Origin of the sequence: Pseudomonas sp. VD-NE ins (genome assembly GCF_031882575.1) — a bacterium.
Lineage (GTDB): Bacteria > Pseudomonadota > Gammaproteobacteria > Pseudomonadales > Pseudomonadaceae > Aquipseudomonas > Aquipseudomonas fluorescens_BZ.
Window position 1 is genome coordinate 80,001 of record NZ_CP134772.1, and the last position, 230,686, is coordinate 310,686.

Annotated in this window: 178 protein-coding genes, 1 tRNA gene, 3 rRNA genes and 1 pseudogene (2 of these 183 only partly in view); 109 read left to right on the forward strand and 74 right to left on the reverse strand. The window is 59.8% G+C overall.

What is annotated here, in order from left to right; translation table 11 throughout:
- The 3 genes from RMV17_RS00405 to rrf (RMV17_RS00415) all read left to right on the forward strand — a co-directional run.
- A 23S ribosomal RNA gene (locus RMV17_RS00405) occupies nt 1-1,703 on the forward strand (it extends 1,191 nt beyond the left edge of the window).
- Between the two features lie 166 nt (nt 1,704-1,869).
- A 5S ribosomal RNA gene (gene rrf / locus RMV17_RS00410) occupies nt 1,870-1,985 on the forward strand.
- 105 nt (nt 1,986-2,090) lie between these two features.
- Nucleotides 2,091-2,206 (forward strand): 5S ribosomal RNA (gene rrf / locus RMV17_RS00415).
- A 71-nt stretch (nt 2,207-2,277) separates the two neighbouring features.
- Here rrf (RMV17_RS00415) and RMV17_RS00420 read toward each other — a convergent pair.
- The 4 genes from RMV17_RS00420 to RMV17_RS00435 all read right to left on the reverse strand — a co-directional run bounded on the left by RMV17_RS00420 (nt 2,278) and on the right by RMV17_RS00435 (nt 7,629).
- Nucleotides 2,278-3,456, reverse strand: a complete 1,179-nt coding sequence (locus RMV17_RS00420; RefSeq protein WP_311884741.1) for a PepSY domain-containing protein — start codon at nt 3,454-3,456, stop codon at nt 2,278-2,280.
- Between the two features lie 78 nt (nt 3,457-3,534).
- On the reverse strand, nt 3,535-6,039 hold the full coding sequence (locus RMV17_RS00425) for a TonB-dependent siderophore receptor (protein WP_311884742.1): 2,505 nt from the start codon (nt 6,037-6,039) through the stop codon (nt 3,535-3,537).
- Between the two features lie 88 nt (nt 6,040-6,127).
- Entirely contained in the window at nt 6,128-7,129 is a 1,002-nt protein-coding gene (locus RMV17_RS00430) for a FecR family protein (protein ID WP_311884744.1), read from the reverse strand.
- Nucleotides 7,129-7,629: a sigma-70 family RNA polymerase sigma factor gene (locus RMV17_RS00435; protein ID WP_026000801.1), complete on the reverse strand. Its 501-nt coding sequence runs from the start codon at nt 7,627-7,629 to the stop codon at nt 7,129-7,131. The genes RMV17_RS00430 and RMV17_RS00435 overlap by 1 nt, the downstream gene beginning before the upstream one ends.
- A gap of 304 nt (nt 7,630-7,933) precedes the next feature.
- Here RMV17_RS00435 and RMV17_RS00440 point away from each other — a divergent pair, with 304 nt between their 5' ends.
- Nucleotides 7,934-9,814, forward strand: a complete 1,881-nt coding sequence (locus tag RMV17_RS00440; protein WP_034151784.1) for a methyl-accepting chemotaxis protein — start codon at nt 7,934-7,936, stop codon at nt 9,812-9,814.
- Nucleotides 9,815-9,966: 152 nt separating this feature from the next.
- On the opposite strand, the gene RMV17_RS00445 is transcribed toward RMV17_RS00440, so the two are convergent.
- The 5 genes from RMV17_RS00445 to RMV17_RS00465 form a co-directional block, all read right to left on the reverse strand.
- Nucleotides 9,967-10,434 (reverse strand): SRPBCC family protein, encoded by a 468-nt coding sequence (locus RMV17_RS00445; protein WP_311884749.1) that lies wholly within the window; start codon nt 10,432-10,434, stop codon nt 9,967-9,969.
- Nucleotides 10,435-10,456: 22 nt separating this feature from the next.
- Complete coding sequence (locus tag RMV17_RS00450) at nt 10,457-13,849, reverse strand: amino acid adenylation domain-containing protein (protein WP_311884751.1); 3,393 nt, start codon at nt 13,847-13,849, stop codon at nt 10,457-10,459.
- Nucleotides 13,850-13,862: 13 nt separating this feature from the next.
- Nucleotides 13,863-14,792 (reverse strand): diiron oxygenase, encoded by a 930-nt coding sequence (locus RMV17_RS00455; RefSeq protein WP_311884753.1) that lies wholly within the window; start codon nt 14,790-14,792, stop codon nt 13,863-13,865.
- Nucleotides 14,789-15,562, reverse strand: a complete 774-nt coding sequence (locus RMV17_RS00460; protein WP_409373110.1) for a DUF3050 domain-containing protein — start codon at nt 15,560-15,562, stop codon at nt 14,789-14,791. Before RMV17_RS00460 ends, RMV17_RS00455 begins: the two co-directional genes overlap by 4 nt.
- A gap of 748 nt (nt 15,563-16,310) precedes the next feature.
- Nucleotides 16,311-17,021, reverse strand: a complete 711-nt coding sequence (locus tag RMV17_RS00465) for a GntR family transcriptional regulator (protein WP_034151789.1) — start codon at nt 17,019-17,021, stop codon at nt 16,311-16,313.
- A gap of 197 nt (nt 17,022-17,218) precedes the next feature.
- Between RMV17_RS00465 and lapG the strand changes: the two genes are divergently transcribed.
- On the forward strand, nt 17,219-17,911 hold the full coding sequence (lapG, locus tag RMV17_RS00470; protein WP_311884756.1) for a cysteine protease LapG: 693 nt from the start codon (nt 17,219-17,221) through the stop codon (nt 17,909-17,911).
- 14 nt (nt 17,912-17,925) lie between these two features.
- Complete coding sequence (gene lapD / locus RMV17_RS00475) at nt 17,926-19,872, forward strand: cyclic di-GMP receptor LapD (protein ID WP_311884758.1); 1,947 nt, start codon at nt 17,926-17,928, stop codon at nt 19,870-19,872.
- A gap of 468 nt (nt 19,873-20,340) precedes the next feature.
- Here the strand turns inward: lapD and RMV17_RS00480 are convergent, their stop codons facing one another.
- Together RMV17_RS00480 and RMV17_RS00485 are read right to left on the reverse strand one after the other, a co-directional pair.
- Nucleotides 20,341-20,679, reverse strand: coding sequence for a hypothetical protein (locus RMV17_RS00480; RefSeq protein WP_007918987.1), 339 nt, complete (start codon nt 20,677-20,679; stop codon nt 20,341-20,343).
- A 149-nt stretch (nt 20,680-20,828) separates the two neighbouring features.
- Entirely contained in the window at nt 20,829-38,267 is a 17,439-nt protein-coding gene (locus RMV17_RS00485) for an immunoglobulin-like domain-containing protein (RefSeq protein ID WP_311884762.1), read from the reverse strand.
- A gap of 359 nt (nt 38,268-38,626) precedes the next feature.
- On the opposite strand from RMV17_RS00485, the gene RMV17_RS00490 reads away from it, so the two are divergent.
- From RMV17_RS00490 to RMV17_RS00535, 10 genes are all read left to right on the forward strand, one after another.
- Complete coding sequence (locus tag RMV17_RS00490) at nt 38,627-39,979, forward strand: TolC family outer membrane protein (protein WP_311884764.1); 1,353 nt, start codon at nt 38,627-38,629, stop codon at nt 39,977-39,979.
- Between the two features lie 34 nt (nt 39,980-40,013).
- Complete coding sequence (locus RMV17_RS00495) at nt 40,014-42,170, forward strand: type I secretion system permease/ATPase (RefSeq protein ID WP_034151793.1); 2,157 nt, start codon at nt 40,014-40,016, stop codon at nt 42,168-42,170.
- Entirely contained in the window at nt 42,160-43,527 is a 1,368-nt protein-coding gene (locus RMV17_RS00500; RefSeq protein ID WP_034151794.1) for an HlyD family type I secretion periplasmic adaptor subunit, read from the forward strand. Before RMV17_RS00495 ends, RMV17_RS00500 begins: the two co-directional genes overlap by 11 nt.
- A gap of 386 nt (nt 43,528-43,913) precedes the next feature.
- Complete coding sequence (locus tag RMV17_RS00505) at nt 43,914-44,810, forward strand: TauD/TfdA family dioxygenase (protein ID WP_311884767.1); 897 nt, start codon at nt 43,914-43,916, stop codon at nt 44,808-44,810.
- Nucleotides 44,811-44,832: 22 nt separating this feature from the next.
- Nucleotides 44,833-45,693 (forward strand): ABC transporter ATP-binding protein, encoded by an 861-nt coding sequence (locus RMV17_RS00510; RefSeq protein WP_007918315.1) that lies wholly within the window; start codon nt 44,833-44,835, stop codon nt 45,691-45,693.
- A 20-nt stretch (nt 45,694-45,713) separates the two neighbouring features.
- The gene (locus RMV17_RS00515; RefSeq protein WP_311884770.1) at nt 45,714-46,580 is read left to right on the forward strand and encodes an ABC transporter permease; all 867 of its coding nucleotides are present in this window, start codon (nt 45,714-45,716) and stop codon (nt 46,578-46,580) included.
- Between the two features lie 175 nt (nt 46,581-46,755).
- Nucleotides 46,756-47,673, forward strand: a complete 918-nt coding sequence (locus tag RMV17_RS00520) for a LysR family transcriptional regulator (RefSeq protein ID WP_016985559.1) — start codon at nt 46,756-46,758, stop codon at nt 47,671-47,673.
- A gap of 190 nt (nt 47,674-47,863) precedes the next feature.
- Nucleotides 47,864-49,402 carry an MFS transporter gene (locus RMV17_RS00525; RefSeq protein ID WP_311884771.1) on the forward strand — a complete coding sequence of 513 codons (1,539 nt, stop codon included), beginning with the start codon at nt 47,864-47,866 and terminating at the stop codon, nt 49,400-49,402.
- Nucleotides 49,403-49,428: 26 nt separating this feature from the next.
- Complete coding sequence (locus RMV17_RS00530; protein WP_311884772.1) at nt 49,429-50,499, forward strand: HlyD family secretion protein; 1,071 nt, start codon at nt 49,429-49,431, stop codon at nt 50,497-50,499.
- Nucleotides 50,496-52,076: an efflux transporter outer membrane subunit gene (locus RMV17_RS00535; RefSeq protein ID WP_311884773.1), complete on the forward strand. Its 1,581-nt coding sequence runs from the start codon at nt 50,496-50,498 to the stop codon at nt 52,074-52,076. The genes RMV17_RS00530 and RMV17_RS00535 overlap by 4 nt, the downstream gene beginning before the upstream one ends.
- On the opposite strand, the gene RMV17_RS00540 is transcribed toward RMV17_RS00535, so the two are convergent.
- Nucleotides 52,057-52,746: an NYN domain-containing protein gene (locus RMV17_RS00540; protein WP_311884775.1), complete on the reverse strand. Its 690-nt coding sequence runs from the start codon at nt 52,744-52,746 to the stop codon at nt 52,057-52,059. The genes RMV17_RS00535 and RMV17_RS00540 overlap by 20 nt on opposite strands.
- A gap of 486 nt (nt 52,747-53,232) precedes the next feature.
- Between RMV17_RS00540 and RMV17_RS00545 the strand changes: the two genes are divergently transcribed.
- From RMV17_RS00545 to RMV17_RS00560, 4 genes are read left to right on the forward strand one after another with little or no spacing between them, the layout of a single operon-like run.
- Nucleotides 53,233-54,012 (forward strand): efflux RND transporter periplasmic adaptor subunit, encoded by a 780-nt coding sequence (locus RMV17_RS00545; protein WP_311884777.1) that lies wholly within the window; start codon nt 53,233-53,235, stop codon nt 54,010-54,012.
- Nucleotides 54,009-55,328, forward strand: coding sequence for an HlyD family efflux transporter periplasmic adaptor subunit (locus tag RMV17_RS00550; RefSeq protein WP_311884779.1), 1,320 nt, complete (start codon nt 54,009-54,011; stop codon nt 55,326-55,328). The genes RMV17_RS00545 and RMV17_RS00550 overlap by 4 nt, the downstream gene beginning before the upstream one ends.
- Nucleotides 55,329-57,425, forward strand: coding sequence for a biotin/lipoyl-binding protein (locus RMV17_RS00555; RefSeq protein WP_311884781.1), 2,097 nt, complete (start codon nt 55,329-55,331; stop codon nt 57,423-57,425).
- An 11-nt stretch (nt 57,426-57,436) separates the two neighbouring features.
- A complete protein-coding gene (locus RMV17_RS00560) occupies nt 57,437-57,931 on the forward strand; it encodes a GNAT family N-acetyltransferase (protein WP_311884783.1) in 495 nt (164 codons plus the stop codon).
- Between the two features lie 42 nt (nt 57,932-57,973).
- On the opposite strand, the gene RMV17_RS00565 is transcribed toward RMV17_RS00560, so the two are convergent.
- Entirely contained in the window at nt 57,974-58,285 is a 312-nt protein-coding gene (locus RMV17_RS00565; RefSeq protein WP_311884785.1) for a hypothetical protein, read from the reverse strand.
- Between the two features lie 53 nt (nt 58,286-58,338).
- Nucleotides 58,339-58,926 (reverse strand): tail fiber protein, encoded by a 588-nt coding sequence (locus tag RMV17_RS00570; protein WP_311884787.1) that lies wholly within the window; start codon nt 58,924-58,926, stop codon nt 58,339-58,341.
- A 238-nt stretch (nt 58,927-59,164) separates the two neighbouring features.
- Between RMV17_RS00570 and RMV17_RS00575 the strand changes: the two genes are divergently transcribed.
- The 7 genes from RMV17_RS00575 (at nt 59,165) to RMV17_RS00605 (ending at nt 73,032) form a co-directional block, all read left to right on the forward strand.
- A complete protein-coding gene (locus RMV17_RS00575; protein ID WP_311884789.1) occupies nt 59,165-60,745 on the forward strand; it encodes a glycosyltransferase family 39 protein in 1,581 nt (526 codons plus the stop codon).
- Between the two features lie 150 nt (nt 60,746-60,895).
- Nucleotides 60,896-61,741 carry a sulfotransferase gene (locus RMV17_RS00580; RefSeq protein WP_141126862.1) on the forward strand — a complete coding sequence of 282 codons (846 nt, stop codon included), beginning with the start codon at nt 60,896-60,898 and terminating at the stop codon, nt 61,739-61,741.
- 56 nt (nt 61,742-61,797) lie between these two features.
- Complete coding sequence (locus tag RMV17_RS00585; RefSeq protein ID WP_311884794.1) at nt 61,798-69,126, forward strand: Ig-like domain-containing protein; 7,329 nt, start codon at nt 61,798-61,800, stop codon at nt 69,124-69,126.
- Nucleotides 69,127-69,172: 46 nt separating this feature from the next.
- Nucleotides 69,173-70,690 (forward strand): TolC family protein, encoded by a 1,518-nt coding sequence (locus tag RMV17_RS00590; protein WP_186620842.1) that lies wholly within the window; start codon nt 69,173-69,175, stop codon nt 70,688-70,690.
- A complete protein-coding gene (gene cysC / locus RMV17_RS00595) occupies nt 70,674-71,279 on the forward strand; it encodes an adenylyl-sulfate kinase (RefSeq protein ID WP_311884799.1) in 606 nt (201 codons plus the stop codon). The genes RMV17_RS00590 and cysC overlap by 17 nt, the downstream gene beginning before the upstream one ends.
- Complete coding sequence (locus RMV17_RS00600) at nt 71,276-72,061, forward strand: aspartyl/asparaginyl beta-hydroxylase domain-containing protein (RefSeq protein ID WP_311884801.1); 786 nt, start codon at nt 71,276-71,278, stop codon at nt 72,059-72,061. The genes cysC and RMV17_RS00600 overlap by 4 nt, the downstream gene beginning before the upstream one ends.
- Nucleotides 72,049-73,032, forward strand: coding sequence for a sulfotransferase family protein (locus tag RMV17_RS00605; protein WP_311887005.1), 984 nt, complete (start codon nt 72,049-72,051; stop codon nt 73,030-73,032). Before RMV17_RS00600 ends, RMV17_RS00605 begins: the two co-directional genes overlap by 13 nt.
- Before the next feature lie 37 nt (nt 73,033-73,069).
- Here the strand turns inward: RMV17_RS00605 and RMV17_RS00610 are convergent, their stop codons facing one another.
- The gene (locus tag RMV17_RS00610) at nt 73,070-73,828 is read right to left on the reverse strand and encodes a slipin family protein (RefSeq protein WP_003220464.1); all 759 of its coding nucleotides are present in this window, start codon (nt 73,826-73,828) and stop codon (nt 73,070-73,072) included.
- Between the two features lie 2 nt (nt 73,829-73,830).
- Nucleotides 73,831-74,361, reverse strand: coding sequence for an NfeD family protein (locus tag RMV17_RS00615; protein ID WP_311884804.1), 531 nt, complete (start codon nt 74,359-74,361; stop codon nt 73,831-73,833).
- Between the two features lie 175 nt (nt 74,362-74,536).
- On the opposite strand from RMV17_RS00615, the gene RMV17_RS00620 reads away from it, so the two are divergent.
- The 14 genes from RMV17_RS00620 (at nt 74,537) to pgaD (ending at nt 91,277) form a co-directional block, all read left to right on the forward strand.
- Entirely contained in the window at nt 74,537-74,998 is a 462-nt protein-coding gene (locus RMV17_RS00620) for a YbaK/EbsC family protein (RefSeq protein ID WP_311884806.1), read from the forward strand.
- A 128-nt stretch (nt 74,999-75,126) separates the two neighbouring features.
- On the forward strand, nt 75,127-75,372 hold the full coding sequence (locus RMV17_RS00625) for a DUF2789 domain-containing protein (protein WP_311884808.1): 246 nt from the start codon (nt 75,127-75,129) through the stop codon (nt 75,370-75,372).
- 86 nt (nt 75,373-75,458) lie between these two features.
- Complete coding sequence (locus tag RMV17_RS00630) at nt 75,459-76,949, forward strand: Fic family protein (RefSeq protein ID WP_311884810.1); 1,491 nt, start codon at nt 75,459-75,461, stop codon at nt 76,947-76,949.
- Nucleotides 76,950-77,067: 118 nt separating this feature from the next.
- Entirely contained in the window at nt 77,068-77,496 is a 429-nt protein-coding gene (locus RMV17_RS00635; RefSeq protein WP_108224212.1) for a MarR family transcriptional regulator, read from the forward strand.
- Nucleotides 77,493-79,556 (forward strand): FUSC family protein, encoded by a 2,064-nt coding sequence (locus RMV17_RS00640; protein ID WP_311884813.1) that lies wholly within the window; start codon nt 77,493-77,495, stop codon nt 79,554-79,556. Before RMV17_RS00635 ends, RMV17_RS00640 begins: the two co-directional genes overlap by 4 nt.
- Nucleotides 79,553-79,762 (forward strand): DUF1656 domain-containing protein, encoded by a 210-nt coding sequence (locus RMV17_RS00645; RefSeq protein ID WP_034151805.1) that lies wholly within the window; start codon nt 79,553-79,555, stop codon nt 79,760-79,762. The genes RMV17_RS00640 and RMV17_RS00645 overlap by 4 nt, the downstream gene beginning before the upstream one ends.
- Nucleotides 79,759-80,661: an HlyD family secretion protein gene (locus RMV17_RS00650; RefSeq protein WP_064389057.1), complete on the forward strand. Its 903-nt coding sequence runs from the start codon at nt 79,759-79,761 to the stop codon at nt 80,659-80,661. The genes RMV17_RS00645 and RMV17_RS00650 overlap by 4 nt, the downstream gene beginning before the upstream one ends.
- A complete protein-coding gene (locus tag RMV17_RS00655; RefSeq protein ID WP_311884818.1) occupies nt 80,658-82,100 on the forward strand; it encodes an efflux transporter outer membrane subunit in 1,443 nt (480 codons plus the stop codon). The genes RMV17_RS00650 and RMV17_RS00655 overlap by 4 nt, the downstream gene beginning before the upstream one ends.
- A 93-nt stretch (nt 82,101-82,193) precedes the next feature.
- Entirely contained in the window at nt 82,194-82,829 is a 636-nt protein-coding gene (locus RMV17_RS00660) for an NADH:ubiquinone oxidoreductase subunit N (protein WP_311884820.1), read from the forward strand.
- 320 nt (nt 82,830-83,149) lie between these two features.
- Nucleotides 83,150-84,655, forward strand: a complete 1,506-nt coding sequence (locus RMV17_RS00665; protein WP_311884822.1) for a YdgA family protein — start codon at nt 83,150-83,152, stop codon at nt 84,653-84,655.
- 250 nt (nt 84,656-84,905) lie between these two features.
- Nucleotides 84,906-87,386 carry a poly-beta-1,6 N-acetyl-D-glucosamine export porin PgaA gene (gene pgaA, locus RMV17_RS00670; RefSeq protein ID WP_311884824.1) on the forward strand — a complete coding sequence of 827 codons (2,481 nt, stop codon included), beginning with the start codon at nt 84,906-84,908 and terminating at the stop codon, nt 87,384-87,386.
- A gap of 12 nt (nt 87,387-87,398) precedes the next feature.
- Nucleotides 87,399-89,396, forward strand: coding sequence for a poly-beta-1,6-N-acetyl-D-glucosamine N-deacetylase PgaB (pgaB, locus tag RMV17_RS00675; protein WP_311884826.1), 1,998 nt, complete (start codon nt 87,399-87,401; stop codon nt 89,394-89,396).
- A 1-nt stretch (nt 89,397) separates the two neighbouring features.
- The gene (pgaC, locus tag RMV17_RS00680) at nt 89,398-90,753 is read left to right on the forward strand and encodes a poly-beta-1,6-N-acetyl-D-glucosamine synthase (protein ID WP_034151812.1); all 1,356 of its coding nucleotides are present in this window, start codon (nt 89,398-89,400) and stop codon (nt 90,751-90,753) included.
- Entirely contained in the window at nt 90,750-91,277 is a 528-nt protein-coding gene (gene pgaD / locus RMV17_RS00685) for a poly-beta-1,6-N-acetyl-D-glucosamine biosynthesis protein PgaD (RefSeq protein WP_311884828.1), read from the forward strand. Before pgaC ends, pgaD begins: the two co-directional genes overlap by 4 nt.
- Nucleotides 91,278-91,380: 103 nt before the next feature.
- Here the strand turns inward: pgaD and RMV17_RS00690 are convergent, their stop codons facing one another.
- Nucleotides 91,381-92,910, reverse strand: coding sequence for an FAD-dependent oxidoreductase (locus RMV17_RS00690; protein WP_311884830.1), 1,530 nt, complete (start codon nt 92,908-92,910; stop codon nt 91,381-91,383).
- Nucleotides 92,911-93,049: 139 nt separating this feature from the next.
- Here RMV17_RS00690 and RMV17_RS00695 point away from each other — a divergent pair, with 139 nt between their 5' ends.
- The 5 genes from RMV17_RS00695 (at nt 93,050) to RMV17_RS00715 (ending at nt 96,869) form a co-directional block, all read left to right on the forward strand.
- Nucleotides 93,050-93,610 (forward strand): YbhB/YbcL family Raf kinase inhibitor-like protein, encoded by a 561-nt coding sequence (locus RMV17_RS00695; protein ID WP_034151815.1) that lies wholly within the window; start codon nt 93,050-93,052, stop codon nt 93,608-93,610.
- 87 nt (nt 93,611-93,697) lie between these two features.
- A complete protein-coding gene (locus RMV17_RS00700) occupies nt 93,698-95,377 on the forward strand; it encodes a VWA domain-containing protein (RefSeq protein ID WP_311884833.1) in 1,680 nt (559 codons plus the stop codon).
- Between the two features lie 30 nt (nt 95,378-95,407).
- Nucleotides 95,408-95,989, forward strand: coding sequence for an RNA polymerase sigma factor (locus tag RMV17_RS00705; protein ID WP_311887006.1), 582 nt, complete (start codon nt 95,408-95,410; stop codon nt 95,987-95,989).
- The gene (locus RMV17_RS00710; protein WP_311884835.1) at nt 95,986-96,582 is read left to right on the forward strand and encodes a hypothetical protein; all 597 of its coding nucleotides are present in this window, start codon (nt 95,986-95,988) and stop codon (nt 96,580-96,582) included. The genes RMV17_RS00705 and RMV17_RS00710 overlap by 4 nt, the downstream gene beginning before the upstream one ends.
- Nucleotides 96,583-96,602: 20 nt before the next feature.
- Entirely contained in the window at nt 96,603-96,869 is a 267-nt protein-coding gene (locus RMV17_RS00715; RefSeq protein ID WP_311884837.1) for a hypothetical protein, read from the forward strand.
- 77 nt (nt 96,870-96,946) lie between these two features.
- On the opposite strand, the gene RMV17_RS00720 is transcribed toward RMV17_RS00715, so the two are convergent.
- Nucleotides 96,947-97,023: transfer RNA gene (locus tag RMV17_RS00720), tRNA-Arg, on the reverse strand.
- 442 nt (nt 97,024-97,465) lie between these two features.
- On the opposite strand from RMV17_RS00720, the gene gabD reads away from it, so the two are divergent.
- From gabD to RMV17_RS00735, 3 genes are all read left to right on the forward strand, one after another.
- Nucleotides 97,466-98,908 carry an NADP-dependent succinate-semialdehyde dehydrogenase gene (gene gabD, locus RMV17_RS00725; protein WP_038367265.1) on the forward strand — a complete coding sequence of 481 codons (1,443 nt, stop codon included), beginning with the start codon at nt 97,466-97,468 and terminating at the stop codon, nt 98,906-98,908.
- A gap of 185 nt (nt 98,909-99,093) precedes the next feature.
- Nucleotides 99,094-100,371 (forward strand): 4-aminobutyrate--2-oxoglutarate transaminase, encoded by a 1,278-nt coding sequence (gene gabT / locus RMV17_RS00730; RefSeq protein ID WP_007917687.1) that lies wholly within the window; start codon nt 99,094-99,096, stop codon nt 100,369-100,371.
- Between the two features lie 136 nt (nt 100,372-100,507).
- Nucleotides 100,508-101,719 carry a response regulator gene (locus RMV17_RS00735; protein ID WP_311884842.1) on the forward strand — a complete coding sequence of 404 codons (1,212 nt, stop codon included), beginning with the start codon at nt 100,508-100,510 and terminating at the stop codon, nt 101,717-101,719.
- Nucleotides 101,720-101,861: 142 nt separating this feature from the next.
- Here RMV17_RS00735 and RMV17_RS00740 read toward each other — a convergent pair whose 3' ends face one another.
- Both RMV17_RS00740 and desA read right to left on the reverse strand, forming a co-directional pair.
- Nucleotides 101,862-102,851: a sensor domain-containing diguanylate cyclase gene (locus RMV17_RS00740; protein WP_311884844.1), complete on the reverse strand. Its 990-nt coding sequence runs from the start codon at nt 102,849-102,851 to the stop codon at nt 101,862-101,864.
- Between the two features lie 143 nt (nt 102,852-102,994).
- A complete protein-coding gene (gene desA, locus RMV17_RS00745) occupies nt 102,995-104,179 on the reverse strand; it encodes a delta-9 fatty acid desaturase DesA (RefSeq protein ID WP_077570114.1) in 1,185 nt (394 codons plus the stop codon).
- Nucleotides 104,180-104,325: 146 nt separating this feature from the next.
- On the opposite strand from desA, the gene dibA reads away from it, so the two are divergent.
- The 6 genes from dibA to RMV17_RS00775 all read left to right on the forward strand — a co-directional run bounded on the left by dibA (nt 104,326) and on the right by RMV17_RS00775 (nt 110,711).
- A complete protein-coding gene (dibA, locus tag RMV17_RS00750) occupies nt 104,326-106,245 on the forward strand; it encodes a phosphodiesterase DibA (RefSeq protein WP_311884847.1) in 1,920 nt (639 codons plus the stop codon).
- Nucleotides 106,246-106,482: 237 nt separating this feature from the next.
- The gene (oscA, locus tag RMV17_RS00755) at nt 106,483-106,665 is read left to right on the forward strand and encodes a sulfur starvation response protein OscA (protein WP_007917682.1); all 183 of its coding nucleotides are present in this window, start codon (nt 106,483-106,485) and stop codon (nt 106,663-106,665) included.
- A gap of 149 nt (nt 106,666-106,814) precedes the next feature.
- The gene (locus tag RMV17_RS00760; protein ID WP_038367242.1) at nt 106,815-107,828 is read left to right on the forward strand and encodes a sulfate ABC transporter substrate-binding protein; all 1,014 of its coding nucleotides are present in this window, start codon (nt 106,815-106,817) and stop codon (nt 107,826-107,828) included.
- 185 nt (nt 107,829-108,013) lie between these two features.
- Complete coding sequence (gene cysT, locus RMV17_RS00765) at nt 108,014-108,832, forward strand: sulfate ABC transporter permease subunit CysT (RefSeq protein WP_008080019.1); 819 nt, start codon at nt 108,014-108,016, stop codon at nt 108,830-108,832.
- 13 nt (nt 108,833-108,845) lie between these two features.
- The gene (cysW, locus tag RMV17_RS00770) at nt 108,846-109,718 is read left to right on the forward strand and encodes a sulfate ABC transporter permease subunit CysW (protein ID WP_108224225.1); all 873 of its coding nucleotides are present in this window, start codon (nt 108,846-108,848) and stop codon (nt 109,716-109,718) included.
- Between the two features lie 3 nt (nt 109,719-109,721).
- Nucleotides 109,722-110,711, forward strand: a complete 990-nt coding sequence (locus tag RMV17_RS00775; protein ID WP_016987602.1) for a sulfate/molybdate ABC transporter ATP-binding protein — start codon at nt 109,722-109,724, stop codon at nt 110,709-110,711.
- A gap of 108 nt (nt 110,712-110,819) precedes the next feature.
- Here the strand turns inward: RMV17_RS00775 and RMV17_RS00780 are convergent, their stop codons facing one another.
- Nucleotides 110,820-111,344 carry an Mpo1-like protein gene (locus tag RMV17_RS00780; RefSeq protein WP_311884854.1) on the reverse strand — a complete coding sequence of 175 codons (525 nt, stop codon included), beginning with the start codon at nt 111,342-111,344 and terminating at the stop codon, nt 110,820-110,822.
- Between the two features lie 84 nt (nt 111,345-111,428).
- Here RMV17_RS00780 and RMV17_RS00785 point away from each other — a divergent pair, with 84 nt between their 5' ends.
- Nucleotides 111,429-112,106 carry a Crp/Fnr family transcriptional regulator gene (locus RMV17_RS00785; protein WP_311884856.1) on the forward strand — a complete coding sequence of 226 codons (678 nt, stop codon included), beginning with the start codon at nt 111,429-111,431 and terminating at the stop codon, nt 112,104-112,106.
- 164 nt (nt 112,107-112,270) lie between these two features.
- Here RMV17_RS00785 and uraH read toward each other — a convergent pair whose 3' ends face one another.
- Complete coding sequence (gene uraH, locus RMV17_RS00790; protein ID WP_311884858.1) at nt 112,271-112,681, reverse strand: hydroxyisourate hydrolase; 411 nt, start codon at nt 112,679-112,681, stop codon at nt 112,271-112,273.
- A 12-nt stretch (nt 112,682-112,693) separates the two neighbouring features.
- On the reverse strand, nt 112,694-113,179 hold the full coding sequence (locus RMV17_RS00795) for a heme-binding protein (RefSeq protein WP_108224229.1): 486 nt from the start codon (nt 113,177-113,179) through the stop codon (nt 112,694-112,696).
- A gap of 135 nt (nt 113,180-113,314) precedes the next feature.
- Here RMV17_RS00795 and RMV17_RS00800 point away from each other — a divergent pair, with 135 nt between their 5' ends.
- The 4 genes from RMV17_RS00800 to RMV17_RS00815 all read left to right on the forward strand — a co-directional run bounded on the left by RMV17_RS00800 (nt 113,315) and on the right by RMV17_RS00815 (nt 116,949).
- On the forward strand, nt 113,315-113,995 hold the full coding sequence (locus RMV17_RS00800; RefSeq protein WP_007917671.1) for a heavy metal response regulator transcription factor: 681 nt from the start codon (nt 113,315-113,317) through the stop codon (nt 113,993-113,995).
- Entirely contained in the window at nt 113,985-115,373 is a 1,389-nt protein-coding gene (locus tag RMV17_RS00805) for a heavy metal sensor histidine kinase (RefSeq protein WP_311884861.1), read from the forward strand. The genes RMV17_RS00800 and RMV17_RS00805 overlap by 11 nt, the downstream gene beginning before the upstream one ends.
- 111 nt (nt 115,374-115,484) lie before the next feature.
- Nucleotides 115,485-115,733, forward strand: coding sequence for a helix-turn-helix transcriptional regulator (locus RMV17_RS00810; RefSeq protein ID WP_311884863.1), 249 nt, complete (start codon nt 115,485-115,487; stop codon nt 115,731-115,733).
- On the forward strand, nt 115,726-116,949 hold the full coding sequence (locus RMV17_RS00815) for a type II toxin-antitoxin system HipA family toxin (RefSeq protein WP_311884865.1): 1,224 nt from the start codon (nt 115,726-115,728) through the stop codon (nt 116,947-116,949). Before RMV17_RS00810 ends, RMV17_RS00815 begins: the two co-directional genes overlap by 8 nt.
- A 4-nt stretch (nt 116,950-116,953) precedes the next feature.
- Here the strand turns inward: RMV17_RS00815 and RMV17_RS00820 are convergent, their stop codons facing one another.
- Nucleotides 116,954-117,958, reverse strand: a complete 1,005-nt coding sequence (locus RMV17_RS00820; protein WP_102899636.1) for an AraC family transcriptional regulator — start codon at nt 117,956-117,958, stop codon at nt 116,954-116,956.
- Nucleotides 117,959-118,058: 100 nt separating this feature from the next.
- Between RMV17_RS00820 and RMV17_RS00825 the strand changes: the two genes are divergently transcribed.
- On the forward strand, nt 118,059-119,129 hold the full coding sequence (locus RMV17_RS00825) for a fatty acid desaturase (protein WP_311884869.1): 1,071 nt from the start codon (nt 118,059-118,061) through the stop codon (nt 119,127-119,129).
- Between the two features lie 197 nt (nt 119,130-119,326).
- Here the strand turns inward: RMV17_RS00825 and RMV17_RS00830 are convergent, their stop codons facing one another.
- Genes RMV17_RS00830 through RMV17_RS00840 form a run of 3 tightly spaced genes read right to left on the reverse strand, consistent with a single transcriptional unit; the run spans nt 119,327 to nt 123,362 of the window.
- Nucleotides 119,327-120,937 carry an arylsulfatase gene (locus RMV17_RS00830; protein WP_311884871.1) on the reverse strand — a complete coding sequence of 537 codons (1,611 nt, stop codon included), beginning with the start codon at nt 120,935-120,937 and terminating at the stop codon, nt 119,327-119,329.
- Between the two features lie 14 nt (nt 120,938-120,951).
- Nucleotides 120,952-121,767 carry an ABC transporter ATP-binding protein gene (locus RMV17_RS00835; protein ID WP_016985205.1) on the reverse strand — a complete coding sequence of 272 codons (816 nt, stop codon included), beginning with the start codon at nt 121,765-121,767 and terminating at the stop codon, nt 120,952-120,954.
- Nucleotides 121,764-123,362 carry an ABC transporter permease gene (locus tag RMV17_RS00840; protein ID WP_034151835.1) on the reverse strand — a complete coding sequence of 533 codons (1,599 nt, stop codon included), beginning with the start codon at nt 123,360-123,362 and terminating at the stop codon, nt 121,764-121,766. Before RMV17_RS00840 ends, RMV17_RS00835 begins: the two co-directional genes overlap by 4 nt.
- 390 nt (nt 123,363-123,752) lie before the next feature.
- Here RMV17_RS00840 and RMV17_RS00845 point away from each other — a divergent pair, with 390 nt between their 5' ends.
- The gene (locus tag RMV17_RS00845; protein WP_034151836.1) at nt 123,753-124,766 is read left to right on the forward strand and encodes an ABC transporter substrate-binding protein; all 1,014 of its coding nucleotides are present in this window, start codon (nt 123,753-123,755) and stop codon (nt 124,764-124,766) included.
- 42 nt (nt 124,767-124,808) lie between these two features.
- Here the strand turns inward: RMV17_RS00845 and RMV17_RS00850 are convergent, their stop codons facing one another.
- Nucleotides 124,809-125,729 carry a LysR family transcriptional regulator gene (locus RMV17_RS00850; RefSeq protein ID WP_034151837.1) on the reverse strand — a complete coding sequence of 307 codons (921 nt, stop codon included), beginning with the start codon at nt 125,727-125,729 and terminating at the stop codon, nt 124,809-124,811.
- Nucleotides 125,730-125,910: 181 nt separating this feature from the next.
- Here RMV17_RS00850 and RMV17_RS00855 point away from each other — a divergent pair, with 181 nt between their 5' ends.
- Nucleotides 125,911-126,819, forward strand: a complete 909-nt coding sequence (locus RMV17_RS00855) for a TauD/TfdA family dioxygenase (protein WP_311884876.1) — start codon at nt 125,911-125,913, stop codon at nt 126,817-126,819.
- A 211-nt stretch (nt 126,820-127,030) separates the two neighbouring features.
- Here the strand turns inward: RMV17_RS00855 and RMV17_RS00860 are convergent, their stop codons facing one another.
- Together RMV17_RS00860 and RMV17_RS00865 are read right to left on the reverse strand one after the other, a co-directional pair.
- On the reverse strand, nt 127,031-128,647 hold the full coding sequence (locus tag RMV17_RS00860; protein ID WP_311884878.1) for an alkaline phosphatase family protein: 1,617 nt from the start codon (nt 128,645-128,647) through the stop codon (nt 127,031-127,033).
- Between the two features lie 215 nt (nt 128,648-128,862).
- Nucleotides 128,863-129,807 (reverse strand): LysR family transcriptional regulator, encoded by a 945-nt coding sequence (locus tag RMV17_RS00865; RefSeq protein ID WP_311884880.1) that lies wholly within the window; start codon nt 129,805-129,807, stop codon nt 128,863-128,865.
- Between the two features lie 165 nt (nt 129,808-129,972).
- On the opposite strand from RMV17_RS00865, the gene RMV17_RS00870 reads away from it, so the two are divergent.
- From RMV17_RS00870 to RMV17_RS00930, 13 genes are all read left to right on the forward strand, one after another.
- Nucleotides 129,973-132,333, forward strand: a complete 2,361-nt coding sequence (locus RMV17_RS00870) for a TonB-dependent receptor (RefSeq protein ID WP_311884882.1) — start codon at nt 129,973-129,975, stop codon at nt 132,331-132,333.
- Nucleotides 132,334-132,356: 23 nt separating this feature from the next.
- A complete protein-coding gene (locus RMV17_RS00875) occupies nt 132,357-133,700 on the forward strand; it encodes an aryl-sulfate sulfotransferase (protein WP_311884883.1) in 1,344 nt (447 codons plus the stop codon).
- A 189-nt stretch (nt 133,701-133,889) separates the two neighbouring features.
- Nucleotides 133,890-134,216 carry a hypothetical protein gene (locus tag RMV17_RS00880; protein ID WP_034151843.1) on the forward strand — a complete coding sequence of 109 codons (327 nt, stop codon included), beginning with the start codon at nt 133,890-133,892 and terminating at the stop codon, nt 134,214-134,216.
- A 377-nt stretch (nt 134,217-134,593) separates the two neighbouring features.
- A complete protein-coding gene (locus RMV17_RS00885; RefSeq protein WP_093440478.1) occupies nt 134,594-135,403 on the forward strand; it encodes an energy transducer TonB in 810 nt (269 codons plus the stop codon).
- A 45-nt stretch (nt 135,404-135,448) separates the two neighbouring features.
- On the forward strand, nt 135,449-136,174 hold the full coding sequence (locus RMV17_RS00890) for a MotA/TolQ/ExbB proton channel family protein (protein ID WP_311884888.1): 726 nt from the start codon (nt 135,449-135,451) through the stop codon (nt 136,172-136,174).
- A 1-nt stretch (nt 136,175) separates the two neighbouring features.
- Nucleotides 136,176-136,577, forward strand: a complete 402-nt coding sequence (locus RMV17_RS00895) for an ExbD/TolR family protein (protein ID WP_003220570.1) — start codon at nt 136,176-136,178, stop codon at nt 136,575-136,577.
- 368 nt (nt 136,578-136,945) lie between these two features.
- A complete protein-coding gene (locus RMV17_RS00900) occupies nt 136,946-137,527 on the forward strand; it encodes an alpha/beta hydrolase (RefSeq protein WP_034151846.1) in 582 nt (193 codons plus the stop codon).
- A gap of 55 nt (nt 137,528-137,582) precedes the next feature.
- Nucleotides 137,583-138,515: a sigma 54-interacting transcriptional regulator gene (locus tag RMV17_RS00905; protein ID WP_034151847.1), complete on the forward strand. Its 933-nt coding sequence runs from the start codon at nt 137,583-137,585 to the stop codon at nt 138,513-138,515.
- A gap of 166 nt (nt 138,516-138,681) precedes the next feature.
- A complete protein-coding gene (locus RMV17_RS00910; RefSeq protein ID WP_007918708.1) occupies nt 138,682-139,479 on the forward strand; it encodes a MetQ/NlpA family ABC transporter substrate-binding protein in 798 nt (265 codons plus the stop codon).
- An 813-nt stretch (nt 139,480-140,292) separates the two neighbouring features.
- Nucleotides 140,293-140,958: an amino acid ABC transporter permease gene (locus RMV17_RS00915; RefSeq protein WP_123375646.1), complete on the forward strand. Its 666-nt coding sequence runs from the start codon at nt 140,293-140,295 to the stop codon at nt 140,956-140,958.
- Nucleotides 140,939-141,598 (forward strand): amino acid ABC transporter permease, encoded by a 660-nt coding sequence (locus RMV17_RS00920; RefSeq protein ID WP_007918714.1) that lies wholly within the window; start codon nt 140,939-140,941, stop codon nt 141,596-141,598. The genes RMV17_RS00915 and RMV17_RS00920 overlap by 20 nt, the downstream gene beginning before the upstream one ends.
- Entirely contained in the window at nt 141,595-142,377 is a 783-nt protein-coding gene (locus RMV17_RS00925) for an amino acid ABC transporter ATP-binding protein (protein WP_102899624.1), read from the forward strand. The genes RMV17_RS00920 and RMV17_RS00925 overlap by 4 nt, the downstream gene beginning before the upstream one ends.
- Entirely contained in the window at nt 142,374-143,246 is an 873-nt protein-coding gene (locus RMV17_RS00930; RefSeq protein WP_311884899.1) for a transporter substrate-binding domain-containing protein, read from the forward strand. The genes RMV17_RS00925 and RMV17_RS00930 overlap by 4 nt, the downstream gene beginning before the upstream one ends.
- 193 nt (nt 143,247-143,439) lie before the next feature.
- Here RMV17_RS00930 and RMV17_RS00935 read toward each other — a convergent pair whose 3' ends face one another.
- Complete coding sequence (locus RMV17_RS00935) at nt 143,440-144,636, reverse strand: AAA family ATPase (RefSeq protein WP_311884901.1); 1,197 nt, start codon at nt 144,634-144,636, stop codon at nt 143,440-143,442.
- A 201-nt stretch (nt 144,637-144,837) separates the two neighbouring features.
- On the opposite strand from RMV17_RS00935, the gene RMV17_RS00940 reads away from it, so the two are divergent.
- From RMV17_RS00940 to RMV17_RS00955, 4 genes are all read left to right on the forward strand, one after another.
- Nucleotides 144,838-145,941 carry an efflux RND transporter periplasmic adaptor subunit gene (locus RMV17_RS00940; RefSeq protein ID WP_311884902.1) on the forward strand — a complete coding sequence of 368 codons (1,104 nt, stop codon included), beginning with the start codon at nt 144,838-144,840 and terminating at the stop codon, nt 145,939-145,941.
- Nucleotides 145,938-147,002 (forward strand): efflux RND transporter periplasmic adaptor subunit, encoded by a 1,065-nt coding sequence (locus RMV17_RS00945; RefSeq protein WP_095113919.1) that lies wholly within the window; start codon nt 145,938-145,940, stop codon nt 147,000-147,002. The genes RMV17_RS00940 and RMV17_RS00945 overlap by 4 nt, the downstream gene beginning before the upstream one ends.
- The gene (locus RMV17_RS00950) at nt 146,999-150,064 is read left to right on the forward strand and encodes an efflux RND transporter permease subunit (RefSeq protein ID WP_311884905.1); all 3,066 of its coding nucleotides are present in this window, start codon (nt 146,999-147,001) and stop codon (nt 150,062-150,064) included. The genes RMV17_RS00945 and RMV17_RS00950 overlap by 4 nt, the downstream gene beginning before the upstream one ends.
- A 90-nt stretch (nt 150,065-150,154) precedes the next feature.
- Nucleotides 150,155-152,407 carry a glycoside hydrolase gene (locus tag RMV17_RS00955; RefSeq protein ID WP_311884907.1) on the forward strand — a complete coding sequence of 751 codons (2,253 nt, stop codon included), beginning with the start codon at nt 150,155-150,157 and terminating at the stop codon, nt 152,405-152,407.
- Nucleotide 152,408: 1 nt separating this feature from the next.
- Here the strand turns inward: RMV17_RS00955 and RMV17_RS00960 are convergent, their stop codons facing one another.
- From RMV17_RS00960 to RMV17_RS01015, 12 genes are all read right to left on the reverse strand, one after another.
- A complete protein-coding gene (locus RMV17_RS00960; RefSeq protein WP_311884909.1) occupies nt 152,409-153,035 on the reverse strand; it encodes a class I SAM-dependent methyltransferase in 627 nt (208 codons plus the stop codon).
- A gap of 88 nt (nt 153,036-153,123) precedes the next feature.
- The gene (locus RMV17_RS00965; RefSeq protein WP_016983642.1) at nt 153,124-153,768 is read right to left on the reverse strand and encodes a methionine ABC transporter permease; all 645 of its coding nucleotides are present in this window, start codon (nt 153,766-153,768) and stop codon (nt 153,124-153,126) included.
- On the reverse strand, nt 153,758-154,879 hold the full coding sequence (locus RMV17_RS00970) for an ATP-binding cassette domain-containing protein (protein ID WP_311884912.1): 1,122 nt from the start codon (nt 154,877-154,879) through the stop codon (nt 153,758-153,760). Before RMV17_RS00970 ends, RMV17_RS00965 begins: the two co-directional genes overlap by 11 nt.
- A 2-nt stretch (nt 154,880-154,881) precedes the next feature.
- A complete protein-coding gene (locus RMV17_RS00975; protein WP_311884914.1) occupies nt 154,882-155,691 on the reverse strand; it encodes a MetQ/NlpA family ABC transporter substrate-binding protein in 810 nt (269 codons plus the stop codon).
- Nucleotides 155,692-155,816: 125 nt separating this feature from the next.
- A complete protein-coding gene (locus RMV17_RS00980; protein WP_311884916.1) occupies nt 155,817-157,175 on the reverse strand; it encodes an LLM class flavin-dependent oxidoreductase in 1,359 nt (452 codons plus the stop codon).
- Complete coding sequence (locus RMV17_RS00985) at nt 157,175-158,368, reverse strand: SfnB family sulfur acquisition oxidoreductase (RefSeq protein ID WP_311884918.1); 1,194 nt, start codon at nt 158,366-158,368, stop codon at nt 157,175-157,177. Before RMV17_RS00985 ends, RMV17_RS00980 begins: the two co-directional genes overlap by 1 nt.
- A 25-nt stretch (nt 158,369-158,393) precedes the next feature.
- Nucleotides 158,394-159,635, reverse strand: a complete 1,242-nt coding sequence (locus tag RMV17_RS00990) for an SfnB family sulfur acquisition oxidoreductase (RefSeq protein ID WP_311884920.1) — start codon at nt 159,633-159,635, stop codon at nt 158,394-158,396.
- Nucleotides 159,636-159,903: 268 nt separating this feature from the next.
- A complete protein-coding gene (locus tag RMV17_RS00995; RefSeq protein ID WP_311884922.1) occupies nt 159,904-160,668 on the reverse strand; it encodes a hypothetical protein in 765 nt (254 codons plus the stop codon).
- A 473-nt stretch (nt 160,669-161,141) separates the two neighbouring features.
- Entirely contained in the window at nt 161,142-161,891 is a 750-nt protein-coding gene (gene tcyN, locus RMV17_RS01000; RefSeq protein WP_034151861.1) for an L-cystine ABC transporter ATP-binding protein TcyN, read from the reverse strand.
- Nucleotides 161,892-161,893: 2 nt separating this feature from the next.
- Nucleotides 161,894-162,610, reverse strand: coding sequence for a cystine ABC transporter permease (gene tcyL, locus RMV17_RS01005; protein WP_311884926.1), 717 nt, complete (start codon nt 162,608-162,610; stop codon nt 161,894-161,896).
- Nucleotides 162,610-163,410: a cystine ABC transporter substrate-binding protein gene (tcyJ, locus tag RMV17_RS01010; protein ID WP_034151862.1), complete on the reverse strand. Its 801-nt coding sequence runs from the start codon at nt 163,408-163,410 to the stop codon at nt 162,610-162,612. Before tcyJ ends, tcyL begins: the two co-directional genes overlap by 1 nt.
- A gap of 310 nt (nt 163,411-163,720) precedes the next feature.
- Nucleotides 163,721-164,713 carry a D-cysteine desulfhydrase gene (locus tag RMV17_RS01015; protein ID WP_311884928.1) on the reverse strand — a complete coding sequence of 331 codons (993 nt, stop codon included), beginning with the start codon at nt 164,711-164,713 and terminating at the stop codon, nt 163,721-163,723.
- Nucleotides 164,714-164,903: 190 nt separating this feature from the next.
- Here RMV17_RS01015 and epsC point away from each other — a divergent pair, with 190 nt between their 5' ends.
- Both epsC and betT read left to right on the forward strand, forming a co-directional pair.
- Nucleotides 164,904-165,830 (forward strand): serine O-acetyltransferase EpsC, encoded by a 927-nt coding sequence (epsC, locus tag RMV17_RS01020; protein ID WP_034151864.1) that lies wholly within the window; start codon nt 164,904-164,906, stop codon nt 165,828-165,830.
- A 594-nt stretch (nt 165,831-166,424) separates the two neighbouring features.
- A complete protein-coding gene (betT, locus tag RMV17_RS01025) occupies nt 166,425-168,386 on the forward strand; it encodes a choline transporter BetT (protein ID WP_311887007.1) in 1,962 nt (653 codons plus the stop codon).
- A 25-nt stretch (nt 168,387-168,411) separates the two neighbouring features.
- On the opposite strand, the gene RMV17_RS01030 is transcribed toward betT, so the two are convergent.
- Entirely contained in the window at nt 168,412-168,672 is a 261-nt protein-coding gene (locus RMV17_RS01030; RefSeq protein WP_311884931.1) for a hypothetical protein, read from the reverse strand.
- 189 nt (nt 168,673-168,861) lie between these two features.
- Entirely contained in the window at nt 168,862-169,899 is a 1,038-nt protein-coding gene (locus tag RMV17_RS01035) for a LacI family DNA-binding transcriptional regulator (protein WP_311884933.1), read from the reverse strand.
- Between the two features lie 205 nt (nt 169,900-170,104).
- Between RMV17_RS01035 and RMV17_RS01040 the strand changes: the two genes are divergently transcribed.
- The 3 genes from RMV17_RS01040 (at nt 170,105) to mgrA (ending at nt 174,799) form a co-directional block, all read left to right on the forward strand.
- Entirely contained in the window at nt 170,105-172,330 is a 2,226-nt protein-coding gene (locus RMV17_RS01040; protein WP_034151868.1) for a TonB-dependent receptor, read from the forward strand.
- A 1-nt stretch (nt 172,331) separates the two neighbouring features.
- Complete coding sequence (locus tag RMV17_RS01045; protein ID WP_311884936.1) at nt 172,332-173,651, forward strand: LLM class flavin-dependent oxidoreductase; 1,320 nt, start codon at nt 172,332-172,334, stop codon at nt 173,649-173,651.
- Between the two features lie 110 nt (nt 173,652-173,761).
- Nucleotides 173,762-174,799 (forward strand): L-glyceraldehyde 3-phosphate reductase, encoded by a 1,038-nt coding sequence (gene mgrA / locus RMV17_RS01050; RefSeq protein ID WP_007917913.1) that lies wholly within the window; start codon nt 173,762-173,764, stop codon nt 174,797-174,799.
- A gap of 227 nt (nt 174,800-175,026) precedes the next feature.
- On the opposite strand, the gene tauD is transcribed toward mgrA, so the two are convergent.
- The 7 genes from tauD to RMV17_RS01085 all read right to left on the reverse strand — a co-directional run bounded on the left by tauD (nt 175,027) and on the right by RMV17_RS01085 (nt 183,758).
- Nucleotides 175,027-175,869 carry a taurine dioxygenase gene (tauD, locus tag RMV17_RS01055; RefSeq protein ID WP_034151870.1) on the reverse strand — a complete coding sequence of 281 codons (843 nt, stop codon included), beginning with the start codon at nt 175,867-175,869 and terminating at the stop codon, nt 175,027-175,029.
- A gap of 142 nt (nt 175,870-176,011) precedes the next feature.
- Nucleotides 176,012-176,851: a taurine ABC transporter permease TauC gene (tauC, locus tag RMV17_RS01060; RefSeq protein ID WP_093440620.1), complete on the reverse strand. Its 840-nt coding sequence runs from the start codon at nt 176,849-176,851 to the stop codon at nt 176,012-176,014.
- Complete coding sequence (gene tauB, locus RMV17_RS01065; protein WP_311884940.1) at nt 176,848-177,642, reverse strand: taurine ABC transporter ATP-binding subunit; 795 nt, start codon at nt 177,640-177,642, stop codon at nt 176,848-176,850. The genes tauC and tauB overlap by 4 nt, the downstream gene beginning before the upstream one ends.
- Before the next feature lie 15 nt (nt 177,643-177,657).
- Nucleotides 177,658-178,635: a taurine ABC transporter substrate-binding protein gene (tauA, locus tag RMV17_RS01070; protein ID WP_311884942.1), complete on the reverse strand. Its 978-nt coding sequence runs from the start codon at nt 178,633-178,635 to the stop codon at nt 177,658-177,660.
- A gap of 562 nt (nt 178,636-179,197) precedes the next feature.
- On the reverse strand, nt 179,198-180,781 hold the full coding sequence (gshA, locus tag RMV17_RS01075) for a glutamate--cysteine ligase (RefSeq protein ID WP_311884944.1): 1,584 nt from the start codon (nt 180,779-180,781) through the stop codon (nt 179,198-179,200).
- Nucleotides 180,782-181,050: 269 nt separating this feature from the next.
- Nucleotides 181,051-181,434, reverse strand: coding sequence for a PaaI family thioesterase (locus tag RMV17_RS01080; RefSeq protein ID WP_007917925.1), 384 nt, complete (start codon nt 181,432-181,434; stop codon nt 181,051-181,053).
- Nucleotides 181,434-183,758, reverse strand: a complete 2,325-nt coding sequence (locus tag RMV17_RS01085; protein ID WP_311884947.1) for a Tex family protein — start codon at nt 183,756-183,758, stop codon at nt 181,434-181,436. Before RMV17_RS01085 ends, RMV17_RS01080 begins: the two co-directional genes overlap by 1 nt.
- Nucleotides 183,759-184,116: 358 nt before the next feature.
- On the opposite strand from RMV17_RS01085, the gene ompR reads away from it, so the two are divergent.
- On the forward strand, nt 184,117-184,857 hold the full coding sequence (gene ompR / locus RMV17_RS01090; protein WP_034151877.1) for a two-component system response regulator OmpR: 741 nt from the start codon (nt 184,117-184,119) through the stop codon (nt 184,855-184,857).
- 113 nt (nt 184,858-184,970) lie between these two features.
- Entirely contained in the window at nt 184,971-186,284 is a 1,314-nt protein-coding gene (locus tag RMV17_RS01095; RefSeq protein ID WP_034151878.1) for an ATP-binding protein, read from the forward strand.
- Nucleotides 186,285-186,369: 85 nt separating this feature from the next.
- Here the strand turns inward: RMV17_RS01095 and rimK are convergent, their stop codons facing one another.
- From rimK to RMV17_RS01110, 3 genes are all read right to left on the reverse strand, one after another.
- Entirely contained in the window at nt 186,370-187,275 is a 906-nt protein-coding gene (rimK, locus tag RMV17_RS01100) for a 30S ribosomal protein S6--L-glutamate ligase (RefSeq protein WP_007949201.1), read from the reverse strand.
- Nucleotides 187,272-187,691, reverse strand: a complete 420-nt coding sequence (locus tag RMV17_RS01105; RefSeq protein ID WP_230669412.1) for an ATP-dependent zinc protease — start codon at nt 187,689-187,691, stop codon at nt 187,272-187,274. The genes rimK and RMV17_RS01105 overlap by 4 nt, the downstream gene beginning before the upstream one ends.
- A 76-nt stretch (nt 187,692-187,767) precedes the next feature.
- Nucleotides 187,768-188,547: an EAL domain-containing protein gene (locus RMV17_RS01110; RefSeq protein WP_311887008.1), complete on the reverse strand. Its 780-nt coding sequence runs from the start codon at nt 188,545-188,547 to the stop codon at nt 187,768-187,770.
- Nucleotides 188,548-188,663: 116 nt separating this feature from the next.
- Between RMV17_RS01110 and RMV17_RS01115 the strand changes: the two genes are divergently transcribed.
- The gene (locus RMV17_RS01115; RefSeq protein ID WP_007917939.1) at nt 188,664-189,071 is read left to right on the forward strand and encodes an RNA-binding S4 domain-containing protein; all 408 of its coding nucleotides are present in this window, start codon (nt 188,664-188,666) and stop codon (nt 189,069-189,071) included.
- 121 nt (nt 189,072-189,192) lie between these two features.
- Here RMV17_RS01115 and RMV17_RS01120 read toward each other — a convergent pair whose 3' ends face one another.
- Complete coding sequence (locus RMV17_RS01120; protein WP_311884952.1) at nt 189,193-189,993, reverse strand: phosphatase PAP2 family protein; 801 nt, start codon at nt 189,991-189,993, stop codon at nt 189,193-189,195.
- A gap of 105 nt (nt 189,994-190,098) precedes the next feature.
- Here RMV17_RS01120 and hslO point away from each other — a divergent pair, with 105 nt between their 5' ends.
- A complete protein-coding gene (gene hslO, locus RMV17_RS01125) occupies nt 190,099-191,001 on the forward strand; it encodes an Hsp33 family molecular chaperone HslO (RefSeq protein ID WP_311884954.1) in 903 nt (300 codons plus the stop codon).
- 181 nt (nt 191,002-191,182) lie between these two features.
- Entirely contained in the window at nt 191,183-192,724 is a 1,542-nt protein-coding gene (locus tag RMV17_RS01130; RefSeq protein WP_311884956.1) for a phosphoenolpyruvate carboxykinase, read from the forward strand.
- 52 nt (nt 192,725-192,776) lie between these two features.
- Here RMV17_RS01130 and RMV17_RS01135 read toward each other — a convergent pair whose 3' ends face one another.
- The 6 genes from RMV17_RS01135 to RMV17_RS01160 form a co-directional block, all read right to left on the reverse strand.
- Entirely contained in the window at nt 192,777-194,042 is a 1,266-nt protein-coding gene (locus RMV17_RS01135) for a HipA domain-containing protein (RefSeq protein WP_311884958.1), read from the reverse strand.
- Nucleotides 194,039-194,533 (reverse strand): helix-turn-helix domain-containing protein, encoded by a 495-nt coding sequence (locus tag RMV17_RS01140; protein WP_034151884.1) that lies wholly within the window; start codon nt 194,531-194,533, stop codon nt 194,039-194,041. Before RMV17_RS01140 ends, RMV17_RS01135 begins: the two co-directional genes overlap by 4 nt.
- A 170-nt stretch (nt 194,534-194,703) precedes the next feature.
- Nucleotides 194,704-194,865 (reverse strand): YhfG family protein, encoded by a 162-nt coding sequence (locus RMV17_RS01145; protein ID WP_230669414.1) that lies wholly within the window; start codon nt 194,863-194,865, stop codon nt 194,704-194,706.
- A gap of 176 nt (nt 194,866-195,041) precedes the next feature.
- Complete coding sequence (locus RMV17_RS01150; protein WP_311884960.1) at nt 195,042-195,341, reverse strand: hypothetical protein; 300 nt, start codon at nt 195,339-195,341, stop codon at nt 195,042-195,044.
- 359 nt (nt 195,342-195,700) lie between these two features.
- The gene (locus RMV17_RS01155; protein ID WP_034151887.1) at nt 195,701-196,843 is read right to left on the reverse strand and encodes a hypothetical protein; all 1,143 of its coding nucleotides are present in this window, start codon (nt 196,841-196,843) and stop codon (nt 195,701-195,703) included.
- Nucleotides 196,844-196,938: 95 nt separating this feature from the next.
- Complete coding sequence (locus RMV17_RS01160) at nt 196,939-197,214, reverse strand: hypothetical protein (protein ID WP_007917948.1); 276 nt, start codon at nt 197,212-197,214, stop codon at nt 196,939-196,941.
- Between the two features lie 303 nt (nt 197,215-197,517).
- Between RMV17_RS01160 and RMV17_RS01165 the strand changes: the two genes are divergently transcribed.
- From RMV17_RS01165 to RMV17_RS01180, 4 genes are all read left to right on the forward strand, one after another.
- Entirely contained in the window at nt 197,518-198,021 is a 504-nt protein-coding gene (locus tag RMV17_RS01165) for a hypothetical protein (protein WP_034151888.1), read from the forward strand.
- Between the two features lie 180 nt (nt 198,022-198,201).
- Nucleotides 198,202-200,130 carry an ATP-dependent DNA helicase RecQ gene (locus tag RMV17_RS01170; protein ID WP_311884965.1) on the forward strand — a complete coding sequence of 643 codons (1,929 nt, stop codon included), beginning with the start codon at nt 198,202-198,204 and terminating at the stop codon, nt 200,128-200,130.
- A 212-nt stretch (nt 200,131-200,342) separates the two neighbouring features.
- Nucleotides 200,343-201,569, forward strand: a complete 1,227-nt coding sequence (locus RMV17_RS01175; protein WP_311884967.1) for a 3-hydroxyacyl-CoA dehydrogenase NAD-binding domain-containing protein — start codon at nt 200,343-200,345, stop codon at nt 201,567-201,569.
- Between the two features lie 236 nt (nt 201,570-201,805).
- Entirely contained in the window at nt 201,806-202,231 is a 426-nt protein-coding gene (locus RMV17_RS01180) for an acyl-CoA thioesterase (RefSeq protein ID WP_034151891.1), read from the forward strand.
- A gap of 55 nt (nt 202,232-202,286) precedes the next feature.
- Here the strand turns inward: RMV17_RS01180 and RMV17_RS01185 are convergent, their stop codons facing one another.
- From RMV17_RS01185 to RMV17_RS01200, 4 genes are all read right to left on the reverse strand, one after another.
- A complete protein-coding gene (locus RMV17_RS01185; protein WP_108224273.1) occupies nt 202,287-202,769 on the reverse strand; it encodes a glycine zipper domain-containing protein in 483 nt (160 codons plus the stop codon).
- A 290-nt stretch (nt 202,770-203,059) separates the two neighbouring features.
- A complete protein-coding gene (locus tag RMV17_RS01190) occupies nt 203,060-205,408 on the reverse strand; it encodes an FdhF/YdeP family oxidoreductase (protein WP_034151893.1) in 2,349 nt (782 codons plus the stop codon).
- Complete coding sequence (fdhD, locus tag RMV17_RS01195) at nt 205,405-206,244, reverse strand: formate dehydrogenase accessory sulfurtransferase FdhD (protein ID WP_108224274.1); 840 nt, start codon at nt 206,242-206,244, stop codon at nt 205,405-205,407. Before fdhD ends, RMV17_RS01190 begins: the two co-directional genes overlap by 4 nt.
- 92 nt (nt 206,245-206,336) lie before the next feature.
- Nucleotides 206,337-207,224, reverse strand: coding sequence for a LysR family transcriptional regulator (locus RMV17_RS01200; RefSeq protein ID WP_034151895.1), 888 nt, complete (start codon nt 207,222-207,224; stop codon nt 206,337-206,339).
- Between the two features lie 136 nt (nt 207,225-207,360).
- On the opposite strand from RMV17_RS01200, the gene lysM reads away from it, so the two are divergent.
- Nucleotides 207,361-207,801, forward strand: coding sequence for a peptidoglycan-binding protein LysM (gene lysM / locus RMV17_RS01205; protein WP_016986405.1), 441 nt, complete (start codon nt 207,361-207,363; stop codon nt 207,799-207,801).
- A gap of 100 nt (nt 207,802-207,901) precedes the next feature.
- On the opposite strand, the gene yrfG is transcribed toward lysM, so the two are convergent.
- Nucleotides 207,902-208,564, reverse strand: coding sequence for a GMP/IMP nucleotidase (yrfG, locus tag RMV17_RS01210; RefSeq protein WP_034151896.1), 663 nt, complete (start codon nt 208,562-208,564; stop codon nt 207,902-207,904).
- An 88-nt stretch (nt 208,565-208,652) separates the two neighbouring features.
- Between yrfG and nudE the strand changes: the two genes are divergently transcribed.
- Nucleotides 208,653-209,219 carry an ADP compounds hydrolase NudE gene (gene nudE, locus RMV17_RS01215; RefSeq protein ID WP_034151897.1) on the forward strand — a complete coding sequence of 189 codons (567 nt, stop codon included), beginning with the start codon at nt 208,653-208,655 and terminating at the stop codon, nt 209,217-209,219.
- A gap of 11 nt (nt 209,220-209,230) precedes the next feature.
- The gene (gene cysQ, locus RMV17_RS01220) at nt 209,231-210,058 is read left to right on the forward strand and encodes a 3'(2'),5'-bisphosphate nucleotidase CysQ (protein WP_311884976.1); all 828 of its coding nucleotides are present in this window, start codon (nt 209,231-209,233) and stop codon (nt 210,056-210,058) included.
- 219 nt (nt 210,059-210,277) lie between these two features.
- On the opposite strand, the gene RMV17_RS01225 is transcribed toward cysQ, so the two are convergent.
- The 5 genes and pseudogenes from RMV17_RS01225 to RMV17_RS01245 form a co-directional block, all read right to left on the reverse strand.
- A complete protein-coding gene (locus RMV17_RS01225; protein WP_311884978.1) occupies nt 210,278-210,733 on the reverse strand; it encodes a YiiD C-terminal domain-containing protein in 456 nt (151 codons plus the stop codon).
- The gene (locus tag RMV17_RS01230; RefSeq protein WP_108224275.1) at nt 210,730-212,112 is read right to left on the reverse strand and encodes a sigma-54 dependent transcriptional regulator; all 1,383 of its coding nucleotides are present in this window, start codon (nt 212,110-212,112) and stop codon (nt 210,730-210,732) included. Before RMV17_RS01230 ends, RMV17_RS01225 begins: the two co-directional genes overlap by 4 nt.
- Nucleotides 212,109-213,917, reverse strand: coding sequence for an ATP-binding protein (locus RMV17_RS01235; RefSeq protein ID WP_034151901.1), 1,809 nt, complete (start codon nt 213,915-213,917; stop codon nt 212,109-212,111). Before RMV17_RS01235 ends, RMV17_RS01230 begins: the two co-directional genes overlap by 4 nt.
- A gap of 42 nt (nt 213,918-213,959) precedes the next feature.
- Nucleotides 213,960-214,505: a dTDP-4-dehydrorhamnose 3,5-epimerase gene (rfbC, locus tag RMV17_RS01240; protein WP_034151902.1), complete on the reverse strand. Its 546-nt coding sequence runs from the start codon at nt 214,503-214,505 to the stop codon at nt 213,960-213,962.
- 82 nt (nt 214,506-214,587) lie between these two features.
- A pseudogene (locus RMV17_RS01245) lies at nt 214,588-215,112 on the reverse strand (DUF3916 domain-containing protein).
- A gap of 214 nt (nt 215,113-215,326) precedes the next feature.
- On the opposite strand from RMV17_RS01245, the gene RMV17_RS01250 reads away from it, so the two are divergent.
- The 4 genes from RMV17_RS01250 (at nt 215,327) to RMV17_RS01265 (ending at nt 220,996) form a co-directional block, all read left to right on the forward strand.
- A complete protein-coding gene (locus RMV17_RS01250; RefSeq protein ID WP_311884982.1) occupies nt 215,327-218,239 on the forward strand; it encodes an aminotransferase in 2,913 nt (970 codons plus the stop codon).
- A 307-nt stretch (nt 218,240-218,546) separates the two neighbouring features.
- Nucleotides 218,547-219,425, forward strand: coding sequence for an N-carbamoylputrescine amidase (aguB, locus tag RMV17_RS01255; protein WP_034151905.1), 879 nt, complete (start codon nt 218,547-218,549; stop codon nt 219,423-219,425).
- Between the two features lie 5 nt (nt 219,426-219,430).
- Nucleotides 219,431-220,537: an agmatine deiminase gene (gene aguA, locus RMV17_RS01260; RefSeq protein WP_034151906.1), complete on the forward strand. Its 1,107-nt coding sequence runs from the start codon at nt 219,431-219,433 to the stop codon at nt 220,535-220,537.
- 246 nt (nt 220,538-220,783) lie between these two features.
- Entirely contained in the window at nt 220,784-220,996 is a 213-nt protein-coding gene (locus tag RMV17_RS01265; protein ID WP_034151907.1) for a hypothetical protein, read from the forward strand.
- A gap of 186 nt (nt 220,997-221,182) precedes the next feature.
- On the opposite strand, the gene RMV17_RS01275 is transcribed toward RMV17_RS01265, so the two are convergent.
- Nucleotides 221,183-223,276, reverse strand: coding sequence for a TonB-dependent siderophore receptor (locus RMV17_RS01275; RefSeq protein WP_311884987.1), 2,094 nt, complete (start codon nt 223,274-223,276; stop codon nt 221,183-221,185).
- A 255-nt stretch (nt 223,277-223,531) separates the two neighbouring features.
- Here RMV17_RS01275 and RMV17_RS01280 point away from each other — a divergent pair, with 255 nt between their 5' ends.
- The 6 genes from RMV17_RS01280 to RMV17_RS01305 all read left to right on the forward strand — a co-directional run bounded on the left by RMV17_RS01280 (nt 223,532) and on the right by RMV17_RS01305 (nt 228,228).
- Nucleotides 223,532-224,200: a DsbA family protein gene (locus RMV17_RS01280; RefSeq protein WP_311884989.1), complete on the forward strand. Its 669-nt coding sequence runs from the start codon at nt 223,532-223,534 to the stop codon at nt 224,198-224,200.
- A gap of 297 nt (nt 224,201-224,497) precedes the next feature.
- Nucleotides 224,498-225,784, forward strand: coding sequence for an OprD family porin (locus RMV17_RS01285; protein ID WP_007909120.1), 1,287 nt, complete (start codon nt 224,498-224,500; stop codon nt 225,782-225,784).
- A gap of 231 nt (nt 225,785-226,015) precedes the next feature.
- The gene (locus tag RMV17_RS01290) at nt 226,016-226,762 is read left to right on the forward strand and encodes a 2OG-Fe dioxygenase family protein (protein WP_034151909.1); all 747 of its coding nucleotides are present in this window, start codon (nt 226,016-226,018) and stop codon (nt 226,760-226,762) included.
- A gap of 79 nt (nt 226,763-226,841) precedes the next feature.
- Nucleotides 226,842-227,219 (forward strand): GNAT family N-acetyltransferase, encoded by a 378-nt coding sequence (locus tag RMV17_RS01295; protein ID WP_008080517.1) that lies wholly within the window; start codon nt 226,842-226,844, stop codon nt 227,217-227,219.
- The gene (locus tag RMV17_RS01300) at nt 227,216-227,932 is read left to right on the forward strand and encodes an AzlC family ABC transporter permease (RefSeq protein WP_034151910.1); all 717 of its coding nucleotides are present in this window, start codon (nt 227,216-227,218) and stop codon (nt 227,930-227,932) included. Before RMV17_RS01295 ends, RMV17_RS01300 begins: the two co-directional genes overlap by 4 nt.
- The gene (locus RMV17_RS01305; RefSeq protein WP_007952614.1) at nt 227,911-228,228 is read left to right on the forward strand and encodes an AzlD domain-containing protein; all 318 of its coding nucleotides are present in this window, start codon (nt 227,911-227,913) and stop codon (nt 228,226-228,228) included. Before RMV17_RS01300 ends, RMV17_RS01305 begins: the two co-directional genes overlap by 22 nt.
- Here the strand turns inward: RMV17_RS01305 and RMV17_RS01310 are convergent.
- The gene (locus RMV17_RS01310; RefSeq protein WP_034151911.1) at nt 228,145-229,071 is read right to left on the reverse strand and encodes a LysR family transcriptional regulator; all 927 of its coding nucleotides are present in this window, start codon (nt 229,069-229,071) and stop codon (nt 228,145-228,147) included. The two genes, RMV17_RS01305 and RMV17_RS01310, sit on opposite strands and share 84 nt — an antisense overlap.
- A gap of 697 nt (nt 229,072-229,768) precedes the next feature.
- Here RMV17_RS01310 and RMV17_RS01315 point away from each other — a divergent pair.
- The gene (locus tag RMV17_RS01315) at nt 229,769-230,176 is read left to right on the forward strand and encodes an MbcA/ParS/Xre antitoxin family protein (protein WP_311884994.1); all 408 of its coding nucleotides are present in this window, start codon (nt 229,769-229,771) and stop codon (nt 230,174-230,176) included.
- Nucleotides 230,177-230,187: 11 nt separating this feature from the next.
- On the forward strand, nt 230,188-230,686 hold the 5' portion of the coding sequence (locus tag RMV17_RS01320; protein ID WP_409373123.1) for an RES family NAD+ phosphorylase. Its footprint extends 167 nt past the window's final position; only the first 499 of its 666 coding nucleotides appear in the window; its start codon is at nt 230,188-230,190; the stop codon falls past the right edge of the window.

The following is a 230,686-nucleotide window of genomic DNA, read 5'->3' on the forward strand; positions in this document are numbered from 1 at the left end:
GTAAGCCTGTGAAGGTGAGTTGAGAAGCTTGCTGGAGGTATCAGAAGTGCGAATGCTGACATGAGTAACGACAATGGGTGTGAAAAACACCCACGCCGAAAGACCAAGGTTTCCTGCGCAACGTTAATCGACGCAGGGTTAGTCGGTCCCTAAGGCGAGGCTGAAAAGCGTAGTCGATGGAAAACAGGTTAATATTCCTGTACTTCTGGTTATTGCGATGGAGGGACGGAGAAGGCTAGGCCAGCTTGGCGTTGGTTGTCCAAGTTTAAGGTGGTAGGCTGAGATCTTAGGTAAATCCGGGATCTTAAGGCCGAGAGCTGATGACGAGTTACCCTTTGGGTGACGAAGTGGTTGATGCCATGCTTCCAAGAAAAGCTTCTAAGCTTCAGGTAACCAGGAACCGTACCCCAAACCGACACAGGTGGTTGGGTAGAGAATACCAAGGCGCTTGAGAGAACTCGGGTGAAGGAACTAGGCAAAATGGCACCGTAACTTCGGGAGAAGGTGCGCCGGTGAGGGTGAAGGACTTGCTCCGTAAGCTCATGCCGGTCGAAGATACCAGGCCGCTGCGACTGTTTATTAAAAACACAGCACTCTGCAAACACGAAAGTGGACGTATAGGGTGTGACGCCTGCCCGGTGCCGGAAGGTTAATTGATGGGGTTAGCTAACGCGAAGCTCTTGATCGAAGCCCCGGTAAACGGCGGCCGTAACTATAACGGTCCTAAGGTAGCGAAATTCCTTGTCGGGTAAGTTCCGACCTGCACGAATGGCGTAACGATGGCGGCGCTGTCTCCACCCGAGACTCAGTGAAATTGAAATCGCTGTGAAGATGCAGTGTATCCGCGGCTAGACGGAAAGACCCCGTGAACCTTTACTATAGCTTTGCACTGGACTTTGAATTTGCTTGTGTAGGATAGGTGGGAGGCTTTGAAGCGTGGACGCCAGTTCGCGTGGAGCCATCCTTGAAATACCACCCTGGCAACTTTGAGGTTCTAACTCAGGTCCGTTATCCGGATCGAGGACAGTGTATGGTGGGTAGTTTGACTGGGGCGGTCTCCTCCTAAAGAGTAACGGAGGAGTACGAAGGTGCGCTCAGACCGGTCGGAAATCGGTCGTAGAGTATAAAGGCAAAAGCGCGCTTGACTGCGAGACAGACACGTCGAGCAGGTACGAAAGTAGGTCTTAGTGATCCGGTGGTTCTGTATGGAAGGGCCATCGCTCAACGGATAAAAGGTACTCCGGGGATAACAGGCTGATACCGCCCAAGAGTTCATATCGACGGCGGTGTTTGGCACCTCGATGTCGGCTCATCACATCCTGGGGCTGAAGCCGGTCCCAAGGGTATGGCTGTTCGCCATTTAAAGTGGTACGCGAGCTGGGTTTAGAACGTCGTGAGACAGTTCGGTCCCTATCTGCCGTGGACGTTTGAGATTTGAGAGGGGCTGCTCCTAGTACGAGAGGACCGGAGTGGACGAACCTCTGGTGTTCCGGTTGTCACGCCAGTGGCATTGCCGGGTAGCTATGTTCGGGAAAGATAACCGCTGAAAGCATCTAAGCGGGAAACTTGCCTCAAGATGAGATCTCACTGGAACCTTGAGTTCCCTGAAGGGCCGTCGAAGACTACGACGTTGATAGGTTGGGTGTGTAAGCGCTGTGAGGCGTTGAGCTAACCAATACTAATTGCCCGTGAGGCTTGACCATATAACACCCAAGCAATTTGCGTCGAAGAGACCAGATTGCGGTGTGTGAAGACGAAACGAACCGAAAGTTCGACTGCACTTGAAAAAGCAGCACAAAACACCGAAAGCTGTCACATACCCAATTTGCTGAAGCGAGGCCAACTGGCCACGACTCAGTACCCGAATTTCTTGACGACCATAGAGCGTTGGAACCACCTGATCCCATCCCGAACTCAGCAGTGAAACGATGCATCGCCGATGGTAGTGTGGGGTTTCCCCATGTGAGAGTAGGTCATCGTCAAGATTAAATTCCGAAACCCCAATTGCGAAAGCAGTTGGGGTTTTGTTTTAGTAGAAGTATCCGTTTTTGCTGGCTTGTTACCGTGTTGACAGGCCAGATACAGAATTTCTTGACGACCATAGAGCGTTGGAACCACCTGATCCCATCCCGAACTCAGCAGTGAAACGATGCATCGCCGATGGTAGTGTGGGGTTTCCCCATGTGAGAGTAGGTCATCGTCAAGATTGAATTCCGAAACCCCTGTCTGCTAACGCAGACAGGGGTTTTGTTATTTCAGGGCATGTAAAACCAATCATCAAAGTGCTTTGCGTGCCTTGCTGATACGTCGAGCCTGCCATTTGCGCCACCAGATGTAGACGCCAGTACCTGACAACCCCGCAATCAAAACACCCAACACCGCGATCATTACTTGCCCTGTAACCCCAATGATCCGTCCTCCGTGTATCGGTAACTGCAACCGGTAAAACTGTTCCCCTAACGTCCCCTGTCCTGCGATCTCCTGCCCTAACAAGCGCCCATCCGTACCATGAAAGAACAACCAGGATTTGCCATGTGCTTCAGTGTCGTGCTGCCCGAATCCTGCGCCGTAGAAGTTGTGCTCAAAGCTGTAATACAACTCGCCGATCGCCGCTGTCAGTCCTAACCGTTTCCCTTCCTGTAACGCCCTCTCGTACGCTTGTTGATAACTCAATTGCGTCACCCCCAACTGTGAAGGAGGCAATCGCCCTCGGGCCTCATAGACGCTGGGTTCTATCGGTGAAAACAATGAAACCGCAGGTTTGAATACTTGGCTCGGTAAGTTCATCGCCACACTGCTCACGGCAATCGGCAGTAGCAACAACCATAGCCACAATCCCCCGGCGCGATGCAGGTCGAAGTTGAGCCGGTAGGCATGCCCACCCTTGATCTTCCACGCGGTCGACCACTTCTTCCAGAACGGCTTGCCACGCGGCAACGTCAGCCAAAGCGCAACGAAACAATCAATCACCCAGGCAACGGCAACCAACCCCATCAATAACAATCCCCAGTTTCCTGGCAACGTCAGGTTGTAGTGAAACTCAAGAATGAACGGGATAAAATTTTCTCGCTGAAAACAACACTCACCCCAATACCGCTGGCCCTTTTGCTCCGCACTCACCGGGTCCAGATAGAACACCTGATTACGTTCATCGAACGGCTTCCCGGTTGCCGGATCATTACGCGGAACCATCGCCAGCAATGCCGTATGCCCCGCCTCATGCGGATACTCCATGTACCAGACCTGCAGCTTTGGATGCGCTGATTGCACCGCATCAACCAATTCGCCCGGCGACATTCGAGAACCCTGCGCATAGGCAGAGTAAAACTCCGGGTTCAACCATTCATCCAGTTCATGATTGAACGCCAGAATGCTCCCGGTAATCCCTGCCATCAGCAAAAAAACTGCCGTCGCCAGGCCGATATAGCGGTGCAACAAGACCAAAAAAGCACGCATGAGAATTTCCCCTCAGAAACGACAAAGCCAGCCGCTGAACCGTCAGGGGCTGGCTTTTTTATGCACAGGACAAAAGGCTTAGAACTGGTAGCTGACCGTTGCCGCCACGTTGCGCTCTTCGCCCATGTAGCAGAAGTTCAGGCTCGCGCAGGAAGCAACGTAGGACTCGTTGGTCAGGTTGTTCGCGTTCAGACGCACATCGACGCCCTTCAAGCCGACCTTGCTCAAGTCATAACCAATCGAGGCATCGAATAATGTGTAGGAAGGTACCTTCAGGGTGTTTTCCGCATCGGCCCAGCTGTAGCCGACATAACGCACGCCGCCGCCCAGTCGCAGGCCATCGAGTGCCGCGCTGTCGAACTTGTAGTCCGCCCACAACGACGCCATATGACGTGGCGCCTGCGTTGGTGAGTTGCCCTTGTTCTCGATCACATTGGTCGGTGTGCTCAACGTGCTGACCATCGATTTCGAATATTCGATATCGGTGAAGGTATAACTGCCGAGGACTTTGAGGTTATCGGTCAACTGCATGTGCGCTTCCAGTTCCAGACCTTGGGAACGCACAGCACCGACCGCGCGATAGAAGTTTTCCTGCGGCAGTTTGGTCGCCAGGTTCTCCTGATCGATGCGGAACAGCGACGCGGTGAACAGGTTGTCAGTACCTGGCGGCTGATACTTCAAACCGACTTCCCACTGTGTGCCGTCGGTAGGTGCCAGCGGATTACCAGCGCTGTCAGCATAGGAGTTCGGGTTAAACGACTCGGAGTAACTGATGTACGGCGCCAAGCCGTTATCAAACAGGTACAACGCACCGGCACGGCCAGTGAGCTTGGTGCGGCGATCATTGATCTCTGTGCCAACCGGACGTCCGGCTTCAGCGATACGGTTTTCGTCCGAAGTCTCGACCCAGTCCTGACGCAAGCCCAGCGAGAAGCGCCACTTGTCCATCTCGATCAAATCTTGCAGGTAAACCCCGGTCTGTTCCAAGCGCCGCAGGTAACTGGTCTTGCCATACATATCTATGGCTGAGTTGCCGTACACCGGATTGAACGCATTGATCGGTGCAAGACCGCCACTGGTCCAGTCGACCACGGTTTTACGCCGCTGATAATCCGCGCCCATCAGCACCGTATGTTTGGTTGCGCCGGTGAAAAATTCGGCCTGAAGCATGTTATCGACGATAAACGCATGCAGACGCTCATCACCGCCGGTGTAGTAGCGGTTCAGCTCATTGCTGGTCGGAGAGGTCCAGCCATAGGCGTAGACCTGATCCATGTTCACTTTGGAGTCGAGGTAGCGGAAATTCTGCCTTGCGGTGAAAACATCGTTGAAGCGATGTTCAAACTGATAACCGAACGATTGCTGATCACGCGAATAACCATCGATGCCCGGCTCGCCTTCGAAGAAATGCGGCGAGATACGGTTGCCATTGCGCTGATGAATGGTGCCGTCGGCCGGTACACCGCCGTGGTAGCCGCCATCCGGATCGTGTTGCAGATAAGCCTGTAGCGTCAGCGAGGTGTCTTCATTGAAATCGATGCTGAGGGTCGGTGCGAGGGCGAAGCGTTTTTCCTTGTTGTGGTCGAATTGCGTGTCGGACTGATCCGTTAACCCGGTCAGCCGATAGGCAATACGCTTGTCGTCATCGACCGGGCCGCTGAAATCAAAACCGACTCCACGCTGACCCTGGGTGCCAACCGTGGCTTGTACTTGATGGTAAGCCTCGTACAGCGGTTTCTTGCTGGTCAGTGCCACCAGGCCGCCCGGCGAACTGCGGCCATACAGCACCGACGAGGGTCCCTTGAGAATGTCCACGCGCTCAAGGAAATATGGGTCGACTTGCATGGTGCTGTAAGTACCGCTGTCGCCCATCGACTTGAGGCCGTCGAGATAGATGTTGTCCACCGAGCCATCGTTGAAACCGCGCATGGCCACATAGTCGTAACGATGGGTGGCGCCATAGGGGTTGGTCAGCACGCCCGGGGTGTAGCGCATTGCCTGCGAAACGGTCTGCGAGCCCTGGTCGTCCATCTGCTCGCGAGTGACCACCGACACGCTTTGCGAGGTTTCCAGTAGCGCCGTACTGGTTTTGGTGGCGATCTGGCTGTGGGTGGCGTTATAACCGTCCATGCTGCCCAACGCATTACCGAGGGCAAAACCTTTGATGTCGGTGGTCGGCAAGGCCAGCGCTTCGCTCTCAGCGAGCGGGCGCAGGATGTAACTGCTGCCGTCCTGACTAACCGATTCCATACCGGAGCCACCGAGCAAATGGCTCAACGCCTGATCGGTCGAATATTCACCCTGTACGCCCGGTGATTGCCGGCCTTGAGTCTGCTGCGGGGTCATCGACAACGTGATGCCGGCCTGACGGGCAAACTGATTCAGCGCCTCGCCGAGAGGGCCCGCAGCCACGTTGTAGCGGTGGCTGAGTTCACTGCCAGCGGGAGTCACCGCCATGCTCAAAGCAGGCATCACACCAACGCCCAGTGCCGTCGAAAATAGCGCAGCGCGAACGGCGTGGCGCAACAGGCCAGATTCGGCAATGGAATTCGGAGAGTTCTTACAGGTGGCGCGGACAGTCATTGTAGGTTTCCGTAGGAAGTCGCAAACGCTTGAGTTGAAGTGCTTACTGACTAAGCCGGACCCGCTGCGAAAACCCGCCAGAATAATTTCAAGCGACGCGCTCCAGCGTCACCCACCAACGCGTGCGATAGCGCAATTGCACCGGCAACGTCTGCGGCAGAATCGCCAATAGCTTGTCGGTGTCTTCCAGACGGAATACGCCGGACAGGCGCAGGTCCGCCACTTCCGGCGCGCAATTCAGAAAGCCCTGACGATAACGGCTGACTTCGCTGAGGAAATCACCCAGACGCATATTGCGCGTGACGATCAAGCCATCGACCCAAGCGCCAGCGTCCATGTCCAGCGTCGGGGCCGGGCGGACCTGGTGATGGTCGATCAGATAACTCTGCCCGGCGAGTGCTTCTACCGAGGTGCCGCCGGAGTGGATGGCAACCTGGCCATGGGTGACGCTGAGCCGCGTGCAGTCATTGTCCTGACGCAGGATGAATCGGGCATCGAGGGGCTCATAAGTCCCGTGACGATTTTGTACCCGCAGCGGCCGATCAGACGGCGCGCCCTCGTCGGAGCCGCCACAGGTGACGATGATCTCGCCGCGGGTCAGTTTGATTAGCCGCTGCTGCGCGGTGTAATCGAGATCCACCGCACTGGCGGTGTTGAGTTCGATCCGCGTGCCATCCGGCAACTGGAAGCCGCGCCGCTCGCCAGTTGCCGTAGCGTAATCGGCGTTCCATTGCTGCCAAGCGGCAGTGTCCTTGGCCAGCCATGCAGCGGAGCCCATCAGCAATGCGCCAGACAATAGCTTCAACGCCTGTCGCCGGCCCAAACCCTGCGCACTGTTTTCCAGTGTATTGAATGCCACGTGCGCGCCGGGCACCGCGCGTAGATTGTTGCTCAGTTCGGCTTGCAGCGACTGCACCCGTTGCCAGGCCAGTTCATGCTCATGGTGTTCGGCACGCCACTGTTCGCACTGGCGATTCAACCGCGAATTGCCATGGTTATTGCGCAGGCGCAGCAGCCAATGAATGGCTTGTTTGACCACTTGTTGCTGAGGCTCGGCGCGGCGACCGAGTGCGGCGTTATCCACAGGCATCAGCTTTCGTACCGCAGCACATAACAGTGATACAGCGCATCGGCGACATAACGTTCCACCGAACGCAACGACAGTCCCATCTGCTCGGCAATCTGCTTGTGGGTCAAACCTTCGCACTGCGCCAGCAGAAACGCCTGACGCACTTTCGGCTTCAGTCCTTCAAGCATGCGCGCGATGCTTTCCAGAAGCTCGATCACCAGCGCCCGGGCTTCGGCGCTTGGCGTTTCGGCTTCGGGTAAATGAGCGATGGTTTCCAGATAAGCGCGTTCGATTTCTTCGCGGCGCCAATGGTCGATCACCAACCCACGAGCGATGGTCCGCAGGAAGGCACGCGGCGCCTTGAGTTCGAGGCGTTCGGTGCGCTGCAGCAGACGGACAAAGGTGTCCTGAGCCAGATCTGCGGCATCCGCCGCATTGCCCAGCCGTGCGCGCAGCCAAGCGTTAAGCCAGCCGTGATGACTACTGTAAAGCGCCTGTACTGCAAACTCAGGTGAGGACATGAACGCGAACGTCACAAATGATAATTACTCGCATTGTCATCAAGGGTTACCAAATTTGCAACTGCCACCCGAACATCAGCCCTGAAAAACATCGTGGAGAACGCTCTGGCACGCCGTTCGGCGGGAATCCGCCAGAAATGCCATCCATTTCCCACTCAGCCCTAAGATTTCTCCGATACGTGCCGACAGACTGGTGAGACATGCGTGCACCAAAGTAGAGCGGCCAGAAGAACGCTGCCTGCGCTGTACATGGAATGTTGCATCCGGAACGCATCCCCACTTTTCGCATAAGAAGTCCCATGAAATGAATCTCAAGTTCAGCCATAAAATCCTGTTGGCCGCCTCGGGCGTCGTGGTCCTGGCGTTCGCGCTGTTCACCCTCTACAACGACTACCTGCAGCGAAACACCATTCGCCAGAACCTTCAGTCTTCTGTGCAGCAGGCCGGTGATCTGACCGCCAGCAGCGTACAGAACTGGATGAGCGGGCGGATTCTGGTGCTGGAAAACCTCGCGCAGAACGTTGCCCATCAGGGTAAGGACGCGGACTTCCCGGGTCTGGTCGATCAACCAGCGTTCACTTCGAACTTCCAGTTCACCTACGTCGGTCAGGCCAACGGTGTGTTCACCCAACGCCCTGACGCGAAGATGCCTGACGGCTACGACCCGCGTCAGCGCCCTTGGTACAAGCAAGCCGTGGTAGCTGACAAAACCATGCTGACGCCGCCGTATATGGCTGCTGTCGGCGGGCTGGTGGTGACCATTGCCATGCCGGTGAAAAAGAACGGCGAACTGCTCGGTGTGGTCGGTGGTGACCTGAGCCTGGAAACTCTGGTGAAGATCATCAACTCGGTGGACTTCGGTGGCCTTGGCCATGCGTTCCTGGTCAGTGCCGACGGTCAGGTGATCGTCAGCCCGGATAAAGATCAGGTCATGAAAAACCTGAAAGACATCTACCCGAACACCAGCGTGCGCATCGAGAAGGGCAACCAGAACGTCGTGCTCAACGGTCAGGAACGTATTCTGTCGTTCACTCCGGTCAGCGACCTGCCGAACGCGCAGTGGTACATCGGTCTGTCGATCGATCGCGACAAGGCCTACGCCGCACTCAGCCAATTCCGTACCTCGGCGTTGATCGCGATGTTTGTCGCCGTGGCCGCCATTGCGCTGCTGCTGAGCCTGTTGATCAACGTGTTGATGCGTCCGCTGACCACCATGGGCCGCGCGATGCAGGACATCGCTCAGGGTGAAGGCGACCTGACCCGTCGCCTGGTGGTCGAGAGCAAAGACGAGTTCGGTGAACTGGGCAGCGCCTTCAACCAGTTCGTTGAACGGATCCACGCGTCGATTTCCGAAGTGTCCTCGGCAACCCGTCATGTGCATGACTTGTCGCAACGGGTGATGGCGTCGTCCAACGCCTCGATCATCGGCTCCGACGAGCAAAGTGCGCGCACCAACAGCGTGGCTGCGGCGATCAACGAACTGGGCGCGGCCACTCAGGAAATCGCGCGCAATGCTGCCGATGCTTCGCAGCACGCCAGCGGCGCCAGCGAGCAGGCCGATGACGGTCGTCAAGTGGTCGAGCAGACGATTCAGGCGATGACCGAGTTGTCGCAGAAGATCAGCCTGTCGTGCACGCAGATCGAAACCCTGAACGCCAGCACCGACAACATCGGCCACATCCTCGATGTGATCAAAGGTATTTCGCAGCAAACCAACCTGCTGGCACTTAACGCCGCAATCGAAGCGGCGCGTGCCGGTGAAGCCGGACGTGGTTTTGCGGTGGTGGCGGATGAGGTGCGTAACCTCGCCCATCGCACCCAGGAATCGGCGGAAGAGATCCACAAGATGATCACCTCGCTGCAGATCGGTTCGCGCGAAGCGGTGACCACCATGAACGCTAGCCAGGCCTCCAGCGAGCAAAGCGTGGAAGTGGCCAATCAGGCCGGTTTGCGCTTGGTCAGCGTGACTCAGCGCATTGGTGAAATCGACGGTATGAACCAGTCGGTAGCAGCGGCGACCGAAGAGCAGACCGCCGTGGTGGAAACCCTCAACGTCGACGTTAACCAGATCAACCTGTTGAACCAGCAGAGCGTGGCCAACCTCAATGAAACGTTGAAGGATTGTGATGCGTTGTCGCAGCAGGCCAATCGCCTGAAGCAACTGGTCGACAGCTTCAAGATCTGATTTTTCAGATTGCAGACCGCGTTATCGTTCTTCGCGAGCAAGCTCGCTCCCACAGGATTTTTGGTTGAACACAACATGTGTGAACACCCAATACCCTGTGGGAGCGAGCTTGCTCGCGAAAGCGGTGGTGCAATCACCGCAAAGCCGAAGCCTTAAACAAACAGCTTCAGCACATTCCCCATCGCATCATCCGCAAACCCCTGCACAAAATCCTTGAACCCCGGCAGCGCCTCTTCACCCCCCGAAGCCGGCTCGGCAATGATCGTCCACGTCGCCCGGGATTTACCTGCGCCCAGCGACTCCACATTCATCGCCGCCCACAGATTCGCCACCCCCAACGTGTTGTAAATCGTCGTCCAGGTCATGCTTCGGGCCTGCTCATCGCGGGAGTTGAGTTGTTCGACCACCACGTTGCCATCCTTGAAGCATTTCTTGCGCAGCGAGGACACGCCCTCACCGGTCATCTCGATGTGCGACAGCGCCGGGATGAAACGCTCGAAACCGCCGAAATTGCCGACCACCGCCCAGACTTGCGTAGCGCCCGCCGGCACTTCTACCCAAGATACAACGTGGCAGCCATGCGGATTTTTGATCAGGGTGTCCGGTTGCAAATTGCTCATGGTGTTGCTCCTTTTTGATGGATCAGATGAAGTTGATTTCTTTCAGGTAGTCGCAGCCGCGACGCAGCAGCGCCGGGGATTTCTGCGGGTAATGCGCGCCCATTTGCTGCACGCCGGCCTCGGCGTTGGCGTGGCCGATCAGGGAGATGTCGCCGATGTCTTCTTCAAAGCCGTTGAGGTAGAAACCGAGCACGCCGAACAGCGCGTTGTCGGCATCGACACGCCCGAGTTGCTGCTGCCAGTCAGCGACGCTGACCAACGCGAACTCGCTGCCGGTTTCGCGGAACGACGCGACGTAGGCGTCCCAGCTCAATGGCTCGGGGTTATGCAGGTTGAACACCGCACGTTCCGGCGAATAACGACTGGCGTGGAAGGCAATGAAACGGGCGAGAAAGTCCACCGGCATCAGGTCGAAATTCAGTGCGAAAGCCGGCACCTGGCCGAGCTGGATCGAGCCTTTGAGCATCAGCATCAAACGGTTTTTGTGCGGCTGACAAACACCGCTCAAGCTGTTGAAACTGATGTTGCCGGGGCGATACAGATTGACTAGCACACCGCGTTCCCGCGCTCGTTCGAGGATGCGCTCGCCGACCCATTTCGACAGGTTGTAACCGTTGCGAATGTAGATCGGTGGCGTCAGTGCCGCGGGCAATTCCAGCACCTGGCCGGCGTCGTCGACCGTGCTTGAAGCCGATAGCGTCGAGACAAAATTGAAGACCTTTTTACTCTGCCCTTCGCACAGGCGCAGCAGCGCGAAAATCGGCTCGACGTTGTCCGCCGCCAGCGACTCGTAATCGAGCACGTGATTGACGTTGGCGGCGTTGTGCACCAACGCGCCGAACTCACGATCCAGACGTTGATAATCTTCGTCGTTCAGGCCCAGTTGTGGGCGCGTAATGTCGGCCGCGTAAACCCGCACCCTGCTCAGATCCAGATGCTCCACGCGGTTTTCCCGCAGAGACTCGGCAAATCGTTGCGCTGCTGTTTTCCCGCCGCCGTCGCGCACCAGACAGGCCACTTCGCTGGCACCCCAACCGAGCAGCGCCTCGACGATGTGCACGCCGACAAAACTGTTGGCGCCGGTGACGATGACTTTATGCACATCGCCCATGCGGCTGATCGGCAGCGGTTCGATTTCCAGTGCACGCTCGGCGTCGGTCATGGCCTGAGCGCTGAGTACGGCGCTGTCATCGGTGCCACGCACCAGCGTCGCGAGTTTGATGATGGTCGGCAGTTCGATGAAGCGGTTGATCGAGATGCTGCGGCCGAACTCCTCACGCAGCCGCAGCAACATCCGTGACAGCAGGATCGAGTGGCCACCGAGGTTGAAGAAGCTTTCGTCGGTGGAAATATCGCTGTTCGGCAGCTCCAGCAACTCTGCCCAAATTTCCAGCAGCAGCGCTTCGTCGGGATTCGTCGGCAGGCGTTTCGGGCCGCTGTCCTGCACGCTCACCGGCAGTTCCACCAGCGCTTTGCGGTCGACCTTGCCGTTGCTGGCGAACGGCATGCTCGACAATTCAGTCCACGCCACGGGTTGCATGTAGTCGGGCAAAAACTGCCGGGCGTGGGCCTTCAGTGTTTCGCGCGCGGTGTCCGATTGTGGCTGGGCGAGGAACGCCAGAATCCGTCGCTGACTGTCGATCACCACCGCCACTTGCCGGTACAACTGGCTCTCGCGCAGGCAGCGTTCGATCTCTTCCGGTTCGACCCGGAAACCGCGGATCTTCACCTGATTGTCGCGCCGTCCACACAGCTCGATACCGTCCTCGCCCCACCTGGCCATGTCACCGCTGCGGTAGGCGCGCAACGTTTGGCCGTCCGGCAGATTCAAGGTCAGATAGCGCTCGGCGGTCTGCTGTGGGTTGTTCAGATAACCGAGGCAAACACCGGGGCCGACGATGAACAATTCACCGACGGTGTGCTCTGGCACCGGTTGCAAATCGTCATCGAGAATCAGCACTTGGCTGTTGGCGATCGGCGCGCCGAGGCTGCGGTTGCTGTCGCCGGGTTTGAGCTGACGCGCAGTGATCAGCACGGTAGCTTCGGTCGGGCCGTAAAGGTTGTGCAACGTGCCCTGACGGGTCAGCTGCTCGATGACGAACGGCTCGCAGACATCGCCGCCGGTCATCACTTGCACGCCTTCCAGTTGCTCCAGCGGCAGAATGCTCAACAGCGCGGGCGGCAGGAATGCGTGGGTCAGTTGCCGACGGCGGATCAGTGCGACCAGTTGCAGCGGATCGCGCCGTTGCGTGTCGTCGGGCACCACCAGTTCGGCACCTTCGAGCAGGGTCGGAAAGATGTCGATCAGCGACGAATCGAAGCTCAATGATGAGAACTGCAAAACTCGACTTTCTGCCCGCAACTGCACGTAATCGGCGTACCAAGCGGTGAAGTGCGCGAGGTTGGCCTGACTGAGCAATACACCCTTCGGATGTCCGGTGGTGCCCGAGGTGTAGAGCGCCATGCACGGTGCATCAAGGTCTGGGCGGCTGCGCATCAACGGCTGGCTGAGATCCGCGTCTATGCCGTCGATGTGACTGACGTCCAGCCCCGCCATGGTTTCGCCAAGCGGATGCTCGCCATCGTGCAGCAACAACAACGCGCCGGCGTTTTGCAGAATGTATTGCTGGCGCTGCAACGGATGGCTCGGCTCCAGCGGCAGGTACACCGCGCCGCTGCCGAGGATCGCCAGAATCGAAGCGAACAATGCCGGGCTCTTCGGCAGGCAGATACCGACCACCCACGGTTGCGGATGTTGCTCGAGCAAGGGCAGCAAGCGCTGTTGGATCGCGCGACTGTGGGCGTGCAGTTGCCCATAGCTGATCGACTGTTCGGCGAGGTGCAGCGCCGGTCGTTCGGCATGACAGATCAGGCTCTGTTGCAGGCGCTCGATCACCGGGAACTGCGCCTGTTCCAGCAGCGCGGGATTATCCGTGTCGTTGCGCCGATGGACGTAAGCCAGGCTGTCGAGAAACAGCAGGTTTTCCATTCGCTCGAAATCCGTCGCAGTCACTGTCGCGGCCTGCTGCAGATAGTCAGCATCACGAGAGAAGCGGCTGACCAGCAACGCTACTTCATCGACCACCAGCGTCAGCGCCCGTCGCCGCAGCGCCTGCCCGTTGCCGGACGGCTCATCGCCAATCGGCACGCGGCTGATCAGTGACGAGCCAAGGAAGCACAGCAAATCGAGTGTCGGCAAACCGGCCGTGCGGTGCACACCGACGCCCAAACGCAGATGCAGGTGCGGGATCGAGCAGAAATCGCCGGCGCCGATAAAGCCATCGTCGATGATCATATCCACCGTCGATGCACTGGCAGCGCTGCGCTGCAAGGAGTGACCGTGTTGTTCCAGTTCCTGCGCCAGGTCGGTCATGGCCTGGCTGGCGCCAATCAGCAAAATGTCGAGACGTTTCATGTCGGCCTCCTCATCAAACCAGGTAGTCGCGCAGCGCGTGCTGCACGCACGGCGTGTCGAGCAGCGAGCTGTTGTGGAAGAACTTGACGATGTTGCCCACCAGCGGATGGTGGCGATTGATCGGGAACGCCAGCCCGGCCATTTCATCCCGGAGCGAGCGCCGTGTGGCCTCGCTGACCGGCAGCGCGTCGATCAGGCGCAGGTCGAAGGATTTCTGGATGTCGTTGGTCAGGTAATGGCCGATGAACACCGGCAGAATCTGCGCGATGGTTTCGCGATCTGCTGCGCTGGCGGTGTGCCAATAGATGCGCACCATTCGCGCCCAGAAACTCGAATGGCGACCTTCGTCGAGCAAGTGATCGGCCATCAGGCCCTTGATCGACGGCTTGACCGTATCGTCCCGAGCGAACGCCGCGACATCACCGGTCACGGTGTTTTCGGCGATGGCCACGCAGATCAATTCCACTGCGCTGCGCAGGTGTTCCGGTGCCAGCGCGACGGCGGCGGGAATGGCCCGGCTCAGTTCGATCTGATCGGGTAACTGAATAGGTTCGATGCCGGTCATCGCTACCGTTTGCTGCATGAAATCCATCGCCACCAAGGCGTGGTAATCCTCGTCGACCACCACGGTCATCGCGTCGTAACGACAGGCAAACGGGAAGGCCACGGCGAAGCGATTCTTGGCGATGCTGCGTGCGGTCTTGTCGACGATCTCGGTCTCGAAAATCACCACGTCGTTGATGAACTTGTACAACGTCTGCACCAAGGCGAAATCACGCTGCTGCGGACACTCGCGCAGGAAGGTTTCGCTGAGCACCAGCGGCTGGCGGCTGAGCGGATAGATCAGCCGTTCGTCGTCTTCGAGTACGCGTCGCGGGCGGGTGCGGATGGTGGCGCGGTTCTCCCAGGTGTCGGCAAAGGATTGATAGTCGGCGGCGTTCATTGGGCCACCTCCGCCAACGGTTCGCGCATGCTCAGGCGCAGGCCGTCCCACAGGGCGATGCGGCTTTCCACAGCGGCAATGGCGCTGGCGTAGACCTCGGCCTGGCGCTGCGGATCGCCGTCGACCAGGCGCTCGAGCAGGTGTTCCGCCGCCGGGCCGTGGTCTTCGGAGTCGACCTCAATGTGCCGCTCCAGGTAATAGCGGAAGGTTGGCGCCTGCTCGATACCGATGCCCCAGTCGTCAAGAATGCGTTGGAACATGGTCGGGATCACGCTCTCGCGACCATGCAGAAACGCCGCCGCCACGCTGTGTCCCGGTGCATGCAGGGCGGTACGCAGGGTGTCGCGGACAAACTGCGCGGCGGCCGGATCAACCTCGACGCTTTGCAGCGCGACGTCATAGCTCACGCCTTCCTGTTGCAGGGCAACAAAGCGCTCCACCGCTGTGGTACTCGCGCCGATTTCTCGCATCGCATCCAGGTACAACTCGAAATGGCTGTAATGACCATCCGTCAGGCGATCATCCGATTCTTCGCCGAGAACGATCTCGTTGATCAACCGGGCGGCGTGGGGATCGCGCGGCGGTAGCCAAGGCAAACGCGTGCAGGTCAGTTCCTGCTGCAGGCGTTTGGTCAGCGACATGAAATCCCAGACGGCAAACACGTGGGTTTCCATGAAACGACGCAAGACCGACAACGAAGTGATCTCGGAAAAGATCGGATGAATGCTAAGTTCAGCTTTCTTCAGGGCGAGTTGGTTCTTATTGGGCATCATGATGTCCTTTATCGTTGATAGTAAATGGAACTGCTCTGCAACTGCGCAATCAATGGAACGACGACTTACTTGTTTTCTGTCGGCGGACGACAGCCTTTCTTCCTGATAGGTAAGTGCGGATCGATATACTTGTGACATGGCTTCATGTCTGCCCGTAAGGCGCCGCCTGCTTGCCGCTGGCGTTGGGCGGCTGCCATAGCGAAGAACAATGTTCAAGCGTGGCGAGGAAAAACTAATACACCGGCAAAGTATTTAACAAGTACATTTTTAATTATTTTAAGTTTGCTGTTTTTTAGAGTTGAGTTGTTCCGATAAAACTTATTAGTAAAGTTTTATTTGGGCGTAGTTGCTCCTTTCGGCGAATAACGGCCAAAATTGATCGACAAGAGTGAATGCCTCACTCGAAGCAACTTTCCAGTAATAAGAATTGAATGATTTAAAAGGGGCGGAAGTTGGCCGTGACCCCGCGCCATGACTTCCTTTTTCCCGTGGCAAGGCTCCTTCCGTAGGTTCCTGGTGCGGGGACTGCGTCGTCGGTGCGGCGCGTCGCCCGTTCTTTATGGGGTTGGCCGTTCAAGAGTGCGGGTAAATGCGCGCCACGGCTATTACCGATTCATCAACCGCGAGGTGCAAATTTCGGGCTGAACGGCGCAGGGAGGTTAAAGCGGGCAGGCGGATCCGCCCACCCGAGGGCTGGCAGATCGCTTGGGGATTTGTAAGAGAGTGATTCGCGGAGGGTGCGCGCTCAGCGCGCGGCTTTGCGGCTTTGTGCGGCGGGGGTAGCGAGATAGCGGGTAATCACCTCGACGCCCCGATTAAGGTGCTGCTCAAGGAGTTTGATCGACAGTTCAATGTCGCGCTCCTGCACGGCTTGCAGCATCGCCCGGTGATCGTCCTGGGACAATTTGCCCAAGCCCATGGCCTCAAGGTTGAAGCGCAGAAAACGCTCCTCTTCGTTAAGCCCGTCTTCGACCAGTCGCAGTAAACGTTGGTTGGGCGCCTTGCTGTACAGGGCCATGTGGAACAAACGGTTGAGCCGGCCGATTTCCGTGTAGTCGTGTTGCGCCTCCAGCTCTTCGATGTAACCGGCGGCGCGCGCGTGATCGGCAGCGGTCAGCAACGGAATCGACTGGCGCATGGCTTCGGACTCGAGCAGGATGCGCAGCTCGTAGGTTTCGGTGGCATCGCCTTGAATCAATGGCGCGACCACCGCACCTTTGTGCGCGGTAACGCTCAGCAATTCCTGGGCTTCGAGCTGGCGCAAGGCTTCGCGTACCGGCATGCGGCTGACGCCGAACAAATCGGCCAGATCCTGCTGACGCAGCGCCGTGCCGCAGGGCAGACGCCCATCGAGGATTGCCGAGCGCAGGGTTTCTTCGATCACCGAACGGGCCAGATGCGCAGGAATCGGTCCGTCGACTTTAATGCTGTGCAGCGGTTTGGGCTTCTGTGTCACGACTACGCACCCTGTATGTCGGCCTGATTTGGATCCAAATGACACTAGTGATTGCTCTACAGGTTGTCAAACCTTGTAAAACATTGCGCTGGCAAATGAAGTTTAGCGTGTCGTGGATGATCTCATGGTGCCATTGTTTTTTGCCGGGCTAAGCTTCACCATCAAACGCTTTCCTTCCTGCCCTCTGGAAACCTGCTGTGGCGGTATGTTTCGCGATCCCCCGGACACTGCGCTGGCTAGGCTGCGCACTGCTGCTGGCCGGCGTCATGCTGGGCGGTCTGCATGCCGATTGGGATTTTTCCACGATCAGCCGCAAAGCCACGGCGCTCTACGGACCGCTGGGTTCCGGGCAGCAGCGCATCGATGCCTGGCAGAATCTGTTGGCTACGCAGAAACAGGTCAGCGAAATGGAAAAGCTCAAAGTGGTGAACCTGTTCTTCAACAAACAGGTGCGCTACGTCGAGGACATCGATCTGTGGCACGAGGTCGACTATTGGGAAACACCGATCGAAGCCTTATGGAAAGGCGCCGGCGACTGCGAAGACTACGCGATCGCCAAGTATTTCAGCCTGCGCCACCTCGGGGTTTCCAGTGACAAGCTGCGCATCACCTATGTCAAAGCGTTGCGCCAGAATCGCGCGCACATGGTCCTGACTTACTATGCCACCCCCGATGCCATGCCGCTGGTGCTCGACAGCCTTATCGATCCGATCCAGCCGGCGTCGCAGCGAACCGATTTGCTGCCGGTCTACTCTTTCAATGCTGAGGGGTTGTACCTGCCGGGCGCCAAGGGCAACAAGAAGGTCGGTGATACCAAACGCCTGTCACGCTGGCAGGATGTGTTGAAGAAAATGCAGGCCGAAGGTTTCCCGGTCGAGACGACTAACTAGGAGCACGCGCTCAGATGTCTTTGTTCAAACAGCTGTTGATCGCAATCTGTCTGTTCCTGGTGGTCGCCTTCACCGGCAGCTTCATGGTCAGTCTAGAGAGCTCGCGTACCCAGTACGTCAACCAGTTGCGTTCCCACGCGCAGGACGCCGCGACGGCGCTGGCCTTGTCGCTGACGCCGAATATCGACGACCCGGCGATGGTCGAGTTGCTGGTCAGCTCGATTTTCGACAGTGGTTATTACGCGAGCATCCGCGTGGTCGATCTGAAGACCGACCAGACGATTGTTGAGCGCAACGGCATTCCGGCCGTCACTAATGTGCCGGACTGGTTCGTCAAACTGATCGGTCTGGAACCGGCTGGTGGCGATGCACTGGTCAGCCGTGGCTGGGAACAGGCAGCGCGGGTCGAAGTGGTCAGCCATCCGATGTTCGCCGTGGCCAAGCTGTGGCAGAGCGCGTTGGGCAGCCTTGGCTGGCTGCTGATCTGCGGCGCGATCAGTGCCGTGCTCGGCGCGCTGCTGCTGCGCCGGCAATTGAAGCCGCTGGATTACATGGTCAAACAATCTCACGCCATCGCCCGTCGCGAATTCCTCAGCCTGCCGGAATTGCCACGCACACCCGAGTTGCGCCGGGTGGTACAGGCGATGAACCAGATGGTCGAGAAGCTCAAGGCGCTGTTTCAGGAGCAGGCCGAGCGCAGTGAAAAACTGCGTGCCGAGTCTTATCAGGACAATCTGACGGGGTTGGCCAACCGGCGTTATTTCGAGATGCAGTTGAACAACCGGGTGAGCAATCCGGAGCAGGCCAGTTCGGGTTATTTGCTGCTGTTGCGGGTCAAGGATCTGGCCGGGCTCAACCAGCGTCTCGGTGGCCAGCGCACCGATGAACTGCTGAAAGCAGTTGGCGAACAATTGTCGCGCGAATGCGCCAAGTACCCGGAAACCCAGAACCTCGTCACCCGTATTCGTGGCGGTGAGTTCGCTGTGCTGGCGCCGGGGCTGGTCCGCGAGGAAGCGCTGCAACTGGCGCAGAACCTCGACAATGCCTTGAGCAGTCTGCATGCCACTGGCGCGACCGACGTCGCGGCCGTGGCGTCGATCGGCCTGGCGCCATTCGCCCACGGTGACTCGCCGCAACAAGTGCTGACGCTCGGTGATCAGGCGCTGGCGCAAGCCGAAGGGCAGGGCGAGCAGAACTGGGCCTGCATCGATCAGAGCCTGACGGCGGATGTCGGCGACGATCACCACGCTTGGCACCGCTTGCTCGATCAGGCACTGAGTCAGCAGCGTTTCGAACTGTATTTCCAGCCGGTGGTTGCTGCCGCAGACACGCAACTGGTGCTGCATTACAAAGTGCTCTCGCGCCTGCTCGATGATCAGGGCCAGACCATCCCGGCCGGGCGTTTTCTGCCATGGCTGGAGCGCTTCGGCTGGACCGCGCGGCTGGATCGCCTGATGCTTGAGCGCGTGCTGGAGCAGATGAAAGAACATGAAGATTCGCTGGCGCTGAACCTGTCTTCGGCGACCCTGGCCGATCCGCAGGCGTTGAACAAAGTCTTCGAGATTCTGCGCGCGCATTCCAATCTGGGCGAGCGCCTGACCCTGGAAATCGGTGAGGAGCAATTGCCGGAACAAGCGGTGCTGGAGCAGTTGACCCGGCGCCTGCGTGAGCTGGGCTTCTCTCTGAGCCTGCAGCGCTTTGGTGGGCGCTTCAGCATGATCGGCAATCTGGCGCGGTTGGGGCTGGCGTACTTGAAGATCGATGGCAGCTACATTCGCGCGATTGATCAGGAGAGTGACAAGCGTCTGTTCATCGAGGCGATCCAGCGTGCCGCGCACAGCATTGATCTGCCGCTGATTGCCGAGCGGGTCGAGACTGAAGGCGAGTTGTCGGTGATTCGCGAGATGGGTCTGTATGGGGTTCAGGGGCAGTTGTTTGGTGAGCCGAAGCCTTGGCGGTGAATCATCGCAAAAGCAACCCTCACCCTAGCCCTCTCCCAGAGGGAGAGGGGACTGATTGGGGGATATTCGGGAAATACGCCGACGTGAACGATTTGCGCTGAATCCATAATCGACTCGATTTCTCAGGTCGATGTACAGCGCCAGACACCTCGGTCGGCCCCTCTCCCTCAAGGGACTGATTGGGGGATATTCGGGAGGTACGCCGACGTGAGCGATTTGTTTTGAATTCATAATCGACCCGGTTTTTCAGGTCGATGTATAACGCCAGACACCTCGATCGGCCCCTCTCGGTCAGGGAGAAGGGACTGATTGGGGGATATTTGGGAAATACGCCGACGTCAGCGATTTGCGCTGGATCCATAATCGCCCCGGTTTTTCAGGTCGATGTATGACGCCAGACACCTCGGTCAGCTCCCTCTCCCCCCGGGAGAGGGCTGGGGTGAGGGCAGGCTTTTGATTCTGAATGGATCAGATCAACCCGCCCTCATCCTCATCGATCAACTGGCTCAACCCGCCCAACGCCTCACGCGCCTGAGTCCGGTCCATCAACTTGGCCTGGGCCGCCGGTGGCAGGTCGGTGACGCGGATCACGCCTTTCTGGGTCAGGACCTGAATCAGGTCGTCGAGGACCCGAATCATTTCAAAGTCGCTCTGCTTGAGCTGTTTCAGGCTGGTTTCCACCACTTCATTGGCGAACCAGGCCTGGATTTCATGGCTGTCGGCCGGCAGCGTTTCCGTGGCCTCGGCGTAGGCCGCGGCTTCCACGCGAATCAACAGACCTTGCGCATCGCGTTGCACGTAAAACATTGAGCATCCCTCGGAAATGAACCAGCGTCATGCTGTCAGCAGCATAGCCAACTGCGCGCGAGTATGCGGTGCGGCGACGTAATCGTCACCGTCGCGGTAAGCGCAAACGTGACGGCCGCCCCAGAAGGGCGGCCGTTTTTGTTCACGTATCAGCTGTTGTTGTGGTCGACCTTGATGGTCGGATCGCTGCCGGCAATCAGGTTATGAATGTTGGCGCTCGACCAGTTGTTGCCTTCCAGTTTGATCGTCACATCCGGGGTGGCCGCCGCAGCGTCGCCGGAGTTGAACTTGCCCGCCGAGCTGACTTGCAGCGACGACGTGCCATCGACCGTGGTGATCTTCAGGAAGTTGTCGATGGTGCTGCCGGTCTCGCCCTGCAGCAAATCGCGCAGGTCGATGCGGTCACCTTCGCTGGCCTTGAAGTCCTTGATCACGTCGTTGCCAGTATCGCCCGCCTTCCAGACGAAGGTGTCGGCACCGGAACCACCGATGAGGATGTCGTTGCCCTGACCGCCGATCAGCGTGTCGTTGCCAGTGCCGCCGAGCAGGATGTCATTGCCTTTGCCGCCATCGAGCCAGTCGTTGCCGCCCGAGCCGAAGAGGATGTCATTGCCTGCGCCACCCAACAGCGTGTCGTTACCGTCATGTGCGCCGGAGACATCGAACGCCTGATAGTGCTCGGTGATGTACTGGTGCACGTTGCTGGTGGTGACTTTGCTGACGTCGACGCCGGTTTCCTTGGCGACGAACGCCTGCATCGCCTGATAACCCTCGCCGGCAATGCCGTTGAAGCTCACCAGGTCGCCGAACAGGATGTCGTTGCCGTCGCCACCGCTGACGGTGTCGTTGCCCGGCATCGTCGCTTCGGTGTGGCCGATGATCGAGTTGGCCAGATCCTTCGGATCGATGTTGGTTTGCGGCGTTTTATCCGAATCGTAAGGCTTCAGATCGTTGAGGCTGACATCGTTGTTCAGTCCGATAGCCTCGACGTTCGACAGACCGCTGAGCAATGCAAAGCCACTGGTCGAGTTACTGGTCGTTGCCGAGTTGGTGCTGTTACCGGTACCCGCCAGACTCGACAACTCATAGGTGCCGTCGCCCTGCGCGTGGATGGTGCCCAGATTAGAGCTGCTCCAGCCCCACCACGAATTGTAGGTTTGCAGGGTTACGGTGCCGGCGCTGTTGATCGTCAACGCGTGGGTATTGTCGATGTAGGTGCTGAAGGTGTCGCCCGGCTTGTAGTTGCTGGTTTTCACCACATCGTCGAGCTTCACGTTGCCGTACAGCGTCGGGTTGGTCTGCTCGCCGCTCTGGTAGTAGGTCGGCTGGCCGTCGGTAATGAAGTACGTGAGGTTCTTCGCCCCGGTGTTGGCCACAGCGTCAGCGCTCTGGAACCAGTTGGCCGTGGTCTTGAATACGTCCTCGTAATTGGTGCCGCCGCCGGAGGCCATCGAGTCCAGTACCGCTTTGAGTTGCGTCAGCGCGTTCGGGTCGTTGAGGTTCACCGACACCGACTTGTTGACCTGGGTATCGAAGTCGACGAGGAAAATGTTCACCGTGCCCGAATTGCTGCCGCCCAGGCTCTGCTTGAGGCTGTTGAACACCGAGGTCAGCGAGTCTTTGGCGGCGTTGAGCGACGACGCGCTCATGCTGCCGGAGCTGTCGACCATGAACGCGATGTTGTAGTTGGTGCCCGGGATCACGGTCAGACCACCGATGTCGGCGACGATGATGTCGTTGCCATCGGTGCCGGTGACGGTATCGTCGGCCGAGGTGGCGACAATGGCGTTGTAGACCGCCGGCACCACGGTAACCGGAATGGTCGCAGTGCTGCTGGCCGAGCCGCCGACCATCTCGGTGGAAGTCGAGGTCACGGTCAGGTTGAACTGGCCGTTGTAGTACGGCGGAGGCGTTACGGTCAGGCTGCCGAGGTTCCAGCCGGTGACGTTGGCGTCGCCGCTGCTGGCGGTGACGGTGAAGGTGTGACCCGCGCCATCACTGAGCACCGAGCCGACCGGTGCACCGCTGATCTTCACGCTCAGGGTTTCCGAGCCGTCGGTGTCGGTCAGGGCGGTGGTGATCGCCGACAGTTTCACCGTGGTGCCTTCGGCGCCGGTGTTGAGTTTGTAGCCGTCGTAATAGCCTTCGCCGTTAGTGCCGTGCAGATCGGAGACGGTCACGCCCGAATTCACCAGATCCTTCACGCCGGTGTAGATCGGTACGCCAGCGCTGCTCAGGTCGATCGGCGTGCTGCCGTTGACCGACAGGTTGACGTCGTAGCTGCCCGGGCCGCTCTGGTTGTGGTGGTAGATGTCCAGGGTGTAGTAGCCGCTGGTGGTCGGGGTGAACGAACCGTTGAGGTTGCCGCCCACGCCCCACGTGGTCGAGGCCACGCTCTTGCCACCGATGGTCACCAACAGGCTGTCATCACCGATACCGCTGAAGGTGTAAGTCTTGCCGGCTTCCAGATAGATCAGGCCGGAAGTCTTCGAGGCCGTACCGGCGGTTACGCTGCCGTCGGACTGCACGTTGTTCACGTTAGTGCTGGTGTTCGGTGTGCCGGCGCCGTCGATGACGTTTTTCAACGTGGTCGAATCCGCGCCATTGCCGTTGGTGCCCAGACCCGACAGACCGGTCCAGACTTCCTTGATCAGCCCGGTGGACTTCACGCTGTTGTCGGCCACGCTCACGGTCGGCGCATCCGCCACTGGCGTGATGTCGATCTTCACGGTGCCGGTGTTACCCAGCAGCTGACCGTCGGTTGGCTGGAACTTGATCTGCGCGTAGTCAGCCTGGTTGTTGCCCAGACCTGTGCCGCCGTAACCGTTGACGCCCGACTCGTTGGCATCCGGCAGGAAGCGCAGCTTGCCCGCGTCGATGTCAGCCTTGCTGAAGGTCTGGTTGTTGGCGACGTCTTTCCAGGTCGAACCGTCCAGATACTGCAGTTTGCCTTCGCCCGGCAGTTGGGTGATTTTCACGCCGAGGCTGCTGGCCGGACTGTCGACATCGCTGACACCGAAGGTCGACCAGCCGAGCACCAGCGGCGTGTCTTCGGTGCCGGTGACATTGCTCGGTGCAGCGACCGGTGCGTCGTTGACCGCCACCACGTTGACCGTGGTGGTCGCGGTGTTGGAGTAGTTGCCGCCATCGGTCACGGTCACGGTGATGATCCGCGGTACGGTGCTCGGATTCTCACTGCTGTTAGTGAAGCTGATGTTCTTGATGGCCTGCATGTAATCAGCCAGCGTCGCATTGCCGGACAGCGTCAGGGTCACGGTGCCGTTGGTGCTGTTGGCATTGATCGTAATGCCGTTGACGCTGTTGCCCAGGTTCAGCGCATCGCCGTCCTGACGGTTGGTCAGAACCACAGTGGCACCGGTGAGCATGGTGCTGTCCGGGTCAGTGATGCTGATGTCGGTGTCGGCAATCGATACGCCCGCGCCCGGGGTGTTTTCGGTGAAGGTCACCTTGTAGTCGGCACCGGTGGCACCGCTGGAGTTGTTGCCATCCAGGTCGATGACCGGCGGTGCGTCGTTGTCGATGATCGAGGTGCTGACGCTGCCGTTGGTGCTGCTGACCGCGAGGTTCTCGAAGTTGCCGCCGGTGGCCGAATCGATCTTGACCACGAAGTTCTCGGTGCCTTCGGTGATCTTGTCATCGATGGTGGCGACGTTGAACTGCGCGCTGCTCGCACCTGCCGGAATCTTCACGGTGTACACACCAGTGAAGTCCGAACCGTCGGCGGCAGTGCCGCTGTAGACGATTTTCAGGGTTACTTCGGTTTGCGCCGGGTGGTTCAGGCTGACCGTATAGCTGGCGGTCTGGCCTTCGGTCACCGAGCTGCTGCCGGTGATGCTGACGGTGGTGGTGTCGATCGTATCGGTGACGCTGGTCACGGCTGGCGTGTTGCTGGTCACGAGGTTTTCGAAGCTGCCGCCGCTGGTGCCGGTGATGGTCGCCTGCACGCTGCCGGCGTCTTTGTAGACGTCGTCGGCCGGAGCCGGAACGGTCACGGTGCCAGTGGTTTTGCCAGCGTCGATGGTGATTACCGAACCGTTGCTGAGGGTCACGGTCAGTGGCGAGCCAGCGGCGTTGGTCAGGGTCGCGGTGTAGGTGATCTGGCCACCTTCGGCCACGGTGCCGGTCGCGGACAGCGACAGGTTGGTGGTGTCGACGGTGTCGGTCACGGTGGTGCTGACCGGGGTTTTGTCGGCGACGAGGTTTTCGTAGTTGCCGCCCGTGACGTTGCTGATCGAGTTGGTCAGCGGGGCGTGGCCGGTCAACGCATCGTTCGGTGCGGTGGTTGTCACGGTACCGGTGGTCTTGCCGATGTCGATGGTGATGGTCTGACCGTTGGCCAGGGTCACCACGACCGGCGAACCGGTCACGGCTGCACCGACAGTGGCGGTGTAGACGACGTTGCCGCCTTCCGCCGCAGAGCCGGTCGCGGTCAGTTTCACGGTGGTGGTGTCGATGGTGTCAGTGACGCTGGTCACGGCCGGAGCCGTGCTGGTGACCAGGTTTTCGAAGCTGCCGCCGGTGGCGGTCTTGATCGTTGCCTGGACGTTGCCGGCGTCTTTGTAGACGTCATCGGCTGGCGCTGGAACGGTCACGGTGCCGCTGGTTTTGCCGGCGTCGATGGTGATCACCGAACCGTTGCTCAGGGTTACGGTGACTGGCGAGCCAGCGGCGTTGGTCAGGGTCGCGGTGTAAGTGATCTGGCCACCTTCGGCCACGGTGCCGGTCGCGGACAGCGACAGATTGGTGGTGTCGACGGTGTCGGTCACAGTGGTGCTGACCGGAGTCTTGTCGGCGACCAGGTTCTCGTAGTTACCGCCGCTGACGTTGGTGATCGCGTTGGTCAGTGGCGCGTGACCGGTCAATGCGTCGTTAGGCGCAGTGGTGGTCGCGGTGCCCGTGGTCTGGCCTACACCGATGGTGATGGTTTGACCGTTGGCCAGCGTTACAACCACAGGCGAGCCGGTCACCGGAGCACCGACGGTCGCGGTGTAGACGACGTTGCCGCCCTCTGCCGCTGTGCCGGTAGCCGTGAGTTTCACCGTCGTGGTGTCGATGGTGTCGGTGACGCTGGTCACGGCCGGCGTCGTACTCGGTACCAGGTTTTCGAAGTTGCCACCGGTGGCGTTGCTGATCGTCGCCTGTACGGTGCCGGCGTCTTTGTAGACGTCGTCGGCTGGGGCTGGAACGGTCACGGTGCCGCTGGTTTTACCGGCGTCGATGGTGATCACGGCGCCGTTCGACAGGGTTACGGTCACTGGCGAGCCAGCGGCGTTGGTCAATGTCGCGGTGTAAGTGATCTGGCCACCTTCGGCCACGGTGCCGGTCGCGGACAGCGACAGATTGGTGGTGTCGACGGTGTCAGTGACGTTGGTCGAAACCAGCGTCTTGTCGGCCACGAGATTTTCGTAGTTGCCGCCAGTGACGTTGGTGATCGAGTTGGTCAGCGGAGCATGACCGGTCAACGCATCGTTTGGTGCGGTAGTGGTCGCAGTCCCCGTAGTCTGGCCAACACCAATGGTGATGGTCTGACCGTTGGCCAGCGTTACCACAACTGGCGAGCCAGTCACTGGAGCACCGACCGTGGCGGTGTAGACAACGTTGCCGCCCTCGGCTGCAGTTGTGGTTGCAGTGAGTTTTACGGTGGTCGTGTCGATCGTGTCGGTGACGCTGGTTACGGCCGGAGTCGTGCTCGGCACGAGGTTTTCGAAGTTGCCACCGGTGGCGGTGCTGATGGTCGCCTGCACGGTACCGGCGTCTTTGTAGACGTCATCGGCTGGCGCTGGAACGGTCACGGTGCCAGTGGTTTTACCCGCGTCGATGGTGATCACGGCGCCGTTGCTCAGAGTCACGGTGACTGGCGAGCCAGCGGCGTTGGTCAGGGTCGCGGTGTAAACAATCGAACCGCCTTCAGCAACCGAACCCGTCGCGCTGAGCGACAGATTGGTGGTGTCGACAGTGTCGGTCACGTTGGTGCTGACTGGCGTTTTGTCAGCCACAAGGTTTTCGTAGTTACCACCGCTGACATTGGTGATCGCGTTCGTCAGCGGTGCGTGACCGGTCAAGACATCGTTTGGCGCGGTAGTAGTTGCGGTGCCGGTGGTCTGGCCAACACCGATGGTGATGGTCTGACCGTTCGACAGGGTGACCACGACTGGCGAGCCCGTCACTGGCGCACCGACGGTCGCGGTGTAAACGACGTTACCGCCTTCAGCGGCAGTGGCGGTCGCGGTCAGTTTCACCGTGGTGGTGTCGATGGTATCGGTGACGCTTGTAATAGCCGGCGTCGTGCTCGGCACCAGGTTTTCGAAGTTGCCACCGGTGGCGGTGCTGATCGTGGCCTGCACGGTACCGGCGTCTTTGTAGACGTCATCGGCTGGCGCTGGAACGGTGACGGTGCCGGTGGTTTTACCGGCGTCGATGGTGATCACGGCGCCGTTGCTCAGCGTCACGGTCACTGGCGAGCCAGCGGCGTTGGTCAGGGTCGCGGTGTAGACGATCGAACCGCCCTCGGCCACAGAACCGGTAGCGCTAAGCGACAGGTTGGTGGTGTCGACGGTATCGGTCACGTTGGTGCTGACCGGCGTCTTGTCGGCTACGAGGTTCTCGTAGTTGCCGCCGCTGACGTTGGTGATCGCATTGGTCAGCGGAGCGTGGCCAGTCAATGCGTCGTTCGGCGCGGTGGTGGTCGCGGTGCCCGTGGTCTGGCCGACGCCAATGGTGATGGTCTGACCGTTGGCCAGGGTTACCACAACCGGCGAACCGGTTACCGGAGCACCAACCGTGGCGGTGTAAACGACGTTGCCACCTTCGGCTGCGGTAGCGGTTGCCGTCAGTTTCACAGTGGTGGTGTCGATGGTGTCGGTGACGCTGGTGATAGCCGGAGTTGTGCTCGGCACCAGATTTTCGAAGTTGCCACCGGTGGCGGTACTGATCGTGGCCTGCACGGTGCCAGCGTCTTTGTAGACGTCGTCGGCTGGCGCTGGAACGGTCACGGTGCCGGTGGTTTTACCGGCGTCGATGGTGATCACGGCGCCGTTGCTCAGCGTCACGGTCACTGGCGAGCCAGCGGCGTTGGTCAGGGTCGCGGTGTAGACGATCGAACCGCCCTCGGCCACAGAACCGGTAGCGCTAAGCGACAGGTTGGTGGTGTCGACGGTATCGGTCACGTTGGTGCTGACCGGCGTCTTGTCGGCTACGAGGTTCTCGTAGTTGCCGCCGCTGACGTTGGTGATCGCGTTGGTCAGCGGAGCGTGACCGGTCAATGCGTCGTTTGGCGCCGTGGTGGTCGCGGTACCGGTGGTCTGGCCGACGCCGATGGTGATCGTCTGACCGTTTGCCAGGGTTACGACAACCGGCGAGCCGGTGACTGGCGCGCCGACAGTCGCGGTGTAGGTGACGTTGCCACCCTCAGTTGTCGACTCGGTGGCGGTGAGTTTGACGGTGGTGGTGTCGATGGTGTCGGTGACGCTGGTCACAGCCGGCACGGTGCTCGGCACCAGATTCTCGAAGTTGCCGCCGGTCGCGGTCGAAATGGTTGCTTCGACTTTGCCTGCATCTTTGTAAACGTCATCCGCTGGCGCTGCGACGGTGACGGTGCCAGTGGTTTTACCGGCTTCGATGGTGATCACCGCGCCGTTCGACAGGGTCACGGTGACTGGTGAGCCGGCCGCGTTGGTCAGCGTTGCGGTGTAGATGATCGAGCCACCTTCAGCAACCGAACCGGTCGCGCTGAGCGACAGGTTGGTGGTGTCGACGGTGTCGGTGACATTGGTCGAAACCGGCGTCTTGTCAGCCACCAGATTCTCGTAATTGCCGCCGGTAACTCCGGTAATCGCGTTGGTCAGCGGTGCATGGCCAGTCAACGCATCGTTCGGCGCGGTGAAGGTGACGGTGCCGGTGGTTTTACCGACTTCGATGGTGATGTTCTGGCCGTTGGCCAGGGTCACGGTGACCGGCGAGCCGGTCACTGGAGCGCCCACAGTGGCGGTGTAAGTGACGGTGCCGCCTTCAGCCACGGAGGTATCGGCCGTCAATTTCACGGTCGAGGTGTCGATGGTATCGGTGACGCTGGTCACAGCCGGCACGGTGCTCGGCACCAGATTCTCGAAGTTGCCGCCGGTCGCGGTCGAAATGGTTGCTTCGACTTTGCCTGCATCTTTGTAAACGTCATCCGCTGGCGCTGCGACGGTGACGGTGCCAGTGGTTTTACCGGCTTCGATGGTGATCACCGCGCCGTTCGACAGGGTCACGGTGACTGGCGAGCCAGCAGCGTTGGTCAATGTCGCGGTGTAGATGATCGAGCCGCCCTCAGCCACAGAACCGGTCGCGCTGAGCGACAGGTTGGTGGTGTCGACGGTGTCGGTCACGGTGGTGCTGACCGGTGTCTTGTCGGCCACGAGGTTTTCGTAGTTGCCACCGCTCACCTCAGTGATCGAGTTGGTGAGCGGCGCGTGGCCGGTCAGCGCATCGTTCGGTGCGATGAAGGTTACGGTGCCGGTGGTTTTCCCGACTTCGATGGTGATGTTCTGACCGTTGGCCAGGGTCACCACAACCGGAGAGCCTGTCACAGGCGCTCCGACTGTCGCGGTGTAAGTGACGGTGCCACCTTCAGCGGCGGTCTCGGTCGCCGTCAGTTTCACGGTCGAGGTGTCGATGGTGTCAGTCACTTCGGTGACGGCTGGAACAGTGCTCGGCACCAGGTTCTCGAAGTTGCCACCGGTAGCGGTGGAGATCGTCGCTTCGACTTTGCCAGCGTCTTTGTAGACGTCGTCGGCCGGGGCTGGAACGGTCACGGTGCCAGTGGTTTTACCGGCTTCGATGGTGATTACCGCGCCATTCGACAGGGTCACGGTGACTGGCGAGCCAGCCGCGTTGGTCAGCGTAGCGGTGTAGATGATCGAACCACCTTCCGCAACGGTGCCGGTCGCCGTCAGCGACAGATTGGTGGTGTCGACGGTGTCGGTGACATTGGTCGAAACCGGCGTCTTGTCCGCCACCAGATTTTCGAAGTTGCCGCCGCTTACCTCAGTGATCGCATTGGTGATCGGCGCATGGCCGGTCAACGCATCGTTCGGCGCAGTGGTGGTCGCGGTGCCGGTGGTCTGGCCAACACCAATGGTGATGGTCTGACCGTTAGCCAGGGTCACGACCACAGGCGAACCGGTGACTGGCGCGCCGACGGTCGCGGTGTAAGTCACGCTGCCGCCCTCAGCCGTCGACTCGGTCGCGGTGAGTTTGACGGTGGTGGTGTCGATGGTGTCGGTGACATTGGTCACCGCCGGTACGGTGCTCGGTACCAGATTCTCGAAGTTGCCGCCGGTTGCATCCTTGATCGTCACTTCGACTTTGCCGGCATCTTTGTAGACGTCATCAGCCGGCGCTGGAACGGTCACGGTGCCGGTGGTTTTACCGGCCTCGATGGTGATCACCGAACCGTTGCTCAGGGTCACGGTCACCGGGGTGCCGGCCGGGTTGGTCAGCGTCGCGGTGTAGACGATCGAACCGCCTTCAGCCACCGAATCGGTTGCGGTCAGGTTCAGGTTGGTGGTGTCGGTGGTGTCCGAAACCGCGGTGTCGGCGGACTTGCCGTCGACTGCCAGTTTTTCGTAGTTGCCGCCAGTGGCGCCGTCGATGGTCACGCTCAGCGAGCTGCCGCCGGCCAGAGGGCTGTTTGGTGCAACGAAGTTCACCGAGCCGGTGGTTTCACCGACAGCGATGGTGATGGTCTGGCCGTTGGACAGGGTCACGACAACCGGCGAGCCAGTCACTGGCGCGGTAACGGTCGCGGTGTAGACCACGGTTTCGCCTTCGGCGACGTTCGCCGTGGCGGTCAGCGACACGGTGGAGGTGTCGATGGTGTCGTTGACGGTGGTGACCGCTGGAGCCGTGCTGGTGACGAGGTTTTCAAAGTCGCCACCGGTCGCGCCCTTGATGGTCGCTTCAACGGTGCCGGCATCTTTGTAGACGTCATCTTTCGGTGCGTCGACGGTCACGGTGCCGGTGGTTTTACCGGCCTCGATGGTGATCACCGAGCCATTGCTCAGGGTTACGGTGACCGGACTGCCAGCGGCATTGGTCAGGGTCGCGGTGTAGGTGATCTGGCCGCCTTCGTTCACCGAACCGGTGGCGCTGAGCGACAGGTTGGTGGTATCGACGGTATCAGTCACGTTGGTGCTGACCGAGGTTTTGTCGGCCACGAGGTTTTCGTAGTTGCCGCCGGAAACGCCGGTGATCGCGTTGGTCAGCGGCGCATGACCGGTCAACGCATCGTTTGGCGCAGTGGTAGTCACGGTGCCGGTGGTTTTACCCACTTCGATGGTGATGTTCTGACCGTTGGCCAAGGTCACCACAACTGGTGAGCCAGTGACTGGCGCACCGACGGTGGCGGTGTAGGTGACGGTGCCACCTTCAGCGGCCGACTCGGTGGCGGTCAGTTTGACCGTCGAGGTGTCGATGGTGTCAGTGACGTCGGTAACGGCTGGCGTGGTGCTCGGAACCAGGTTCTCGAAGTTACCGCCCGTGGCATCCTTGATGGTCACCTCGACCTTGCCGGCGTCTTTGTAGACGTCATCGGCAGGCGCAGGAACGGTGACGGTGCCGGTGGTTTTGCCCGCTTCGATGGTGATCACCGAGCCATTGCTCAGGGTCACGGTCACCGGCGTGCCAGCCGGGTTGGTCAGGGTCGCGGTGTAAACGATCGAGCCACCTTCCGCCACGGTGCCGGTCGCAGTGAGCGACAGGTTGGTGGTGTCGACGGTGTCAGTAACAGTGGTCGAAACCGGGGTTTTGTCGGCAACGAGGTTCTCGTAATTGCCGCCGCTCACGTCGGTGATCGCGTTGGTCAGCGGCGTGTGGCCGTTCAGCGCGTCGTTTGGTGCGGTGGTGGTGACGGTGCCGGTGGTTTTGCCGACTTCGATGGTGATGTTCTGGCCGTTGGCCAAGGTCACGACGACCGGCGAGCCGGTGACTGGCGCGCCGACGGTGGCGGTGTAAGTGACGGTGCCACCTTCAGCGGCAGACTCAGTGGCGGTCAGTTTGACGGTGGTGGTGTCGATGGTGTCGGTGACTTCGGTCACGGCCGGGACAGTGCTCGGTACCAGGTTTTCGAAGTTGCCGCCGGTGGCGTCCTTGATGGTCACTTCGACCTTGCCGGCGTCTTTGTAGACGTCATCGGCAGGCGCCGCGACCGTTACGGTGCCGGTGGTTTTACCGGCCTCGATGGTGATCACCGAGCCGTTCGACAGGGTCACAGTCACCGGCGAGCCAGCCGGGTTGGTCAGCGTCGCGGTGTAGATGATCGAGCCGCCCTCGGCGACCGAATTGGTGGCGCTGAGCGACAGGTCAGTGGTGTCGAGGGTGTCAGTGACCGTGGTCGACACCGGGGTCTTGTCGGCCACCAGGTTTTCGTAGTTGCCGCCGGAAACGTTGGTGATCGAGTTGCCCAGCGACGCCTGACCGTTCAATGCGTCATTCGGCGCGATGGTGGACACGCTGCCTGTGGTCTTGCCGACTTCGATGGTGATGCTCTGGCCGTTGGCCAGGGTCACGACGACTGGCGAACCGGTGACCGGCGCGCCAACCGTGGCGGTGTAAGTGACGGTGCCGCCCTCAGCCACAGTGGTGTCGGCCGTCAGTTTCACGGTCGAGGTGTCGATGGTGTCAGTGACGTCGGTCACGGCTGGCGTGGTGCTCGGAACGAGGTTCTCGAAGTTGCCGCCCGTGGCGTCCTTGATGGTGACTTCGACTTTGCCGGCGTCTTTGTAGACGTCATCGGCAGGCGCTGCGACGGTCACGGTACCGGTAGTTTTACCAGCGTCGATGGTGATCACCGAGCCGTTGCTCAATGTCACGGTGACTGGCGTGCCAGCCGGATTGGTCAGCGTTGCGGTGTAAACAATCGAACCACCCTCAGCCACGGTGCCGGTCGCACTCAGCGACAGGTTGGTGGTGTCGACGGTGTCGGTCACCGAGGTCACGGCCGGAGTTTTGTCGGCCACAAGGTTTTCGTAATTGCCGCCGCTGGCGCCGTCGATTTTCACGCTCAGCGTGTTGCCGCCAGCGAGTGCATCGTTCGGTGCGGTGAAGTTGACGCTACCGCTGCTGGCGCCGACCGGAATGGTGATGGTCTGGCCGTTGGACAGAGTCACCACAACTGGCGAACCGGTGACCGGAGCGGTGACGGAGGCCGTGTAAACCACCACGCCGCCTTCAGTGGTGCTGGCGGTGGCGGTCAGCGAAACGGTGCTGTTGTCGATGGTGTCGGTCACGTCGGTGACCGCCGGGGTCTTGTCGACCACCAGGTTCTCGAAGTTGCCGCCGGTGGTCTTGGTGATGCTGGCGTCGACTTTGCCGGCGTCCTTGTAGACGTCATCGGCCGGTGCTGCGACCGTCGCGGTGCCGGTGGTCGCTCCCTTGGCAATGTTGATCACCGCACCGTTGCTCAGGGTCACGGTCATCGCCGTGCCGGCCGGGTTCGTCAGGCTCGCGGTGTAGACGATCGAGCCGCCCTCGGCAACCGAAGCGGTGGCGCTGAGGCTGATATTGGTGGTGTCGACGGTGTCGGTGACGGTGGTGACCACCGCCGAACGGTTGGCATCGACCTGCTCGAAGTTACCGCCACTGTGGCTGGCAATCGCGGTCTGTACCTTGCCGCCGTCGATGTACGGCGTATTGGCAGGCGCAGCGAAATTCACCGAACCGCTGGTGGCGCCGGCGGCGATGTTGATCACCGCACCGTTGGCCAGGGTCACGGTCATGGCGGTGCCGGCCGGGTTGCTCAGGGTCGCGGTGTAGGTGATCTGGCCACCTTCGCTGACGGTGTCGCTGGCGCTCAGGGTCAGCGTGGTTTTGTCGATGGTGTCATTGACGGTGGTGCTGACTGGGGTCTTGCTGACGTCGAGCTTCTCGAAGTTGCCGCCGGTTGCGTCGGTCATGGTCACGGTGAGCTTGCTGACGTCTTTGTAAACGTCATCGCTCGGCGCGGCGATGGTCACCGAACCGCTGGTTTTGCCAGCCTCGATGGTGATGGTCTGGCCGTTGCTCAGGTTGACGGTCACCGGGGTTTGCGCGGCGTTGGTCAGGGTCGCGGTGTAGGTGATCGAGGTGCCTTCGAGCACGTAGCTTTCAGCGCTGAGGGTCAGGTGCGTGGTGTTGATCGTGTCGGCGACATTGGTCACCGCTGGCGTCGGATTGGCCACCAGGTTTTCGAAGTTGCCGCCCGAGGTTTCCTTGATGGTCACTTCGAGTTTGCCGGCGTCTTTGTAGACGTCATCGGCCGGTGCCGGGACGGTCACGGTGCCGGTGGTCTTGCCGGCGTCGATGGTGATGGTCGAACCGTTGCTCAGGGTCACGGTCACCGGAGTGCCGGCCGGGTTGGTCAGCGTCGCGGTGTAAACGATCGAACCGCCTTCGTTGACGTTGCCGGTGGCGGTCAGCGAAACGGTAGTGGTGTCGACGGTGTCGGTCACGCTGGTGCTGACCGGGGTTTTGTCGGCCACCAGATTTTCGTAGTTGCCGCCGCTGACGTTGGTGATCGCGTTGGTTAGCGGTGCGTGGCCGGCCAGCACATCGTTCGGTGCAGTGGTGGTCACGGTGCCGGTGGTTTTGCCGACTTCGATGGTGATGTTCTGGCCGTTGGCCAACGTCACGATCACAGGCGAACCGGTCACTGGCGCGCCAACAGTGGCGGTGTAGGTGACGGTGCCGCCTTCAGCCGCAGTCTCGGTGGCGGTCAGTTTCACCGTCGAGGTATCGATGGTGTCGGTCACATCGGTTACGGCCGGAACGGTGCTCGGCACCAGATTCTCGAAGTTGCCGCCAGTGGCGTCCTTGATGGTCACTTCGACTTTGCCGGCGTCTTTGTAGACGTCATCGGCTGGCGCAGGAACGGTCACGGTGCCGGTGGTTTTGCCGGCCTCGATGGTAATGACCGAGCCGTTCGACAGGGTCACGGTTACTGGAGTGCCAGCCGGGTTGGTCAGGGTTGCGGTGTAAACGATCGCGCCGCCTTCCGCCACAGTGCCGGTAGCGCTGAGCGTCAGGTTGGTGGTGTCGACGGTGTCGGTCACGGTAGTGCTGACCGGGGTTTTGTCGGCCACGAGGTTTTCGTAGTTGCCGCCAGTTACGTCGGTGATCGAGTTGGTCAGCGGCGCGTGGCCGTTCAGCGCGTCGTTTGGCGCGGTGGTGGTCACGGTGCCGGTGGTTTTGCCTACTTCGATGGTGATGTTCTGACCATTGGCCAAAGTTACGATCACCGGCGAACCGGTGACTGGCGCGCCAACGGTAGCGGTGTAGGTGACGGTGCCACCTTCAGCGGTTGTCTCGGTGGCGGTCAGTTTCACCGTCGAGGTGTCGAGGGTGTCAGTGACGTCGGTGACGGCAGGAACGGTGCTCGGCACCAGGTTCTCGAAGTTGCCGCCAGTGGCGTCCTTGATGGTGACTTCGACTTTGCCGGCGTCTTTGTAGACGTCATCGGCTGGCGCCGGAACGGTCACGGTGCCAGTGGTTTTACCGGCTTCAATGGTGATGACCGAGCCGTTCGACAGGGTCACGGTGACCGGCGAACCAGCAGCATTGGTCAGGGTCGCGGTGTAAGTAATCTGGCCGCCTTCAGCCACGGTGCCGGTCGCGCTCAGCGTCAGGTCGGTGGTGTCGGTGGTGTCCGTGACCGTGGTGCTGACCGGGGTTTTATCGGCGACGAGGTCTTCATAATTGCCGCCGCTCACGCCCGTGATCGCGTTGGTGATCGGCGCGTGGCCGGTCAGCGCATCATTCGGTGCAGTGGTGGTCACGGTGCCGGTGGTTTTGCCGACTTCGATGGTGATGTTTTGGCCGTTGGCCAAGGTCACGACAACCGGCGAGCCGGTGACCGGCGCGCCAACAGTGGCGGTGTAGGTGACGGTGCCACCTTCAGCGACCGAGGTGTCAGCCGTCAGCTTCACGGTCGACGTGTCGATAGTGTCTGTCACTTCGGTCACGGCTGGAACGGTGCTCGGCACCAGATTCTCGAAATTGCCGCCGGACGCATCCTTGATCGTCACTTCGACTTTGCCGGCGTCTTTGTAGACGTCATCGGCGGGCGCTGGAACGGTCACGGTGCCAGTGGTTTTGCCGGCTTCGATGGTGATCACCGAACCGTTCGACAGGGTTACGGTGACAGGCGAACCTGCGGCGTTGGTCAGGGTCGCGGTGTAAGTGATCTGACCGCCTTCAGCCACAGAACCGGTCGCGCTCAGCGACAGGTTGGTGGTGTCGGCGACATCAGTAACAGTGGTCGAAACCGGAGTCTTGTCAGCCACCAGATCTTCGTAATTACCACCCGAAACGCCGGTGATCGAGTTGGTCAGCGGCGCATTGCCGGTCAACGCATCGTTAGGGGCGGTAGTGGTCACGGTGCCGGTGGTTTTACCGACTTCAATGGTAATGCTCTGACCGTTGGCCAAGGTCACGATGACAGGCGAGCCGGTGACCGGCGCACCGACGGTGGCGGTGTAAGTGACGGTGCCACCTTCAGCGACCGAGGTGTCGGCCGTCAGCTTCACGGTCGAGGTGTCGATGGTGTCAGTGACTTCGGTCACGGCTGGAACGGTGCTCGGCACCAGGTTCTCGAAGTTGCCGCCAGTGGCGTCCTTGATGGTGACTTCGACTTTGCCGGCGTCTTTATAAACGTCATCGGCTGGCGCCGGAACGGTCACGGTACCGCTGGTCTTGCCCGCTTCGATGGTGATCACCGAGCCGTTGCTCAGGGTCACGGTCACCGGCGTGCCGGCAGGGTTGGTCAGGGTCGCGGTGTAAACGATCGAACCGCCTTCCGCCACGGTGCCGGTGGCTGTCAGCGACAGGTTGGTGTTGTCGATCGAGTCGGTAATGGTGGTGGTCGCTGGCGTCGTATTCGGCACCAGATTTTCGAAATTGCCACCGCTAGCACCGGTGATGGTGGTGCTGACGGTGCTGCCATTGTTGTAAACGTCGTTGGCCGCGGTCGGCACGTTGACCGAGCCCGTAGTCTTGCCGGCGTCAATGGTGATGGTCGAGCCGTTCGACAGGGTGATCGTCACCGGGGTTTGCGCGGCGTTGGTCAGCGTCGCGGTGTAGGTGATCTGGCCACCTTCGACGACTGTACCGGTGGCGGTGAGGCTCACGCTGGTGGTGTCGATCGAATCGGTAACGGTGGTGGTGGCTGGCGTGGTGTTTGGCACCAGGCTTTCAAAGTTGCCACCCGTAGCGCCGGTAATGGTGGTGCTGACCGTGCCGCCATTGTTGTAAACGTCGTTGGCCGCCGTCGGGACGTTGACGGTGCCGGTGGTCTGCCCAGCCTCAATGGTGATGGTCGAGCCGTTCGACAAGGTGACGGTCACCGGGGTTTGCGCCGGGTTGGTCAGGGTCGCGGTGTAGGTGATCTGGCCACCCTCGACCACTGTGCCGGTGGCGGTCAGGGTCAGATTAGTGGTGTCGATCGAATCGGTGATGGTGGTCACCGCTGGCGTCGGGTTTGGCACCAGGTTTTCGAAGTTGCCACCGCTGGCACCGGTGATGGTGGTGGTGACGGTGCTGCCGTTGTTATAGACGTCGTTGGCCGGGGTCGGCACGTTGACGGTGCCGCTGGTCTGGCCGGCGCCGATGGTGATGGTCGAGCCGTTCGACAGGGTGACGGTCACCGGGGTTTGCGCCGGGTTGGTCAGGGTTGCGGTGTAAGTGATCTGCCCGCCTTCGGTGACACTCGGGCCGGCCGTCAGGGTGACGGTGGTGGTGTCGATGGTGTCGGTGACCTGGGTCGTCGCCGGAGTGGTCGGCGGGGTCACGGTGATGCCATTGCCGCCGGTGGTGCCGGTGACGGTCACGTCGATCTGGGTCGGGTCGTTATAAACGGTGTCGTTCGGGGCCAGCGGCACGTTGACGGTGCCAGTGGTGGAGCCGGCTGTAATCACAATCACCGCGCCGTTGGACAGGGTGATGGTCAGGTCGGTCAGCGGCGCCTGGGTCAGGGTCGCGGTGTACACCAGCACGCCGCCGGTTTCGGTGATGGACGGCGTGGCGCTGAGGCTCAGGGTCGACTCACGCAGGGCGTTGGTGGTGGTATCGGTGGTCTGGCCGCCAGTGATGTTCTGCGCGGCTTGACCGGCAGCATTGATGCCTGCAGTCGGGAAACCAATGGTCGGGTCAACGCGGCCAGCGGTGGCGTCGAGCATCACAAAGCTGTGGCCACCACCGGCAGCACCGCCAGTGCCTGCAGCGCTCGGGCCGGCAGCGGTGGCATCGAGGGCGGTGGTCGGGTCGACACCGGCGGCGATGGCTTGCTGCAGTTCTGCTACCGACGGCGCAGCCTGCGCGGTGGCCTCAGCCAGGTCCGTGCTGGAGTCGGGCGCGGTGGCGCTCCACTGGGTTTCGCGACCCAGATCGAGGGTGCGGCCATCTGCCAATTCAAGCGACACGGCGCCGGAGAGGCCGGTGTCAATCTGGTCGCCAACGAACAGGCGATCGCCTTCAACGAGTACGCGACGCACGCCCTCTGGGGACACCACGAATACCTGACCGACAATGCTTTTGACGATGGCAACAACACTGCTCATTGAAGACTCTCCGGGGTGTCACGTTCAGTTGACTTCCATGGACCTGAGGGCATGGGCGCCGATTCAGTCTGGACGTACTTTAAAAATTTGCGAAACAAGTTTGACGCATGCTTTCGTCAATATTTTGGCTAGATTCTTTCGCTATTAACTTTATGCCAAACTATTGACCTTCTGGGTGCCATCCTAAACAATCGCCCCACTAATGTCACATTGATATTTCCGCGGCGACCTGTCCTTCAGCGTGTGATCCAGTTCCTGTTTTGAACTTTCCGACATACGGTCAAACCGGTTGCCAATCATCCGACGCAGCGCGACATTCTGCTGTGATTCAAGACAAGAAGTTCTGGAAAATTATTACCATGCGTTTGCCCCTTTTCATGGCTGTACCCTTCGCGCTCGCCGCCTCTTTTGTTCAAGCACAATCCTTACCAGAAGCCATGCAACAGGCACTGGATGTCCATCCGGAAATCCAGGCAGGGGTCAACAGTCGATTGGCGGCGGATTATCAATTAAGAGCGGCAAAAGGTGGATACCTGCCGAAGGTCGATCTGCTCGGCGGTTATGGCCGTGAAGGCACCGACAGCGTCACCACCCGTGCCAATGGCGGTGGCAACCACTGGGAAACCCTGAACCGCAGCGAGTCAAGTTTACGTCTCTCGCAAATGGTGTTTGACGGTTTTGCGACGTCCAGCGAAGTCGGGCGTCAACAAGCCACCGTCAACTCCCGCGCCTACTCGTTGCTCGGCACTTCCGAGCGCACCGCGCTGACCGTCGCCCAGGTTTATCTGGACGTGCTGACCCGTCGCGAATTCGTGCGTCTGGCCGAAGACAACCTCAAGAGCCACCAGCGCATCTACGACCAGATCCAGCTGCGCACCCAGCGTGGCGTCGGCAGCGGTGCCGACCTCGATCAGGCCGAAGCGCGGATGGCTCAGGCCCGCAACAACCTGATCACCGAGCAGACCAATCTGGCCGACTCGGAAACCAACTTCCTCAGTGCCGTTGGCCAGATGCCCGATCAACTCGAGCGTCCGGCGCCGTTCATGGCGATGATGCCGGCCAACCTCAATGAAGCGCGCCTGCAGATGCTGGAAAACAGCCCGATCCTGCGCTCGGCCGAGTCCGATATCGCCGCTGCCGAGAAACAGTACGAAACCGCCAAGTCGACCTTCTACCCGCGTTTCGACGCTGAACTGGGTCGCACCGCCGACAACGATCTCGACGGCCAGAACGGTCACAACAACGAATGGCAAGCCATGCTGCGCATGCGCTTCAACCTCTATTCCGGTGGCAGCAACAAGGCCGATCTGGAATCCAAGTCGTACCTGTCGAACCAGGCGCTGGACATCCGCAACAACGCCCTGCGCCAGTTGAACGAAGAACTCGGTCTGGCCTGGAACGCCCTGAACAACGCCAACGCGCAGGTGCCGATCGCGCAGCAATACGTCGATCACAGCACCTCGGTGCGCACCGCTTACCAGCGTCAGTTCAGCCTCGGCGAGCGCACCCTGCTGGATTTGCTCGACAGCGAAAACGAGTTGTTCACCGCTTCGCGGCGTCTGGCGGAAATCAAAAACATTCAGTTATTTACTCAGTACCGAATCAAGGCGACCATGGGCGAGTTGCTCAGAAGCCAGGGAGTGGTCGCACCGTTGGCATCCGTTGTGCAGAACGACGTGAAGCCCAAGGTCCAGCTGCCTGGGATGAATTGAGTTATCCCTTTTCAACTGTCAAAGAGTGTCGAGCGTGGAATCAGAAGTCAGTCGAGTTCAACTCAGTCATGATCCACGCGCGTTGCACGACGATCCGTTACTGGATGGCCTGCTCGCCCTTTGCATGCTCCATCAGAAACCCGCCAGCGCGGCGATGCTGACCACTGGCCTGCCGCTGCCCAAACAACGCCTGAGTGTCGAGTTGCTGCCCCGTGCGGCGGCGCGCGCCGGCCTGCAAGGTCGGGTGCTGCAGCGCAAGCTGGAAGAAATTCCGGCGATCGCCATGCCGGCACTGTTGCTGCTCAAGGATGGCCGCAGCGCCGTCCTGCTCGGCTGGCAGGGCGACAACGAAGCGCGGGTGCTGCTTAGCGAAACCGACGGCGGCGAGTCCATAGTCAGCCGCGAACTGCTCGCCGACGATTACACCGGCAAAGTCTTCTTCGCTCAGCCGCAACACAAATTCGACGTCAACCACGGCACGCTGATTCCGCGTGCGCGCTCGTGGTTCCGCGACACCCTCAAGCGTTCGCGCTGGCTGTATGCCGATGCGATCGCCGCGAGTTTCCTGATCAACATCATCGCCATGGCCGCGCCGCTGTTCGTGATGAACGTCTACGACCGCGTGGTGCCGAACCAGGCCGAAGCGACCTTGTGGGTGCTGGCGCTGGGTATCACCGGTGCCTACATCTTCGACCTGGTCCTCAAGAGTCTGCGCGCCCTGTGCCTGGACCTGGCCGGGAAGAAAACCGACCTGATCATCTCCGCGACGCTGTTCGAGCGCATCGTCGGCATGGCCATGAAGTACCGTCCGGCGCGAGTCGGCAGCTTTGCGCAGAACATCCATGAGTTTCAGAGCCTGCGCGACTTCCTCGCCTCGCTGACCCTGACCAGCCTGATCGACCTGCCGTTCACCATCCTGATCTTTATTGTCATCGCCATTCTCGGCGGGCATCTGGTGTGGATTCCGGTGTTGGCGTTCCCGATTGCCCTGCTGATCGGCTACGCCCTGCAGAAGCCGCTGGTGGCCACCATGGAACGCACCATGGCCCTCGGCGCCGAGCGCCAGTCGAGCCTGATCGAAACCCTCGCCGGCCTCGACGCGGTGAAGGTCAACAACGCTGAAAGCGAACGCCAGTACCAGTGGGAGCAGACCATCGGCACCCTCAGTCGCCTCGAGCTGCGGGTGAAAATGCTTTCCGGTCTGGCGATGAACATCACCCTGCTGATCCAGCAACTGGCCGGGGTGATCATGATTGTCTTCGGCGTGTACCAGATCATCGCTGGCAACCTGAGCATGGGTGGTCTGATTGCCTGCTACATGCTCAGCGGTCGCGCCCTCAGCCCGCTGGCCTCGCTGTCCGGTCTGTTGACCCGTTATCAGCAGGCACGGGTAACCATGACTTCGGTCGACCAGATGATGGAGCTGCCGCAAGAGCGCAACTTCGAAGAGCGCCCGTTGAGCCGCAAGGTTTTGCAGGGCGCGATCGAATGCCGCCAGCTCAACTTCACCTACCCGGAACAACAGAACCCAGCGCTGAAAAACATCAACCTGGTGATCCGTCCCGGCGAGAAGATTGGCATCATCGGCCGCAGTGGCTCGGGCAAAAGCTCCCTCGCCAAACTGCTGGTCGGCCTGTATCAGCCGGACGATGGCGCGCTGCTGGTCGACGGTGTGGATATCCGCCAGATCGACGTCAGCGAGTTGCGCTACAACATCGGCTACGTGCCGCAAGACATCCAACTGCTGGCCGGCACCCTGCGTGACAACCTGGTCTCCGGCGCACGCTATGTAGAAGACGAGCTTGTCCTGCAGGCAGCCGAACTGGCCGGCGTCCACGAATTCGCTCGTCTGCATCCACAAGGTTACGAGCTGCAAGTTGGCGAGCGCGGGCAGAACCTCTCCGGCGGCCAACGGCAGAACGTCGCGCTGGCCCGGGCCTTGTTGCTCAACCCGCCGATTTTGCTGATGGACGAGCCGACCAGCGCCATGGACAACACCGGCGAAGAACGCCTCAAACAACGCCTTGCGGCCGTGATTGAAAACAAGACCGTGGTGCTGGTGACGCACCGGGCTTCACTGTTGTCGCTGGTGGATCGTCTGCTGGTGATCGACCGTGGACAAATTCTCGCCGATGGCCCGAAAGCCGCCGTGATGGAAGCGTTGAAGAAGGGGCAGATCAGTGTTGCTTAAGTCGGGTTTCAAGGATTCGATCCGTCGCTACTTCAAAGGCTCGGCATCGTTGCAGGGCCAGCCACTGCCGGAGGTCAACAAGGCGCTGATCGAGGACGCCCCGCGCGTCGTGCGCCTGACGATCTGGGCGATCATCGGTTTCTTTATCTTCCTGCTGCTGTGGGCCAACTTCGCCGTGATCGACGAAGTGACCAAAGGCGACGGCAAGGCGATTCCGTCGTCGAAGATCCAGAAAATCCAGAACCTTGAGGGCGGGATCATCTCCGAACTGTTCGTCAAGGAAGGCCAGATCGTTGAAGCCGGCGCGCCGTTGATTCGCCTCGACGACACGCGATTTGCCTCCAACGTTGGCGAAACCGAGGCCGATCGTCTGTCGATGCTGCTGCGCGTCGAGCGTCTGAGCGCTGAAGTGGATGACCGTCCCCTGAATTTCCCTGAGGACGTGCTCAAAGCCGTGCCGGGACAGGCAAAAAGCGAAGAATCGCTGTACATCAGCCGCCGCCAGCAACTGCACGACGAGATCGGTGGTTTGCAGGAGCAGTTGATCCAGCGTCAGCAAGAGCTGCGCGAGTTCGGCTCCAAGCAAGCGCAGTATCGTCAGCAACTCGGCTTGCAGCGGCAGGAAATCAACATGTCCGAGCCGCTGGTGGCGCAGGGCGCGGTGTCGCCGGTGGAAGTGCTACGTCTGAAGCGTGCCGAGGTGGAAACCCGTGGTCAGCTGGATGCAACGACGCTGGCGATTCCGCGCGCCGAATCGGCGATCAAGGAAGTGCAGCGCAAGATCGACGAAACGCGTGGCAAATTCCGCAGCGAAGCGCTGACCCAACTCAATGAGGCGCGCACCGACCTGAACAAGGCCAGCGCGACCGGCAAGGCCCTGGAAGACCGCGTCAGCCGGACGCTGGTGACATCGCCAGTGCGCGGCATCGTCAACAAACTGCTGGTCAACACCATCGGCGGGGTGATCCAGCCGGGCAGCGACATGGTCGAAATCGTCCCGCTGGATGACACCTTGCTGGTCGAAGCCAAGATTCGTCCGCAAGACATCGCGTTCCTGCACCCGGGACAGGAAGCGATCGTCAAATTTACCGCGTACGACTACACCATCTACGGCGGGCTCAAGGCCAAGCTTGAGCAGATCGGCGCCGACACCATTACCGACGAAGACAAGAAAACCACCTACTACATCATCAAGGTGCGCACTGAGCGCAGCCACTTGGGTACCGATGAAAAGCCATTGCTGATCATCCCGGGGATGGTGGCGTCGGTGGACATCATTACCGGCAAGAAATCCGTGTTGAGCTACCTGCTCAAACCGATCATCCGCGCGCGGGCCGAGGCGTTGCACGAGCGCTAGATCTTCGTTGGTCTTTCTGGCCTCATCGCTGGCAAGTCGAATCGTCGCACCGCAGCTCCCACAAGTTTCTGTGTCGGACACATGTTAGTGTTCCAGCCGAGAAACCTGTGGGAGCTGGCTTGCCAGCGATGGCGGCAGCCAAAACACCACATGCCTGTCAGGAAGTGACAAAAACCGTCACTCACCATCCAGTCCATTCCTCACCATTCGCCATATCGTTATTCAATAACGGTATTTAATCTCCAGTTCTTATAGCTATAAAGTCATCCCCCTGCGTACCTGCCGACCAATCGGCGCGCCGCACGACCTGAACCAACACGCAATCCAGCGTGAGTGTCTGATCGACGAGCGCGCCCGTGAGCGTGCCGTGCGTGGGAGATGGAAAGATGTCCGCAGCTACTGCTTCCCCAAGCGCCGCGACCGCCGCGCCGCAAACCTTTGAAATCCGCCCGTTCAGCGGTGCCGTCGGCGCCGAAATCATTGGCCTCGACCTCACCCGGCCGATCAATGATCAGGACTTTGCGCGCATCCATCGCGCGCACCTGGATCACCACGTCGTGGTATTCCGTGACCAGCAAATTACCCCGCAACAGCAGATCGACTTCAGCCGCCGCTTCGGCGTGTTGCAGATCCATGTGCTCAAGCAGTTCCTGCTGGCCGATCACCCGGAAATCCTCATCGTTTCCAACATCATCGAAAACGGCCAGAACATCGGCCTCGGCGATGCCGGCAAGTTTTGGCACTCCGACCTCTCCTATAAAGAGCTGCCAAGCCTCGGCTCGATGCTCCACGCGCAGGAGTTGCCGTCCGAGGGTGGCGACACCCTGTTCGCCGATATGCACAAAGCCTGGGACAGCTTGCCCGAGGCCTTGCGCAAAGCTGTTGAAGGTCGTTCGGCCGCGCATTCCTACACCGCCCGCTACAGCGAAACCAAATTCGAAGGCAACTGGCGCCCGACCCTGACCCCGGAGCAACTGGCTCAGGTTGCGGAAGTGGTGCATCCGGTGGTGCGTACGCACCCGGAAAACGGCCGCAAGGCGTTGTTCGTCAGCGAAGGTTTCACCACACGCATCGTCGGCCTGCCGGATGACGAGAGCCAGCAACTGCTGAGCGAGCTCTACGCCCACAGCGTGCTGCCGCAAAACATCTACCGCCATCAGTGGCAGCCTCACGATCTGGTGTTCTGGGATAACCGTTCGCTGATCCATCTCGCCGCCGGCTGCCCGGCGCACCTGCGCCGCAAGCTGTATCGCACAACCATTCAGGGCGATGCGCCTTTCTGATTCGCCGGAGATTGATCAAATCATGAATGCTCCCTTGCCAGGCCACGCGGCCAGCAACCCGATCGCCCGCAGCGACGCGCTGCTGGCGGTCGATCATGTCAGCCTCGAATACCGCACGCCGCAACGTGTGGTGCGCGCCACCCACCAGGTCAGTTTTGAAATCGATCCGGCCGATCGCTACGTGCTGCTCGGCCCATCCGGATGCGGCAAGTCCACCTTGCTCAAAGCAGTCGCCGGGTTCATTCAGCCGTGTGAAGGCGAGATCCGTCTGCAAGGCCAGCGCGTCGACGCGCCGGGGCCGGACCGGATCGTGGTGTTTCAGGAATTCGATCAGCTGCCGCCGTGGAAAACCGTTAAACAGAACGTGATGTTTCCGCTGCTCGCGTCGCGAACGCTGAAGAAAAAAGAAGCCGAAGAACGCGCGCTGCACTATCTGGAAAAAGTCGGGCTGGCAGCGTTCGCCGATGCTTATCCGCACACCTTGTCTGGCGGCATGAAAGCGCGCGTGGCGATTGCCCGGGCGTTGGCGATGCAGCCGAAGATCCTCTTGATGGACGAGCCGTTCGCCGCGCTCGATGCACTGACCCGACGCAAGATGCAGGAAGAATTGCTGCTGCTCTGGGAAGAGGTGCGCTTCACTCTGCTGTTCGTTACCCACTCGATTGAAGAGGCGTTGGTGGTCGGCAATCGCATCCTGCTGTTGTCGCCGCATCCCGGCCGAGTGCGCGCCGAAGTGCACAGCCATCAATACGATCTGCACAGCCTCGGTGGTGTGGCGTTTCAGGAATCGGCGCGGCGCATTCATCGTCTGCTGTTCGATGAAGGCCAGTCGCCGGAAACCGAGCGTGACCACGACTTCAACGACATTCGCATCGCCTATTGAGCGGCCAGGAGGACTACCCGATGAGCCATTCATCATCTGTGCGTGAAGAATTCGAAATTGTGCTGGAGCCGCTGACCGAAGTGCCGGTCGAGCGTGAGCTGTCCCTCGGCACGCGGCTGTGGCAACAGGGCTGGTTGCGTAAAGGCCTGATCCCGATTGTGTTGGCGGTGCTGTGGGAAGTGGTCGCGCGGATCCAGAACAATGACCTGATGCTGCCGAGTTTCCTGCAGACCAGCCACGCGCTGTTCGAGGGTCTGCTCAGCGGTGAGCTGCTGGCCAAGGTGTGGATATCGCTGGTGGTGCTGATCAAGGGTTATCTGATCGGCATCGTTTTGGCGTTTGCCCTGACCACGTTGGCCGTATCGACGCAGTTGGGCCGTGATCTGTTGAGCACGATGACCTCGATGTTCAACCCGTTGCCGGCGATTGCCCTGCTGCCGCTGGCGCTGCTGTGGTTTGGTCTGGGGCAGAACAGCCTGATTTTCGTGTTGGTGCATTCGGTGTTGTGGGCGCTGGCGTTGAACACCTATGCGGGGTTTCTCGGGGTTTCCGAGACGTTGCGTATGGCTGGGCGCAATTATGGTTTGAAGGGCTTGCGGCTGGTGCTGTTCATCCTGATTCCGGCGGCGCTGCCGTCGATTCTGGCCGGGCTGAAGATCGGTTGGGCGTTTGCCTGGCGCACCTTGATCGCGGCGGAACTGGTGTTTGGTGCGACCAGTGGCAAGGGTGGGCTGGGTTGGTACATCTTTCAGAATCGCAATGAGCTGTATACCGACAAGGTGTTTGCCGGGTTGGCGGTGGTGATTTTGATCGGGTTGCTGGTGGAGAATCTGGTGTTCGATACGCTGGAGCGGGTGACGGTTAAGCGTTGGGGGATGCAGCGCTGAAATGTTGGGCGGCTGGGCTGGCCTCTTCGCGAGCAAGCTCGCTCCCACAGGGGAGTGCATACCAAGTGTGGGAGCGAGCTTGCTCGCGAAGGCGTCGGTCAGATCAACACCTAGTCTGAAAGATGTTTGCTAGCATTGCACCCAGATCAATCCTGATCCGTCATGAGTGCTCAGTATGCAACTCCCGGACATGAACCTTCTGGTCGCCCTCGACGCCTTGCTCGACGAGGGCAGTGTGGTCGGCGCTGCACGGCGGATGAATCTCAGTCCGGCCGCCATGAGCCGCACCTTGACGCGGATCCGCGAAGCCATTGGCGATCCGATTCTGGTGCGCGCCGGCCGAGGCCTGGTGCCAACGCCCAAGGCGCTGGAACTGCGCGAACAGGTGCGCGACGTGGTCGAGCAAGCCGCGCTGCTGTTCCGCTCGGCCGACTCGGTGGAACTGGGCACACTGCGCCGGCGCTTCAGCATCCGCGCCAATGATTTTTTCATTGGTGTGTATGGCGGCAAGCTGTTCGATACCCTCGATCAACTCGCGCCGCACTGCGAGTTGCGCTTCGTTCCGGAAGGCGATGGCGATGATGAAGCGCTGCGCGAGGGGCGCATCGATCTGAGCGTCAGCAACACTCGGCCGGTTACCCCGGAAGTCAAAGTGCAAAACCTTTTCTCAACCCATTTCGTTGGCTTGGTACGTGAAGACCATCCACTGCTCGATGGCGAAATCACCGCCGAGCGCTACGCCGGGTTTTCCCATATCAGCATGTCGCGCCGTGGCATCGCTCGCGGCCCCATCGACACGGCGCTGAATGCGCTGGGCCTGGAGCGGCGCGTGGCGGTGATTGCGCCGAGTTTCCATGCGGCGATGTTTGCCTTGCCGGATTCCGACCTGATCCTGCCAGTGCCCAAGGAAGCGTTGCTGAGTGTGCGCCGGCTCGGTTTGAAACTGCGTTCGTTCGACCTGCCAATCCCGTTGCCGACGCTGATGCTGACCCAGGCCTGGCACCCGCGTTTCGACAAGGATCCGGCACACCGCTGGCTGCGCGAAACCCTCAAGGCCTGCTGCGACGAAACCTGGCTGGCTGCACAACCCTAAGATCAAAAGATCGCAGCCTTCGGCAGCTCCTACATTGGAATGCATATCCCTGTAGGAGCTGCCGAAGGCTGCGATCTTTTGCTTTTAACAATTGCGTCTGACGCACTTATAAGCTGCCAATAAGTCAATTTTCGTCATTGCCAAGCCCGACTAAGATGCTCCGGTATTTTTCCCTCCGGAGTGTGTATTCATGACATCCCTGACGGCGGCAGCGCCCATCGCTGTGGCCAGCCCGGCGAAGGCGGCCACGCCACCGGTATTCGGGGCGCGGATCATCATCGGCCTGGTCGGCGTGCTGCTGGCGGTGCTGGTGTCGGGCCTCAATGAGATGGTGACCAAGGTCGCCCTCGCCGATATTCGCGGCGCGCTGCACATCGGCTACGACGAAGGCACCTGGCTGGTTGCCAGCTACACCGCCACCTCGGTCGCGGCCATGGCCTTCGCGCCATGGTGTTCGGTGACCTTCTCGCTGCGCCGCTTCACCCTCTGTGCGATCGGCCTGTTCACCTTGCTCGGGGTGCTGTGCCCGTTCGCGCCGAATTACGAAAGTCTGCTGCTGATGCGCATCCTGCAAGGCCTGGCCGGCGGTGCATTGCCGCCGATGCTGATGACCGTCGCCCTGCGTTTTCTGCCCGCCAATATCAAGCTCTATGGCCTGGCCGGCTACGCACTGACGGCGACATTCGGCCCGGGCCTCGGCACGCCGCTGGCTGGTTTGTGGACGGAATACGTCGGTTGGCAATGGACGTTCTGGCAAATCATCGTGCCGTGCCTGATCGCCATGGCGATGGTCGCGTGGGGCATTCCGCAGGACCCGCTGCGTTTGGAGCGCCTCAAATCGTTCAACTGGAAAGGCCTGCTATTGGGCTTTCCGGCAATTTGCATGCTGGTGATCGGCCTGTTGCAGGGCAATCGCCTGGATTGGTTCGAGTCGAGCCTGATCTGTGGATTGCTCGGCGCCGGCTCGCTGCTGCTGGTGGCGTTTCTGATCAACGAGTGGTCGCAGCCGATTCCGTTTTTCAAATTGCAGATGCTCGGCATCCGCAACCTTTCTTTCGCCTTGATGACGTTGGCCGGTGTGCTGATAGTTCTGCAGGCGGTGGTGTTGATTCCGTCGAGTTATCTGGCACAGGTGCAGGGTTATCGGCCGGCGCAGACCGCACCGATCATGCTGATCGCCGCATTGCCACAACTGATTGCGCTGCCGTTGGTGGCAGCGTTGTGCAACCTGCGCTGGGTCGATTGCCGCTGGGTGCTTGGCATGGGTTTGAGCATGTTGACGCTGTCCTGCCTGGGCGGATCGCTGCTGACTTCAGAATGGATTCGCGACAATTTCTACGTCCTGCAATGGCTGCAGATCTTCGGTCAGCCGATGTCGGTGTTGCCGCTGTTGATGTTGTCCACCGGCAGCATCCAGCCGCAGGACGGGCCGTTCGCCTCCGCGTGGTTCAACACGGTGAAAGGCTTGGCGGCCGTGGTCGCTACCGGGGTGATCGAAGCGCTGACCACCGCGCGTCTGCATTTCCACTCGACCATGTTGGTCGACAGCCTCGGCAATTCGCCGCTGGCCGACCGTAGCGATCCGGGCCTCGCCCATCGCCTGCACGAACAAGCCGTGGTGCTGACTTCTTCCGATCTCTATGTGTGCATGGCCGGCGTCGCGGTGGCGCTGATCCTGCTGATTTTCTGGCTGCCGACGCGGATCTTTCCGCCGCGCGCGCCGACCTGATTGCTTCACTGAAACAGAAGGTTTTTATGACGACTCAAGCAAAGCAAAAACTCGCGGTGGCCGTGGCTGCCGCGCTGGCCGTTGGCGTGCTGGTGTACCTGGCGATGCCCGGTCTGTTCGGCAAACGTACCCAGCAAAACACCAACGACGCGTTTGTCTCCGCTGACTACACCCTGGTGGTACCGCGTGTGGCGGGTTTCATCAAGGAAGTGTTGGTGGAAGACAACCAGCAAGTGAAGGCGGGCCAGTTGCTGGCGCTGATCGATGACCGCGATTTGCGTGCTTCAGCCGAAGCGGCGGATGCGCAAACCTTGGTGGCGCGGGCACAGTTGCAGAACGCCAAGGCGACGCTGGAGCGCCAGACTTCGGTGATCGCCCAAGCGCAAGCGTCGGTGGTGTCGGCCAAGGCTGAAATGGCTTTCGCCCAGCAGGAATTGAATCGCTACAACCATCTCGCTGGCGTTGGCGCCGGGACTGTGCAAAACGCGCAGCAGGCGCGCACTCGCATCGATCAGGCCACGGCGCATCTCGACACCGCCACCGCGAAGCTGGCGGCAGAGCGCAAGCAAGTCGATATCCTCACCGCTCAGCGGGATGCCGCCGAAGGCAGTTTGAAGCACGCACAAGCGGCGCTGGAAATCGCCAGTTTCGAACTCTCCTACACGCGCATCACCGCACCGCAGGACGGCATGATCGGCGAGCGTGCGGTGCGCGTAGGCGCGTATGTGACGCCGGGTAGCAAGCTGCTGGCCGTCGTGCCGCTGAAACAGGCTTACGTGGTGGCCAATTTTCAGGAAACACAGCTGACTGACGTGCAGCCGGGGCAAGAGGTGCAGGTGCGTGTCGATAGCCTCGGCGGCGAAGCGTTGAGCGGACGGGTCGAGAGTATTGCACCGGCCACGGGCGTGACCTTTGCGGCGGTAAAACCGGATAACGCCACAGGCAACTTCACCAAGGTGGTGCAGCGGATTCCAGTGAAAATCATGCTGGAGCCGGGCCAGCCGTTGGCCGAACGCCTGCGCGTCGGGATGTCGGTGGAGGCGAGCATTGATACCAAAAGCTCGGCGACATCGGTGCGTGAGGTGACTCAGCGATGATTCATATTGAATCGACTGGCCTCATCGCGGGCAAGCCAGCTCCCACAGGGTCCACCTTTGGAACAAAACAATTCGGTCAATCTGCACAATCCCTGTGGGAGCGGGCTTGCCAGCGATGGGGTCTGTGGCAGCCACTCACCTTGAGTGCCTTGCTCGCAGTAAGCCTCACCGCCTGCACCGTAGGTCCGGACTTCCACAAGCCCGACACCACGCAAATCGCTGACTGGAGCAAACCCGCCAAGTCCGCCCCCAGCCAAGCCGTCAGCGAACCCCTCAACGAACGCTGGTGGGAAGTCTTCCACGACTCGCAACTCTCCGCACTCACTCAGCGTGCGGTGCAAAGCAACCTCGACCTGCAACTGGCCAGCAGCCGTCTGCAACAAAGCCGTGCCGCGCGCCAGGTGATCACCGCTGACCGTTATCCGAACACCGCCGCCACCGGCAGCTATGCGCGTGAACGCAACAGCGGCAAAGGCCTGAGCGACCCGTCCGGGCACAACGGCGATTCCGCCTTCAACCTGTGGGATGCCGGTTTCTCCGCCTCGTGGGAACTGGATTTCTGGGGCCGCGTGCGCCGCGAAACCGAAGCTGCCGATGCCAACCTCGAAGTTGCCGAAAACGACCGTCGCGGGGTGTTGCTGGCGGTGCTTGCCGACACGGCGCAAAACTACATTCAACTGCGCGGCGTGCAGAACACCCGCGCCGTCACCGAGCAAAACCTCGACGTCGCGCGGCACAGTCTGAAGCTCTCGCAACTGCGTCTGGCCGACGGCGTGGCAACTGATCTCGACGTCGCCGAAGCCGCCGCGCAAGTCGCGGCCATCGAATCGCGCCTGCCTGCGCTGGAACAACGTCAATCGCAGTTGATCAACGCGATCAGCCTGCTGATGGGCGAACCGCCACAGGCATTGGCCAAAGAGTTATCCACAGACGCCGCCGTGCCGCAGTCGCCGCTGCAAGTCGCTATCGGCCTGCCGTCGCAACTGGCCGAACGCCGCCCGGACATCCGTCAGGCCGAAGCGCGCTTGCACGCCGCGACTGCCAATATCGGTGTGGCCAAGGGCGATTTCTATCCGCGTATTACCCTGTCGGGCAACCTCGGCTCGCAAGCCATGCAACTCAGCGATTTCGGCTCGTGGAGCTCGCGCGCCTTCGGCATCGGCCCACAATTCAGCCTGCCGTTGTTCGACGGCGGACGCCTGCGCGGCATGCTGCAACTGCGCGAAGCGCAACAACAGGAAGCCGCCGTCGCCTATCAGCAAACCGTGCTGCGCGCCTGGCATGAAATCGACGATCAACTGACCGCCTACAACGCCAGCCAGCGCCGCCGCGACAGCCTCGCCGAAGCCGTACGCCAGAACCAGATCGCCCTGCGCACCGCGCAACAGCAGTACGTCGAAGGCGTGGTCGACTTCGTCAACGTCCTTACTGTGCAAGGCGCGTTGCTGGCGACGCAGGAACAGTGGGTGGAGAGTTCGACCGGTGTTTCGCTGGCAATGGTCGGGTTGTACAAAGCGCTGGGTGGGGGATGGGAGTCGGTGTATCCGGCAGAAGTACCTACCAATAATCCGGTTTGAAAGCTGGTTTTTTGTGAGTGGCTACTCGGTTTGGAAACTGATGAAGTCGCAGCTCTTCAGTCGAAATAACGCGTCTCAACCAGTGTGAATTGTCTTTCAATGAGCCTGGGGGCGGGCGGATAGATCCGGTCCGATGAGGAAGGATCACTCCAATGATCAGGGCAGGAAAATCTGTTCGGAGCGCCTTCAGAGCAGGTGTCATGTCGGTATCACTGGAAACCAGAATGATTTGATCAATGCGCCCTGCACCTTCGGACATTGTTTGCCGGCTTGCAGTGCGATACATGCTGATTGCTATATGAACATCGGTTTCTTTTTCTTCCAGTTTCCAGATATCGACTTTGTCCTGACGTGATGCATGGGTGTTTCTATCTATAAACCTTGGTGCTTTGGCTGGCTCTAATTGATGCCGTCCGAAATGCACGGTGACTTTGCTCGCTCGCAATGCCCTTACGTACGCGTCTTGTGCTTCCTTGGAAACGCGGCCGCGAGTTGCCAGCTGGGGTTTGATTGGAGAGGTGAAGTAGTCAATCGAGACTATTGAGCTCTGAGGGTTTTCGATGAGGGCAATATGCGTCAGCAGGCTGTTCAAGTTCAGCCATTTATAGGGTGTGCCAGCGAGCAAGCCGTAAAACAGGTTGTAGCCATCAACAAAAAATGCGGTGCGCACAAAAAATCCTCAGAAACGAAAAAACCGGCCTAGGCCGGTTTTTTCATCCCCAACTGCCAGCGAACTGAATCGCTACGTACGGGGTTGAGTAAGGCAATCCTAGATTGAGCGCGTCATGCAGGTCAACCACCAAATAATTGCACGCTCACTCCGCTGGTTTATCTCCAGCACCGGCTTGTCAGTTTTGGCTACCAATGCCGACTAGGGTCAAGCCATTTAAGGGCGCCAATATTAGAAGTTGTTGCAGAAAGAGGCACATTCGGCCCGCGTTTACTTCCATAGGTAGCCTGTCTATCGCCTTATTCGCAATGCGCTATCGGTAGCATTCCTAACTCGTGTAGGAAAGCGGAGCTTGCCTACATCTCTTAAACGATCATTGGGCGGCTTTCTCTTTTGAAACATTACATTTCCGAAGAGTGATGGCCTTTCGCTTGACGCTAACCCCCGCTGTCGTAGACTCCGCACATCCGTCAGGGAGTAGCGGTTATGCAGCGTTTTCGCGGTTGGGTTATCGGATTGACCTTAGTTACGTGTGCAGTTCAGGCGCAAACGCCCGGGCCAGACGATCCGCTGCTTGATAATCCGGTGTCGGGAACGGCCACTGCGAGCAGTGAGGCGCGGGGGGTGTTGCGGGCTCGTGATCAGGCGACGCTGGCCAGTGAGCTTTCCGGGCGGATTGTCGAGTTGCCGTTCAGTGAGGGCGAGTCGTTCAAGAAGGGCGATACGCTGGCGAAGTTCGATTGCTCGGCCTATCAAGCCCAGCTCAATGCCGCGCAGGCGGCCAGTCGCGGTGCCGGTGAAGAACTGGCGCACAACAAGCAGTTGGCTGCGCTCAATTCCGTCGGGCGGTTCGAAGTGGCGCGGGCCGAGGCCAAGGTCAGCGAAACCCAGGCGCAATCCCAGGTGTATCAAGTGCAGGTCAAGCGCTGCAGCGTGGTCGCGCCGTTCGACGGGCAGGTAGTCGAGCGCAAGGTGCAGCGCTATGAAAGCGTGCCGGCCGGCGCACCGCTGCTCGATGTCGTCGATAACCGTACCCTCGAAATTCATTTGCTGGTGCCGTCGCGCTGGATGGCCAGACTCAAGCCCGGCCAGACCTTCAGCTTCGTTCCTGATGAAACCGGCCAGCCGATCGATGCCACGGTGAAACGTCTCGGCGCGCGAATCGATGAGGGCAGTCAGACCCTGTTGCTGGTCGCCACACTTCCCGAAGCCAAAGGTTTGCTCGCCGGCATGAGCGGCACCGCGCGTTTCCCGGAGCTTAAGTGAACGCGCCGGTGAGCGGCGCCGCTGAACAGGTGTTCGCGCGGTTTCTCGACCTTGAACGGCAGACTCGCGCTGCCCGCGATGCCGCGCAACTGGCCTACAGCCTGGTCAATGACGGCCAGTCGTTGTTTGGCTTTCGTCATGCCGCGTTATTGATCGCCGGCAAGGTACAAGCCGTGACGGGCGTCAGTGCGGTCGAGCCGAATGCGCCGTTCGTGGCGTTCGTCGAGCAGGCCGTGGCGCAGTTGTTCAAGCAGGATGTGCTGAAGCAGGCTCGGGTGATCGCGCCGGAACTGCTCAGCGAATCGATCCAGGCCGACTGGCGCAGTCTGTCCGCTGCGCAGGTGTTCTGGCTACCGCTGGTTGATCGTGATGGGCAGATGTTTGGCGGTTTATGGCTGGCCCGTGATGTGCCGTGGAACCCTTCCGAACAAGTTTTGCTGTCGCAATTGGGCGACACCTACAGCCATGCCTGGCTGGCGCTGCAACCACGCAAACCGTGGCGACTGCGCTGGACCCGTAAACGTCAGGTGGCACTGGTCGCGCTGCTGTTGCTCGGGCTGTTGATTCCGGTGCGTCAATCGGTGCTGGCCCCCGCCGAAGTGGTGCCGCTGGGCGGGCGCGTGGTGGCGGCGCCGCTGGACGGAGTGATCGCCGAGTTTCTGGTCAAACCCAATCAAACGGTGAAAACCGGCGACGTGCTTGTGCGTTTCGAAAGTACCACGCTCAAGGCTCAGGCCGATGTCGCTGAGCGTGCGCTGGGTGTGGCCGAAGCTGAACTGAAATCCAATTCCCAGCGCTCGTTTGCCGATGCCGAGTCGAGCGCAAAAGTCGATTTGCTCGCCGCACGCGCTGAGCAGAAACGCGCCGAGCGCGACTACGCCCGCGAGTTGCTCAAGCGCAGCGAAGTCCGCGCCGAGCGCGACGGCATTGCGGTGTTCGCCGACGCCGAACGCTTGATCGGCAAACCGGTGCAGACCGGCGAACGCCTGATGGACATCGCCGACCCGAACCAGGCCGAACTGCGTATCGAATTGGCGGTAGGCGATGCGATTTCGTTGGAGCCTGGTGCCGAAGTGGCGTTGTTTCTCGACAGCGATCCGCTGAAGCGCCATCTCGCCTCACTGGAACGCTCGGCATACGAGGCGCAACCCACGGCGGGCGGTCTACTGGCCTATCGGCTCGACGCCAATTTTACCGAGGCGCCGCCGCGTATCGGCCTGCGCGGCACAGCAAAAATCTTCGGCGACCGCGCGCCACTGGCGCTGTACCTGCTGCGCCGGCCTTTGGCCGGTTTGCGCCAGAGCGTGGGCCTCTAAATGAACCTGCCGAGCCTGCGTGCCGACCTGCAACTGTCGCCCGCGGCGCCGGCCTTGGACGGTTCGCCGCGTTGGACCCTCGCCGATCCGGTGCGCGGCCGTTACTTCAAGCTCGGCGCGGCGGCGATGCGCCTGCTGCGCCATTGGTCGCTGGGTGACGCTGAGGAAGTCTTGCGCGCGGCCAATCGCGAACCGGGCTTGCCGCTCGACGGAACGGAGCTTGAGCAGTTGCTGGAGTTTCTCCGCGGCCACGATTTGATCAGCGCACTCGACGACCAACAGCGCGCCAGCTACCGCCTCAAGGCCTTGGCGCAAAAGCAAAGCCTGTGGCAAATCCTCCTGCATCAATATCTATTTTTCCGTATTCCGCTGTGGCGACCGGACGCGTTTCTCAATCGCGCCTGGCCGTGGCTTGCGCGCTTCGGCCCGGGCCTGCTGCGCTATGGGTTACCGGCGACGCTGGCGTTGGGTGTGTTTCTGGTCTCGCGCGACTGGCAGCGCTTTGTCGGGACGTTTCCACACCTGTTCAGCCTCGGCGGCGCGTTGGCGTTTGGCGTGGCGTTGTTCTTCGCCAAGCTCTGTCACGAATTCGGCCATGCGTTCATGGCCAAGCGCGCGGGCTGTCGGGTACAGAGCATGGGCGTGGCGTTTATGGTTTTGCTGCCGATGTTCTACACCGATGTCAGCGATGCCTGGCGGGTTAATGATCGTAGTGCGCGATTGCTGATCGGTGCCGGCGGTGTGCTCGCGGAATTGCTGTTGGCATGTATCGCGTTGCTGGCGTGGTCGTTGCTGCCGGATGGGCCGGGACGCACGGCGGCGTTCATGCTCGCCAGCGCCACGTGGATCACCACGCTGGTAGTCAACCTCAATCCCTTCATGCGCTTTGATGGTTATTTTCTGATCAGTGATTTCTGGGAAGTCGACAATTTGCAGGGCCGCGCATTTGCCCTCTGTCGCTGGCGCCTGCGTGAGTTTTTGTTTGGCTATGGCGCCCCGGCACCGGAGCCGTGGTCGCCGAAGATGCAACGGCGTTTGCTGATCTGGGGGTATGGCTCATGGTTGTGGCGTGCGGCGTTGTTTTTCGGGATCGCACTGGCGGTCTATCACCTGTTCTTCAAGGTGTTGGGGATCTTCCTGATGCTGGTGGAACTGGTGTGGTTCATTTTTTTGCCGATCATGCGTGAGTGGCGCCAGTGGTGGAGCCACCGCGAACAGGCGCACGGCCCGCGTGTGTTGCTCAGTGCGCTGGCGCTGCTCGGGCTGTTGCTGGTGCTGATCGTGCCGTGGCGCAGTTCGGTGGAGTTGCCGACCATGCTCGAGGCCGGACGCGCCAGTGCCCTGCACGCGCCGACGGCGGCGCGGATCAAAGCGGTGAACGTGACGGACGGGCAGAAAGTCGCTCAGGGCGATGTGCTGATTGAACTGGAATCGCCCGATCTCGAGTCGCGGCTGGCGATCGTGCGCCGGGAAATCCAGATTCAGCAGCTATTGATGCGCCGTCAGGCCAGTCGCAGCGAAACCGCCGCCGATGCCGGCATTGTCGAGCAAAGGCTGGCCGAAGCAGTCGCCGAATACCGCGGGCTGACGGCGCAACGCGAACGCCTGCTGCTGCGCGCACCGCAGGCCGGCAGCGTGCGTGATCTGCTGCCGAACATGACGGTCGGGCGCTGGTTGTCGAGCAAGGATGCACTGGCCCGGGTCGTCGAAGACGGCGCGCGCCTGCGCGGCTATCTGGCGGAAGCCGAGTTGTGGCGAGTCAAACCCGGGGCCAGTGGCCGCTTTATCGCCGATGACCCGATGCACCCGGCACTCGCCGTGCAACTGAATGAAATCGACACCAACGGCGTGGCCTACGTCGATCAGGAAGCACTGACCTCCGATCACCACGGGCCGATTGCCGTGCGCCGCGATCAACAGCAGCGGGCCGAACCGGTGCAGGCGCAATACGGCGCGCGGCTCAGCGTGCTGGACGATGCGTCGACACCGCCGCAACCGTTGCGCGGTGTGGTGATCTTGCAAGGCAGCGGCGAATCGTTGCTCGGTGTGGCATGGCGCCGAATGGCGGCGCTGGGGGTCAGGGAAAGCGGTTTCTAACGGAGAGCATGATGGCGGACAGCGCAGCAGTGGCGGCAGAAGGATTGGTGGTGCGGCCTTCGCGGGCAACCGATGGGCCGTTTTTGCAAAGCCTGTATCAGACCGCGCGGCCGGACCTGCAATGGGTCGACGGCGAGCCGGAACAGGTGCAGCAACTGGTCGCCCAGCAGTTTCAGGTGCAGGAGCTGGGCATGGGCGACAACTACCCCAACGCCATGCACTACGTGGTGGAAAAGCTCGGCACGGCGATCGGAGCATTGAGTACTGATTTCGGCGCTAACGAGATTCGCGTGTTGTATCTGGCGTTCATCCCGCAGGCGCGTGGCCAGGGCTTTGGTCGCGCCGTGCTGCAAGGTGTACAGAAAGCCGCGCAACAGATTCGCTGCCCGGTGGCGACGGTGGTCTGGACCAGCAATCCCCATGCGCGACGGCATTACCTCGCGCTCGGGTTTGCGGTTGAAGAAAGCAACCCGGCGGCGGAGCGACTGGTCTGGTATCCCCGGTAATCTGCGTGCAGGAGCTGCCGAAGGCTGCTCCTTGGGTTCGGCTCAGTTGAAGGTGATGTGGAAGTAAGCCAGCTCTGGCGGCCGCCCCATCGGTGGTACCCGCGACACGAAGATGCCGTCCACTCGCCCCAGTTCAGGCAACTCCAGTGCACATAAACCATCGACGAATTCAGTCGCTTCCAGGCTGCTCAATTCGACGCTGAATGGCATGCGCTCGCTGTAACGCATTTGCGCCAGCGGTTTCTCTGCGAGTTCGCCGATATGGATTTGCAATGCGCTGCCATCGGGCAGAAGCAGGGTGCCGATCCGCCCGCGAAGGGCCTGGAAATGTTGGCTTTTAACCGATTGCAGCATGGTCTCGCTCCGGCAAAGTGGGGAACCGGGGGATGTGATCCCCCGGTGGTCGATCAGTTACGCGAAGGGAAAATGCCGTTCAGAGCGATGCTGAAGTTGAGCACCAGATACGGGTTCATGATGGGTAGCGGCAGGCCGTTGCCAGTTGGCGAGATCGTGCCGCTGATGGTGGTCGCGGCGCCTTTGAGCGGAACGGGTGACGCGCCCTGAGCATCGGAAAAGATATTCGCCAGCCCCGGCCCGGTGCCCGAAGCACCAATGTAGGCGTTGGTCGCGGTCGGCGCGCCCGCCGGATTGCTGGCCGGGTTGGCCAGTTGCACGGTGGTGGTGGCGGTAAGGCCGGCGAGGGTGTGGGTGTGATTCGGCAGGTTGTTGAGGGTGGCGGTGACTTGTTCGGCGCCGGAGATTTCTCCCATGACTCTCGGCGTCAGGCCCCCGCCATTGCCTTGGCAGATCGGCATGCGGCTCTGCAGGTTGGGCAGGCCGAAGTTGACGGTGCCGTTGCCGCCGTAGGTGGTGCCCAGCAATGCAAACAGCGCCTGGTTCTGGTTGATTGCGATGATCTGACCGTTGCACAAGGCCCAGCCGCTGGGCGCGTAGTTGAAGGCAAACGTCAGAACAGTGCCCATGTAAACGTCCATAAAGTCCTTATCCTTCTGATTGGTTGTCGGCGGGCCGCTAGTGGGATCAGGCTAATGCTATTGCCTTGGCACTCCGTGGCCTGGTCACGCCACGCCAGAGCGTAGACGCGGATTGGCAAGGTTGCCGGGTGTCGTGAAGTCGCAAATCGGCATCGACGGTTCTCCTGCGCCTGACCTAGAGTGACTGGCAGGTTCTGGCTCATACAGGCGTGGTGTCGTGGCACGGCAAGAGGAAGCAATGGCGGTCAACAGAGTGACACCGGTGGGCGACACACAGGATCCGCATGCAACACCGGGGTCGTGGTTTGCCCGCTTGCGCTTGATCCGCTGGGCCAGGGAACACTGGCTGCTGCCGATCCTGCTCTTGGCCGCCGCTGTGCGTTTTTACGATCTGACCGCTGCGGCGATTTGGGGTGATGAAGGTTCCAGCCTGCTGCTGGCGCGCTATTCGTTGGCCGATATCTGGCGCCACGCCGCATTCGATGTGCACCCGCCGCTGTACTTCATGCTGCTGCATGGCTGGATCGAACTGTTTGGCGACGGCATTTTTGCCATCCGCTGTCTCAGCGCTCTGACCGGTATCGCCGCGGTCGGAATGGGCATCTGGCTGGTGGATCGCTTGGCCACGCGCCGCGCGGCGATACTTGCCGGTCTGCTGCTGGCGCTGTTGCCGACGGCGGTGCGTTACAGCCAGGAAGTGCGCATGTATTCGCTGCTCGGCCTGCTGTTGATCGCCGCGACGCTGGCGCTGGTCTACTGGATCCGCCGGCCGCAGCGTCATCGCTATCTGGCGATTTATGCGCTGTTGATGACGGCGGCGCTCTACACACATTACTTCGCGGTGCTGGCGGCGCTCTGTCACTGGATTTATCTGACGGTGATCCGGTTTCAGCGCGGCTATCGCTTGCGACATATCCAGCGCCCGGGCTGGTGGCTGGCGAATCTGGCCATCGCTGCGCTGTACTTGCCGTGGCTACCCAACTTGCTCGATCTGACGCAGCACATGGAGCAGCTCAAGGTCGGTGGCGATGTCGGCTGGGAGGACCCGGTGACGCTGGCGTCGTTGCCGTCGATGATCTGGACATGGTTGATCCAGGATGACGGCGAACACTTGCCGTTGCTGGTGTTCGGCGCATTGCCGCTGGCGTTGCTGCTGCTGGCAGCGGTGGCGGTCATTCGTGATCGCAGCGTGTCGCGCGGCAGTGTCCTGCTGGCGTTGTACACCGGCTTACCGCTGTTGCTGGTGTTTGCGGTGTCGTTCTTCACACCGGTATTCATCGAGCGCTATCTGACCGCTTATGCCTTGGGTTTGCCGCTGCTGACAGCACTGGCCATCGACCGTTTGTACAGTCGAGTGCGGGTCTTCGCGTTAGCGGTGCTGGTGGCGTTGCTCGGCTTGGAAATGGTTGGCCTGAACAACAATGCCGCGGTCGACAGCAATGATCAGTTCGATCGCGTGGTGCACTACGTCAATCAGCATTTCCAGCCCGGTGATCGCATCGTTACCAGCGACATGCTCTGGTACTTGAGTTACGTCTACTACGATCGAACTGGCGCAAAGGTGCGGCTGTACACGCCGCCGGCTGCGGATGGCCGTTCGACGCGCCCGAACGAATATGGTTTCGGTACGCTGGTCAGCGACGATGTCTACCTCGACAGCCTTGCCGAGGTTGCTGGCAATGCCCGGATATGGCTGGTTGGCACCTTCGATGACCCGACAGAATTTGCACCGTTACCCGCCACCTGGCAGATCAGCGCGCAAGTCCATGCGGGCGGGGCGCAAGCGCGGTTGATCACGCCGCAATCTGCAGCCAATTAGGTGCGGGTCAGACTAAAACGTTTCACCTTCAAATTCGCGATTAAAAATTAACTGGTTAGTTCTTTTTGCTCTTGGCTGATATCAAAACACTACTAGTCGCAAGGTGGTTGTTGGACTACGCTTTGTCGGACAAAGGGACTTTAGATCAGGGTGAAGGGATTGCAGCAGTTCCACTTTATCTCCGGCTTGCCGCGTTCAGGCTCCACCCTGCTTTCTGCGATTCTTCTGCAGAACCCGCGCTTTCACGCCGGCATGACCAGCCCGGTCGGATCGCTGTTCTCAAGTGTCCTCGAGCAATGCAGCGCCGGCAGCGAGTACGGTGCGGTGATCGACACCGACATGCGCCGTCGCCTGTTGCGTGGTCTGTTCGACTCCTACTATGCCGACAAGGCCGACAAACCGGTGGTGTTCGACACCAACCGGCAGTGGAGCTCGCGTCTGCCGGCACTCAACGACCTGTTTCCTCACGCCAAAGTCATCGCCTGCGTGCGCAACGTCGCCTGGGTGATGGACAGTCTCGAACGGCTGTACCGCGCCAATCCCTTTGAAAACACCAAACTGTTTGGCGATGCCGTGGAGCGCAACACGGTGTACAGCCGTTGCGAAACCCTGGCGCAGCGCAATCGCCTGGTGGGTTTTGCCTGGGCGGCGCTCAAGGAAGCCTATTACGGCGAACACGCGGACTCACTGCTGATCATCGATTACGACTTGTTGACCCAGGCGCCGGAACGCGTGCTGCGGCTGGTCTATGAATTCATCGGTGAACCCTGGTTCGAGCACGATTTCGAACATCTGGCCTACGACGCGCCGGAGTTCGACCAAGGCCTTGGCCTGGCTGGCCTGCACAAGGTCAAACCCAAGGTGGCGTTGCAGTCACGGCGCACCATTTTGCCGCCCGACCTGTTCAAGCAATACGCTGATTTGTCCTTTTGGCTCGATGGCTCAGCCAGCGCCGCCAATGTCATTCGTATGAAATCCGACGCCGCGATCAGTTGATCGCGGCGTTTTTCATTGATGCCTTACGTACCTTCGTTCGAGTTCGGGTGAGCAACATGTGGTGGAGCATTTTTGGCGGTGCAAAAGTCAGGTCTCGGGCAACCGCAGGTCAGCGTTCGCTGGCCTCGCCGATGATCATGTCGCTGGAGCCGCGCATGCTGTTCGACGGCGCGGTGGCCGCCACCGTGGCCGATACCGCTGCGCAAGCCGACAGCCATGCACCCACCGCTGCCGATGCGGCCAAGGCGCCGGCAGCCGATCATCCCGTAGCGAGCAAAGACACCCACGGCCAGGCTGATGCCACGCCGGCGGCCAGCCCGGTCGCGGTGCCCGGCCAGAGTGTGGTGTTCGTCGACTCACGGGTGAAGGATGCCGACAGTCTGCTGCAAGGCATTGCTCCCGGCACGCAAGTGGTGAAACTCGACGCCAGCAAGGATGGTTTGCAACAGATCGCCGACTTCCTTGATCAGCATCACGGCGTCAGCTCGGTGCAGATCATTGCCCACGGCAATGCCGGTGATTTGTGGCTGGGCAACAGTTATCTCTCGGCAGACAACGTCGCCCAGCGCAGCGCGGTCCTCGCGGAAATCGGCAAGGACATGAACGCTGGCGGCGACATCCTGATTTACGGCTGCTACACCGCTGAAGGTGATCGTGGCTTGATTTTTGTCGACTCGCTGGCGCAACTGACCGGGCGTGACGTGGCTGCTTCGAACAATCGCACCGGTGTCGGCGGCGACTGGGATCTGGAGATCGCCACCGGCACCATCGAAAGCGCCAACGTGCTCTCGAGCAAAGCCATGAGCGAGTACCAGTGGGGCCTCGCCACCTGGACGGCGACCAACAACCTCAACTCGGGTGTCGGCTCGTTGCGCGCGGCGCTGGCTTCGGCGCAGAACGGCGATATCGTCACGTTCAGTTCGGGCATGACCGTTCAGCTCACTTCGGAGCTGCTGATCAACAAGAACATCACCGTCGATGGCGACCTGAACAACGATGGCGTGGCCGACGTGACCCTCGATGGCCAGTACAAAACCCGCGTGGTGGAAGTCACCTCCGGCAGCACCGTGACCCTCGACGGCTTGGTGATCACCAAAGGTCTGGTCGCCGGCAACGGTGGTAATGGCGGCTCGGCGGCGGTGGGCGCCATGGGCGGCGGCATTTTCAACGCCGGCATTCTTACCCTGAACAACGTCACCGTGACCGCGAACGCCGCTTCCGGCGGTGGTGGTGGCGGGGGTGTGACCGGCGGTTATGTCGGCGGTGGCGGTGGCGGCGGTGCGGGTATCGGTGGCCAGACCGGTGGCCATGGCGGTACCTCCGGCCCGGGCACCGGCACTTATGCCGGGGGCGCAGGCAGTGCCAATGCTGGCGGTTATGGCGGCGGTTACAGCCCGACCGACATGGGCGGCCGTGGTGGCACCAGCACCGGTGGCGTGGGTGGCAACGGTGGCAGCGCCGGTGCCGGTTACAGTCATGGCGGCAATGGTGGTTCGGCGAGCAACGGCACGCTGTCGATTGGCGGCGGCGGCGGTGGTTCCGGCTGGGACAAAGTCGGCGGCGTCGGCGGTAATGCGGCCGGCGGTATCTATAACGCTGCGAGCGGCACCCTGAAAGTCATCGGCACCTCGGTCATCAGCAATAACATTGCTGCCGGCGGCGGCGGTGGTGGTGGCGGCGGGGTCGGCAGCAACGGTGCCGATGGCGGTGCCGGCGGTCGCGGCGTCGGGGCGATCTGGAACAACGGCGGTGTGGTGCTGATCACCGCGAGCAACTTCGCCGCGATCAGCGGCAACGGCGCCGCCAGCGGTGGCGGTGGTCTTTCCAACGGTGGTTCGACCGGCACGACGCCGAGCGCACTGGTGGGGATCTACAACAACGGCGGCACCCTCAATACTGCTTACGTGGAACCGCCGACCGCCACCATCGTGGTCGCCGACACCGCGCTGAAAATCGGCGAAACCTCGCTGGTGACCATCACCTTCAGCCGCGCCGTCAACGGTTTTACCAACGCTGACCTGACCATTGCCAACGGCACGCTGAACAATGTGTCCAGCGCCGACGGCGGTATCACGTGGACGGCGACGTTTACGCCGACCAACAACATCACTGACACCACCAACCTCATCACCCTCGATAACACCGGGGTGACGGCGGTGTCCGACAGCGTGGCAGGCGTCGGCACTACCAACTCCAACAATTACGTCATCGATACTCAGCGACCGACCGCAACCATCGTGATGGCAGACACTGCCCTGAAAATCGGCGACACCTCGCTGGTGACCATCACGTTCAGCGAGGCAGTGAGCGGTTTCACCAACGCCGACCTGACCATTGCCAACGGTACGCTGACCAACGTCAGCAGCGTCGACGGCGGCATCACCTGGACGGCGACGTTCACCCCGACCGCGAGCATTACCGATGCCACCAACCTGATTACCCTGGACAACACCGGGGTGGCGGATCTGGCCGGCAACGCCGGCAGCGGCACCACCGATTCAGCCAATTACGCGATCGACACCGTGCGTCCGACCGCCACGATTGTGGTTGCCGACAACGCGCTGAATCTCGGCGAGACGTCGTTGGTGACCATCACCTTCAGCGAAGCGGTGAGCGGCTTCACCGCCGCCGACCTGACGGTGGCCAACGGCACCTTGACCGGACTGAGCAGCAGCGACGGCATCACCTGGACGGCAACCTTTACGCCGAACAGCAGCACCACCGACGCGACCAACCTGATCACCCTGAACAACACCGGGGTTACGGATCTGGCCGGCAACACCGGTACCGGCACTACCGATTCCAACAACTATGCGATCGATACGCTACGGCCGACGGCAACCATCGTGGTCGCCGACACTGCGCTGAAAATCGGTGAAACCTCGCTGGTGACCATCACCTTCAGCGAGGCGGTGAGCGGCTTCACCAACGCAGACCTGAGCATTGCCAACGGCACGTTGAGCGCTGTCAGCAGCGCGGATGGCGGCATCACCTGGACGGCGACGTTCACGCCGACCAGCAGCATCACTGACGCCACCAACCTGATCACCCTGAATAACACCGGGGTCGCCGATCTGGCGGGCAACACCGGCGTCGGTACCACTGATTCCAACAATTACGCGGTCGACACCGTGCGGCCGACCGCCACCGTGGTGTTCGCGCAAAACACTTTGAAAATTGGCGATACCTCGCTGGTGACCATCACCTTCAGTGAAGCGGTGAGCGGTTTCACCAACGCCGATCTGACCATCGCCAACGGCACCCTGACGGCGGTCAGCAGCGCGGATGGCGGGATTACCTGGACGGCGACGTTTACGCCGAGCGCGAACATCACCGATGCCACCAATCTGGTGACACTGGACAACACCGGCGTCGCCGACCTGGCCGGCAACGCTGGCAGCGGCACCACCGATTCGAACAATTACAGCATTGACACCCAGCGGCCGACCGCAACCATCGTCATGGCCGATCCTGCCCTGAGCGCCGGCGAAACCTCGCTGGTGACCATCACCTTCAGCGAAGCGATCAGCGGTTTCACCAACGCCGACCTGACCGTCCCCAACGGCACGCTGACGGCGGTCAGTACTGCGGACGGCGGCATTACCTGGACGGCGACGTTCACGCCGACCGTGGCGATCAACGACAGCACCAACGTCATCACCCTGGCCAACGCCGGGATCGCTGACCTGGCCGGGAACGCCGGCACGGGCACGACCAACTCCGGCAACTTCACCATCAACACGGTGGCGCCAACCGCCACCATCGTCGTCGCGGACAACAGCCTGACCATCGGCGAAACGTCGCTGGTGACCATCACCTTCAGCGAAGCCGTGAGCGGTTTCAACAACGCCGACCTGACAATTGCCAACGGCACGCTCAGCGCAGTGAGCAGCAGCGACGGCGGCATTACCTGGACGGCGACCTTCACGCCGACCAGCAACATCACCGACGCCTCCAACCTGATCAGCCTCGACAACAGCGGCGTGCAAAACGCCTCCGGCAACGCCGGTAACGGCACCACCGACTCAAACAATTACGCCATTGATACCCAACGCCCGACCGCGACCATTGCACTCGCTGACTCGGCATTGAGCATCGGCCAGACCACCACCGTGACCATCACTTTCAGCGAGGCGGTGAGCGGTTTGACTCTGGCCGATCTGACCGTGGCCAACGGCACGCTCTCCGGATTGAGCACGTCGGACAACATCACCTACACGGCGACGTTTACGCCGTCGGCGGGCATCACCGACACCAGCAACATCATCACCCTGGACAACACCGGCATCACTGACGTGGCGGGCAACTCCGGCAGCGGCACCACCGACTCGGGCAACTACGTGATCGACAACCAGCGCCCGACTGCAACCATCGTGATCGCCGACCCGACTCTGAGCGCCGGTGAAACCTCGTTGGTGACGATCACCTTCTCCGAGGCCGTGACGGGGTTCACCAACGCAGATCTGACCATTCCCAACGGCACAATGACCGCTGTCAGCAGCAGCGACGGCGGCATCACCTGGACAGCGACGTTCACGCCGACCGTCGGGGTCAACGACACCAGCAACATCATCACCCTTGCCAACACCGGTATCGCTGACCTGGCCGGGAACGCTGGCACGGGCACGACCAACTCCGGCAACTTCACCATCAACACCGTGGCGCCAACCGCGACCATCGTCGTCGCGGACAACAGCCTGACCATCGGCGAAACGTCGCTGGTGACCATCACCTTCAGCGAAGCCGTGAGCGGTTTCAACAACGCCGACCTGACGATTGCCAACGGTACGCTGACGGCGGTGAGCAGCAGCGACGGCGGTATCACCTGGACGGCGACCTTCACGCCGACCAGCAACATCACCGACGCCTCCAACCTGATCAGCCTCGACAACAGCGGCGTGCAAAACGCCTCCGGCAACGCCGGTAACGGCACCACCGACTCAAACAATTACGCCATTGATACCCAACGCCCGACCGCGACCATTGCACTCGCTGACTCGGCATTGAGCATCGGCCAGACCACCACCGTGACCATCACTTTCAGCGAGGCGGTGAGCGGTTTGACTCTGGCCGATCTGACCGTGGCCAACGGCACGCTCTCCGGATTGAGCACGTCGGACAACATCACCTACACGGCGACGTTTACGCCGTCGGCGGGCATCACCGACACCAGCAACATCATCACCCTGGACAACACCGGCATCACTGACGTGGCGGGCAACTCCGGCAGCGGCACCACCGACTCGGGCAACTACGTGATCGATAGCCAGCGCCCGACCGCCACGATTGTCATCAGTGACACCGATCTGCGTCCCGGCGAAACCGCCCTCGTCACAATCACTTTCAGCGAGGCGGTCACGGGCTTCGACAATTCCGACCTGAGCGTTGCCAACGGCACGCTGAGCAACGTCTCGTCGAGCGACGGCGGCATCACCTGGACCGCCACGTTTACCCCGACCATTGGCCTCAGCGATGCCACTAACCTGATCGTGCTGAACAACTCAGGCATCAGCGATCTGGCCGGCAATGCGGGCATCGGCATCACCAACTCGGCCAACTACGCGGTGCAGACCGAAGTGCCGACCGCGACCATTGTCGTCGCGGATACCGCGCTCAAGGCCGGCGAAACCTCGGCGGTGACCATCACCTTCAACGAGGCGGTCAGCGGTTTCACCAACGCGGATCTGACCATCGCCAACGGCACCCTGAGCAATGTGGCCTCCAGCGACGGTGGCATTACCTGGACCGCTACGCTGACGCCGACCGCCAACATCACCGACACCAGCAACCTGATCACCCTCGACAACAGTGGCGTAACCAACGCTTCTGGCAACGGTGGCGTCGGCACCACCGATTCGAACAATTTCGCCATCGACACGGCGTTGCCGACCGCAACCATTGTGGTCGTCGACAATCGCCTGGGCATCGGTGAAACCACCACGGTCACTATCACTTTCAGTGAAGCAGTCAGCGGTTTTGACCTGTCGGACATCAGCGTTGCCAACGGCACACTGGCGAACCTGACCAGCAGCGACGGCGGCATCACCTGGACCGCCACGCTGACGCCGACGGCGAACGTCAATGACACCACCAACCTGATCATCGTCGACACCGCCGGTGTGCAGGACCTGGCCGGCAACCTTGGCGCCAGCATCGCCATCTCTAACAACTACGCGCTGGATGCGACCCGGCCAACGGTGGACATCGTGGTCGCCAATTCGCACTTGGGCATCGGCCAGACCACCACGGTGACCTTCACTTTCAGCGAGGCGGTGAGCAATTTCGACTTGTCTGATCTGAGCGTGACCAACGGTGATCTGAGCAACCTCAGCAGCAGCGATGGCGGCAAGACCTGGACGGCGACGTTCACGCCGACCGCAAATATTACCGACCCAAGCAACTTCATTGCGCTGGACACCAGCAACGTCACGGATCTGGCCGGTAACGTCGGCAGCACGGTGGCGGTGTCGAACAACTATGCGCTGGACAGCGAACGGCCAACGGCGACGGTGGTGATTGCCAATCCGAATCTCGGTCTCGGCCAGACCTCACAGGTGATCATCACCTTCAATGAGGCGGTCAGCGGTTTTGATCTGGCGGACATCAATGTTGGCAATGGCACCTTGTCCAACCTGAGCAGCAGCGACGGCGGCAAAACCTGGACCGCGACCCTGACGCCGAATGCCAACGTCAACAGCGCCAGCAATGCCATCAGCGTCAACAGCGCCGGGGTCAGTGATCTGTCCGGCAACAGTGGCAGCGGCATCAGCAGCTCGAACAATTACGCGATCAACACTGTGCCGCCAGTCGTTCCACCAACGCCGCCCACTACGCCAACCAGTGTGGTTATTCCCGATCCACTGATTCGCAGCAGCGACCCGGTGGTGCCTCCACCGCCACCAAGCTTGCCGCTGCAACCGATCATCTTCACCGCGCCGACCGGCGACCTCGGCTCCCCGCTGACCTTCGCGCCGCTGTTCGAGCAACGGGTGATCGGCAATGGCATCCGTCCGCTGGGCGATATTTTCATCAATCACGGTGCCCTCAGCCGCAGTTACATCGCGCAAGTGTTCAGCAGCAGCGACAGCGGCGGTGATGGATCCGGTCACGGCTTCCTCGGTTTTGGCGGGGGTGACGGCGGCGTGTTCGGCAGCAGCACACTGGCGGGCCTGTTCAATCAGGACAGTGCCGCCGAGCGCGATTCATTGAACGCGTTCGGCAGTCAGTCACTCAAGGCGGGGGATGTTTCGCAAGGCCTGCGTGGCGTATTTGGCGCGCCGACGCTGGGCCAGCAACTGCAACAACTCAAAGACAACGAACAGCACCGGGTCGACAACCTGGCGGCAGCACTGCAACAGGTCGGCATCAGCGAAATATCGGCCTGAACCAACCATTACTCAACACTGTGCGGGACCTAGGGGCGATCCAGGGATGAAGAGAAGTCAGAAGTTGTTCGGCGCCAGCCTGCTGGCGCTGGCGATCAGCGGATGTGCAGTGACCAGTGAACCGATTGAGCGCAGCGTCAGTGAACAGCGTGCCAAAAGCGATCTGCAAGGCATGTACAAGGATCAGGAACCGCTGCGCGGCCCGTTGACCCTGCACCAGGCCATGGCCCGCGCCGTGAAGTACAACCTCGAAGGCCGCTTGAAGATCATGGAGGAAGCGCTGGCCAAGCGGCAGCTCGACCTCGCCAGTTTCGACATGCTGCCGCGCATGGCGCTGGACGCCGGCTACGTCGGGCGCAACAACGTCAACGCCTCCAGCAGCCAGAGCGTACGCACCGGCACCCAGTCTCTGGAACCGTCGACTTCGCAGGATCGTGACCGCGAAGTCGCCGACCTGACCATGGTCTGGAACGTCCTCGACTTCGGCGTCAGCTATATCAGCGCCAAACAGCAGGGTGACCAACGCCTGATCGTCCAGGAACGGCGCCGCAAGGTGATCAACACCATCGTTCAGGACGTGCGCTCGGCCTATTGGCGGGCGATGGCCGCCGAACGTCTGCTCAAGCAGATCGACAGCCTGATGGCGCGAGTGCAGACCGCCCGCGACAACAGCCAGACCCTGAGCGACCAACGCATTGGCGATCCGGTGCAATCGCTCGGTTACCAGCGCTCGTTGATCGAAGCCACCCGGCAACTGGAAGAACAGCGCCGTGCCTTGTCGCTGGCGAAAACCGAACTGGCGACGCTGATCAACTTGCCGCTGGGCACCCCTTTAACCTTGGCCACCGATGACGGTTATCAGATTCCTGAGCTCAAGGTCGATCTGGCCAAACTCGAACAGGAAGCCCTGACCAGTCGCCCGGAACTGCGTGAACAGGATTACCAGACGCGCATCAGCGCCGCCGAAACCCGCAAGGCCATGTTGCGCTTGCTGCCAGGCCTTGAGTTTTCTGCTGGCGGCCACTACGACAGCAACTCCTTCCTTGTCGAGCAGGGCTGGGCCGACTATGGCGTGAAAGTCACCTGGAACCTGTTCAACGTGATCTCCGCTCCGGCGGCGATCAACGTCGCCAAGGCCGGCGAAGAAGTGGCCACTGCGCGGCGACAAGCAATGTCGATCGCGGTGCTCGCGCAGCTCTATGTGGCCAACGCCAACTATCAAGAAGCCATGCGTCAGTTCAAGACCAATCAACAACTGTCGGACATCGACGGGCAAATCGTCGGTCAATTGCGCAACCGTCATCAGGCGGCCGGGATCGGTGAGCTGGAACTGATTCAAGGCGAGCTGAACAACCTGCAAGCGGACCTGCGCCGCGATCTGTCGTACGCCGATCTGCGCAATGCCTACGGCCAGATCTTCGCCAGTGCCGGCCTCGATCCGCTGCCGGATCAGGTGCAGTCGACCGAAGTGCAGTCGATCGCCACCGCGCTGGCCAACCGCGAGTCGGCGTGGGCGTCGGGGGATATTTCGGTGCCGGTGGTGGCGCATGCCCCAGCGCAGTGATGTGCTGGCGCCCAGCGCCAGCATCAGCCGCACGCAACGCGAGGCCCGCAATGGTCATCGGGGTGCGGCGATCCTCCTGACCGGTTTGCCGGCGGCAGGCAAATCGACATTGGCGCAAGCGCTGCAGGCCACGCTGTTCGGGGATGGTTGGCAAAGTGTGGTGCTCGATGGCGACAGTTTGCGTACCGGACTCAACCGGGATTTGGGCTTCAGCGATGCCGATCGCCAGGAAAACATTCGCCGCGCCAGCGAACTCGCGGCGCTGCTGGTGGACAACGGGCAAATCGTGATTCTGGCGATGATTGCGCCGTTGGCCGAGCTGCGTGAGGTGTTTGCGCAACGCTTGCGGGACGACTATCGCGAAGTCTGGTGCAACGCGTCACTGGCGGTGTGCGAGCAGCGTGATCCGAAAGGGCATTACGCCCGCGCCCGACGCGGCGACTTGCCCGGGTTTACCGGCGTTTCCGCGCCCTACGAGCCGCCGGCGCAACCGTCATTGGTGCTCGACACCGGCGCGCAAACGGTGGAAGCCTGCCTTGATCGATTGCTGACTTGGCTCGGCGAGTGCGCGGTGTTGCCCAGGACATGAGCCGGCCGGCGTTCTCGCGTTTGCCGGTGACGGTGGATTTGCCGCTGTTGCTGCAAGCGCTGGCGGCGATTGCCGACGACGCCTGGCGCAGTCACTTCAACACCGAGTATTTCTCGGGTGACTGGAGTGGCGTCGCGCTGATTTCGGCAGCCGATGCGTTGACCGAACTGTCGCCCGGTCGCGGTGAGCCGTTGCTACGCGAACCGTGGTTGCGTGATGAGCGCTGGCGCCACGGCTTGCGCAATCTGTCGCTGAATATCGTCAGCGCTCGACTGCTGCGCCTGGGTCCTGGCGCGCGCGTTCACGAACATCGCGATTACGATCTGAATGGCCCGGACGCCGATCGCCGTTTGCACATTCCGTTGCTCAGTCCGCCCAATGTCGACTTCTGGCTCGACGGCCAACGCGTGCCGATGGCCGCAGGGGAATGCTGGTTTCTCGATCTCGCCCGTCCGCACCGAGTGGATAACCGCGATACTTCTGCGCGTATTCATCTGGTTATCGATTGCAAACCCGATGCCTGGCTTGAGCAGATGATCGTCGAAGGATTGCCCGACACACCAGCGCCGGGTTTGGCCGATACCGACTTGCAGCGCTTTCAAAGGCTGGTGACTGAGGATGACTCGCTGTCACTGGCCTTGCGCACGCTGCATGACCCTGAGGTGTTTATCGCCCGAACGCTGGAACTCGCGGCGGAACGCGGCTTGGTATTTTCTCGCGAAGAACTGCGTACCGCGATGCGCAATGGTCGGCGGCAATGGAACGAACAATGGTGCGGTTGAGTTTCGACGGTTGGCTGCCCATTCGTGTCTGGCCGGTCGACGGGCAGTGGCGGGTGGATTGGTGCTGGTTCGGTGAGGCACCGCTGCATCAGCCGTTTTTCCGTGAGGCGGTGGACGATGCACTGCGGCTGCCCTTCAATCAGGCGTTTCGACGGCAGACGCCGCTGTCGGCGCTGACCGAATGGCAAGCGCAAAGCCCCGGCCTCGCACCAAGCGCTTTTATTCTGCACGCCTCGCGCTGTGGCTCGACGTTGATCAGTCAGATGCTCGCGCAGCTTGACGATCACATCGTGGTGTCGGAACCGCCACCGCTGGACGCACTGTTGCGCAACGAATTGCCTGCCATCGAACGCCGGGCGGTGATCACTGGATTGCTCTCGGCTTATGGTCAGCGCCGGCGCGGTATTGAACAGCGTTTAGTGGTCAAACTCGATGCCTGGAACATCGGTGAATGGCCGCTGTTGCAGACCTGTTTCCCGGACACGCCGTGGCTGTTTCTCTATCGTGACCCGCTGGAAATTGCTGTTTCCCATCTGCGCCGTCCGGGTATGCACATGGTGCCGGGAATGCTCGGTGATTGCGTGTTGGAGGATGGTTTGCCGTTTGAAGGGCGTGAAGATTTTATCGCGCGGCGTTTGGGGCGGTTGTTGGAGGCGGGGTTGCTGCATTGTCGGGATTCGGCCGGTTTGGCGGTGAATTACAGCGAGTTGCCCGATGCGATGGCTGGGCGCTTGGCGCGATTCTTTCGATTGAATGATGTGCAGACTCAGCAGGTGTTTGCCGCTGCCGCGCAGCATGCGAAACAGCCTTCGCAAGTGTTTTTTGCCGATGGTGAAGACAAACGCCGCGAGGCTTCGGCGCTGTTGCAGGAACGTGTGCGCACTTTTGCGCTAGCACCATTTGAAGCCCTGGAAGAATTGCGCGGCATTCAAAAGATCGCAGCCTGCGGCAGGTCCTACATTGAAATGTGATCCCCTGTAGGAGCTGCAGGCTGCGATCTTTTGCTCTTCATGACTTGCCGGACAAATCCGCCATGCCCTTGAGCAACTCAATCGGCAACGGAAAGACAATCGTCGAACTCTTGTCGCCGGCAATCGAACTCAAGGTCTGCATATAACGCAACTGCATCGCCCCGGGCTGACGACCGAGCATCTCGGCAGCCTGCATCAGTTTCTCCGAGGCCTGCAATTCGCCTTCGGCGTGGATGACTTTTGCCCGCCGTTCGCGCTCGGCTTCCGCCTGTTTGGCGATGGCGCGGACCATCGATTCGTTGAGATCGACATGCTTGATCTCGACGTTGGCGACCTTGATCCCCCAGGCGTCGGTCTGCGCATCGAGCACCTGCTGAATGTCGATATTCAACTGTTCGCGTTCGGCCAGCAGTTCATCCAGTTCGTGCTTGCCGAGCACCGCGCGCAAGGTGGTCTGGGCCAGTTGGCTGGTGGCCGAGAGAAAATCCTCGACCTGAATGATCGCTTTCTGTGGGTCGAGCACGCGGAAATACAGCACGGCGTTGACCTTCACCGACACGTTGTCGCGGGTGATCACGTCCTGCGGCGGCACATCGAGGACGACCGTGCGCAGGTCGACCCGGACCATTTGCTGAACCACCGGAATCAGCAGAATCAAGCCGGGACCTTTGACTTGCCAGAAGCGGCCAAGCTGAAACACCACGCCGCGCTCGTACTCCCGCAGGATGCGAAACGTCGAACCGGCCAAGGCAATGACCAGCAACAGCAGCGCAACAAAACCGATTTGCAGACCCATGATCACTCTCCGAGCGGCGCCGCGTCAGTCGCGGCCACTTGCAGCAACAATCCCTTGCGCCCCACCACGCGCACCGATTGCCCGGTTTGCAGCGGGGTGGCGCTGAGCACTTGCCAGCGTTCACCTTGCAGTTGCACCCAGCCGTTGCGGGCATCGCCCGGTTGCACCGCGGTGATCGCGGTCACGCTGCCGAGCAGGCCGGCGTCGCCACTGACGGCGTGGCGCGGCCGGGTTTTCAGGGCGCGGATCAGCAGTCCGAGCAACAGTAGCGCGCTGATCAAACCGAGGCCGATCATCAACGGCACCGGCAGTTCGGCGTTGCTGAGGATCAGCGCGCCGATGACGAACATGATGATCCCGCCCAACCCGATTACGCCGTAATTGGGCAGCGCGGCTTCGGCGATCAAAAAGACGATACCCAACGTAATCAGCCACAAACCGGCCGGACTCATCGGCGGCAACGGGGTGTCAGCGGCGAGGGCTGAGCCGCTGATCAGCAGGAGCAAGGCAAGCGCACAACATCGGCTGTTCACGTGACCCTCCGCGAGCGTCATGGGCTGGTTCTTTCAGTCTAGTTGAGGGTTGTCCTGTATGAATTTTGATCAATGTGCAGATATGTCCGGTGAGCGGATTTCCCTGCGCCAGACACCCGCCGAACTAGACTCAAAGACACGGCAACCACCGTTCAGCGCAACACCGAGGTGCATCATGCGTATGGCAAAAAAAGTCCAGAGCAGCCTGAACCGCGCGCACTGCGCATACGACATCGTCGCTCACCGGCATTCATCGAGCAGCCTGGAAACCGCACGAGTCGCCGGCGTGCCCGCCGAGCGCGTGGCCAAATCGATCATCCTCGACGACCACCACGGCCATTACCTGATGGCCGTGCTGCCGGCCAGTCGTCATCTGGACCTGAGCAAGGTACGCACCAGCGGCGAATGGCAACTGACCCGCGAAAGCAATCTGGCGCACATCTTCGACGACTGCGAACGCGGCGCGGTGCCGCCGCTGGGCGACTCCTACGGGCTGGACATGGTTATCGACCCGTTGCTGACGCGGCAGAAGGATATTTACCTGGAGGCGGGCAACCACAACTATCTGCTGCACATGAGCATGCCCGAGTTTCTGAAAATGGTGCCGCATGCCGAGGTGCGGGAGTTGAGTGATTAGGTTTTGTGGTGCCGGCACTGACGCCTTCGCGAGCAGGCTCGCTCCCACAGATTGATTGCATTCATCTGTGGGAGCGAGCCTGCTCGCGAATAATCTTCCAAACAGCCCATTTTTGAAGGAGTTGATCAATGGAAAGCCCAACGCACAACCTCCCATCACTATTCAAACAACTCGGCCTTCCCGACGAACCGGTCGACATCGAAAAATTCATCGCCACCCATTCCCCGCTCAAACCCGACCTGCATTTGGCTGATGCGTTTTTCTGGACGAAGAGCCAAGCGGATTTTTTGCGTGACGAGATTCTGGATGACGCCGATTGGGCGGAGGTGGTGGATCAGTTGGATGTGTTGTTGCGTAAGGGCAGAAGTGTGTAAAAAAAATTGTAGGAAAAGGCTGTAATGTAAAAAAAACATGCGCGATGTAAAAAAAACTGGGCTTTAATCGTCGCAGTGAATTTTTTATGTGGACGATGACGATGCCAACTGTTGGATATGCCCACCTGCGTGATGCGCTGAAGCTTAATGCATTTGCCCCCAAGCGCATTGCGATGATCAAACCGGTTACCCGGATTACCTTGATCGGTGAGTGTCTAGCGGTTCCAAACGGCGTCGCGCCGGCACAGGGTTCGACACTTGAGCACATCTTGTTTGCTCTGAAGCATGAGGGAATAAACCTGTGCATTCTTGCTCAGGCGCTTGAAACCGTTGAAGCGGACGAGTTGCTATGTGAGTTGAGCCGATCACCTAACGGGGTATTTATCCGCAAGGCCTGTTTTCTTTGGGAAAGTTTCACGGGCAAACAGCTGGAATATTCCGTACCGGTTCGGGGCAACGTTGTCGCTTTGTTTGATCCCAAGCGTTATGTCACCGGGCCTGCAATTCGAAATAGTCGTTGGCGGGTAGATTTTAACGGGTTGGGGTCAATGCGTTACTGCGCCACAGTCGAGCGTACGACTGAGCTGCAGGCGCTGCTTGATCTGGACATCCTTGGTCGAGCCCAGGCTTTTATGGCGACGTTGCCGCCGGAAATGATGGATCGGGCAATCAATTGGGCCTATCTGCATGAGACCCGCGATTCTTTCGCCATTGAGAAAGAAGAGCCCAACGAAGAAAAGTCGCGCCGTTTTGTTCGGCTTCTCCGCCAAGCCCATGAGCGAACAGAGTTGAGCGAAGACTATTTGGTCGAGTTGCAGAACAGTACGGTTTCCAATCCTTTCGATAAAGCTGTGCTTTTCCGTCAAGAACAGAACCATTTACACAACGGCTTGAGAGGCGCAGCTGGCGTCAGCTATGTCCCGCCTCCACCGCAATTGTGCAGGGAGTTGATGGACGAGTTGATGAGTTTTGCCAATCACTCAGCCAAGCAGGTTGATCCGTTGATAGCCGCAGCGGTTGTGGCTTTCGGGTTTGTCTTTCTTCACCCGTTCATGGATGGCAATGGTCGACTTTCACGTTTCCTGATTCACCAGACGCTTTGCCACTCTGGCGCTCTAAAAAATGGTTTGTTGTTACCGGTTTCCGTAGCGATGAAACACGAAGAGTCTGGCTATCTCGAAGCGTTAAAGGAGTTCTCGAAACCAGCAAGAGAGTTCTGGAATGTCACTTGGCTGGACGCTGATCAGATGGCTTTCGATTTTATTGGGCACGACTCGATCTATCGATTCTGGGACGGGACTCAATGTGCAGAATTTACCTTGCAGATGGCCTTGCGAGCATTGGAAGTGGAGCTGCGCGAGGAGACCGAGTTTCTTGAAAAATACGACTACGTCATCAAAGAGGTGAATGGGCGTTTTGACGTACGGGGGAGCGACCTCTCGAAACTGGTAATGATGTGTCTGGACAACGGTGACAAAGTTTCAAAGCATCGACGTAAGCAGTTCCAGTTCAGCGTGCCGGAGGAGGTTTTCGATTTCATTGAGCAGAGAGCGGGTGATTTCGATTCGGTAGGCTAACCCCTGAACAGGCAATTTGTTTCAAAACTTGACTGAAATTCCCCACCAATGCGATATTGATAGTTAGCAAACTAACAGTGTGCATTCCCCCGTGCCGAACGAACTCGACGCTCTCCAGATGAACATCAGCAGTGCCATGGTGGTGGCCGCCAGGCATTGGCGGAAGATCTGCCAGACCACGCTGGTCAACTATGGAATCTCCGAAGCCTGCGCCGTGCCGCTGTTGATGATCGGGCGGCTGGGCGAAGGCGTGCGCCAGGTTCAGGTGGCGCAGGCGGCCGGGATGGAGAGTCCGTCGCTGGTGCGTCTGCTTGATCAGTTGTGCCATTCCGGCTACGTCTGCCGCACTGAAGATGCCCAGGATCGCCGCGCCAAATGCCTGAGCCTGACCGACACCGGGCGTGAACTGGTGCAGGCGGTCGAGATCGAACTGGTGCGCTTGCGTCATGAGGTGCTTGAAGGCATCGAGCAAAGCGATCTGGAAGCTACGCTTCGGGTACTCAGAGCTTTTGAGGCGGCCAGTCCGCCTGTGGTGGTCAATTCTTGAACGGTTTTTTCTCCGGCATTCCGCCGGCCCGCGACTGGTTCTACGGGATCCGGACTTTTGCAGCGTCGATGATCGCGCTGTACATCGCCTTGCTCATGCAAATGCCGCGTCCGTATTGGGCGATGGCCACGGTGTACATCGTTTCCAGCCCGTTTCTCGGGCCGACCAGCTCCAAGGCGTTGTACCGCGCCATCGGGACTTTTCTCGGTGCGGCAGCGGCGGTTTTTTTCGTGCCGATGTTCGTCCAGAGCCCGTATGTGCTGGTGGTGGTCATCGCGCTGTGGACGGGGATTCTGTTGTTCATGTCCCTGCATTTGCGCACGGCCAACAGCTACGCGCTGATGCTCGCCGGTTACACCTTGCCGCTGATTGCCTTGCCGGTGGTGGATAACCCGCTGGCGGTGTGGGACGTGGCGGAAGCGCGTACGGAAGAGATTTTCCTCGGCATCGCCGTTGCTGCGGTGGTCGGTGCGATGTTCTGGCCGCGTCGTCTGGCGCCGGTGTTCAACGATGCTGTGAGCAAGTGGTTCGCCGACGCGACGACCTACAGCCTGAAATTCCTCAGCCGCGATGTGCAGCCAGAAGAAGTCACTGCGTTGCGCATGGCCATGGTCGCCAACTTCAACAGCCTTGAGCTGATGATCGGCCAGTTGCCTCACGAAGGCTCGCGACCGCAAACCGTGCGCAACACCAAAGAATTGCGCGGGCGGATGATTCATCTATTACCGGTGATCGATGCGCTGGAAGATTCGCTCTATGCTCTCGAACGGCGCACGCCAGAGCTGGTGGAAAAATTCGAACCGCTGCTCGCCGCGACCCGAGAGTGGCTCGCGCACCAAGACGCCGATCTCGACCGCAGGCAAGCCCTGAAAAATCAGCTCGAAGCCCTGCAACCGAGCGCCGAAGCGCTGGAGGATCGCAGGCAACTGCTGTTCTCCAACTCGATTTATCGCCTCGGTGAATTCATCGATTTGTGGCAAGACTGCCGCAGCCTGCAGGACGCGATTCTTTGCGAACGCCAGGACAGTTGGCGCGCGGTGTATCGCCACTGGCGACTGGGTCGGCTGACACCGTTTATCGACCGTGGGCTGATGCTCTATTCGGTGGCTTCGACGATTCTGGCAATCATCACCGCCTCGGTGCTGTGGATTTTGCTCGGCTGGCCGGACGGTGGCAGTGCGGTGATTCTGGCGGCGGTGGCGTGCAGCTTCTTCGCTTCGATGGACGACCCGGCGCCGCAGATTTACCGGTTCTTTTTCTGGACCGGGATGTCGGTGTTGTTCGCCAGCCTTTATCTGTTTTTGATTCTGCCCAACCTGCACGATTTCCCGATGCTGGTGCTGGCGTTCTCGATTCCGTTCATCTGCGTCGGCACCCTGACCGTGCAGCCGCGGTTCTACCTCGGCATGCTGTTGACGCTGGTCAACACCTCGTCGTTCATCAGCATTCAGGGGGCTTACGATGCGGACTTTTTCGCCTTTGTAAACTCCAACCTGGCGGGGCCGATCGGCTTGTTGTTCGCTTTCATCTGGACGCTGGTGGCGCGTCCGTTCGGCGCCGAACTGGCGGCCAAGCGGCTGACCCGTTTCAGCTGGAAAGACATTGTGCACATGACCGAACCGGCCAACCTTGCCGAACACCGCAAATTGGGCGTGCAGTTGCTCGATCGGCTGATGCAGCACTTGCCGCGTCTGGCCCTCACTGGCCAGGACACTGGCATCGCCATGCGCGAAGTGCGCGTCGGCCTGAACCTGCTCGACTTGCTCGCCTACACCCCACGGGTGACGGGCGCGCCGAATGCTTTGTTGCAGCAAGTGGTCAGTGAAGTCGGCGAGTATTTCCGTGCTTGCCTCAAGGCTGGCGAACGCTTGCCGGCCCCGGCCCCGTTGCTGATGACCCTGGATCGCACCCGTCGTGCGCTCAATGGCCACGGCGACGATGAAACCCGGCTAAACCTGTTGCACGCCTTGAGCGGTTTGCGTCTGGCGTTGCTGCCCGGCGTTGAATTCGTTTCCAGTGCCGAGCCCGAAGAACCGCTGCCCGATGGAGCGCCCCTATGATCGGTGATCTGGACATCAGCGGTATTTTCCTGCCGACCCTGCTGGTGCTGATGGGCATCACTTATGTGCTGTTTTTGTTGGTGCATGGCGTGCTTCAGCGCGTGCACTTTTACCGTCTGGTCTGGCACCGGGCATTGTTCAACGTGGCCCTCTACGCGGTACTGCTGTACGGCGTGGACTCACTCAGTCGATACCTGATGACATGAAAAAACCGTTTTTGACCATCGGTCGCGTGGTACTGACCCTGCTGATCGTGACTTTTGCCGTTGTCCTCGTCTGGCGCATGGTGATGTATTACATGTTCGCGCCATGGACCCGTGACGGCCACATTCGTGCCGACATCATCCAGATCGCCCCGGACGTGTCCGGACTGATCCAGCAGGTGGAAGTGAAAGACAACCAGTTGATCAAGCGTGGCCAGGTGCTGTTCAGCATCGACCAGGATCGCTTCAAACTGGCCCTGCGTCAGGCCAAAGCGGCTGTGGCTGATCGCGAAGAAACCTTGGCTCAAGCCCAGCGTGAAGCCAAGCGTAACCGTGGCCTCGGTAACCTGGTGCCGGCCGAGCAGCTGGAAGAAAGCCAGTCGAAGGTCGCTCGCGCGCAATCGGCACTGGCCGAAGCCATGGTCACCGTGGACAGCGCTCAGCTCAACCTCGATCGCTCGGTGATCCGCAGCCCGGTGGACGGTTACGTCAACGACCGCGCGCCGCGTCCGCAGGAATTCGTCACGGCCGGGCGTCCGGTGTTGTCGGTGGTCGACAGCAATTCGTTTCACATCGACGGCTATTTCGAGGAGACCAAACTCGACGGCATTCATGTCGGCCAGTCGGTGGATATCCGTGTCATCGGCGACCGCGCGAAATTGCGCGGGCATGTCGAAAGCATCGTTGCCGGTATCGAGGACCGCGACCGCACCAGCGGCAGCAACCTGTTGCCGAACGTCAACCCGGCGTTCAGCTGGGTGCGGCTGGCGCAGCGGATTCCGGTGCGGATTGCCTTTGACGACGTGCCGGAAGACTTCCGCATGATCGCCGGGCGTACCGCCACGGTGTCGATCATCGAAGATTCAAAAGTCGACGATAAGAAGCAGGAGCCCGCGCAATGAGCAGGGCGCTGATGATCGCCGGGTTGGGCGTGATGCTGTCGGCCTGTCAGATGGTCGGGCCGGACTATCACGTGCCTGAGGAGGCAGCGGTTCAGCGCAAGGATTTTCAGGGTGAGCTGGCGGTGGCGGGTAAGCCGGTGGTCTCGGCGCCTGTGCCCGCGGATTGGTGGCGTCTTTATAAGGATGCGCGGCTGGATCAACTGGTGCAGCAGGCCATGGCCTCCAACACCGATTTGCGCGTAGCGGCGGCGAACCTGCAACGGGCTCGCGCTCAGGTCGATGAGGCCGAAGCAGCGGGCGGCTGGAGCGCGGGTGTGAAGATGGGGGCGCAGCGTTTGCAAGAGTCTGGTCAGGCATTCTTGCTGCCGGAAAAAGTCCCGGTCGATAACGTCGGCGACATCGGCATCAGCGCTTCTTATCAGTTCGATCTGTGGGGCACCTTGCAGCGTGGCATCGAAGGTGCAAAGGCCAATGCCGACGCGACCCAGGCCGCAGCAGACACGGCGCGAATCACCTTGGTAGCAGACGTCGTGCGTGCTTACACCCAAGTCTGCGCGGCCAACGAAGAACGGGAGATCGCCCAGCACTCTCTCGACCTGCAATCGCAAGGCACCACGCTGATTCAGCGTCTGCGCGATGCCGGCCGCGGCGATGAAACTCAGGTGACTCGCTCGCAAACCCAATTCAAATCCCTGCGCGCCGAACTGCCGCGCTATGAAGCGGCCCGTCAAGCTGGGTTGTACCGTCTGTCGATGCTGCTGGCCAAACCGGTCGATCAATTGCCGGCCGGCACCGCCACCTGCGCCGAATTGCCGAAAATCGCCCAATTGGTGCCGGTCGGCGATGGTGCTGCGCTGCTCAAACGTCGCCCGGACATTCGCCAGGCCGAACGTCGTCTGGCCGCTTCGACCGCCGGGATCGGCGTCGCCACTGGCGAGTTGTATCCGGACATCAGTTTCGGCGCGACCATCGGCACTGTTGGTCTTATCGATGACTTGGGTGATCCGTCGACCAACCGCTGGGGCTTCGGCCCATCGCTGAGCTGGAAAGTGCCGACCAACGGCGCCCGTGCACGCATCCGTGAGGCCGAAGCCACCACCCAAGGCGCCTTGGCGCACTTCGACGGCGTGGTGCTCAACGCCATTCGCGAAACCCAGACCGGTCTGGCCCAGTACAGCGCCTTGCTGCAACGCCGCGACGCACTGGCCGATGCCGAGCAGTCAGCGAAACTGGCCGCCGACCAGATCCACCGCTTCTTCCAGGCCGGCCGCGAGTCATTCCTCGCTGACCTGCAAGCAACGCGCACCTACACGGACGTCACCGCGCAATTGGCCGCCGCCAACACCCAGGTTGCGATGAGCCAGATCGATTTGTTCCTTGCCTTGGGCGGCGGTTGGGAAAGCGGACGAACGAACGCTGCAAGCGCCAGCAAACCCTGAGGCCGTTGCTATGCTTTGAAGTGTTGGAAGGGCGCCCCGTGCAAAGCCCCCTTCCAGCGCACATTGCTAGCGCTGGTCTAGGGGAAACCAATAATGAAAAACCCTTACGCTCTCGGCTTCTGGTGCGCCCTTGCAGCGCTGGTGCTGCTGTCGGCCACCTATTTCTACGGCATCATGCTGGCCCACCAGATCGACAAGGCCATGATCTTTCTCGACAGCGTGACGGCGCTGATCGCGGTCATGGCAATCGTCGTCGTAGCATGGGCGTCAATCCAGGTGCAGCGGGTCAAAAAACGGCAGCTTGAACAGGGCAAGACCCTGGTGCTGATCTGGGACACCAAAGTCGCCCTGCGCCGGGTCGAAACCGTATTCGACCGTTATTTCTGGGGCAGTTACTGGCAGCCGGGGCGGACCTTCGCCGAAGTCATGGGCGAACTCACCGGCACGCCGCTGGAAAAAAGCCTCGAAGCGCTGAAAAAACAATGCCTGGAACTCGACAAGCAGATCGCCGACGAGGGCTGGCACTGGCTCAACAATGCCCGGGAACTGTCCGATGTCGCGACGGCCATGGCCCGTGAGCGTTATCAACTGGATTTCTGCGACCCGCGCGCTGACGGGCCCGGCGGGGCGGTGATTGATCGGGACTTTGAAGTGCTGGTGTATACCTGGACCGCGCGGCTGAAAAGCTTTGATCATCAGCTGGATGAGATTGAGGTTCAGTATTCCTGATTCTCTGCTGAATCATCTGGCCCCATCGCTGGCAAGCCAGCTCCCACAAGGTTTTCCGGTGTTCACAGAATTTGTGTTCACCCAAGATCCCTGTGGGAGCTGGCTTGCCAGCGATGGCGACTTTTAAAAACACCGAAACTCTTCCCGCCTGTCAACTGTCCACAATTCCCATAGACACTCTTTAACCTTTAAACATTGGGCCGTCTTGCGCGCCCGGTGCTAATCTCCACCGCTGAATTCAGCGCAGTCGAGCCGCGACCCGGTCACGGGTTCAGGGAAGACGACCACACTCACAGCCACGGAAATCGATCAGGTCATTCATGAATAAATCAGCAGGCGTGCTTCTCGGAATTGTTGTTGCCATCGGTGCGATCAGCGCGGGCGGGGCCTGGTACACCGGGACCAAGATCGAAGGCGTGTTGAACAACGCCGTCAGCAATGCCAACCAGGAGCTGCAAACCGCCATGGCCGGTTCCAATGGCACCGCGTCGCTGGAACTGGTGTCGCTGGAACGCCACACCTTCACCAGCACCGCGCACTATCGCCTCAAAGGTGAAGGCGAGATGTTCGGTGATGCGCCGGTCGAACTGCTGTTCGTTGATCACATCGAACATGGCCCGCTGCCGTTCTCGCGTCTGGTTTCGCTGAAATGGCTGCCGGTCATGGCCACCAGCAACTACGAGCTGGAAAAGAATCCGGCCACCGAGAAATGGTTCGCCGCCACCAAGGGCGCCGCGCCGCTGAAAGGCGTGACCAGCATCGGCTACGACGAATCCACCACCAGCACCCTCGATCTGCTGCCGTTCGAAACCGCACTGGATGAGCAGTCGAGCCTGAAGTTTTCCGGCCTGACCATGAACATTTCCGCCAACGCCAAAGCGCAGAAGGTCAAGGCGGACGGCTACATGGACAATCTGAAACTGGTGACCGTCGCTGAAGACCAGGCGCCGGTGCAGGTCGAACTCAACGGTCTGACCCTGGCCAGCAACCTCGCCAAGAGCAGCTACGGCTACTACACCGGGGAAAACACCCTGGTGCTGACCAACAGCAAAACCACCTTCGGCACCAAGCAATCGGTGCTCGGTGTGAAGAACTTCGAAATGAAGAACCTCACCGAAGAAACCGGCAGCAATGCTTCGGGTCGTGCTGATTACAAGATTGGCGAAGTCAGCCTCAACGAAAAGAAAATCGGCTCGGCCAATATGGCCATGAGCCTGAAAAACCTCGACATCCCGTCGACCATGTCGCTGATGCAGATCTACCAGACCAAATTGCAGCCGTACGAAAAAGCCGCCGCCGAGGCTGCAGCCCAGGGCTTGCCTGCGCCAGAGCTGAACCTGACCGAAGCGGAAAATGCGCAAGTCAAAGCCGACCTGCAAAAACTGCTGGCTGCCGGCCCACAGTTTGCGTTGGAAAACCTCTCGTTCAACACCGCCAACGGCGAGAGCAAGGCCAATCTGGTGATCGACCTGACCAAGCCGCAATCGTTGGACTTGCCGACAGATCAACTGGGCAAACAACTGATCGCACTGCTGGACCTGAATATTCAGGTGTCCAAGCCGATGCTGGTCGATCTGCTCAGCGTGCAGGCACAGTTGGATGGTCAGACTGACGCCAAAGCCATTGTCGATCAGTCCAAGGAAGCCGCCGACATGTTCGCGGGCATGGCGGTCGGTTCGCAGCTGGCGGTCGTCGACGGCAGCAACGTCGTGACCAAGTTGCATTACGCCGCCAATCAGGTCGAATTCAACGGCCAGAAGATGACCGTCGAGCAGTTCGTCGGCTTCCTGATGAACAAGTTCGCCGGCGTCACGCAAGTGCAGTAATCCTGCGCTCTTAATAGCAACGCCCGGCCTCCGTATCGCACGGACGCCGGGCGTTTTGCTGTCTGGCGTTCGGGTTTTCGGCTGAACCGCCAGCACGATTCTGAACAATTATTGTGTTCCAGAGATCGGTCTGCGCTTGCGTGCAAAACTGCCTGACTAAGCTTGGCCGTTGCATGTGCATTGGCGGCCACCGTTACGAATGGGCAAGGAGGGCATTGCGACCCGGCTGGCCATGTAAGGATGCTGACGCATGCCGCGTATTGATGTTCCTGTATTACATCGTGGTTTACGCCCTTTGTTCCGAGTCGCGCTGTGCAGCCAATTGCTCTGGCCGGCGCTGGCGTTTGCCGACACACCCTACGATCAAATGGTGCGCGACGCCCGTGCCGGGCAAACCACGCCTGCGCTGACGGTTTTGCGCCAGGTGCCCCCCGGCCAGTCGACCTCCGGGCAGATCAGCGATCACTTGCAGATCGCCAGTTGGGCCGGCCTCGACGCCGAAGTGCTGCAAGTCTATGAAGCCCAGGGCCGCGATCGCGTCCTGCCGGTGCAGGCACTGACCGCCACCGCCCGTGCCTATCGCAACCTCAAGCGTTGGGATCAAGCCACGCAGGTCTACAACAAGGCCTTGGCGCGGGAGCCGGATAATGCTGACCTGCAGCTCGGGCTGGCCCTGACTCAGGCTGACGCCGGCAAGCCCGACCAAGCGGTAAGCCGCGCCAAAGCGCTGGTGGCGGCCAAACCTGATGATCCGTCGCGCCGTCTCGCCTTGGGCTACGCCCTGACCCGTGCCAACAAACCTTACGACGCCCTGTTCGAATACGATCAGGCCTTCAAGCGCGCCGGCAGCAAGCCGGAAGTCGCTCGCGAATACGTGGTTGCTCTGCAAAAGGCGCGTTTGCCGGAACCGGCGCTGCGTCTGGCCAATCAGCGTCCGGGGTTGATCGATCCGGTCACGTTGCGTCGCCTCGAAGGTGATCTGGCCGCCGAGCGCGTGCGGCTCGCCGAACTCGCCACCCGCAGTGAAAAAGAACGCTACGTCATCGCCGACCGCGCACTGGCCGATTACGACAAGCTGCTCGCCACCTGGACACCGGACGCCACGGCTCACGACGACGTGATTCGCTGGCGCATCGACCGCATGGGCGCGCTCAAGGCCCGGGCGCGTACCGCCGACGTCATCAGCGAATACCAGAAGCTGCAAGCCGAAGGCGTGAGGATTCCGACCTACGCCCTGCGCTGGGTAGCGGCGTCGTATCTGGATCAACGTCAGCCGGAAATCGCCACCGACCTTTATCGCCAAGTGCTGGCGGCGCCGGACGCCGATGTCGGTGACCGACTCGTAGACACCACTGCGCTGTACTACTCGCTGCTGGAAAGCGACCGCGCTGATGAGGCGCGCAAAGTCGCCGAGGACGCCGCCAAGTCCCAGCGTCCGCGTGTCGAACTCAAGGGTTTGCCGATCGGCAACCCCAACGATGAATGGATGGACGCCCAGCAACTCGCCGCTCAGGCCGGCACTTACAGCGCTGACTTGCCCCATGGCGAGGAGCGCTTGCAGACGCTGGTCGATCAGGCGCCGGGTAACGTCGGTTTGCGTCTGGCTCAGGCCGATTTATACTTGGCCCGTAACTGGCCGCGCCGCGCAGAAATGCAGCTCAAGGAAACCGAGAGCATGGTGCCACGCGCCATGGGCCTGGAAATTGGCCAGGCCCACACCGCGATGGAATTACAGGAATGGCGGCAAATGGATGCGCTGACCGACGACGTCGTCGCACGCTATCCGGATAACCGCCAGGTACAGCGTCTGGCCCGTGAGCGCGAAGTGCATGACATGTCCGAGCTGCGCGTCGAAGCCTACGGCGGCAAGGCTAGCGGTGGTGGCAGTGGCGATGCCGGTGCTGTCAGCGGCAGCCGCGATTTTGGTATCCAGACCACCCTGTACAGCCCGCCCATCAATGAAGACTGGCGCGTGTTCGCCGGGGCCGGGTATGCCACCGGCGACTTCGCCGAAGGCACCGGGCACCACCGCTTTCAGCGTGTTGGCCTGGAACGCCGCACTCGTGACATGACCCTTGAAGCCGAAGTGTCCAGTCACGATTACGGTTTCGGCGACAAGCAGGGCGCACGGCTGGCGATCGCCCGTGACATCAACGATCACTGGCAGTACGGCGGCAGCCTCGAATACCTCTCGGCCGAGACGCCGCTGCGCGCGCTCAACAGTGACATCAAGGCCAATGGCGGCAGCGGTTTCATTCGCTGGCGCGCCAACGAAAGCCGCGAGTGGAAACTGTCGGTAAGCCCCTCGCACTTCAGCGACGGCAACAACCGCGTCGAAGCCTTGCTCACCGGTCGCGAGGGCGTCTACAGCGCACCGAACGTGCAGGTCGATGCGGGACTGGAAGTCGGCACCAGCCACAACTCCAAGTCCGATGACGTGCCGTACTTCAACCCGAAATCCGACTTCAGCGTGATGCCGCTGGTCAACGTCAATCACGTGCTCTACCACCGCTACGAAACGGCCTGGAGCCAACAATTCCAGGCCGGTGCGGGCACGTACAGCCAGCGTGAGCACGGCACCAGCGGCATGGCCCTGCTCGGTTACGGCCAGCGTTATGCCTGGAACGACGTGTTCGAGGTGGGCGGTTTGTTCAGTGTGATCAACCGGCCTTACGACGGTGATCGGGAGACCGATCTGCGTCTGCTCGTCGACCTCACTTTCCGCTTCTAGAAGAGTTTGAAGATGCCTTTGATTTCGCGTTTCATCCTTCTGCTGGGAGTGCTGCTGATCAGCGCCTGCGCCCAGCAAGCCCCGGCCTTCGCGCCGCCGTCCGAGCGTCCGCTGGCGGCCAGCGAAAAACCATGGCCGAAAAATCACGTGCTCGGCATTGCCTATCACGACGTCGAAGACCGCGATCCTGATCAGGCCGTGGTGGCGGTGCGCACCGAGCGCATGATCGAGCAACTCGCGTGGCTACGCGAGAACGGCTACAAACCGGTCACCGTCGACCAGATCATGGCCGCGCGCAAGGGTGGTCCGGAGCTACCGGCGAAAGCGATCCTGCTCAGCTTCGACGACGGTTATTCGAGTTTCTACACCCGCGTACTGCCGGTGCTGCGCGCCTATAACTGGCATGCCTTGCTGGCGCCGGTCGGCAGCTGGATCGACACGCCGCTCAATCAACCGGTGGATTTCGCCGGTGCTCCGCGTGCGCGTTCCGACTTTCTGACCTGGGATCAGATCCGCGAAATCTCACGCTCCGGGCTGGTGGAAATCGCTGCTCACACCGACGCCAATCACAAAGGTATTTTGGCCAACCCGCAGGGCAATCTGCAGCCTGCGGCGGCCACCCGGCGTTATGACCCAGTGACCAAGCGTTATGAATCCGAGGCAGATTTCCAGGCACGGATCCGCACCGACGTGAACAACATCTCGGAAAAAATCCGCAAGGTCACCGGCAACAAACCACGCGTCTGGGTCTGGCCGTATGGCGCGGCGGACGGCACATCGCTGACGGTAGTCGGCGAGGCGGGCTACGAAATGGCCCTGACCCTCGAAGACGGTCTCGACGCCCTCGACAACCTGATGAGCAGCCCGCGCTTTCTCGTCGCTTCGGATCCTGACGGCGAGCGTTTCGCCAACAGTATCGTCGACGTGCAGTCGGATTTCGTCATGCGCGTTGTGCATGTTGATCTGGACAACGTTTACGACCCGGATCCGGCGCAGCAGGACATCAACCTCGGAAAACTGGTGCAGCGCATCGCTGACTTGGGCGCCAACACGGTGTTCCTGCAAGCCTTCGCCGATCCCAAGGGCGATGGCCTGGTGCATTCGCTGTACTTCCCCAACCGTCACTTGCCGGTGCGTGCGGATATTTTCAACCGCGTCGCCTGGCAACTGCGTACCCGCGCTAACGTGAAGGTCTTCGCGTGGATGCCGGTGCTGAGTTTTGGTCTCGACTCGAAACTGCCGCGTGTGACCCGTTGGGACCCGAAAACCGGCATCACCTCGGTGGATCCGGATCAGTACCAACGCTTGTCGCCGTTCGATCCTGAAGTGCGACGGATCATCGGTGAAATCTACGAAGACGTGGCGCGCCTGACCTCGGTCAACGGCATTCTCTATCACGACGACGCGGTACTGTCGGATTTCGAAGATGCCGGTCCTGAAGCCTTGAAAGCCTACGCTGCCCACGGTTTGCCAGGTTCGATCGCCGCATTGCGCGACGATCCTGCAGCGATGCAGCGCTGGACGCGCTTCAAGAGCCAATACCTCATCGACTTCACCAACGAGCTGACCGCCAAAGTCCGTGCGATTCGCGGTCCGCAAGTGCAGACCGCGCGCAACATCTTCGCCGAGCCGATGCTCAACCCCGAGAGCGAAGCATGGTACGCACAGAACCTCGATGACTTCCTCGTGACCTACGACTGGACGGCACCGATGGCCATGCCGCTGATGGAAAAACAGACCCGGGCAGAGTCCGGCCCGTGGCTGGAAGCGCTGGTGGCCACGGTCAAAAAGCGCCCCGGCGCGCTGGATCGCACGGTGTTCGAATTGCAGGCACGCGACTGGACGAAAAAGGATCAGGCCGACATTGACGCTGCGGTGATTGCGGACTGGATGGGTCGCCTCAAGCGTCAGGGCGCGACCAGTTTCGGTTACTACCCGGACAACTTCCTCGACAACCTGCCGGACCTGAAAACCGTAAGGCCTGCACTCTCCAACAAATGGAATCCATAACATGCTGGATAGACTGTTAGCCCTGCTTGTTCTGGCGATCGTCCTCGGCGTACCGCTGGGGCTGATCTTCCTGGTGACCGGACAGTTCCTGATGGACTTCGTGTTCTTCTACCCGTTGTTCATGTCCGGGTTGTGGATTGCCGGTGGCTTGTATTTCTGGCTGCACTGGGAGCGCCACTGGCCGTGGCAGGACGACACCTTGCCGCCGCCGCTGGAAGGCGAGCCGCTGATCTCGATCCTGATCCCTTGCTACAACGAAGGTGACAACGCCGCCGACACCATCCACGCGGCGCTGGCTCAGCACTACCCGAACATCGAAGTCATCGCGATCAACGACGGCTCCAAGGACAACACCGCCGAAGTGCTCGATGCGCTGGCCAAGGAAGACCCGCGTCTGCGCGTGCTGCATCTGGCGGAAAACCAGGGCAAGGCTGTCGCTCTGCGCATGGGCGCGATTGCCGCGCGCAGTGAGTATCTGGTGTGCATCGACGGTGATGCGCTGCTGGCGCCGAACACCGCAGCCTATCTGGTTGCACCGATGCTGGATAACGCACGCCTCGGCGCGGTGACCGGTAACCCACGGATTCGTACGCGTTCGACGCTGGTTGGGCGGGTTCAGGTCGGTGAGTTCTCGTCGATCATCGGGCTCATTAAGCGTACGCAACGGGTGTTCGGGCGGATTTTCACCGTCTCCGGGGTGATCGTCGCGTTCCGTCGTACCGCGCTGAACCGCGTCGGTTACTGGAGCCCGGACATGATCACCGAAGACATCGATATCAGCTGGAAGCTGCAACTCGATCACTGGAGCATCTTCTACGAGCCGCGCGCGCTGTGCTGGATTCTGATGCCGGAAACCCTCGGCGGGCTATGGAAGCAACGACTGCGCTGGGCGCAGGGCGGTGCCGAAGTGCTGTTCAAAAACATCCGTGGCATCTGGCAGTACCGCCATCGTTACCTGTGGCCGCTGCTCTTCGAATACTGCCTGTCGACCGGTTGGGCGTTTACCTTCCTGCTGTCGGTGATTTTCTGGGGCGTCGGCAAGTTTGTGGTCATGCCGGAAGCCATCGCGGTGGATCACCTGATGCCGCCGGCATTTACCGGGTTGCTGCTGGCCTTTGTCTGCCTCGTGCAGTTCGCGGTCAGCATCGTCATCGACCGGCGCTATGAGCCGGGATTGGGCCGCACGATGTTCTGGGTGGTCTGGTATCCGTTGGTGTTCTGGCTTATCAGCCTGCTGACCACGCTGGTCAGCTTCCCCAAAGTGCTGTTCGGCCAACATCAGAAACGTGCGCGTTGGGTCAGTCCTGATCGGGGCATCAAACCGATCGGCGACGACGAAGAGGAGGTCATAAAATGAAAATCATCCGGACTCGCCAGCGGCCCTTTCTGGTAGTGATCGATGTGATCCTCACCGTGCTGGCCTGGATTGGCCTGCTGTTTCTACTGATCCGTGGCTTGTGGCCGCTGGTCGAAACCCATGCGGGCGGGCCGCTGATCGATAAATCGGCGTTCGACGCGCTGGGTACCCTGCAGATTTATCTGTGGATTGCCTTGGTCAACGCGGTGATTCTGATTTCCTGGGCGCGTTATCAGCAGCGCAAGAGTCGCAGTTTTGCCCAGCGCAGGCTGCCGTCGCCGGTGATTGACGATGAAGGGCTGAGCAAGAGTTTCAAACTCTGCGATGACCGCTTTCAAAAGCTGCGCACGCCCGGGGTGATGACCATTCATAACGATCAGGAAGGCGACATCAGCCATGTGGTGACGCATTTCTGGCCGGTGCAAAAGGAAGAGTTGCCTCCACCATTGGCACCGCTCGAGCATCCGCGTGTGATCTTTCTGCATGCTGAAGATGATGACAATCGGGAGCCCTTGCTTCGTTAATTGATCGTTCCCACGCTCTGCGTGGGAATGCCTCTTGGGACGCTCCGCGTCCAGTGACGCGGAGCGTCACGGGCTGCATTCCCACGCAGGAGCGTGGGAACGATCAAGCGTAATCGCGGACCAGTGTCCAGGCCTCTTCCATTGCCAGCGGTTGCTTCATTCGCTCGGCCAGCAGCGCCATCGTCCGTTCCTTCTCGCAAGCGACTGCAGCAACCAGCACACCGTTTCTACCGAACAGACCAATGAACGGCGGTTGCTCGGGTTCGCCAAGAAACTCCACCTCATCCCAATGTTCGGCATGCCCAAGATAGTCGTAATTCTTGCCGAAGTGCCAGGTCCAGAAGAACGGTACGTCGAGGTAATGTTCATCGCCACCGAGCATGTTGGCAGCAGCGATGCGTGCGTGCTGCTGAGCCAGGCGCCAGTGCTCGATACGTTGCAACTGGCCGTTCAACGGGAACGTGGCGATATCGCCGATGGCCCATACGCCTTCGGTGACGCGCATGCCGTCATCGACGCGCAATGACTGATCTTTTTCTTTCGGCAGTGATGCGAATGCCTCGGTGGCCGGGTGCACGCCGACCCCGGCCAGCACCAGATCCGCCGAAAGACGCAGGCCATTGTCCAGCAGCACCGCCTCGACCTTGCCGTCGCCGATGATCTCGGTGGCTGCGTGCTCGGTGATGAATTTCACCCCGTTCTGTTCGTGCAGGGCGCGGATCGCCTTGCCCACGGCCTCGCCGAACTGAGCCGCGAACGGTATGGCGTGGCGCGCGAGTACCGTGACGTCGAGGCCGTATTGGCGCAGAGCCGAGGCGCATTCGAGGGCGATGAAGCTGTCACCGATGATCACGGCGCGTTGCTCCGGTTTGGCGGCGTTCATGATGCGTTCTGCCTGGGCTTTGGCGCGCAGCATGAATACCTGCGGCAAGTCGGCGCCGGGCAACTTCAACGGATTGGGCTCGCCGCCGGTCGCGAGCACCGCCGCGTCGTAGCGCAGAGACTGACCGTCGCTAAGGTGCAGGGTTTTGTTCGGCGCATCGATTGATCTGATCTCGCCTGGTTGGCGTTCAATGCGCTGCGCTTTATAGAAGTCATCCTCCCGCAGCGGCGGTGTTTCTTGTGAGGGCATCTCCCCGGCGAGGACAAACTTGCTCAGCACTGTACGGTCGTAACCGGCCTGCGCCTCGCGATCGATCATCACGATCCGGCCACCAAAGCCCTTCTCCCGCAACGCCGCCGCGCACGCCGTACCTGCTGCGCCGGCACCGACGATCACAAAAGTGCGCGAATCATCCGCTGGAGGTGTATGCGGATGCGGCATCGGCTGATCATCGACCCAAACCTCATCGCCACGCAGCTCTAGCGGGTAGCGCTTGAGGCTGTCGAGGGCCGGTGGCTCGCACAGCGCGCCATCCTCCGCCCGAAACGCAGCCTTGTGCCACGGGCAGATCAGGCGTCCGTGACACAACGCACCGTCAGCCAGCGGCGCCCCGGCATGTGGGCATTCGCCCTGAAAGGCACGTATCTGGCCATTGGTGCGCAACAGCACAATCTTGCAGTCGCCGATTTCAACTTGCAGGCCACGCTCTTCAGGGACATCGGCAATAAGGGCGACACGGTGCAGGGACATGTTCGGCTTCCTCGCGGGCATTTCTCTTGTGAGTTTGCGCAGTAATCCGAGGTTCAGCCATTTGCTACTGCCACGGCACGAACGGTACAGCTATAGTTTGCAAGCCGACGACGGCCCAACTGCACAAGGTGCTCCCGGAATGACCCGATTGACCTCTCTCAACCCATGGCTGGCGGCCCTCGCCGTCACCCTTTGCGTGCAGTTTCCGGCGCAGGCCCAAGAGCGTTTCACCCTGAACATCCCGGGTGTTTCCGATAACCGCCTGTTCACCTCGGCAGCCGCCAGCGATGCCCCCGGTTGCGGCGGCAAGAACCAGTCGCCGGCCCTGAGCTGGAATGCCGGCCCCGCCGCGACCCAGAGTTACGCGATCGTCATGCACGATCCTGACGGCCAGAAAGGCCTGGGAGTCGATCACTGGATTCACTACGGCATCAAAGCCACCACACACCAGATTGCGGCGGGCGTCGGGGCGAAATCCGCCTTCGAGGGTGTTGGCGGCACCAACAGCAAGGGCAACACCCATTACATGGGGCCGTGCCCGCCAGTGGGCGACAGTGCGCACCACTACATCATCCAGATCTACGCACTGGATCTGGCACCAGACGCCTTGCCCGCCGGTCTGACCCGCGCCGAGCTGATGGAAAAAATCAAAGGCCATGTGCTGCGTAACAGCAGTGCGGTGCGGCGTTATCACCGCTGAAAATATTTTTAGCGGCGTTTAACCCGAACTGAAAGGGCTGCCCGTCTCAGTGGATGAATGATCAATTTCATCCTGAGGTCAGCCCCCATGTCACTTGCTCTTTTGCGTCCTGTTGCGGTTGCTGTGCTGCTGGCGCTCACCGGTTGCGGTGCTTCGTCCACACCCGATTCCGCTGCTGTGCCAGCGCCGGCGCAGCCTGAGGTGCTGGTTCAGCAGGAAGCCGTGATGGCTGACAGCTCAATGGCCAAACGCGCGCTGTACAAGATGCCTAATGCGGGCAGTGCGCCGATGCCGTTGAGTGAAAGTTATCCACAAGGCTATCGCGACGAGCAGCGCGAGCAGTATCAGACGTTGGCCGATAACCCGATCCACAGCGTCGCCGAGACGCCGGTTTCTACGTTCAGTGCCGACGTCGACACGGGCGCTTATGCCAACGTCCGTCGCCTGCTCAATCAGGGACGTTTGCCACCGGAAGGCGCGGTAAGGCTGGAGGAAATGGTCAATTACTTCCCTTATGACTACGCGTTGCCGAGCGACGGCTCGCCGTTTGGCGTGACCACAGAACTGGCCGCTTCGCCATGGAACCCGCGCACCCGCTTGCTGCGCATCGGTATCAAGGCATCCGAGCGCGCGGTGACAGAACTGGCCCCGGCCAATCTGGTATTTCTGGTCGACGTGTCCGGCTCGATGGACCGCCGCGAAGGCCTGCCGATGGTCAAAAGCACGCTGAAATTACTGGTCGATCAATTGCGCGATCAGGATCGCGTTTCGCTGGTGGTGTATGCCGGTGAATCGAGAGTGGTGCTGGAGCCGACTTCCGGACGCGAGAAAGCGAAAATTCGTACAGCTATCGAACAATTGACTGCCGGCGGTTCGACTGCTGGCGCGTCAGGCATCGAGTTAGCCTATCAAATGGCACAACAAGCTTTTATTCCCAAAGGCATCAACCGCATCCTCTTGGCCACCGATGGCGACTTCAATGTCGGCGTCAGCGACTTCGACAGCCTCAAGCAAATGGCTGTGGATAAACGCAAAACCGGGATTTCGCTGACGACCCTGGGTTTTGGTGTGGATAACTACAATGAACACCTGATGGAACAACTGGCCGACGCTGGCGACGGTAACTACGCCTACATCGACAACCTGCGCGAGGCACGCAAAGTATTGGTGGATCAGTTGAGTTCGACCCTCGCCGTGGTGGCAAAAAACGTCAAACTGCAGGTGGAATTCAACCCGGCGCAGGTCAGCGAATATCGCCTGCTCGGCTACGAAAACCGTGCGTTGCAGCGTGAGGATTTCAGCAATGACAAAGTCGATGCCGGCGAAATCGGCGCAGGGCACACGGTGACCGCACTGTATGAAATTGTTCCGGCAGGCGAGAAGGGCTGGCTGGAGCCGCTGCGTTACGGCAAGTCGGAGCCGGTTGTTTCCGGGAAGAACGGAGAATTGGCGATGCTGCGTGTGCGTTATCAACAGCCTGAAGGTGGGAAAAGTCTGCTGATCGAGCGGCCCATCGCCAATCAGGTCGCGCCTGCCAGCGAAGACCTGCGCTTTGCCGCTGCCGTTGCTGCGTTTTCCCAACAGCTTAAGGACGGTCGCTATACCGGCGACTTCAGCCTGAAAGATACGGAGACACTGGCCCGTGGCGCTCGTGGCGATGATCGCTTTGGCCTGCGCAACGAGTTCGTGCAACTGGTCGAGCTGGCGCAGAGCCTGCGCAGCTCAACCGCAGCGAACGTACAGCCCACTGAGCAACGGATTGAATAAGTGAGTCGTCTGAAAGGCTTCATCAGTCAGCTGTTTGCCTCGGCAGACAGCTCAACCGCCAGCAGCGATGAGTCGCTGCTGGCGCGTTATCGCGAGGGCGACGGCGCCGCGTTCGAGATCTTGTATGCCCGCCATCGCCAAGGCTTATACCGGTTTCTACTCGGATTGAGCGGCAAACCGGAACTGGCCGACGAAGTATTTCAGGAGACCTGGCTGAGCCTGATTCGCAGCGCCAGTCAGCCGCAAGGACGGGCGACATTTCGTACATGGCTATTCCAGATTGCGCGTAATCGCCTGATCGATCACTGGCGTAAACACGGCGCCCGGCAACCGCTGCACGACAGCTACGACGAGCAAAATCACGCGGTCAGCGATGAGATGCACGATCCCGAACAATTGCTCACTCTCAGCCGTGACAGCCAGCGCCTGGAAAGTGCCCTGCAAACCCTGCCCGCCGACCAGCGCGAAGTGTTCCTGCTGCGCGCCCACGGCGACCTCGACCTGGCACAAATCGCCAGCCTCACCGAAGCACCGCTGGAAACCGTCAAAAGCCGCTTGCGCTACGCCCAGCAAAAACTGCGTCGGCTGCTGGCCGAGGAGGTACTGACATGACTGACGCCCGCCAGACACCCGAAGATCCGCTGATCAAGCATGTGCGCGAACAGCACAACGCCGAACCGCCAGCGCACATGGATGCGTTGATCCTCAACGCTGCGCATCGTCAAACTCCTGCGCCGAAATCAACCCTTTGGCAACGCTGGCTGGATCTATGCCGCAAACCACGCTGGCAAGTCGTGTTCGCCAGCCTCGTCGGCGTGGCACTGATGTTGTCGCTGGTACAGCGCGCCCCTGAACCGCTGCGCCAGTACGACTACGCCCCAGCCCCCGAACTTGCCGTACCTATGACCGACACGGACTCAGCGCAACTGCACCGATTGTCCGCTCCGGCCGGCGCCATGCCGGCACCTGCGCCGATGATGGAAATGGCTGCGCCGATGCAAGATCAAGTCATCAGCGCCGATGAAGCCAAATTCAGCAAACGCGCCGCCGCCCCGGCCAACGGCCTCGACGCGCAACTGCACGAAGTCCTGCGCCTGCGCGAATCCGGCCAATCGCAAGCCGCCGACAGCCTCTTCAACAACCTGCACAAACGCTACCCGAACGCCGATCTCGACGCCCGACTCGAGCAGTTGCGAAAAAAATGACTGCCTGATCCCCCAGCCATTTGGCATTGCCCCGCAAAAACGCGCACTATCGGGGCATTGCCGATGCGCTGGAGGACAACGTGGCAGCAAAAATTGACCGCATCGCCCAACTGCTCAACTGCCCGGAGAAGGGCGAAGAGATGCGCCGAGCGATTACCGAGACGCGTAAGGAATTTCTGCTTAACCAGTCGGAAGAGGATGTCGTTGATGAAGACGACGTTTTTGAGGAGGTTGAGGAGGAAGAGGATGACGATGATTACGACGAGTTCGACTGGACGACGGAGTGACGTCGTTCCAGTCCCTTTGCATCGCCCACAAAAAAGCCCCGGACCATCACAGTCCGGGGCTTTCTCGTTTAAATCAATGGTGCACCAGGCGGGATTCGAACCCACGACCCCTGCCTTCGGAGGGCAGTACTCTATCCAGCTGAGCTACTGGTGCAGCGGGCGACATCATACCTAGGTCGGCTCGGGGCGTCCATGCTGGGTTTGAGCGGGTATTGTCAGTGCGCGTGTCGGCTGAAATCGCTGCATTCCATAAAGCGGTAACGTCCTGCAAAACCCTCGCTTGGCGCTTTCTCGGGACTGTTCTAAGGTTTTGTTGCGGCTGAGGCTTTAGGCTCGTTGATCTGAAAAATTCCACAAACACGCCGTTTTTGTTCTTTTTTTCGAACGACCTATTGTCCTTTACCCCCTTTGATCCTACGATCCGTTTGAGATTTCAAACGCTCGTTGACCGGGCGTTGAAGCGCCGGTGTTTCGAATCGTGCACTGTCGATGCGCCACGCCCGGTCACTGATTTCCCTGACGGCAGCCTTGCGAGGCGCCTTTCTACAATCATAATTTGCTCCGCGCAGGCCGCGGTGCTGTTAAGGAAAGCCGACATGCAGCTTAAAGACACCCTGTTGTTCCGCCAGCAAGCCTTCATTGATGGCGCTTGGGTCGATGCGGACAACGGTCAGACGATCAAGGTCAACAACCCGGCCACCGGCGAAATTCTCGGTACCGTGCCAAAAATGGGCGCCGCCGAAACCCGCCGTGCCATTGAAGCTGCTGACAAAGCGCTGCCGGCCTGGCGTGCCCTGACCGCCAAAGAGCGCGCCGGCAAGCTGCGTCGCTGGTTCGAACTGATGATCGAGAACCAGGACGACCTCGCGCGCCTGATGACCCTCGAGCAAGGCAAGCCGCTGGCCGAAGCCAAGGGCGAAATCGTTTACGCCGCTTCGTTCATCGAGTGGTTCGCCGAAGAAGCCAAGCGTATCTACGGTGACGTGATTCCGGGCCACCAGCCAGACAAGCGCCTGATCGTGATCAAGCAGCCAATCGGCGTGACCGCAGCTATCACTCCGTGGAACTTCCCGGCGGCAATGATCACCCGTAAAGCCGGCCCGGCATTGGCCGCCGGTTGCACCATGGTGCTCAAGCCTGCTTCGCAAACTCCGTTCTCCGCATTCGCACTGGCCGAACTGGCTCAGCGCGCGGGCATTCCTGCGGGCGTGTTCAGCGTGGTCTCCGGCAGCGCCGGCGACATCGGCAGCGAGCTGACCAGCAACCCGATCGTGCGCAAACTATCCTTCACCGGTTCGACCGAAATCGGTCGTCAGCTGATGTCGGAATGCGCCAAGGACATCAAGAAAGTCTCGCTGGAACTGGGCGGCAACGCGCCGTTCATCGTGTTCGACGACGCGGACCTGGATAAGGCCGTCGAAGGCGCGATCATTTCCAAGTACCGCAACAACGGCCAGACCTGCGTCTGCGCCAACCGTCTGTACATTCAGGATTCGGTCTACGACGCGTTCGCCGAGAAGCTGAAAGTGGCTGTGGCCAAACTGAAGATCGGCAACGGTCTGGAAGACGGCACCACCACTGGCCCGCTGATCGACGAAAAAGCCGTGGCCAAGGTGCAAGAGCACATTGCTGACGCCGTCTCCAAAGGCGCCACCGTGCTGGCTGGCGGCAAGGCGATGGAAGGCAACTTCTTCGAGCCGACCATCCTCACCAACGTGCCGAAAAATGCCGCCGTGGCCAAGGAAGAAACCTTCGGTCCTCTGGCGCCGCTGTTCCGCTTCAAAGACGAAGCCGAAGTGATCGCGATGTCCAACGACACCGAGTTCGGTCTGGCTTCGTACTTCTATGCTCGCGACCTCGGTCGTGTGTTCCGTGTCGCTGAAGCGCTGGAATACGGCATGGTCGGCGTCAACACCGGGCTGATCTCCAACGAAGTCGCGCCGTTCGGCGGCATCAAGGCCTCGGGCCTGGGCCGTGAAGGCTCCAAGTACGGCATCGAAGATTACCTGGAAATCAAATACCTCTGCCTGGGCATCTAAGCCGGGAAAGGGATCGCTGCAAACGCAAAGGGCACGAGAGCGCTGTCCCTTTGCGTCGTTTCAAACCGGAATTTTCTCTGCGGCCAGGAGCGCCGTGGCAGTCGATCATCGCATGCTGCCACCGTCGATTTCTCCCGCTTAATCCTTGAACCACGCCGCCCGATGAGCGGCGAATGAGGACTGTAATGAGCAAGACTAACGCTGAACTGATGGCCCGTCGTACCGCAGCTGTTCCACGTGGTGTTGGCCAGATTCACCCGATCTTCGCTGAATCGGCGAAGAACGCTACCGTGACTGACGTTGAAGGTCGTGAGTTCATCGACTTCGCTGGCGGCATCGCGGTACTGAACACCGGCCACGTGCACCCGAAAATCATCGCCGCCGTGACCGAACAGCTGAACAAGCTGACCCACACTTGCTTCCAGGTATTGGCTTACGAGCCGTACGTTGAGCTGTGCGAAAAAATCAACGCCAAGGTGCCAGGTGATTTCGCCAAGAAAACCTTGCTGGTCACCACCGGTTCCGAAGCCGTCGAAAACGCCGTGAAAATCGCTCGCGCCGCCACTGGCCGCGCTGGCGTGATCGCCTTCACCGGCGCCTACCACGGTCGCACCATGATGACTTTGGGTCTGACCGGTAAAGTCGTGCCGTACTCGGCCGGCATGGGCCTGATGCCAGGCGGCATCTTCCGCGCGCTGTACCCGAACGAACTGCACGGCGTGAGCATCGACGATTCGATCGCTTCCATCGAACGCATCTTCAAGAACGACGCCGAGCCGAAAGACATCGCCGCGATCATCATCGAGCCGGTACAGGGCGAAGGTGGTTTCTACGTTGCGCCGAAGGAATTCATGAAACGTCTGCGTGCCCTGTGCGACCAGCACGGCATCCTGCTGATCGCTGACGAAGTACAGACTGGCGCTGGCCGTACCGGTACGTTCTTCGCCATGGAGCAGATGGGCGTTGCTGCCGACCTGACCACCTTCGCCAAATCCATCGCTGGCGGCTTCCCGCTGGCCGGTGTTTGCGGCAAGGCTGAATACATGGACGCCATCGCACCAGGCGGCCTGGGCGGCACCTACGCCGGTAGCCCGATCGCTTGCGCCGCTGCTTTGGCCGTAATGGAAGTGTTCGAAGAAGAGCAACTGCTGGACCGCTGCAAGGCTGTTGGCGAGCGTCTGGTCACTGGCCTGAAAGCTATCCAGGCCAAGTACCCGGTCATCGGCGAAGTCCGTGCCCTGGGCGCGATGATCGCGGTCGAGCTGTTCGAAAACGGCGACAGCCACAAGCCAAACGCTGCTGCAGTAGCGTCGGTTGTGGCCAAGGCGCGCGACAAGGGGCTGATCCTGCTGTCCTGCGGCACCTACGGCAACGTTCTGCGCGTCCTGGTACCGCTGACCTCGCCGGACGAGCAACTGGACAAAGGTCTGGCAATCATCGAAGAGTGCTTCTCCGAGCTCTGATCTGCCCGTGTGACCTGATCGACAAAAAACCCGCTTCGGCGGGTTTTTTACGCCCCTTGAAACACATCGAGCGCTTTAGCACTGTATCGAATGGCCAGCATTGGCTAAGGTTCAGGCATTGCAAGGGAGCGCGCGCATGACTGCCGTTGATTTACCCGCCGTACCGCGAGTGCTGATTGCCGAGGCTGATCCGTGGTCTCGCGATCTGCTCAAACAAGTGTTGCTGAACGTGCGTTGCGATGCGCGGCTGGACCTGTGTGCCGATGGCCAGCAAGCCATGTCGATGCTCAGCGAAATTCCTTATGACCTGGCCATCGTCGATTGGGAGCTACCCGGCGTCGATGGCTTGAGCGTGTTGCGCAGCGTGCGGCAGCGCAAACGCAATCCGCCGCTGCCGTTCATTCTGATGAGCAGCCGCAACGACAGTGCCAGTGTGCGCGAAGCGGTTCCACTGGCACCGACGGCGTATCTGACCAAACCACTGAACATGGAAAACCTGACCGAGCGTTTGCAGGGCTTGTTGCTGAATGCCGGTGAAGAGGTGTTCTGTGAGGTGCCGGCATTGGCGCCGGGCATGACCTTGTCGGTGTTTCTTGAACGACGCCGCGAGCAAGCCGACGGCGCGCCATTGATGACTGATGTGCAGGTTGCCGTCAAACGCAGTCTCAATCCCAATGGCCTCGATCTGAAGCTGCTGGAAGATGAAATCAAAACCGATCCACAGATCACGGCTGTGCTGATCGCTGCGGCTAACAGCGCGGCGCAGCACCATGGCGCGCCGGTGCAAACACTGGCTCAAGCCCTGCATCGCCTGGGCACCGGGCAGAGCATGAATTTGATTCTGGGGCTGGCGCTCAAGCGCAGCGCCAGGCTCAGTGATCCGTGTCTGGCTGATTACGCCGAGCGTTATTGGGGATTGTCGCTACACACTGCGGAATATGCGCGTACGTTGGCGCGGCTTCTCGATCTCGATCAGGAGCGCTGTTACTGCGCGGGCATGCTGCATCGCTTGGGTGATCTGGCGTTGCTGCGTTGTCTGCAGGAATGGCAGCAGGCCGGCGGTGCGCTGGATGAACTGGAGGAAGTCGGCGAGGCGCTGGCCGAGTTTGGCGCGGCGTATGGTTCGGCGTTGCGTACTCGCTGGCGATTGCCGCTGGAGCTGCGTGAGCTGATTGCGTCGGTTTACCAGCTCGGTGGCGGCGTGTATTCCCGTGAGGCGCTGGTGATGAACATGGCGGCGCAGATGGCGCATCTGACCGAGCATGAAGGCGTTGAGGAACTGGCAAAGAGTCGCACGGCAAGGTTGCTTAAAATCGGCTTGCCGGAGTTGATGCGGATGCGCAAATAACCCTGACTCACCCATATTCCAAATGTGGGAGCGAGCCTGCTCGCGAAGGCGCAGTGTCATTTAGTACATCATTGTCTGATACGACGCTTTCGCGAGCAGGCTCGCTCCCACAGTTGGTTTGTGTTGAGGAGGGAGGACGGGCTCAGGCAGAAATAATCCGGTTCTTGCCCTGCCGTTTGGCCTCATACATCGCCGCATCCGCGCGGGCGAACAGGTTGTCGAGGCTTTCGTCTGCCTCGGTCAGACTGGTCAATCCCTGGCTGACAGTGATGCCGTATGTCTGGCCGTCATGGCTGAAGCTCAACCGCTGAATCTCCTGCTGCAGCCGTTCAGCCACCTGCATGGCCATGTCCGGTGCGCAACCCGGAAACACCGCCGCAAACTCTTCCCCGCCAATCCGCCCGAACAGATCACCGCGACGTAACGAACCGCGCCCGCACTCGGCGACCCGCTGCAACACGTTGTCGCCTTCGGGGTGGCCGTAACTGTCGTTGATCACTTTAAAGTCATCGATATCGAGCAGCAAAAACGCCATGGGTGAACCCTGCACACGCGCCTCTTCGAACTCGCGGTTGGCGCATTCGAAAAAGTGGCGGCGGTTGCTGCTTTGCGTCAGCACGTCGGTGGTCGCCAAGCGATGCAGTTCGGTTTCCATCTGCTTCTTGTCAGTAATGTCCTCGGCGATGCCGACGATGATCACCGGTTGCCCAGGCTCGTCCTGACGGTTGATGAAGCACTTATCGCTGAGCCAGCGCACCTGACCGTCGGCGGCAATGATTCGGTATTCGCGATCTTCCACCGCGCCTTTGTGCAGGACTTCAGCGAGGCTGCGTTCGGCGTATTCCAGGTCGTCGGGGTAGATGCTGTCGCGCCATTGGTTGTAGTCGGCGAGCAGCAGGCCGGCGGAGCGACCGAAAATCCGTTCGTAGGCGGGGCTGACGTACAGCACCTGACGGGTTTCCCAGTTGAAAGCCCAAAGTACGGCGTTGACGCTGACCAGCAAGGAGCTGAACAGCTGCTCGCGTTCGCTTAGCCGAGCGACTTCGCCTTGGGCGTGCATCAACGCCATGAGGGTTTGCGCGGCCTCGGGCCACTGCGGGAGGGATGAGTCTTTTTGATTGTTGTTGACCATCGGCACAGATCTCAAAGGACGTGCCGCAATTCGACAACGGCCACAGTACAGCCCGCCGGGATGGCGAAGTGTCTTTGAGATAGGCGATTTTTAGCGAAGTTCCGAAGGGTGCACCCGGGACCCGGGTGCACCGATCAACGGTCTCAGACCGCTGCAGGGCGCAGCGAGTAGGTTTTCAGCTGGTCAGCGAATTCACGCAGGGACTGGATACCACTGGCTTCTGCCTCGTGAATCCACTCTTTGATGGCGGCGAGCATGTCGTGGCCATTTGCGCTGGTCTTGACCCAGATCTGCTGCAGGGCCAGGCGTTTTTCGTAAATTACCTTCAGTGCCTGGCTGTGCTCGAGCATGGTCTGGATGCGCAAGTGATGGCGATCTTCCAGCAGGCTGGTTTCCCGCGACAACAAACGCTTGGCGCGGTGGAATTGGTGACGCACCGAATGATCGACCTTCGCCAGCTCTTGCTTGACCAGCGGGCCGATCACCAATTTGCGGTACTGGGCCATGATCTGGAAGCGGTTGTTGAGGATCGCCATGGCAGTGTCCATGTCCAGACTGCCCTTGCCTTCGACGCGGTGGGCAATTGGCGCTACACGCTGAACCTTGGCCAGACGCAGGAAGCTGAAGACTTTGATCCACGCCCAACCGAGGTCGAACTCCCACTTCTTCACCGACAGCTTGGCCGAGTTAGGGTAGGTGTGATGGTTGTTGTGCAGTTCTTCGCCGCCGATCAGGATGCCCCAAGGCACCAGATTGGTCGCTGCGTCGCGGCATTCGAAGTTGCGATAGCCGACGGCATGGCCCAGACCGTTGATCACGCCAGCGGCCCACACCGGGATCCACATCATCTGGATCGCCCAGATGGTGATGCCGATGGTGCCGAACAGCAGCAGGTCGATGACGCCCATGATTGCCACGCCCAGCAGCGGGTAGCGGCTGTAGACGTTGCGTTCGATCCAGTCTTCGGGGCAGTTCTTGCCGTAGATGCGCAGGGTTTCCGGATTCTGCGCTTCGGCGCGATACAGCTCGGCGCCGGTGCGCAGTACCGTCGACAAACCCTTGATGACCGGGCTGTGCGGGTCATCTTCGGTTTCGCATTTGGCGTGGTGTTTACGGTGGATGGCGGTCCACTCGCGGGTGTTCTGCGCCGTGGTCAGCCACAGCCAGAAACGGAAAAAGTGCTTCAGGCCAGCATTCAGCTCCAGCGAGCGATGGGCCGAGTAGCGGTGCAGATAGACCGTGACGGCGACAATTGTCACGTGGGTCATCAGCAGGGTGACTGCGACCAGAGACCAGGCCGACAAGCCAAGAAAACCTTCGTACCACATAGGCTATAGGGCCCTCGATAAAGATAAAAACAGCCGTTGCATTATCACCAAGCACACAGATAAAACCAGTCGCCCTTTCAGATAAGAGTCGCTGGATGTTTCTTGACCTATAATTCCAACCTTTTTGTAGGGACATGGACAGCCGAATGCCTGCCACTTACCGCGATGCTTTGCGTGCAGCGCTGCTCTATCTCGTGCTTGCCGCTGTCTGGCTGCAAGGTACTGATCATTTATTAAACAATTTCTTCGATAACTCCGTCGATCTTGCCCGATGGCAACTGATCAACGGTTACGTGTTTGCGGCGTTCAGCGCCGGGCTGATTTTCCTGGCGCGGGCGCGATTGTGTGAGTTCCTCGGGATTGGCGCGCGTTTGCGCGAGCGCCACGCCGATCGCGAACGCCTGCGTCAGGCCGCGGCGGTCTTCGATTGCACCCGCGAAGGGGTGTTGGTCACCAACCACCAAGGGCTGATCGTGCACGTCAATCGCGCGTTCATCGAGATCACCGGTTATCAGCGCGAAGAAGTTCTCGGGCAGCAGCCGAGCCTGTTCAAATCCGGCCACCATCCGCCAGGGTTCTATCAGGCGATGTTCGCCACCCTGGAATCTCAGGGCGAATGGAGCGGCGAGATCTGGAACCGGCGTAAAAGCGGCGAGATTTATCCACAGTGGCAAACCATCCGGATCATTCACGATGATCAGGGCCGGCTCAGCCATTACGTCGCGGTGTTTTCCGACATCAGCGCGATCAAGGATTCCGAGCATGAGTTGAAACATCTCGCGCACCATGATCCGCTGACGGATCTGCCCAATCGTCTGCTGTTCAGCGATCGCGCCGAGCAGGCGCTGGCCTCGGCGCAGAACCATAAGCGCGGCTGTGCACTGCTGATGCTTGATCTTGATCACTTCAAAATGATCAACGACAGCCTCGGCCATAACGTCGGTGATCGCTTGCTCAAGTCTGTGGCGGCGCGCTTGCAGGCGCTGTTTGGTCCCGGCATTACCCTGGCACGCCTGGGCGGCGACGAGTTCGCGGTGTTGGCAGAGAGTTGTCCACAGCCGGTGCAGGCAGCGGCGCTGGCGCAACGGATTCTCGATGCACTGAAGGAGCCGTTCAGCATTGATGGCAATCAGTTGTTCATCAACGGCAGCCTCGGCATCAGCCTGTTCCCCAGTGACGCGTTGAGCGCCGAGCAGCTGTTGCGCAACGCCGACGCGGCGCTGTTCAAAGCCAAGAGCAGCGGCCGCAACGGTTACGCCTTGTACACCGAAGAACTCACCGCCCACGCCCAACAACGGGTCGAAATCGCTTTCGAGCTGCGCCGCGCGCTTGAGCAGCAGGAACTGCGGGTTTATTACCAACCCGTGCATGACTTGAAAACCAGTTGCCTGATTGGCGTCGAAGCCTTGGTGCGTTGGCAGCATCCACAGCGCGGTCTGGTGTCGCCAGCAGAATTCATCCCGATTGCCGAGCGCACCGGGCTGATTGCCGAAATCGACGCGTGGGTGATGCAGCATGCGTGTTGGCAGATGTGCCAGTGGCAGCAGGCCGGGATCGTGCTGTCGTTCGTCGCGGTGAATGTGTCTTCGCGTCTGTTCGCCCGGCGTGAGTTGTATCAGCAGGTGGCGCAGGTGCTGCACGACACTGGGCTGGATCCGGCGTTTCTGGAGCTGGAGGTCACTGAAAGCGCGGTGATGGATGATCCGGAAGTGGCGCTGGAGCAGATGCACCGTTTGCGCGAGTTGGGCATTCGCCTGGCCATCGATGATTTCGGTACCGGCTATTCGTCGCTGTTGCGGCTCAAGCGCTTGCCGGTGCAGAAGCTGAAGATCGATCAGGGCTTCGTCGCCGGGCTGCCGTGGGATGAAGATGATGCGGCAATTGTTCGGGTGATTATCGCGTTGGCCCGGAGCATGGGCATGCAGGTGCATGCCGAGGGCATCGAGCAGGTTGAGCAGGCGGCGTTTCTGTTGGGACAGGAATGTGATCTGGGGCAGGGGTACTGGTTTGGGCGGCCGAGTCCGGCAAAAGAGATTGATTGGGCAAGGGCACCGTTGATTGGCTAAGACAGGTGCAAACTTGTTCCTGCGCTCAGCAAAGGGATGCTCTGCGTCGGCCCAAAATCGCGGCGCAGAGCGCCGCCGGCTGCATTCCCACGCGGAGCGTGGGAACGATCAGTCTTTCAGTTATATAAACATTCTTAAATAGTCTTTTTAAGAATATCCGTGCCTCTCTTATATTGCTCCTACGCCGAACGCAGTGCCGCCCACTGCCAGGCAAATCCCATTCAAAGGAGCAGCACCATGAGCGCATCCCTTCGCAGCGTTGACGGTCAGGACGAAAGCACCATCTTGCGTGAAATCCAGAGCGCCCTGCGCGATCTGCGTTTCGGCGCGGTGGAAATCACTGTGCATAACGCGCAAGTCGTGCAGATCGAACGCAAAGAGAAATTCCGTTTGCAGCAACCGGGCAAGCAACCGGGCTGAAAGATCGCAGCCTGCGGCAGCTCGTACGGGGGGCTGTGTGTAGGAGCTGCCGAAGGTTCGGGCCGCGATCGGACGATCTTTGAACCGGCAACACGATTTCCGAAACACATAAGAAAAAGCCACCACCAAGAATTCCAGGAGCTTTCACCATGTCGTCGATTCGCCGTTACGCTTTGGCCGCGCTGGCCAGTGCTGTGTTTGCCGGTTCCGCGGTTGCCAAGGATTACGAACTGCTCAATGTGTCGTATGACCCGACGCGCGAGCTGTATCAGGACTACAACGCTGAATTCATCAAGTTCTGGCAGAAAGATCACGCCGGCGACACTGTGAAAATCCAGCAATCCCACGGTGGTTCGGGCAAGCAAGGCCGTGCGGTGATCGACGGTCTGCGCGCTGACGTCGTGACCCTCGCCTTGGCTGGCGACATCGACGAAATCGCCAAACTCGGCAAGACCCTGCCGGCCGACTGGCAGAAGCGTCTGCCGGAAGCGAGCACGCCGTACACCTCGACCATCGTCTTCCTGGTGCGCAAGGGCAACCCGAAAGGCATCAAGGACTGGGGCGATCTGGTCAAGAACGACGTCTCGGTGATCACCCCGAACCCGAAAACCTCCGGCGGCGCACGCTGGAACTTCCTCGCCGCGTGGGCTTACGGCCTGAAAGCCAACGGCGGTGACGAAGCCAAAGCCAAAGAATACGTACAAACCCTGTTCAAGCACGTGCCGATCCTCGATACCGGTGCACGCGGTTCGACCATTACCTTCGTCAACAACGGTCAGGGTGACGTGTTGCTGGCCTGGGAAAACGAGGCGTTCCTGGCGCTGAAGGAAGATGGCGGCGCCGACAAGTTCGACATCGTCGTGCCTTCGCTGTCGATCCTTGCCGAGCCGCCAGTGGCGGTGGTCGACAAGAACGCCGAGAAGAAGGGCAACGAGCAGATCGCCGAAGCCTACCTGAAGCACCTGTACAGCCCGGCCGGTCAGGAGATCGCCGCGAAGAACTTCTACCGTCCGCGTGACAAGGACGTGGCAGCGAAGTATGCCCAGCAGTTCCCGAAACTCGATCTGGTGACCATCGACAAGGACTTCGGCGGCTGGAAAACCGCGCAGCCAAAATTCTTCAACGACGGTGGCGTGTTCGACCAGATTTATCAGGCGCAGTAATCTGACCCACAACGAGCCTACTGTTTAGGCACACCACATGTGGGAGCGACGGTGCGACGATTCGACCTGCTCGCGAAGGCGGTATTTCAGGCGACAGGGATGTTGACTGATACTCCCTCTTCGCGAGCAGGTCGAATCGTCGCACCGTCGCTCCCACATTGATGCGTTTTTAACCAAGGACTTTTATGTCGCGTCGTATCTCCCCCGTCATACCCGGCTTCGGGCTGACGCTGGGCTACACCTTGGTGTACCTCAGCCTGATTGTGCTTATCCCGCTGGCGGCGATGTTCGTCCACGCCGCCCAACTCACCTGGGATCAGTTCTGGGCGATCATCTCCGCACCACGGGTGCTGGCCGCGTTGAAGCTGAGTTTCGGCACCGCACTGTGTGCCGCGATCATCAACGGCATCATCGGAACGCTGCTGGCCTGGGTGCTGGTGCGCTACACCTTCCCGGGGCGCAAGGTAATCGACGCGATGATCGATCTGCCGTTCGCCCTGCCGACAGCGGTGGCCGGTATTGCGCTGACTGCGTTGTACGCGCCGGCTGGACTGGTCGGCCAGTTCGCAGCCGACCTCGGTTTCAAAATCGCCTACACCCCGCTCGGTATCACTCTGGCGCTGACCTTCGTCACCCTGCCGTTCGTGGTGCGCACGGTGCAGCCGGTGCTGGCCGACATTCCCCGTGAAGTCGAAGAAGCTGCCGCGTGCCTCGGTGCGAAACCGTTGCAGGTGTTTCGCCACATCCTCGTCCCCGCGCTGCTGCCCGCCTGGCTGACCGGTTTTGCCCTGGCGTTCGCGCGTGGCGTCGGCGAGTACGGTTCGGTGATTTTCATCGCCGGCAACATGCCGATGAAAACCGAGATCCTGCCGCTGCTGATCATGGTCAAACTCGACCAATACGATTACACCGGCGCTACCGCCATCGGCGTGCTGATGCTGGTGGTTTCCTTCGTCCTGTTGCTGCTGATCAACTTGCTGCAGCGGCGCATCGAAACCCCATAAGGAGGCGCGAACAATGTCCCAATCGTCTATTGCAGCCGCCTCTTCGGCCAACGCTGCACGCCGTGGCAGTGCCACTTCGCGCAGAGTCCTGATCGGTCTTGGCTGGCTGGTTTTTTTCCTGTTTCTGCTGCTGCCGTTGTTCATCGTCGTATCACAGGGTTTGAAGAATGGTCTCGGTGCGTTCTTCACCGCGATCTTTGAACCGGATGCACTGTCGGCGCTGAAGCTCACTGTGTTCGCCGTGCTGATTTCGGTGCCGTTGAACCTGGTGTTCGGCGTCAGCGCCGCGTGGTGCGTGAGCAAATATTCGTTCCGCGGCAAGAGCATGCTGGTGACCCTGATCGACCTGCCGTTCTCGGTATCGCCGGTAATCGCCGGTCTGGTTTACGTGTTGATGTTCGGCGCCCAGGGCTTGTTCGGGCCATGGCTGCAGGATCACGACATCCAGATCGTCTTCGCCCTGCCGGGCATCGTGCTGGCGACGATCTTCGTCACCGTGCCGTTCGTGGCCCGTGAGCTGATCCCGCTGATGCAGGAACAAGGCACGCAGGAAGAGGAGGCCGCGCGTCTGCTCGGCGCTAACGGCTGGCAGATGTTCTGGCACGTGACCGTCCCCAACATCAAATGGGGCCTGATCTATGGCGTGGTGTTGTGTACCGCGCGGGCCATGGGTGAATTCGGTGCGGTGTCGGTGGTCTCCGGGCACATTCGCGGGGTGACCAACACCTTGCCGCTGCACGTCGAGATCCTCTACAACGAATACAACCACGTGGCCGCGTTCGCTGTGGCGAGCCTGTTGCTGATCCTGGCGCTCTTCATCCTGCTGCTCAAGCAGTGGAGCGAAAACCGTATCAACCGCCTGCGCGCCAGCGCCGCGGAGGAATAAGTCATGTCGATCGAAGTGCGTAACGTCAGCAAGAATTTCAATGCCTTCAAGGCGCTGGACAACATCAGCCTGGACATCCACAGCGGTGAGCTGGTCGCGCTGCTCGGCCCGTCGGGCTGCGGCAAAACCACGTTGCTGCGCATTATTGCCGGCCTGGAAACCCCGGATAACGGCAACATCGTCTTCCACGGCGAAGACGTCTCCGGCCACGATGTACGTGATCGCAACGTCGGTTTCGTATTCCAGCACTACGCCTTGTTCCGCCACATGACCGTGTTCGACAACGTCGCCTTCGGCCTGCGCATGAAACCGAAAAACCAGCGCCCGAGCGAAAGCCAGATTGCGGTCAAGGTTCACGAATTGCTGAACATGGTGCAGCTGGACTGGCTGTCGGATCGTTATCCGGAGCAATTGTCCGGTGGTCAGCGTCAGCGTATCGCTCTGGCCCGTGCCTTGGCGGTCGAGCCGAAAGTGCTGCTGCTGGATGAGCCGTTCGGCGCCCTCGATGCCAAGGTGCGTAAAGAGCTGCGTCGCTGGTTGGCGCGGCTGCACGAAGACATCAACCTGACATCGGTGTTCGTGACCCACGACCAGGAAGAGGCGATGGAAGTCGCTGACCGTATCGTGGTGATGAACAAGGGTGTGATCGAACAGATCGGCTCACCGGGCGACGTCTACGAAAACCCGGCCAGCGATTTCGTTTATCACTTCCTCGGCGACTCGAACCGCTTGCTGTTGAGCGACGACAATCACGTGCTGTTCCGCCCGCATGAGGTGTCGTTGTCCAAGCATGAGCTGGAAGACCACCATGCGGCTGAGGTGCGTGATATTCGGCCATTGGGCGCGACCACGCGGGTGACGCTCAAGGTGGAAGGGCAGACTGATCTGATCGAGGCCGAAGTGGTCAAGGATCACGACAGCCTGATCGGCTTGGCCAAGGGAGAGACCCTGTTCTTCAAACCGAAGGTCTGGCAGAAAGTCGCCAGCCTCTAAAGTCAACAGCTTCGCGAGCAGGCTCGCTCCCACAGGGATTTTGGTTGTTCACAAATTTTGTGTTCAACACCCATCCACTGTGGGAGCGAGCCTGCTCGCGAAAGCGGTCTAAACAGCTGCACGATTCGGATTGACCCGCACCACGCCCGCCCGCACCTCGATCTGCTCTTTCAACTCATGCCGCATCCCCAGCATGAACGCCAGTTCAGCCACGACAAATAACGGCCCGACAATCAGCCCCGACACATCATCGACAAACGCCGGTTTGCGCCCTTCATAGTGATGCCCGACAAACTGGATCACCCAGCCGATCACAAACATCGCCAGGCCGCTGCTCAGCCAGACCATCGTGCTCTGCTGCGCCAATACATGCCCGGCCCAGACAGACAGGCCCATCAGCACCGTCATCAATACCCCGAGCTTCAATTCCAGACGCAGATAAAACCACGCAGAGGCCAGCGCCACGATCACGGCTGGAGATATCCACAACCCGCCCAGCGACCATTCCGGCCGCGACAACAACACCGCGACGGCCACCACGATCAGCGGAATGCCGATAAAGTGGCTGGCGATATTGCGCGGATCACGGTGGTAGGCGGCGTATTGACTGAGATGGTCGACGAGGTTTTTCATTGTTGTTCCTCCGGTAGGGTTGATCGCATCATCCCTCGGGATCAGGGTTCGCTCTGTCAGGCAGGCGACAATCCAGGAGTGTTTATGCAAATTCGTTCACGGCTGATGAGCGGGCAGTGGTTCAGTCATCTGCCGTCGTCTTTTCAGGATAGCTTGCTGGCGGCGGCCCGGGAGCGGCGGCTGACGGCGGGGCAGCGCTTGTTTCAGCGCGGCGATGCGCCGTGCGGTTTGTACGCGGTGCTTGATGGCGCCGTGCGCATCAGTGCGGTGAGCGAGCAAGGCAAGGAGGCGCTGTTGAGTCTGGTCGAGGCGCCGCACTGGTTTGGCGAAATCTGCCTGTTCGATGGCCAGCCGCGCACCCATGACGCTTATGCGGTCGGGCCGTGCACGTTGCTGAATATCCCGCAGGCGGTGCTGCTGAAACTGCTCGATGAGCAGCCGGTGTATTGGCGGCATCTGGCGCTACTGATGAGCCACAAACTGCGCCTGACGTTTATCAATCTTGAACAACTGAGCCTGCTTCCAGCCCCGGCGCGTTTGGCCCATCGCTTGCTGATGATTGCCGAAGGCTACGGCGAACTCGACGCGCCACGCCGGGTACTGCAACTGCCGCAGGAGCAGTTGGCATCGATGCTGTCGCTGTCGCGGCAGACCACCAACCAGATTCTCAAGGATTTGCAGGGGCAAGGGATTATCGGACTCGGGTATGGCGAGATTGAAATCCTCGATGCCACGCGGTTGCGAGCTCTGGCCACGATCTGACAATGCACCCCGGCCCCTGTGGGAGCTGGCTTGCCAGCGATAGCGGTGCATCAGCCGACATCGATGTCTGCTGAACGGCCGCCATCGCTGGCAAGCCAGCTCCCACAGGGTTTTCCGCCCTCCATGATATGTCAGGCAAACCACAGAACCTTTGGGAATGGGGCTTAGGAACCGCGATAGGTCGAGAAGCCGTACGGGCTGAGCAGCAGCGGGATGTGGTAGTGCTGATCGGTCTGCTTCACTTCAAAAATCACTGGAATCTCCGGGAAGAACGTGTCGTGCTTGATCTTCTTGAAGTACTCGCCGGTCTTGAACACCACGCGGTATTCACCCGCCTCAAAAGGCTGTTTGGCCGGGAACAGTTCGGCAATCCGCCCTTGTTCATTGGTGGTGCCCTGAGCCAGTGGCTGCCAGTTCTGGCCAACGTGTTTTTCCAGCGTCACGTTGATGCCTGGCGAAGGCAGGCCGTTTTCCAGATTGAGCACGTGCACGCTCAAGGGGTTGCCAGCAGCCAGCGCCAGGCTTGAAAAAGCACTCAGGCCGAGCGCGGCGAAGGTCATGCGCAAAGTATTCATGGATGCATCTCCTTATTGGGAACGGGTGATGGCCAGACCGGTTTTCTCGGCAGCCTTGATTGCACAGTTTTCGTCTTGCTCGCCGCCGCCGGAGCCGGCCACGCCCATGGCGCCCACCAGTTCAGTGCCGAGGAACAGCGGGATCCCGCCGCCAAGCAGCAGCAATTCATCGAGGGTGTTGAGGTTGGCGGTTTCCGGGTTGCTGCGAGCGCGTTCGGCGAACAATCGGGTCGCGGTTTTGGTCGACAGCGCGGTGTAAGCCTTGCGCTGGCTGGCAACAGTGTTGTGCGGGCCTACGCCATCGCCACGCAGGGTCACTAGCAGATTGCCGCCCCGATCAAGCACCGACACCGTGCCGGTGCAATTGGCCAATGCTGTGTCGGCGAGCAGGCGTGCGGTTTTCAGGTCGAGGTCGGCGTGACGTGGCAGTTCAGGACTGGCGACAGCGCCGCCACTGAGGCCGATCATCAGGCTTGCAACGAGGAATTTGACGGTCATGGACAGGCTCCAGAATCTGAGGTCGTCACCTTAATCGCCGGTCTTGGTCAGAACCTCGTCAGTCTGATTACAAGTTTGTAATGGGCAACGCCGCCGAAGGCGCCTAGCCTGTGTGCCTGTCAATCGAGGTGTGCCATGCGTTTGCTGGTCGTAGAAGATGAAGCCAAAACCGCGAATTTCCTCGCCAAAGGCCTGGGCGAGTCGGGTTTTGCCGTGGACGTGGCGCTCAATGGCCTCGATGGTCGCTACTTTATCGAGCAGCAGGAATACGACCTGATCATCCTCGATGTAATGCTCCCCGGGCTCAACGGCTGGCAATTGCTGCAACTGATCCGCCAGCGCGGCGCCACGCCGGTGCTGTTTCTCACCGCCAAGGACGCCATCGAAGACCGCGTGCGCGGCCTCGAACTGGGCGCCGACGATTACTTGCTCAAACCCTTCGCCTTCGCTGAACTGCTCGCGCGGGTGCGCACGTTGTTGCGACGCGGGCCGATGCGCGAAGCCGAGTCGTACAGCATCGCCGACCTGGAAATCGACGTGCTGCGCCGCCGCGTCAGTCGTGGTGGTCAGCGCATCGCCCTGACCAATAAGGAGTTCGCCCTGCTGCAATTGCTCGCCAGTCGCCAGGGTGAAGTGCTGTCGCGCACCTTGATTGCCTCGCAGGTGTGGAACCTGAATTTCGACAGCGACACCAACATGGTCGAAGTCGCGGTGCGCCGTTTGCGCTCCAAAGTCGATGATCCCTACATGCCGAAACTGATCCACACCGTGCGCGGTGTCGGTTATCAACTGGAAGCCCCCGACGATGCGCTCTAGGTCGATCGCCTGGCGCCTGGCGCTGGCGTTCGCATTGGTCTGCGCTTTGGTGTTGAGTGCTATCGGCGTATTTCTTTACCGCTCGCTGGCCTCGGAAATCGCCTACCGCGACGACCTCGCATTGCTTGGACGACTGGAGCAAGTGCGCGCCTTGCTCGCCGACAGCGACAGCCTCGACGCCTTGCAGGCACGGCCGCGGCTGTATCAGAACATGCTCGGTAATCTCGACAGCCTGTTGCTGGTGCGCCGCGCCGATGGCTCCAGTGTGATCGCCATCAACCCACGTCAACGCGAGTTGCCCGCGCTGAACGCGATCCCCCGCGAGCAAACACCGCAGCGCCCCGATGTGCTCACCTGGCAAGCACCGGACGGTGTCGAATTGGCGTTGTTGTCCGGCGAAGCGCAAGGGCCGAATGGCGAGCCGCTGACGGTCCTCGCCGGTAAAGTGCTGAGTGAGCGCGAGCAGATGCTCGGCAGCTATCGCATGCGCTTGTACCTGTCGATTGGCCTCGGTGCGTTGCTCGCCTTTGCCCTGGGCTTGCTGTTGCTGCGCCGGGGCCTGCGACCGTTGCACCAGTTGAGCGAAGCGGTACGCGGTATCGACCTGCGCAGCCTCGATCAACGCCTTCCCGCCAATGGCACGCCTGCCGAACTGCTCGAACCGGTGCAGGCGCTCAACGGCATGCTCGTGCGGCTGGACGACAGCGTGCAGCGTCTCTCGCAGTTCTCCGCCGACCTCGCCCACGAGATTCGTACGCCGTTGCACACCTTGTTGGCGAGCAATGGTCAGGCGCTGAATCATCCGCGCAGCACGGCGGAATATCAGGAGGTGCTTGCCTCGAACATGGAAGAGTTCGAACGGCTCAAGCGCATGGCGGAAAACCTGATGTTCCTCGCCCGGGCAGAACAGGCCGAACGCGCGCTGAATGTGCAAACGCTGGATTTGCACAGCGTTGGCAGTGAACTGTGCGATTACTTTGAAGCCTTGGCGGATGACCGCGATCTGCGGCTGGACAATCAACTGCATGGCGAACTGCGCGCTGATCAGCAATTGCTGCAACGTTCGCTGGGCAACTTGCTGGCCAATGCCGTGCGTCATGCTGATCCCGGAACCATGATCAGTCTGCGCAGGCGTGACGAGTCGGGCTGGTGCTGGTTACAAGTGCACAACCATGGCCCGACCATTGCGTCGGAGCATCTGGGCAAACTGTTTGACCGTTTCTATCGCGTAGACCCTTCACGGGCAGAGCCGGGGGATTCGGGTGGGTTGGGATTGGCGATCGTGCAGTCGATCATGCAGTTGCATGGGGGGCGAGTGCGGGTGAGCAGTGATGCGGCGGGCACCGTGTTTGAGTTGGGGTTTCTGGCAAGCAAGTGAGTACTTCTTGATCACTCGTAATTAGGCTAAGCTTGCTCAACGAGTGCATCAAATGCGATGCAAATTAAGCAAATATCTAAATTTGCACCGTATTTGATGCAGGAAAATCACATGGAACAGCTTGGTGAATTGATCAAAACCCTGCGCAAGGCGAACAAAATGACCCAGCAGGCGCTGGCTCAGCAATACGGAATGAGCCGCGCGACGATTTCCGGGATCGAAAACAACACCATTGCCGAAATCGGCTTGCGCAAAGTCGAAGCGATCCTCAACGGGTTTGGCTATGAGCTGGCTGCGGTTCCACGCCAGTCTCGCCGACCGACACTCGATACGCTGCAAAAGGTTAACTTCCATGACTGAGTCGTCGGATCGGTTAAACGTCTGTGTCGGCGGGCAAGCGGTGGGAGCGTTGGCGCGAGGGCAAGATCGAGTCGACAGCGTCTTCAATTACCGCGAAGAAACCAGTGCTGAAAATGCCGTGTCACTGACAATGCCATCCCGGCTGGAAAGTTATGGTTGGGAAAGTGGCATACATCCGGTTTTCGAAATGAATTTGCCGGAAGGTGCGCTTCGTGATGAGCTGGTTCGTCGTTTCAGCAAGGCGGTTCGTGGTTTCGATGACTTCGCACTGCTGGCCATTGTGGGCCCCTTTCAGCTGGGTCGGTTGTCAATTACCGAAGCATCGATAGTGGATCGACCACCCGAAACGTCATTGGCCGATTTGCTCGTGCACGATGGTGCGCAAGGCCTGTTCGAGGATTTATTAAAAACCTACGGCCAGTATTCCGGAGTGTCTGGGGTGCAGCCAAAAGTGCTGGTACGTGACAGCGCTGCCGCGATTGATCGCCTGACTCATCGGGGATCGACCCATCTGGTCAAAGCGTTTCGTGCCAATGAGTATCCGCAGTTGGCGACCAACGAATACTTCTGCATGCGCGCCGCGCAACACAGCGGGCTTGAGGTGCCGCAGTTTGAGCTGAGCGAGCAGGGCAAGTTTCTGGTTATCGAGCGATTTGACTTGAGTGGCACAGGCTACTTGGGTTTCGAGGACTTCTGCGTGCTCAACGGCTGGCCGTCGAAAGCCAAATACGACGGTTCTTACGAAGGTGCGGCTCGGCAGATCAAAGCATTTGTTTCACCCGCGCTGCTCAATCATGCGCTCGAAGCATTTTTCAAAATTTTGGCTTTGTCCGCAGGTCTGAAAAACGGCGACGCTCATCTTAAAAACTTCGGTGTGCTGTACGAAGACTGTGGCGAGGAATCGACAATCAGACTCGCACCCGCATACGACATCATCACCACATCGGTCTACATAAAGAACGACAGTATGGCGTTGCTGTTGGGGGGGTCGAAGGCCTGGCCAAAGCACAAAATGCTGGTACGCTTTGGTCGAACTGCCTGCAATCTGACCGAGGCGCGTTGCAATGAATTACTGCATCAAGTGGCTAACGGTATGCAGGTGGCAATGGGCGAAATGGCGGAGTACAGCGCAAGTCATCCAGCGTTCGCCGAGATGGGATCTGCCATGATCGAGCAATGGTCATCCGGTATGGAACGCAGTCTGGCCAAAGCCTGATCAATCAGCGCAAGCCATCGCGAAACTGCCCCGGCGTCATCCCCGTCCAGCGCTTGAACGCGCGGCTGAAGCTGCTGGTGTCGGCAAAACCCAGCAAATAACTCACCTCACTCAACGAACACTGCGGATCGCGCAGGTGCAGCAACGCCAGATTCTCGCGGCTCTCGTTGAGCAACGTATCAAAGCGACAACCTTCATCCGCCAGATGCCTTTGCAGGCTGCGCAAACTCAGGTGCAAGGCTTGGGCAATGCGTTCGGCGCTGGGCTCACCTTCCGGCAGTTGTTCTTCAATGGCGTCGCGCACCTTGCGCTCCCAGGTCAACGGCTGGAGCTGAGCCATGGTGCGTTTGAGCACGGCCTCGTTGTGTTCGGCGAGTTCCGGGTTGGCGTCGTCGAGGTGGCTGTCGAAGTCGGCGAGAGCGAACTCCAGACGATCCTCGGTACAGCCGAAATGCACCGGTGCGCGGAAGACTTTGTGCCATTGATGCGCATCGCTCGGTTCCGGGCGTCGCAGGTAAACCGCCAGTGGCGCGTAATCACGGCCGAGGCGATTGCGGCAGGTGCGCACGTAGATCGCGGTGAATGCGTCGATGGCTTCGAAGGCTGGCGCCGGATTGCCTGACGGAATTTTCAGACGAAATTGATAGCGGTCGTCGCCACGATTCAGCTCCAGTTCCAGCGCATCACTGACCACCGGGTGATAGCGCACGATACGTTCGAACACCTCGCGCAAACTGCCGCTGGCCACCAGCGCATACCCGAGGGCATGGAACGTGGTCGGGCTGACGAACCGCGATACGCGCAGACCAATCGCCGGGTCGCCGCTGACCTGCACGGCGATTTCCCACAGGCGCGTGGTGCCTGACAGCGGATAGCGCGCGTTGGGGTCGTCCATCAAATTCGGGTCGAGCCCGGCCTGTTGGCACAAGGCAATGCTGTCCAGCCCCAGCGCATCGAGTTGTTTGCGCAAGGCACGGGTCCAGCTGGCGAGGGAGGTCGGTTCCTTCATGCTGATTGGCGCTTCCGGTCAACAAGTTGGCGTTCTCGGCTACCGCGATTGAAGCTCTGGCGAGGCACGATGCGAACATCATAAACCCGAGGATGGAAGCATGGACGGTACTTCTGCAAGTCGCCAGCGACACAATGCGGCCCAGCGATCAGCGCATATTCGCGAAGTGGTACTGGCCAAGGGCGTCGAACTGCGCGAGCGCTACCCGATTCTCAAGCATCAGGACGCGCTGGGCGCGGGGATCCTGGCTTTTGCCCTGATCGGGATGATTGGCTCGGCGGCGCTATACATCAGCGGCCACATGGCGTGGTGGGTGTGCCTGTTGCTCAACGCGTTTTTTGCTTCGCTGACCCATGAGCTGGAACATGACCTGATCCACAGCATGTATTTTCGCAAGCAGCGTGTGCCGCACAATTTGATGATGGGCCTGGTGTGGCTGGCGCGGCCGAGCACGATCAATCCGTGGATTCGTCGGCATCTGCACCTCAATCACCACAAGGTCTCCGGCACTGAAACCGACATGGAAGAACGCGCGATCACCAACGGCGAGCCGTGGGGTTTTGCGCGCTTGCTGATGGTCGGCGACAACATGATGTCGGCCTTCATCCGCTTGCTGCGGGCGCCGACCTGGGCGCACAAGTGGAGCATTCTGAAACGGGTTTTCAAAGTCTATGCACCGCTGGCGCTGGTGCATTGGGGCGCGTGGTATGTGTTTCTCGGTTTTCACGCGGCCAACGGCATCGCCTATCTGCTGGGCTCGCCGATTGAATGGTCAGCGACCACATTGTCGGTGATGCAGGTCATCGATATCGCCGCCGTGGTGATCATCGGCCCGAATGTGTTGCGCACGTTTTGCCTGCACTTCATTAGCTCGAACATGCATTACTACGGCGATGTCGAACCGGGCAATGTGCTGCAGCAGTGTCAGGTGCTGAACCCTTGGTGGTTTTGGCCGTTGCAGGCGTTCTGCTTCAACTTTGGCAGCAGTCACGGGATTCATCATTTTGTCGTGAAGGAGCCGTTTTACATTCGTCAGCTGACGGTGCCGGTGGCGCATAAGGTGATGCGAGAGATGGGGGTTCGGTTTAATGATTTCGGCACGTTCGGGCGGGCGAACCGGTTTGTTCGTCGGGATGAGGTTGTGGTGGCTGGGGAGGCGGTGGAGGCCTGACGAGCTGCCCTCACCCTAGCCCTCTCCCGGAGGGAGAGGGGACTGACCGAGGCATATTGGGGAAGTACGCCGACGTGAAAAATTTGTGTCGAATCCATAATCGACTCGTTTTCACAGGTCGATGTATAGCGAAAGACACCTCGGTCAGCTCCCTCTCCCTCGGGGAGAGGGCTGGGGTGAGGGGCTTTTGCTCTTGGTTAGTCCGGCTGAAAAGGCGACTCACTGAGAATCACCCCAGTCTCCTCGACATACTGCTGCCAATGCCCAATCAACGCGCTGAGCTTCTCCGGCCGACTCAACGCCAGATCATGAATCTCCCCCGGATCACTGCTCAAATCATAAAGCTGCCAGGTCGCCGGCCCCACCGGCCCGGGAATCCACACCGCTTTCCACGACCCCTGCCGAATCGCCCGGCGCCCGAACAACTCCCAACCCGTCACCGTATGCTCGTCATGCACCTGCGCAGTCTCACCGGACAAGAATCCCAGCCACGATTTGCCACGCAGTGGCGCCACCGGTTTGCCGTGCCAGAGCTTGCCCGGATGACGCACGCCGGCCAGATCGAGAATCGTCGGAGTGATGTCCATTACCGTGCCGAAACCGTGGCTGATCTGTCCTTTGATCGCCAATTGCGGATAGTGCAGCAGCGCCGGCACGCGAATCCCGCCTTCAGTGGTAAACGCCTTGAACAACCGCGATGGCGCAGTCGCCACTTGAGCCCAGTTCGGCCCGTACCAAACGTAAGAATTGGCCCGGCCAATGTTGTCGAGACTGTTGTCGTAGTGCTGGCTGAGATACGTCACCAGTTCCGGGCCGAATTTCGGAAACGCTTCAAGCAGCGCGCCTTCGGCGCCGTTGTCAGACATGAACAGGATGAACGTGTTGTCGAGCTGCCCCTGCTGGCGCAGATAATCGACAACCCGGCCAATGTTCCAGTCCATGCGCTCGACCATCGCCGCGTAGACCTCCATGGCCCGTGCGGAAATCTGTTTTTGTTCCTCGCTCAACGCGTCCCACTGCTGGGTCAACTGAATCAGCGGATGCGGTTCTATGTCCGGTTCAATCAGGCCGAGGGTTTTGAGTTTTTCCAGACGCTCCAGGCGCAACACTTCAGGGCCAGCGTCATAGCGGCCACGGTATTTCTCGACGATCTCGGCCGGTGCCTGCAACGGCCAGTGCGGCGCGGAGAACGGCAAATAGGCGAAGAACGGTCGCGTCTGGTCACGTTCCTTGAGGTATTGCAGCAACTTGTCGCCGAAGGCGTCGGAGGAATAGAAATCCTTCGGCAACTCATCGAGAAACGTATCGTCCTCGATGTACAGCGCCGGCGTGGATTTCAGCAGACCGGGCGTTTGCTCATCGTAGGTCGGCTCGAAACCGTAGTGGTTGGCCGCGCCGGGCAGCAGCGAAAACGAGCGCTCGAAACCCCGCGCATGGGGCGCCAGTTCAGCTTTCAGGCCGAGGTGCCATTTGCCGCTCATCAACGTTTGATAACCGGCCTCGCGCAGCAGCTCCGGAAGCGCCACCACGCGGTCGTTGAGATAGCCCTCATAACCCGGTTTACCGATCAGTTCCGGGGTCAGCGTTTCGGCCATGGTGCCGATGCCGGCGATGTGGTGGTCGGTGCCGGTCAACAGCATCGAACGGGTTGGCGAGCAGGTCGGCGCGGTATGAAAATCGGTCAGGCGCAGGCCATTGTTGGCCAGGGCATCAAGGTGCGGCGTGGCGATTTCGCCGCCGAACGCACCGATGTCGGAGAAGCCTAAATCGTCGGCCAGAATCACCAGAAAATTGGGACGTTGCGGCATCGCAAAACTCCTGTTCAACAGGCAATGAACGTCAGCGGCAGATCGCGGATCTGTACCGGTACGCTCGGTTGGTAATGGTCGTCACTGGTCAGCTCGTGCAGCAGCTCTTCACGCAACTGATGGAAGTCAAAACTACTGCGCTGGCGCGGATGGGGCAGGGCGATGTCGACCACTTGCTTGATCCGTCCCGGGCGCGGCTCCATTACCACCACGCGGTCGGCGAGGAAGATCGCTTCTTCGACGTCATGGGTGACGAGGATCGTGGTGATTTTTGCGCGGTCGCGGATCGCCAACAACTCGTCCTGCATCTGCTGGCGGGTCAGCGCATCGAGCGCGCCGAATGGTTCGTCGAGCAGCAGAATTCTTGGGCTGGCAACCAGGCCGCGAGCGATCGCTACACGTTGCGCCATGCCGCCGGAGAGCTGGTGCGGATAGGCGCGGGTGAAGTCGCGCAGGCCGACCAGCTCGATGAAGTCGTTGATCCGCTGTTGCTTCTGCGCCGCGCTCAGCGGCTCGTTGACCAGACCCAGACCGATGTTGTCGGCGACGGTCAGCCAAGGGAACAAACGGTGTTCCTGAAAGACAATGCCACGTTCGCCGCCGATGCCGCTGACGGCTTTGCCATCCACGGTAATTTGCCCGCGAAACTGCGTATCAAGGCCCACCAACAAGCGCAGCAACGTCGATTTGCCACAGCCGCTGGAGCCGACAATGGCGACGAATTCGCCTTCGGCGATATCGAGGTTGAATTCGCGAATCGCCTCCAGTTCGAAACCGTCGACGTCGAAGGATTTGCCTACGTGATTGAAGCTGACAATCGGTGCGTTCATGCGTGTCTCCAGCGGGTCGCGCGAATTTCCAGGCGTTGGCCAATGAGGTTGAGCAGGGCGCCGGTGAGACCGACGAAAAGCATGCCGGCCATGATCAGGTCCATGCGCAGCAGTTGTTGTGCGCCGATCATCTGGCTGCCGATACCGCCATTGGACGGCATGAAATATTCGGCGCCAATGGTGCCGAGCCAGGCGTAGATCAGGCTCAGTCTGAGGCCTGCGAAAATCCCCGGCGCGGCGCCCGGCAGCACCAGTCGACGCAGGCGTTGAGCAAGGCTCAGGCGCAGGACTTGTGCGGCTTCGTTGAGTTGCGGTGAGAGATTGGCGACGCTGCGTTGCGTGGCGATAAACAGCGGGAAGAAGGCGGCGAGGGCGACGAATACCCACTTGGCCAGTTCGCCGAGACCGAACCACGCGGTGAGCAGCGGCACCCAGGCGAAGATGGCGATCTGACGGAGGGCGGCGAGGGTCGGGCCGAGCAGGCGTTCGCTGGTGCGCGACAAGCCCAGCAGCAAGCCGAGGGCGAAACCGATTCCGCCGCCCAACAGCAAACCGCCGAGGGTGCGGCCGAGACTGAGGGCCATACCGCTGATCAACGTACCGTCGAGCAGGCCATCCCATGCCGTGCTCAATACGGCCAGCGGGCTGACCAGAATGTTGCTATCGACCCACTGCAGTTCGTTCGCCAGTTGCCACAGCGCCAGCAAGCTCAGCGGCAACAGCCATGGCTGCAGACGCTGCCAGCCTGCATAACGCGGGCCGCGACGAATTTCGGCGGTGGCCGGATGCGGCCAGTGCACGAGTTTCTTGTCCAGCAGGCCGATGCCGCGATCCATCGCCACACCGATCACACCGATGACCACGATGCACACGAAAACAATGTCGAGCATGAACAATTGCCGCGCCCAGACCATCAGGTAACCGATGCCTTCACTGGAGGCCAGCAGTTCGACTGCTAGCAATGAGGTCCACCCGGCGGCCAATGCCAGACGTACGCCAGCCATGAACGCGGGAAGGGCGGCGGGCAACACCAGGCGACGGATCAGCAGGTGTGGCGGCAAACGTAAAACAGCGGCGGCTTCGCGCAGTTTTGGTTGTGCATCTCTTACGCCGACCAGTGTGTGCAAGGTCACCGGCACCACGATCGCTTTGATCAGCACCACCAGTTTCAGCAATTCGCCGATGCCGAAAAACACCATGAACAGCGGGATCCACGCCAGCGTCGGTATTTGCGAAAGTCCGGCGAAGGTGGGGAAGATCAAGCGTTCAAGACGACGACTGAATCCCAGCGCTGCACCGAGCAATGCCCCCGCAGAAACCCCCGCGAGCAGGCCCCAGAACAAACGTTGCAGACTGATCCACAAATGGCTCCACAACTCGCCCTGCGACAACTCGACAGCACTGTTCCACACCAGCGACGGCGCGGGCAGGATCTGTTCGCTCATCCACTCATTGCGTGCGGCCAGCCACCACAGGGCGAACAGGCTGAGGGGCAACAGCCATGGCAACAGACGTTGGTTCAGGCTGGGCCAGGTACGGCGGCTTTTCAGCGGCGGCGCGGGTAGGGGGAGACTGAGCAAGGATTGGCGGGCCATGGGTGACCTCCGTTGTCGGGTTGGCTCAAGATCAAAAGATCGCAGCCTTCGGCAGCTCCTACGGGGGGAATGCGTCCTTGAATTGACCCTGTAGGAGCTGCCGAAGGCTGCGATCTGTAGCGGTATTAATTAAGAGCTAATGGTTATAAATAATCTTTGATAAGTTATTTTTAGAGATAAGCAGCGCCATTTAAGGCTTACAGCCCACACGCATCCAATGCATTCGAAGAATATTTTCGATGCTGTTAATGCATACGCCGCTGCAAGCCCCGTTATTGCTTGCTTAGCGTTAAAAGCTATAAAAATGTGCATTTATAGTATTTAAGTGCAGATAGTCATTCGGCCTACTTTCGGCTCCTCAACGCCCGTCGCGATCAAGGAGCTGCACCCATGAACCTCCCCTTCAAACGTGTTTTCAGTCTGTTTGCCGTTCCTGCTCTGGCGGGCCTGCTGGCGTTTACCGCGCATGCCGACGAACTCAAGGAAATCAGAATCGCCGTGCCCGACCTGAGCGCCGGCACCCAGCACAGCGGCGGCGGTGTGGTCGACGTGTTGCGCGATCAGCAGATTTTTGAAAAAGCCTTCGCCGATCAGGGCATCAAGATTCAGTGGAGTTTTTTCAAAGGCGCCGGGCCGGTGATCAATGAGGCGTTTGCCAACGGCCAGGTTGATCTGGCGTACCTGGGCGATCTGGCGGCAATCATCGGTAAGTCCAATGGGCTGGATACGCGGTTGCTCAGCGCCAGTGCGCGTGGCGTGAAGCAGTATCTGGGCGTGGTGCCGGGGTCAGGGATCAAGACCTTGCAGGATCTGAAAGGGAAACGCGTGGCGATCTTCCGCGGTACCGCGACACAGCTCTCGTTTGACGCGGCGCTGGCCAGTCAGGGCTTGAGCGAGAAGGATCTGAAGGTCATCAATCTGGACTTCACTGGCGCGACCGCTGCGCTGGCAGCGAAGCAGATCGATGCGTCGTGGGGCAGTTCCGGATTGGCGGCGCTACAGACCAAGGGCCTGGCCGAGTTACCGCTGAACACCAAGGATCTCGGTGGCGCGGGCAGCGTCCAATCGGTTCTGGTCGGCACCGGCAAGTTTGTCGACGCGCACCCGGAGGCGGTGGCGAAATTGCTCAAGGCGCAGCAGCAGGCGGTCGAGTGGCTGACCCAGGACAGCAACAAGGCTGCCTACGTGCAATTGGTCTCGGGGCTGGCGAGTTATCCGCCGGTGATTCTCACCGAGGATCTGAAGGATCAGAAATTGAGCGAAGTGTTCCCGTCGACGCTGGATCCGGTGTTCCTTGGCAGCTTGCAGGACAAAGTTGATCTGGCGGCGCAGCAGAAGCTGATTCGCAAGCCGTTCAAGGTGAATGATTGGGTGGCGCCTGAGTTGGCAGCGGCCAAGCTCTAACGTACACCGATCGTTCCCACGCAGAGCGTGGGAACGATCCCCTTAAACAGCGACGCTGATTTCCTGCCGATCCACCGCCACCAACGTCTCGATCAGCGCCCGTGCCGCCGGCGACAGGCGAAACCCGGTGCGACTGACGATCCCGCAACGCGCATTCATGCTCTCCAGGTTCTGCGGCAGATTGCGCCAGTGCAGCAACACCAGCGAACCCTTGGCAATGTCCTCGACAAACGCCTCTTCCGTACCGACGCCAATCGCATTCGATTGCAGCACCACTTTGACCAGTGCCGGAAAGTGCTCGGTCTCGATGGTCGGAGAAAAATCGATGCGTCCACTCAGGTTCGCCAGCAATTTACGAATGCCCGGCGGGATCAGCGTGGTCGCCAGCGGGTAGTCGAACATGTCGTTGGTCGACAGGCTTTCCTTGGCCAGCAACGGATGCCCCGGCCGGCAGAAAAATACTCCGCGTTTAGGCGTGAGTGCCTGGGTCTGGAAGTTTGGATCGGACTCGAAATGGCGGATGTCGGCGATGAAGAATTCGATCTCTTCACGGCTCAACGCGCGGCTGAGTTTTTCCCAGTTATCCACCTGAAAACAGGTGCGTACTTTCGGGTGCGCGTTGATGAATTGCGCCACGGCGTCCGGTACCAGTTTCACCGCCGGCGCCGGGCCGCAACCGAAGTGCACTTCACCGGCATCGAGCTTGGTCATCTGCGTCACCTCGGCACTGAGCAGCGCGGCACCTTGGACCAGGCTCAAGGCGTGTTGCAGCACCACCTGGCCCTCAGGCGTGGGGCGCAAATCTTTGTTGCCGCGATCCACCAGCACGCAGCCGAACTCCTGCTCGAGCCCCTGAATACTGCGGCTGAACGCCGGTTGAGTGATGCCCATCGCATCCGCCGCGCGGACAAAACTGCGGTGTTCGTTGAGGGCGATGAAGTAACGCAACTGGCGAAGATCCATATGCTTTTCCGGCATCCTAAAAATAGCTCGAAGGCATTTGCGACGAGGGTTGCTAGAGGTTTTAAATGCAAGCTCTTATTCCGTCAACGAAGCATGTGAATATCTATTAGATGCAAATAGAATATAGATAGAGCGTTGTTTCGCTGCCGTCCAACCGTAAGCAGTTGATGAGGGGCTACCCATGAGCAATGCCGCACTCGCAGTAAAACCCGCTGTCCACGCGCTGGAAATTCATCCGGTGGCCGGTCGTATCGGTGCCGAGATCCGTGGTGTGCATTTGTCCGGTGAGCTGGACGCCGACACAATCGAAGCCATTCAACAGGCACTGGTTCAGTACAAAGTCGTGTTCTTCCGCGAACAGACCCAACTCGACGATCAGCGTCAGGAAGCCTTCGCGCATTTGCTTGGCGAGCCGGTGGCGCACCCGACCGTGCCGTCTCGCGAAGGCACGCGTTATTTACTGGAGCTGGACGGTGCCGAGGGCCAGCGCGCCAACTCCTGGCACACCGACGTGACCTTCGTCGACGCCTACCCGAAAGCCTCGATCCTGCGCTCGGTGGTCGCCCCGGCCTTCGGCGGCGACACGCTGTGGGCGAACACCGCGACGGCGTACAACGGCTTGCCGACCGAGCTGCGTGAACTGGCCGACAAACTGGTCGCCGTGCACAGCAACGAATACGACTACGCCAGCGCCAAGCCGGACGTCTCGGCGGAGAAGCTCGAGCGCTATCGCAAGGTCTTCACCTCCACGGTTTACGAGACCGAGCACCCGGTGGTGCGGGTACACCCGATCAGCGGCGAGAAGAGCTTGCTGCTGGGGCATTTCGTCAAACGCATCAAGGGTTATTCGCAGGCGGATTCGGCGCATCTGTTCGGGCTATTGCAGAGCCATGTGATTCGTCAGGAAAACACCGTGCGCTGGCGCTGGAAGGCCGGTGACGTGGCGATCTGGGATAACCGCTCGACGCAGCATTATGCGATTGATGATTACGGCACTCAGGATCGGGTGGTGCGTCGGGTGACGCTGAAAGGTGAGGTGCCGGTTGGGGCTTCTGGGCAGCGTAGCCATACCATCAAAGGTCGCGATTGAAGATCAACAGCCCTCATCGGAACGCCGCCCGCCCAGCCCTCTCCCGGAGGGAGAGGGAGCCGACCGAGTTGTCTCGCGTTATGCATCGACCTGAAAGATATTTATCGATTATGGATTCGGTGAAGCAGGATCAGGTCGGTGTACCTCTGAAATATCCCCCATTCAGTCCCCTCTCCCTCTGGGAGAGGGTTAGGGTGAGGGGCTCTTCCCGCTACCAAACACCAATCTGCACAACCTTCTCGGTCTCCGGCTCTCCGTAGCGAAACCGCTGCCCACGCAAATCAATCTCCTGATGACTTATGGTCGTGCGCCGCTTCAACCCCCGCACCCATTCAAACAAATACCCCGCATGCTCCTCGCGCACCGCCGCGAACGCCGGGTCATCCCCCAGATCACGCAGCTCCTGCGGATCATTCAGCAGATCAAACAACTGCGGTCGAAAACCGTCGTACGCCAGGTATTTCCAGCGCTCGCTACGCACCATGGTCATGCGGCAACGATCAATCGGCTGGCCCAGACGCTCCCGCGCCGGCGCCTGGAAGGCATAGTCGTATTCGCTGATTGCATAGCGACGCCAGTCCGGATGTTCACCGTGCAGAAGCGGGATCAACGAACGTCCTTCAAGCCGATGCTCTGCCCCCGGCAATCCCAGTGCCTCAAGGAATGTCGGCAGCGCATCAATGGTTTCCGCCAGTCGATCATCCACCGTTCCCCGGGTGACATCTGCCGCCACCCGAGGGTCGCGCACGATCAACGGTACCCCCACCGCCTGCTCCAGCAAAAACTCCTTCTCACCGAGCCAGTGATCGCCCAAAAAGTCGCCGTGATCGCTGGTGAACACGATCAGCGTGTCATCCCATCGACCATTGCTCTGCAGAAAATCGAACAGCCGTCCGAGTTGATCATCCACCTGCTTGATCAGACCCATGTACGTAGGGATTACAGTCAATCGTACTGAATCGCGGGAAAAGTTGAGACTTTCCTCATGCTGGCGAAAGGCAGTGTATACGGGGTGTTTGCTGGCTTCGGAGGGCGTCGCGCGGACCGCATCGAGAATCGATTTCGTACTGTACAAGGCGTGGTACGGCGCTGGTACGATGTAAGGCCAGTGCGGTTTGATATAGGAAAGGTGTAAACACCACGATTTCTCGCCTTGCTCGGTGATGAAGTCGATGGCTCGATTTGTAGTGTAGACAGTCTCTGAGTGCTGCTCGGGAATTCGTGCTGGCAAATTCGCATGACGCATTTGCCAGCCACTGAGGATTTCGCCGTTTTCGCCTTCGGCGGCATTGGCCCAGTCGTGCCAAGGGTTTTTGCCGTCGAAGCCATGTTCACGCAGGTAATGGGTGTAGGGCGCGGATTCGCGTTTGTCGTCGAACAGCGGGTCGTCGGGGTAGATGCCGTCGTGGCGCATGTAAGGTTCGAAACCGACTTCGTTGAGGATTTCGGCTTGCTCGCTTTCGGGATTGATCGCCAGGCGTTGCAAGGCATCGACATTCGCCGTCGCGTGGGTCTTGCCGACCAGCGCAGTACGAATGCCGTGGGGGCGCAGATAGTCGCCGATGGTCAGTTCTTCCAGCGGCAACGGCACGGCGTTCCACGCGACTTGATGGCTACTCACATAACGCCCGGTATAAGCCGACATTCGCGACGGCCCGCAGATCGTGCCTTGGGTGTAAGCGCGGCTGAAACGCACGCCGGCCGCAGCGAGTCGATCGATATTTGGCGTGTGCAGATGCGGATGGCCGTAGCAAGACAGGTAATCGCGGCGCAGTTGATCGCACATGATGTACAACACGTTGCGCACGGGGTTTGGCGGGGTGGGCATGGGGTTCACCGGTCAATGGGACAGGCGAGGTATTTCGCTAGGCGTGGGGGTGTTCGGCAAGTGCATTTGGGGAATGGGTTTGATGCAGGAAATGCATCGTTGCCTGCACTGACGCCATCGCTGGCAAGCCAGCTCCCACAGGTATTGGGGGTGTCCACATGAATTGTGCTCGGCACGAATCCTGTGGGAGCTGGCTTGCCAGCGATAGCGGTAAATCAGACAGCAAAATTCTCCATTGAACAGACTTCTTCATCCACCGCATCAATCGCTTTGATCTGCTCAATCATCGCCTCGGCCAACGGCGACAACCGATACCCCGCGCGGCTGACAATCCCATAGCGGGTGTACAGCTCCTCAAGATCATCCGCCAACCCTTCAATGCGCAAACACACCAGCTCGCCCTTGGCTTGATGCAGCGCATCCGAATACGCCCCGACAATCCCGATCGCATCCGAGCGCAGCACCACGCTCAGTAGGCTGGAACTGTTTTCACACTCCACATTAGGCGTGAAATCCGGCCGCCCACTGAGGTCGACGATGACCTTGCGCAGGTTCGGTGGACGAATACTCACCGCCAGCGGATAGCTCATCAATTGCTCTGCGCTGACCTTATCGAAACCCGCCAGCGGATGCCCTGCACGGCAACAGAAATGCCACTTGCGCGGCCGCAGCCGGTAGGTCAGGTAATCCGGATCCGCCTCGAAATGCCGAGTGTCCGCGACAAAAAATTCAAACTCTTCGCTGAGTAACCGCTTGCTCAGACTCTGCCAGTCATCGACCTGAAACTGCACCCGCGCTTTCGGGTAGCGCCCGATAAAGCTGCCAATCGCCCGAGGAATCAAACCTGCCGCCGGCGCCGGTCCACATCCGAAGCGCAATTCCCCCGCCTCCAAGCCATTGAACTGGCTGATCTCGTTGGCCATCTGCTGCGCGCCACTGACCAGTCGCCGCGCGTGCTCCAGCAGGACCTGGCCCTGTTTGGTCGGCGGTAATTCCTTGCGCCCGCGATCAACCAACTGACAGCCGACGCTGTGCTCAAGCGCCTGAATGCTGCGGCTGAACGCCGACTGCGACAGGTTCACCGCCTGCGCGCCGGCGACGAAGCTGCGTTGTTCAGCCAAGGCAATGAAGTGACGAAGTTGGCGCAAGTCGATATGCATTTTTCACATAAAAAATATCCGGGAAATGCATTGGATATGCATTAGGTCGACTCCTTATAAAGGCAATCTCTTATGCAGTAAATATTTGTAAATCCATAAATAAATAACTTAAAAGAATATGCAGCGCTGAAGATGTCTGTGTGTTTTTTGACCAGGAGCCGCGCCATGAGTCCGTTGAACCTAGCGTCACCCCTAACGCCACGACGGCTCAAACGCCTGCCTCTGGCCCTGTTGCTGGCAGGGAGCGCGAGCTGGACTCACGGTTACGCCGCCGACTCCGAAACCCCGGCGCCGGTGCCGGCCGGCAAGCCTGCCGCCAACAGTTCGCAACTGGAAACCGTGACCGTCACCACCCGCCGCCGCGAAGAAAGTTCGCAAGATGTACCGACGCCAATGAGCGTGGTCAGCGGGCAGAATCTGGAGACGCAACGGGTCTACCGGATTCAGGATTTGCAGCAACTGGTGCCCAGCGTCAACGTCGCCTACATGCATGCGCGGCAGTCCAGCGTGTCGATCCGTGGCCTCGGTAATAACCCGGCCAGCGATGGCCTGGAAGGCAGCGTCGGCCTGTACATCGACAACGTCTACCTGGGCCGTCCGGGGATGGCGGTGTTTGACTTGATGGACATCGAACAGCTCGAAGTCTTGCGTGGGCCGCAGGGCACGCTGTTCGGCAAAAACACCACCGCCGGGGTGATCAACATCAGCACCCGCGCGCCGACCTTCACCCCTGAGCGCAGCATCGAAACCTCGGTCGGCGAGGACGGTTACTTCCAGACCAAGGGCACCATTTCCGGGCCGCTCAATGATCAACTGGCCGGGCGCTTTTCGGCTTATCGCACCCGTAGCGACGGCGACATCAAAAACGAATACGACGGCCATGATTTGAATGGCGGCTCGCGCGATGGCTTCCGCGCGCAACTGCTGTTCAAGCCCAACGAAGATTTCAACTTGCGCTGGATCGGCGACTACAACGAAGAGGATTCCAGCGCCGGCACTCGCGTGTTGTACAACACCGGGCCGACCATCAACGGCGTCAATCTCTACCAGTCGCGCGCCAATGCGGCCGGCGCGACGCTGGTCAACGGCTCGCACCGCAAGGTCAATCTGGACAACGACCAGCATGTCACCGTGCATCAGGGCGGCACCTCGGTGGAAGCCAACTGGACGCTGCCGAGTGACTTCACGCTGACCTCGATCAGCTCCTACCGCTTCTGGAATTTCACCCCGCGCAACGACGACGGCCTTAACGTGCCGGCGAGTTACAACGCCGGGGTGTCGGTGGAGGACAAACAGTACTCGCAGGAATTTCGCCTGGCCTCGCCCAAGGGCGAGTTCTTCGATTACGTCGTCGGCGCTTACTACTTCGGTTCGGATCTGGACAATAAATCCTTCGCCTATTACGGCCCGCAAGCCGACATCTGGAACGGCACCGCGCGCGGTGCGCTGGCCAACGTCACCAGCATTGGCAACGGCCATATCAAGACCGACAGCTTTGCGCTGTTCGCTCAAGGCACCTGGCACCTAACCGAACAGCTGGATTTCACTGCCGGGGTGCGTGGCACTTATGAAGAGAAATCCGCTTGGGTCACGCGCGATGCGCCGATTGGTGGCGCTGCCGTAACGGGCGCTGCAGCCACGGCGCGACGCGGGCGTGCCAGCGCTTATGATTCCGGCGACTTGAACCAGTACAGCTCCAGCCCGTCCGGGTTGCTCAACCTCAGCTATCGCATCACAGATGATGTATTGGGTTATGCCACGTTGTCCCACGGCGAGAAATCCGGCGGGGTTAACCTCGCCGTCGGTTCCGCGCCGGTGGCCGGCGCCGATTCGCTACTGATCGGCACCGAACGTGCGAACAACGCCGAACTTGGCTTCAAGAGCACGCTGTGGGACCACCGTCTGCAACTCAACGCCAACGTCTTCTGGACGCAGGTCAACGCTTACCAGACCAACGCCTACGACGCGGAAAACCGCGTGCAATACCTGACCAACGCCGGCTCCGTGCGTTCGCGCGGCGTCGAGTTCGAAAGCACGGTGATCCCGCTGCGCGGCCTGACCCTGAACATCAACGGCTCCTACAACGACGTCAGCTACCTCTCGTACAAGGATGCCCCGTGCCCGCCGGAAGTCAGCCAGGCACCGGGTGCTCCAGCCTCATGCGACCTCAGCGGTCATCAAGTGGTCGGCGCTTCGAAGTGGATCGGCAACGCCAACGGCGAATACAAATGGAATCTGGATAACGGCTTCGAACCCTACGTCACCGCGAGCTATGCATTCCGCTCCAAAGCCGTCGGCACAGTCGAGGATTCCGACTACGGCCAGATCCCGAGTTACGCCGTGGTCAACTTTTCCACCGGCCTGCGCGGCGACTTCAACCAAGGCCAGTGGGACGTGTCGCTGTGGCTGAAAAACGCCTTCGACAAAACCTATTACACGACCCTGTGGACGGGCGGCAACGGCGGCTATGAAGGCCTGCTCGGCACACCGCGCACCCTCGGCGTCACCGGTCGCTACGACTTCTGATTCGTCATTCAAGGAGCTGCATCATGTTGCCTATCAAAACGGCTTTGCCGGTGTTGCTGTCCGGCGCAGTGCTCAGTGCCGGCGCCTTCGCCGCACCGAGTGTTTACCCGACGGGCGTCACTCGTTACGACCCGAACAAGGCGTTCAACCAGTACGTGATTTTCAGCGGAGCCGACAAACAGACGCACTTGATCGACATGAACGGCAACGAGGTGAAAACCTGGCCACAGGCAGGTTTCCCGTCAGCGATCATCGACCCAAAACTGGTGGGCGGTGAACGCGGGCATGTGCTGCTGCAACTGAGCGAAAAGGATCCCGGCAAACTCGGTTCGGCCGGCAACGGGCTGGGCAATCAGAGCGTCGGCGAGTTGGACTGGAATGGCAAAGTCGTCTGGCAGTGGGGCGACAAGGCCCCCGGTGGCGCGGCGCAACAGCATCATGATCAACGCCGTTTGAGCAACGGCAACACCGTGGTGCTGGCGAACAAGGTGCACAAGGTCAAAGGCTTCAAAGTCCCTGAGGTGATCGACGATGCAATCTATGAAGTCAGTCCCGACGGCGCGGTGAAATGGCAGTGGCTGGCCTCGGAGCATCTCAATGAATTCGGCTTCACCGCCGAGCAGTTGAAGCTGGTGCGTGCCAGTGAAAATCCGGATTACCTGCACATCAATAACCTCAGTCTGGTCGGGCCGAACAAGTGGTTCGATGCCGGTGACAAGCGCTTCAATCCGGACAACCTGTTGATTGATTCACGCAACGCCAACTTCATCGCGATCATCGATAAAAACAGCGGCAAAGTGGTTTGGCGTCTTGGGCCGAATTTGCCGCTGATCAACCCGAAAACCGCGCAGAAACTGCCGCGTCCGGTGGATCAGTTTGTCGGTCAGCATGATGCCCACATCATTCCGGCCGGATTGCCTGGCGCGGGCAATTTGCTGGTATTCGATAACCAGGGGTCGGCGGGTTATCCGAACGTCACCCTCGGGCTGATTTCCGGTTCGCGCGTATTGGAAATCGATCCGCTGAAAAACGAGATCGTCTGGCAGTACAGCGCGGCGAATTCGAAGCAGCCGGGGTGGGCGTTCTACAGCTCGTTCATCAGCAGCGCGCGGCGTTTGCCCAATGGCAACACGTTGATCGACGAAGGCATGAACGGACGTTTTTTCCAGGTGACGGCCAACGGTGAAAACGTCTGGGAGTACGTCAGCCCCTATCTCGGCAAAGCGCCGGGCAGCGACGCGATCAGCAACTGGGTGTATCGGGCGCTGCCTGTGAGTTATGACTGGGTACCAACGGACACGCCACGCTCCGAGACCGCCGTTAATGCGCCAGTTATCGGTGTGCAGCAAACCAATGCCAGTCGTTAGTTGAATTGGAATTAATGCTCGAACGAACGGCGATAAGTTATGAGCGAGTTGAACAGTGCTTATTGCAATTTAGTTAGTAGCTCGCGTGGACAATAATTGAATGTGCAACCATTCTGACTGTCGTGAGTTTCCAGGAGGAAACTTGCTCTCATCGGAAGACACTTATCCAACGATAAAGGAAATCTCGTTATGTCGAGCATTAATGGCAACTATGTAAACGCTAACGCTGGCGCCAAACTGACGATTACCGATGGCAACGATTCCAACGGCACCTTCAGCGGTAAATTCAGTCAGAACGGCGTGAATTACGACATTGCTTACGGGCACTACCATTTCCAGAACAGCACCGGGCAGCCTACGATCATCACGTTCACGGCTCTGAATGACGGCACTGGTTATCAGTCCTGGACATTGTTCTCGCCGGATCACAATTATTCAAAAGTTCGTGCGGTTGGTTCGCGCACAAACTTTGATGGTGATGTTGTTGGCGTGGCAGGGGAGTTCGTCAAGCAATAATAGCTGATTAAACAAAAAGGCCGGCGCACGAAAGTGCCCGGCCTTTTTTTGTTTTTGGAAAATAATAATCAACTATCTACTTGGTATTAGTCGTCCTGCAAAACCGGGTCAGGTGAATTTGATGCGTTGCATGAATACTTTTAATGCCTGAAAAGCATGCATTTTTTCATGCATCGCTGCAGCCCGCGTAGCACGCGGCTTTGGCGGAATTGATCATTTTTCATATTCCATAAAGGCCTATGCATAACGTCAAAGATTACTTTCGGAGATAAGCGTCAAGCCCAATGATTCACCCATCGATCCACCGTGGGGGATTCAACAAACGGTCGATCGGCAGTTTTTGTAGAGAACGCAAAAAGACCGCAGGGAGTGAATCAATGGGCAATGTCCAGACCGCCGCCAGCGCAGAGGAATTGCTGTGGCGTCAGACGCCGGGTGGCGAGTTGGTCGATCTCGGCCGGCCGCATCGTGTGCCGTTGGGACAGCTGCGTTTGCAGCGTGCGCCCAAAGGAATTTTGAGTCGGCGCGAAACCCTTCTGCTCGGCGTGCTCGCATTGGTGGTGCATGGCGCGGTGATCTACTGGATCAGCCAGAAGCCGACGCCGGTGCTGCCGATCGTGCCGCCGGAAATTCCGCCGATGACTATCGAATTCTCGCGCCCGGCACCACCAGCACCACCGGTTGTCGAGCCGCCACCACCTGCGCCTGTGGTTGAGCCACCGCCGCCGGTAGAAGACGAACTGGCGGTAAAACCACCGCCGCCAAAACCCGTTCCGAAACCCAAACCGGTGGTTAAACAGGCCCCCAAACCAGCGCCGAAAGCCGTCGAGCAACCACCGGCGCCGCCACAACCGGCAGCCCCGGTTGCGGCGCCAGCGCCACCTGCGCCTCCCGCGCCAGCACCGGTAACCCCGGCCTCAGCGAATGCCGCATACCTGAAAAACCCGGCGCCGGAGTACCCGTCACTGGCTCAGCGTCGCGGTTGGGAAGGCACGGTGTTGCTGCGCGTGCACGTGTTGGCCAGCGGCAAACCGGGTGAGATCCAGATAGCAAAAAGCAGTGGCCGGCAACAGCTCGACGACGCGGCGCTGAATGCCGTGAAGCGTTGGAGTTTCGTTCCGGCCAAGCAGGGTGATGTCGCCCAGGACGGCTGGGTCAGCGTGCCCATTGATTTCAAGATTCATTAAACCGAAACCAAATTCGCGCGAAACGTTTACACGAGGGAATACATCATGACGTTACTGGCATCTCCACTGGAATCCATCGAAAGCGCGGTGATCTGGCTGCTGGTGGTTTTTTCCGTCGCCACTTGGGGCCTGGCTTTGCTCAAGGCTTGGCAGTTCGGGCGTCTGAAGGCGCAGGATCGGCGCTTTCATAAACGTTTCTGGGCAGCGTCGAGTCTCGACTCCGCCGCTGAATTGAGCGAGACCCAACCCGGCGCAGCAGCACGAGTAGCACAGGCCGGTTACGCGGCGATTCAAGTAGGCGAGGCGCCGCAGGCCAATGATTTGAGCCAGGCGATCAACCATCAGGATCGACTGGAGCGCGCACTGCGTCAGCAGATCGTCCGCGAACGCCGTTCGCTGGAAACCGGTCTGGCGGTCGTCGCAAGTATTGGTAGCACCTCGCCGTTCATTGGCTTGTTCGGCACGGTGTGGGGAATCATGGAAGCGTTGAAGGGAATCAGCGCGGCCGGTTCGGCGAGCCTGGAAACGGTGGCCGGCCCGATCGGTGCGGCATTGGTCGCAACGGGCGTGGGGATCGCCGTCGCGGTGCCTGCGGTGCTGGTTTACAACTACTTTTTGCGCCGGTTGAAGCTGACGGCGGCGGATCTGGATGACTTCGCCCACGACTTCTACAGCCTGGCGCAGAAGAGCTCGTTCCGTGTGTTGATCCACCCGACGGCGCACAAGGTCGCAACGCCGGGCAACGCGGCAAAAGTGAAGGAGGCGTCCTGATATGGCCTTCTCCACGCAAGACAGTGATGAGGTACTCAGCGAGATCAACGTAACGCCGCTGGTGGACGTGATGCTGGTGCTGCTGGTGGTGTTTATCGTCACCGCGCCGCTGCTGACCAACGCGATCCCGATCAACCTGCCGAAGACCGAAGCGGTGGCGCCGGTCGAGCAGAAGGATCCTCTGGTGGTGAGCATCGACGGTGCCGGCAAGCTGTTTATCAATAAGGATGAGATTCAGCCGGACTTGCTGGAATTCAACCTCAAGTCGGCCAAGGCCAAAGACCCGGAAGTGCGTGTGCAATTGCAGGCGGATGATGGGGTGAACTACGGCGAAGTGGCACGGGCGATGGCTTCGATTGAACGGGCGGGGATTACCAAGTTGTCGGTGATTACTGCGCGGTAACAGGATTTACGTTTTTCCGGGGCCGTCTCCTTGGCAGGGTGCGGCCCTTTTTTTATTTCTGGCATTAAAAGCGAAACCCTCACCCTAGCCCTCTCCCGGAGGGAGAGGGGACTGACCGCTTTGCTCGCGAGAGTTACGCCGACCTGAGATAACCAGATGAACTCAAGATTTGAACGGCATGAAGATCGGCTCCCTTTCCCACTCGCCCCCCCTGGGGGAGAGGGCTGGGGTGAGGGGGAAAGGATTTCCAGCCATGCACACATCTCATATTCAATTCAGGTATTAATAAATAGCTTCTTATTCCTTAACGAATATAAATCCCCTCCCTATACTCGTTCAGGAACAGACACGACGCAGGAGAGCTCCCCATGCGCAACGAATCAATCCGCTACCTGATTGTGCCGGGCTGGCAAGGATCGCCAGAAGATCATTGGCAAAGCCATTGGCAGAACAGCCTGCCGAACAGTGCAAGGGTCGAACAGGCCGATTGGCTGACGCCGCGTCGTGAAGACTGGGTTGCGGCACTGGCCGAGGCGATTGCTGCCGACAGTACGCCGGTGATCCTTATCGCCCACAGCCTTGGCTGCGTCACGGTTGCCCACTGGGCGGCCACGGCGCCGTTGCAATACCTGCGTCAGGTACGCGGCGCCCTGCTGGTTGCGCCGGCCGATGTCGAGCGCCCGGCCTGCGCGCCGGCATTGCGCAATTTTGCGCCGATTCCGACCAATCTGCTGCCGTTCCCCAGCCAGGTTGTCAGCTCCGATAACGATGCCGCTGTCAGTGCACCGCGAGCGCTGGAGCTGGCGCGCAACTGGGGTGCCGAGGCGGGGATTCTCGCCGGTGCCGGACACATCAACGTCAAGTCCGGGCATCAGCGTTGGGAGCAGGGTTTTGCTTATCTCTATCGCCTGCAAAACCGCATGGAACACCACGCCCGACGTCGCGCCTGATTTTCTATTTCTTTCAACGCCCCCGTCTCCCGGCGGTTTTGGGCGGGAGTCTGCCATGAGTTTCGAAACCTTCGGTCAGCCGTTGCTGACCTTTCCCGACGCTGAAAAAAGTCCCCTGAGCATTCGCGCCAAAGCGCTGGTGTTCGTCGATCCACGATCGCGTCAGTTGCGCGAGGAGTTGGAGCTATTAGCCCCGCGGGCGATTTCAGTATTGATTCGCGGTGAGACGGGGACAGGTAAAGAACTGCTCGCCCGGCACATCCATCGCGCCAGTGATCGCAGCGGCCTATTCGTCTCGGTCAATTGCGGCGCCATCAGCCCCACTTACGCCGATGCCGAACTGTTCGGCTATGCCGCCGGCACTTACAGCGGTTCGGCCAGCAGCCGCGCAGGCTGGTTCGGTTCGGCCAACGGCGGCACCTTGTATCTGGATGAAATCGGCGACTTGCCGCTGCCAATCCAGATCAAATTGCTGGCGGCGCTGGAGAACCACGAAGTTACTCGCGTCGGTGCGCCGCAGCCGAGCCCGGTGGATGTGCGCCTGGTGGCGGCGACCAGCATCGATCTGGCGCAAGCGGTGGACGCCGGCAAATTTCATGAGCGGCTCTATCACTATCTGAGCGAAGGGCAACTGGAATTGCCCGCCTTGCGCGCGCGCATCGGCGACATTCTTTCGCTGGCCGAGTATTTCCTCGGTATCTATAGCCAACGCCTCGACCTGCCCGTGCCGCTGATCAGCGAAGCAGCGCAACACGTGCTCGAACAACACAGCTGGCCGGGCAACACCCGCGAGCTGGAAAACGTCATTCACTTTGCCTTGCTGGTGAGCACCGGCGACGAGATTCTGCCGGAGCACCTGAATCTGCCCGAGGTGTCTGGCCCGCAGCTTCAGATCGAACGGCTAGTGACACAAATCAACATCGGCGGCAGCGTCGCCGAGCGTAAGGCATTGAAAGATCTGCTGATTCGTTTGAGTGAGGCGGTGTAACCGTTTCGTTCAACATGAACAAAATGGAATATGAAGCTGAATAAACGTTATTGTCCGGGAATAAAAAATCCCGGTATTGTCCGACCCACGCCAGCGATATCACTTCACTGGCACACGTATTAATGCCGTCGTCGATGACGACCGTGATTTTCGATAAGGACACTGCATGAAAAAGGTTCTGTTGTTTACCGCATTGGCGGCTGCTCTGACTGCTTCCCTGGCCAATGCTGGCGAAAAACTGGTGGTTGCCGCGACGCCGGTACCGCACGCTGAAATCCTTGAGCTGATCAAACCGACCCTGGCCAAAGAAGGCGTGGATCTGGAAATCAAAGTGTTCACCGACTACGTGCAGCCGAACGTACAGGTTGGCGAGAAGCGTCTGGACGCCAACTACTTCCAGACCCTGCCGTACCTGAACAGCTTCAACCAGGGCAAATACAAGGACGACAAGTCCAAATACCTGGTGACTGTGCAAGGCGTGCACGTTGAACCGTTCGGTGGTTACTCGAGCAAATACAAAACCCTGGCTGAACTGCCGGACGGCGCAACCATCGCGATCCCGAACGAAGGCAGCAACAGCGGCCGTGCACTGATCCTGCTGCAGAAGGCTGGCCTGATCGAGCTGAAAGACCCGAAAAACGCTCTGGCAACGCCGAAAGACATCGCCAAGAACCCGCACAACTTCAAGTTCAAGGAACTGGAATCGGCCCTGCTGCCACGCGTTCTGAAAGAAGTTGATCTGGACATGATCAACACCAACTACGCGCTGGAAGCCAAGCTGAACCCGCAGAAAGATGCGCTGGTGATTGAAGGCGCTGACTCGCCGTACGTGAACTTCCTGGTGGCCCGTGAGGACAACAAGAACAGCGACGCGATCCAGAAACTGGCCAAAGCCCTGACCAGCCCGGAAGTCAAAGCGTTCATCGAGAAGAAGTACAACGGCGCAGTGCTGCCGGCGTTCTGATCTGATGCTTGAGTGAACCCCTTCAAGGTGTGAAAACGCCGATGGCCAGTGATGGGCATCGGCGTTTTTGTGTGTGCGTTGAAAAGCCCCTCACCCTAACCCTCCCGAAACGTCGGACCGCCCAGAGGGAGAGGGGACTGATTGGGGGATGCTGTAGAAGTCGCCGACTTGACACGGCTTTATCGAATCCATAATCGATAAGGTCTTTCAGGTCGATGTAATACGCCCGACACCTCGGTCAGTCTCCTCTCCCACCGGGAGAGGACTTGGGAGAGGGGACTGATTGGGGGGATGCTGTAGAGGTACGCCGACGTGAAAGATCTCTGCTGAATCCATAATCGACTCGATGATTCAGGTCGACGTAATACGCCAGACACCTCGGTCGGCTCCCTCTCCCCCTGGGAGAGGGCTGGGGTGAGGGTGCTTTTGATCTTGAGCTCAGGCCACCTGGGCCTTCAATGCCCGTCTCAACGCCATCAACAATTTCACGATTTCCTGCGGATCCAGTCGCTGCGGCACTTTTACGTCCATGTTCTCTTCCTTGTTATGGGCTTGGCCGGGGGAGTCTGGCCAAAAGCTGTTCATCCTTGGAGGGCTTTCGTGAAAAAAAGATCCGTCCTACAGCGCAAAGAAAAATAGCCTTCTTATTCCTTCCCGGCAAACCCACAGAATAGTTTTTTGGGTGATATCAATATGCTTTAACGGTATTTAAATTCTTGTTTTTATACCTATAAAGTCGGCACTTGCCGGACAGCCATCCGCTGTCCATGGACTGCACCACCGTCGCTTACCGAGCGGCGTCCAGGACGTTTCATGACTTTCGATTACGCATTTATCCTCAGCACCCTGCCGGCATTTCTCAAAGCCGTGGGCGTGACGCTGCAGGTCGGTTTCATCGCTATTGGCACTTCGTTGCTGGTGGCGCTGCTCAACGCGACGATTCTGGTGTTCCGCACGCCGTACCTGCAAAAACTGGTCGGCCTGTATGTGGAGCTGGCGCGCAACACGCCGCTGCTGATCCAGTTGTTCTTCGTTTACTTCGCCTTGCCGGCGCTGGGGATCAAAGTTTCCGGTTTCACCGCCGCGATCATCACCATGACCTTCCTTGGCGGTGCTTACCTCACCGAAGTGCTGCGTGCTGGCGTCGATGCGGTGCCGCAGGCGCAACTGGAATCGGGGCGCTCGATCGGCCTGTCCCACGGCCAGTTGCTGCGCTACGTGATCCTGCCGCAAGCGGGAATCCTCAGCCTGCCGTCGCTGTTCGCCAATTTCATTTTCCTGCTCAAGGAAACCACCGTGGTCTCGGCGGTGGCGGTGCCGGAAATCCTCTACACCACCAAGAGCTACATCGCGCTTTATTACAAAACCTACGAAATGCTCGCCGTGCTGACGCTGATCTGCGTGCTGTTGTTCTTGCCGCTTTCGCTGCTGCTCAGCCGTCTGGAAAGGAGGCTCCAGCATGGCCAGTTCGGGTCTTGAGTTGCTTTGGGTGTCGTTGCCGCAACTGGCCAAAGGCGCCGGGCAAACCTTGTCGATCTCTTTTCTGAGCATCGCCATCAGCACTGTCGGCGGTGTGCTCTACGGTGTTTTGCGCACGTTGAACGTGACGTGGCTCAACGCGATTTTGCGGGTGTATCTCGAGCTGTTCCGGGCGATCCCGGTGCTGGTCTGGTTGTATCTGTTGTTCTTCGGTCTGCCGATTTTCTTTGGTCTGAGCATTCCGAGTTTCTGGTGCGCGGTGCTGGTGCTGTCCCTGTGGGGCGCCAGCGAGGTGGGCGAAGTGGCGCGCGGTGCGCTGCATTCGTTGCCACGCGGCCAGCGTGAAGCGGGGCTGTCGATTGGTTTGAACGCCGCGCAACTCTACGGCTACGTGTTGCTGCCGCAAGCGCTGAAACGCATGACGCCGCCGACCATCAACGTCTACACGCGGATCATCAAGACCAGCTCGCTGGCGGTGCTGATCGGCGTGGTCGACGTGATCAAGGTCGGCCAGCAGATCATCGAGCGTACTTACGAATCGGTGCTGATCTACGGCGCACTGTTCCTGTTTTTCTTTTTCATCTGCTACCCGCTGTCGGCCGCTTCGCGCGTGCTGGAGCGGCGCTGGACGCAAGCATGAGCGCATTGATCGAGTTTCACGGTTTCAACAAATTCTATGGCGAGCAGCAGGTGCTCAACGGCATCGACCTGCAAGTGCAGAGCGGTGAAGTGATCGTCATCCTCGGCCCCAGCGGTTGCGGCAAAAGTACCTTGTTGCGTTGCCTCAATGGCCTGGAAGAGGCCCACAGCGGCAGCCTGAAATTCCTCGGCCGCGAGCTGCTGGACAAGGCCACTGACTGGCGTGAAATCCGTCAGCAGATCGGCATGGTCTTCCAGAGTTATCACCTGTTCCCGCACATGAGCGTGCTGGACAACCTGCTGCTCGGCCCGCTCAAGGTGCAGAAGCGTCAGCGCCGTGAAGCCCAGCAACAAGCCGAAGCCTTGCTCGAGCGCGTGGGGCTGGCGGACAAGCGTGACGCCTTCCCGCGTCAGCTCTCCGGCGGCCAGCAGCAACGCATCGCCATCGTTCGCTCGCTGTGCATGAACCCGCGCGTGATGCTCTTCGACGAAGTCACCGCCGCCCTTGATCCGGAGATGGTCAAGGAAGTTTTGCAGGTCATTCAGGGCCTGGCCCGCGAAGGCATGACCCTGCTGATCGTCACCCACGAAATGGCCTTCGCCCGCGCGGTGGCCGACCGCATCGTGTTCATGGACGCCGGGCGCATCCTTGAACAGAACCCGCCCGAGATTTTCTTTACGAACCCGCAAACCGCACGCGCGCAGCAGTTTCTGGAGAAGTTCTCCTTCGTTGCAACACTGCCAAAAACGAATCCGACAAAGGAACTGGAACTGTTATGAAAACTGCCGCTTTTTTACTGCCCTTGCTCAGCCTCGCACTGCTTGCCGGTTGCAGCAAAACCGAAGAACCGCCGAAGCCGAAGGTTGCCAGCGAAAGTACCGCGCCGGCCGGTTACCTGGACAAGATCAAGGCTCGCGACAAGTTGATTGTCGGCGTGTTCACCGACAAGCCACCGTTCGGTTTTGTCGACGAGGCCGGGCGCTACGTCGGCTTCGATACTGATATTGGCCGGCGTTTCGCCAAGGATCTGCTCGGCGATGAAAACAAGGTCGAGTTCGTGGCCGTCGAGCCGGCGAGCCGCATTCCGTTCCTGCAGAGCGACAAGGTCGACCTGATCCTCGCCAACATGACCGTCACGCCTGAGCGCAAGGAAGCGGTGGAATTCACCAACCCGAACCTCAAGGTTGCAGTGCAGGCACTGGTGCCACAAAGCAGCTCGGTGAAAAACCTTGATGATCTGGCGACCCGCACCACCATCGTTACTACCGGCACGACTGCTGATATCTGGCTGACCAAGAATCACCCGGACTGGAAACTGCTGAAGTTCGAGAAAAACTCCGAGTCGTTGCAAGCCCTGGCCAATGGTCGTGGCGATGCCTATGCGCAGGACAATCTGGTGCTGTTCAGCTGGGCCAAGCAGAACCCGGGCTATCGCGTGCTGGATGACAAACTGGGTGCCGAAGCGCCGATTGCACCGGCGGTGAAGAAGGGCAATATCGAGTTGCGTGACTGGGTGAATACCGAGCTGGCCAAGTTGGGTGATGAGAAGTATCTGCTCAAGCTTTATGACCAATATGTGCGTAAGGAACTGAGCGATGACACCAAGCCTGAGAGCGTGATTGTCGAGGGTGGCAAGTGGCAGGGGTGATTGCCTGTCAGGTCGGTGGTGAGCCTGCCCCTCACCCCAGCCCTCTCCCGAGGGAGAGGGAGCCGATCCTCATGCCTTTCAAAACTTGAGTTCAGCTCAGGAATTTCACGTCGGCGTAACTCGAAAGAACAACTCGGTCAGTCCCCTCTCCCTCTGGGAGAGGGTTAGGGTGAGGGGCTTTTGGTTGGAGCGCTCAATCCGGCCAATGCCACGCAGGCTCATCCAGCACCCGCTGGCCGACAATCCCGGTCTGCCCCAGGGTTTTCTCCAGCACAATGCAATTGCACTCGGGATCTTCCTGCAACGCTGAAATCAACCGCCGCGCATGCGACACCACCCACACCTGACACTGCTCAGACGCTCGGATAATCAACCGCGCCAACGCTGGCAACAGATCCGGGTGCAAACTGGTTTCCGGTTCGTTCAGTACCATCAATGACGGTGGCCGTGGCGTCAGTAATGCCGCGACCAGCAGCAGATAGCGCAGCGTCCCGTCCGACAACTCCGCCGCCGATAACGGCCGCAACAAACCTTCCTGATAAAACTCGATGGCAAACCGGCCACCGGCCTGCGCTTCGATATGCACCCGCGCGCCCGGAAACGCATCGGTAATTGCCGCACGCATCGCATCCCCATCGCCAATCTCGATGATCGTCTGCAACGCCGCCGCCAGATCACGGCCGTCGTGATGCAGCACCGGCGTGCGCGTGCCCAATTGCGGCTGGCGCACCGGTGCATCGGCATCGCTGCGAAAGTGATCGTAAAAGCGCCAACGGCGAATGAACTCGCGCATTTGAAACACTTCCGGTGAGCTGCGCAGGCTGCCGACCTGATCGAACAGGCTGTCGAAGTTCGGCGTGTGTTGCGCCAGCACATCCCATTGGCGCTCGTTGCGTGTGCGGATCATCGGGCCGTCACGATCCACCAGCAGGCTGGCGGGGCGGTAAAGCGGGCCGGCCCAGATGCACTCGCGCTTGATCTGCGGGTCGAGGCTGAAGCGCGAGGGAATCGGTTGCGAATGCTCGGGCAGCATGAAGTGCCCGTTGGAGTCGGGCAGGCCGAGGCTGATCGAATAGCTGAAATCTTCCCCGGCGAACCCCAGGCGTAGACGCTTTACACCTCGGCGTACTGTCGACTGGATCGGCACCTCGCCGTTACGCATGCGCCGGCTGATGGTTTCCGGCCCGGCCCAGAAGGTCGACTCCAGCCCGCCTTCACGGGCCAGCGCATTGACCACGCCACCCTGAGCGGTTTCCGCCAACAGGCGCAAGGCCCGGTAGAGATTGGATTTGCCGCTGCCGTTGGGGCCGGTGATCAGGTTCAGCCGGCCGAGCGGGATCACCAGTTTGTTGATCGAGCGGTAATTGGCCACTGCCAGAGTGTTGAGCATGGAATTCCTTCTCTTGAGACGCCTATTGTAGGAGCTGCCGCAGGCTGCGATCTTTTGATGTTGTTTTTAAAAGATCAAAAGATCGCAGCCTGCGGCAGCTCCTACAGGAAAACATGGGGGACGAACGGGCGAACGTTGAACCCTGTTCTAAGCTCACAGTCGTATCGTCACTTGCACGTTCGTACACAGGAAGGAGTCTGCATGGCGAGTCCCGGTTTGAAAACAGCGGTCGCGCTGAGTCTGTTCACTTTGCTGACCGCTTGCGGCGAGAAAAAAGCCCCTGAGGAATACTTGCCAAGGGTCTTTGTACAGGAAGTGAAACCCACGGATTACGCGGCTTCGGTGACATTGACCGGGGACGTGCAGGCGCGCGTGCAGACTGAGTTGTCGTTCCGCGTCGGCGGCAAGATCATCCAGCGTATGGTCGACGTCGGTGACCGGGTCACCGCCAAACAGGTGCTGGCCAAGCTCGACCCCAAGGATTTGCAGACCAATGTCGATTCGGCTCAAGCCCAGGTCGTCGCCGAACAGGCCCGGGTGAAACAGAGCGCTGCGGCGTTCGTGCGTCAGCAAAAACTTCTGCCCAAGGGCTACACCAGCCAGAGCGAATACGATTCCGCACAAGCCGCGTTGCGCAGCAGCCAAAGCGCCTTGAGCGCGGCGCAAGCGCAATTGGCCAATGCCAAGGATCAACTCAGTTACACCTCACTGATCGCTGACGCGCCGGGTGTCATCACTGAGCGCCAAGCCGAAGTCGGCCAGGTCGTGCAGGCCACTGCGCCGATTTTCAGTCTGGCCCGCGACGGCGACCGTGACGCGGTGTTCAACGTCTACGAATCGCTGCTGGCCGAGCGTCCTGCGGATCCCTCGATCGTCGTCAGCCTGCTCGATAACCCTGCCATCAAAACCACCGGCACGGTGCGTGAAATCACCCCGGCGGTGTCGGCACAGTCCGGCACGGTGCAAGTCAAAGTCAGCCTCGACAGCCTGCCACAGGGGATGCAGCTGGGCTCGGTGGTCAGCGCCACGGCCAAGGGCAGCGGCAAGTCGGCAGTCGAATTGCCATGGTCAGCGCTGACCAAAAACATCAGTGATCCGGCGGTGTGGATGGTCGACGATAAAGGTGAAGCGCAGTTGCACAACGTGACCGTCGGCCGCTACCTGATCGGCAAGGTCATCATCAGCGAAGGCCTCAAGGGTGGGGAGAAAGTCATTGTCGCCGGTGGGCAGTTGCTGCATCCCGGCATGAAAGTCGAAATCGCTGAAAACACCTACAAGGATCTGCAACCGGGGGCACAGCCATGAAGCGTCTGGGGTTGTTATCCGTAGGCGTGTTGCTGGCGGCCTGCTCGAAAAGCGAGCCACCTCCGGAGCCGGTACGTCCGGTGTTATCGGTCAAGGTTCAGGCGTTGAGCGAGGAAAGCCTCGGGCGTTTCGCCGGCAGCATCCAGGCGCGTTACGAAAGCAATACCGGTTTCCGCGTCGGTGGCCGCATCGCCAGCCGCAACGTCGATGTCGGAACCGAAGTGCAAAAGGGCACGCTGCTCGCCACTCTCGATCCGTCTGATCAGCAGAACCAATTGCGTTCGGCCCAGGGCGACCTGGCCAAGGTTCAGGCGCAACTGATCAATGCCCAGGCCAATGCCCGCCGTCAGCAGGCGCTGTTCGATCGTGGCGTAGGGGCGCAGGCACAACTGGACATCGCCACCACGGACTTGAAAACCACCCAGGCCTCGCTGGACCAGGCACGGGCGGCGGTCAATCAAAGCAAGGACCAGCTCGGCTACACCGAACTGCGTTCCGACCATAAAGCTGTGGTCACCGCGTGGAACGCCGAAGCCGGGCAAGTGGTGACGGCGGGCCAGCAGGTCGTGACCCTGGCGCAACCGGACATCAAGGAGGCGGTGATCGATCTGCCCGACACCCTGGTCGATCAGATTCCCTCCGACGTGGTGTTTCTGGTGGCCGGGCAACTCGACCCGAGCATCAACACCACAGCAACCCTTCGCGAGATCGAACCGCAGGCACAAAGTGCCACGCGTACTCGTCGCGCACGCCTGACGCTGGCCGAGACACCGGACGGTTTCCGCCTCGGCACGGCGATCAGCGTGACCCTCAGTTCGGCGATCAAACCGCGCATCGAGTTGCCGGCGACCGCTTTGCAGGAGGTCGACGGCAAACCACGGATCTGGGTCATCGACACCCAGAGCAAAACCGTCAGCCCCCGCGACGTCAGCGTGATCAGCCGCACCGACAGCAGCGTAGTGCTCGCGGGCGGCGTGAAGAATGGCGAGCGCGTGGTCAGCGCCGGCGTCAACAGCCTCAAACCCGGACAATCCGTGAAACTTGACGAGGACAGTCAATGAAAGGCTCTTTCAACCTCTCCGAATGGGCCCTCAAGCATCAGTCATTCGTCTGGTACCTGATGTTCGTCGCGTTGCTGATGGGCGTGTTCTCGTACTTCAATCTGGGTCGCGAAGAAGACCCGTCGTTCACTATCAAGACCATGGTGATCCAGACCAAATGGCCGGGCGCGACCCAGGAAGAAACCCTCGCGCAGGTCACCGACCGCATCGAGAAAAAACTCGAAGAACTCGACTCCCTCGACTACGTGAAAAGTTACACGCGCCCCGGCGAATCGACGGTGTACGTGTACCTGCGCGACACCACCAGTGCCAAGGACATCCCGGAAATCTGGTACCAGGTGCGCAAGAAGATCGACGACATTCGCGGGCAGTTCCCCAAAGGTATTCAGGGGCCCGGGTTCAACGACGAGTTCGGTGATGTGTTCGGCTCGGTCTACGCCTTCACCGCCGACGGCCTGACCATGCGCCAGTTGCGCGATTACGTAGAACAGGCGCGGGCCGAGATCCGCAATGTGCCGGGGCTGGGCAAGATCGAAATGATCGGCCAGCAGGACGAAGTGATTTATCTGAACTTCTCTACCCGCAAACTGGCGGCGTTGGGTATCGATCAGCGTCAGGTTGTGCAGAGCCTGCAATCGCAGAACGCCGTGACCCCGGCCGGTGTGATCGAGGCCGGCCCTGAGCGGATTTCCGTGCGCACTTCGGGGCAGTTCGCCTCGGAAAAAGATCTCGCCGAGGTCAATCTCAAGCTCAACGACCGTTTCTATCGTTTGGCTGACATCGCCGACATCACTCGCGGTTACACCGATCCGGCTACCCCGGAATTCCGCTTCGACGGCAAACCGGCCATCGGTCTGGCGATTGCCATGCAGAAGGGCGGCAACGTTCAGGCGTTCGGCAAGGCGTTGCACCAGCGCATCGATGAACTGACCGCAGACTTGCCGGTTGGCGTGGGTGTGCACACCGTGTCCGATCAGGCGGTGGTGGTGGAAGAAGCCGTGGGTGGCTTTACCAGTGCCCTGTTCGAGGCGGTGATCATCGTGCTGGTGGTCAGCTTCATCAGCCTCGGCGTGCGCGCCGGCCTGGTGGTGGCGTGCTCGATTCCGCTGGTGCTGGCGATGGTGTTTGTGTTCATGGAATACAGTGGCATCACCATGCAGCGGATTTCCCTTGGAGCCTTGATCATCGCCCTCGGCCTGTTGGTGGACGATGCGATGATCACCGTGGAGATGATGGTCACACGCCTGGAAATGGGCGAGAGCAAGGAGGAGGCCGCGACGTTCGCCTACACCTCGACGGCGTTCCCGATGCTCACCGGGACGCTGGTGACCGTCGCGGGTTTTGTGCCCATCGGCCTCAATGCCAGCTCCGCCGGTGAGTACACCTTCACCCTGTTCGCGGTGATTGCAGTGGCGATGCTGGTGTCGTGGGTGGTGGCGGTGTTCTTCGCTCCGGTGATCGGCGTGCACATTCTCAGCGCCAACGTGAAACCCCATGACGCCGAGCCGGGCCGCGTCGGGCGTGCGTTCAATGGCGGTCTGTTGTGGGCGATGCGCAATCGCTGGTGGGCGATCGGTATCACCGTGCTGCTGTTTGCCCTGTCGATTTTTTGCATGCGCTTTGTGCAGAACCAGTTCTTTCCGGCATCGGACCGCCCGGAAATTCTCGTCGACCTGAACCTGCCCCAAAATGCCTCCATCGACGAAACACGCAAGGCCGTCGACAAGCTTGAAGAAACCCTCAAAGGCGACCCGGACATTGTGCGCTGGAGCACCTACATCGGTCAGGGCGCGATCCGTTTCTACCTGCCGCTCGACCAGCAATTGCAAAACCCGTACTACGCACAACTGGTGATCGTCAGCAAAGACTTCGAGGCCCGTGAGGCACTGAGTCAGCGTCTGCGCGAGCGCTTGCACAAGGACTTCGTCGGCATCGGCAGTTACGTCCAGGCGCTGGAAATGGGCCCGCCGGTCGGGCGGCCGATCCAGTACCGGGTCAGTGGCAAGGACATCGATCAAGTGCGCAAGCACGCCATCGACCTCGCCACGGAACTGGACAAGAACTCGCACATCGGCGAGATCATTTATGACTGGAACGAGCCGGGCAAAGTCCTGCGCATCGACATCGCCCAGGACAAGGCGCGGCAGCTCGGGCTGTCGTCCGAAGACGTGGCGAACCTGATGAACAGTATCGTCAGTGGCGCGCCTCTGACCCAGGTCAACGACGACATCTACCTGATCAATGTGGTCGGCCGGGCGGTGAATTCGGAGCGCGGTACGCCGGAAACCCTGCAGAATCTGCAGATCGTTACGCCCAACGGCACATCGATTCCGTTACTGGCGTTCGCCACTGTGCGCTATGAACTGGAACAGCCGCTGGTGTGGCGTCGCGACCGTTTGCCGACCATCACCATCAAGGCCTCGGTGCGCGACGAGATCCAGCCGACCGATCTGGTGAAACTGCTCAAGCCGTCGATTGATGCCTTCGCTGACAAACTGCCAGTGGGCTACAAGGTCGCCACTGGCGGTACGGTCGAGGAAAGCGGCAAGGCCCAAGGGCCGATTGCCAAGGTCTTGCCGTTGATGCTGTTTTTGATGGCGACCTTTCTGATGATCCAGTTGCACAGCGTGCAGAAGATGTTCCTCGTCGCGAGTGTCGCGCCGCTCGGGCTGATCGGCGTGGTGCTGGCGCTGGTGCCGACTGGCACGCCGATGGGTTTCGTGGCGATTCTGGGGATTCTGGCGCTGATCGGCATCATCATCCGTAACTCGGTGATTCTGGTGACGCAGATCGATGAGTTCGAGAAGAAAGGCTATGCGCCGTGGGATGCGGTGGTCGAGGCGACCGAGCATCGGCGTCGGCCGATCCTGCTGACCGCTGCGGCGGCGAGCATGGGCATGATCCCGATCGCCAGGGAAGTGTTCTGGGGGCCGATGGCGTACGCGATGATTGGCGGGATTGTGGTGGCGACGTTGCTGACGTTGTTGTTCCTGCCGGCGCTGTATGTGGCCTGGTACAAGATTCGCGAGCCGAAGAAGGACGCCTCGTCATCGACCCACTGAGGTAGCTTGTTACACCTTTGGGAACGGTCTGACTTACAACCGTGATGCATTGCGTTACCGTCCTTCCTCCATGTGGAGGAGGGACGCCTGATGTCGACGGTCACTTGCTGGCTGCGCCAACTGCTGTTAATGGCCGGTTTGTGCCTTTCGCCCGCATCGCTGGCCGAAACGCTGCTGCAAAACCCGCTGTGGCGCGTACAACTCGACCCCGCAACCCTCGCTGTGCGAGTTACTCCGGTCAACGGCGCGACTGTGCAGGCCTCGACGGGTGTCGTCGCGCACAGGGTCAGCAACCTGGTGCAACGCGACAATCGCGTCGAATGGCAATGGGACGATGGCGCCTGGTCACTCAGCGTTGATCTCGATCAACGCGACCTGAACTTCTCGATCACCGCACGCGCCGCGTCTGAACTTGAGGTCTTGCGCCAGCCCGGCAATGCCATGGGCGAGGGCCTGATCTGGCCCTTGGCCGAGGGCCATTATGTGCCGCGCGGCGATCCGGTGTGGCAGGCGTTTCTGGTGAGTCAAGGGGTGCTCAATGCCACTCAGGATATGAGTCTGCCGATCTGGGGCGTCGAGCATGAGGGATTCAGCCTCAACTGGTTGCTGACCAACCCCTACAACAAGCAACTGCTGTTCAGCGCTGAGGGCGATACGCTCGCTTTGTCGGTGCGGCATCAATTCACCTCACTCAAGCCGTCGACAGCGCTGACGTTCAGCCTGTTTCTGGGTGAGGCCGAGCCGCTGGCCAGTGCCAAGCGCTATCGACAATGGTTGATCGACACCGGTCGTCACGAAAGCCTGAGCCGCAAGCTTGAGAAAACACCGGCGTCGCGAAAGCTGTTGGGCGCCAGTCATGTCTACCTGTGGGGTAACGATCTGCTGGGGCAAAAGGATGTGCGTAACTGGCCGGCGTTGCTTGGCAAGTTGCGCGGCCAGACTGACCTTGCCGGTGCGTTGCGCGGCGGCATGGATGGTGAAGCCTTGCAACTGCTCGCCACGCAGACCGTGCTCAATCGTTATCAGCAAAGCATTCTGCTGCGTAGCCTCAATCGGGCGCTGAACTCTCAGGCGCGCAAAACCTGGCAAGCCCGCGCGGTGCCGGACATGCATGCACTGGTCAACGGTTACGCTGCCCTGCGTGGCCAACTGGCCCGCGAATTCGCCGGTGCCGTGACAGCCAGTCCCGAGCAATGGGGCAGCACCCTGTCGCTGGATACCATTGAGCAATTGCAAAACGCCGGGCTGTCGCGCTTATGGCTGGGTCTTGGCGAGGGCTGGGAGGGCGGGCTCTGGCATCCCGAGGCGGTTCGAGCAGGCGTGCAGGCCGGGTATCTGCTGGCGCCGTATGATTCTTACGAGACGGCGCTGAGTCGGGATGAGAACCCGGACTGGACCACCGCGCATCTGGGTGACACGGCTTACCGCGAGTGCGCCATCGTGCTGGAAAATCGCACGCTGAAAAGCGGCTTTCAGCAATCGGGTCATTACACCGACCCACGTTGCGTGCGCCCTTTGCTGGAGAAACGAGTCAAAGCGGTCAGCGTCGCCGCCGGTTTCAACAGTTGGTTTCTCGATGCCTACGCCACCGGCATGTTGTTCGACAGCTACCGCGCGGACGCCCCCATGACGCAGGCGCAGAATGCCGAGGGCAACGTCGCGGCGTCGCGCTGGATCAACGAAACGCTGCAATTGCCCAGCGGCTCCGAGGATGGCAATGCGACCACGGCTCAAGGCGTGCTGTTCGCCCATGGCATGCAGACACCGGTGATCGGTTGGGGCGATGCTGACATGAGTAAAAATCCGGATTCGGAATACTTTGTCGGCAAATGGTTTCCGCCGGAGCAACCGGCCGTGTTCTTCAAATCCGTGCCAATAAAGGAACCGTTGCGGCGCATTCACTTTGACCCGGCCAGCCGTTTGCCGCTGTATCAAGCGGTGTTCCACGATTCGCTCATCACCACCCATCACTGGTTGTTCGACAGCCTTAAACCGAGCAACGCAAGGGTGGAAAACGAACTGACGCAATTGCTCTACAACGTGCCGCCGCTGTACCACCTGAGTGCGGCAACGCTGGCGCAACGACTGCCGCTGATGGCCCGTCAGGACGCATTCTTCCGTCCGCTGCATGAGCGCCTGGCGACGCAGGCGCTGACCGGTTTCCAATGGCTGAGCGAAGATCGGCAGGTGCAGCAGACTTCATTTGAAGACGGCACTCGGCTGCTGGCCAACTTCGCTCCAGCCCAGCGTGAAGTGGACAACCAGACCCTGCCCGGCGAAAGCATCACCGTGCTGCTGCCGGAAGGTACCGTCAGCCACTACCGGGTGCAGGCAACTCCCTGACTCAGCCTTTGCGCCAGACGCTGGCCAACCACGGCTGCTGCTCGCGCGGCAGGCCGGCGGGACGGAAGTAGTGTTCCAGTTCGACGAATCCGGCGCGGACAAGCAGCCCGCGCCATGCCTCCAGATCGTGATACGAGCCATAGCGCGGCCCGTTCCAGCCCTCGCGGTTATCCCCACGCGGGTTAGAGCTGAACAGCACACCGCCCGGTTTCAAGGTATCGCGCAGCTGTTGCAAAACCCGTGGCAATTCCTGCAATGGCACATGAAACAGCACCGCATTGGCGAAGATTCCGTCGAAGCGTTCAGCCGGCAGATCGAGCTTCAGAAAGTCCTGTTGCAGCACCTCGCAACCACTGTCCTCGCGGGCCATTCGCGCAAACTCTTGCGAACCATCCAGCCCTACGGCGATGTGACCCATACGCGTAAACGTCTGCAAGTCCCGCCCCGGCCCGCAGCCGAAATCCAGAACCGTGAACGGCGCCACCCCTTGAATATGCCGCAGCAACGCATCGATGTTCTGGCTGACATCGTGGTCGCGGGTGCCTTCACGGAAGTCTTCAGCCACCGAGTTGTAGTGGCCGAGGGTGGTGGCGGTGATCTGTTCGAGATCGTTGGGGGTCTGCTTCATGGTAGGGATACGCGGGCAATTGGGATTTGCCGAATATACGCCATGAAGCGATAGCGGTTGTGAAGTTGCTACATGAGCTCGGCCAGGCTCAGCGCTTGTTCAACCCCCGCGCCAACCGATCCCCGCCCAACTGAATCACCGCCACCAACGCCACCAGCAAGACAATCACCGTCAACATGATCTGGCTGTCAAAGCGCTGATAGCCGTAGCGATAGGCGATATCCCCCAACCCGCCAGCGCCAATCGCCCCGGCCATCGCGGAAGAGTTGATCATCGTCACCAGCGTGATGGTGAACCCGCCGACAATCCCCGGCAGCGCTTCTGGCAACAACACATGCCAGACAATGTGCCAGCGCCGGCAGCCCATCGCTTGCGCCGCTTCGATCAAACCATGATCGACCTCGCGCAGACTCACTTCGGCAATCCGCGCAAAGAACGGTGTTGCCGCAATCGTCAGCGGCACAACCGCAGCCCAGACACCGTAGGTGGTGCCGACAATCAACCGGGTAAACGGAATCAGCGCGACCATCAGAATCAGAAACGGGATCGAGCGGAACAGGTTCACGAACGCGCCCAAGGCGCGATTGAGTATCGGCGCTTCATAGATCCCGCCCTTGTCGCTGGTGACCAGAATCACCGCCATGGGAATCCCCGCCAGCAGGGCGATCAGCGACGACACACCGACCATCAGGAAGGTGTCGATAAAGCCTTGCAGCAAGCGATCAAGCCACATAACCCAATACCTCCACTCGTTGCGCCCATGGTGCGGCGCGCTCGCGTAATTGTTCGGCGCTGAACGCTGAACCGCTGATGGCCAACAACAGTTGCCCGAGCGCATGCCCCTGAATCCGCTCAACGCCGCCCTGAAGCAACTTCACCCGGCCGCCGAGCGCTGTGAACAGCGCGGCCAGATCCGGTTCATCACTGGCGCTGCCGGTGAACTGCAGACGCAACACCACAGCAGCGTCGGAGGCGGTGGGCTGCGTTTGCAAACGACTCTGCAGCTCTTCCGGCAACGCGTGTTGCAGCGGTGCGAGCAAGGTCTGGCTGACTTCGTGCTGCGGATTGCCGAACACTTCCCAGACCGGGCCTTGCTCGACAATCCGACCGTGCTCAAGCACCACGACGCGGTCGCAGATTTCGCGGATCACTGCCATTTCATGGGTAATCAATACGATGGTCAGGCCCAGGCGTTTATTGATCTCGCGCAGCAGGCCGAGGATCGACTGCGTGGTCTCCGGGTCGAGCGCCGAAGTGGCCTCGTCGCAGAGCAGAATATCCGGGTCATGCACCAGCGCGCGGGCGATGCCGACACGCTGTTTCTGCCCGCCGGATAGCTGCGCCGGATAAGCCTTGTGCTTTTCCTGCAGGCCAACCAGTTCGAGCAGTTCGCGCACCTTTTTCTCGCGTTGTGCTTTCGGCACACCCGCGACTTTCAGCGGCAGTTCGACGTTCTGCCAAACAGTCTTGGCCGACATCAGATTGAAGTGCTGGAAGATCATGCCGATGCGCCGGCGCAAAGCGACGAGACGATCTTCATCGAACTCGCCGATGTCGACCTGATCGATCAGCACCCGCCCCGACGTCGGTTGCTCCAGACGATTGATCGTACGGATCAGCGATGACTTGCCGGCGCCGCTGCGGCCGATGATGCCGAACACTTCGCCGCGCTGAATCGCCAGATCGATGCCCTGCAAAGCCGCGACCGGGCCTTGCCGGCCGTTGTAGGTTTTGCCCAGACCGATGAAGCGTACGTGGGCGCGATTCAGCTCGGGGTGCAGCTCGGTTTTTTCAGCATTGTGGGGCTCTGGAATATCCAGTCGCCGTTGGATCGCGGCCGTCATGCTCAGCTTTCCCAACCGGCTTGATACAGCTTGCCGTGGGCCTTATCCAGTGCCGCGCGAACGGCTGGTGAGTGCTGGTAGATGTCGACGAACTTGATCAGGCGCGGATCGGTTTTGCTCTTCGGCTGGATGACGAACTGAATCACGTATTCCTTGTGGTCGAGGCCGTCGAACAGCAGCGCCGAACCGGCATCGAAGGTCTTCGCCAGACGAATGTAGGCCGGGTAGCCCTGGACCAGATCGGCGTCGTCATAGGCGCGTACCAATTGCACGGCTTCGACCTGGAGGATTTTGATCTTCTTCGGGTTGGCGACGATGTCGTCTTCGGTAGCCTTGTAGCCGACGCCCGGTTTCAGCGTGATCAAACCGGCCTTGGCCAGCAGCTGCAAACCACGGCCGCTGTTGATCGGGTCGTTGGCGATGGCGACGCTGGCGCCTTCTGGCAGCTCATCGAAGCTTTTGTATTTTTTCGAGTAGAGACCAACGTTGTTGATGATCCCCGGGGCGAACGGCACCAGATCAAAACCCGCGGCGGCTTTGGCGTTTTCCAGGAACGGGATGTGCTGGAAGTAGTTCACGTCGATGTCGCCGGCGGCGAGGCTGACGTTCGGTGCGATCCAGTCGGTGAACTCCACTAACTCAACTTTGAGGCCCTGTTTGGAGGATTCTTCGACGGCGGCTTCCAGCGGAATGGCGAAGGCGGCGGTGGTGCCGATTTTCAACGGGGCGTCGGCGGCGAAGATCGCCGAGCTGAACAGGCCGAGGGCCAGGGCCAGTGCTTTGACTGGGTGAGACAGGGTTTTCTGGGTCATGATGGTTTTCCAGTCAGTGCATAAGATTTGTGGTGCCTGTTGCGGCCTCATCGCTGGCAAGCCAGCTCCCACAGGTTTTGTGAACGCCACAGACCCTTGTGGGAGCTGGCTTGCCAGCGATGCTTTTAGCGGCGAAACGAGGAGCCGGTGTGTTGCTCGGGCAACTGCGCCTCTCCGTGAAACAGCTTCTCGCGCAAGCTGCCGCTGTCGTACGCAGTCTTGTACGACCCGCGCCGCTGCAACTCGGGAATCACCAGCTCAATAAAATCGACATAGCTTTCAGGGGTAACAATGCGGGTCAGGTTGAAACCATCGAGGCCGGTCTCGGCAATCCACGATTCCAGTTCATCCGCGACTTGCTCAGGCGAACCGACCACGGTGATGTAACGGCCACCGAGCGCGTGCTGGTCGAGCAATTTGCGCCGGGTCCAGTCGTTGTTCTGCAGGTTCTTGGTGGCTGACTGAATGGCGTTGCTCTTCACGTACTGGATCGGTTCGTCGATCCCGTACTGGGAAAAATCGATGCCGGTAGAGGCGGAAAAATGCGCCACACCGGCCTCGGCGCTGGCGTAACTCAGGTACTCGGCGTGCTTGGCCCACGCGGCTTCTTCCGTCGCGCCGACAATCACGTTAAGGCCCATGAACACCTTGATGTCCTCAGGGTTACGCCCGGCTTCCACGGCGCTGGCGCGGACCTTGTCGACCTGAACCCTGGTCGACGGTTTATTCTGGCCGCTGATGAACACGCACTCGGCATGGCGCCCGGCGAACAGCAAACCGCGATCGGAGCTGCCGGCCTGAAACAGCACCGGCGTGCGCTGCGGCGATGGTTCACAAAGGTGATAACCCTCGACCTGATAAAACTCGCCCTTGTGCTCGACCTTGTGCACTTTTTCGGGGTTGGCGTAGATCCGCTGCTCGCGGTCATTGAGCACCGCGCCGTTTTCCCAGCTGCCTTCCCAGAGTTTGTAGAGCACTTCCAGGTACTCCTCGGCCTGGTCGTAGCGACGGTCATGTTCGACCTGCTCGCTGAGGCCCATGGCTTTGGCGGCGCTGTCGAGGTAACCGGTGACGATGTTCCAGCCGACGCGACCACGGCTCAGATGATCGAGCGTCGACATGCGCCGGGCGAACAGATACGGCGGCTCATAGGTGAGGTTAGCGGTCAGGCCGAAGCCGAGGTTTTTCGTCACCGCAGCCATCGCTGAAACCAGCAGCAACGGATCGTTGACCGGCAACTGGATCGACTCTTTGAGCGTGACGTCGACCGAGTTCTGATAGACGTCGTACACACCAACGATGTCGGCGATGAACAAGCCGTCGAACAGCCCGCGCTCCAGCAATTGCGCCAGTTCCGTCCAGTACTCGATGGTGTTGTAGCGCGTTGAGGTGTCGCGCGGATGCGTCCACAGGCCATGGTTGATGTGGCCGATGCAGTTCATGTTGAACGCGTTGAGCAGGATCTTCTTTTTCCCGGCGCTCATCAGATCGTCCCTCGCAACGGAGGGTTTTCGTCATTGAGGTAGTAGTTGCCCACCGCGTGATACTTCCAGCGCACCGGGTCGTGCAAGGTGTGCACGCGGGCGTTGCGCCAGTGACGGTCGAGGCCGTGCTCGATCAGGGTCGCCTGGCTTCCAGCCAGTTCGAACAGCGTGCTGCCGGCGGCCAAAGAGATTTCAGTACTGATCGCCCGTGCTTCGGCGACGGCAATCGAGGCGGCGGCGACGGTCTCTGCTTTGGTCTCGGCTTGCGCGGTGTCGAGGAATTCGCCAGCACGTTCGAGCAAGGCTTCGGTGGCATGCAGGCGAATGCTCAAGTGGCCAAAGCTTTTCAGCGTCAGCGGGTCTTCGGTGGCTTTGTCGTTGCCGGAATCGATCCACGGCCGGGTCTTGCTGCGCACAAAATGCAGCGCGTCTTCGTAAGCGGCGCGCGCGATGCCGGTGTCGATGGCCGCGTGAAGGATCTGCGCCAGCGGGCCGACGGTGGTTGGACGTTCAAACGCGCTTTGAAACGGCAGCACGTCTTCAGCCGCGACGTACACGTCTTCGAACACCACCGAACCGCTGCCGGTGGTGCGCTGGCCGAAGCCGCTCCAGTCGTCGATCACGGTCAGGCCTTTGCTGTCGCGGGGGACGAAGGCCAGTTGCTGTACACCGTTTTCATCCACCACAGAAGTGGGAATGCGCTGTGCGTAAATCGCGCCGGTCGCATAGAACTTGCGGCCGTTGATGCGATAGCCGTCACCGTCGCGCTTGAGACTGGTGACGCGGTCGTGAGCGGTTTTGGTGCCCAGTTCCGCCAGGGCATTGCCGAAGCGCTGGCCGGCGAGAACCTCGGCGTACAGCCGTTGTTTTTGCGCGTGGCTGCCGTTTACGCGCAGCACTTCCAGTGCGTAGAAATGGTTCTGCGGAATCTGCCCAAGCGAGCCGTCAGCCTGAGCGATCAGGGCAATGACTTTGGCCAGAGTTACGTTGGACACGCCAGCGCCGCCGTATTCCTTGGGTACGCTGATGCCCCACAGGCCCGAGCGGGAAAACACGTCGAGTTCCGGTAATGGCAAGCGACGTTCACGGTCGCGCAGGGCGCTGTCGCGTTTGAAATCTTCGGCCAGGTCGCTGGCGACGATCAGGGCTTGCTCATCGCTGGTGATGACCGCGACGTGATGGGAAAAAGTCATAGGTTTCTCCAGATGTCTGGTCGTCTCAGATCCAGGAATGGCGAGCAGGCAAAGTGCCGTTGAGGCGATAGGCGCCGACCGCGTGATATTTCCAGCGCACCGGGTCATGCAGGGTGTGCACGCGGGCGTTGCGCCAGTGGCGGTCGAGGTTGAATTCGGCGAGGGTGGCGCGGCTGCCGGCCAGTTCGAAAAGCTTTTCGCTGGCGAGCAAGGAAATCTCGGTGGTCAGTACTTTCGCTTCGGCCACGGCGATCGAAGCGCGGGCGGCAGATTCGGCAGTGAGCGGCGCAGCGTGTACTTGATCGAGAACCTGCCCGGCCTTGCGCAGCAGCGCTTCGGCGGCGTGCAGTTCGATTTTCAGTTTGCCGATATCGGCGATCACATAGAGGTCATCGCTGGCGCGATCAACCTTGGCATCGATCCACGGCCGTGCACGGGTTTTGACGAACTCGATGGCGTCGTCAATGGCGCCGCGGGCGATACCAGCGTCGATGGCGGCTTGAATCAGCTGCGACACCGCGCCTTGGGTGTTCGGGGTTTCGTTGATCTTCCAGTTGTCGACCACCAGGCTCGACTCGACACGCACGTTGTTCAGCAGAATCGTACCGCTGGCGGTGGTGCGCTGACCGAAGCCCGACCAGTCATCAACGATGCGCAGCCCCGGCGTGCCGCGACGGACGAAGGCCAGCACTTGCTTGCCGTCATCGTTGAGCGCCTTGACCGCGACCCAGTGCGCAAACAGCGCGCCGGTGGAATAGAACTTCTGGCCGTTGATCACGTAATCGTCGCCGTCGGCGGTGATCCGCGCTTTCAACTCCAAGGTGTTTTTGGTGCCGCGTTCCGGGCCGGCATTGCCGATGCGCCAACCTTCCAGGACGCTCTGGAACAGCTGTTGTTTCTGCGCTTCGGTGGCGCTGCCGAGCAACAGATTGATGATGCCGAACTGGTTCTGCGGGATCTGTCCCAATGCCGGGTCGGCCGCAGAAATGATTGCGAAAACTTCGGCCAGTGTAACGAACGAGACCTGCGGGCCGCCGTATTCGCGCGGGATGGCGATGCTGCCCAGGCCGCTACGGGTGAACTGTTCGATTTCCGACCATGGCAGCTTGCGCTGGCGGTCGCGTTTGGCGGCCTGCACGCGGGCGACTTGCGCCAGCTCATGGGCGGCCTTGATGGCTTGGGCGTCGTTGCGCAAGACCTGCGCGGGCAACAACAACGGGGCGATGTCCAGATCCGACTGGACGTTTGCGTCTGCCAGACTGGACATCAGTGCCGCTCCTTGGCTGCACGCAATGCCCTGGCGATCTGCACTGGGGTGATTGTGTTCCGGACCATACTACCTACCTCACATCTCATGAAAAACGCCGCAAGAGTGCGGCGAACGAAAGAATGTCCGGTGGTCCGGTTCATATACCCTAAGCGTGTATAAATATTAAATAAACTAACTTTTAGGAATATGTATAGAAGAGGTGATGGTCGGATTGGTTAAGAATTTTCAGGTGAGGGGGATAAACCCCCACCATCGGCCAGACACATCAATCCTTGCGCGATTCGGCCGCCTTGAGTTCGTGCCTCAGAGGGACTTTCAGATAAGGATTCAAGCAACCGATCTTCAAGGTGCGTGGCGGCGCCCAGCGAGAGTTGTTGCCGACTCGATCGAGAATGCAATACGTCACGTCCAGCCGTAGATCCTCGCCCGCTTCGTCAATCACCGACGGTGGTACCCAGACCTGAATCGGCAAGCCGATATCTGCGGCGGTGACTGGCGCCAGATCCATGCGCACATCACCCCAGCGCAAGGTGATGGCGTCGTCCTCGGCCATGTTCAGGTACGGCTCGATGGTCAGCGGTACGCCGCGTTTGATCTGATTCGGGTTCACGCCCTGACGGCGAATCGCATCGGGGATTGTCACGGGTGCCAGTTGCTGGTTTTCATCGGCGCTCAACGCTGAAGGTTGCCCACCGGGGCAGTCCAGTTTGACTTGCACTCGCGTCGCCGGCGAAAACGCCGGCCCCTGACCGACCTGCATCACCCGGTAGTGAATGCGCGCGGTGCCGTTGGCAATGAAACTCTCCGGTACCCGCAGGCTGACTGCCGCGCCGACGTCGTCGGCCTTCAGCACTCTGGAAGCGACATAGCATTTGTTCCAGAACAGTTCGATGAGGTCTCCGCTGTCCATATCGGGGTAGGGCGGTACCTCAATCTGCAGATGTGCGGCGGCGGTCAGATTGATGCCGGTTTTTTGCGCTGGCGCGAGGATCGGCGCTGCCAGTTCGGGGGTATGCGAAGTGCGGGTCATCGATTTCTCTCCTTGAAGCCTTGCAGCGAAGTCCGTTTCTGAAATAAACAAAAGACGTGAATAAACTGGCAATAAAACTTTAATTTTTATTCAGCTTGAATACGGGGTTGTTGAACTAAGTGGTGCTGGTTGTCGACTAGATAAGAGTGTGTGGGAAGGGGTGTCAATAGACGATATTAGTTAATCCGTGAATTACGAATTAATCAGAAGCTTCCTACGTTGCTGTGGCCTTATGCCTAGGTGCTAAAGCGAAATAGACCACGGAACTCAGGGGCTTTTTGCGGATTTTTGCGCAGGTTTATTCGAATGCGATCGTGCGGGGTGGTCTGGGTTTCAGGCAGGCGTTATCTGTTGCAGAACATATATATGTACCGCGCCGAATAAGGTTTTCTGGATAAGGGTGAAGGTGTGGGATGGGCTTTGATAAAAGGTAACTTCCATCCGTGGAAGTTTTCGATAGTGTAATTAAGTTCTCAGGCGTGATTAAGGAACTTGCTGAGAAACTGTTGAGTGCGTTCTTCTTTCGGGTTGGCAAACAACGCTTTGGCTTCACCTTGCTCGACAATCACGCCTTTGTCGAAAAACACCACACGGTTGGCCACGTCGCGAGCAAACCCCATCTCGTGGGTGACGATCACCATGGTGCGTTTCTCTTCAGCCAGGCCACGAATGGTCGCCAGCACTTCGCCGACCAGTTCCGGGTCGAGCGCCGAGGTTGGTTCGTCGAACAATATCACTTCAGGCTCCATCGCCAGCGCCCGGGCAATTGCCACACGCTGTTGCTGACCACCAGAGAGACGACGGGGATAAGCGTCCTCTTTGCCGGCAAGTCCGACCTTGGCCATCAGCTTCTTGCCTAGGGCAATTGCCTCGTCGCGCGGCATCTTCTTGACCACGATCGGGCCTTCGATGACGTTCTCCAAAGCGGTGCGATGCGGGAACAGGTTGAAGTTCTGAAACACGAAGCCGACGTGCTGGCGCAGGTTGCGCACCAGCGCTTGCTGCTGGTTCAGCGGGCGGCTGGTATCGATTTCGATATCGCCGACCTTGATCCGGCCACTGGTGGGTTGTTCAAGGAAATTCAGGCAGCGCAGGAACGTCGTTTTCCCCGAACCACTGGGGCCGATGATCGCGACGACTTCACCTTCCTTGACCTCCAGGTCGATGCCGTTGAGCACGACCTGACCCTTGAATTGCTTGGTCAGTTTTTCCACGACAATCATCGTCAGGACTCCTGGTCGTGCCGATTGACCCGCTCTTCCAACTTGTTCTGGAAGTGCGAAAGCACCGTGGCCAGAATCCAGTAGATCAGCGCGGCGGCAAGATACATGGTGAAGACTTCGAAAGTCCGGGCGGTAATCAATTGCGCCTGACGGAACAGCTCCGGCACCTGAATGGTGGCGGCCAGTGCCGTGTCCTTGACCAGCGAGATGAAGCTGTTGCCCAGCGGCGGCAACGCCGTGCGCATCGCTTGCGGCAGGATGGCTCGGCGCAGGGTTTGCGCGCGGGTCATGCCGATACTCGCAGCGGCTTCCCACTGACCGCGTTCGATCGAACCGATCGCGGCGCGCAGAATTTCACAGGCGTAAGCGGCCATGTTCAGCGAGAAGCCGATCAGCGCCGCCGGTAGCGGATCCAGCTCGATTCCCAGTTGCGGGAAGCCGTAATAGATCACGAACAGCTGCACCAGTAGCGGCGTGCCGCGAAAGAACGACACGTAGACGCGCGCCAGCCAGCTCAATGATTTGAAGCGCGACAGGCGCATCAACGCCAGGCCGAAGCCGAGCAGCAAGCCGAAGAACATCCCGCCGAGGCTGAGGACTACCGTGTAGTACGCGCCCTTGAGAAGAAAGGGCGCGGAGTCCAGCAACAGCGCCGTGGTTTCGGCGATTTGCTGGCTCAACTGCGGGAAGTGCGCTTCGAATTGAAATCCAGCTTCCATTATTTAGTGACGTCTGCGTTGAAGTACTTCTCGGACAGCTTCTTCAAAGTGCCGTCTGCACGCAGTTCGTCGATGGCCTTGTTCACGGCAGCCAGCAGTTCAGGTTCGCCTTTGCGCAGAGCAACGCCGGCTTCCTGACGGGAGAAAGCTTCACCGGCAGCGACGGTTTTTGGCGCTTTCTTGGCGTATTCCAGTGCGGCCAGACGGTCGATCAGGATGGCGTCGGTGCGACCGTTGTTGAGGTCGGCGAACTTGGTCGGGTCATCATCGTAAGTGCGCACGTCAGCGCCTGGCACGTTGGCGCGGACCCACTGTTCGTAGTTGGTACCCAGGCCGACACCGACTTTCTTGCCGGACAGGTCATTGGCGGTCTTGATGTTCAACGCGGCTTCTTTGCTCTTCAGCACCAGCGCCTGAATCCCGGAAACGGTGTACGGCTCGGAGAAGTCATACTTCTTCTTGCGTTCTTCGGAGATGGTCACCTGGTTGACCACGACGTCCAGACGCTTGGATTCCAGCGCGGCGAGGATGCCGTCCCACTTGGTTGGCTGAATCTTGGCTTTGACGCCGAGTTTTTGCGCCAGGGCTTCGGAGAGTTCGACTTCGAAACCGGACAGCTTGCCGTCGGCATCAACAAAGCTGAACGGTGGGTAAGTGCCTTCCAGGCCGACGTTGATAACGCCTTTGTCCTTGATCTGTTGCAGCTGCTCACCGGCCACTGCCTGGCCGATCAGACCGGCGCTCAGCGCCAGGCCCAGCGAACCCACCAGCAGATTGCGACGTAGTGCGGAAAAATTCATGACAAGCCCCTGTGTTTTCTTATGGAAGACGCTTAAGGAAAGTTGGCGAATTGATGATTCGTGCGCCTGCGTTATCGTGCCCTAAAGCAGCTTATGCGTCTTGCGCGAAATTCGCCTGCGGCGAGACTATAAGATGCCTTTGTTAGACTTGAAAATACTTAATAATTGAAATGTTATTCTTTATTGGAATATGAGAATCGTTCCCACGCTCTGCGTGGGAACGCCTCTAGGGACGCTCCGCGTTCCAGCGCTCAAGGGGACGCGGAGCGTCCACGGCTGCATTCCCACGCAGAGCGTGGGAACGATCTCGCTACAGGAAATCCTTGTAGGCAAACAACGCCGGCGCGCCACCGGTGTGCAGGAAGATGATCGGGCCTACATTGAAGCGCTGACGGCCGATACCATCGAGTAACCCAGCCATGGCCTTGCCGGTGTACACCGGATCGAGCAACACCGCTTCCTGACTCGCCAGCAATTTCACCGCCGCCAACGTCCCGGCATTCGGCTCGCCATAACGCGGGCCAAAGTATTCGTCCCACAACTCGACCTTGAAACTGGCCGGCAGTTCGACGCCGAGCAGCTCTGCCGTGCGTTCCGCCAGGCCCTGTACCTTCGGCCGCTGGTCTTCTTCACTGCGCGAAACGGTCACGCCAATCACCGGCAATTGCGGCAACACTTCGCTCAACGCCAACGCCAGACCGCTGTGAGTCCCGGCACTGCCTGAGGCCAACACTACAGCGGCGAAATTCAGGCCGGTGTCCTTGATCTGCTCGGCGAGCTCCAGACCGGCGCGCACATAACCCAGCGCACCGAGCGCATTGGAGCCACCGATCGGCACCAGATACGGCTTCTTGCCGTTGCTGCGCAAACGCACGGCGAGGGCAGCGAGTTGTTCGTCGGCGTTGTCGAGGTTGTCGACCAGCTCGACCTTGGCGTCGAACAGATCCAGCAGCAGGCGATTGCCGTTGCCGGTGTAGTTGCTATCGTCGGTACCCAACGGGTTTTCCAGCAGTGCTACGCAGCCGAGACCGAGTTTGGCGGCCAGTGCGGCGGTCTGGCGAACGTGGTTCGACTGCAGCGCCCCGGCGGTGATCAGCGTGTCGGCGCCTTGCGCCAAGGCGTCGGCGGCGAGGTATTCGAGTTTGCGCAGTTTGTTGCCGCCCATGGCCAGCGGCGTCAGGTCATCGCGCTTGATGTACACCTCGCGGCCGAGCCAGGTGGACAGGCGTTCGAGTTTTTCCAGTGGCGTCGGGTGGCCGAGCAGGTCGAGACGATTAAAGCGGTCCAGCTTTTGTTTGATCATGAGTCCGTACTGGCGGAGGAAGATGAAAGGACTATAGGCACGCGCTTTTGCAGGGGCAACCGCCAATCGCTTATAGCTAAATGAACTGACGCCAGCACTATCGGTTCTTAATTCGCCTTCGCGAGCATGCCGTAAAGTAGTCGCCGTTGACGCGGCCAGACAGTCCGGCCGCCCGTGAGGAGTCTTTACCGTGAGCGAGCGTTCCAGCCATTGGCAATTGCAGACCATCGTCAGCCAGCTGCGCAGCGCGCGGGATCAGTGGCGGGCACAGAACGGCCGGGCTTCCGGCGAACAGGGTGGCCGCGAGTTACCGTCGCGGGCAGCGATGGCGGAGATTCTTGAAGCATTCTGTGGCGCGCTGTTTCCGATGCGTTTGGGGCCGGTCGATCTGCGTGAAGAGAGTGAAGATTTCTACGTCGGCCACACCCTCGATGTCGCCCTGAATGCCTTGTTGGCGCAGACCCGTCTGGAGCTGCGTTACGTCGCTCGCCACAGCGCGCAGGCCGACACTGAAGTCGAGGCCCGCGCGATCCAGATCGTGCAGGATTTCGCCCTCGCATTGCCGGGCCTGCGCACGCTGCTCGACACTGATGTGCTGGCGGCCTATCACGGTGATCCGGCGGCGCGCAGTGTAGATGAAGTGCTGCTGTGCTACCCGGGGATCCTGGCGGTGATTCACCATCGTCTCGCCCACCATTTGTATCGCGCAGGTTTGCCGTTGCTGGCGCGGATCAGTGCGGAAATCGCCCATTCGGCGACCGGCATTGATATCCACCCGGGTGCGCAGATCGGCCGCAGCTTCTTTATCGATCACGGTACGGGCGTGGTGATCGGCGAGACCGCGATCATTGGTGAGCGGGTGCGGATTTATCAGGCGGTGACCTTGGGCGCCAAGCGCTTCCCGGCGGATGAAGACGGGCAGTTGCAGAAGGGCCATCCGCGCCATCCGATTGTTGAAGACGATGTGGTGATTTATGCGGGGGCGACGATTCTTGGGCGTATTACCATTGGCAAGGGTTCGACCATTGGCGGCAATGTATGGCTGACGCGCAGTGTGCCGGCGGGGTGCAATCTGACCCAGGCGAATTTGCAGCATGATGACGGGACGCAGAAGTAGGGGCAAAGCAAACCCTCATCGGAACGCCGCCCGCCCAGCCCTCTCCCAAAGGGAGAGGGGGCCGACCGAAGTGTCTTGCGTCATACATCGACCTGAAACACCGAGTCGATTATGGATTCGGTAAAGCAGGACCACGTCGGCGTATCTCTCAAATATCCCCCGATCAGCCTCTCTCCCTTTGGGAGAGGGAGTCGACCGAAGTGTCTTGCGTCATACATCAACCTGAAATACCGAGTCGATTATGGATTCGGCGAAGAAATTTCAGGTCGGCGTATCTCCCAAATATCCCCCAATCAGTCCCCTCTCCCTTTGGGAGAGGGCTAGGGTGAGGGGCTATTGAACGAATACCTTCAAACCCACGTCATACCCATCCTTGAGCTAGCGTAGGAAAACTACCGCCTAGCCGTACGATTAGTCCTTACCACCCCATCCATGTTTAACTTGAACGTTCATTCAAGTTAAACCGGTGGTTCGCTGCCCGCTCACAACAGGAGGCTTGCCTTTGCTGAGTCCGATCATTTCAGCCACGTTTCAACCCCTCGAGGTGCACGTTTCATGAGTGCATCGTCTACCCCCGCCAGTGGTCTGGTACGCATGAATCCGCCGGTGTTCTACTTCGCCGCGACGGTCATTCTGCTGTTTGGTCTCGTCGTCATCGCCATGCCTGAACAGGCCGGCGCCTGGCTGCTGGAAGCGCAAAACTGGGCGGCCAACACGGTCGGCTGGTACTACATGCTCGCGATGACCCTGTATCTGGTCTTCGTGGTGGTCACCGCCTTATCCGGCTACGGCAAGATAAAACTCGGTGCCGACCACGACGAACCCGAATTCAGTTACCTGTCCTGGGCCGGCATGCTGTTCGCCGCAGGGATCAGTATCACGCTGTTCTTTTTCTGTGTGTCCGAACCGCTGACCCACATGCTGCAGCCGCCGCAAGGCGAGGCGGGCACGGCGGATGCGGCGCGTCAGGCGATGCAGATCCTGTTTCTGCATTGGGGCCTGCATGGTTGGGGCGTGTTCGCCTTCGTCGGCATGGCGCTGGCGTATTTCGCCTACCGCCACAACCTGCCGCTGGCGCTGCGCTCGGCGCTGTATCCGCTGATTGGCAAACGCATCAACGGCCCCATCGGTTATGCGGTGGATGGCTTCGGCATCATTGCCACGGTGTTCGGTCTGGGCGCCGACATGGGCTTCGGCGTGCTGCACCTCAACTCCGGTCTCGACTACCTGTTCGGCATCGCTCACACCCAGTGGATTCAGGTCGGCCTGATCCCGCTGATGATGGGCGCGGCGATCATCGTGGCCGTCTCCGGCGTCGATAAAGGCGTGCGGGTGATGTCCGACATCAACATGCTGCTGGCCTGTGCGCTGCTGCTGTTCGTGTTGTTTGCCGGGCCCACGCAGCACCTGCTCAACACCTTGATCCAGAATATCGGCGACTACCTTGGCGCCTTGCCGATGAAGAGTTTCGACCTCTACGCCTACGATAAACCGAGCGACTGGCTCGGCGGCTGGACAGTGTTCTACTGGGCCTGGTGGATTGCATGGTCGCCGTTCGTGGGCCTGTTCATCGCACGGATTTCCCGTGGTCGCACCATCCGTGAATTCGTTTTCGGCGTGCTGTTGATTCCGCTCGGTTTCACCCTCGCGTGGATGTCGATCTTCGGCAACAGCGCAATCGATCAGGTACTCAACCACGGTATGAGTGCGCTGGGCATGTCCGCCCTCGACAACCCGTCGATGAGCATTTACCTGCTGCTGGAAACCTACCCGTGGAGCAAAACCGTCATTGCCGTGACGGTGTTTATCAGCTTCGTGTTCTTCGTCACCTCTGCCGACTCCGGCACGGTGGTGCTCTCGACCTTGTCGGCCAAGGGCGGCACCCCGGACGAAGACGGCCCGAAATGGCTGCGGGTGTTCTGGGGCGCGATGACCGCGCTGATCACCAGTGCGTTGCTGTTCTCCGGCAGCATCGATGCGCTGAAATCGGCGGTGGTGCTGACCTCGTTGCCGTTCTCGTTGATTCTGTTGCTGATGATGTGGGGCCTGCACAAGGCGTTCTATCTGGAGTCGCAGAAGCAGATTGCACAGTTGCATTCGCTGGCACCGGTCTCCGGTTCGCGACGTGGCACGGGTGGCTGGCGTCAGCGCTTGAGTCAGGCTGTGCATTTCCCGTCGCGTGACGAGGTGTACCGTTTCATGGACACCACGGTGCGCCCGGCGATTGAAGAAGTGACGGCGGTGTTCGTCGAGAAAGGCCTCAACGTGGTCACCCAGCCGGATCCGGCGAATGACAGCGTCAGCCTCGAAATCGGCCATGGTGATGCGCATCCGTTCATCTATCAGGTGCAGATGCGCGGCTACTTCACGCCGTCGTTCGCGCGTGGCGGCATGGGCTCCAAGCAGCTCAACAATCGTCGCTACTACCGCGCTGAAGTGCACTTGAGTGAGGGCAGTCAGGACTACGATCTGGTCGGCTACACCAAAGAGCAGATCATCAACGACATCCTCGACCAGTACGAACGCCACATGCAGTTCCTGCATCTGGTGCGTTGATCGGGAGCTGAGCGTCGGGACGGTTTTATGACTCGGCGCTCAGCACCATGAACAACACCATCGCCGCCATCGGCACGCCGAATACCGCACTGCCAATCGCTATTTCGGAACCCAGCGGCTGGCCGGTGTGGACCACACCCACCGCGCCATTAATCACCGTCAACGCCAGCCACAGGGCGGCGAAGCCGTAGGCCATGGTCTGGCGGCTGAAGCCGATACGCTCGCCGATGTAGAGCATCAGCGCGAGCAGGACCAGGCCGAAGAAGATGATGATGGGGGTGTGCATGGGGCGTTCTGCCTGATGGAGGTGCAGTGCCGGGAAGAGTCCCTTCGCGAGCAGGCTCGCTCCCACAATGGATCTCGGCTGGACATAAATTTTACGTACGCAGGAAATCCCTGTGGGAGCGAGCCTGCTCGCGAAAGGGCCACCTCTGTGTCCTTTAGAGCATAGCCAATCCAGCCCCCGCCATACTCATCAGGTACTTTCGCGTTCGATAACCTGGCATTGCAGCAGGTTCAGCCGTTGCAACTCGTCGCTCGGCAATACCCCAAGACTTTCCAGTACGCGGGTTGCAGCGAGCACGCCGATCTCAAGTGCCGGTGGTTTGATCGTGCTGAGGCTTGGCAAAAGCATCTCGGCGAACGGGTAATTGCCGAAGCCGAGAACGGCGCAGTCTTCGGGGATTTTCAAACCGGCGCGTTGCCCGGCGAGCAGGCCGCCGGCGGCGAGGTTGTCGTTGGCGAAGATGATCGCGTCTGGGCGCGGTGTGGTGTTCATCAGGGCGTCCATCGCCTGTTTGCCGGCCTTGAATGGTGCGCGATCAGCGTCAGGGGCATAGACCCAAGGATCCAGGCCGGATTCGCGCAAGGTCGCCGCGTAACCGTCGCGGCGTTCCAATGCGCTGAAGTCGCCCGCAGCGCTGTTCTGCACGAAGGCGATACGTTGGTAGCCTTTTTCCAGCAGATATCTGGCGGCTGTCACGCCCACCTCAAAATGCGAAAAACCGATCTGCATCGGCTCCCGATCCGGCTGGTAATCCCAGGTTTCAATCACCGGAATATCCGCCTCGGCGATCATCTTTTCCGTACCCGCACTGTGAAAGTGACTGGTCAGCACCAGCGCCGCGGGTGACCAGCCGAGAAACGCGCGCACGGCGTTTTCTTCTTGTTCAGTGCTGAAGTAACTCGACGCCAGCAACAGCTGATAGCCATGCCGACTGAGGGTGTCGCTGAAGCCTTGAATGGTATTGGCGAAGATCGGCCCGGAGATGTTCGGGATGACCATGCCGACGATTTTTCCCCGCGCCGAGGCCAGCCCGCCGGCCACCAGATTCGGCACGTAACCCAGCTCAGCTACGACCGCAGCAATCCGCTCGCGACGCTCGGGCGAAACCTGCTCCGGCTGGTTGAAATAGCGCGACACGGTAATCGCCGAAACCCCGGCCTGACGTGCTACGGCATTCAGGGTCACGCGTCCGGCGCCACGACGTTTGCGGGGTTTTTCTTCGCTCAAGGCTCCATCCCTCTTAAAAACCAAATCGCATATAAAAGTAATTTTTCAGTATTGGACGCTCTATGTGCGGCTTGCCAATACTGTCGATGGTAGCGCTAACAAAGCGCGCTGTCTGCTACTCGCTCAAGCGAATGCCCAAGACACCGATTCAGGCGCTGTCGTCGCAGAACGGCAGCGGTTAAGGGCCAATTTCGAGCGGGCAAACATGCATAACATTCCTGGGGCGACACACACACTGGCGCAGTCGATTCGCGCCGCCGGCTGGCTATTCACGGGGTTGGCGGCGCTGCCGTTGCCCAACGCATTCGCTGCCGAGAGCAGTGATCAGGAGCCGACGCTCAAATCGGTGACCGTCACTGCCACCCGTCGCGAGGAGTCGCTGCAAAAAGTACCGGTCGCGGTGTCCGTCATCGACGGGGAGCAGCTTGAACGCGATAACCGCAACGGCGTAGCGAGCATCGTCCAGCAGGTGCCGTCGCTGAACTTCCGCACTGGCGCGTCGAACAAGGACACTTCGTTGTTCGTGCGCGGTGTCGGCACGATTTCCACCTCACCTGGCGTCGAGCCGACCGTGGCGACGGTGATCGACGGCGTGGTCTATGCGCGTCCCGGCCAATCCACTCTCGACTTGCTGGATCTGGAGCGCGTCGAAGTATTGCGCGGCCCGCAAGGCACGCTGTTTGGCAAAAACGCCTCGGCCGGTGTGCTCAACATCACCAGCAAGGCACCCACCGCCGAGACCCATGGCTACATCGATCAGTCGTACTACAGCGGCAACGAAAGCCGCACCCGGTTCGGCATCGGCGGCAGCCTGATTCCGGACACGTTGAAAGGCTCGATCAGCACGCTGTTCGGCACCTACGACGGCAACGTCGACAACAAGCACAACGGCCAAGAGGTCAACGGTTACAACCATCGCGGCGTGCGCGGCAAACTCGAATTCACGCCGAATGACGACGTCACTTTCACCCTGATCGCCGACTACATGCAGTCCCACGATGACGGCCCCAACGGCGTGGTCAGCAAGTCGCTGACCCCGGCCTTCGCCAATGCGCTAAGCCCGGTCAATGCGAGCAGCCACAACCGCGACATCAACACCGACACCCGCTCACACGTTGAGGACACCAACAAAGGCTTGTCCGGCCAGCTCGACTGGCAACTGGGCGATTACACCCTGACGTCGATTACCGCGTGGCGTGGTTGGGACAACACTCAGTATCAGGATGGCGACCGTCTCGGCACCGTGACCGCAGCGTTTCCCGGCACCGCGGACAAGGGCGATCTGGCCTTCGATCAATACTCGCAAGAGCTGCGCCTGGCCTCGCCGAAGGGCGAATTTCTCGAATACGTCGGTGGTCTGTTCTACATGCACGGCAAGGACGACGAGACCTATCAGCGCACACTGACAACGACCACGCGCACCGACCGAGGCGTCGCCGATTACAGCACCACCAGCGACAGCTATGCGGTGTTCGGTGAGAGCACGCTGAACTTCACTTCGGACTTTCGTGGCATCGCCGGCCTGCGCTACACCCACGATGAGCTGGAATACGATCACCGCCGCGTTTCGACTTCGGCGACCACGGTCAGCGGCATTCAACCGGCCACCAGCAGCTCCGGTTCGGTGGACGAAGACGGCTGGTCCGGCCGCCTCGGTGTGCAATACGACTTGAGCGATACGGTCACCACTTATCTGACGTATTCGCGCGGCTACAAAGGCCCGGCCTACAACGTGTTCTTCAACATGCAGCCGCGCGACACCGAAGCGCTCAAACCGGAAACTTCCAACACTTGGGAGGCAGGCATCAAGGCGACGAGCTGGAACAATCGCCTGACCACCAACCTCGCGGTGTTCCACAGCGATTACGACAACTATCAGGCGAACTTCTTCGACACCGTCGCCGGGCAAGTGGTGACGCGTCTGATCAACGCCGGCAGCGTCAGCACCGAAGGCGTCGAACTCGATTACGCCTTGCAGGCCACCCAGCAATTGAAGCTGTCCGGCGCACTGGCCTACACCCGCGCCCGCATCGACGAATTCGCCTGCCCGGCGGGCGCGGCGGCGTCGTGCAACGTCAACGGCAAACCGCTGCCGTTCAGCCCGGACTGGAAAAGCTACGTGCGCGCCGACTACACCATCCCGCTGGATAACGGCCTGGATATCGAACTCGGCACCGACTACAGCTGGCAGAGCGAAGTGCAGTACGACATCAGCCAGAACGTCGACACCAAGCAGGGTGCCTACGGTCTGTGGAACGCCAGTGTTGCGCTGGCCGATTACAGCAATGGCTGGCGCGTGGCGCTGCTGGGCAAGAACCTCACCGACAAGTCTTATTCTCCATTGCTTGCCAGCGGCGGCAACTACATCTACCGCGCCGTGCCACGGGATGACGAGCGCTACTTCGGCGTGCAACTGCGCAAGGATTTCTGAGATGAGCAGACAGTTGAAACTCGGCGCATTCCTCATGGCCACCGGACACCACGTGGCGGCGTGGCGTCATCCTGATGTGCCTGCGAATGCGGGACTGGATTTCGCCCATTACAAGCGCCTGGCGCAGATTGCCGAGGCGGCGAAGTTCGATGCGTTGTTTGTTGCTGACAGCGTCGCCGCGCCGACCCAGGATATCGCCAGTCGCATGGCACGCTCCGATCACTTTGAACCGCTGACGTTGCTCTCAGCGCTGAGTGCGGTGACCGAGCACATCGGCTTGATCGCCACGGCGACCACCAGTTACAACGAGCCGTATCATGTGGCGCGCAAATTCGCTTCGCTCGATCACCTGTCGGGGGGGCGAGCAGGGTGGAATCTGGTGACCTCGGACAATGCTTCCGAGGCGTTGAATTTCGGACGCGACGAACATATCGGCCATGCCGAACGCTACAGCCGTGCCCGCGAATTTCATCAGGTAGTCACCGGGCTTTGGGACAGCTGGGAGGATGATGCCTTCATTCGCGACAAGGCCAGCGGGGCGTATTACGACCCTGCGAAACTGCACGTGCTGGATCACGTCGGTGAGCACTTCCGGGTCAAAGGCCCGCTGAACGTTGCGCGTTCACCGCAGGGGCAACCGGTGATTGTTCAGGCCGGATCTTCCGAAACCGGGCGCGAATTGGCAGCGCAGACGGCTGAAGTGGTGTTCACCGCGCAGGCCTCGCTGGCCAATGCCCAGGCGTTCTACGCCGATCTCAAAGGGCGCTTGCCGAAATACGGTCGCAGCGCCGATTCGCTGAAAATCATGCCCGGGGTTTTTGTTGTGGTCGGCGGTACCGAAGCCGAGGCGCAGGAAAAATGTGAAACGTTTCAGCAATTAGTCGAACCCGAGGTTGGCGTCGCCTTGCTTGGGCGTATGCTGGGCAACTTCGATTTGTCGAAGTACCCGCTGGACGGTCCGTTGCCTGAGTTGCCGCTGACGGAAAGCGGCCAGCGGAGCCGGCAGAAATTGCTCACTGAGTTGGCGGGGCGGGAGAACCTTAGCCTTGCCGAACTGGGTCGCAAGATTGCTGGCGGACGCGGGCATTACAGCCTGGTCGGTACGCCGGAGCAGATCGCTGATCGCTTGCAGGAATGGTTCGAACAGGGCGCTGCGGACGGCTTCAACGTGCTGGTGCCGCACCTGCCAGGCGGGCTTGAAGACTTCGCCAATGGCGTGGTCCCGGAACTGCAACGGCGTGGGCTGTTCAGAACGGAGTATGAGGGCCGGACGTTGCGCGAGAACCTTGGCCTGGCCCGACCCGGCAATCGATTTGTGTAACACCCTTCGCGAGCAAGTTCGCTTCCACAGGGAAATGCATTCCAAAGGTGGGAGCGAGCTTGCTCGCGAAGCAGTCGACACCCCATTCAAGACAGACAAGAGAGGATTCGATGACTTACACCGCTGCCGAAAACCGCTATGACTCCATCCCTTACCGCCGCGTCGGGCGCAGCGGTCTGGTGTTGCCGGCGCTGTCGTTGGGCCTATGGCACAACTTCGGCGACAGCACGCCGATCGACACCCAACGCGCCTTGCTGCGCACTGCGTTCGACCTGGGCATCAACCACTTCGACCTGGCCAACAACTACGGCCCGCCGTACGGCAGCGCCGAGATCAATTTTGGTCGTCTGCTGCGCGAAGACTTCAAGCAGTACCGCGACGAGCTGATCATCTCCAGCAAGGCCGGTTGGGACATGTGGCCCGGCCCTTACGGTCAGGGCGGTGGCTCGCGCAAATACGTGCTGGCCAGCCTCGACCAGAGCCTGCAACGCCTGGGGCTCGACTATGTGGATATCTTCTATTCCCACCGCTTCGACCCGGATACCCCATTGGAAGAAACCGCCAGCGCCCTCGCCACTGCAGTGCAGCAGGGCAAGGCGTTGTACATCGGCATCTCGTCGTATTCCGGGGTGAAAACCCGCGAGATCGCGGCGCTGTTGAAAGAGTGGAAAGTGCCGCTGCTGATTCATCAACCAGCGTACAACCTGCTCAATCGCTGGGTGGAAAAAGACCTGCTCGATACTACGGATGAACTCGGCACTGGTGTGATCGCCTTCACCCCGCTGGCGCAAGGTCTGCTCACCGACAAATACCTCAACGGCGTGCCGGCGGATGCGCGGGTCAATCGTCCGGGCGGTGGTTCGTTACAGGCTTCGCACTTGTCCGAGGCCAACATCGCTCACGTGCGCGCACTGAACGAGATCGCCAAGCGCCGTGGTCAGAGCCTGGCGCAACTGGCGCTGGCGTGGACGCTGCGCGATCCGCGGGTGACCTCGGCGCTGATTGGTGCGAGCCGGCCGGAGCAGATTATCGAGAACGTTGGGGCGCTGAAGAATTTGAGCTTCAGTGCTGAAGAGTTGGCGGAGATTGACCGGTTTGCCCAAGAGGGCGGGATCAATCTTTGGGAGAAGCCTTCGACGGCGGAGTGATGAAGGTTGGGTTGGATCAGCAAGATCCAACCCCCTCACCCCAGCCCTCTCCCCCAAGGGGGGCGAGGGGGAAAGGGAGCCGATCTTCATGCCTTTCAAAGCTTGAGTTCAACCCGATATTTCAGGTCGATGTAGCTTGTACAAACACCTCGGTCAGTCCCCTCTCCCTCGGGGCGGTCCGACGTTTCGGGAGGGTTAGGGTGAGGGGCTTTTGGCTGTAAAACGGCTCAGCGAAAAAACGGCACATCCCCCAACACCGTCGCCCGCTGCATCACCCGCCGCGCCGGCCGATAATCATCCACCGCGTAATGCTGCGTCACGCGGTTGTCCCAGAACGCAATATCGTCCTGCTGCCAACGCCAGCGAATGGTGAATTCCGGCCGCGTCGCATGGGCGAACAGAAACTTCAGAATCGCCTCGCTCTCGGTTTCCGACAGCTCATTGATCTTCGAGGTGAAGCCTTCATTCACGAACAACGATCGCCGTCCACTGACCGGATGCGTACGAATCACCGGGTGCGACAGCGGTGGATTCTTGCGTCTTGCCTCTTCCCACTGTGCCAACGCTTCAGGCGTATTGCCGTAGCGCTCCAGCGGAAACGAGCGAGTGAAATCGTGAGTCGCGGTCAGCCCTTCGAGCAAACTTTTCATCGGCGCCGACAGCGCTTCGTACGCAGCAATCCCACTGGCCCACAGCGTGTCGCCACCAAACTCCGGCAGCAACTTGGCGCTGAGCACCGCGCCCATCGCCGGGGTCGGCAAGAAGGTCACGTCGGTGTGCCAGATCGCGTTGTCGCGCACGTCGGTGACGGCGGTGTCGAGGATCAGCACTTCCGGCTGTTCCGGTACGTTCGGGTAGATCGGGTGGATGTGCAGGTCACCGAAATACGCAGCGAAGCGCGCCTGTTGCGGCGGCTCGATTGGCTGGTTGCGGAAGAACAGTACTTGGTATTTGAGCAGCGCCTGCTCGATGGCGTCGCGGTGTTCCAGGCTCAGCGGCTGGCTGATGTCGACACCGCTGATCTGCGCGCCGAGGGCCGAGCTTAATGGGGTGATGTTGAGGCTGCTCATGGTCTTTCTCTTCAATTTCGGTCATCACTCCCTGTAGGAGCTGCCGCAGGCTGCGATCTTTTGATCTTGCTTTTAAGAAGATCAGAATCAAAGGATCGCAGCCCTCGGCTGCTCCTACACGGGGATTCAAAAACGGGATGTTTTAGTGGGCCTGGCCGTGCCATGGCACCAGTTTGCGTTGCAGGGCGCGCAGGCCCATTTCCATGGCGAAGGCGATCAGGGCGATGACCAGAATCCCCAGCACCACCACATCGGTGACCAGGAACTGCGCAGCCGACTGCACCATGAAGCCCAAACCGCTGGTGGCCGCGATCAGTTCAGCAGCAACCAAGGTCGACCAACCCACGCCCAGACCAATACGCACACCCGTGAGAATGTCCGGCAGAGCGCTCGGCAAAATCACATGGCGAATCAACTGCAAACGCGTCGCGCCCAACGACTGCGCTGCGCGCAATTTCGCCGGATCAACCGTGCGCACACCAGTCGCGGTGGCAATGGCAATCGGCGCGAAAATCGCCAGATAGATCAGCAGCACTTTCGACAACTCGCCGATGCCGCACCAGATCACGATCAGCGGCAAATAGGCCAGCGGTGGGATAGGGCGGTAGAACTCGATCAGCGGATCGAGCACGCCACGGGCAATGCGGTTGGCGCCGATAGCGATGCCCACCGGTACAGCGGTCAGAATCGCAAAACCAAGACCCAGACCGATGCGACTCAGGCTCGCGCCCAAGTGCTGCCACAGCGTCGAGTCCATGTAACCGGTAGTCGCCAGCAACCAGCCTTTTTGCAGTACGGCGGACGGTGGTGGCAGGAACAGCGGCTCGATCAATCCAGTGGCCGTCACCGCCCACCAGATGGCCAACAAAGCGAACAGCGTCAGCAGGCTGATCCAGCGTGTGCTGAGGCTACGGCGTACGGGAATCACCGCCGAAGCGCTGACGGGTTTTACCGCAGCCGAGGAAACGTCGTAACTGCTCATGCGCGCTCCTGCCGTTGTGCGGCGCTGCGTTGCGAGAACACTTTGCTCAGCACGTGTTCGCGGGTTTCGATAAAACGCGGATCGGATTTGATCGCACGGGCGGACTCGCCAGCGGCGTAACGCTGACCGAAGTCCAGGTGCAGGCGCTCGACGATTTGCCCCGGATTCGGTGCGAGCAGAATCAGGTCAGTGGCGAGGAACACCGCTTCTTCAATGTCGTGGGTAATCAGGAAAACCGGCTTGGCCGTGCGCTGCCAGACTTGCAGCAACAGCTCCTGCATCTGTTCGCGGGTGAATGCGTCGAGGGCGCCGAAGGGTTCGTCCATCAGCAATACACGCGGGTCAGCGGCGAGGGCGCGGGCGAGGCCGACACGTTGTTTCTGGCCACCGGACAGTTGCCAGATACGACGGCGTTCGAAACCGGAAAGATCGACCAGCGCGAGCATTTCCCGGGCGATTTTTTCGCGTTTGTCTTTGGCAACACCGGCCAGTTCCAGACCGAACGCGACGTTGGCCAACACATCCTGCCAAGGCAGCAGCGCGTCGTCCTGGAACACCACGCCACGCTCGGCGCTCGGGCCTTTGACCGGCACGCCGTCGAGGGTGATGCGCCCGGCGCTCGGTTCGACGAAACCGGCAATCAGGTTCAACAGCGAAGTCTTGCCACTGCCGGACGGGCCGAGGGCGACCAGCAATTGCTGAGGCCCCAAGGTCAGAGAAATATCCGCCAGCACCGGTTCCGGGCTGCCCGGGTACTGTGCGCTGATGCGCTCCAGCTGTAGCAAGGCCATCGCAGTTAACTCCGATCAGTTGGTGATGTATTTGGCGCTGACGTACGGCGCGTAGTCCGGCAGAACGGCTTCGACCTTGCCTTGCTCCTTGAGGAACGCGGCGGTGTCGGTGATGGCTTTGGTGGTCGGCGCGCCGAGGGTGATCACCTGATCAGCCGCCAGCGGGTAGACGTTGCCTTGCAGCAGCAGCGGAATGTCGCTGGCCTTGGCGCCGGAGAGTTTCACCAGCTTGTCGACGTTGGACTGATCGGCGAGCCAGGCTTTCGGGTCTTTGCGGTAATCGGCGTAGGCGTCGAGGGTGACCTTAGCGAACGCGGTGACGATTTCCGGGTGTTTCTCGGCGAAGTCTTTACGCACGATCCACGCATCGAAAGTCGGCGCGCCGAACTTGGCCAGTTCGCCGGAAGTGATCAGCACTTTGCCGTTTTCCTTGGCCACGCCGAGTGCCGGATCCCAAACGTAGGTAGCGTCGATATCACCGCGTTTCCACGCCGCGATGATCGCTGGCGGCGCGAGGTTGAGCACGGTGACTTTCGACGGGTCGATGTTCCAGTGCTTCAGCGCGGCGAGCAGGCTGTAGTGACCGGTGGACACGAACGGCACGGCGATTTTCTTGCCGATCAGATCCTGCGGAGTCTTGATGCCGGAACCGTCGCGGGCGACCAGTGCTTCGGCGGCGCCGATCTGAGTGGCGATGAGGAAAGTTTCGACCGGGACTTTGCGGGTGATCGCAGCAGTCAGCGGGCTCGAACCGAGGTAGCCGATCTGCACGTCACCGGAGGCGATGGCGGCGATGATGTCCGCGCCGTTGTCGAACTTGCGCCAGGCGATATCGGCTTTGGTGGCTTTTTCGTAAGCGCCGTCGGCCTGGGCGACTTTCGCCGGGTCAACGGTGGTTTGGTAGGCGACGGTGAGGTCGGCGGCCTGAGCCAGAAAACTCGCGGCAGCCAGAGTGGCCACGGCGAGCAGGCGAAGCGGGAAATTCAGTTTCATTGAACAGCTCCATATCAGGCGACCGAGCGTCGGCGTGAAAGGAGACTAAATGATCTAAGAATCGGTAAATAAATAACTTTTTCGAATGAGCTTATGAGCGGAAAAATCTAAGGCTTGGTGGAATTGGAGGGTGGAGATCGTTCCCACGCTCTGCGTGGGAATGCAGCCGGTGACGCTCCGCGTCACCTGGACGCGGAGCGTCCCTTGAGGCGTTACCACGCGGAGCGTGGGAACGATCAGAATTGTGGATATTTCGGATCTTGCGTTCGACGTTAGATCTTTGCCCCCTCACCCCAGCCCTCTCCCCCAGGGGGGCGAGGGGGAAAGGGGGCCGATCTCTGTGCTTTTCAAGGCCTGAGCTCGGCTCGGTATTTCACGTCAGCGTACTTCGCACCAACAACCCGGTCAGTCCCCTCTCCCCCAGGGGGGGCGAGGGGAAAGGGAGCCGATCTCTGTGCTTTTCGAGCCTGAGTTCGACTCGGTATTTCAGGTCGGCGTAACTTTCATGAGCACCTAAATCAGTCCCCTCTCCCTCTGGGAGAGGGTTAGGGTGAGGGGCTCTTCAGTTGCTGATCGCCAAAATACTCGCCTGATACGACCCGACAAACACATCAAAATCCCCCACCTCGTTCTGCTCCAGCTCAGCCTGCGCAGCCAGCGACGTACGCGCCAACTCCTCAAACTTCGCCTGCTCATCCGCCGCCAGTGGCTCGCTGCGGAAAAACTCGGCATGCGCCTGGCTCTGACGCAACGAGAACTGCGCAAAGCTTTCCTTGTGCTCAGCCATCGCCGCCAACACTTGCGCGGACGGCGTCAGGGACGGATCGCTGACCTTGGCCAATTGCGCATCCAGCGCCTTGCTGTGCGCATCGCCGCCATGGCTCTGATCCAGCAGCGCCGCCAGCGGGGCAATTTGTTCCAGCAATTCTGCCGCCCACGTCTTCATCTCCACCGACTCACCGTCACGCTGCAATTGCAGGCCCGGACGACGACCTTCCTTGACCACGCTGAGGAAGTTCGACGTGGCGTTGCCGCACGAAGTGTTGGTCAACAGCGGGCTGTCGTTCAGCGCGCAGTACAGCAGGAACGCGTCGAGGAAGCGCGATTCAGTGAGATCAATGCCCATCGGCAGGAACGGGTTGATGTCCAGGCAACGCACTTCAACGTACTGAATGCCACGGGCCACCAACGCCTGAATCGGCCGTTCGCCGGTATAGGTCACGCGTTTCGGGCGGATGTTGGAGTAGTACTCGTTTTCGATCTGCAGGATGTTGGTGTTGAGTTGAACCCACTCACCGTCCTGATGTGTGCCGACCTCAACGTACGGTGCGTAGGGCGTGGCCACGGCTTTGCGCAGGCTGTCGGTGTAGCTCGCCAGATCGTTGTAGCAAGGCGTCAGGCCGGCCTGGGCGTTGCTCTGGTAACCGAGGTCGCTCATGCGCAGGCTGGTCGCGTATGGCAGATACAACGTGTCCGGATCAAGCTGTTCCAGCTGATGCGAACGACCACGCAGGAACCCGGCGTCGAGCGCTGGCGAGGCACCGAACAGGTACATCAGCAGCCAGCTGTAGCGGCGGAAGTTGCGGATCAGCGCGATGTAGGAAAACGACTGGAAGTCGCGATCCGTGCCGACGAAACCTTCGGTTTCGCGTAGCAGCGGCCAGAGCTTTTCCGGCAGGGAGAAGTTGTAGTGAATCCCGGCAATGCACTGCATGGTCTTGCCGTAACGCAGGGCCAGGCCTTTGCGGTAGACGTACTTGAGCTGACCGATGTTGGAGGTGCCGTAATAGGCGATCGGGATGTCTTCCTCGGCCGGCAACGGGCACGGCATCGATGGACTCCACAGGTACTCGTTGCCGAGCTTGCTGTAGGCAAAACGATGAATCTTGTCCAGGCTCGCCAGTGTGTCGGCCGGGTCGGGCAGGGCGGGCGTGATGAATTCCAGCAGCGACTCGGAGTAGTCGGTGGTGATCTGTTCGTTGGTCAGCGCGGAACCCAAGGCTTCGGGGTGCGGCGTTTGCGCCAGGCGACCTTCGCTGGTCACGCGCAGGCATTCACGTTCGATACCGTGCAGGCACTGCTCGAGCAGAGAGAGGTTAGCGCGCTCGCCGAGCAGAGCCAGGCGGCGGTTGAGAAGTTCGCTCAATTTGGATTCCTTCACGCGTCAGTCGCCCCAATATGGGGGTGGGCAGGACGGTCTACAAGGGTGAAGTTGAAACTGGCGTTTTCGCCTGGTTTTGTAGCGGCAGGCCATTTGCCGGTCAGTCAGGAACTGCACAATCCCTGTGGGAGCGAGCCTGCTCGCGAAGGCGGTGTGTCAGCCAATATTTGCATTGCTGATACACCTTCTTCGCGAGCAGGCTCGCTCCCACAGGATTCGTTGCGCCGAAATTAACTCAAATTGATGGCGTCTAGCTACAGGACAGCGAACGTGCCTTGCGCTTTTGCGACCAGTTTGTCGCCCTGCATCACATCAGCTTCGACCACTAGAGTGCGCCGGCCCGGGTGAATCACCCGTGCCGTGCACAGCACCTCACCGTCGGAAACGGCGCGGATATAGTTGATCTTGCACTCGATGGTCGCGCTCTGCTGATCGAAACCATGAGTGCTGGAACAGGCCAGCCCCATGGCGATGTCGACCAGACTGAACAGTGCGCCACCGTGCAATTTGCCGCCGCGATTGCGCAGTTCGGGTTCCAGCACCAGGGCGACTTGCGCCACCCCGGTTTCCAGGCTGTGCAGGCGGCAGCCCAACAGCTTGAAAAACGCGCTCTCGACGAGCCCGGCCGGAATCTCCATCAGCGTTTCTTCAATTGCTTGGCGTTGGCGAACAGCGAGGCCATCGCGTTGTTCACCGGCGCGGCGGTCGCGGTTTCCTTGCGTGGCGCGTTGTTCGAAGGCTGGCGCTGCGCCGAGCCCGGACGCGAGCCACGGGCGCCGTCGATTTTCTCGCCTGGGGTGTCGCCCATGCGCATCGACAGGCCGACGCGTTTGCGCGGGATGTCGACTTCCATGACCTTCACTTTCACCACGTCACCGGCCTTCACCGCTTCGCGCGGATCCTTGATGAACTTCTCCGACAGCGCCGAGATGTGCACCAGACCGTCCTGATGCACGCCGATGTCGACGAATGCGCCGAACGCGGTCACGTTGGTGACCACGCCTTCGAGGATCATCCCCAGTTGCAGGTCTTTGAGGTCTTCAACACCTTCCTGGAATTCGGCGGTTTTGAACTCCGGACGCGGGTCGCGGCCCGGTTTTTCCAGCTCTTGCAGGATGTCGGTCACGGTTGGCAGACCGAAGGTCTCGTCGGTGAATTTCTTCGGATCCAGACGCTTGAGGAAACTGGCGTCGCCGATCAGCGAGCGGATGTCGCGGTCGGTTTCAGCGGCAATGCGCTGCACCAGCGGATAGGCTTCCGGGTGCACCGCCGAAGAGTCCAGCGGATTGTCGCCGTTCATCACGCGCAAGAAACCGGCCGCCTGTTCGAAGGTTTTTTCGCCCAGACGTGCGACTTTCTTCAGCGCTGCACGGGTTTTGAACGCACCGTGTTCATCGCGGTGAGTCACGATGTTTTGCGCCAGTGTCGCGTTGAGGCCAGAGATACGCGCCAGCAGCGCTACCGAAGCGGTGTTCACGTCAACGCCAACGGCGTTCACGCAATCCTCGACCACAGCATCCAGACCACGCGCCAGTTTCAGCTGCGACACGTCATGCTGGTACTGGCCGACACCGATGGATTTCGGATCGATTTTCACCAGTTCAGCCAGTGGATCCTGCAAGCGGCGGGCAATGGACACCGCGCCACGGATCGACACGTCGAGATCCGGGAATTCCTTGGCCGCCAGCTCCGATGCCGAGTACACCGATGCGCCGGCTTCGGAAACCATGACTTTGGTCATCTTCATCGCTGGATATTTTTTGATCAGCTCGATCGCCAGTTTGTCGGTTTCGCGGCTGGCGGTGCCGTTGCCGATGGCGATCAGGTCAACCGAGTGCTTGGCGCACAGGGCGGCCAGAATGGCGATGGTCTGATCCCACTTGTTGTGCGGCACGTGCGGGTAAACCGTGGCGTGATCGAGCAGTTTGCCGGTCGAGTCGACCACGGCAACCTTGCAACCGGTACGCAGGCCCGGGTCGAGACCCAAAGTGGCGCGCGGGCCGGCCGGGGCGGCCAGCAGCAAGTCGTGCAGGTTGTGCGCGAACACGTTGATCGCTTCGGTTTCGGCGCCGTCACGCAGCTCGCCGAGCAGGTCGGTTTCCAGATGCGTGTAGAGCTTGACCTTCCAGGTCCAGCGCACCACTTCGCCGAGCCATTTGTCGGCCGGGCGGTTCTGGTTCTGGATGTTGAATTGCTGGCCGATCATGCCCTCGCACGGGTGCATGGTGCCCGGCAGTTCGTCGCCGACTTTCAGCGCAGAGCTAAGGATGCCTTCGTTGCGGCCACGGAAAATCGCCAGCGCGCGGTGCGACGGCATGCTTTTCAGCGGTTCATCGTGCTCGAAGTAATCGCGGAATTTGGCGCCTTCCTCTTCCTTGCCAGCGATGACGCGGGCACTGAGGGTCGCTTCCTGCTTGAGGTAGTTGCGCAGTTTTTCCAGCAGGCTGGCGTCTTCGGCGAAGCGCTCCATGAGGATGTACTTGGCGCCTTCCAGCGCGGCTTTCACATCGGCCACGCCTTTTTCGGCATCGACGAAGCGCGCGGCTTCGGTTTCCGGGGTCAGATTCGGGTCGTTGAACAGGCCGTCGGCCAGGTCGCCGAGGCCGGCTTCCAGGGCGATCTGGCCCTTGGTGCGGCGCTTCTGCTTGTACGGCAGGTACAAGTCTTCGAGGCGGGTCTTGGTGTCGGCGAGTTTGATGTCGCGCTCGAGGGCAGGGGTGAGTTTGCCTTGCTCTTCGATGCTGGCGAGGATGCTGATGCGCCGTTCGTCGAGTTCTCGCAGGTAGCGCAGACGCTCTTCCAGATGACGCAACTGGGTGTCATCGAGGCTGCCGGTGACTTCTTTCCGGTAACGGGCGATGAAGGGAACGGTAGAGCCTTCATCGAGTAGCGCGACGGCCGCTTCGACCTGTTGTGGGCGTACGCCGAGTTCCTCGGCAATGCGGCTGTTGATGCTGTCCATAAAACCACCTGACATATTGTGAAATCAGGCTCGCAGGCACGGAAATAAAGGCCCGGAGTCTGGTTGAGCGGCTAGAAAATTGCCGCTGCCTGGGTCAAAAGGCAGCCCATTGACCCGTGAAATCGAACAATTACTGCGATCGGCAGGAAAAAAAGCCTGCCACCTGCGGTAACGATTCAGACGTTGCCTGGCACAAAACGCCGCGCATTATAACCAGCGTTCTGTCATTCGGGGGCGTCGCAGTCTGTAGGCATAAACCCCGGTTTTCTGGCAGTGAAGGAAAAATCTGCTAACAATGCACACGGTGCGTATAACGGCAGCTACGCCATAATGCGCGCCGAGCTAAAAGGAGCATCCAATGAGCAGCACTGCACAAACTGCTGAAGGCGAAAAAATTCTCATCGTTGACGACGATCCGGGGCTGAGCAGCCTGCTGGAACGTTTTTTCGTCAGCAAGGGCTACCGTGCCCGCACCGTACCGAACACCGAACAGATGGATCGTCTGCTGTCGCGTGAAGTCTTCAATCTGGTCGTCCTCGACCTGATGCTGCCGGGCGAAGACGGTCTGACCGCTTGCCGCCGTCTGCGTGGCGCGAACAATCAGATTCCGATCATCATGCTCACCGCCAAGGGCGATGAGTTGAGCCGCATCAAGGGTCTGGAACTGGGCGCCGACGATTATCTGGCCAAGCCGTTCAACCCGGACGAGCTGATGGCCCGCGTCAAAGCCGTCCTGCGTCGTCAGGCCGCTCCGGTACCGGGCGCGCCGGGCAGTGAAGACGAAAACGTCACCTTCGGTGATTATGTGTTGTCGCTGGCCACCCGCGAACTCAAACGCGGTGAAGAAGTGCACATGCTCACCACCGGTGAGTTTGCTGTACTCAAGGCCCTCGTGATGAACGCGCGTCAGCCGCTGACCCGCGACAAACTGATGAACCTGGCCCGTGGCCGCGAGTGGGATGCCCTTGAGCGTTCCATCGACGTGCAGATCTCCCGTCTGCGCCGCATGATCGAGCCTGATCCATCGAAACCGCGTTATATCCAGACCGTCTGGGGCGTGGGTTACGTATTCGTACCCGATGGTGCCGCCACCAAGTGATCGGTGATTTGTAGGAGCGGGTCTGCAGGTTCTGGTTGAACAGCCATGCCCGCAGACTCGCAATCCGCAATATGCGAGCATTGCTCGCTCCTGCAAGTGTGTAGCGGTTATAGATGAAAACCCCCGTCTGGTTCCCCCAAAGTTTTTTCTCCCGCACCCTCTGGCTGGTGCTCATCGTCGTGCTGTTTTCCAAGGCGCTGACCCTGGTTTATCTGTTGATGAACGAGGACGTGCTGGTGGACCGCCAATACAGCCACGGCGTCGCCCTGACGTTGCGCGCCTATTGGGCCGCCGATGAAGAAAACCGCGCGAAGATCGCTGATGCTGCCACCCTGATCCGTGTGGTCGGCGCCGGTGTGCCGGAAGGCGAACAGCACTGGCCGTACAGTGAAATCTACCAGCGGCAGATGCAGGCGGAGCTGGGCGCCGACACTGAAGTGCGTTTGCGCATGCACTCGCCGCCGGCGTTGTGGGTTCGCGCGCCGAGCCTCGGTGACGGCTGGCTGAAGGTGCCGTTGTATCCGCATCCGTTGCGCGGCCAGAAAATCTGGAACGTGCTCGGATGGTTCCTCGCCATCGGCTTGTTGTCGACGGCGTCTGCATGGATTTTCGTCAGCCAGCTCAACCAGCCATTGAAACGCTTGGTCTACGCCGCCCGGCAGCTCGGTCAGGGTCGCAGTGTGCGTCTGCCGATCAGTGACACGCCCAGTGAAATGACCGAGGTGTATCGCGCCTTCAACCAGATGGCCGAAGACGTCGAGCAGGCCGGGCGCGAGCGCGAGTTGATGTTGGCCGGCGTGTCCCACGACTTGCGCACACCGCTGACCCGCTTGCGGCTTTCGCTGGAGCTGATGGGCGATCGTAATGACTTGACCGATGACATGGTCCGCGACATCGAAGACATGGACGCGATTCTCGACCAGTTCCTCGCGTTTATTCGTGATGGTCGCGACGAGTCGGTGGAAGAGGTGGATCTGACTGATCTGGTGCGCGAGGTGGCGGCGCCGTACAACCAGACTGAAGAAAAAGTCCGTTTGCGTCTGGAGCCGATCCAGCCGTTTCCACTGCGTCGGGTGTCGATGAAGCGTTTGCTCAACAACCTGATCGGCAACGCCTTGAACCACGCCGGCGGTCACGTCGAGGTGGCGGCTTATGTGTCCGGTGACGTCAGTGCACCGTATGTGGTGCTGAGTGTGATGGACCGAGGCGCCGGGATTGATCCTTCGGAGCTGGAGGCGATCTTCAACCCGTTTACCCGAGGCGATCGTGCGCGGGGCGGGAAGGGTACTGGCTTGGGTTTGGCGATTGTGAAGCGGATTGCTTCGATGCATGGCGGCAATGTTGAACTGCGTAACCGGTCTGGTGGTGGACTGGAAGCGCGGGTGAGATTGCCGTTGGGGCTGATGTTGCCGCGAGATGCGGTATAGAAGCAGCTGCAAGTTTCAAGCTGCAAGCGGCAAGTAAAAGCGGTTTTCACTTGCCACTTGAAGCTTGCCGCTCGACGCTGACTTTTTAGCCCTTGCCTTTGGTCCGGGTCATATTCGGCCCGCCATTCTTCTCAAGATGCTCAATGATGATCCCCGCCACATTCTTCCCAGTGGTGGTCTCGATCCCTTCCAGCCCTGGCGAGGAGTTCACTTCCATCACCAGTGGCCCGTGATTGGAGCGCAGGATATCCACACCTGCCACCGCCAGGCCCATGACCTTGGCCGCACGCAACGCGGTCATGCGTTCCTCCGGAGTGATCTTGATCAGGCTGGCACTGCCGCCGCGATGCAGATTTGAACGGAACTCACCCGGTTTGGCCTGACGCTTCATTGCCGCGATGACTTTGTCACCGACCACGAAACAACGAATATCCGCACCGCCGGCTTCCTTGATGTACTCCTGAACCATGATGTTCTGCTTCAGGCCCATGAAAGCCTCGATCACCGATTCGGCAGCGGTCGCGGTTTCGCACAGCACCACGCCGATACCTTGCGTGCCTTCCAGCACCTTGATCACCAGCGGCGCGCCGTTGACCATGTCGATCAGGTCGGGAATGTCGTCCGGCGAGTGCGCAAAACCGGTGACCGGCAAACCAATACCGCGACGCGACAACAGTTGCAGCGAACGCAGCTTGTCCCGCGAACGGGCGATGGCCACCGATTCGTTGAGCGGGAATACCCCCATCATTTCGAACTGACGCAACACCGCGCAGCCGTAGAACGTCACCGACGCGCCGATCCGTGGAATCACCGCGTCAAAGCCTTCCAGCGGTTTGCCGCGATAGTGAATCTGCGGCTTGTGGCTGGCGATGTTCATGTAGGCGCGCAAGGTGTCGATCACTACCATTTCATGCCCGCGCTCGGTTCCGGCTTCGACCAGACGGCGGGTGGAATACAGACGCGGGTTCCGCGACAGCACAGCGATCTTCATGCAACACCTGTGGAGGAGGTAGATACCGGGAACACCGGCTTGTCTTGTACATACTTGATGCCCGGATTGACGACCAGATGGCCATCGATCAGGGCTTTGGAACCGAGCAACAGGCGATAGCGCATGGATTTGCGGCAGGCGAGGGTGAACTCGATCGGCCAGACCCGATCACCCAGGGCCAGGGTGGTGCTGATCACATAGCGCTCCTGCGCGTGGCCGTTGGAGCTTTTGATGGTTTTGCGTGTTACCAGTGGTGCTTCGCAGCGGCGGTGGCGCAACTGCACCACCGTGCCCAGGTGCGCGGTGAAGCGCACCCACTTCTCGCCGTCGCGTTCGAACGGCTCGATGTCGGTGGCATGCAGGCTGGAGGTGCTGGCGCCGGTGTCGATTTTCGCTCGCAGGCCCGCGACTCCCAAATCCGGGAGCGCCACCCACTCGCGCAGACCGACAACGGTCAAATGGTCAAATGTCTTCAATAGAAAAAACCAACGATTAACGCGTCCAGGCCTCAGGTGAAACCCGGGCCAACGCTTTGAATGCAGGTTTGGCGAACCAGTAGCCCTGCATCAGAAATATTCCACAGTCCGCCAGGAAATCCCGTTCACCGGCGCTCTCAATGCCTTCGGCAATGACTGTAACGTCCAACTCCGCACAGATTGTGACAATCCCCCGCACGATCGCCTGACGAACACGGTCTTGATCGACATCGCGGATCAGCGCCATGTCGAGTTTGATCAGGTCCGGTTGGAAATCAGCCAGCAGATTGAGCCCCGAATAACCGGCACCGAAATCATCGATGGCGGTCTTGAAGCCGAATTCGCGGTATTCACGCAGAATATTGGTCAAATGGCGATAGTTATCTACATGCTCGCTTTCCAGGGTTTCGAAAATCAGCCGGTCGATAGGGAAGCGGTGTTTTTTTGCCGCCTCGAGCGTACTGCGAATGCACAGCTCTGGACGATAGACGGCGTTGGGCATGAAGTTGATCGACAAGTGTGTCTGCATATTAAGATCGGCCGCGCCTTCGATGGCGCGGGTCCGGCAGAGCTGGTCGAAACGGTAGCGGTTTTCTTCTGTAACCTGATCCAACACGCTGAGTGCGCCTTCACCGTTCACGCCGCGGACCAGCGCTTCATGGGCGAAAACCGACTGGTCGCGCAAATCCACGATAGGTTGGTAGGCAAAGTCAAAGTCGAAGCCCAACCGTTCACTGTGCTGGCAGCCCTGGCAACCGGTGTGGTTCGAGGTTAATGAAGACGGAAATTTAGTCACTCGATCACTCCATGCCGACGCGCCGGCCAAGATCACAGTCTATCTGGAGGGCCGAGTTCTTGCGCCCGACAGAAACGGTAGTACAGTTCCGACTACTGGCCGAACGAGGAATTCAAATGGCACAAAAAAGCGAAGAGGACGACAAGGTCCGTCTCGACAAGTGGCTGTGGGCTGCGCGGTTTTACAAAACCCGCGCCTTGGCCAAAGCGGCGATCGAGAGCGGCAAAGTGCATTGTCGCGGTGAGCGCTGCAAGCCTGGCAAAGAGCCACGCATTGGCGATGAGTTCGAGATTCGTACCGGGTTTGAAGTGCGTACCGTGAAGGTCGAGGCGTTATCGATTGTGCGGCGTGGTGCCCCGGAGGCGCAGACGTTGTATGCGGAGACCGAGGCGAGTATTGCCAAGCGTGAAGCGGCTGCGGCGATGCGCAAGGCCGGGGCGTTGGGCGTGAGCACCGACGGCAAGCCGAGCAAGAAGCAGCGGCGGGATTTGTTCAAGTTTCGCGGCAGCAGTAACGACGAATAATCGCGTTGTTGGTGCTGGCCTCTTCGCGAGCAGGCTCGCTCCCACAGGAGATTGCATTCCAATGTGGGAGCGAGCTTGCTCGCGAATCGAGTGCGCAGCACTCGCCAGGCTTTACGCGGTATCAGGCGCTACGCACCACACTCATCCGCGAAACCAGCGGCAACTTGCCCAGCAACGCAAAGATCGGTGCCGTCACCTTCAGCCAGAAGTTCGAGGCGTGATACGCAAACGGCGTGTAGTAACCCCAACCCAATGCCCACACCGCCAGCAATACGCCGCCAATGTAATCGTCCTGACCCCAATGCGCACCGGCTACCAGGCGCGGCAGCATAAACAACAGCGCCAGGCCCCAGATCGTCACAAACTGGCCAACCGTGCGACTGAATACGCCCATGAACAGCGCCCAGATCAGCAATACAGAAGCGTGGTCACCGGGGAAACTCTGGCTCGAGCGATCCTTCAGCTCCCAGGTCTTTTCCAGGTGCGGGAAGTAATCGCTGATATGTACCGCGCCTTCCAGCACCATCGACGGGCTGCTGTGTTGCCAGTCCATGTGGTCGGCGAACTTGGAAAACAGCGTGCGGATCACCACCATCAACAGCAGGATCGAGAAAAAACCGAAAAATGCGCGACGCACATCAATGGCCTTGAACACCCAGTCGCCCTTGATCAGCAGCGTCAGCAAAATCAGCCCGACGACGATGTCGAACGGTCGCAGACTTGCAATTGCCCAGATGTGGAGCCATATCGGGTTGCTGGCCAGCGGTGCATTGAGCGAGCGGAACAGCCACTCGTCGAAAATCACACACAGCGAGTTGCCTGTAGGCCATAACCAGAAAGCCAGTAGTGCTAATGGCACTACGTTGCACAGAACCAGCCGGCCGAGGTTCCACGTTGATTGGAACAAACCCGGATTGTTCATAAAATGCCTCCCATGGCAGAGCAGTCGGCACCAAAAAGAGTGCCAAGAAGCGCAAATTTTCACGCCTTGTAACCATTTTGTCACCACATTCAGATACCCAAAATTATGACCGACCTAGCGGATACCGATTTCACCCAACGTTTCATCTTCGATGACAGCGACACGCGCGGCGAACTGGTTGCGCTTGAACGCAGCTATGCCGAGGTTCTTGCCAAGCACCCGTACCCGGAACCGGTCGCGCAACTGCTGGGCGAATTGATGGCGGCGGCCTCGTTGCTGGTGGGCACCTTGAAGTTCGACGGCTTGCTGATTCTGCAAGCGCGCTCCGAAGGGCCGATTCCGCTGCTGATGATCGAATGCTCCAGCGAGCGCGAAATCCGTGGCCTGGCGCGCTACGACGCCGAGCAGATCGCGCCGGACGCCACCCTTGCCGACCTGATGCCGAACGGCGACCTGACCCTGACCGTCGACCCGACTGTCGGTCAGCGCTACCAGGGCATCGTCGATCTCGACGGCGAAACCCTGTCGGAATGCTTCACCAACTATTTCGTCATGTCGCAACAGGTCGGCACGCGTTTCAAATTGTTCGCTGACGGCCGTCGCGCCCGTGGAATGCTCTTGCAGCAACTGCCGGCCGACCGTCTGAAAGACGAAGAAGAGCGCGCCGACAGCTGGCAGCACATCACCGCGCTGGCCAGCACCCTGACCGCCGATGAGTTGTTGAGCCTGGACAACGAAACCGTGCTGCATCGCCTCTACCATGAAGAGCAGGTTCGCCTGTTCGATGTGCAGAACCTGCGCTTCCGTTGCAGCTGCTCGCGGGAACGCTCGGGCAATGCGTTGGTCAGTCTGGGTCTGGAAGATGCGCAGGCGCTGGTGGAGGAACGAGGTGGCGAAGTCGAGATCGATTGCCAGTTCTGCAACCAGCGTTACCTGTTCGACGCGGCCGATATTGCTCAATTGTTCGCTGGCGCAGGCGTCGACACGCCGTCAGATACCCGGCACTAAAACGGTTCAGCGCAGGTAAATTCACTGCGTAACGACGGAATTTCGCCGTTACGACGGGAGGACCCTACTCTTTTTGGGCTTTTCTGGCATAATCCGGCCCACTTTTTTCGCGGTAGTAGTGCACGACTTTCTACTACAAAACGTTTGGAGCACACTCGGCCACTGGCCGACGGGGAACCTCATGACGCAAGCCAATAACGCCGTGTACACCGATCTGAGTGTTGATGATCTGGTAAAAGAAGCCCTGAACCGCGGTGAGGGCGAGCTTGCCGATACCGGCGCTCTGGTTGTTCGCACTGGTCACCGCACCGGTCGTTCGCCTGTTGACCGTTTCATCGTTGAAGAGCCTTCCACCCAGGCCGCTATCGCCTGGGGCCCGATCAACCGCAAGTTCCCGGCCGACAAGTTCGACGCGCTGTGGGCTCGCGTAGAAGCATTCAACAACGCGCAAGAGCACTTTGTGTCCCACGTGCATGTAGGCGCGGCGGAAGATCACTACCTGGCCGTGAAAATGACCACCCAGACTGCCTGGCAGAATCTGTTCGGTCGTTGCCTCTTCATCAACCCGGCCCAGTACAACCCGGCCGGTCGTGAAGAGTGGCAAGTGCTCAACGTGGCCAACTTCGAGTGCGTGCCTGAGCGTGACGGCACCAACTCCGACGGTTGCGTGATCCTCAACTTCGCACAGAAGAAAGTGCTGATCGCTGGCATGCGTTACGCCGGTGAGATGAAGAAAGCCATGTTCTCCGTGCAGAACTTCCTGCTGCCGGCCGCTGACGTGCTGCCAATGCACTGCGCTGCCAACATCGGCGAAGAAGGCGACGTGACCCTGTTCTTTGGTCTGTCGGGCACCGGTAAAACCACCCTGTCGGCCGACGAAAGCCGTTACCTGATCGGTGACGACGAACACGGCTGGGGCGAAGGCGTGGTGTTCAACATCGAAGGCGGTTGCTATGCCAAGTGCATCGACCTCTCCGAGAAGAACGAGCCGGTCATCTGGAAAGCCATCAAGCACGGCGCCGTGCTGGAAAACGTTGTCATCGACGACGCCAAGCACGCCGACTACGCCGATGTCAGCCTGACCCAGAACAGCCGCGCCGCGTACCCGCTGGAGCACGTTGCCAAGCGTTCCGAGCACAACCTCGGTGGCGAGCCAAACGCGGTGATCTTCCTGACTTGCGACCTGACCGGCGTACTGCCGCCAGTGTCGATCCTCAATGAAGAACAAGCGGCCTACCACTTCCTGTCCGGCTACACCGCTTTGGTGGGCTCGACTGAAATGGGTTCGGGCAGCGGCATCAAGTCGACCTTCTCCACCTGCTTCGGCGCACCGTTCTTCCCGCGTCCGGCTGGCGAATACGCCGAGCTGCTGATCAAGCGCATCCGCGGTTTCGGTTCGAAGGTTTACCTGGTCAACACCGGCTGGACCGGCGGCGGCTACGGCGTCGGCAAACGCTTCAACATCCCGACCACCCGCGCAGTGATCGCAGCGATCCAGAGCGGCGCACTGATCGGTGCAGCCACCGAGCACCTCGACACCATCAACCTCGACGTGCCACTAACCGTACCGGGCGTAGAAACCAACCTGCTCAACCCACGCAACACCTGGGCTGACAAGGCTGCTTACGACGAGGCTGCGAAAGCACTGGCCGGTCTGTTCATCGAGAACTTCAAGAAGTTCGAAGTGAGCGACGCGATCAAGGCTGCTGGGCCGAAGTTGTAAGATCTGTCGTGAATGAAGAAGCCGCCCTTTAGGGCGGCTTTTTTTTGGGTGATTAGAAGATACGAAAAGCAGGCGCCATCCTTTCCTGCTCACTTCTGGACATCCCAAGCGCATTAGCGATCTCCGGCCAAAGACGGATCACGTCTTGAATGCGCTCAATGATGTCTGCTGAATCCTCACGGCTAACCCGAAAATAACCAGCGACTTCCCTCGCTAGCTCTAAGTCCAACGCGTTGTCAGAATCAGTGATGTTCAGCTTCAACCCATCCGCATGTGCCACCGGATTCATGTCGTAGGCTGCCGACAACCGCCATCCCCGACCAGGATCCAGAATAAATCCATGGTTGCGAAGGTGATCGTCGGTGTTGGAAACCAAAATGTTGAAGACAATTCGCGACCAAAGCTCGCGGAGGTCGGTGTTGGGTTCCGAGCCGTGTTCCATGATCACTTCCGCCAACTCTAGATAGCTGGCGCCGGTTGAGGCGTCGTCGCCGTCGACGCGGTTGGTCATGGTCATGGCTGATGCGAAGTGATGTCGGCCGCCGCGCGCGGTTCGGTCGAAACGCTTCACCAGGAAGCAGTGGTGATCGCTTGCGTAGCGTCGGGCCATGCCGGTCGCAACACGCAGACCACAGTTGACCGCCAAAGCGTTTACTACAAATTCCCAACCACCAACATCGTAGTCATCCCTCGTACTTGGGAATTTGGCGATCCACAGTTGACCGAACTCGTCGACGACGCTGGCTTTCGGTCTGGCGCCGCCCAGCGAGCCGCCAGGTGCGATGAGCATTCTTAGCCATTCGCGGCCCTCGGTGGCTGTGTTGTCCCTATCGTTTTCCAGGGCGAGACTTGCCTGCTCTAACGCGCGTAGCTCGACAAAGGGTGGGGCGGCAACGCCGTCGCGGTCGTCGAGGAAGTTGCCTTCGTCATTGAGTTTGTAGCGAAGGGCGCCGACACGGAACAGGTCGTGGACGCCAAGCAGGTAATCGGATTCAAACAACTTGCTGTTGCTGGGAAGCAAGCCGTCGCGAATGTCCCTTTCCAAGCGACGTTTCATCAGCAGTTGGCCCCAACGATCGGGGCTCGAGTCTGCAAAGACGCCAAAGCGGCTCTGATGTTCGCCGGGGAATTGGCGGCCTTCGAAGGGGCCGATGCGCGGGTCTAGAGTTATGGAACTCAACTCGGGATCGGCCAACGCCTTAGGGTCGTACTCAAATTCGAACACGTTGGTGTTGCGTGTTTTCCTTGCGTGTAGAAATCCGAGGCGTCTGGCGCCTTTCAAGGATTCCCAGTCTGCATAAACAGCAATCAGCGTCATTCTTCACCTGTTGGGGGGCCGGCCTTTTTCTTCGTGTTCAAAAGGCTGGAGAGTGAGTGTGTGTTGAATGGAAAGTCAGCCGGAATTTTCGTGGTAGTGGCGGCATCGATAACGTTTGAAGTCCCGGCGTGTTCGGATGCGCCCTTTTTTGCCGCACTGACTGCTCGTACTCGCTGGGTTTTTTTGGCTGCGGATCGTGTTGCAGGCATTAACTGCGCATCCTGCAATTGGCGACCCATTTCATCGGATGCAGCCAGTTTGTTCAGATCCTTTTCCAGCCCCAGCACCTGCATGACCGACAAGTAAGCCCCGATGGTGACGCCTGATCCACCTGACTCCAGATGGCGCAAGGTTGTCAGCGACATGCCTGATCTTTCGGCGACCTGCTTGGCCGTCAATTTGCGGCGTAGGCGAGCCAGCTTCAGTCGTTCACCAAGGTCGACCAACAGCCGAGCAGTGGAGGGCAAAAGCGGCGCTGTTTTCTTGGCCATGTGGCAGTATTCCTTCATTTTTAAACCTTAACTGCCAGAATAATAGCACTTAAGCTGAAGGACGCTGTTTGCCGCAAGATCCCTGAAAAAAAGGTTAAGTGGCATTATTCCATCTGTTTTTGGTTTGTATAGCTAGAATACTGCCACTTAAACGTGAGCGCTTCCTCGAGTCAGCCCGGTTTTTGCCGGTACTTTTCGAGAACCTCCATGCGTGAGGAAAGTGGCTTTTCAGCATCGGCAGGGGTGGTTTCAAAGCCTTCAATACTTAGGCTAGCCAAGTAGTTTGACCGGCGAACCTTGTCGTAATGGGCCTGCTTTTGCTGAAACGTCAAAACGCTCGTGTCAGCATTTGAGTCTGAATCGCGATGATTTTTGCGTAAGATCTCGTCCATTTCGATAACGCTTTCCATCAGCTCATCAAAGAATTTGCTCATGGTTGCTCCCATGTTTAATTACCGTTTTTTTGATCGCTCTCACAGAGTGCATAAGAGCGATACGATCACTCGATTCAGGCTGGAGCCTTCCAGTTGAGCATCCGCTGCTGCGCGACTTGCAGCAGGTCACAGCCATCCTGCGTCAGCAGATAGAGGGCGTGGGTGATGTGGGGGATGTCTTCGACGTCGGCTTGTTTGAAGTTGAGGCAGTAGAGGGTGCGTAGCAGATCGGCGGAGGCGCGCAGGCGCTGGAGGGCGCATTCGAGGATGTCTTGCGGGTTGGCGGCTGTGTCGATGAGTAGAGGCTTGGTATCGGTGAGGTTGGATTCGAGTGGGCGGTAGCGATCAGGGGTAAGCGGGTTCCATGCTTTCATAATGTGTATTCCAGATGTCGTGAAGTGTCATCCCCACCGTGACCAAGCGATGGGAGGCGAACTGTGTTCAGGTTGGTCAACCGGAGGAACACACAATCCGGCACGCTCGAAAGCGTCCCGAACACAGTCACCATGAAGCATGCAGACATTTGAAGTGTCGGCAGCATACAACGGACGTGTTTGTGTGTTCCATCAGGTGACCAAGCCTGAGTCGCTGATTAGGCAGCGACAGCCACGACTATAGATTTGACTTACCAAGCCGCGATAGGCGGCAACGGAGTCTGGGCTTGTAGGAACTGGACGAATAGCGAATAGGCTATTGCTGTAGGTTTTTTCGTCCGCTCACATCCCCAGCGCCATCAACCAATAATCCGATACTCCGCAACGTTTAACAGGCTCGTCGTCAGCCCCGTTGCCGGCGCGTAGATCGAACCCTTCACCGCCGTGAACGGCACGCCTTTGTTGCCTAGCGAAACATAGCGCTCACCTTTATCCAGTTCGGTGAAGTAGGTGTAGGAAATGCTGTGCATCCGCTTGTAGCGCGCTTCGTCGGCGACGATGGCGCCTGTCAGGCGCAGGAGGTCGGCTTCGCTCAGGTTCAGGGTTTTGTTCAGTTGTACGCCCCAGCGCTTGAGGCAGGTTTCGGCGAGGTGGCGGACGATGCGGCCAGGCTCGACCAGCGTTTTCAGGTCGCCGCTGCTGGTGGGCACGCCGCCGCCGGCGGTGGCGTTGCCGGCCATGGTCGCGTGGCGGCCGGCCATCGGGTAGACGCAGGTTTTAGTGTCGGTGGCGGTTTGCGGAATGACGCAGCTGAAACCCTTGGAGCGTTCATCGCGTGCATAGAAGGCGACATATTCTTTGACGTTGACGCCGAGTTTGACGCGCTGATCCTGGAAGTTGCCGATTCCCGGTACTGGATCAAGGGCGAATATATTTACCGGAATATTGTTAAGTTGAGGATCATTTAACATCGCATTGGCCAGCATATGGCAACTTATCCCGCCGCGACTCCAGCCCACCAGATTGACTTGAGTGGGAATGACACCGTCCTTGCGAAATGTCTTGATGATCTGTTCCTGCAACTTCTGTTGGGTCACGCTGCGATCACCGTAGTTATATTTGCGCCAGAACCACGAACCTTCGACCTTTACATCCTCAATAGGAATCCCAGCGGCTTTAAGGCGGTTGTATTCAGTCTCGGTCAGTTGCTCGCGCTGCCAGTCGCATTTGCCTTTGATGATATTGAGGGCATGCTGCACGTTTTCCTCCCAGCCTTTGCCAAACAGCGTGCCGGTAAGGCCGTATTCCTTGGTTTTGGTGAACAGGTCATCGGCTTGCAGGTTGCCGCTGCCGGGCCCGTCGACGACGATCCATTCGGCGAACTCGCGGCCGGTATGGTTGGCAGCCAGTGTGGAAACCAGTTCGCCGTCCCAGAAGTTTTCATGAGCGGTATCGAACTTGTTGGAACCCGTACCGCAAAAAAATATAGTTAGAACTGTCATTGTGTTGCTCTCGTTTAGTTGTAAGAGCAAACAAGTTAATGTTGGTTGTATGTATTAATAAAGCATGGTGTTGTTTCCGCGTTTGTAGTGCGGCTTTAGTTATATGTTGTTTGCGGTGGTTTTTGTTTGGCAACTTCAAGTAAGTCGCAACCATCCTGCACCAACAGATAAAGTGCATTGACGATGTTGGGAATATCTTTCACGTCAGCCTGTTTGAAGCATAAGCAGTAGAGCGTTTCCAGCAAATCACCGGCTGCGCGCAGACGCTGATCGGCGGCATTGATCAGGTCAGTCTGGCTGGAGTGGCTGTCGATAAGCAGTACCGGGTTTTCGCTGTAGCAAGTCTTGAGTGGGCGATAGCGGTTGATCATGGTGAGGCATGTCCTGTTCGAAGGCGCTGGAGCGGGCCGGCAGAGTGTTTGCAGCCGCGCCGGCCACTATAGAAGGGCGTTTCTCTGTGGGACAAGACGGACGCAATGGACAGCATTCGTAGGGGTTTTTCCGTGTTTTGAGGAAATGCCCTACGTGTTTTCGCAGCTTTTTCAAGCCAAAACCCTTAGGCGTAATAATTCCTACGTGATTGTCAGGCGATTCGCGGTAAACCGCTGTATCGTGCGCGCCAGAATCTGTAGGGCGTTTCCAAACGTCTGACACGCGCTTAAAGGGAATTAGGTATGCACTGGCTACGAATGGCCGCAATTTTATTGCTCGGGCTGGGCACTTGCCGTTTGGCGATGGCCTCTGACATTGGCAATGCATGGGTGCTGGATCGTCTCGATCGCACTGATTGGCCGGAGGCAATCATCAGCCAGGCGAGCATGGACACGGCGTCGCGCGGTGAAGTGTTGATGTTCGCCAAAGCTCTGTTGGCCAGCGAAGCACTGGATAAGGAAGGGCTTGAGCAGCGACTCGGCGTGCCCCACGTGCAATTGAAGTCGATTCGCCACGTGCGTGATGGCCTCTGGGAGGGGTTGTTGAGCACCTATCGCAACGCCAGTCAGAACTGTGATGAACAACTGTTCTGCCCGCGTGTGCGCAGCGTCGCTGACCTGCGGCAGTTGGCGGCAGCGTTCACCGGCGATATCAGCCCGGCCCATGCGCTGTGGGCGAGCAAGAGCCAAAATATCCATGAGCAGATGCTGAATGAGCAGTTGCGGGTGGCGGTTTTGCGTCCCTGAATCTGAGGATTCTGGGTTGATCCGAAGGCCCTCTTCGCGAGCAGGCTCGCTCCTACAGGGACCGTGACATTCAAGTAATCGCTGTATCATTCCGAATCGATTTGGCCCCGACCTTTTCTCGACTCGCTGCGATCGCCCGCTAGGCTGTTGGCATGGCAGCAGTCAATGGAGTGACAGCGAATGCACAACACCCTGGAACAGGTTTTTGGTTTTCCACAGTTTCGACCCGGACAAGAGGCTGCGATCAGCGCGGTGCTGGCCGGGCGCTCGGCAGCGGCGATTTTTCCCACCGGTTCCGGCAAGTCGATTTGCTATCAATTGCCGGCGCTGATGCTGCCGCACCTGACTTTGGTGGTCTCGCCGTTGCTGGCGCTGATGCAGGATCAGTTGGCCTTTTTGCTGCGACACGGTATCTCGGCTGGCAGCATCGATTCGGCGCAAAGCCGCGATGACGCCAATGATGTGATGGCCCGTGCCCGTTCGGGTGAATTGAAGATTTTGATGATCTCGGTGGAGCGCTTGAAGAACGAGCGCTTCCGCAACTTTCTGCAGCAGGTGCCGATCTCGTTGCTGGTGGTGGACGAGGCGCATTGCATCTCGGAGTGGGGCCACAATTTCCGGCCCGATTATCTCAAGCTGCCGGACTACCAACGCCAGTTCAACATCCCGCAGACCTTGCTGCTGACGGCGACGGCAACGCCGAAAGTCATCGCTGACATGCAGGCCAAGTTCGCTATCGCCGCTGACGATGTGGTGACCACCGGTTTCTACCGGCCCAATCTCAATCTGCTGGTGGAACCGGTGCGCGGTCAGGACAAACGTCGGCGTCTGGTGGAGTGGATGAGCGAGCGTGCGGGGCAGCCGAGCATCGTCTACGTGACTTTGCAGAAAACCGCCGAGCACATTGCCGAACACCTTGAGCGCAACGGCATTCAGGCTGAGGCGTATCACGCAGGTTTAGCCCACGACAAACGCGAAGCGATTCAGAAACGTTTCATGGTCGGGCAGTCCAATTGCATCGTCGCGACCATCGCATTCGGCATGGGCATCGACAAAAGTGACATCCGCAATGTGGTGCACTTCGACCTGCCCAAATCCATCGAAAACTACAGTCAGGAAATCGGCCGCGCCGGGCGCGACGGACAGCCGTCGGACTGTCTGGTATTGGCCAATCGCGACAGCCTCAACGTGCTGGAAAACTTCGTCTACGGTGATACGCCGGAGCGCGATGGTATTCGCTATGTACTCGACGAGTTGAAAGCTTCGGTGCCGGAAGGGCAGTGGGAGTTTCTGCTCGGGCCATTGGCGGATCAGAGCAACATTCGCGCACTGCCGCTGAAGACCTTATTGGTGCAGTTGGAACTGCGTGGATTGATCGCGCCGCGCTACGCCTATTACGCCGAGTACCGTTTCAAATACCTGCTGGAACCGGAAGCGCTGCTTGAGCGCTTCGAAGGTGAGCGCAGGGATTTTGTCGGCGCGATCATTCAGACCTCGGCTCGTGCGCGCACCTGGGCCACGGTGAATTTCGAGGCGATGTATTCGCAGTATTCCGCCGAGCGCAATCGAGTGGTGAAGGCGCTGGATTACTTTCAGGAAAAGGGCTGGGTCGAACTGGAAAGCAAGCAGATGACCGAGGTCTACAGCCTGCTGAACAGCGATTTTGACAGCGATGCCCTGAGCGCTGAACTGCACGATTATTTCACCCGGCATGAACAGGCCGAAGTGGCGCGCATCCACGCGATGCTTGAAGTGTTCGCCAGCGAACGCTGCCTGGGTTATCGCCTGGCGGAGTATTTCGGTGATCACAATGCACCTCAGCAGTGTGGGCATTGTTCGGTGTGTCACGGCCAGGTTGCGCGGTTGCCGCCACCACCGGAGTTGCCAGCGCTTGTGGATAAAAACTTTGCGGCGCTGTGTGGCGATTTTATCCACAAGCATGAGCAGCACTCCGGGGTCATCCCGACGGCGGAGCGGCTGACGAGGTTTCTGTGCGGGATCAGCGTGCCGTTGTTCACCAAGCTCAAGGCGCGGGCGATTCCCGGATTTTCGGCGTTGGAAGAATACCCCTACGGCGAAGTCCGCAGTTGGGCGCAAGAGCACCTCTGATCCTTGTAGGAGCTGCCCAAGGCTGCGATCTTTTGATGTTGATTTGTTCAAGATCAAAAGATCGCAGCCTTCGGCAGCTCCTACGTTAAGTGTCATCAAGTCTGGGGCTGCATCCATCCGCTGAATGTCGATCATCACGGTAATAAACTTCAAAAAACGTCGTTGGCTGACTATGGTGAGACCAGTCTTTGGATCGCCAACAAGAGAACAACATGAGCCAGACATCCTTCGATATTCAGCAGGCAGCCGTGATCGGTGCGGGCACCATGGGCCGTGGCATTGTCATGTGCCTGGCGAATGCCGGCGTGAGCGTGCAGTGGGTGGATAACAATCCACAGATGCTTGAACAGGCACTCGCCACAGTGGCCGAGACTTATGCACACAACGTGCGGCAGGGGCGGATTGATCAGGCCGAGGCGGATGCGCGTTTGACGCGGGTCAGCGCGGCGGCGGATTACGCGGCGATTCGCAATGTCGATCTGGTGATCGAGGCGGTGTACGAAAATCTTGAGCTGAAGCAGAAGATTTTTCGTGAGCTCGATGGCTTGCTCAAGCCAGAGGCGCTGTTGGCGAGTAATACCTCGGCGCTGGATATCGATGCGATTGCCGCTGCGACCCGGCGCCCGGAGCAAGTGCTGGGCCTGCATTTCTTCAGCCCGGCGCACATCATGAAACTGCTGGAAATCGTGCGCGGTGCGCAGACTTCGCCGGCCGCTCTGGAAGCAGCGCTGGCGCTGGGCAAGCGCATGGGCAAGGTCAGTGTGGTGTCGGGCAACTGTCACGGTTTTATCGGCAACCGCATGCTGCATCCGTATGTACTGGAGGCGCGCAAGATGTTGCTGGAAGGGGCTTATCCACAGCAGGTCGATGCGGCGTTACAGGGTTTCGGTTTTGCCATGGGCCCGTTTCGCATGTACGACGTCGTCGGTATCGATCTGGAATGGCGTGCCCGCGAACTGGCCGGCAAGGGCCAGGATGCGCCAGAGGTTCAGGTGGACAACCGCTTGTGCGAGTTGGGCCGGTTTGGCCAGAAGTCTGGCAACGGTTATTACCATTACGAGCCGGGCAGTCGTCAGGCTGAGCACGATCCTGAGGTCGATGCGCTGGTATTGCAGGTCAGCGAAGGGTTGGGCTTTCAGCGCCGCGAGATTGGTCCGGAGGAGATTCTGGAGCGCAGTTTGCTGGCGTTGGTCAATGAGGGCGCGAAGATTTTGCAGGAAGGTATTGCCGAGTCCGCCCACGATATCGACCTGGTGTATCTGAACGGCTACGGGTTTCCGGCGGAGAAGGGCGGGCCGATGGCCTGGGGCGATCAGCAAGGGCTGGCGGATATTCATCAGCGGCTGTTGGCGCTGGAGACGCGGCAGGGTGATCAGTGGAAGCCGGCGCGGTTGATTGGTGAGTTGGCGGCGCAGGGGAAGGGGTTTGCTCAAATGTGATGTCGCCGCCAGAATCGATCCCCCTCACCCCAGCCCTCCCGAAACGTCGGACCGCCCCCAAAGGGGGCGAGGGGGAAAGGGAGCCGATCTGCGTGGCTTTCAACATGTAAGTTCGACTCGACAGTTCAGGTCGGTGTATTCCGAGAAAACATCTCGGTCAGTCCCCTCTACCTCCGGGAGAGGGCTAGGGTGAGGGCAAGCAGCCTCACTGAAAAAACAAGAGAATCAGCCCAACCATGTCCACCCCTCAACGCGCCGAATACCCCCACTTCCAGCCCATCACCACGCGCTGGCACGACAACGACGCCTACGGTCACGTCAACAACGTCACCTACTACAGCTTCTTCGACACGGCGGTGAACACTTACCTGATTCAGGTCGGCGGTCTGGATATTCATGACGGCGAGGTGGTGGGTTTTGTGGTCAGTTCGGCGTGTGATTACTTTGCCTCGATCGCCTTTCCGGATCTGATCGAAATCGGTCTGCGGGTCGGCAAGTTGGGCAACAGTTCGGTGCAGTACGAATTGGCGGTGTTCAAGGTCGGCGAAAGCGAGGCGTGTGCGGCCGGGCGCTTCGTTCACGTATTCGTCGATCGGGCGAGCAATCAACCTGTATCAATTCCTGCCCGGTTGCGCGAGGCGCTTGAACATCTGGTGGTTTAACCAAGGCAAAAAAAATCGCAGCCCTCGGGCTGCGATTTTTGTTCAAGCATTCGCCTTAACGGTGGCGATAATACTTGTGATGCTTGCGGTGGCCATAGGCATGGCCGCGACCACGGTGGTCGTCGCGGTAGTAGCGACGATCATCATGGCGACGGTCGTAACGACGATCGTCGTCATCGCTCTTGTTACCCATGTAGTTGCCCAGCGCGCCACCGGCGCCGCCACCTGCTGCGGAGCCGATCAGGCTGCCGGTGGTGCCGCCCATGCTGCGACCGACCACGTTACCGCCGGCCGCGCCCAATGCACCACCGATGGCGGCTTCGCCACGACTGCGTTTGTCGGCGCCAACCGCACTACCACCCGCGCCGCCCAGGGCTGCGCCGATAGTGGAACCTGTATTGCCGCCTAAGGACTGACCGACGACCGAGCCAAGAACCCCGCCCAATGCGCCGCCCACACCTGCTTCGGTGGTGCCGCCTGCGCAAGCTAAACCACTGACCAGGCCAAGGGACAACAAGAGAATCGAGGAGAACTTCATAGATGAGCCTCAAAGGGATGACGGCGCCGATCCTGAGGCTGTGTAACAAGCGTGACAATCGAAATCCGACGAATAACACGACTTGTATACAATATTGCAAGTTGCTGTTTTGTATGCGGAACTTAAGCGATTTTCGCCGGTCTTTAGCTACTTCGGACAGGCCGTTTTTGTGAAAAAACGGCCTTTTTTGTGGGCGTTCGAAAGGCAAAAGCGAAAAGATCGCAGCCTTCGGCAGCTCCTACATCGATTCCTGTAGGAGCTGCCGAAGGCTGCGATCTTTTGATCTTGTGTTAAGCCGACTTGGCCATGATCAACCCCGTCTCACTCGCCGCCTCCAAGCGAATCGCAATGAACTTCGACGTCGGCGTATGGCTGCCATCCCCTGTGCTTTCCAGCGGCACCAGCGGATTCACTTCCGGGTAATAAGCGGCTGCCTGCCCGGCCGGAATATCAAACGCCAACAAGGTGAAGCCCTTCACCCGACGCTCACGGCCATCATCCCACAGCGACACGATGTCAGCCTTCTGCCCCGGCCGGAAGCCCAGACGAATGATGTCCGCCTCGTTGGCGAACAACACATCACGCTGGCCCTTGACCCCGCGATAGCGATCGTCGAGACCATAAATCGTGGTGTTGTACTGATCGTGGGAGCGCATCGATTGCAGGATCAGATCCGGCAGTTGCCCGGTGGCGCGGGTGCGTTCGTGCACCAGGTCTTTCGGCAGCATGTTGGCGCGGAAATTGGCCCGGCCCGACGGCGTGTTCCACTTGCGTGCGCCGGCGCTGTTGCCGAGGTAGAAACCGCCCGGGTTCTTGATCTTCTCGTTGAACTCTTTGAAGTTGGGAATGGTGTCGGCGATCAGTTCGCGAATGCGCCCGTAATCGGCCACCAGCCAGTTCCAGTCCACCGGTTTGCTGCCCAGTGTGGCAGCAGCGATACCGGCAATGATCGACGGCTCGGAGCGCATCTGGTTCGACAGCGGCTGCAACTGACCGTTGGAGGCGTGAACCATGCTGAACGAGTCTTCCACGGTGACCGCTTGCGGGCCTTCGGTCTGGATGTCGATGTCGGTCCGACCGAGGCACGGCAGGATCAGCGCGTCTTTACCGTGAGCCAGGTGGCTGCGGTTGAGCTTGGTGCTGATCTGCACGGTCAGGTCGCAATTGCTAAGGGCTTCGAAAGTACGCGGGCTATCCGGCGTGGCTTGGGCGAAGTTGCCGCCCAGACCGATGAAGACCTTGGCGCGACCCTCAGCCATTGCGTGGATCGCTTCAACCACGTTGTGGCCGTTGTGACGCGGCACCTTGAACTGGAAGCGTCGCTCCAGCGAATCAAGGAACGCCACCGGCGGACGCTCGTTGATGCCCATCGTACGGTCGCCCTGCACGTTACTGTGGCCGCGCACCGGGCACAGACCAGCACCGGGTTTACCGATGTTGCCGCGCAGCAGCATCAGGTTGGCGATTTCCTGGATGGTCGGCACCGAATGGCGATGCTGGGTGATGCCCATCGCCCAGCACATGATCACGTTTTTGCCTTTGGCGTACATGCGCGCGGCTTGCTCGATCTCGACAAGAGTCAGGCCGGATTGCTCGACGATCTGTTCCCACGGCGTGTCATCGACCACGCCCAGGTACTCGAGGACGTTGGCGCTGTGGGCGTTGAGGAAGTCGTGATCGAACACAGCAGGTTCGCCAGCCTTCTGCGCATCGCGCTCCCACTGCAGGAGGAACTTGGCCATGCCGCGCAGCAGCGCCATGTCACCGCCCAGTGCTGGACGGAAATACGCGGTGTTGGTCGGCTTGTCGCCGTTGGTGAGCATTTCAATCGGGTGTTGCGGGTGCTGGAAGCGTTCCAGGCCACGCTCTTTCAACGGGTTGATGCACACCACTTGCGCGCCGCGCTTAACCGCTTCACGCAGCGGTTCGAGCATGCGCGGGTGGTTGGTGCCAGGGTTCTGGCCCCAGACGAAAATCGCATCGGCGTGTTCGAAATCGTCGAAAGTCACGGTGCCTTTGCCGACGCCAACGCTCTGCGCCAAGGCGACACCACTGGCCTCGTGGCACATGTTCGAGCAGTCAGGGAAGTTGTTGGTACCGTAGGCGCGCACGAACAGCTGATACAGATACGCCGCCTCGTTGCTGGCGCGACCCGAGGTGTAGAACTCGGCCAGATCCGGGCTCGGCAGGCTTTGCAGGTGCTTGGCGATCAGCGTGTAGGCGTCGTCCCAACTGATCGGCTTGTAGCGATCAGTTTCGGCGTCGTAGACCATCGGCTCGGTCAGGCGGCCCTGATACTCGAGCCAGTAATCGCTCTGCTCCAGCAGCGACGTGACGCTGTGCTTGGCGAAGAACTTGGCATCGACACGACGCTTGGTGGCTTCCCAGTTCACCGCTTTCGCGCCGTTTTCGCAGAACTTGACCATGCCGCTTTCCGGCGAATCGCCCCACGCGCAACCCGGGCAGTCGAAGCCGCCGTTCTGGTTGGTCTTGAGCATCATGCGCAGGTTTTTCAGCGCGTTGTCGCTGGTCAACCAGGCCTGAGCCACACTGATCAGGGCACCCCAGCCGCCGGCGGCACCTTTGTAAGGCTTATAGCGCGGGACAGGTTTCTGGTCGGCTTGATGATGTTGGCTCACGCTTGATTCTCCATCGCGGGGCTATACACCCGCGGCGCACTTTTCTGCGGCAGGTGGATGAGATTGAGGTTGTGTCGACGGGCCCATTGCACGGCAAGGCCCGTTGGCGCGGACAGGCTGACCAGGGTCTGGATGCCGGCGCGCAAGACTTTCTGGATCAATTCGAGGCTGCAACGGCTGGTGACGATCGCCAGTCCGCCTTCTGTGGATATCTTCTGGCGGATCAGCCCGCCAATCAGCTTGTCGAGGGCGTTGTGCCGGCCGATGTCTTCGCGCCCGAGCAACAATTCGCCGCTGGCGTTCATGAACACAGCCGCATGCACCGCGCCGCAATGCTGACCCAAAGGCTGAAACGCGCCGATGCGCTGACGCAAACCGTCCAGCCATGCAATCGGCGGCAACGGCGCGCCGGGCAGGACCTTAAGATCGGGCAGCGCCTGTTCCACCGCTTCAACGCCGCACAACCCGCAACCGCTGGTTCCTGCCATTTGCCGACGCTGCTGCTTGAGGTTCCAGAAGGCACGGTTGGCGATGGTCACTTGCGCGTATTGCGCTGAGCCGGCCCCTGTCAGTTGCAGGTCATAGATGTCGGTAGCATCTTCGATGATGCCGCTGCCGAGGCTGAAGCCGACGATGAAATCTTCAAGGTCGGTCGGCGTCACCAGCATCACCGCCTGGCTGATGCCGTTGTAAGCGATCGCCAACGCAACTTCCTCGGCCAGCGCAGTGCTGGCCGATTCCTCGCGGGGTAAATCGCTGTAACTGTAGGTCTGGCTGGCGGCAGGCGCGGGCGTTTCGAGTGCTGGCGCCGCGCAGGCTGGGCGCTTGGCGTTCATGGCATCACCGACGGTTTGATCAACGTTAAGACTAGGCGCGGCAAGTTGTCGCGTCTAATCGCTAGTGTCGATCTATTGATAGATGCCGTCGATCAAGAGGCTGTTGGTGATTCTCGATACAGCGCGAAACAGGCCTCCGCCAGCGCCGAGCGTGGCGCTCCGCGACGCATGATCAGGCCCAGCGGGGCGAGGGTTTGAGCGTTTTCGATGGGTTGCAGGCGCAGGTGGTCGGTGAGTTTTTCAAGCCCGCCGTCCAGCGGCATGATCGCGCAGCAGAACCCACCGTGTACGGCTTGTAACAATTGATGCACCGCGTCGGTTTGCAGCAACGGTTGCGGAGTCAGGCCGCGGCTGTGGAAGTTGTGGTCGATGGACTGGCGAAAGTGCATGCCGCTGGTGAGCATGCCCAGCGGCAGTTCGATCAGCGATTCCCAGCTCAGCGGCGTGTCGCCGAAGGTAAAGGTGCGCTGGTCGTACAAAAGGCCCATGCGGGTTTCATTGAAGGCTAGTGATTCGAAACGTTCGTGATCCAGACGATCCAGATAGGACACGCCGAGGTCGATACGGTTGTTCGCCAGATGTTCGAGGATCTGCTCAGAACTCAGCGCCGACATTTCGAAACGCAGGTTCGGGTGTGCGGCATGCAGGCGTTGCATCAACGGTAACGGATCGAAACTCGACAGCGGCACCACGCCCAGTCGCAGCGTACCGATGAGGTTGCCGCGACACGCCGCCGCTTCCGCGTGCAATCCGTCATAGGCAGCCATCACCGAACGTGCCCACGCCAGCACGCGTTCACCCGGCGCGGTGAAACCTTCGAAGCGCTGGCCCCGGTTGACCAGCGGCAGGTCGAGTTCTTCTTCGAGGCTGCGCAGGCGCATCGACAGGGTTGGCTGGGTGATGTGGCAACGCGCGGCGGCCTGGCCGAAGTGGCGGGTTTCGTCGAGGGCGATGAGGAATTTCAGCTGCTTGATGTCCATCTTCGCTCCGGGCGCTGGCAGGGGTTGGCGATTCTACCGCTTGCGCGGTGGCAGGGTCATTGGTCGGCTTGGAACCGGGTTTGTCTGCGGTGGTCTAGGCTTGGACGTCTGGAACCCAAATCAAGGAGTGTGCGCTATGAGTCTTTTGAGCTTTGTGAAAGAAGCCGGTGAGAAGCTGATTGATCTGCTGACCCCGGGCAACGCCAATGCCAGTGAGCAGTTGAAGGAACACATCAGCAAGGTCGGTCTGGGCAATCCGAATGTGCAGGCGACAGTGGATGGCGACAAAGTGACCGTCACCGGTGAAGTCGCGAGTCAGGAAGAGAAAGAGAAGATTTTGCTGGCGGTGGGCAATATTGCCGGTGTTGGCAGCGTGGATGATCAGATCACCGTCAGCGGGCCAGTTGTCACTGCCGCACAATTTGTCGTGGTCAAGTCGGGTGACACTCTGAGCGCGATTTCTCTGCGCGTGTACGGGGATGCCAACAAGTATCAGAAAATTTTCGATGCCAACAAACCGATGCTCAAGGATGTGAACAAAATCTATCCGGGGCAGACACTGCGTATTCCTGAGTAACACAAAACCCCTGTAGGAGCTGCCGCAGGCTGCGATCTTTTGACTTTGATTTTTAAAAACCAGATCAAAAGATCGCAGCCTTCGGCAGCTCCTACAAAGATCAAAGACCAGCGATCAGATTGCGGTAATCCTCAACCGCCGCAAACTCAGCCGTGTCCTTTGGCCCCTTGCGGCTGTCCGGCTCTTTCACCGCCAGCAAATGCGCCACACCAAATTCCCGCGCACTGCGCAGAATCGGCAAGGTGTCGTCGATAAACAGACTGCGCGCCGGATCAAAGCCGATGTCCGCCTGCAAGGCATCCCAGAACTGCGGGTTCTCCTTGGGGAAACCGTAATCGTGGGAGCTGATCAACCGTTCGAAATACGGCGCCAGTTCGATCCGCTCCAGCTTCAGCGACAGTGAATCGCGGTGCGCGTTGGTGATCATGATCACCCGTTTGCCGGCGCGTTTGATCGCTTCCAGAAAGGTATCGGCATCTGGGCGCAGGGCGATCAGGTGCGCAGTTTCCAGCTTCAATTCACGCACCGACAACTTCAACTCGGCACTCCAGAAATCCAGGCAATACCACTGCAACTGGCCGGCATGCCGTTCGAACAACGGCTGCAACTCCATCTCGGCCATGGCCCGGCTGACCCCGTGCAGTTCGGCGTAACGCTGGGGCAGGTGTTCCAGCCAGAAGTGATTGTCGAAGTGCAGATCCAGCAGCGTGCCGTCCATGTCGAGCAGAACGGTATCGATGTCGGACCACGGTAATGAAGGCATGGCAACGTCTCGAGCGGTAGAAAGATATCCGACATAAACAATCGGGAAAGCCGCGTTATAGTAGCGCGTTCACGCCAAGGAGCTTTGCATGCGCCAGAAACCCACCGTACTTGCCCGCGAGATCGTCGCCACCAGCCGTCTGTTTTGCGTCGAAGAACTCAAGCTGCGTTTTTCCAACGGCGTGGAACGCACTTACGAGCGTCTGGTCGGCAAAGGTGCGGGCTACGGCGCGGTAATGATCGTGGCGATGCTGGATGCTGAACACGCAGTGCTGGTCGAGGAATATTGCGGCGGTACCGATGAGTATGAACTGTCCTTGCCTAAAGGTTTGATCGAACCGGGCGAAGACGTATTGGCGGCAGCCGAGCGGGAGCTCAAGGAAGAAGCCGGATTTGGCGCGCGACAACTGGAGCATCTGACCGAACTGTCGCTGTCGCCCGGTTACATGAGCCAGAAGATCCAGGTTGTTCTGGCTACCGATTTGTACGAAGAGCGCCTGGAAGGCGACGAGCCCGAACCGATGCGCGTCGATAAGGTGAACCTGCGCGAATTGTCGTCGCTGGCGCTCAATCCCCAGTTTTCCGAAGGCCGTGCATTGGCTGCACTGTATCTGACCCGCGATCTGCTGACCGAGCGCGGGTTCTTTCCAGCATGAGTGAGATATCGATGAAGTTTCCCCACCCGTTGATGGCGCCGGTCGTTGAGCTGGCATTGCAGGCCGGCGAGGCGATTTTGCCGTTCTGGCGCTCCGGCGTTGAAGTCACGGCCAAGTCCGATGACTCGCCCGTGACGGCGGCGGATCTGGCCGCGCATCACCTGATTCTCGCCGGGCTGACGGCGCTGGATCCGGGCATTCCGGTGTTGTCGGAAGAAGACGCCAACATCCCCCAGAGCGTACGCGCCGGCTGGCAGCGCTGGTGGTTGGTGGATCCGCTGGATGGCACCAAGGAGTTCATCAGCGGCAGCGAAGAGTTCACCGTGAATATTGCGCTGATCGAAAACGGTCGCGTGGTTTTTGGCGTGGTGTCGATGCCGACCAATGGTCGTTATTACGTCGGAGGTGCCGGGCTTGGTGCGTGGCGCTGCGACAAGGACGGCACGCCGGTTGCGATTCAGGTGCGTGATGTGCCGGCACCGGGTGAGGCGTTTACCGTGGTGGCCAGCCGTCGGCATTCGAGTCCCGAGCAGGAGCGCTTGCTGGCGGGGTTGAGTGCGAGTCTGGGCGAGTTGCAATTGGCAAACATTGGTAGCTCGCTGAAGTTTTGTCTGCTAGCGGAAGGCGCGGCGGATTGCTATCCGCGACTGGCGCCGACTTCGCAGTGGGACACGGCGGCTGCGCAAGGTGTGCTGGAAGGTGCGGGCGGTGAGGTGTTGGATCTGCGCGGAGAAGCGTTCTGTTATCCGGCGCGGGAATCGCTGTTGAACGAGTTCTTTTTGGCGCTGCCGGCGAAGGCGGCGTGGCGTTCCAGATTGTTGGAGTTGGCGCGGGGTTAAGTGGGCTGATCCGCAATCGCCCTCACCCCAGCCCTCTCCCCCAGGAGAGGGAGCTGACCGCAGGATATTTGAGAGCAACGCCGACCTGGTCGAACTTTGCTGAATCCATAATCGCTGCGATCTTACAGGTCGATGTATAACGCAAGACACCTCGGTCAGTCCCCTCTCCCTCGGGGAGAGGGTTAGGCGGGCGGCGTTCCGATGAGGGGCTTTTGATCTTTACCGGTGCAAAACGTACTGCCCGGTAAACCTAACGGCATCCTCATCACTACCCTGATTGACGATCCGCGTATTCAACGCCAACCGCGCCCGCCCATAACGCCGATACATCGCCAGAAACTTCTTCCACACCTTCGCATCGGGCGCCGGGCAAATTGCTACGGCATCTCCAGTGACCGGCAGCGGATAACTGATCTGCCCTTCCTGAATCACAATGTGCCCGTCGGTGATTCCTTCTTCCTTCAAGCGCAAATGCAACCAGCCCCACCCGGCCAGCACCGCGCCACAGTAAAGGCTGCCGCCAAACATGGTGCTTTTGTGATTGACGTTGGGATCGAGCGGCAGGTGCAGACTCAACTTCTGCTCATGCCAGTCGAGGACCTTCAGCCCCATGTCCCGTGTCAGGGGGATGTCGTGATGCAGGACTGATTCCAGATAGCGACTGTCTGTACTCATTCGTTCTCGTCCCCATGGCTGCTGTCGCCGAAGTTGAGGCCATGCTTGCGCAATTTGTCATGCAGGGTTTTGCGCGGAATGCCCAAGGCTTCAGCGAGGCTGCGCACCGAACTGTGGGAGCGCGCCAGTTCGGCAGCGATCAATGATCTTTCGAAATTTTCCACCTGCTCGCTGAGCCCGCCGCCAGTGACTTCCACGATGGCGCCGGCACCTTCAGCGCCACTGTTATCCAGCGCCAGTTCCAGGCCAAGGGCGAAACGTTCGGCGGCATTCTGCAGTTCGCGCACGTTGCCCGGCCAGGTGTGGCGCAGCAGCAAGGCGCGTTGTGCCGGCTGCAGTTCATGCGGCGGCAAACCGTGGCGGGCGCTGGCTTCATCGGCGTAATGCTGGAACAGCACCAGCGCATCTTCGCCACGTTCACGCAGCGGCGGAATGCGCAGTGGCGCGACGTTGAGGCGGTAGTACAAGTCGGCGCGGAAGCGGCCCTGATCGGCAGCCTGACGCAGGTCTTCCTTGGTCGCGGCAATCACGCGGATGTCCAGCGGGATCAGTTGATTACCGCCCAGACGCTCGACCACGCGCTCCTGCAGCATGCGCAGCAACTTCACTTGCACGTCCATGCTCATGCTCTCGATTTCATCGAGAAACAATGTGCCGCCGTTGGCAAATTCGAATTTGCCGATCCGGCGTTTCTGCGCGCCAGTGAATGCGCCGGGTTCGTGGCCGAACAGTTCGCTTTCCACCACCGACTCGGCCAGTGCGCCAGCGTTGATCGCGACGAACGGGCCATTACGACGGCTGGACAAATCGTGCAGCGCACGGGCGACCACTTCTTTGCCGGCGCCGGTTTCGCCGAGGATCAGCACGTCAGCCTTGGTCGCGGCCAGCGCACCGATCTGCTCACGCAGGCGCAGCATCGGCGTCGAATGGCCGACCAGCCGCGCACTCAGTTCATTGCGATCGCTGAGGGCCAAGCGCAGGCTGCGGTTGTCCAACACCAGTCGGCGCAGGGCCAGCGCGCGACGCACGCTGTCGAGTAGTGCGTCGCTGGCGAAAGGTTTTTCGAGAAAGTCATAAGCGCCGGCGCGCATGGCTTGCACCGCCAGCGGCACGTCGCCGTGGCCGGTGATCAGCAGCACCGGCAGTTCGGGATCCTGTGCGTGCAATTCGCTTAACAATTCGAGGCCATCCATGCCCGGCATGCGAATGTCGCTGACCACCACGCCCGGCCAGTCACGCTCCAGTTGAGCGGCAAGTCCTTTGGCTTCGGACAGCGGCAGAATTTTCAGGCCGGCCAGATCCAGGGTCTGGCCGAGGGCCTGACGCAGGTGCGGATCGTCGTCGATCAACACCACCTGAATGCGATTGTCGATGGTCATGCACTTCGATCCTCGGACGGTTGCAGGCTGACCCCGGGCGCACCGGCGCGCAGCCGCAGGGTAATCAAGGCGCCACCTTGCTTGTGGTTGGCGAACGACAGTTCACCGCCGAAGGCGCGCATCAGCGTTTCACAGATTGCCAGCCCCAAACCCAAGCCCTGAGTGCGGGTCTTGGTGGTGTAAAAGGGTTCGCTGGCGCGGCCGAGGGCTTCCATGCAGAACCCCGGGCCGTTGTCGCGAATGTACAGATTGACGCCCTCGGCGGTGGATTCGGCACTCAACCACAGTTTGCGCGGCGGACCTTTTTCGGTGAGCGCGTCGAGGGCGTTGGCCAGCAGATTGCCGAGCACCTGACGCAGGCGCGTTTCTCCAGCCTCGACCCATAGAGTAGCGGCCGGCAGATCGCGGATCAGTTCGACTTCCATACTGCGGCGACGCTTGGCCAGCAGGGCCAGCGCATCGTCCAGTGCCGGTTGCAGGGCAACGCTCTCCGGCGCGTGGCGATCACGGCGGGCAAAGGCGCGCAGGTGGGCGATGATCGAGGCCATGCGCCCGGTCAGTTCGCTGATCAGTTTAAGGTTGCCGCGAGCGTCGTCGGTGCGCTGATGATCAAGCAATACTTCGGCGTTCTCCGCGTAGCTGCGGATCGCTGCCAGTGGCTGATTGAGTTCGTGGCTGATGCTCGCTGACATGGTCCCCAGCGCCGACAGTTTCCCGGCCTGGACCAGGTCATCCTGAGCGCGCACCAGTTCCTGCTGGGCCTGTTCACGCTCGAGTACTTCTTCCTTCAAACGCCGGTTGAGGCCTTCGAGGTCGCTGGTGCGCTCGGCAACGCGGCCTTCCAGTTCACGGCGTGCCTTGGCCTCGAACGCAATGCGCTCCAGATAATGCCGACGTCGCTGCATCATCAGGCCGAGTAACAGCATCACCACTAACAGTGTGGCGCCTCCGATGGCAACCACGGTGCGCACCGGGCGGTCGATCAGCGTGCGCGGGGCGAGGATGCTCACGCTCCAGCCGGTTTCGGCGATGTCGTGGGTCTGGATCAGCCACGCGCTGGGGCTGAGGTTCAGCGGCCGCGGCTCGCGGGTCGGGTAGGGCTGTATGGCGGTGATCGCTGAGCGTTCGCCGTCGCTCAAGTTACGGGTCGAACGAAAGCGCCATTCCGGGCGCGAGGTGAGGATGACCACGCCGTTGTGGTCGGTCACCAGCAGTTGTTCCGGAGTTTTACCCCACAGGCTTTCGGTGTGGTCGAGGTCAACCTTTATCACCAGCACGCCGATGATTTTTTCGCCGTTACGCACGGCGGCAGCGAAGAAATAACCGCGCTTGGCCGACGTGGTGCCGAGACCGAAGAAGCGTCCGAGACGTCCGGCCATGGCTTCACTGAAGTACGGACGAAACGAGAAATTGCGGCCGACGAAACTGTCGTGCTTGTCCCAGTTCGACGCCGCGAGGGTCTGCCCGCTGGTATCCATCAGGTACATGACTTCGGCGCCGGTCTGCGCGGCGATGTTCTTCAGCAGGCGATTGGCATTGCCTTGGGTAACGCCGTCGTCCGGTGCGCCGAGGACCGCACGCAAGGCGGGCAGGTCGCCGAGGATCTGCGGCAATACTTCATAGCGGTGCAGGGTGCCCAGCAGGTTGGCAACGTAGAGGTCGAGGGTCTGGCGGTTCTGTCCGGCCAGTTCGCTGCGGTAATAACGCTCGGCGAGATGTTCCAGCGGCCACAGCAGCGGCGCCAGGCACAGGGCCAGCAGCGCGAGACTGCGCCAGCGGGGTCTGGGGGGAAGGGTTGGTTTCATGAGCCGGATGCGCCTGTAGGGACAGGCGCATTATGCCCGGCCTCAGGCGAAGACGTCAGCGTCCTTGAGCAGGGCTGCGGCCTGATCCTTGGCGGACAGCTTCGGCGCTTCGTCCAACTGCCAGTCGATGCCCAGAGCGGGGTCATCCCAGCGAATGCTGCGCTCGGACGACGGGTCGTAGTAGTTGGTGGTCTTGTAGAGGAATTCAGCGAACTCGCTCAGCACCACGAAACCATGGGCGAAACCTTCTGGCACCCACAGTTGACGATGATTTTCCGCTGACAGGCGCACAGCCACCGATTTGCCGAAGTGCGGCGAGCTGCGGCGAATGTCCACGGCCACATCCAATACTTCGCCAACCGTCACACGGACCAGTTTGCCCTGAGTGTTTTGCAGTTGGTAATGCAGACCACGCAACACGCCTTTTTGTGAACGCGAGTGGTTGTCCTGAACGAATTGCGTGTCCAGACCGGTAGCGTCCTGGAACGCCTTGGCGTTGAAACTCTCGTAGAAAAAACCGCGCTCGTCACCAAACACCTTCGGTTCGATGATCAGGACACCGGGCAGGTCGGTGGTGATTACATTCATGGGAGCTTCCTGGGCAGGTGTGAATGGTCGACATTCTTGCGCAAAGTGCCATTTAACTCGAGTGCAGACCGTAAGGAGCGATTCAATCGACCTCACCAAAATACCAGCGTTCTTCCTTATAAGTCTGGCCATCGCAATCTTCAACTGTATAGCTCAGGCCTCTCTCTCGAATACCTGGCGGTAAAACGAGTCCCCACTCCTGGGCCAGGCTTTTACCGGTTTCCACGTATTCACTATCAGCAGGAGGGATATGACCTCGGTGATATTCCATGTCGGTATAGATGCATATCTCGCTGGAAAACATTCCTGGCAAGGAGATGGCGGCGACCACTCAGCAATCGATAGCATTTTCCGGTCGGGACATACGCAGGTGCTGCGCCGCGTTGATCAAGTGTTGTGCACACTGCCGACGCAGATCTGCGGTTGCTTGTTTTCCTTCGACCATCGACATGTGAATCGGGATTTTCCAGTTGCTGTATTTCTCCTCTTCGGTGAGGTCGGCCGGAAAGTAATCTTCGAAGTCAGTGGCCCAAGCGGCTAACGCGCGTAGACGGCGAGGGATATTGCGGACTTTTTTGTTGGAGAGGGCGAGGCGGCGCTGGGACATTTTGCAGATTGCTTCCGTGCGGATAACGTTCAGGGGGGCAGGTTGAACAGTGAAGTGTTCAAACGCAATCTGAAATTGCTGTAGGAAAAGTTACTGTTGGTGTTGCCGTCGCAGTGATGCGCCCTTGATCCGATCGGGAGTTGGTATAAGGGGTTGCGTCTCGCCATAAGCAATGGCGATATAGGCGCCTAATAAAATTTTCAGGGGTCGTTTCATGCCGCTCGCCACGTTGATTCATCGCGCCAGTTTGCCCAGCCCGCAGGTTTCTGCCGAGCAGGCCCGGCAATGGCTGGCGGAGCATTACGGTCTCAGCGGCACGTTGCAGGCTCTTGGCAGCCAGCAAGATCTCAATTACCGCGTCGACAGCCCCCGCGGGCGGTTCGTGCTGAAAATCTGCCGAGGCGATTACGCCCTGGTAGAGCTGCAAGCCCAGCATGCCGGCCTAAAATACCTGGCCGAGCATACTGCGGTGACGGTGCCGCGGGTGATCGCGGCCAATAACGGCGAAGACCTGCTGTCACTCGAGGTCGGCGGCGAAGCCGTCCATGTGCGGCTGCTGAATTACATCGAAGGCCAGCCGCTCACGCACCTCGATCACTTGGGGCGCGACGTGGTGGCCGGGTTTGGCCGGCTCTGCGGTGAGATGGATCTGGCACTAGCCGGGTTCGACCATCCGGGCCTTGAGCGCACGTTGCAGTGGGATGCCCGCCACGCCAGTGCCCTGATCAGCCATCTGCTGCCGGTGATCAAGGATGAACAGCAACGCGCATTGATTGCCGGTGCGGCCGGACAGGCCGAGCGCCGTCTGCAGCCGTTGCAGGGCAAGCTGCCGGTACAGGCGATCCACATGGACATCACCGATGACAATGCCGTCTGGGCGCGCGATGCCCAGCGGCATTGGCAATTGCAGGGCGTGATCGACTTTGGCGATCTGGTGCGCACCTGGCGCATTACCGATCTGTCGGTGACCTGTGCGGCGTTGCTGCATCACGCTGGTGGCGATCCGTTTGTCATCCTGCCGGCGGTGCAGGCCTACCACGCGGTCAACCCGTTGCAACACGAAGAGCTGCAAGCGCTGTGGCCATTGATTGTCGCGCGTGCGGCGGTGCTGGTGCTCAGTGGCGAGCAACAGGTCAGCATCGACCCCACAAACAATTACAGTCGCGACAATCTCACCCATGAGTGGGAGATCTTCCGCGTGGCCACTTCGGTGCCGCAGGCACTGATGGAAGCCGCGATCCTCACGGCCGTCGGTCACGCATTGCCGGCGTTCGACAGCGCAGGTTTTGCGCCCTTGCTACCCGGTCTGGTCGGGCGTGAATTTGCCCTGATCGATCTCGGTGTCCTGAGTCCGCATTTCGAGGCCGGCAACTGGGAGCAGGCAGGTATCGATCAACACCTGTTGAACGAAGCGGCGGCGGCCCATGGTTTGGCGGCGAGCCGTTATGGTCAGTACCGTTTGTCGCGCACTCGTCCCGACACTGCCGTAGAGCCGGACACGTTCCCGCTGCACGTGGAATTGCGCGTGCCCGATGGCACCACCGTGGAGGCGCCGTTCGCTGGCGTCGTGCATCAGGCCGCAGACGGTGTGCTGCAACTGGATGGCCCGCAACTCAGCGTGCGGCTGTGGGGCGTGACACCGTCGCTGCACAGCGGCGCGGCGCTGGTAAAGGGTCAGGTGCTGGGCGCGGTCAGCGGCTTGTTGCGGGTGCAGTTGTGCCGTGGCGCGCAGCTCGATGCGCCGTTGTTCTGCACCCCGGCGCAGGCAGCGGCGTGGCAGGCACTGTGCCCGTCGCCAGCGGCGTTGTTAGGACTGGCCTGCGATGCCGAGCCGGAGCTGGACGCGAAAACCCTGCTCGAACGCCGCGACGCCAGTTTCGCCCGCACGCAAAAACACTACTACGCCGACCCGCCGCGCATCGAACGCGGCTGGCGCAATCACCTGATCGACATGCAGGGCCGCTCCTACCTCGACATGCTGAACAACGTTGCAGTGCTCGGTCACGGCCACCCGCGCATGGCGGCGGTCGCTGCGCGGCAGTGGTCGTTGCTCAACACCAACTCGCGCTTCAACTATGCGGCGGTGGCGGAGTTTTCCGAGCGCTTGCTGAAACTGGCGCCGGAAGGCATGGATCGGGTGTTTCTGGTCAACAGCGGCAGCGAGGCGAATGACCTGGCGATTCGTCTGGCGTGGGCCTACAGCGGCGGTCGCGACATGATCAGCGTGCTTGAGGCCTATCACGGCTGGACGGTCGGTGCCGATGCGGTATCGACGTCAATCGCCGACAACCCGAAAGCGTTGGAAAGCCGCCCGGACTGGGTGCATCCGGTACCTGCGCCAAACACTTATCGCGGTGAATTCCGCGGTCTCGACTCGGCGCCGGATTACGTGCGCAGCGTTGAGCATCACCTGGAAAAGCTCGCCGGGCAGAAGCGCCAATTGGCCGGGTTTATCTGCGAGCCGGTGTATGGCAATGCCGGCGGTATCTCGCTGCCGCCGGGATATCTCCAGCAGGTATACGCGCTGGTGCGCGCGCAGGGCGGCGTGTGCATCGCCGACGAAGTGCAGGTTGGTTACGGGCGCATGGGCCACTTCTTCTGGGGTTTTGAAGAGCAGGGCGTGGTGCCGGACATCGTCTGCATGGCCAAAGGCATGGGCAACGGTCAACCGCTGGGTGCGGTCATCACGCGGCGGGAAATTGCCGAGGCGCTGGAGGCCGAGGGCTACTTCTTCTCGTCGGCGGGCGGCAGTCCGGTGAGCTGCCAGATCGGCATGGCGGTGCTGGATGTCATGGAAGAAGAAAAGCTCTGGGAGAACGCGCAAGTGGTCGGTGGCCACTTCAAGGCGCGGCTCGAAGCGCTGATCGATAAACATCCGCTGGTGGGCGCGGTGCACGGTTCCGGGTTCTATCTCGGGCTTGAGCTGATTCGTAATCGCGAGACGCTGGAGCCGGCGACCGAGGAGACCGCGCTGCTGTGCGATCGCTTGCGTGAATTGGGGGTTTTCATGCAGCCGACCGGTGATGATCTGAACATTCTCAAGATCAAACCGCCGATGGTGACGTCGCGCCAGAGCGTGGATTTCTTTGTCGACATGCTTGATCGAGTCCTCAGCGAAGGTCTGTAAGCACGCACACTGACCCCTGTGGGAGCGAGCCTGCTCGCGAAAGCGGTTTCTCATTCAACAACTGTGTTGATTGATCAATCGCCTTCGCGAGCAGGCTCGCTCCCACATTTGTTTGGGGTTGCTAATTCGATTTGTATCGGCTTTTGTTGGGTTTATTTAGACGAAAGGCATTTAACAAGCTTCTAAAGCCGATATATATCGGCTATAAAGTCGCCATTGCTCCGGCATGGCGATCTCTTGTCCGGTGCGCGCGTTTTTCTTTTCGGTCGAATTGTCGACCGTCAAAGCACTTGCCCGGAGATGATTCATGAGCCGTATCGTTACCGTTGCCGCCACTCAGATGGCCTGTTCCTGGGATCTGGAAGCTAACCTCGAAATCGCTGAAAGGCTGGTGCGTGAAGCCGCCGCCAAAGGCGCACAGATCATCCTGATTCAGGAGCTGTTCGAGGCGCCGTACTTCTGTCAGAAGCCAAACCCGGACTATCTGCAACTGGCGACGACGGTGGAAGAAAACGTCGCGATCAAACATTTCCAGAAAATCGCCAAAGAGCTGCAAGTGGTGCTTCCGATCAGCTTCTACGAACTGGCCGGCCGCGCACGCTTCAACAGCATCGCGATCATCGATGCTGACGGCAGCAACCTCGGGATTTATCGTAAAAGCCACATCCCGGATGGCCCGGGCTACCACGAGAAGTATTACTTCAACCCGGGCGACACCGGTTTCAAAGTGTGGAACACCCGTTACGCGAAGATCGGCGTGGGCATCTGCTGGGATCAGTGGTTCCCGGAAGCTGCACGCAGCATGGCCTTGCAAGGTGCAGAAATACTTTTTTATCCAACCGCAATCGGCAGCGAGCCGCACGACAAAACCATCTCGTCCCGCGATCACTGGCAGCGCGTGCAGCAGGGTCACGCCGGCGCCAACCTGATGCCGCTGATCGCCAGCAACCGCATCGGCAACGAAGAACAGGACGGCTACGACATCACGTTCTACGGTTCTTCGTTCATCGCCAACCAGTTCGGCGAAAAAGTGCAGGAGCTGAATAAAACCGAAGAAGGTATTCTTGTGCACACTTTCAACCTCGACGAGCTCGAACATATTCGCAGCGCGTGGGGTTCATTCCGTGACCGCCGTCCGAACCTGTACGGCGCGTTGAAAACCCTCGACGGTTCCCTGGAGTCCTGATCCCGATGACCACCTTGAAAAGTACCCCGCGCGCCGACGGCTTTCACATGCCGGCCGAGTGGGCGCCACAGACGCAGACCTGGATGATCTGGCCCGAGCGCCCGGACAACTGGCGTCTGGGCGGCAAACCGGCGCAAGCCGCACACGCAGCGGTGGCCAAGGCCATCGCGCGTTTTGAACCGGTGACCGTGGCTGTGTCCGCCGGCCAGTACGAAAACGCCCGCGCGCGCCTCGACGTGCCGAATATCCGCGTGGTCGAGATGTCCAGCGATGACGCCTGGGTACGCGACAGCGGCCCGACCTTCGTGATCAACAACAGCGGCGAAGTCCGCGGTGTGAACTGGGACTTCAACGCTTGGGGCGGCTTCGACGGCGGTTTGTATTCGCCTTGGAATCGCGACTCGCAGGTCGGCGGCAAGATCCTCGAGATCGAGCGCAGCCCGCGTTACCGCACTGAAGGTTTCGTGCTTGAAGGCGGTTCGATTCATGTCGACGGCGAAGGCACGCTGATCACCACCGAAGAATGCCTGCTTAACCGCAATCGCAACCCGCACCTGAGCCGCGAAGAGATTGAAGCGGTGCTCAGCGCCAATCTGTCTGTGGATAAAATCATCTGGCTGCCGGACGGTTTGTTCAACGACGAAACCGACGGCCATGTGGATAACTTCTGCTGCTACGTGCGTCCGGGCGAAGTGCTGCTGGCGTGGACCGACGACCCGCAAGATCCGAACTACCCGCGTTGCCAGGCGGCGATGAAAGTCCTGCAAAGCAGCACCGACGCCAAGGGTCGCCCGTTCACGGTGCACAAAATGCCGATTCCGGGGCCGCTGTACGCGACCGAAGAAGAGTGCGCCGGTGTCGATCCGGTGGACGGCACGCAGGAACGCAATCCGTCTGTGCGCCTGGCCGGTTCCTACGTGAACTTCCTGATCGTCAACGGCGGCATCATCGCGCCGAGCTTCGACGATCCGATGGACGCGCCGGCGAAAGAGATTCTGCAGAAGCTGTTCCCGCAGCATGAAGTGGTGATGGTGCCGGGCCGCGAACTGTTACTGGGAGGCGGTAATATCCACTGCCTTACCCAACAGCAACCCGCGCCGCATAAAGAGTGAGTTGAGTCGTAACAGCTTGAGTTGATTAACAAATCGGCCGGGCGATGATTAGCTCGCTATGCATGCACAGAAGCCCGCAGCCCGGTTGGACTGCGGGCTTCTTTGTATCCGCTTGTCGACAAATGCGACACCTTGGCATAGCTCTTGTATTCATCACCCGTGCACTAGGGAGGGGGGAGAACTTCAACAGTTCTGTCATAAACCTTGGATAACGTAGCCGCTCATGAACGGGGAGAGAGCGCTGAAATGAACGCCGAAGTGAACGTGGTCAGCGAGCGGACGTTGCATCCCATGGCCGTAAACGGCGAATCGCTCCAGATTGTCGCGCACTGGTTGAAGTCCAATGGAACGCGTCAGATCAGGGAACCTGATCCGCGCCGGATGATGATCGAGCGTTACCCCGCTGACCTGTTCAGCGAGGCCGAACTGGACGCGTTGTGGGCTGTGATGGAAGGATAAGAAGAACAACAGGGATTGGTAAAAGCGCTGCCGGGATGGCGGCGCTTTTTTATGCACGGTTATTTCGTACACACCATTCAATGTGGGAGCGAGCCTGCTCGCGAATGCGTCCGGTCAGTCGACATCGTTGTTGAATGACCCACCGCCTTCGCGAGCAGGCTCGCTCCCACAAGGATTTGTGTGAAATCAGAAACTGTAGGTGCCGGTCACCACGACGCTACGTGGCGCACCCGGCTGGATCTGATACTGACTGGTCGCGGACGCGTAATACTCGCGATCGGTGATGTTGTTCAGCGCCGCGCGCAAATCCCAATCCTTGAAGCGGTAACCGACCAAGGCATCCCAGCGGCCGTAACCCGGCAACACGGTGGTGTTGGCGTTATCGGCATAGCGTTGGCCAACCAGGGTCAGACCGGTTTCGCCATACCAGCCCATCTCCGGTTTCCAGGTCAGGAACAGGCTGCCGTTGCGTTTGGCGACGTTGTTGATGCGCTTGCCTTCGAGGCCGTTGTTGTCCTTCTCGATGGTCGCATCCTGCATGCCGACGCCACCGCGCATGTACCAGTTGCCGACAATGTTGCCAGTGGCCGTCAACTCGATCCCGCGCGAACGTTGCAGACCGGACATCACGGTCAGCGTCGGGTCATTAGGATCGCTGGTGCGGCGGTTGTAGAGTTCCAGGTCATAGATCGCCAGCGTGGTGCTCAAGCGGTCATCGAACCAGTCACTCTTCACGCCGATCTCTTTCTGCTTGGTCAGTTCGGGGCTGAGGTCGTTGGTGTTGCCGGCCGCGCCTGGGGTGATGCCGATCAAGCCACCGCCCACGGGTGAAAATGTCTTCGACCATGAGGCATAGAACGAATGGTTCTGCAGCGGCGTCCAGACCAGGCCCACACGCGGGCTGGTGCTGTGGCTGTCGCGGTCTTCGGAAATGTTACGCAGCTTGTTGGTCGACTCGATATCGAAGGTGTCGTAACGCAGACCGGCCAGGACCTGCCATTGGTCGTTCAGACGCAGTTGATCCTGCACGTACACCGCGCGACTTTCGACTTCGGTGTGGCTGCTGCTCGAGACCTGCATGCTGCCGGTGTGGCGCAGATCGCGGTTCGGGTTGTACAGGTCGAGCGACGGCACCGGCTGCGCGCCGGGCGTTCTGCCGGTGGCGGCGTTGTACAACTTTGGATCGCGGCGCTGGCTGCCGATCTCGACGCCAGTAAGCAGGCGATGCTCAAGACCAAAGGTATCGAAGCCGCCCTCCAGTTCGAGGTTGTTGTAGACGTTGCGGGTGGTCAGATCCTGCTGCCAGTGCTGGCGCGTGACCTTGTTGGTCGCCGGCGTGTAACCGGTGAGGTAGGTGTTGTCGAAATCGCTGTCGAGCTTGAACACGCCGAGGGTCTGGCGCAGTTGCCAGTTGTCGTTGATTTCGTAAGTGAGTTTCGAGCGCAGCGATTGAGACTTGTCATCGATGAAGTCGTGATCGTTGCCATAGGTGGTGTCGCGCCCGACATCCGCCGGGCGCCCGTTGACGCCGGGGATGCCACGATCCGGGGTACGGTTGTAGCGGCTGTATTCATATTGCACCAGCCAGTTCAGATCCGGCGTCAGTTGCCAGCTCATCGACGGCGCGAACAGTTGGCGGTTGCCGCTGACGCCGTCGCGGAAGCTGTTTTCATCCATGTTGCCCATGTTCAGGCGCAGGCTGATGTTTTCGCTCGGATCGGTGCTGAGGTCGGCGTAAAGGCTGCGCAAATCTTCGCTGCCAGCCTGAGCTTCGATAGTCGAGCGACGGCCGAACTCGGGCATTTTGCTCACGCGGTTGACGATCCCGCCCTGACTGCCACGGCCGTACAGCACGGCGGCCGGGCCTTTGAGCACTTCGACGCGTTCGATGTTGTGCAGGTCGCGCTTGTATTGGCTGTCGTCGCGGATGCCGTCCAGATAGAAATCGTTGCTCGCGTCGAAACCACGGATGCGCAGGCTGTCGAAGCGGGTGTCGGCGCTGCTGCTGACGTTGGGCATGCCGCTCAAGGCGTCGCCGATGTCATTGGTGCCGTAGTTGGCGACGTTCGAGGTCTTGATCGAATCAATCGCCTGCGGCACATAACGCACGGGTGTCGAGGTGCGGGTCGCGGTGCTGCTGAGCTTCACGCGCGGGTCATCGGCTTGCGCTTCGGCGCTGATGGCGGTGGCGGGTAACTCGGTCGCCGAATAGGCAAAACCACTGGACAGAAAGGCAGAAAGCCCAAGGGTGACGGGCGTAAGACGGAACGGGGCAGGCATTGAACAGCGCATCCGAAAGGGTGGAGGAATTCGATCGCGCGAATGGTAATGCTTTGCATTTACTTCCGTTAATTATTCCCTATAAGTTCCCTTGTGTGATTGTTTCAATTTGTGTCGGCTTCGACACAATCTGCCTGAACCGACAATTCGACCGATTCGTGAAACAGACTGAAAGCCATTCCGGAGTTTTTCCGCAAGAGTGCGGGGACTAATCTGCCGCCATCGATTTTCCTCACTTTTTGCCGGAGTTTTTCCATGATTCTTCATTACGTCTACGACCCGTTGTGCGGTTGGTGCTATGGCGCCAAACCGCTGATTGAAGCCGCACAACAGGTGCTGCCAGTGGTCGCCCATGCCGGGGGCATGATGAGTGGCGCCAACCGCCAGCCGGTTTCCTCGCAACTGCGCAATTACGTCATGCCTCACGACCGACGTATTGCCGAGTACACCGCTCAGCCGTTTGGCGAGGCCTATTTCGACGGTTTACTGCGCGATCACTCAGCCGTCTTCGATTCAACGCCACCGATTGCTGCGGTCATGGCGGCCGAAGCCATCGACGCCGGCGGTTTACGCATGCTGGGGCGGTTGCAGACCGCGCACTATATGGAAGGGCGGCGCATTGCCGATTCAGCCGTGCTGTTGGAATTGGCGATGCAGATCGGCTATGCGCAGGAAGATTTCCACATTGCGTTTGAGTCCATTGATAGCGATGGGCATATAAAAGCCAGTCGCCAGTTTTTGGCTCAGTTGGGCGGCCAGGGTTTTCCGACATTGGCTCTGGAGCAGAACGGCACATTCCAATTGGTCGACATCAGTCCTTGGCTGGGCAAGCCGCAGGCATTTGCCGATTGGTTGAAACAGGCAATCGTCCTCGATGAGCCAGCCGAAGTTCTTGCACATTGTGCGATCGACGGCTGTGCGTGATACGCACTGGATTCACTGGCTGTGTGCATTTCCCAGCAAGCAGTCAGCGCAAAATTTACGTTTCTTAGACGTTTTTTGCCTATTTAAAGACGATTCTTGAAATTGACACATTGTTCGAGGCGCGGCTACGATTCGGCCCAACGCCTGTGGCCAACCGCCATGACTCAAAACAAGGAGCAGGCCCGCCATCACATTATCGTGGGCGGGCCTTTTTGTTTCGGGGTGAATAAAAGAGTGCAAAAGCGCCGTTTCCGCCGTTCGACACAGCGCGTTTCAACCCGTAATAAGGAAAACAAAATGTTGAACAAGCGAATCAGTCTGATCGCACTGGGGATGTTGAGTGCCACTCAGGCCATGGCTAACGACCAGGCCGAGTCCAAGGGTTTTGTAGAAGACAGCAGCCTCAAAGTGCTGCTGCGCAATGCCTACATCAATCGTGATTACAAAGACGGCAACAAAGACAAGGCCGAGTGGGGCCAAGCGGCCATCGGTACGTTCTCGTCCGGCTTCACCCAAGGCACCGTGGGTGTCGGTGTCGACGCTTTCGGTCTGTACGCACTGCGTCTGGACGGCGGCAAGGGCCGCAGCGGCGCCGGTGGTATCGATTTCTTCAAGCAGGAAAATGACGGTCGCGCGAACCATGACATAGCGAAGGGCGGTGCAGCGGTGAAGTTCCGCTTCTCCAATACCGTGTTGACCTACGGCGACCAGATGCCGGCCCTGCCGGTGCTGAGCTACGACAATGTGCGTCTGCTGCCGGAAAGCTACACCGGTACCCTGATCACTTCCAAAGAGATCAAAGGCCTGGAACTGAACGCCGGTCGTTTCACCGCCGAATCGCGCAAGAGCGACGAAGGCCGTGACAGCGGTGGTCTGAAGTCGATCAACGTGTTGGGCGGTAGCTACCAGTTCACCGAGAACTTCAAAGGTGCGTTGTACGCTTCCGACGTCGAAGACGTATTGAAGAAACAATACGTGAACGCCAACTACGTGTTGCCGTTCAACAAGGATCAGTCGCTGACCCTGGACTTCAACGGTTACCGCACCAAGCTGGACAACTCTTATGTCCGCGAAAACGGGGTAACCGGCGACGACAACAAGATCTGGAGCCTGGCCGCCACATTCGCCACTGGCCCGCACTCGTTCACCGTGGCGCACCAGCGTTCCACCGGCGACAGCAACCTCGGTTACGCCTACGGCGGTTACCAGAAAGATCAAGGTCGTGTCGGTGATGGCGGTAACTCCATCTACCTGGCCAACTCCTACTGGTCCGACTTCAACGCTGAAGACGAACGCAGCTGGCAATTGGGCTATGGCCTCGACTTCGGCGCATTCGGCGTACCGGGCCTGAGCTACAACTTCGCTTACGTGCGTGGCGACAACATCACCACTTCCACCAGCGAAGGCGGCACCGAGCGCGAGATCTTCAACCAGTTCAAATACGTCGTGCAGTCTGGCCCGGCCAAAGACCTCAGCGTGAAATTGCGCAGCTCGATCCTGCGTGTTTCGCAGAAATCCAGCGAGTACAACGTCAGCGGTAACGAACTGCGCGTATTCGTGGATTACCCGATCAACATCTTCTGATGCCTGATCAAGTGTAAAAAACATGAGAAAAACCCCGACTGGTTCGGGGTTTTTTTCGACGGTTTTTCGATGAAAACCGGAAAAAACCCGTGTTTTTGTCATGTAAAAGTTGTTTTTGAGGCACTGCAAACGCCGTTTCAAACAGGGCTTTAAATGCCTGAAATTCTTTCTCATGGACGCAAATTCTCCACCTAATAGATTAGGCCGCTCAACGCAGCGGAGAATTTGGTAATGATCGTTTTGAACAGAGAAGTGGGCGAATCGCTACGGCGCGACAAATATGTCAACGTCCAGGGTGGTGACTTCAATCTCTACGGTCATTTTGCCGACTTCGTCAGACTGACCAAAAGTTGGGAAAACATGGAGCCTGACAGCTACTACGGTCAGGCCGAAGCCGGCATGCGTTACCGTCGTTACAGCGACTTCGAGTACAACCCCAAGACTCGCGAGCTGAAGCAGCTCGAGCATCGCGCTTACGTGCAGTCGAAAGAGAACAACGCCTATGTTGGCGGCCTGGTGCGGCACTTTCAGGACTTCTCCGATGAAGTGATTACTTCACCGGTGATGCGCAGCCTGATCGACACCGATTTCGAAGTGTACAAAAGCGTACTGCCGGAAGAGCTGCACGATGAAATCTGGCAGTGCCAGATCCATCAGATCCGCATCGAGATCAAACCCGGCAAACAACTGGAAATTACTCCTGAAGGCATTCACTGCGACGGCTATCCGTTCAGCGGCGTGCACTTCTGGGGCCGCAATAATGTCGAGGGTGCTGAGAGTCGTCTGTACGACATCCACGAGCATCAACTGGCGTCGACCACCTACCAGGAAATTCTCGATACCACCTACTTCCTCGATCGCGACATGCGTCACTACGTGACCCCGGCCCGCAACACGCACACGCATGCGATGGCGTACCGGCAGATTCTGGCGATTTCCTTCTCGCGGCCCGGGACCGCTTTCGACATTGTTCGCTAATCAGATCACCCCAATCGACGGCGTCGAGTGCTCGACGCCGGTGGTGCTGCGACGCGCCACGGCCAAGGATGCGCAGCGCATGGAGCGCTTCTTCCGCCAGTTCGACGAAGTGTCCTTCTGCGAATGGCAGGACGCCAAGTGCCTGCGCGGCGTGCTGATCCAGAAAACCACCACGGCCTATCTCGCCTTCGACGTCGCCGGCGAAATCGTCGGCGCGGTGCTCGGTGGCATGCTCGGCAGTCGCGGCACGATCAATCATCTGGCGGTCAGCCCGCGGTATCGCAGCCAGGGTGTCGGTCAACGTCTGGTTGAAGCAGCGTCTTCCGACATGAAGCGTGTCGGTGTGTTGCGGATGTTTCTGTTCGTCGACGATGCTAACCTCGCGGGCAAGCGATTCTGGACGGCCCAGGGTTTTTGCGAACCCCACGGCGAACGGACATTTGAGAGGGATCTATGAATGAAACGTCCGGCAGTGCGCCGCTGATGGCTGCCCAACAGCCATCGCGCACGTTTGCCGAAGCCAGTCCGGTGGTCGCTGGCTACTTCACGGTGTCATTCGTGTTCGGGCTGATGGCCGTCAACGCCGGCCTGCCGATGTGGCTGCCGGTGGCGATGTGTCTGTTCGTGTATGCCGGCGCTTCGCAATTCGCGGCGCTGGCGCTGATCTCCAGCGGCGCCTCGCTGACCACCATTGTGCTGACCACGTTTCTGATCAACGCGCGGCACATGCTGATGTCGGTCTATATGGCCAAAGCTCTGCGTGCGCTCGGTCTGAGCCGGATGGAGCGCTGGGCTTACGCCGGTGGCCTGACTGACGAATCCTTCGCGTTCCACAGCGTTAAACTCGGCACTGGCGCACCGGTCAACGTGCGTTATCTGATCGGCTTCAATCTGTTCTGCCACACCTCGTGGGTGCTCGGCGGTTTGCTCGGCGCGGTCTGCGCGCAGTACGCGGCGCACCTGATCAAATATCAGCTCGACTATGCCCTGACGGCGATGATGCTCTACGTGCTGGTGTCGCTGTGCAATACGCGCAACAAACTCATCGCCGCCGGGGCTGCGGTGCTGTGCATGGGCGCGCTGAGCCTGGTCGGCAGTTCGCCGTTCAATGTGTTTATCGCCACGTTTGTGGGCTGCGGAGTGGGTGTATGCCTGACCAAACGTTCCTGATTCTGGTCGTCGCGCTGATGATGGCGGTGACTTTCCTGCCTCGCGCCTTGCCACTGCAAGTGAATACCGAGCACTGGCCGCCGTTTGTTGCGCGGGCGCTGGAATACCTGCCGGTGGCGATCGTCGCTGCGATCAGCCTGACACCCTTGTTGATCAAGGATCAGCACATACAGCTCGACCGCCCGGAATTCTATGCCGCGATTCCGACGTTGCTATGTGCGTATTTCAGCAAAAACCTCTTTCTCAGTGTGGCGGTTGGAACGGCTGCGTACATTGCGCTCGGCTCGTTCATGTAGCGGCAGATCGACGACGTCGCTCAGCGCCTGATTGGACAGTTCCGGATTGTTCACCGCCAGGCGCACTTCGAGAAAATCCTCGAACCCGGGGAAAATCGTCAGGCCGTTCTTCTGCGCAGCCTCACGCGAAACCATACCGACCGCGTCCATCTGCGTGATCAGCGACAGCGTCAACGTTTCACTGCACGAATAGACCATGCGCTGGCCGTTCTCGTGATTGCCCAGCCCGGCGTCGAGAAAACGCAAAAAGCTGTGGGAATACGGACAATCTTCCGCAGGACGCACCTGAAACTTGTTGCCCAGCAACGTCAGTGGATCGTTCTCCTGCCCGCAATGCGCGCCGACGACTTGTACCTGCACCTCCGGCAAGACAATGCTCGGCAAACCCGGCCGCTGCGGACCGATCAGCACCGCGAGGTCAAAGTCTTCGTTCTTCAGCTTGCTGAGGTTTTCCATCGACTCGGCGTAGCTGAATTCCATCTGGTAATCGGGAAACACCTCGATAAGGCGTCCGATCATTCGCCGGTTGAAGTCAGGCGACAAGGTGTTGTTCAACGCAACCTTCAACGTGCGCTGGCCCGGCACTTTCAATGCCTCGACTTTTTCTTCCATTTGTCGTGTGGCAATCAGCACTTTGTCCATATACGGCGTCAGCTCAGTGCCTTGCGGCGTCAGCGTCAACCCTTTGTTGGAACGTCGAAACAAGCGGAAACCGAACTGCTCTTCGACCTTGTTCAACTGCGCGGCCAACGCCTGCACAGTCAGGCACGAATGCTCGGCTGCGGCCGACAACGAGCCGGTCTGCACGATGCGCATGAGGTTGCGTAAGGTTCTGCTATCCATGGGTAATGCCCTCTGAAGTGGGCTGGGTATTGTTGTTTACGAGACTGCCGGTCAGGCGCCATATGCTGGCTATATTCCTGTACCTGAGCATAGTTGTCGCGGGTTTAGTAGCGAATTGATGTCCTCGCCGATGGCTGGAGGCTGACACAGGATCGGGGTTTTTGGTGACGTGGGGGTGATGGGGGTCAAAAAAAATGCGTGGTTTTGGTGCGTAGCGGCGATTTTTCACGGGGAAACGGCTGACAACGTTAGTGGTTTTGGCCTGCGAAATACGTGGATGCGTCTTAGGCGAACTTGCGACCGAGCTGATAGCGGCGACTCGTCAAAGCAGATGAAGTAGCAGTGGGGAGGCATCAAGCCTATGTGGCTACAGATCTGTGTGAGGTAAGCGAAGTGATTGCATCAAAAGAAGCGGCCGATATGGAGTGCCAAGTTGGCAACAGGCTTCATCACGTTATTGAAATTCAAGAGCAACCGTCCATTGCACGAATTCCTACGGACAAGACTGCCCAAGCCATGTTGGAAGCACGAACTATTCGGCAGCGGTTCGATTCGGTCGACGAAATGCTCAAATCCGGTCATATCCGAATCCCAATCAACGGGGAATGTGGTAACCAGTAATACGCTTACGGAGCTTTTTTATCGATTTATTCGTATATGTACTAGTATCAAAGCAAGACAAATCTGGAGAGGCTCAATGACTACCTCATCCCCAGCCCTCACCCCACGCGAACAACTCGACGCCCCCGAAGCGGGCCGCGTCGCGCTGAAGTTCTTCTTCAACCTCATGGAGCGCTGGGGCTGCAGCGCCGAGCAGCAACGTACGTTGCTGGGCGGCGTCGGCAACACCACGTTCTACAAATACAAACACCTGCCGAACGTACGTCTGCCCAATGACACGCTTGAGCGCATCTCTTACCTGATGGGTATTCACAAGGCGCTGAGCATCATCTTCAGCAATAGCCGCGAGCGCGCCCACACGTGGGTCAGCAGCCCAAACACGGCGGCGCCGTTCAATGGGCAAACGGCGTTGGATTACATGCTGGCTGGGAGAGTGGTCGACATTGCCGATGTGCGCCGCTACCTCGATGGGGTGCGCGGTTGAAGGCGCCCGACTTGGTTGATGTGCCATGGCCGCGAGCCTACCGGATCGTCAACAGCAGCTTCCCGCCGCTTGCGTTGTTCGAAGACGTGCTCGATCCCGAAGACCTGGAAGTTGCCTACGCAATTGAAGCGCTGACCAATGATCGTCTGATTGAACAGGCCGGGGTTCTCGCCCGAGTGCGACCCGAAGACCGACTCTCTGGCCCCGGTTCGACTCCGGTGATGGCTGCGTTTACCCACATCGGAAAACGCAGTCGTTTTTGCGATGGCACCTTCGGCGTTTACTACGCTGCGAGCAGTCAGGCTGCTGCCATCGCCGAGACGTGTTATCACCAGGAACGATTTCTTGCGGCGACTCAGGAAGCGGATCTTGAGTTGACCATGCGCACTTACGTTAATCGGGTGGTTAAACCGCTGCACGATATCCGCCACGATCACCCCGAGCTGCACAATCCGGATCCGGAGGCTTACGGGCCGTCTCAGCTATTCGCCCGGCAATTGCGCGAAACTG

Bases quoted from the DNA above. Each gene is read 5' to 3' on its own strand.
- RMV17_RS00795 (WP_108224229.1), bottom strand. From the start codon at position 113,179: ATGACCGTCAAATTCCTCGTTGCAAGCCTGATGATCGGCCTCAGTGGC.
- tcyJ (WP_034151862.1), bottom strand. From the start codon at position 163,410: ATGAATTTTTCCGCACTACGTCGCAATCTGCTGGTGGGTTCGCTGGGC.
- RMV17_RS00535 (WP_311884773.1), top strand. From the start codon at position 50,496: ATGATTCATATTGAATCGACTGGCCTCATCGCGGGCAAGCCAGCTCCC.
- RMV17_RS00950 (WP_311884905.1), top strand. From the start codon at position 146,999: ATGAAAGGCTCTTTCAACCTCTCCGAATGGGCCCTCAAGCATCAGTCA.
- yrfG (WP_034151896.1), bottom strand. From the start codon at position 208,564: ATGCCTTCATTACCGTGGTCCGACATCGATACCGTTCTGCTCGACATG.
- RMV17_RS00630 (WP_311884810.1), top strand. From the start codon at position 75,459: ATGTGGACGATGACGATGCCAACTGTTGGATATGCCCACCTGCGTGAT.
- RMV17_RS00860 (WP_311884878.1), bottom strand. From the start codon at position 128,647: ATGCCCACCCCGCCAAACCCCGTGCGCAACGTGTTGTACATCATGTGC.
- hslO (WP_311884954.1), top strand. From the start codon at position 190,099: ATGACCGACCTAGCGGATACCGATTTCACCCAACGTTTCATCTTCGAT.
- RMV17_RS00700 (WP_311884833.1), top strand. From the start codon at position 93,698: ATGTCACTTGCTCTTTTGCGTCCTGTTGCGGTTGCTGTGCTGCTGGCG.
- RMV17_RS00855 (WP_311884876.1), top strand. From the start codon at position 125,911: ATGAGCAATGCCGCACTCGCAGTAAAACCCGCTGTCCACGCGCTGGAA.
- RMV17_RS00965 (WP_016983642.1), bottom strand. From the start codon at position 153,768: ATGTGGCTTGATCGCTTGCTGCAAGGCTTTATCGACACCTTCCTGATG.
- RMV17_RS01130 (WP_311884956.1), top strand. From the start codon at position 191,183: ATGACGCAAGCCAATAACGCCGTGTACACCGATCTGAGTGTTGATGAT.
- RMV17_RS00870 (WP_311884882.1), top strand. From the start codon at position 129,973: ATGAGTCCGTTGAACCTAGCGTCACCCCTAACGCCACGACGGCTCAAA.
- RMV17_RS00880 (WP_034151843.1), top strand. From the start codon at position 133,890: ATGTCGAGCATTAATGGCAACTATGTAAACGCTAACGCTGGCGCCAAA.
- RMV17_RS00835 (WP_016985205.1), bottom strand. From the start codon at position 121,767: ATGAACGCACCGATTGTCAGCTTCAATCACGTAGGCAAATCCTTCGAC.
- RMV17_RS00985 (WP_311884918.1), bottom strand. From the start codon at position 158,368: ATGACTTTTTCCCATCACGTCGCGGTCATCACCAGCGATGAGCAAGCC.
- RMV17_RS00900 (WP_034151846.1), top strand. From the start codon at position 136,946: ATGCGCAACGAATCAATCCGCTACCTGATTGTGCCGGGCTGGCAAGGA.
- RMV17_RS00420 (WP_311884741.1), bottom strand. From the start codon at position 3,456: ATGCGTGCTTTTTTGGTCTTGTTGCACCGCTATATCGGCCTGGCGACG.
- RMV17_RS00565 (WP_311884785.1), bottom strand. From the start codon at position 58,285: ATGCTGCAATCGGTTAAAAGCCAACATTTCCAGGCCCTTCGCGGGCGG.
- RMV17_RS01015 (WP_311884928.1), bottom strand. From the start codon at position 164,713: ATGATCAAACAAAAGCTGGACCGCTTTAATCGTCTCGACCTGCTCGGC.
- RMV17_RS01030 (WP_311884931.1), bottom strand. From the start codon at position 168,672: ATGCACACCCCCATCATCATCTTCTTCGGCCTGGTCCTGCTCGCGCTG.
- RMV17_RS01155 (WP_034151887.1), bottom strand. From the start codon at position 196,843: ATGACAGTTCTAACTATATTTTTTTGCGGTACGGGTTCCAACAAGTTC.
- RMV17_RS01080 (WP_007917925.1), bottom strand. From the start codon at position 181,434: ATGGAGATTCCGGCCGGGCTCGTCGAGAGCGCGTTTTTCAAGCTGTTG.
- RMV17_RS00975 (WP_311884914.1), bottom strand. From the start codon at position 155,691: ATGACCCAGAAAACCCTGTCTCACCCAGTCAAAGCACTGGCCCTGGCC.
- RMV17_RS00960 (WP_311884909.1), bottom strand. From the start codon at position 153,035: ATGAAGCAGACCCCCAACGATCTCGAACAGATCACCGCCACCACCCTC.
- RMV17_RS00970 (WP_311884912.1), bottom strand. From the start codon at position 154,879: ATGACGGCCGCGATCCAACGGCGACTGGATATTCCAGAGCCCCACAAT.
- RMV17_RS00515 (WP_311884770.1), top strand. From the start codon at position 45,714: ATGAGCCATTCATCATCTGTGCGTGAAGAATTCGAAATTGTGCTGGAG.
- RMV17_RS00555 (WP_311884781.1), top strand. From the start codon at position 55,329: ATGAACCTGCCGAGCCTGCGTGCCGACCTGCAACTGTCGCCCGCGGCG.
- ompR (WP_034151877.1), top strand. From the start codon at position 184,117: ATGAGCAGCACTGCACAAACTGCTGAAGGCGAAAAAATTCTCATCGTT.
- RMV17_RS01315 (WP_311884994.1), top strand. From the start codon at position 229,769: ATGACTACCTCATCCCCAGCCCTCACCCCACGCGAACAACTCGACGCC.
- RMV17_RS00520 (WP_016985559.1), top strand. From the start codon at position 46,756: ATGCAACTCCCGGACATGAACCTTCTGGTCGCCCTCGACGCCTTGCTC.
- RMV17_RS00820 (WP_102899636.1), bottom strand. From the start codon at position 117,958: ATGAAGGAACCGACCTCCCTCGCCAGCTGGACCCGTGCCTTGCGCAAA.
- RMV17_RS01305 (WP_007952614.1), top strand. From the start codon at position 227,911: ATGCCTGACCAAACGTTCCTGATTCTGGTCGTCGCGCTGATGATGGCG.
- RMV17_RS00435 (WP_026000801.1), bottom strand. From the start codon at position 7,629: ATGTCCTCACCTGAGTTTGCAGTACAGGCGCTTTACAGTAGTCATCAC.
- RMV17_RS00935 (WP_311884901.1), bottom strand. From the start codon at position 144,636: ATGCTCAACACTCTGGCAGTGGCCAATTACCGCTCGATCAACAAACTG.
- RMV17_RS00450 (WP_311884751.1), bottom strand. From the start codon at position 13,849: ATGAAACGTCTCGACATTTTGCTGATTGGCGCCAGCCAGGCCATGACC.
- RMV17_RS00785 (WP_311884856.1), top strand. From the start codon at position 111,429: ATGCAAATTCGTTCACGGCTGATGAGCGGGCAGTGGTTCAGTCATCTG.
- RMV17_RS01165 (WP_034151888.1), top strand. From the start codon at position 197,518: ATGCACTGGCTACGAATGGCCGCAATTTTATTGCTCGGGCTGGGCACT.
- rfbC (WP_034151902.1), bottom strand. From the start codon at position 214,505: ATGAATGTAATCACCACCGACCTGCCCGGTGTCCTGATCATCGAACCG.
- RMV17_RS00810 (WP_311884863.1), top strand. From the start codon at position 115,485: ATGGAACAGCTTGGTGAATTGATCAAAACCCTGCGCAAGGCGAACAAA.
- RMV17_RS00890 (WP_311884888.1), top strand. From the start codon at position 135,449: ATGACGTTACTGGCATCTCCACTGGAATCCATCGAAAGCGCGGTGATC.
- RMV17_RS00690 (WP_311884830.1), bottom strand. From the start codon at position 92,910: ATGTCCCTGCACCGTGTCGCCCTTATTGCCGATGTCCCTGAAGAGCGT.
- tauA (WP_311884942.1), bottom strand. From the start codon at position 178,635: ATGAAACTGAATTTCCCGCTTCGCCTGCTCGCCGTGGCCACTCTGGCT.
- RMV17_RS00605 (WP_311887005.1), top strand. From the start codon at position 72,049: ATGGTGCGGTTGAGTTTCGACGGTTGGCTGCCCATTCGTGTCTGGCCG.
- RMV17_RS00480 (WP_007918987.1), bottom strand. From the start codon at position 20,679: ATGTTTTACGTGCAACGCGATGCGCAAGGTCTGTTGATTCGCGTGGAA.
- cysW (WP_108224225.1), top strand. From the start codon at position 108,846: ATGTCCCAATCGTCTATTGCAGCCGCCTCTTCGGCCAACGCTGCACGC.
- RMV17_RS00635 (WP_108224212.1), top strand. From the start codon at position 77,068: ATGAACATCAGCAGTGCCATGGTGGTGGCCGCCAGGCATTGGCGGAAG.
- RMV17_RS01235 (WP_034151901.1), bottom strand. From the start codon at position 213,917: ATGAAACCAACCCTTCCCCCCAGACCCCGCTGGCGCAGTCTCGCGCTG.
- fdhD (WP_108224274.1), bottom strand. From the start codon at position 206,244: ATGAACGCCAAGCGCCCAGCCTGCGCGGCGCCAGCACTCGAAACGCCC.
- desA (WP_077570114.1), bottom strand. From the start codon at position 104,179: ATGTGGTACGAAGGTTTTCTTGGCTTGTCGGCCTGGTCTCTGGTCGCA.
- nudE (WP_034151897.1), top strand. From the start codon at position 208,653: ATGCGCCAGAAACCCACCGTACTTGCCCGCGAGATCGTCGCCACCAGC.
- RMV17_RS00570 (WP_311884787.1), bottom strand. From the start codon at position 58,926: ATGGACGTTTACATGGGCACTGTTCTGACGTTTGCCTTCAACTACGCG.
- RMV17_RS00490 (WP_311884764.1), top strand. From the start codon at position 38,627: ATGCGTTTGCCCCTTTTCATGGCTGTACCCTTCGCGCTCGCCGCCTCT.
- RMV17_RS01135 (WP_311884958.1), bottom strand. From the start codon at position 194,042: ATGACGCTGATTGCTGTTTATGCAGACTGGGAATCCTTGAAAGGCGCC.
- uraH (WP_311884858.1), bottom strand. From the start codon at position 112,681: ATGAATACTTTGCGCATGACCTTCGCCGCGCTCGGCCTGAGTGCTTTT.
- RMV17_RS00805 (WP_311884861.1), top strand. From the start codon at position 113,985: ATGCGCTCTAGGTCGATCGCCTGGCGCCTGGCGCTGGCGTTCGCATTG.
- RMV17_RS00760 (WP_038367242.1), top strand. From the start codon at position 106,815: ATGTCGTCGATTCGCCGTTACGCTTTGGCCGCGCTGGCCAGTGCTGTG.
- RMV17_RS00585 (WP_311884794.1), top strand. From the start codon at position 61,798: ATGTGGTGGAGCATTTTTGGCGGTGCAAAAGTCAGGTCTCGGGCAACC.
- tauC (WP_093440620.1), bottom strand. From the start codon at position 176,851: ATGAGCAGTTACGACGTTTCCTCGGCTGCGGTAAAACCCGTCAGCGCT.
- RMV17_RS01230 (WP_108224275.1), bottom strand. From the start codon at position 212,112: ATGACCATCGACAATCGCATTCAGGTGGTGTTGATCGACGACGATCCG.
- RMV17_RS00525 (WP_311884771.1), top strand. From the start codon at position 47,864: ATGACATCCCTGACGGCGGCAGCGCCCATCGCTGTGGCCAGCCCGGCG.
- RMV17_RS00910 (WP_007918708.1), top strand. From the start codon at position 138,682: ATGAAAAAGGTTCTGTTGTTTACCGCATTGGCGGCTGCTCTGACTGCT.
- RMV17_RS00740 (WP_311884844.1), bottom strand. From the start codon at position 102,851: ATGGTCAACAACAATCAAAAAGACTCATCCCTCCCGCAGTGGCCCGAG.
- RMV17_RS00800 (WP_007917671.1), top strand. From the start codon at position 113,315: ATGCGTTTGCTGGTCGTAGAAGATGAAGCCAAAACCGCGAATTTCCTC.
- oscA (WP_007917682.1), top strand. From the start codon at position 106,483: ATGAGCGCATCCCTTCGCAGCGTTGACGGTCAGGACGAAAGCACCATC.
- RMV17_RS00905 (WP_034151847.1), top strand. From the start codon at position 137,583: ATGAGTTTCGAAACCTTCGGTCAGCCGTTGCTGACCTTTCCCGACGCT.
- RMV17_RS01095 (WP_034151878.1), top strand. From the start codon at position 184,971: ATGAAAACCCCCGTCTGGTTCCCCCAAAGTTTTTTCTCCCGCACCCTC.
- RMV17_RS00955 (WP_311884907.1), top strand. From the start codon at position 150,155: ATGTCGACGGTCACTTGCTGGCTGCGCCAACTGCTGTTAATGGCCGGT.
- RMV17_RS00440 (WP_034151784.1), top strand. From the start codon at position 7,934: ATGAATCTCAAGTTCAGCCATAAAATCCTGTTGGCCGCCTCGGGCGTC.
- tauB (WP_311884940.1), bottom strand. From the start codon at position 177,642: ATGGCCTTGCTACAGCTGGAGCGCATCAGCGCACAGTACCCGGGCAGC.
- RMV17_RS00510 (WP_007918315.1), top strand. From the start codon at position 44,833: ATGAATGCTCCCTTGCCAGGCCACGCGGCCAGCAACCCGATCGCCCGC.
- RMV17_RS01170 (WP_311884965.1), top strand. From the start codon at position 198,202: ATGCACAACACCCTGGAACAGGTTTTTGGTTTTCCACAGTTTCGACCC.
- RMV17_RS00505 (WP_311884767.1), top strand. From the start codon at position 43,914: ATGTCCGCAGCTACTGCTTCCCCAAGCGCCGCGACCGCCGCGCCGCAA.
- RMV17_RS00425 (WP_311884742.1), bottom strand. From the start codon at position 6,039: ATGACTGTCCGCGCCACCTGTAAGAACTCTCCGAATTCCATTGCCGAA.
- RMV17_RS01280 (WP_311884989.1), top strand. From the start codon at position 223,532: ATGATTCTTCATTACGTCTACGACCCGTTGTGCGGTTGGTGCTATGGC.
- mgrA (WP_007917913.1), top strand. From the start codon at position 173,762: ATGACTTACACCGCTGCCGAAAACCGCTATGACTCCATCCCTTACCGC.
- RMV17_RS00920 (WP_007918714.1), top strand. From the start codon at position 140,939: ATGGCCAGTTCGGGTCTTGAGTTGCTTTGGGTGTCGTTGCCGCAACTG.
- aguA (WP_034151906.1), top strand. From the start codon at position 219,431: ATGACCACCTTGAAAAGTACCCCGCGCGCCGACGGCTTTCACATGCCG.
- RMV17_RS00815 (WP_311884865.1), top strand. From the start codon at position 115,726: ATGACTGAGTCGTCGGATCGGTTAAACGTCTGTGTCGGCGGGCAAGCG.
- RMV17_RS00995 (WP_311884922.1), bottom strand. From the start codon at position 160,668: ATGACCCGCACTTCGCATACCCCCGAACTGGCAGCGCCGATCCTCGCG.
- RMV17_RS00915 (WP_123375646.1), top strand. From the start codon at position 140,293: ATGACTTTCGATTACGCATTTATCCTCAGCACCCTGCCGGCATTTCTC.
- RMV17_RS00830 (WP_311884871.1), bottom strand. From the start codon at position 120,937: ATGCCGCAACGTCCCAATTTTCTGGTGATTCTGGCCGACGATTTAGGC.
- RMV17_RS01140 (WP_034151884.1), bottom strand. From the start codon at position 194,533: ATGGCCAAGAAAACAGCGCCGCTTTTGCCCTCCACTGCTCGGCTGTTG.
- aguB (WP_034151905.1), top strand. From the start codon at position 218,547: ATGAGCCGTATCGTTACCGTTGCCGCCACTCAGATGGCCTGTTCCTGG.
- RMV17_RS00485 (WP_311884762.1), bottom strand. From the start codon at position 38,267: ATGAGCAGTGTTGTTGCCATCGTCAAAAGCATTGTCGGTCAGGTATTC.
- RMV17_RS01225 (WP_311884978.1), bottom strand. From the start codon at position 210,733: ATGAGTACAGACAGTCGCTATCTGGAATCAGTCCTGCATCACGACATC.
- RMV17_RS01045 (WP_311884936.1), top strand. From the start codon at position 172,332: ATGAGCAGACAGTTGAAACTCGGCGCATTCCTCATGGCCACCGGACAC.
- RMV17_RS01175 (WP_311884967.1), top strand. From the start codon at position 200,343: ATGAGCCAGACATCCTTCGATATTCAGCAGGCAGCCGTGATCGGTGCG.
- RMV17_RS00990 (WP_311884920.1), bottom strand. From the start codon at position 159,635: ATGTCCAGTCTGGCAGACGCAAACGTCCAGTCGGATCTGGACATCGCC.
- RMV17_RS01180 (WP_034151891.1), top strand. From the start codon at position 201,806: ATGTCCACCCCTCAACGCGCCGAATACCCCCACTTCCAGCCCATCACC.
- tcyN (WP_034151861.1), bottom strand. From the start codon at position 161,891: ATGATTGTCGTGGAAAAACTGACCAAGCAATTCAAGGGTCAGGTCGTG.
- RMV17_RS01275 (WP_311884987.1), bottom strand. From the start codon at position 223,276: ATGCCTGCCCCGTTCCGTCTTACGCCCGTCACCCTTGGGCTTTCTGCC.
- RMV17_RS00885 (WP_093440478.1), top strand. From the start codon at position 134,594: ATGGGCAATGTCCAGACCGCCGCCAGCGCAGAGGAATTGCTGTGGCGT.
- RMV17_RS00735 (WP_311884842.1), top strand. From the start codon at position 100,508: ATGACTGCCGTTGATTTACCCGCCGTACCGCGAGTGCTGATTGCCGAG.
- RMV17_RS00575 (WP_311884789.1), top strand. From the start codon at position 59,165: ATGGCGGTCAACAGAGTGACACCGGTGGGCGACACACAGGATCCGCAT.
- RMV17_RS00695 (WP_034151815.1), top strand. From the start codon at position 93,050: ATGACCCGATTGACCTCTCTCAACCCATGGCTGGCGGCCCTCGCCGTC.
- rimK (WP_007949201.1), bottom strand. From the start codon at position 187,275: ATGAAGATCGCTGTGCTGTCGCGGAACCCGCGTCTGTATTCCACCCGC.
- RMV17_RS00625 (WP_311884808.1), top strand. From the start codon at position 75,127: ATGGAAAGCCCAACGCACAACCTCCCATCACTATTCAAACAACTCGGC.
- RMV17_RS01150 (WP_311884960.1), bottom strand. From the start codon at position 195,341: ATGAAAGCATGGAACCCGCTTACCCCTGATCGCTACCGCCCACTCGAA.
- lapD (WP_311884758.1), top strand. From the start codon at position 17,926: ATGTCTTTGTTCAAACAGCTGTTGATCGCAATCTGTCTGTTCCTGGTG.
- RMV17_RS01250 (WP_311884982.1), top strand. From the start codon at position 215,327: ATGCCGCTCGCCACGTTGATTCATCGCGCCAGTTTGCCCAGCCCGCAG.
- RMV17_RS00945 (WP_095113919.1), top strand. From the start codon at position 145,938: ATGAAGCGTCTGGGGTTGTTATCCGTAGGCGTGTTGCTGGCGGCCTGC.
- RMV17_RS00530 (WP_311884772.1), top strand. From the start codon at position 49,429: ATGACGACTCAAGCAAAGCAAAAACTCGCGGTGGCCGTGGCTGCCGCG.
- tauD (WP_034151870.1), bottom strand. From the start codon at position 175,869: ATGAGCAGCCTCAACATCACCCCATTAAGCTCGGCCCTCGGCGCGCAG.
- RMV17_RS00775 (WP_016987602.1), top strand. From the start codon at position 109,722: ATGTCGATCGAAGTGCGTAACGTCAGCAAGAATTTCAATGCCTTCAAG.
- RMV17_RS00925 (WP_102899624.1), top strand. From the start codon at position 141,595: ATGAGCGCATTGATCGAGTTTCACGGTTTCAACAAATTCTATGGCGAG.
- RMV17_RS00430 (WP_311884744.1), bottom strand. From the start codon at position 7,129: ATGCCTGTGGATAACGCCGCACTCGGTCGCCGCGCCGAGCCTCAGCAA.
- RMV17_RS01160 (WP_007917948.1), bottom strand. From the start codon at position 197,214: ATGATCAACCGCTATCGCCCACTCAAGACTTGCTACAGCGAAAACCCG.
- betT (WP_311887007.1), top strand. From the start codon at position 166,425: ATGAATCCGCCGGTGTTCTACTTCGCCGCGACGGTCATTCTGCTGTTT.
- pgaC (WP_034151812.1), top strand. From the start codon at position 89,398: ATGCTGGATAGACTGTTAGCCCTGCTTGTTCTGGCGATCGTCCTCGGC.
- RMV17_RS00895 (WP_003220570.1), top strand. From the start codon at position 136,176: ATGGCCTTCTCCACGCAAGACAGTGATGAGGTACTCAGCGAGATCAAC.
- RMV17_RS01295 (WP_008080517.1), top strand. From the start codon at position 226,842: ATGGAGCGCTTCTTCCGCCAGTTCGACGAAGTGTCCTTCTGCGAATGG.
- gabD (WP_038367265.1), top strand. From the start codon at position 97,466: ATGCAGCTTAAAGACACCCTGTTGTTCCGCCAGCAAGCCTTCATTGAT.
- pgaB (WP_311884826.1), top strand. From the start codon at position 87,399: ATGCCTTTGATTTCGCGTTTCATCCTTCTGCTGGGAGTGCTGCTGATC.
- RMV17_RS00455 (WP_311884753.1), bottom strand. From the start codon at position 14,792: ATGAACGCCGCCGACTATCAATCCTTTGCCGACACCTGGGAGAACCGC.
- RMV17_RS00940 (WP_311884902.1), top strand. From the start codon at position 144,838: ATGGCGAGTCCCGGTTTGAAAACAGCGGTCGCGCTGAGTCTGTTCACT.
- RMV17_RS00610 (WP_003220464.1), bottom strand. From the start codon at position 73,828: ATGGGTCTGCAAATCGGTTTTGTTGCGCTGCTGTTGCTGGTCATTGCC.
- RMV17_RS00655 (WP_311884818.1), top strand. From the start codon at position 80,658: ATGAGCAGGGCGCTGATGATCGCCGGGTTGGGCGTGATGCTGTCGGCC.
- RMV17_RS00445 (WP_311884749.1), bottom strand. From the start codon at position 10,434: ATGAGCAATTTGCAACCGGACACCCTGATCAAAAATCCGCATGGCTGC.
- RMV17_RS01200 (WP_034151895.1), bottom strand. From the start codon at position 207,224: ATGGACATCAAGCAGCTGAAATTCCTCATCGCCCTCGACGAAACCCGC.
- RMV17_RS01120 (WP_311884952.1), bottom strand. From the start codon at position 189,993: ATGAACAATCCGGGTTTGTTCCAATCAACGTGGAACCTCGGCCGGCTG.
- dibA (WP_311884847.1), top strand. From the start codon at position 104,326: ATGCCTGCCACTTACCGCGATGCTTTGCGTGCAGCGCTGCTCTATCTC.
- RMV17_RS00825 (WP_311884869.1), top strand. From the start codon at position 118,059: ATGGACGGTACTTCTGCAAGTCGCCAGCGACACAATGCGGCCCAGCGA.
- RMV17_RS01085 (WP_311884947.1), bottom strand. From the start codon at position 183,758: ATGGACAGCATCAACAGCCGCATTGCCGAGGAACTCGGCGTACGCCCA.
- lysM (WP_016986405.1), top strand. From the start codon at position 207,361: ATGAGTCTTTTGAGCTTTGTGAAAGAAGCCGGTGAGAAGCTGATTGAT.
- RMV17_RS00650 (WP_064389057.1), top strand. From the start codon at position 79,759: ATGAAAAAACCGTTTTTGACCATCGGTCGCGTGGTACTGACCCTGCTG.
- RMV17_RS00710 (WP_311884835.1), top strand. From the start codon at position 95,986: ATGACTGACGCCCGCCAGACACCCGAAGATCCGCTGATCAAGCATGTG.
- RMV17_RS00620 (WP_311884806.1), top strand. From the start codon at position 74,537: ATGCGTATGGCAAAAAAAGTCCAGAGCAGCCTGAACCGCGCGCACTGC.
- RMV17_RS00780 (WP_311884854.1), bottom strand. From the start codon at position 111,344: ATGAAAAACCTCGTCGACCATCTCAGTCAATACGCCGCCTACCACCGT.
- RMV17_RS01115 (WP_007917939.1), top strand. From the start codon at position 188,664: ATGGCACAAAAAAGCGAAGAGGACGACAAGGTCCGTCTCGACAAGTGG.
- RMV17_RS00980 (WP_311884916.1), bottom strand. From the start codon at position 157,175: ATGAGCGCCGGGAAAAAGAAGATCCTGCTCAACGCGTTCAACATGAAC.
- cysT (WP_008080019.1), top strand. From the start codon at position 108,014: ATGTCGCGTCGTATCTCCCCCGTCATACCCGGCTTCGGGCTGACGCTG.
- RMV17_RS00460 (WP_409373110.1), bottom strand. From the start codon at position 15,562: ATGCCCAATAAGAACCAACTCGCCCTGAAGAAAGCTGAACTTAGCATT.
- cysC (WP_311884799.1), top strand. From the start codon at position 70,674: ATGCCCCAGCGCAGTGATGTGCTGGCGCCCAGCGCCAGCATCAGCCGC.
- RMV17_RS01185 (WP_108224273.1), bottom strand. From the start codon at position 202,769: ATGAAGTTCTCCTCGATTCTCTTGTTGTCCCTTGGCCTGGTCAGTGGT.
- RMV17_RS01285 (WP_007909120.1), top strand. From the start codon at position 224,498: ATGTTGAACAAGCGAATCAGTCTGATCGCACTGGGGATGTTGAGTGCC.
- RMV17_RS01290 (WP_034151909.1), top strand. From the start codon at position 226,016: ATGATCGTTTTGAACAGAGAAGTGGGCGAATCGCTACGGCGCGACAAA.
- RMV17_RS00840 (WP_034151835.1), bottom strand. From the start codon at position 123,362: ATGGCCCGCCAATCCTTGCTCAGTCTCCCCCTACCCGCGCCGCCGCTG.
- gabT (WP_007917687.1), top strand. From the start codon at position 99,094: ATGAGCAAGACTAACGCTGAACTGATGGCCCGTCGTACCGCAGCTGTT.
- RMV17_RS00645 (WP_034151805.1), top strand. From the start codon at position 79,553: ATGATCGGTGATCTGGACATCAGCGGTATTTTCCTGCCGACCCTGCTG.
- RMV17_RS01265 (WP_034151907.1), top strand. From the start codon at position 220,784: ATGAACGCCGAAGTGAACGTGGTCAGCGAGCGGACGTTGCATCCCATG.
- RMV17_RS01310 (WP_034151911.1), bottom strand. From the start codon at position 229,071: ATGGATAGCAGAACCTTACGCAACCTCATGCGCATCGTGCAGACCGGC.
- tcyL (WP_311884926.1), bottom strand. From the start codon at position 162,610: ATGGAAGCTGGATTTCAATTCGAAGCGCACTTCCCGCAGTTGAGCCAG.
- RMV17_RS01300 (WP_034151910.1), top strand. From the start codon at position 227,216: ATGAATGAAACGTCCGGCAGTGCGCCGCTGATGGCTGCCCAACAGCCA.
- cysQ (WP_311884976.1), top strand. From the start codon at position 209,231: ATGAAGTTTCCCCACCCGTTGATGGCGCCGGTCGTTGAGCTGGCATTG.
- pgaA (WP_311884824.1), top strand. From the start codon at position 84,906: ATGCCGCGTATTGATGTTCCTGTATTACATCGTGGTTTACGCCCTTTG.
- RMV17_RS00665 (WP_311884822.1), top strand. From the start codon at position 83,150: ATGAATAAATCAGCAGGCGTGCTTCTCGGAATTGTTGTTGCCATCGGT.
- RMV17_RS00850 (WP_034151837.1), bottom strand. From the start codon at position 125,729: ATGGATCTTCGCCAGTTGCGTTACTTCATCGCCCTCAACGAACACCGC.
- RMV17_RS00560 (WP_311884783.1), top strand. From the start codon at position 57,437: ATGGCGGACAGCGCAGCAGTGGCGGCAGAAGGATTGGTGGTGCGGCCT.
- RMV17_RS00545 (WP_311884777.1), top strand. From the start codon at position 53,233: ATGCAGCGTTTTCGCGGTTGGGTTATCGGATTGACCTTAGTTACGTGT.
- RMV17_RS00865 (WP_311884880.1), bottom strand. From the start codon at position 129,807: ATGCATATCGACTTGCGCCAACTTCGTCACTTCATTGCCTTGGCTGAA.
- RMV17_RS00930 (WP_311884899.1), top strand. From the start codon at position 142,374: ATGAAAACTGCCGCTTTTTTACTGCCCTTGCTCAGCCTCGCACTGCTT.
- pgaD (WP_311884828.1), top strand. From the start codon at position 90,750: ATGAAAATCATCCGGACTCGCCAGCGGCCCTTTCTGGTAGTGATCGAT.
- RMV17_RS00590 (WP_186620842.1), top strand. From the start codon at position 69,173: ATGAAGAGAAGTCAGAAGTTGTTCGGCGCCAGCCTGCTGGCGCTGGCG.
- RMV17_RS00845 (WP_034151836.1), top strand. From the start codon at position 123,753: ATGAACCTCCCCTTCAAACGTGTTTTCAGTCTGTTTGCCGTTCCTGCT.
- RMV17_RS00875 (WP_311884883.1), top strand. From the start codon at position 132,357: ATGTTGCCTATCAAAACGGCTTTGCCGGTGTTGCTGTCCGGCGCAGTG.
- RMV17_RS00600 (WP_311884801.1), top strand. From the start codon at position 71,276: ATGAGCCGGCCGGCGTTCTCGCGTTTGCCGGTGACGGTGGATTTGCCG.
- RMV17_RS01040 (WP_034151868.1), top strand. From the start codon at position 170,105: ATGCATAACATTCCTGGGGCGACACACACACTGGCGCAGTCGATTCGC.
- RMV17_RS00660 (WP_311884820.1), top strand. From the start codon at position 82,194: ATGAAAAACCCTTACGCTCTCGGCTTCTGGTGCGCCCTTGCAGCGCTG.